Origin of the sequence: Niallia sp. FSL W8-0177 (assembly GCF_038006285.1) — a bacterium.
GTDB classification, from domain to species: Bacteria; Bacillota; Bacilli; order Bacillales; family Cytobacillaceae; genus Niallia; species Niallia circulans_A.
Genome location: NZ_JBBOUX010000001.1, coordinates 4,280,001 through 4,510,686 on the forward strand (window position 1 = coordinate 4,280,001; position 230,686 = coordinate 4,510,686).

The 230,686-nt window shown below is 37.4% G+C and carries 225 protein-coding genes, 18 tRNA genes, 11 rRNA genes, 3 pseudogenes, 1 riboswitch and 2 other annotated features (2 of these 260 only partly in view); of the genes and pseudogenes, 233 read left to right on the top strand and 24 right to left on the bottom strand.

Translation table 11 applies throughout. From position 1 onward, the window contains the following. Positions 1 to 2,415: ribosomal RNA gene (locus NST77_RS20780) — 23S ribosomal RNA — on the top strand; it begins 521 nt to the left of the window's first position. 116 nt (positions 2,416 to 2,531) lie between these two features. After that, a 5S ribosomal RNA gene (gene rrf, locus NST77_RS20785) occupies positions 2,532 to 2,648 on the top strand. A 49-nt stretch (positions 2,649 to 2,697) separates the two neighbouring features. Here the strand turns inward: rrf (NST77_RS20785) and NST77_RS20790 are convergent. Beyond that, positions 2,698 to 2,901, bottom strand: a complete 204-nt coding sequence (locus NST77_RS20790; RefSeq protein ID WP_095333999.1) for a sigma factor G inhibitor Gin — start codon at positions 2,899 to 2,901, stop codon at positions 2,698 to 2,700. Positions 2,902 to 3,158: 257 nt separating this feature from the next. On the opposite strand from NST77_RS20790, the gene NST77_RS20795 reads away from it, so the two are divergent. From NST77_RS20795 to rsmI, 10 genes are all read left to right on the top strand, one after another. Beyond that, positions 3,159 to 4,595, top strand: a complete 1,437-nt coding sequence (locus tag NST77_RS20795; protein ID WP_095333997.1) for an aminotransferase class I/II-fold pyridoxal phosphate-dependent enzyme — start codon at positions 3,159 to 3,161, stop codon at positions 4,593 to 4,595. A gap of 20 nt (positions 4,596 to 4,615) precedes the next feature. After that, the gene (tmk, locus tag NST77_RS20800) at positions 4,616 to 5,245 is read left to right on the top strand and encodes a dTMP kinase (protein ID WP_095333995.1); all 630 of its coding nucleotides are present in this window, start codon (positions 4,616 to 4,618) and stop codon (positions 5,243 to 5,245) included. A gap of 171 nt (positions 5,246 to 5,416) precedes the next feature. Then, the gene (locus NST77_RS20805; protein WP_016204713.1) at positions 5,417 to 5,746 is read left to right on the top strand and encodes a cyclic-di-AMP receptor; all 330 of its coding nucleotides are present in this window, start codon (positions 5,417 to 5,419) and stop codon (positions 5,744 to 5,746) included. A 253-nt stretch (positions 5,747 to 5,999) separates the two neighbouring features. Continuing rightward, the gene (locus NST77_RS20810) at positions 6,000 to 6,257 is read left to right on the top strand and encodes a YaaR family protein (protein WP_123258659.1); all 258 of its coding nucleotides are present in this window, start codon (positions 6,000 to 6,002) and stop codon (positions 6,255 to 6,257) included. Between the two features lie 57 nt (positions 6,258 to 6,314). After that, the gene (gene holB, locus NST77_RS20815) at positions 6,315 to 7,322 is read left to right on the top strand and encodes a DNA polymerase III subunit delta' (protein ID WP_095333993.1); all 1,008 of its coding nucleotides are present in this window, start codon (positions 6,315 to 6,317) and stop codon (positions 7,320 to 7,322) included. Further along, positions 7,315 to 8,142 (top strand): PSP1 domain-containing protein, encoded by an 828-nt coding sequence (locus NST77_RS20820; RefSeq protein ID WP_095333991.1) that lies wholly within the window; start codon positions 7,315 to 7,317, stop codon positions 8,140 to 8,142. The genes holB and NST77_RS20820 overlap by 8 nt, the downstream gene beginning before the upstream one ends. A gap of 12 nt (positions 8,143 to 8,154) precedes the next feature. After that, entirely contained in the window at positions 8,155 to 8,532 is a 378-nt protein-coding gene (gene yabA, locus NST77_RS20825) for a DNA replication initiation control protein YabA (protein WP_095333990.1), read from the top strand. Between the two features lie 128 nt (positions 8,533 to 8,660). Beyond that, positions 8,661 to 9,404, top strand: coding sequence for a tRNA1(Val) (adenine(37)-N6)-methyltransferase (locus NST77_RS20830; protein ID WP_095333988.1), 744 nt, complete (start codon positions 8,661 to 8,663; stop codon positions 9,402 to 9,404). Next, positions 9,394 to 9,681, top strand: coding sequence for a GIY-YIG nuclease family protein (locus NST77_RS20835; RefSeq protein ID WP_095333986.1), 288 nt, complete (start codon positions 9,394 to 9,396; stop codon positions 9,679 to 9,681). Before NST77_RS20830 ends, NST77_RS20835 begins: the two co-directional genes overlap by 11 nt. Then, positions 9,659 to 10,522: a 16S rRNA (cytidine(1402)-2'-O)-methyltransferase gene (gene rsmI, locus NST77_RS20840; RefSeq protein ID WP_095333984.1), complete on the top strand. Its 864-nt coding sequence runs from the start codon at positions 9,659 to 9,661 to the stop codon at positions 10,520 to 10,522. Before NST77_RS20835 ends, rsmI begins: the two co-directional genes overlap by 23 nt. Positions 10,523 to 10,692: 170 nt before the next feature. On the opposite strand, the gene NST77_RS20845 is transcribed toward rsmI, so the two are convergent. Next, positions 10,693 to 10,977 carry an AbrB/MazE/SpoVT family DNA-binding domain-containing protein gene (locus tag NST77_RS20845; RefSeq protein ID WP_341123502.1) on the bottom strand — a complete coding sequence of 95 codons (285 nt, stop codon included), beginning with the start codon at positions 10,975 to 10,977 and terminating at the stop codon, positions 10,693 to 10,695. A gap of 468 nt (positions 10,978 to 11,445) precedes the next feature. Between NST77_RS20845 and metG the strand changes: the two genes are divergently transcribed. The 28 genes from metG to NST77_RS20985 all read left to right on the top strand — a co-directional run bounded on the left by metG (position 11,446) and on the right by NST77_RS20985 (position 39,834). Beyond that, positions 11,446 to 13,434: a methionine--tRNA ligase gene (gene metG / locus NST77_RS20850; protein ID WP_095333982.1), complete on the top strand. Its 1,989-nt coding sequence runs from the start codon at positions 11,446 to 11,448 to the stop codon at positions 13,432 to 13,434. A 194-nt stretch (positions 13,435 to 13,628) separates the two neighbouring features. Then, a complete protein-coding gene (locus NST77_RS20855) occupies positions 13,629 to 14,396 on the top strand; it encodes a TatD family hydrolase (RefSeq protein ID WP_095333980.1) in 768 nt (255 codons plus the stop codon). Positions 14,397 to 14,633: 237 nt separating this feature from the next. Further along, positions 14,634 to 15,815, top strand: coding sequence for a G5 and 3D domain-containing protein (locus NST77_RS20860; RefSeq protein WP_164463805.1), 1,182 nt, complete (start codon positions 14,634 to 14,636; stop codon positions 15,813 to 15,815). Positions 15,816 to 16,080: 265 nt separating this feature from the next. Then, on the top strand, positions 16,081 to 16,641 hold the full coding sequence (rnmV, locus tag NST77_RS20865; protein WP_095333978.1) for a ribonuclease M5: 561 nt from the start codon (positions 16,081 to 16,083) through the stop codon (positions 16,639 to 16,641). Next, a complete protein-coding gene (gene rsmA, locus NST77_RS20870) occupies positions 16,634 to 17,515 on the top strand; it encodes a 16S rRNA (adenine(1518)-N(6)/adenine(1519)-N(6))-dimethyltransferase RsmA (RefSeq protein ID WP_095333977.1) in 882 nt (293 codons plus the stop codon). Before rnmV ends, rsmA begins: the two co-directional genes overlap by 8 nt. A 255-nt stretch (positions 17,516 to 17,770) precedes the next feature. Further along, positions 17,771 to 18,655 (top strand): sporulation peptidase YabG, encoded by an 885-nt coding sequence (gene yabG / locus NST77_RS20875; RefSeq protein ID WP_095333975.1) that lies wholly within the window; start codon positions 17,771 to 17,773, stop codon positions 18,653 to 18,655. A gap of 314 nt (positions 18,656 to 18,969) precedes the next feature. Continuing rightward, complete coding sequence (gene veg, locus NST77_RS20880; protein ID WP_016204729.1) at positions 18,970 to 19,233, top strand: biofilm formation stimulator Veg; 264 nt, start codon at positions 18,970 to 18,972, stop codon at positions 19,231 to 19,233. 198 nt (positions 19,234 to 19,431) lie between these two features. Continuing rightward, positions 19,432 to 19,614: a small, acid-soluble spore protein, alpha/beta type gene (locus NST77_RS20885; protein ID WP_341123504.1), complete on the top strand. Its 183-nt coding sequence runs from the start codon at positions 19,432 to 19,434 to the stop codon at positions 19,612 to 19,614. Positions 19,615 to 20,032: 418 nt separating this feature from the next. Further along, positions 20,033 to 20,902 carry a 4-(cytidine 5'-diphospho)-2-C-methyl-D-erythritol kinase gene (ispE, locus tag NST77_RS20890; protein WP_095334005.1) on the top strand — a complete coding sequence of 290 codons (870 nt, stop codon included), beginning with the start codon at positions 20,033 to 20,035 and terminating at the stop codon, positions 20,900 to 20,902. A 55-nt stretch (positions 20,903 to 20,957) separates the two neighbouring features. Continuing rightward, positions 20,958 to 21,779, top strand: coding sequence for a pur operon repressor (gene purR / locus NST77_RS20895; protein WP_095333973.1), 822 nt, complete (start codon positions 20,958 to 20,960; stop codon positions 21,777 to 21,779). Positions 21,780 to 21,799: 20 nt separating this feature from the next. Continuing rightward, the gene (locus NST77_RS20900; RefSeq protein WP_095333972.1) at positions 21,800 to 22,174 is read left to right on the top strand and encodes a RidA family protein; all 375 of its coding nucleotides are present in this window, start codon (positions 21,800 to 21,802) and stop codon (positions 22,172 to 22,174) included. A 185-nt stretch (positions 22,175 to 22,359) separates the two neighbouring features. Continuing rightward, positions 22,360 to 22,650 carry a septation regulator SpoVG gene (gene spoVG, locus NST77_RS20905; RefSeq protein WP_026574035.1) on the top strand — a complete coding sequence of 97 codons (291 nt, stop codon included), beginning with the start codon at positions 22,360 to 22,362 and terminating at the stop codon, positions 22,648 to 22,650. Positions 22,651 to 22,951: 301 nt separating this feature from the next. Then, positions 22,952 to 24,310, top strand: a complete 1,359-nt coding sequence (gene glmU / locus NST77_RS20910; RefSeq protein WP_095333970.1) for a bifunctional UDP-N-acetylglucosamine diphosphorylase/glucosamine-1-phosphate N-acetyltransferase GlmU — start codon at positions 22,952 to 22,954, stop codon at positions 24,308 to 24,310. 85 nt (positions 24,311 to 24,395) lie between these two features. After that, entirely contained in the window at positions 24,396 to 25,352 is a 957-nt protein-coding gene (locus tag NST77_RS20915; protein ID WP_047944366.1) for a ribose-phosphate diphosphokinase, read from the top strand. A gap of 169 nt (positions 25,353 to 25,521) precedes the next feature. Continuing rightward, complete coding sequence (locus NST77_RS20920; protein ID WP_095333968.1) at positions 25,522 to 26,163, top strand: 50S ribosomal protein L25/general stress protein Ctc; 642 nt, start codon at positions 25,522 to 25,524, stop codon at positions 26,161 to 26,163. 153 nt (positions 26,164 to 26,316) lie between these two features. Next, positions 26,317 to 26,880: an aminoacyl-tRNA hydrolase gene (pth, locus tag NST77_RS20925; RefSeq protein ID WP_341123505.1), complete on the top strand. Its 564-nt coding sequence runs from the start codon at positions 26,317 to 26,319 to the stop codon at positions 26,878 to 26,880. A gap of 89 nt (positions 26,881 to 26,969) precedes the next feature. Further along, positions 26,970 to 27,200 carry an anti-sigma-F factor Fin family protein gene (locus tag NST77_RS20930; protein ID WP_095333964.1) on the top strand — a complete coding sequence of 77 codons (231 nt, stop codon included), beginning with the start codon at positions 26,970 to 26,972 and terminating at the stop codon, positions 27,198 to 27,200. A 426-nt stretch (positions 27,201 to 27,626) separates the two neighbouring features. After that, positions 27,627 to 31,166: a transcription-repair coupling factor gene (mfd, locus tag NST77_RS20935; RefSeq protein ID WP_341123506.1), complete on the top strand. Its 3,540-nt coding sequence runs from the start codon at positions 27,627 to 27,629 to the stop codon at positions 31,164 to 31,166. A 616-nt stretch (positions 31,167 to 31,782) separates the two neighbouring features. Further along, positions 31,783 to 32,319 carry a stage V sporulation protein T gene (gene spoVT / locus NST77_RS20940; protein ID WP_047944373.1) on the top strand — a complete coding sequence of 179 codons (537 nt, stop codon included), beginning with the start codon at positions 31,783 to 31,785 and terminating at the stop codon, positions 32,317 to 32,319. A gap of 170 nt (positions 32,320 to 32,489) precedes the next feature. After that, positions 32,490 to 32,870, top strand: coding sequence for a GntR family transcriptional regulator (locus NST77_RS20945; protein WP_095333961.1), 381 nt, complete (start codon positions 32,490 to 32,492; stop codon positions 32,868 to 32,870). A gap of 3 nt (positions 32,871 to 32,873) precedes the next feature. After that, positions 32,874 to 33,974 carry a DUF1648 domain-containing protein gene (locus NST77_RS20950; RefSeq protein ID WP_235850358.1) on the top strand — a complete coding sequence of 367 codons (1,101 nt, stop codon included), beginning with the start codon at positions 32,874 to 32,876 and terminating at the stop codon, positions 33,972 to 33,974. Between the two features lie 458 nt (positions 33,975 to 34,432). Beyond that, positions 34,433 to 36,043: a putative polysaccharide biosynthesis protein gene (locus NST77_RS20955; protein ID WP_341123507.1), complete on the top strand. Its 1,611-nt coding sequence runs from the start codon at positions 34,433 to 34,435 to the stop codon at positions 36,041 to 36,043. A gap of 1 nt (position 36,044) precedes the next feature. Beyond that, positions 36,045 to 37,502: a nucleoside triphosphate pyrophosphohydrolase gene (gene mazG / locus NST77_RS20960; RefSeq protein WP_341123508.1), complete on the top strand. Its 1,458-nt coding sequence runs from the start codon at positions 36,045 to 36,047 to the stop codon at positions 37,500 to 37,502. 21 nt (positions 37,503 to 37,523) lie between these two features. Further along, entirely contained in the window at positions 37,524 to 37,781 is a 258-nt protein-coding gene (locus NST77_RS20965) for an RNA-binding S4 domain-containing protein (protein WP_016204747.1), read from the top strand. Positions 37,782 to 37,916: 135 nt separating this feature from the next. After that, entirely contained in the window at positions 37,917 to 38,222 is a 306-nt protein-coding gene (gene yabP / locus NST77_RS20970; protein ID WP_095333955.1) for a sporulation protein YabP, read from the top strand. After that, complete coding sequence (gene yabQ, locus NST77_RS20975; protein ID WP_095333953.1) at positions 38,219 to 38,842, top strand: spore cortex biosynthesis protein YabQ; 624 nt, start codon at positions 38,219 to 38,221, stop codon at positions 38,840 to 38,842. Before yabP ends, yabQ begins: the two co-directional genes overlap by 4 nt. Positions 38,843 to 38,861: 19 nt before the next feature. After that, the gene (locus tag NST77_RS20980; RefSeq protein ID WP_341123510.1) at positions 38,862 to 39,257 is read left to right on the top strand and encodes an FtsB family cell division protein; all 396 of its coding nucleotides are present in this window, start codon (positions 38,862 to 38,864) and stop codon (positions 39,255 to 39,257) included. A 94-nt stretch (positions 39,258 to 39,351) separates the two neighbouring features. After that, positions 39,352 to 39,834 carry a S1 domain-containing RNA-binding protein gene (locus tag NST77_RS20985; RefSeq protein WP_047944385.1) on the top strand — a complete coding sequence of 161 codons (483 nt, stop codon included), beginning with the start codon at positions 39,352 to 39,354 and terminating at the stop codon, positions 39,832 to 39,834. A 175-nt stretch (positions 39,835 to 40,009) separates the two neighbouring features. Here NST77_RS20985 and NST77_RS20990 read toward each other — a convergent pair. Next, a tRNA-Met gene (locus NST77_RS20990) sits at positions 40,010 to 40,083 on the bottom strand. A gap of 403 nt (positions 40,084 to 40,486) precedes the next feature. Between NST77_RS20990 and spoIIE the strand changes: the two genes are divergently transcribed. The 104 genes from spoIIE to NST77_RS21510 all read left to right on the top strand — a co-directional run bounded on the left by spoIIE (position 40,487) and on the right by NST77_RS21510 (position 133,285). Continuing rightward, positions 40,487 to 42,964: a stage II sporulation protein E gene (gene spoIIE, locus NST77_RS20995; RefSeq protein WP_123258668.1), complete on the top strand. Its 2,478-nt coding sequence runs from the start codon at positions 40,487 to 40,489 to the stop codon at positions 42,962 to 42,964. A 181-nt stretch (positions 42,965 to 43,145) separates the two neighbouring features. Then, positions 43,146 to 43,880 (top strand): vWA domain-containing protein, encoded by a 735-nt coding sequence (locus NST77_RS21000; protein ID WP_095333947.1) that lies wholly within the window; start codon positions 43,146 to 43,148, stop codon positions 43,878 to 43,880. Beyond that, complete coding sequence (locus NST77_RS21005; protein ID WP_171509175.1) at positions 43,849 to 44,856, top strand: protein kinase domain-containing protein; 1,008 nt, start codon at positions 43,849 to 43,851, stop codon at positions 44,854 to 44,856. Before NST77_RS21000 ends, NST77_RS21005 begins: the two co-directional genes overlap by 32 nt. A 150-nt stretch (positions 44,857 to 45,006) precedes the next feature. Further along, on the top strand, positions 45,007 to 46,392 hold the full coding sequence (gene tilS, locus NST77_RS21010) for a tRNA lysidine(34) synthetase TilS (protein WP_123258669.1): 1,386 nt from the start codon (positions 45,007 to 45,009) through the stop codon (positions 46,390 to 46,392). A 22-nt stretch (positions 46,393 to 46,414) separates the two neighbouring features. Beyond that, positions 46,415 to 46,963 (top strand): hypoxanthine phosphoribosyltransferase, encoded by a 549-nt coding sequence (gene hpt / locus NST77_RS21015; protein WP_047944392.1) that lies wholly within the window; start codon positions 46,415 to 46,417, stop codon positions 46,961 to 46,963. A gap of 107 nt (positions 46,964 to 47,070) precedes the next feature. After that, positions 47,071 to 48,978: an ATP-dependent zinc metalloprotease FtsH gene (ftsH, locus tag NST77_RS21020; protein ID WP_047944393.1), complete on the top strand. Its 1,908-nt coding sequence runs from the start codon at positions 47,071 to 47,073 to the stop codon at positions 48,976 to 48,978. 221 nt (positions 48,979 to 49,199) lie between these two features. Next, positions 49,200 to 49,976, top strand: coding sequence for a type III pantothenate kinase (locus NST77_RS21025; protein ID WP_163187701.1), 777 nt, complete (start codon positions 49,200 to 49,202; stop codon positions 49,974 to 49,976). 61 nt (positions 49,977 to 50,037) lie between these two features. Beyond that, positions 50,038 to 50,916, top strand: a complete 879-nt coding sequence (gene hslO, locus NST77_RS21030; RefSeq protein ID WP_095333941.1) for an Hsp33 family molecular chaperone HslO — start codon at positions 50,038 to 50,040, stop codon at positions 50,914 to 50,916. Between the two features lie 298 nt (positions 50,917 to 51,214). Continuing rightward, a complete protein-coding gene (gene cysK, locus NST77_RS21035) occupies positions 51,215 to 52,147 on the top strand; it encodes a cysteine synthase A (protein ID WP_341123511.1) in 933 nt (310 codons plus the stop codon). A 167-nt stretch (positions 52,148 to 52,314) separates the two neighbouring features. After that, positions 52,315 to 53,727: an anthranilate synthase component I family protein gene (locus tag NST77_RS21040; protein WP_095333937.1), complete on the top strand. Its 1,413-nt coding sequence runs from the start codon at positions 52,315 to 52,317 to the stop codon at positions 53,725 to 53,727. Continuing rightward, positions 53,724 to 54,305, top strand: a complete 582-nt coding sequence (gene pabA, locus NST77_RS21045; protein ID WP_095333935.1) for an aminodeoxychorismate/anthranilate synthase component II — start codon at positions 53,724 to 53,726, stop codon at positions 54,303 to 54,305. Before NST77_RS21040 ends, pabA begins: the two co-directional genes overlap by 4 nt. Positions 54,306 to 54,308: 3 nt before the next feature. Beyond that, positions 54,309 to 55,184, top strand: coding sequence for an aminodeoxychorismate lyase (pabC, locus tag NST77_RS21050; protein ID WP_095333933.1), 876 nt, complete (start codon positions 54,309 to 54,311; stop codon positions 55,182 to 55,184). After that, positions 55,178 to 56,011, top strand: a complete 834-nt coding sequence (gene folP / locus NST77_RS21055; protein WP_095333931.1) for a dihydropteroate synthase — start codon at positions 55,178 to 55,180, stop codon at positions 56,009 to 56,011. Before pabC ends, folP begins: the two co-directional genes overlap by 7 nt. Further along, complete coding sequence (folB, locus tag NST77_RS21060; protein ID WP_341123512.1) at positions 56,004 to 56,369, top strand: dihydroneopterin aldolase; 366 nt, start codon at positions 56,004 to 56,006, stop codon at positions 56,367 to 56,369. Before folP ends, folB begins: the two co-directional genes overlap by 8 nt. Continuing rightward, positions 56,366 to 56,893 (top strand): 2-amino-4-hydroxy-6-hydroxymethyldihydropteridine diphosphokinase, encoded by a 528-nt coding sequence (gene folK / locus NST77_RS21065; RefSeq protein ID WP_095333927.1) that lies wholly within the window; start codon positions 56,366 to 56,368, stop codon positions 56,891 to 56,893. Before folB ends, folK begins: the two co-directional genes overlap by 4 nt. Beyond that, entirely contained in the window at positions 56,842 to 57,057 is a 216-nt protein-coding gene (locus NST77_RS21070; protein WP_095333925.1) for a helix-turn-helix domain-containing protein, read from the top strand. Before folK ends, NST77_RS21070 begins: the two co-directional genes overlap by 52 nt. Positions 57,058 to 57,083: 26 nt before the next feature. Continuing rightward, positions 57,084 to 58,085, top strand: a complete 1,002-nt coding sequence (dusB, locus tag NST77_RS21075; RefSeq protein ID WP_095333923.1) for a tRNA dihydrouridine synthase DusB — start codon at positions 57,084 to 57,086, stop codon at positions 58,083 to 58,085. A gap of 190 nt (positions 58,086 to 58,275) precedes the next feature. Then, positions 58,276 to 59,766: a lysine--tRNA ligase gene (gene lysS / locus NST77_RS21080; RefSeq protein ID WP_095333921.1), complete on the top strand. Its 1,491-nt coding sequence runs from the start codon at positions 58,276 to 58,278 to the stop codon at positions 59,764 to 59,766. Between the two features lie 452 nt (positions 59,767 to 60,218). Then, a 16S ribosomal RNA gene (locus NST77_RS21085) occupies positions 60,219 to 61,766 on the top strand. 336 nt (positions 61,767 to 62,102) lie between these two features. Further along, a 23S ribosomal RNA gene (locus NST77_RS21090) occupies positions 62,103 to 65,038 on the top strand. Positions 65,039 to 65,128: 90 nt separating this feature from the next. Then, positions 65,129 to 65,245 (top strand): 5S ribosomal RNA (rrf, locus tag NST77_RS21095). Between the two features lie 9 nt (positions 65,246 to 65,254). Then, positions 65,255 to 65,330, top strand: a tRNA-Val gene (locus NST77_RS21100). 25 nt (positions 65,331 to 65,355) lie between these two features. Continuing rightward, positions 65,356 to 65,431: transfer RNA gene (locus tag NST77_RS21105), tRNA-Thr, on the top strand. 6 nt (positions 65,432 to 65,437) lie between these two features. Beyond that, positions 65,438 to 65,510 (top strand) — tRNA-Lys (locus NST77_RS21110). Between the two features lie 14 nt (positions 65,511 to 65,524). Continuing rightward, a tRNA-Leu gene (locus NST77_RS21115) sits at positions 65,525 to 65,609 on the top strand. A gap of 22 nt (positions 65,610 to 65,631) precedes the next feature. Next, a tRNA-Gly gene (locus tag NST77_RS21120) sits at positions 65,632 to 65,706 on the top strand. Positions 65,707 to 65,715: 9 nt separating this feature from the next. After that, positions 65,716 to 65,804 (top strand) — tRNA-Leu (locus NST77_RS21125). An 18-nt stretch (positions 65,805 to 65,822) separates the two neighbouring features. Then, positions 65,823 to 65,899, top strand: a tRNA-Arg gene (locus NST77_RS21130). Positions 65,900 to 65,907: 8 nt separating this feature from the next. Next, positions 65,908 to 65,984: transfer RNA gene (locus tag NST77_RS21135), tRNA-Pro, on the top strand. 15 nt (positions 65,985 to 65,999) lie between these two features. Then, positions 66,000 to 66,075: transfer RNA gene (locus NST77_RS21140), tRNA-Ala, on the top strand. Between the two features lie 180 nt (positions 66,076 to 66,255). Beyond that, positions 66,256 to 67,803: ribosomal RNA gene (locus tag NST77_RS21145) — 16S ribosomal RNA — on the top strand. Positions 67,804 to 68,139: 336 nt separating this feature from the next. Next, positions 68,140 to 71,075 (top strand): 23S ribosomal RNA (locus NST77_RS21150). Positions 71,076 to 71,190: 115 nt separating this feature from the next. Continuing rightward, a 5S ribosomal RNA gene (gene rrf, locus NST77_RS21155) occupies positions 71,191 to 71,307 on the top strand. The 16S, 23S and 5S rRNA genes sit together here with 9 tRNA genes alongside, the layout of an rRNA operon. Positions 71,308 to 71,651: 344 nt before the next feature. Continuing rightward, a complete protein-coding gene (locus NST77_RS21160) occupies positions 71,652 to 72,113 on the top strand; it encodes a CtsR family transcriptional regulator (RefSeq protein WP_095333598.1) in 462 nt (153 codons plus the stop codon). A gap of 30 nt (positions 72,114 to 72,143) precedes the next feature. After that, entirely contained in the window at positions 72,144 to 72,692 is a 549-nt protein-coding gene (locus tag NST77_RS21165) for a UvrB/UvrC motif-containing protein (protein WP_095333600.1), read from the top strand. 1 nt (position 72,693) lies between these two features. After that, positions 72,694 to 73,761: a protein arginine kinase gene (locus NST77_RS21170; protein ID WP_095333603.1), complete on the top strand. Its 1,068-nt coding sequence runs from the start codon at positions 72,694 to 72,696 to the stop codon at positions 73,759 to 73,761. A 22-nt stretch (positions 73,762 to 73,783) separates the two neighbouring features. Next, a complete protein-coding gene (gene clpC, locus NST77_RS21175; RefSeq protein WP_095333605.1) occupies positions 73,784 to 76,237 on the top strand; it encodes an ATP-dependent protease ATP-binding subunit ClpC in 2,454 nt (817 codons plus the stop codon). A gap of 139 nt (positions 76,238 to 76,376) precedes the next feature. Further along, entirely contained in the window at positions 76,377 to 77,756 is a 1,380-nt protein-coding gene (gene radA, locus NST77_RS21180; protein ID WP_123260148.1) for a DNA repair protein RadA, read from the top strand. A 370-nt stretch (positions 77,757 to 78,126) separates the two neighbouring features. After that, positions 78,127 to 79,200 (top strand): PIN/TRAM domain-containing protein, encoded by a 1,074-nt coding sequence (locus tag NST77_RS21185; protein ID WP_095333610.1) that lies wholly within the window; start codon positions 78,127 to 78,129, stop codon positions 79,198 to 79,200. 17 nt (positions 79,201 to 79,217) lie between these two features. Then, the gene (ispD, locus tag NST77_RS21190) at positions 79,218 to 79,922 is read left to right on the top strand and encodes a 2-C-methyl-D-erythritol 4-phosphate cytidylyltransferase (RefSeq protein WP_341123513.1); all 705 of its coding nucleotides are present in this window, start codon (positions 79,218 to 79,220) and stop codon (positions 79,920 to 79,922) included. A gap of 48 nt (positions 79,923 to 79,970) precedes the next feature. Beyond that, complete coding sequence (gene ispF, locus NST77_RS21195) at positions 79,971 to 80,453, top strand: 2-C-methyl-D-erythritol 2,4-cyclodiphosphate synthase (protein WP_061800919.1); 483 nt, start codon at positions 79,971 to 79,973, stop codon at positions 80,451 to 80,453. Positions 80,454 to 80,549: 96 nt separating this feature from the next. Beyond that, positions 80,550 to 82,007 carry a glutamate--tRNA ligase gene (gene gltX / locus NST77_RS21200; protein WP_341123514.1) on the top strand — a complete coding sequence of 486 codons (1,458 nt, stop codon included), beginning with the start codon at positions 80,550 to 80,552 and terminating at the stop codon, positions 82,005 to 82,007. A 42-nt stretch (positions 82,008 to 82,049) separates the two neighbouring features. Further along, positions 82,050 to 82,287, top strand: a binding site (T-box leader). Between the two features lie 256 nt (positions 82,288 to 82,543). Continuing rightward, positions 82,544 to 83,194 (top strand): serine O-acetyltransferase, encoded by a 651-nt coding sequence (cysE, locus tag NST77_RS21205; RefSeq protein ID WP_047943697.1) that lies wholly within the window; start codon positions 82,544 to 82,546, stop codon positions 83,192 to 83,194. Then, positions 83,194 to 84,594 (top strand): cysteine--tRNA ligase, encoded by a 1,401-nt coding sequence (gene cysS, locus NST77_RS21210; protein ID WP_095333616.1) that lies wholly within the window; start codon positions 83,194 to 83,196, stop codon positions 84,592 to 84,594. Before cysE ends, cysS begins: the two co-directional genes overlap by 1 nt. 4 nt (positions 84,595 to 84,598) lie before the next feature. Beyond that, a complete protein-coding gene (locus NST77_RS21215) occupies positions 84,599 to 85,006 on the top strand; it encodes a Mini-ribonuclease 3 (RefSeq protein WP_047943699.1) in 408 nt (135 codons plus the stop codon). A gap of 11 nt (positions 85,007 to 85,017) precedes the next feature. Continuing rightward, positions 85,018 to 85,761, top strand: a complete 744-nt coding sequence (rlmB, locus tag NST77_RS21220) for a 23S rRNA (guanosine(2251)-2'-O)-methyltransferase RlmB (protein WP_095333620.1) — start codon at positions 85,018 to 85,020, stop codon at positions 85,759 to 85,761. 2 nt (positions 85,762 to 85,763) lie between these two features. Next, positions 85,764 to 86,273 carry an NYN domain-containing protein gene (locus NST77_RS21225; protein WP_047943701.1) on the top strand — a complete coding sequence of 170 codons (510 nt, stop codon included), beginning with the start codon at positions 85,764 to 85,766 and terminating at the stop codon, positions 86,271 to 86,273. A 70-nt stretch (positions 86,274 to 86,343) separates the two neighbouring features. Next, the gene (gene sigH / locus NST77_RS21230; RefSeq protein WP_095333622.1) at positions 86,344 to 87,003 is read left to right on the top strand and encodes an RNA polymerase sporulation sigma factor SigH; all 660 of its coding nucleotides are present in this window, start codon (positions 86,344 to 86,346) and stop codon (positions 87,001 to 87,003) included. Between the two features lie 106 nt (positions 87,004 to 87,109). Further along, positions 87,110 to 87,253: a 50S ribosomal protein L33 gene (gene rpmG, locus NST77_RS21235; RefSeq protein ID WP_047943703.1), complete on the top strand. Its 144-nt coding sequence runs from the start codon at positions 87,110 to 87,112 to the stop codon at positions 87,251 to 87,253. A 43-nt stretch (positions 87,254 to 87,296) separates the two neighbouring features. Then, positions 87,297 to 87,479, top strand: a complete 183-nt coding sequence (gene secE, locus NST77_RS21240; protein WP_047943704.1) for a preprotein translocase subunit SecE — start codon at positions 87,297 to 87,299, stop codon at positions 87,477 to 87,479. Positions 87,480 to 87,649: 170 nt separating this feature from the next. Then, positions 87,650 to 88,183, top strand: coding sequence for a transcription termination/antitermination protein NusG (gene nusG / locus NST77_RS21245; protein WP_312097468.1), 534 nt, complete (start codon positions 87,650 to 87,652; stop codon positions 88,181 to 88,183). A 167-nt stretch (positions 88,184 to 88,350) separates the two neighbouring features. Next, positions 88,351 to 88,776, top strand: coding sequence for a 50S ribosomal protein L11 (gene rplK / locus NST77_RS21250; protein ID WP_031537888.1), 426 nt, complete (start codon positions 88,351 to 88,353; stop codon positions 88,774 to 88,776). A 114-nt stretch (positions 88,777 to 88,890) separates the two neighbouring features. After that, complete coding sequence (rplA, locus tag NST77_RS21255; RefSeq protein WP_095333624.1) at positions 88,891 to 89,580, top strand: 50S ribosomal protein L1; 690 nt, start codon at positions 88,891 to 88,893, stop codon at positions 89,578 to 89,580. 56 nt (positions 89,581 to 89,636) lie between these two features. Then, positions 89,637 to 89,787, top strand: a sequence feature (ribosomal protein L10 leader region). A gap of 32 nt (positions 89,788 to 89,819) precedes the next feature. Then, on the top strand, positions 89,820 to 90,320 hold the full coding sequence (gene rplJ, locus NST77_RS21260; protein WP_047943706.1) for a 50S ribosomal protein L10: 501 nt from the start codon (positions 89,820 to 89,822) through the stop codon (positions 90,318 to 90,320). Between the two features lie 54 nt (positions 90,321 to 90,374). Continuing rightward, positions 90,375 to 90,734 carry a 50S ribosomal protein L7/L12 gene (gene rplL, locus NST77_RS21265; RefSeq protein WP_095333626.1) on the top strand — a complete coding sequence of 120 codons (360 nt, stop codon included), beginning with the start codon at positions 90,375 to 90,377 and terminating at the stop codon, positions 90,732 to 90,734. A gap of 273 nt (positions 90,735 to 91,007) precedes the next feature. After that, complete coding sequence (locus NST77_RS21270) at positions 91,008 to 91,613, top strand: class I SAM-dependent methyltransferase (protein WP_341123515.1); 606 nt, start codon at positions 91,008 to 91,010, stop codon at positions 91,611 to 91,613. 249 nt (positions 91,614 to 91,862) lie between these two features. Beyond that, on the top strand, positions 91,863 to 95,423 hold the full coding sequence (gene rpoB, locus NST77_RS21275) for a DNA-directed RNA polymerase subunit beta (protein ID WP_047943709.1): 3,561 nt from the start codon (positions 91,863 to 91,865) through the stop codon (positions 95,421 to 95,423). A gap of 204 nt (positions 95,424 to 95,627) precedes the next feature. Beyond that, positions 95,628 to 99,227, top strand: coding sequence for a DNA-directed RNA polymerase subunit beta' (gene rpoC / locus NST77_RS21280; protein WP_047943710.1), 3,600 nt, complete (start codon positions 95,628 to 95,630; stop codon positions 99,225 to 99,227). 215 nt (positions 99,228 to 99,442) lie between these two features. Then, positions 99,443 to 99,691 carry a 50S ribosomal protein L7ae-like protein gene (locus tag NST77_RS21285; protein ID WP_047943711.1) on the top strand — a complete coding sequence of 83 codons (249 nt, stop codon included), beginning with the start codon at positions 99,443 to 99,445 and terminating at the stop codon, positions 99,689 to 99,691. A 100-nt stretch (positions 99,692 to 99,791) separates the two neighbouring features. Further along, positions 99,792 to 100,214, top strand: coding sequence for a 30S ribosomal protein S12 (gene rpsL / locus NST77_RS21290; protein WP_047943712.1), 423 nt, complete (start codon positions 99,792 to 99,794; stop codon positions 100,212 to 100,214). Positions 100,215 to 100,254: 40 nt separating this feature from the next. Then, entirely contained in the window at positions 100,255 to 100,725 is a 471-nt protein-coding gene (gene rpsG, locus NST77_RS21295) for a 30S ribosomal protein S7 (RefSeq protein WP_016204554.1), read from the top strand. A gap of 47 nt (positions 100,726 to 100,772) precedes the next feature. Beyond that, positions 100,773 to 102,848, top strand: a complete 2,076-nt coding sequence (fusA, locus tag NST77_RS21300) for an elongation factor G (protein WP_095333632.1) — start codon at positions 100,773 to 100,775, stop codon at positions 102,846 to 102,848. 117 nt (positions 102,849 to 102,965) lie between these two features. Next, a complete protein-coding gene (gene tuf / locus NST77_RS21305) occupies positions 102,966 to 104,153 on the top strand; it encodes an elongation factor Tu (RefSeq protein WP_095333634.1) in 1,188 nt (395 codons plus the stop codon). A 539-nt stretch (positions 104,154 to 104,692) separates the two neighbouring features. Further along, positions 104,693 to 105,001, top strand: a complete 309-nt coding sequence (rpsJ, locus tag NST77_RS21310; protein WP_009336571.1) for a 30S ribosomal protein S10 — start codon at positions 104,693 to 104,695, stop codon at positions 104,999 to 105,001. Between the two features lie 39 nt (positions 105,002 to 105,040). Continuing rightward, a complete protein-coding gene (rplC, locus tag NST77_RS21315) occupies positions 105,041 to 105,667 on the top strand; it encodes a 50S ribosomal protein L3 (protein WP_047943715.1) in 627 nt (208 codons plus the stop codon). A 28-nt stretch (positions 105,668 to 105,695) separates the two neighbouring features. Continuing rightward, on the top strand, positions 105,696 to 106,319 hold the full coding sequence (rplD, locus tag NST77_RS21320) for a 50S ribosomal protein L4 (protein ID WP_095333638.1): 624 nt from the start codon (positions 105,696 to 105,698) through the stop codon (positions 106,317 to 106,319). After that, positions 106,319 to 106,603, top strand: a complete 285-nt coding sequence (rplW, locus tag NST77_RS21325; RefSeq protein ID WP_016204560.1) for a 50S ribosomal protein L23 — start codon at positions 106,319 to 106,321, stop codon at positions 106,601 to 106,603. The genes rplD and rplW overlap by 1 nt, the downstream gene beginning before the upstream one ends. A gap of 30 nt (positions 106,604 to 106,633) precedes the next feature. Next, positions 106,634 to 107,464 carry a 50S ribosomal protein L2 gene (gene rplB / locus NST77_RS21330; protein ID WP_016204561.1) on the top strand — a complete coding sequence of 277 codons (831 nt, stop codon included), beginning with the start codon at positions 106,634 to 106,636 and terminating at the stop codon, positions 107,462 to 107,464. A 60-nt stretch (positions 107,465 to 107,524) separates the two neighbouring features. Next, entirely contained in the window at positions 107,525 to 107,803 is a 279-nt protein-coding gene (rpsS, locus tag NST77_RS21335) for a 30S ribosomal protein S19 (RefSeq protein WP_016204562.1), read from the top strand. Between the two features lie 18 nt (positions 107,804 to 107,821). Next, positions 107,822 to 108,163, top strand: coding sequence for a 50S ribosomal protein L22 (gene rplV, locus NST77_RS21340; protein ID WP_047943717.1), 342 nt, complete (start codon positions 107,822 to 107,824; stop codon positions 108,161 to 108,163). 3 nt (positions 108,164 to 108,166) lie between these two features. After that, positions 108,167 to 108,823: a 30S ribosomal protein S3 gene (gene rpsC / locus NST77_RS21345; RefSeq protein ID WP_047943718.1), complete on the top strand. Its 657-nt coding sequence runs from the start codon at positions 108,167 to 108,169 to the stop codon at positions 108,821 to 108,823. Between the two features lies 1 nt (position 108,824). Then, on the top strand, positions 108,825 to 109,259 hold the full coding sequence (gene rplP, locus NST77_RS21350; protein WP_016204565.1) for a 50S ribosomal protein L16: 435 nt from the start codon (positions 108,825 to 108,827) through the stop codon (positions 109,257 to 109,259). Then, the gene (gene rpmC, locus NST77_RS21355) at positions 109,249 to 109,452 is read left to right on the top strand and encodes a 50S ribosomal protein L29 (RefSeq protein WP_003351417.1); all 204 of its coding nucleotides are present in this window, start codon (positions 109,249 to 109,251) and stop codon (positions 109,450 to 109,452) included. The genes rplP and rpmC overlap by 11 nt, the downstream gene beginning before the upstream one ends. 20 nt (positions 109,453 to 109,472) lie before the next feature. Next, positions 109,473 to 109,736 (top strand): 30S ribosomal protein S17, encoded by a 264-nt coding sequence (rpsQ, locus tag NST77_RS21360; RefSeq protein WP_031537905.1) that lies wholly within the window; start codon positions 109,473 to 109,475, stop codon positions 109,734 to 109,736. Between the two features lie 38 nt (positions 109,737 to 109,774). Next, complete coding sequence (gene rplN, locus NST77_RS21365; RefSeq protein WP_016204567.1) at positions 109,775 to 110,143, top strand: 50S ribosomal protein L14; 369 nt, start codon at positions 109,775 to 109,777, stop codon at positions 110,141 to 110,143. A 36-nt stretch (positions 110,144 to 110,179) separates the two neighbouring features. Further along, a complete protein-coding gene (rplX, locus tag NST77_RS21370; RefSeq protein ID WP_016204568.1) occupies positions 110,180 to 110,491 on the top strand; it encodes a 50S ribosomal protein L24 in 312 nt (103 codons plus the stop codon). Positions 110,492 to 110,518: 27 nt separating this feature from the next. Beyond that, the gene (gene rplE / locus NST77_RS21375) at positions 110,519 to 111,058 is read left to right on the top strand and encodes a 50S ribosomal protein L5 (protein ID WP_144581433.1); all 540 of its coding nucleotides are present in this window, start codon (positions 110,519 to 110,521) and stop codon (positions 111,056 to 111,058) included. 25 nt (positions 111,059 to 111,083) lie between these two features. Then, complete coding sequence (rpsN, locus tag NST77_RS21380; protein WP_009499044.1) at positions 111,084 to 111,269, top strand: 30S ribosomal protein S14; 186 nt, start codon at positions 111,084 to 111,086, stop codon at positions 111,267 to 111,269. Positions 111,270 to 111,299: 30 nt separating this feature from the next. Continuing rightward, positions 111,300 to 111,698 (top strand): 30S ribosomal protein S8, encoded by a 399-nt coding sequence (rpsH, locus tag NST77_RS21385; RefSeq protein ID WP_016204570.1) that lies wholly within the window; start codon positions 111,300 to 111,302, stop codon positions 111,696 to 111,698. A 31-nt stretch (positions 111,699 to 111,729) separates the two neighbouring features. After that, positions 111,730 to 112,266 carry a 50S ribosomal protein L6 gene (rplF, locus tag NST77_RS21390; RefSeq protein WP_095333640.1) on the top strand — a complete coding sequence of 179 codons (537 nt, stop codon included), beginning with the start codon at positions 111,730 to 111,732 and terminating at the stop codon, positions 112,264 to 112,266. A gap of 32 nt (positions 112,267 to 112,298) precedes the next feature. Next, on the top strand, positions 112,299 to 112,661 hold the full coding sequence (gene rplR / locus NST77_RS21395; protein WP_047943721.1) for a 50S ribosomal protein L18: 363 nt from the start codon (positions 112,299 to 112,301) through the stop codon (positions 112,659 to 112,661). A 24-nt stretch (positions 112,662 to 112,685) separates the two neighbouring features. Continuing rightward, entirely contained in the window at positions 112,686 to 113,186 is a 501-nt protein-coding gene (gene rpsE, locus NST77_RS21400; protein WP_047943722.1) for a 30S ribosomal protein S5, read from the top strand. Positions 113,187 to 113,199: 13 nt separating this feature from the next. Next, a complete protein-coding gene (rpmD, locus tag NST77_RS21405; RefSeq protein ID WP_016204574.1) occupies positions 113,200 to 113,382 on the top strand; it encodes a 50S ribosomal protein L30 in 183 nt (60 codons plus the stop codon). 32 nt (positions 113,383 to 113,414) lie between these two features. Then, positions 113,415 to 113,855, top strand: coding sequence for a 50S ribosomal protein L15 (gene rplO / locus NST77_RS21410; protein WP_047943723.1), 441 nt, complete (start codon positions 113,415 to 113,417; stop codon positions 113,853 to 113,855). Next, positions 113,855 to 115,150, top strand: coding sequence for a preprotein translocase subunit SecY (gene secY, locus NST77_RS21415; RefSeq protein ID WP_047943724.1), 1,296 nt, complete (start codon positions 113,855 to 113,857; stop codon positions 115,148 to 115,150). Before rplO ends, secY begins: the two co-directional genes overlap by 1 nt. 61 nt (positions 115,151 to 115,211) lie before the next feature. Beyond that, positions 115,212 to 115,862 (top strand): adenylate kinase, encoded by a 651-nt coding sequence (locus NST77_RS21420; protein ID WP_061800912.1) that lies wholly within the window; start codon positions 115,212 to 115,214, stop codon positions 115,860 to 115,862. 834 nt (positions 115,863 to 116,696) lie between these two features. Then, a complete protein-coding gene (gene infA, locus NST77_RS21425) occupies positions 116,697 to 116,915 on the top strand; it encodes a translation initiation factor IF-1 (protein WP_016204578.1) in 219 nt (72 codons plus the stop codon). Between the two features lie 37 nt (positions 116,916 to 116,952). Then, the gene (gene rpmJ / locus NST77_RS21430) at positions 116,953 to 117,066 is read left to right on the top strand and encodes a 50S ribosomal protein L36 (protein WP_000868344.1); all 114 of its coding nucleotides are present in this window, start codon (positions 116,953 to 116,955) and stop codon (positions 117,064 to 117,066) included. Positions 117,067 to 117,088: 22 nt separating this feature from the next. Beyond that, entirely contained in the window at positions 117,089 to 117,454 is a 366-nt protein-coding gene (rpsM, locus tag NST77_RS21435) for a 30S ribosomal protein S13 (RefSeq protein ID WP_016204579.1), read from the top strand. Between the two features lie 22 nt (positions 117,455 to 117,476). After that, the gene (gene rpsK / locus NST77_RS21440) at positions 117,477 to 117,866 is read left to right on the top strand and encodes a 30S ribosomal protein S11 (RefSeq protein WP_016204580.1); all 390 of its coding nucleotides are present in this window, start codon (positions 117,477 to 117,479) and stop codon (positions 117,864 to 117,866) included. Positions 117,867 to 118,038: 172 nt separating this feature from the next. Beyond that, positions 118,039 to 118,983, top strand: a complete 945-nt coding sequence (locus tag NST77_RS21445) for a DNA-directed RNA polymerase subunit alpha (RefSeq protein WP_016204581.1) — start codon at positions 118,039 to 118,041, stop codon at positions 118,981 to 118,983. Between the two features lie 64 nt (positions 118,984 to 119,047). Continuing rightward, complete coding sequence (gene rplQ / locus NST77_RS21450) at positions 119,048 to 119,410, top strand: 50S ribosomal protein L17 (RefSeq protein WP_016204582.1); 363 nt, start codon at positions 119,048 to 119,050, stop codon at positions 119,408 to 119,410. 500 nt (positions 119,411 to 119,910) lie between these two features. Beyond that, on the top strand, positions 119,911 to 120,750 hold the full coding sequence (locus NST77_RS21455; protein WP_047943726.1) for an energy-coupling factor ABC transporter ATP-binding protein: 840 nt from the start codon (positions 119,911 to 119,913) through the stop codon (positions 120,748 to 120,750). After that, positions 120,726 to 121,598: an energy-coupling factor ABC transporter ATP-binding protein gene (locus NST77_RS21460; protein ID WP_341123516.1), complete on the top strand. Its 873-nt coding sequence runs from the start codon at positions 120,726 to 120,728 to the stop codon at positions 121,596 to 121,598. The genes NST77_RS21455 and NST77_RS21460 overlap by 25 nt, the downstream gene beginning before the upstream one ends. Beyond that, complete coding sequence (locus NST77_RS21465) at positions 121,598 to 122,392, top strand: energy-coupling factor transporter transmembrane component T family protein (protein WP_095333650.1); 795 nt, start codon at positions 121,598 to 121,600, stop codon at positions 122,390 to 122,392. Before NST77_RS21460 ends, NST77_RS21465 begins: the two co-directional genes overlap by 1 nt. 11 nt (positions 122,393 to 122,403) lie before the next feature. Then, positions 122,404 to 123,141: a tRNA pseudouridine(38-40) synthase TruA gene (gene truA, locus NST77_RS21470; RefSeq protein ID WP_328824005.1), complete on the top strand. Its 738-nt coding sequence runs from the start codon at positions 122,404 to 122,406 to the stop codon at positions 123,139 to 123,141. Positions 123,142 to 123,470: 329 nt separating this feature from the next. Further along, positions 123,471 to 123,908: a 50S ribosomal protein L13 gene (gene rplM / locus NST77_RS21475; RefSeq protein WP_047943730.1), complete on the top strand. Its 438-nt coding sequence runs from the start codon at positions 123,471 to 123,473 to the stop codon at positions 123,906 to 123,908. A gap of 22 nt (positions 123,909 to 123,930) precedes the next feature. Then, positions 123,931 to 124,323, top strand: a complete 393-nt coding sequence (rpsI, locus tag NST77_RS21480) for a 30S ribosomal protein S9 (RefSeq protein ID WP_047943731.1) — start codon at positions 123,931 to 123,933, stop codon at positions 124,321 to 124,323. A 547-nt stretch (positions 124,324 to 124,870) separates the two neighbouring features. Further along, positions 124,871 to 125,686 carry a CPBP family intramembrane glutamic endopeptidase gene (locus NST77_RS21485; protein ID WP_341123517.1) on the top strand — a complete coding sequence of 272 codons (816 nt, stop codon included), beginning with the start codon at positions 124,871 to 124,873 and terminating at the stop codon, positions 125,684 to 125,686. An 805-nt stretch (positions 125,687 to 126,491) separates the two neighbouring features. Continuing rightward, the gene (locus NST77_RS21490) at positions 126,492 to 127,901 is read left to right on the top strand and encodes a glycoside hydrolase family 1 protein (protein ID WP_095333660.1); all 1,410 of its coding nucleotides are present in this window, start codon (positions 126,492 to 126,494) and stop codon (positions 127,899 to 127,901) included. Positions 127,902 to 128,273: 372 nt separating this feature from the next. Beyond that, on the top strand, positions 128,274 to 129,692 hold the full coding sequence (locus tag NST77_RS21495) for a PTS transporter subunit EIIC (protein ID WP_171509187.1): 1,419 nt from the start codon (positions 128,274 to 128,276) through the stop codon (positions 129,690 to 129,692). 86 nt (positions 129,693 to 129,778) lie between these two features. After that, entirely contained in the window at positions 129,779 to 131,233 is a 1,455-nt protein-coding gene (locus tag NST77_RS21500; protein WP_095333664.1) for a M81 family metallopeptidase, read from the top strand. Positions 131,234 to 131,272: 39 nt separating this feature from the next. Then, positions 131,273 to 131,758, top strand: a complete 486-nt coding sequence (locus NST77_RS21505) for a PTS sugar transporter subunit IIA (protein ID WP_341123518.1) — start codon at positions 131,273 to 131,275, stop codon at positions 131,756 to 131,758. Positions 131,759 to 131,878: 120 nt separating this feature from the next. Next, positions 131,879 to 133,285 (top strand): M24 family metallopeptidase, encoded by a 1,407-nt coding sequence (locus tag NST77_RS21510; RefSeq protein ID WP_123260141.1) that lies wholly within the window; start codon positions 131,879 to 131,881, stop codon positions 133,283 to 133,285. A gap of 132 nt (positions 133,286 to 133,417) precedes the next feature. Here NST77_RS21510 and NST77_RS21515 read toward each other — a convergent pair whose 3' ends face one another. After that, complete coding sequence (locus NST77_RS21515; RefSeq protein ID WP_095333669.1) at positions 133,418 to 134,203, bottom strand: MurR/RpiR family transcriptional regulator; 786 nt, start codon at positions 134,201 to 134,203, stop codon at positions 133,418 to 133,420. 75 nt (positions 134,204 to 134,278) lie between these two features. Then, the gene (locus NST77_RS21520) at positions 134,279 to 134,464 is read right to left on the bottom strand and encodes a hypothetical protein (protein WP_341123519.1); all 186 of its coding nucleotides are present in this window, start codon (positions 134,462 to 134,464) and stop codon (positions 134,279 to 134,281) included. A gap of 369 nt (positions 134,465 to 134,833) precedes the next feature. Between NST77_RS21520 and NST77_RS21525 the strand changes: the two genes are divergently transcribed. Further along, on the top strand, positions 134,834 to 135,757 hold the full coding sequence (locus NST77_RS21525) for a BtrH N-terminal domain-containing protein (protein WP_095333670.1): 924 nt from the start codon (positions 134,834 to 134,836) through the stop codon (positions 135,755 to 135,757). A gap of 424 nt (positions 135,758 to 136,181) precedes the next feature. Here NST77_RS21525 and NST77_RS21530 read toward each other — a convergent pair whose 3' ends face one another. Then, on the bottom strand, positions 136,182 to 136,517 hold the full coding sequence (locus NST77_RS21530; protein ID WP_095333673.1) for a hypothetical protein: 336 nt from the start codon (positions 136,515 to 136,517) through the stop codon (positions 136,182 to 136,184). 370 nt (positions 136,518 to 136,887) lie between these two features. Here NST77_RS21530 and NST77_RS21535 point away from each other — a divergent pair, with 370 nt between their 5' ends. The 5 genes from NST77_RS21535 (at position 136,888) to NST77_RS21555 (ending at position 141,461) form a co-directional block, all read left to right on the top strand. Further along, positions 136,888 to 137,382 (top strand): PH domain-containing protein, encoded by a 495-nt coding sequence (locus NST77_RS21535; protein ID WP_095333675.1) that lies wholly within the window; start codon positions 136,888 to 136,890, stop codon positions 137,380 to 137,382. Then, the gene (locus NST77_RS21540) at positions 137,382 to 138,884 is read left to right on the top strand and encodes a PH domain-containing protein (protein WP_095333677.1); all 1,503 of its coding nucleotides are present in this window, start codon (positions 137,382 to 137,384) and stop codon (positions 138,882 to 138,884) included. The genes NST77_RS21535 and NST77_RS21540 overlap by 1 nt, the downstream gene beginning before the upstream one ends. 92 nt (positions 138,885 to 138,976) lie before the next feature. Next, positions 138,977 to 139,417 carry a DUF2521 family protein gene (locus NST77_RS21545; protein WP_095333679.1) on the top strand — a complete coding sequence of 147 codons (441 nt, stop codon included), beginning with the start codon at positions 138,977 to 138,979 and terminating at the stop codon, positions 139,415 to 139,417. Between the two features lie 121 nt (positions 139,418 to 139,538). Next, entirely contained in the window at positions 139,539 to 140,258 is a 720-nt protein-coding gene (cwlD, locus tag NST77_RS21550) for an N-acetylmuramoyl-L-alanine amidase CwlD (protein ID WP_095333686.1), read from the top strand. A 147-nt stretch (positions 140,259 to 140,405) separates the two neighbouring features. Further along, positions 140,406 to 141,461, top strand: coding sequence for an Mrp/NBP35 family ATP-binding protein (locus NST77_RS21555; RefSeq protein WP_095333681.1), 1,056 nt, complete (start codon positions 140,406 to 140,408; stop codon positions 141,459 to 141,461). 45 nt (positions 141,462 to 141,506) lie between these two features. On the opposite strand, the gene gerD is transcribed toward NST77_RS21555, so the two are convergent. Continuing rightward, the gene (gene gerD, locus NST77_RS21560) at positions 141,507 to 142,076 is read right to left on the bottom strand and encodes a spore germination lipoprotein GerD (protein ID WP_095333682.1); all 570 of its coding nucleotides are present in this window, start codon (positions 142,074 to 142,076) and stop codon (positions 141,507 to 141,509) included. A gap of 174 nt (positions 142,077 to 142,250) precedes the next feature. Beyond that, positions 142,251 to 143,000, bottom strand: a complete 750-nt coding sequence (pdaB, locus tag NST77_RS21565; RefSeq protein WP_095333683.1) for a polysaccharide deacetylase family sporulation protein PdaB — start codon at positions 142,998 to 143,000, stop codon at positions 142,251 to 142,253. Between the two features lie 141 nt (positions 143,001 to 143,141). Here pdaB and NST77_RS21570 point away from each other — a divergent pair, with 141 nt between their 5' ends. From NST77_RS21570 to rocF, 13 genes are all read left to right on the top strand, one after another. Further along, positions 143,142 to 143,375 (top strand): hypothetical protein, encoded by a 234-nt coding sequence (locus NST77_RS21570; RefSeq protein WP_095333685.1) that lies wholly within the window; start codon positions 143,142 to 143,144, stop codon positions 143,373 to 143,375. A 268-nt stretch (positions 143,376 to 143,643) separates the two neighbouring features. Then, positions 143,644 to 145,191, top strand: a 16S ribosomal RNA gene (locus NST77_RS21575). A 469-nt stretch (positions 145,192 to 145,660) separates the two neighbouring features. After that, positions 145,661 to 148,596 (top strand): 23S ribosomal RNA (locus tag NST77_RS21580). 160 nt (positions 148,597 to 148,756) lie between these two features. Continuing rightward, positions 148,757 to 148,873, top strand: a 5S ribosomal RNA gene (gene rrf / locus NST77_RS21585). 10 nt (positions 148,874 to 148,883) lie between these two features. Beyond that, positions 148,884 to 148,958, top strand: a tRNA-Asn gene (locus tag NST77_RS21590). A gap of 28 nt (positions 148,959 to 148,986) precedes the next feature. Beyond that, positions 148,987 to 149,059, top strand: a tRNA-Thr gene (locus NST77_RS21595). Positions 149,060 to 149,074: 15 nt separating this feature from the next. After that, a tRNA-Glu gene (locus tag NST77_RS21600) sits at positions 149,075 to 149,149 on the top strand. A 3-nt stretch (positions 149,150 to 149,152) separates the two neighbouring features. Next, positions 149,153 to 149,228, top strand: a tRNA-Val gene (locus NST77_RS21605). Positions 149,229 to 149,256: 28 nt separating this feature from the next. Continuing rightward, positions 149,257 to 149,332 (top strand) — tRNA-Thr (locus NST77_RS21610). Between the two features lie 29 nt (positions 149,333 to 149,361). After that, positions 149,362 to 149,445 (top strand) — tRNA-Tyr (locus tag NST77_RS21615). Between the two features lie 43 nt (positions 149,446 to 149,488). After that, positions 149,489 to 149,563, top strand: a tRNA-Gln gene (locus NST77_RS21620). Positions 149,564 to 149,565: 2 nt separating this feature from the next. Further along, a tRNA-Lys gene (locus NST77_RS21625) sits at positions 149,566 to 149,638 on the top strand. A 184-nt stretch (positions 149,639 to 149,822) separates the two neighbouring features. Continuing rightward, entirely contained in the window at positions 149,823 to 150,719 is an 897-nt protein-coding gene (rocF, locus tag NST77_RS21630) for an arginase (RefSeq protein WP_095331406.1), read from the top strand. A 94-nt stretch (positions 150,720 to 150,813) separates the two neighbouring features. Here the strand turns inward: rocF and NST77_RS21635 are convergent, their stop codons facing one another. Next, entirely contained in the window at positions 150,814 to 150,981 is a 168-nt protein-coding gene (locus tag NST77_RS21635; protein WP_095331404.1) for an aspartyl-phosphate phosphatase Spo0E family protein, read from the bottom strand. Between the two features lie 324 nt (positions 150,982 to 151,305). On the opposite strand from NST77_RS21635, the gene sigW reads away from it, so the two are divergent. The 12 genes and pseudogenes from sigW to NST77_RS21695 all read left to right on the top strand — a co-directional run bounded on the left by sigW (position 151,306) and on the right by NST77_RS21695 (position 165,018). Beyond that, entirely contained in the window at positions 151,306 to 151,869 is a 564-nt protein-coding gene (sigW, locus tag NST77_RS21640) for an RNA polymerase sigma factor SigW (protein ID WP_047943945.1), read from the top strand. Beyond that, entirely contained in the window at positions 151,862 to 152,539 is a 678-nt protein-coding gene (locus NST77_RS21645; protein ID WP_445668911.1) for a zf-HC2 domain-containing protein, read from the top strand. The genes sigW and NST77_RS21645 overlap by 8 nt, the downstream gene beginning before the upstream one ends. 258 nt (positions 152,540 to 152,797) lie before the next feature. After that, complete coding sequence (gene cdaA, locus NST77_RS21650) at positions 152,798 to 153,622, top strand: diadenylate cyclase CdaA (RefSeq protein WP_095331402.1); 825 nt, start codon at positions 152,798 to 152,800, stop codon at positions 153,620 to 153,622. Continuing rightward, on the top strand, positions 153,615 to 154,940 hold the full coding sequence (locus tag NST77_RS21655; protein WP_341123523.1) for a CdaR family protein: 1,326 nt from the start codon (positions 153,615 to 153,617) through the stop codon (positions 154,938 to 154,940). The genes cdaA and NST77_RS21655 overlap by 8 nt, the downstream gene beginning before the upstream one ends. Positions 154,941 to 154,982: 42 nt before the next feature. Beyond that, complete coding sequence (gene glmM / locus NST77_RS21660) at positions 154,983 to 156,335, top strand: phosphoglucosamine mutase (RefSeq protein ID WP_095331398.1); 1,353 nt, start codon at positions 154,983 to 154,985, stop codon at positions 156,333 to 156,335. A gap of 617 nt (positions 156,336 to 156,952) precedes the next feature. Then, on the top strand, positions 156,953 to 158,755 hold the full coding sequence (glmS, locus tag NST77_RS21665) for a glutamine--fructose-6-phosphate transaminase (isomerizing) (RefSeq protein ID WP_095331397.1): 1,803 nt from the start codon (positions 156,953 to 156,955) through the stop codon (positions 158,753 to 158,755). A 111-nt stretch (positions 158,756 to 158,866) separates the two neighbouring features. Further along, a pseudogene (locus NST77_RS21670) lies at positions 158,867 to 159,559 on the top strand (TnsA endonuclease N-terminal domain-containing protein); the annotation flags it as partial. 452 nt (positions 159,560 to 160,011) lie between these two features. Further along, entirely contained in the window at positions 160,012 to 160,764 is a 753-nt protein-coding gene (locus NST77_RS21675; RefSeq protein WP_341123524.1) for an ABC transporter ATP-binding protein, read from the top strand. Positions 160,765 to 160,776: 12 nt separating this feature from the next. Next, entirely contained in the window at positions 160,777 to 162,741 is a 1,965-nt protein-coding gene (locus NST77_RS21680) for an ABC transporter permease (protein ID WP_341123525.1), read from the top strand. A 99-nt stretch (positions 162,742 to 162,840) separates the two neighbouring features. After that, the gene (locus NST77_RS21685; protein WP_341123526.1) at positions 162,841 to 163,137 is read left to right on the top strand and encodes a hypothetical protein; all 297 of its coding nucleotides are present in this window, start codon (positions 162,841 to 162,843) and stop codon (positions 163,135 to 163,137) included. A 101-nt stretch (positions 163,138 to 163,238) separates the two neighbouring features. Continuing rightward, positions 163,239 to 164,429 carry an ATP-binding protein gene (locus NST77_RS21690; protein ID WP_341123527.1) on the top strand — a complete coding sequence of 397 codons (1,191 nt, stop codon included), beginning with the start codon at positions 163,239 to 163,241 and terminating at the stop codon, positions 164,427 to 164,429. Next, entirely contained in the window at positions 164,398 to 165,018 is a 621-nt protein-coding gene (locus tag NST77_RS21695) for a response regulator transcription factor (protein WP_341123528.1), read from the top strand. Before NST77_RS21690 ends, NST77_RS21695 begins: the two co-directional genes overlap by 32 nt. Positions 165,019 to 165,348: 330 nt before the next feature. Here the strand turns inward: NST77_RS21695 and NST77_RS21700 are convergent, their stop codons facing one another. Next, the gene (locus NST77_RS21700) at positions 165,349 to 165,903 is read right to left on the bottom strand and encodes an MmyB family transcriptional regulator (RefSeq protein ID WP_341123529.1); all 555 of its coding nucleotides are present in this window, start codon (positions 165,901 to 165,903) and stop codon (positions 165,349 to 165,351) included. Between the two features lie 131 nt (positions 165,904 to 166,034). Further along, positions 166,035 to 167,288, bottom strand: a complete 1,254-nt coding sequence (locus NST77_RS21705; RefSeq protein WP_163185840.1) for a DUF5068 domain-containing protein — start codon at positions 167,286 to 167,288, stop codon at positions 166,035 to 166,037. Between the two features lie 273 nt (positions 167,289 to 167,561). Between NST77_RS21705 and NST77_RS21710 the strand changes: the two genes are divergently transcribed. The 13 genes and pseudogenes from NST77_RS21710 (at position 167,562) to NST77_RS21770 (ending at position 178,102) form a co-directional block, all read left to right on the top strand. After that, on the top strand, positions 167,562 to 167,711 hold the full coding sequence (locus NST77_RS21710) for a hypothetical protein (protein ID WP_341123530.1): 150 nt from the start codon (positions 167,562 to 167,564) through the stop codon (positions 167,709 to 167,711). Then, the gene (locus NST77_RS21715; RefSeq protein ID WP_123258707.1) at positions 167,698 to 168,390 is read left to right on the top strand and encodes a DUF1963 domain-containing protein; all 693 of its coding nucleotides are present in this window, start codon (positions 167,698 to 167,700) and stop codon (positions 168,388 to 168,390) included. The genes NST77_RS21710 and NST77_RS21715 overlap by 14 nt, the downstream gene beginning before the upstream one ends. A 763-nt stretch (positions 168,391 to 169,153) precedes the next feature. After that, complete coding sequence (locus NST77_RS21720; RefSeq protein ID WP_047943954.1) at positions 169,154 to 169,582, top strand: MarR family winged helix-turn-helix transcriptional regulator; 429 nt, start codon at positions 169,154 to 169,156, stop codon at positions 169,580 to 169,582. 32 nt (positions 169,583 to 169,614) lie between these two features. After that, positions 169,615 to 169,836: pseudogene (locus NST77_RS21725) on the top strand (nitroreductase family protein); the annotation flags it as partial. Between the two features lie 74 nt (positions 169,837 to 169,910). Further along, positions 169,911 to 170,207, top strand: coding sequence for a putative quinol monooxygenase (locus NST77_RS21730; protein WP_123258709.1), 297 nt, complete (start codon positions 169,911 to 169,913; stop codon positions 170,205 to 170,207). Between the two features lie 260 nt (positions 170,208 to 170,467). Further along, entirely contained in the window at positions 170,468 to 171,106 is a 639-nt protein-coding gene (locus NST77_RS21735; protein ID WP_095331352.1) for a nitroreductase family protein, read from the top strand. A 41-nt stretch (positions 171,107 to 171,147) separates the two neighbouring features. After that, positions 171,148 to 171,519 (top strand): DUF1304 domain-containing protein, encoded by a 372-nt coding sequence (locus NST77_RS21740; RefSeq protein ID WP_341123532.1) that lies wholly within the window; start codon positions 171,148 to 171,150, stop codon positions 171,517 to 171,519. Positions 171,520 to 171,863: 344 nt separating this feature from the next. Further along, a complete protein-coding gene (locus tag NST77_RS21745; protein ID WP_341123533.1) occupies positions 171,864 to 172,661 on the top strand; it encodes a hypothetical protein in 798 nt (265 codons plus the stop codon). A gap of 228 nt (positions 172,662 to 172,889) precedes the next feature. Then, positions 172,890 to 173,585, top strand: coding sequence for a response regulator (locus tag NST77_RS21750; protein ID WP_163185834.1), 696 nt, complete (start codon positions 172,890 to 172,892; stop codon positions 173,583 to 173,585). A gap of 11 nt (positions 173,586 to 173,596) precedes the next feature. Then, positions 173,597 to 174,670 carry a sensor histidine kinase gene (locus NST77_RS21755; protein ID WP_341123534.1) on the top strand — a complete coding sequence of 358 codons (1,074 nt, stop codon included), beginning with the start codon at positions 173,597 to 173,599 and terminating at the stop codon, positions 174,668 to 174,670. Positions 174,671 to 174,896: 226 nt separating this feature from the next. Further along, positions 174,897 to 175,553, top strand: coding sequence for an ABC transporter ATP-binding protein (locus NST77_RS21760; RefSeq protein WP_095257905.1), 657 nt, complete (start codon positions 174,897 to 174,899; stop codon positions 175,551 to 175,553). A 20-nt stretch (positions 175,554 to 175,573) separates the two neighbouring features. Then, positions 175,574 to 175,933 carry a hypothetical protein gene (locus NST77_RS21765; RefSeq protein ID WP_341123535.1) on the top strand — a complete coding sequence of 120 codons (360 nt, stop codon included), beginning with the start codon at positions 175,574 to 175,576 and terminating at the stop codon, positions 175,931 to 175,933. 789 nt (positions 175,934 to 176,722) lie between these two features. Continuing rightward, positions 176,723 to 178,102, top strand: coding sequence for a hypothetical protein (locus tag NST77_RS21770; RefSeq protein ID WP_341123536.1), 1,380 nt, complete (start codon positions 176,723 to 176,725; stop codon positions 178,100 to 178,102). Positions 178,103 to 178,702: 600 nt separating this feature from the next. Here the strand turns inward: NST77_RS21770 and NST77_RS21775 are convergent. Further along, positions 178,703 to 179,665 (bottom strand): serine hydrolase domain-containing protein, encoded by a 963-nt coding sequence (locus NST77_RS21775; RefSeq protein WP_341123537.1) that lies wholly within the window; start codon positions 179,663 to 179,665, stop codon positions 178,703 to 178,705. A 620-nt stretch (positions 179,666 to 180,285) separates the two neighbouring features. On the opposite strand from NST77_RS21775, the gene NST77_RS21780 reads away from it, so the two are divergent. The 5 genes from NST77_RS21780 to NST77_RS21800 all read left to right on the top strand — a co-directional run bounded on the left by NST77_RS21780 (position 180,286) and on the right by NST77_RS21800 (position 184,802). Continuing rightward, a complete protein-coding gene (locus NST77_RS21780; protein ID WP_171509198.1) occupies positions 180,286 to 180,954 on the top strand; it encodes a response regulator transcription factor in 669 nt (222 codons plus the stop codon). Then, positions 180,951 to 182,351, top strand: a complete 1,401-nt coding sequence (locus tag NST77_RS21785; RefSeq protein ID WP_341123539.1) for a HAMP domain-containing sensor histidine kinase — start codon at positions 180,951 to 180,953, stop codon at positions 182,349 to 182,351. The genes NST77_RS21780 and NST77_RS21785 overlap by 4 nt, the downstream gene beginning before the upstream one ends. A 97-nt stretch (positions 182,352 to 182,448) precedes the next feature. Next, entirely contained in the window at positions 182,449 to 183,360 is a 912-nt protein-coding gene (locus NST77_RS21790) for an ABC transporter ATP-binding protein (protein ID WP_095331346.1), read from the top strand. Beyond that, positions 183,357 to 184,067, top strand: a complete 711-nt coding sequence (locus tag NST77_RS21795) for an ABC transporter permease (RefSeq protein WP_341123541.1) — start codon at positions 183,357 to 183,359, stop codon at positions 184,065 to 184,067. Before NST77_RS21790 ends, NST77_RS21795 begins: the two co-directional genes overlap by 4 nt. A 3-nt stretch (positions 184,068 to 184,070) precedes the next feature. After that, on the top strand, positions 184,071 to 184,802 hold the full coding sequence (locus tag NST77_RS21800) for an ABC transporter permease (protein WP_095331342.1): 732 nt from the start codon (positions 184,071 to 184,073) through the stop codon (positions 184,800 to 184,802). A 180-nt stretch (positions 184,803 to 184,982) separates the two neighbouring features. Here NST77_RS21800 and NST77_RS21805 read toward each other — a convergent pair whose 3' ends face one another. Next, complete coding sequence (locus tag NST77_RS21805) at positions 184,983 to 185,342, bottom strand: winged helix-turn-helix transcriptional regulator (RefSeq protein WP_047943959.1); 360 nt, start codon at positions 185,340 to 185,342, stop codon at positions 184,983 to 184,985. Between the two features lie 209 nt (positions 185,343 to 185,551). On the opposite strand from NST77_RS21805, the gene NST77_RS21810 reads away from it, so the two are divergent. After that, the gene (locus NST77_RS21810) at positions 185,552 to 186,571 is read left to right on the top strand and encodes a zinc-binding alcohol dehydrogenase family protein (RefSeq protein ID WP_341123543.1); all 1,020 of its coding nucleotides are present in this window, start codon (positions 185,552 to 185,554) and stop codon (positions 186,569 to 186,571) included. A 176-nt stretch (positions 186,572 to 186,747) separates the two neighbouring features. On the opposite strand, the gene NST77_RS21815 is transcribed toward NST77_RS21810, so the two are convergent. Next, positions 186,748 to 187,593: an SDR family NAD(P)-dependent oxidoreductase gene (locus NST77_RS21815; RefSeq protein ID WP_217279740.1), complete on the bottom strand. Its 846-nt coding sequence runs from the start codon at positions 187,591 to 187,593 to the stop codon at positions 186,748 to 186,750. A gap of 161 nt (positions 187,594 to 187,754) precedes the next feature. Between NST77_RS21815 and NST77_RS21820 the strand changes: the two genes are divergently transcribed. The 11 genes from NST77_RS21820 (at position 187,755) to NST77_RS21870 (ending at position 197,986) form a co-directional block, all read left to right on the top strand. Next, positions 187,755 to 188,300 carry a TetR/AcrR family transcriptional regulator gene (locus tag NST77_RS21820; protein WP_095331338.1) on the top strand — a complete coding sequence of 182 codons (546 nt, stop codon included), beginning with the start codon at positions 187,755 to 187,757 and terminating at the stop codon, positions 188,298 to 188,300. Positions 188,301 to 188,364: 64 nt separating this feature from the next. After that, entirely contained in the window at positions 188,365 to 188,934 is a 570-nt protein-coding gene (locus NST77_RS21825) for a helix-turn-helix domain-containing protein (RefSeq protein ID WP_095331336.1), read from the top strand. A gap of 201 nt (positions 188,935 to 189,135) precedes the next feature. Next, positions 189,136 to 190,353: a CynX/NimT family MFS transporter gene (locus NST77_RS21830; protein WP_123258714.1), complete on the top strand. Its 1,218-nt coding sequence runs from the start codon at positions 189,136 to 189,138 to the stop codon at positions 190,351 to 190,353. A gap of 234 nt (positions 190,354 to 190,587) precedes the next feature. Beyond that, positions 190,588 to 190,848 (top strand): DUF3243 domain-containing protein, encoded by a 261-nt coding sequence (locus NST77_RS21835; protein WP_249928327.1) that lies wholly within the window; start codon positions 190,588 to 190,590, stop codon positions 190,846 to 190,848. Positions 190,849 to 191,150: 302 nt separating this feature from the next. Further along, positions 191,151 to 192,200, top strand: coding sequence for an iron-siderophore ABC transporter substrate-binding protein (locus tag NST77_RS21840; RefSeq protein WP_095331332.1), 1,050 nt, complete (start codon positions 191,151 to 191,153; stop codon positions 192,198 to 192,200). Beyond that, complete coding sequence (locus NST77_RS21845; RefSeq protein WP_171509206.1) at positions 192,201 to 193,235, top strand: FecCD family ABC transporter permease; 1,035 nt, start codon at positions 192,201 to 192,203, stop codon at positions 193,233 to 193,235. After that, positions 193,232 to 194,263 carry a FecCD family ABC transporter permease gene (locus tag NST77_RS21850; RefSeq protein ID WP_095331330.1) on the top strand — a complete coding sequence of 344 codons (1,032 nt, stop codon included), beginning with the start codon at positions 193,232 to 193,234 and terminating at the stop codon, positions 194,261 to 194,263. The genes NST77_RS21845 and NST77_RS21850 overlap by 4 nt, the downstream gene beginning before the upstream one ends. Beyond that, on the top strand, positions 194,263 to 195,066 hold the full coding sequence (locus NST77_RS21855) for an ABC transporter ATP-binding protein (protein ID WP_095331328.1): 804 nt from the start codon (positions 194,263 to 194,265) through the stop codon (positions 195,064 to 195,066). The genes NST77_RS21850 and NST77_RS21855 overlap by 1 nt, the downstream gene beginning before the upstream one ends. 166 nt (positions 195,067 to 195,232) lie before the next feature. Beyond that, the gene (locus tag NST77_RS21860) at positions 195,233 to 195,706 is read left to right on the top strand and encodes a hypothetical protein (RefSeq protein WP_095331326.1); all 474 of its coding nucleotides are present in this window, start codon (positions 195,233 to 195,235) and stop codon (positions 195,704 to 195,706) included. Continuing rightward, entirely contained in the window at positions 195,703 to 196,206 is a 504-nt protein-coding gene (locus NST77_RS21865) for a hypothetical protein (protein ID WP_095331324.1), read from the top strand. Before NST77_RS21860 ends, NST77_RS21865 begins: the two co-directional genes overlap by 4 nt. Before the next feature lie 175 nt (positions 196,207 to 196,381). After that, positions 196,382 to 196,530, top strand: a riboswitch (cyclic di-AMP (ydaO/yuaA leader). A 121-nt stretch (positions 196,531 to 196,651) separates the two neighbouring features. Continuing rightward, positions 196,652 to 197,986: a TrkH family potassium uptake protein gene (locus NST77_RS21870; protein WP_095331322.1), complete on the top strand. Its 1,335-nt coding sequence runs from the start codon at positions 196,652 to 196,654 to the stop codon at positions 197,984 to 197,986. A gap of 43 nt (positions 197,987 to 198,029) precedes the next feature. Here NST77_RS21870 and NST77_RS21875 read toward each other — a convergent pair whose 3' ends face one another. Beyond that, positions 198,030 to 198,410 carry a DUF1634 domain-containing protein gene (locus tag NST77_RS21875; RefSeq protein ID WP_171509207.1) on the bottom strand — a complete coding sequence of 127 codons (381 nt, stop codon included), beginning with the start codon at positions 198,408 to 198,410 and terminating at the stop codon, positions 198,030 to 198,032. After that, a complete protein-coding gene (locus NST77_RS21880; protein ID WP_095331318.1) occupies positions 198,410 to 199,252 on the bottom strand; it encodes a sulfite exporter TauE/SafE family protein in 843 nt (280 codons plus the stop codon). Before NST77_RS21880 ends, NST77_RS21875 begins: the two co-directional genes overlap by 1 nt. Before the next feature lie 384 nt (positions 199,253 to 199,636). On the opposite strand from NST77_RS21880, the gene NST77_RS21885 reads away from it, so the two are divergent. After that, positions 199,637 to 201,211 carry a hypothetical protein gene (locus NST77_RS21885; RefSeq protein WP_341123547.1) on the top strand — a complete coding sequence of 525 codons (1,575 nt, stop codon included), beginning with the start codon at positions 199,637 to 199,639 and terminating at the stop codon, positions 201,209 to 201,211. A 125-nt stretch (positions 201,212 to 201,336) separates the two neighbouring features. Beyond that, positions 201,337 to 202,206: an aminoglycoside 6-adenylyltransferase gene (locus NST77_RS21890; protein WP_341123549.1), complete on the top strand. Its 870-nt coding sequence runs from the start codon at positions 201,337 to 201,339 to the stop codon at positions 202,204 to 202,206. Between the two features lie 55 nt (positions 202,207 to 202,261). Here the strand turns inward: NST77_RS21890 and NST77_RS21895 are convergent, their stop codons facing one another. Then, positions 202,262 to 202,738: a DsrE/DsrF/DrsH-like family protein gene (locus tag NST77_RS21895; RefSeq protein ID WP_095331312.1), complete on the bottom strand. Its 477-nt coding sequence runs from the start codon at positions 202,736 to 202,738 to the stop codon at positions 202,262 to 202,264. Between the two features lie 134 nt (positions 202,739 to 202,872). On the opposite strand from NST77_RS21895, the gene NST77_RS21900 reads away from it, so the two are divergent. Both NST77_RS21900 and brnQ read left to right on the top strand, forming a co-directional pair. Continuing rightward, positions 202,873 to 203,349 (top strand): GNAT family N-acetyltransferase, encoded by a 477-nt coding sequence (locus NST77_RS21900; RefSeq protein ID WP_095331311.1) that lies wholly within the window; start codon positions 202,873 to 202,875, stop codon positions 203,347 to 203,349. Between the two features lie 106 nt (positions 203,350 to 203,455). Further along, on the top strand, positions 203,456 to 204,784 hold the full coding sequence (brnQ, locus tag NST77_RS21905) for a branched-chain amino acid transport system II carrier protein (protein ID WP_341123552.1): 1,329 nt from the start codon (positions 203,456 to 203,458) through the stop codon (positions 204,782 to 204,784). A 96-nt stretch (positions 204,785 to 204,880) separates the two neighbouring features. Here the strand turns inward: brnQ and NST77_RS21910 are convergent, their stop codons facing one another. Further along, a complete protein-coding gene (locus NST77_RS21910; protein WP_268877125.1) occupies positions 204,881 to 205,849 on the bottom strand; it encodes a helix-turn-helix transcriptional regulator in 969 nt (322 codons plus the stop codon). 259 nt (positions 205,850 to 206,108) lie between these two features. Here NST77_RS21910 and NST77_RS21915 point away from each other — a divergent pair, with 259 nt between their 5' ends. Next, positions 206,109 to 206,666 carry a DNA-3-methyladenine glycosylase I gene (locus tag NST77_RS21915; RefSeq protein ID WP_095331368.1) on the top strand — a complete coding sequence of 186 codons (558 nt, stop codon included), beginning with the start codon at positions 206,109 to 206,111 and terminating at the stop codon, positions 206,664 to 206,666. A 528-nt stretch (positions 206,667 to 207,194) separates the two neighbouring features. Next, entirely contained in the window at positions 207,195 to 208,451 is a 1,257-nt protein-coding gene (hflX, locus tag NST77_RS21920; RefSeq protein ID WP_095331366.1) for a GTPase HflX, read from the top strand. 64 nt (positions 208,452 to 208,515) lie between these two features. Here the strand turns inward: hflX and NST77_RS21925 are convergent, their stop codons facing one another. Next, positions 208,516 to 209,640 (bottom strand): hypothetical protein, encoded by a 1,125-nt coding sequence (locus tag NST77_RS21925; RefSeq protein ID WP_123260107.1) that lies wholly within the window; start codon positions 209,638 to 209,640, stop codon positions 208,516 to 208,518. Continuing rightward, positions 209,624 to 210,157, bottom strand: a complete 534-nt coding sequence (locus NST77_RS21930; RefSeq protein WP_303985551.1) for a sigma-70 family RNA polymerase sigma factor — start codon at positions 210,155 to 210,157, stop codon at positions 209,624 to 209,626. The genes NST77_RS21925 and NST77_RS21930 overlap by 17 nt, the downstream gene beginning before the upstream one ends. Positions 210,158 to 210,297: 140 nt before the next feature. Here NST77_RS21930 and NST77_RS21935 point away from each other — a divergent pair, with 140 nt between their 5' ends. Next, entirely contained in the window at positions 210,298 to 211,203 is a 906-nt protein-coding gene (locus NST77_RS21935; protein WP_341123765.1) for an NAD(P)/FAD-dependent oxidoreductase, read from the top strand. Positions 211,204 to 211,276: 73 nt separating this feature from the next. Here the strand turns inward: NST77_RS21935 and NST77_RS21940 are convergent, their stop codons facing one another. Further along, complete coding sequence (locus tag NST77_RS21940) at positions 211,277 to 212,434, bottom strand: SAM-dependent methyltransferase (protein ID WP_123260106.1); 1,158 nt, start codon at positions 212,432 to 212,434, stop codon at positions 211,277 to 211,279. A gap of 174 nt (positions 212,435 to 212,608) precedes the next feature. Here NST77_RS21940 and NST77_RS21945 point away from each other — a divergent pair, with 174 nt between their 5' ends. From NST77_RS21945 to NST77_RS22000, 12 genes are all read left to right on the top strand, one after another. Further along, complete coding sequence (locus tag NST77_RS21945; RefSeq protein WP_164463744.1) at positions 212,609 to 213,115, top strand: GNAT family N-acetyltransferase; 507 nt, start codon at positions 212,609 to 212,611, stop codon at positions 213,113 to 213,115. Next, a complete protein-coding gene (locus NST77_RS21950; protein ID WP_016201416.1) occupies positions 213,112 to 213,600 on the top strand; it encodes a GNAT family N-acetyltransferase in 489 nt (162 codons plus the stop codon). The genes NST77_RS21945 and NST77_RS21950 overlap by 4 nt, the downstream gene beginning before the upstream one ends. Positions 213,601 to 213,616: 16 nt before the next feature. Then, complete coding sequence (locus NST77_RS21955) at positions 213,617 to 214,090, top strand: GNAT family N-acetyltransferase (protein WP_171509214.1); 474 nt, start codon at positions 213,617 to 213,619, stop codon at positions 214,088 to 214,090. Between the two features lie 97 nt (positions 214,091 to 214,187). Then, positions 214,188 to 214,634, top strand: a complete 447-nt coding sequence (locus tag NST77_RS21960; RefSeq protein ID WP_016201414.1) for a MarR family winged helix-turn-helix transcriptional regulator — start codon at positions 214,188 to 214,190, stop codon at positions 214,632 to 214,634. A gap of 83 nt (positions 214,635 to 214,717) precedes the next feature. Further along, complete coding sequence (locus NST77_RS21965) at positions 214,718 to 215,584, top strand: permease (RefSeq protein ID WP_095331294.1); 867 nt, start codon at positions 214,718 to 214,720, stop codon at positions 215,582 to 215,584. A 33-nt stretch (positions 215,585 to 215,617) separates the two neighbouring features. Then, entirely contained in the window at positions 215,618 to 215,752 is a 135-nt protein-coding gene (locus tag NST77_RS21970; RefSeq protein WP_268877124.1) for a hypothetical protein, read from the top strand. After that, positions 215,736 to 216,230 carry a GNAT family N-acetyltransferase gene (locus NST77_RS21975; RefSeq protein WP_123258730.1) on the top strand — a complete coding sequence of 165 codons (495 nt, stop codon included), beginning with the start codon at positions 215,736 to 215,738 and terminating at the stop codon, positions 216,228 to 216,230. Before NST77_RS21970 ends, NST77_RS21975 begins: the two co-directional genes overlap by 17 nt. 173 nt (positions 216,231 to 216,403) lie before the next feature. Then, positions 216,404 to 216,976: a sigma-70 family RNA polymerase sigma factor gene (locus tag NST77_RS21980; protein WP_095331290.1), complete on the top strand. Its 573-nt coding sequence runs from the start codon at positions 216,404 to 216,406 to the stop codon at positions 216,974 to 216,976. Next, positions 216,969 to 217,793, top strand: coding sequence for a hypothetical protein (locus NST77_RS21985; RefSeq protein ID WP_341123556.1), 825 nt, complete (start codon positions 216,969 to 216,971; stop codon positions 217,791 to 217,793). The genes NST77_RS21980 and NST77_RS21985 overlap by 8 nt, the downstream gene beginning before the upstream one ends. Before the next feature lie 32 nt (positions 217,794 to 217,825). After that, on the top strand, positions 217,826 to 218,746 hold the full coding sequence (locus NST77_RS21990) for an LCP family glycopolymer transferase (protein WP_095331284.1): 921 nt from the start codon (positions 217,826 to 217,828) through the stop codon (positions 218,744 to 218,746). A 1-nt stretch (position 218,747) separates the two neighbouring features. Beyond that, a complete protein-coding gene (locus NST77_RS21995) occupies positions 218,748 to 218,885 on the top strand; it encodes a hypothetical protein (protein WP_164463994.1) in 138 nt (45 codons plus the stop codon). Between the two features lie 151 nt (positions 218,886 to 219,036). Continuing rightward, a complete protein-coding gene (locus NST77_RS22000) occupies positions 219,037 to 219,402 on the top strand; it encodes a YybH family protein (protein ID WP_095331282.1) in 366 nt (121 codons plus the stop codon). Between the two features lie 104 nt (positions 219,403 to 219,506). Here the strand turns inward: NST77_RS22000 and NST77_RS22005 are convergent, their stop codons facing one another. After that, positions 219,507 to 219,968, bottom strand: a complete 462-nt coding sequence (locus NST77_RS22005; RefSeq protein WP_061800667.1) for a GNAT family N-acetyltransferase — start codon at positions 219,966 to 219,968, stop codon at positions 219,507 to 219,509. 193 nt (positions 219,969 to 220,161) lie between these two features. On the opposite strand from NST77_RS22005, the gene NST77_RS22010 reads away from it, so the two are divergent. The 5 genes from NST77_RS22010 to NST77_RS22030 all read left to right on the top strand — a co-directional run bounded on the left by NST77_RS22010 (position 220,162) and on the right by NST77_RS22030 (position 223,387). Continuing rightward, a complete protein-coding gene (locus NST77_RS22010; RefSeq protein ID WP_341123557.1) occupies positions 220,162 to 220,803 on the top strand; it encodes an FMN-dependent NADH-azoreductase in 642 nt (213 codons plus the stop codon). Between the two features lie 176 nt (positions 220,804 to 220,979). Then, a complete protein-coding gene (locus NST77_RS22015) occupies positions 220,980 to 221,405 on the top strand; it encodes a DMT family transporter (protein WP_047943997.1) in 426 nt (141 codons plus the stop codon). A gap of 12 nt (positions 221,406 to 221,417) precedes the next feature. Continuing rightward, positions 221,418 to 222,131, top strand: a complete 714-nt coding sequence (locus tag NST77_RS22020) for a Crp/Fnr family transcriptional regulator (RefSeq protein ID WP_341123558.1) — start codon at positions 221,418 to 221,420, stop codon at positions 222,129 to 222,131. A 5-nt stretch (positions 222,132 to 222,136) separates the two neighbouring features. Further along, positions 222,137 to 222,610: a DMT family transporter gene (locus tag NST77_RS22025; protein ID WP_341123559.1), complete on the top strand. Its 474-nt coding sequence runs from the start codon at positions 222,137 to 222,139 to the stop codon at positions 222,608 to 222,610. 15 nt (positions 222,611 to 222,625) lie between these two features. After that, complete coding sequence (locus tag NST77_RS22030; RefSeq protein WP_341123560.1) at positions 222,626 to 223,387, top strand: YjjG family noncanonical pyrimidine nucleotidase; 762 nt, start codon at positions 222,626 to 222,628, stop codon at positions 223,385 to 223,387. Here the strand turns inward: NST77_RS22030 and NST77_RS22035 are convergent. Both NST77_RS22035 and NST77_RS22040 read right to left on the bottom strand, forming a co-directional pair. Beyond that, a complete protein-coding gene (locus NST77_RS22035) occupies positions 223,384 to 223,869 on the bottom strand; it encodes a CBO0543 family protein (protein WP_172859680.1) in 486 nt (161 codons plus the stop codon). The two genes, NST77_RS22030 and NST77_RS22035, sit on opposite strands and share 4 nt — an antisense overlap. 147 nt (positions 223,870 to 224,016) lie before the next feature. Next, entirely contained in the window at positions 224,017 to 225,006 is a 990-nt protein-coding gene (locus NST77_RS22040) for a LacI family DNA-binding transcriptional regulator (protein WP_249879428.1), read from the bottom strand. Between the two features lie 273 nt (positions 225,007 to 225,279). Between NST77_RS22040 and NST77_RS22045 the strand changes: the two genes are divergently transcribed. The 4 genes and pseudogenes from NST77_RS22045 to NST77_RS22060 all read left to right on the top strand — a co-directional run. Beyond that, positions 225,280 to 226,548: a sugar ABC transporter substrate-binding protein gene (locus NST77_RS22045; RefSeq protein WP_341123561.1), complete on the top strand. Its 1,269-nt coding sequence runs from the start codon at positions 225,280 to 225,282 to the stop codon at positions 226,546 to 226,548. A gap of 71 nt (positions 226,549 to 226,619) precedes the next feature. After that, positions 226,620 to 227,909 (top strand): sugar ABC transporter permease, encoded by a 1,290-nt coding sequence (locus NST77_RS22050; RefSeq protein WP_095331268.1) that lies wholly within the window; start codon positions 226,620 to 226,622, stop codon positions 227,907 to 227,909. 1 nt (position 227,910) lies between these two features. After that, positions 227,911 to 228,772: pseudogene (locus NST77_RS22055) on the top strand (sugar ABC transporter permease). A gap of 18 nt (positions 228,773 to 228,790) precedes the next feature. After that, positions 228,791 to 230,686 carry the 5' portion of a beta-galactosidase gene (locus NST77_RS22060; protein ID WP_341123562.1) on the top strand. 150 nt of this gene lie beyond the right edge of the window, so only the first 1,896 of its 2,046 coding nucleotides appear in the window; its start codon is at positions 228,791 to 228,793; its stop codon lies beyond the right edge, outside the window.

The window sequence follows — 230,686 nt, forward strand, 5'->3', positions numbered from 1 at the left end:
GAAAAGCACCCCGGAAGGGGAGTGAAATAGATCCTGAAACCGTGTGCCTACAAGTAGTTAGAGCCCTTTTATGGGTGATAGCGTGCCTTTTGTAGAATGAACCGGCGAGTTACGATTACATGCGAGGTTAAGTTGAAGAGACGGAGCCGCAGCGAAAGCGAGTCTGAATAGGGCGAAATAGTATGTGGTTGTAGACCCGAAACCAGGTGATCTACCCATGTCCAGGGTGAAGTCCAGGTAACACTGGATGGAGGCCCGAACCCACGCACGTTGAAAAGTGCGGGGATGAGGTGTGGGTAGCGGAGAAATTCCAATCGAACTTGGAGATAGCTGGTTCTCTCCGAAATAGCTTTAGGGCTAGCCTCAAGATTTAGAGTATTGGAGGTAGAGCACTGTTTGGACTAGGGGCCCCCATCGGGTTACCGAATTCAGACAAACTCCGAATGCCAAATACTTATTCTTGGGAGTCAGACTACGAGTGATAAGATCCGTGGTCAAGAGGGAAACAGCCCAGACCACCAGCTAAGGTCCCAAAGTATACGTTAAGTGGAAAAGGATGTGGAGTTGCTTAGACAACCAGGATGTTGGCTTAGAAGCAGCCACCATTTAAAGAGTGCGTAATAGCTCACTGGTCGAGTGACTCTGCGCCGAAAATGTACCGGGGCTAAACGTATCACCGAAGCTGTGGATTGACATCTTTGATGTCAGTGGTAGGAGAGCGTTCTAAGGGCGTTGAAGCTAGACCGTAAGGACTGGTGGAGCGCTTAGAAGTGAGAATGCCGGTATGAGTAGCGAAAGATGAGTGAGAATCTCATCCACCGAATGCCTAAGGTTTCCTGAGGAAGGCTCGTCCGCTCAGGGTTAGTCGGGACCTAAGCCGAGGCTGAAAAGCGTAGGCGATGGACAACAGGTTGATATTCCTGTACCACCTTTAAATCGTTTGAGCAATGGGGGGACGCAGGAGGATAGGGTAAGCGTGCTGTTGGATTAGCACGTCCAAGCAGTTAGGCTGGTAATGAGGCAAATCCCATTACCACATAAGCGGAGCTGTGACGGCGAGGGAAATATAGTACCGAAGTTCCTGATTCCACACTGCCAAGAAAAGCCTCTAGCGAGATTTAGGGTGCCCGTACCGCAAACCGACACAGGTAGGCGAGGAGAGAATCCTAAGGTGAGCGAGAGAACTCTCGTTAAGGAACTCGGCAAAATGACCCCGTAACTTCGGGAGAAGGGGTGCTCTTGCGGGTGCAAGCCTGCGAGAGCCGCAGTGAATAGGCCCAGGCGACTGTTTAGCAAAAACACAGGTCTCTGCGAAGCCGCAAGGCGAAGTATAGGGGCTGACACCTGCCCGGTGCTGGAAGGTTAAGAGGAGGGGTTAGCACGTTAGTGCGAAGCTCTGAATTGAAGCCCCAGTAAACGGCGGCCGTAACTATAACGGTCCTAAGGTAGCGAAATTCCTTGTCGGGTAAGTTCCGACCCGCACGAAAGGTGTAACGATCTGGGCACTGTCTCAACGAGAGACTCGGTGAAATTATAGTACCTGTGAAGATGCAGGTTACCCGCGACAGGACGGAAAGACCCCGTGGAGCTTTACTGCAGCCTGATATTGAATTTTGGTACAGCTTGTACAGGATAGGTAGGAGCCTTGGAAGCCGGAGCGCTAGCTTCGGTGGAGGCATTGGTGGGATACTACCCTGGCTGTATTGACATTCTAACCCGCACCCCTGATCGGGGTGGGAGACAGTGTCAGGTGGGCAGTTTGACTGGGGCGGTCGCCTCCTAAAAAGTAACGGAGGCGCCCAAAGGTTCCCTCAGAATGGTTGGAAATCATTCGTAGAGTGTAAAGGCACAAGGGAGCTTGACTGCGAGACCTACAAGTCGAGCAGGGACGAAAGTCGGGCTTAGTGATCCGGTGGTTCCGCATGGAAGGGCCATCGCTCAACGGATAAAAGCTACCCCGGGGATAACAGGCTTATCTCCCCCAAGAGTCCACATCGACGGGGAGGTTTGGCACCTCGATGTCGGCTCATCGCATCCTGGGGCTGTAGTCGGTCCCAAGGGTTGGGCTGTTCGCCCATTAAAGCGGTACGCGAGCTGGGTTCAGAACGTCGTGAGACAGTTCGGTCCCTATCCGTCGTGGGCGTAGGAAATTTGAGAGGAGCTGTCCTTAGTACGAGAGGACCGGGATGGACGCACCGCTGGTGTACCAGTTGTCTTGCCAAAGGCATCGCTGGGTAGCTATGTGCGGAAGGGATAAGTGCTGAAAGCATCTAAGCATGAAGCCCCCCTCAAGATGAGATTTCCCATAGCGCAAGCTAGTAAGATCCCTGAAAGATGATCAGGTTGATAGGTCAGAGGTGGAAGCATGGCGACATGTGGAGCTGACTGATACTAATAGATCGAGGACTTAACTAAAATGAAAAGCGGAAATGCCTGTTTATGGCGTTGGAGCTGGACAAAATGATTACTTGGCAAATTGGAATACTTCTAAATGGTTTAGTTTTGAGAGAATAATTCTCTAAATAAATAAGTCTGGTGGCGATAGCGAGAAGGTCACACCCGTTCCCATACCGAACACGGAAGTTAAGCTTCTCAGCGCCGATGGTAGTTGGGGGTTCTCCCCCTGTGAGAGTAGGACGTCGCCAGGCAATAAGGAAACAAGCATCTATTCATTAGATGCTTGTTTTTTATTTATATCTAAGCTTGCCGTCTTTCCTGAAGAGTTCGTGCTTTTCTCATTTGATGAACAAAAAATAGATATTTGGGATCATTTGTTTTCGTATTAACAATCTCTCTTTCGCAATCCATACATATAAAGGATTCGAATAGATGAATACCTTCTAATTTATGTTCTTCACATATGAGACAGGCTTCTGCTCTACTTGATTGATATTTCCCCATTTCTCCACCTCCATAGACATTATTCTATCCATTTTAGTAATCACTCATACCTTTATTCTTAAAAACTACTAAACTAAAATACTACAAAATAGGAAAGACTAAAGGGGGATTGATAATATAGCCCAATATGGGTGGATAAGGGATTTATATTATCTGAAATACTTAGATAAGAAAATGGAAAGAAGGAAACGTAAATTACTTCCTATGAAGAAAAAGTGATAAAATAAATAGAGTGAAAAAAGAAAAGAGGAATACTATTGCAAGAAAACACACCGTTATATTCTAAACTGTTGCAATTCCAGTCGAAAAATAATATTTCTTTTCATGTACCTGGTCATAAGAATGGGGAATTAATTTCTTCGGAAGAGGAGTGGAAAGGACCCTTATGGAATTTTGATGTGACAGAGCTCAATGGCTTAGATGATTTACATGCACCAACAGGTGTTATTGCAGATGCAGAAAAATTACTAACAGATTTTTATGGAGTTAAGAAAAGTTATTTTCTTGTAAATGGAAGTACTGTTGGGAATTTAGCAATGATATTAGCGGCCTTAACAGAGGGTGACAAAGTATTTGTACAAAGGAATAGCCATAAATCAATTATGAATGGAATAAAGTTAGCAAAGGCAGAGCCTATTTTACTTAGCCCTGATTATGAGGAAGATTGGAAAGTCGATACTGTCCTTTCAAAAAAAACAATTGAACAGGCAATTGCACGATTCCCAGAAGTCAAAAAGCTTATTTTAACTTCTCCTAATTATTATGGAATGGTTGGAAATTTACAGGAGATTATTGACTTAGCCCATGCTAATGGCATTTGTGTATTAGTAGATGAAGCGCATGGAGCACATTTTAAAGGAAACCCACATTTTCCACCTTCAGCAGTTGAGTTAGGTGCAGATATAGTTGTTCAATCAGCACATAAGACGCTTCCTGCATTAACAATGGGTGCTTATTTACATTATAATACAGCATTCGTTCAACAAGAGGATGTTAAACATTACTTAGACATTTTACAGTCCAGCAGTCCATCTTATCTTATTATGGCCTCTCTAGATAAGGCTAGGCATTATATAGCAAACTATAGCATGGAGGATTGGGAATACCTACATACGATGCTTACACTTTTTCGGGAACAACTTCATACAATACCCCAGCTAAATGTACTAAATTATCCTTATGATGGAGATCCTTTAAAAATTACTATTCAATCAACAGAAAATAGAAGCGGATTCGAATTACAAAAAGAATTAGAAAAAGAGGGCATTTATACGGAGTTAGCTGATTCAAATAATATATTATTTGTCTTTCCATTGTTAAAGAAAGGAATCTCTTACCCATTAGAAAAGGTTATTTATAAAATAAAAAGGGCACTTCTTAAACATACACATGCTTATTCTTCACAGAGTGAGACAGTTGAATCTATAAAAAAGCGTCAGGATATAGTAGAATTAAAACTTAGTGAAAAAGAACAAGCAATACGAAGTAAGGTAGAAGTTTCATTAAGTGAAGCTTTACATGCAGTTTGTGCAGAAACAATTATTCCATATCCTCCAGGAATTCCTATTTTAATGCCTGGAGAGGAGATAACGAACTATCATATTAAACAAATAACGAACTTATTAAAGGATGGAGCAAGATTTCAAGGAAGTCCATCTATTTATAAAAATAGAATTACAATTTTTAAGAAATGACAACTTAGGAGGACAATAAGGTGACAAAAGGGCTCTTTATTACATTAGAAGGACCAGAAGGAGCGGGAAAGACAACCGTTATCGATATGTTGTTAAATTATTATCAAGAAAAAGAACTACAGATTATAAAGACTAGGGAACCAGGTGGAATTCCTATTTCAGAAAAAATTAGAAATATTATATTAGATCCTAAGCATATTGAAATGGATGCTCGGACAGAAGCGTTACTATATGCAGCTGCTAGAAGACAGCATTTAGTAGAGAAGGTCGTTCCAGCTTTAAACGGCGGAGCAATTGTATTATGTGATCGCTTTATTGATAGTTCATTGGCATATCAAGGGTATGCAAGAGGAATTGATATGGATGAAATTTGGAAAATTAATCAATTTGCAATTGGAGATATCATGCCTGAACTAACCATTTATTTTGATTTAGATCCAAGGGTTGGTTTAGCAAGAATTAATAATACGAGTGATAGAGAAATTAACCGTTTGGATTTAGAAACGATTGAATTCCATGAAAGAGTACAAGAAGGCTATTCTAAGGTAATAGAGAAATTTCCAGAGAGAATAATAAAAGTAGATGCATCGAAACCACTAGAACAGGTTTTGGAGGATACAGTGGATATTATTAATCGTTTTTTAAAGTAGAAGTGCGTTGCTAATTATATATTAGGGTATTATGCATATAGTGATAACAAACAAAAAATAGATAGGCTTTCAAAGAATTATTTTCCTTTCAGCTGTTTGTTTTTATATTTATTGCTATAATAGGAACAAGTTATAAAATCATTCGGAAACTATAATAAGGGGCGGGATAAAATGAAATTAATTCTAACAGTCATTCAAGATAAAGATAGTAACAAATTACTTAATGCACTAGTTGAAAATAATTTTAGAGCAACAAAGCTTGCGAGTACTGGCGGATTCTTGAAATCTGGAAATACCACCTTTATGATAGGAACGGAAGATATACGTGTGGAAAAAGCACTGCAAATCATTAAAGAAAATTGTCAATCAAGAGACCAATTAGTAGCACCTGTATCGCCAATGGGAGGAAATGCAGATTCTTATGTCCCTTATCCAGTAGAAGTGGAAGTTGGTGGAGCAACAGTCTTTGTATTACCTGTAGAGCAATTTAAACAATTTTAAGCTGTACATCGGTTAACTTCTGTTACCGATGTACTTTCATGGTTAAATGATAAAAGTTAAAAGTGAGAGCAGATCTTTTTGCTAACAAGTAGTAGATCGTTCTTCAGGAGGAAGAATATGAAGATTAATAAAGACATTCGAATCAATCTGGAAGGGAATAGATTAGAAACAAAAGGTAGTCTAGGGACTCTAAATTTCAGGGATATGTCCAACAACAAAATGAGAAATTAAAGGTCGATCAGCTTCAAAATTGATGAAGAACATCGATGATATTGGCAATAGGTTAGGGCGATCCCAAAATTTAAAAGACTTAACAAAATATAAATCTCTTGTTAAACAGTTTGTAAAAGAAGCTGTTGAATTAGGGATGAAAGTAAAAAAAGACAACTCGTGGGATCAGTTTGGCCAAGGGAGAGACTTGCGTGTTGTACAGGTAATTGATGATAAGTTAGTAGAATTAACAGAAGAAGTAATTGCGACTGAGAAAAAATGGCATAAATATCTTAGATAAAATTGGTGAAATTAAAGGTTTACTAATTAATATATATACGTAAATGGAGTGATTGTCTTGACAAGGACGTGGGAACAGCTTGAACAGACACAACCCATTGTTTTAAAAATGCTAAAAAACAGCTTGAAAAAAGAGAGATTAGCTCATGCATATCTTTTTGAAGGAATGAAGGGAACTGGTAAACGGGAAATAAGTCTAGTTCTCACTAAGAGCATTTTATGTGAAAATACTATAGATGGATATGTTCCATGTGAAACATGTTCAAATTGCAAGCGGATAAATAATGGTAACCATCCTGATGTGCATTTACTTGAGCCAGATGGATTATCCATAAAGAAGCATCAAATACAAAGCCTACAAGAAGAGTTTTCCAAGACTGGAGTAGAGTCAAAGCAAAAGGTGTATATTCTTGTTCATGCAGATAAAATGACTACAAATGCGGCTAATAGTTTACTGAAATTTTTAGAGGAACCAAATGCAGAAACAACGGCCATTCTAATAACAGAACAAATTCAGCAAATATTGCCGACTATTTTGTCTCGGTGTCAGGTCCTTTCCTTTACACCATTATCCCCAAATGAAATGGCTAAAGAACTAGTAAGAAATGGAATAAAACCAAATGAAGCCCCTTTACTTGCGCAAATTACCAATAATTTTGAAGAGGCATTGACACTTAGTACGGATGAATGGTTTGTACAAGCGCAAAAAATAGTGGTAAAATTATATGAGGCTCTTAAAGGAGCTCCTTTAGAAGCATTAGTAGCTCTTCAAAGGGACTGGTTTTCTCATTTTAAGGAAAAGGATCAGTTTGATAGAGGACTCGATTTATTATTGCTGCTTTATAAAGATTTATTATATATACAGCTTGGCAAGCACGATCAGATTGTATACGTTAGCGAAAAGGGACGATTAGAGACTTATGCTTTAAGAACTTCTAACAGGCGCTTAACGGAACAAATGACAGCTATTTTTGAAGCAAAGCGAAAGCTGCAGGGGAATATGAATCCACAGTTATTGATGGAGCAGCTGGTGCTAGAGCTGCAGGAGGGATCTTCAGTTGTATGATGTTGTAGGAATCCGCTTTAAAAAAGCTGGAAAAATATATTATTTTGATCCAAATGAATTAATCATTCAAAAGGGAGACTTCGTCATCGTCGAAACTGTTCGAGGTGTAGAATTCGGGAGAGTAGTTATTGGACCGAAAAAAGTAGATGAAAACGATGTTGTTTTACCCTTGAAAAAAGTATTAAGAATTGCGGATCATAAAGATCAAATGATTGTAGCCGAAAACAAGGTTGCAGCAAAAGAGGCATATGATGTTTGTTGTGAGAAAGTTACGCTACATGAATTAGATATGAAATTAGTGGATGTAGAATATACATTTGACCGTAATAAAATTATTTTTTATTTTACCGCTGATGGTCGAGTAGACTTTAGGGAATTGGTAAAAGATTTAGCTTCCATTTTTCGAACAAGAATTGAACTTCGTCAGATTGGTGTAAGAGATGAAGCTAAAATGCTAGGTGGAATTGGTCCTTGTGGAAGAATGTTATGCTGTTCGACATTCTTAGGGGATTTCGAACCAGTATCTATTAAGATGGCAAAAGACCAAAACCTTTCCTTAAACCCAACGAAAATTTCCGGATTATGCGGACGATTAATGTGTTGTTTAAAATATGAGAATGACGATTATGAAGCTGCCAAGGAACTTTTACCAGACTTAGGTGATTGGATTAATACACCGGATGGAAAGGGAAAAGTTGTTGGTTTAAATATTTTAGAACGTGTACTCCAAGTGGAAATTTCTGAACAAGAACGAGTGCTTGAATATACATTAGATGAGATACTGCAAGAGGATGCTGTTTCAGTTCAATCCACAGATTAATGAGGTGGAAGAGTGGATAAAAAAGAAGTTTTTGAATCAGTAATAAATATGGAAAGTCAAATTGGTAATTTGTATAAGCAATTAGGTGATCTTAAACAGCATGTAGCTGAGCTTATTGAAGAGAATAATAGGCTGCAGCTAGAAAATGAAAATCTAAGAAGGCACTTAGAGGATATACCAAGAGAAAAAGATTCGAAACAGGATAAAAATAAAAGAAGGAACATAAAACAAGGTAAGACGATGGAGGAAAAAAATATTGATATAGGGGAAGGGTATGACAACCTGGCAAGACTATATCAAGAAGGTTTTCATATTTGTAATCTTCATTTTGGAAGTCCTCGAAAAGATGGAGATTGTCTTTTTTGTTTATCGTTTCTTAATAAAAAATAAGGATGTCTCAAAGAAATTATTGCCCGAGTATGTAAGCAATACAATCAATGTATTGTCAGGGGATGACTCTTCTTCTTGAGACATCTCTTTTTCTATGCAGGAATAGGAAAGATGGAGGTAAAAAAAGAGTGGTTCCATTAATTGGAGATGAAAGATTAGATTATTTGCTGGATGAACGATTAAGAATTATTCAAAGTCCATCTGTTTTTTCTTTCTCATTAGATGCAGTATTATTAGCGGATTTTGTCTCTATTCCTTTGAAGAGGGGGGCAATTGTTGATTTATGTAGTGGGAATGGAGTAATTCCACTCTTTTTGTCACTTCGAACAGAGGGAGATATTGTAGGAGTAGAAATACAAGAAAGATTATATGATATGGCAAATAGAAGCATTCAGTATAATCATTTAGAACAAAAAATAAAAATGATTCATGGTGATATTAAGGATGCTCCTAGTTTACTTGGGTATGAGAAGTATGACGCAGTGACGTGTAATCCTCCCTACTTTAAGAAGACGAACTCAATGGCAGAGATTAATGGTAATGAGCATCTTGCTATAGCTAGGCATGAGATTCTCTGTACACTTGAGGATACAATTAGTATATCTAGTCAATTGGTTAAACAAGGTGGAAAAGTAGCTTTTGTTCATCGACCTGGCAGGCTATTAGATATCATTACATTTATGAGGGAGAATCGATTGGAACCAAAGCGAATCCGATTTGTCTATCCAAAAGAAGGTAAAGAAGCGAATATTTTATTAGTTGAAGCAATAAAAGATGGGAAACCAGACTTAAAAGTTCTCCCTCCGTTATTTGTTTATAAAGATGGCAACAATTATACAGAGGAAATGAGCAGAATACTGTATGGAAAATAAGAATCATTATTTTTATGTATTAAAGTGTAAGGATGGCAGCTATTATGCTGGTTATACAAATGATCTTCAAAAGCGAGTAAAAACGCATAATGATGGCAAAGGGGCAAAGTATACAAGAGGGCGTTTACCGGTATCTGTTATTTACTATGAGGAATTTCAGACAAAACAAGAGGCCATGAAAGCAGAGTATGCTTTTAAACAGTTAGATAGAAAGAAGAAGGAAAAGTTTTTATGGAAGGAAGTAGGTGAAGGAAATGAAACAACAAAAAAGCTTTAAAGAAAAAAGGGGAGCGCTGTATTTAGTCCCTACTCCTATCGGGAATTTAGAAGATATGAGTTTTCGAGCAATTAGAATTTTGAAAGAGGCAGATATTATTGCTGCAGAGGATACGCGTAATACAAAAAAACTATGTAATTATTTTGAAATTGCAACTCCAGTAGTCAGCTATCATGAACATAATAAAGAGACTAGTGGTCAAAAGCTAATACAAGCTTTGAAAGAGGATAAAATAATCGCATTAGTAAGCGATGCGGGAATGCCAACCATTGCAGATCCAGGATATGAGCTAGCTATGAATGCTATTAATCAAGAAATCCCAGTTATTCCTCTTCCAGGAGCAAATGCAGCATTAACAGCTCTGATTGCTTCGGGACTTCCGACACATCCTTTCTACTTTTATGGTTTCCTTAATCGTCAAAAGAAGGAGAAGAAGAAGGAGTTGCTTTTCCTAAAGAGTGTTCCAGGTACGTTGCTCTTATATGAATCCCCGCATCGTTTAAAAGAAACATTGGTTTTAATAAGGGAAATTCTCGGTAATAGAAAGATCACATTATGTAGAGAGTTGACAAAGTTATATGAGGAATTTATTCGTGGAACTCTAGAGGAGGCAATTGCTTGGTCTCAATCAGAAGAAATAAGAGGAGAGTTCTGTTTAGTTATCGAACAAGGAGAATTACAAACGGAAGACAATAATTGGTGGGAAGACTTATCTATTGTTCAACATGTAGATCACTATGTGGAAAAAGAGGGAATTACGGTAAAAGAAGCAATTAAAAAGACTGCATTAGATAGAGAAATGCAAAAAAGAGACATTTACCAAGAATACCATATTCAATAAGAAAAAGGGCTGCTGCCTTAAATCGGAACATCAAAAATATGATGGTGTTCCCCTTTAAGGCGGCAGTCCTTTAGTTTATAAAAAAGAACGAATAAGCTTTTCTTATTTATTCATTCAAGAAACTATGAATAAATAAAGAGTGATGTACTTACACATTTCTAACTTTATTCTTATTTTGTAAGTTCAAAATTGCTTTTAATTTCCGCGATTAATTGCTCTGCACCTTCACGGCTAAGAATTAATTTACCACCAGCTAAAGATAGATTATCATCTGATACTTCTCCAGTAACTTGGCAAGTCATGTTTGGTTTATATTTTTTTAAGATGATTTTTTCATCATCTACATAAATTTCTAGAGCATCCTTTTCCGCAATTCCTAATGTACGTCTTAATTCGATTGGAATTACCACACGACCTAATTCATCAACTTTACGAACAATACCTGTAGATTTCATTTTCTTTTCTCCTCCCAAAAGTAAGTATTTATATTTTTTTCGCTAATTTTCGACAAATTTCTTTGTATGTTTATTATAATACCAGCCATTCCCATAAACGTCAATTATTTATTTTGAAATAAATGTATTTTAAAAAACCTTATTAAAGTAGGCTTTTCTGGAGTATGAAATGATAAATAAACATAGGATGGGATAAATTGGTATAGTATTTTCGTTCTATTTTTGTTATTTTTTCGACAAAAAACAACATTTTTATTTGTCATTTTTTCTTCCAAAACATCGCTGTTGCATTACTAATTATTTTTAGGTATATTTTGATGGGATAAAAGGAAAAATGGCAATAATTATGCGGTTTATAAATGTTCTTATACTTTTTTGTTTCGATAAAAAAGAAGAATGGTTACAATAGTAATAGCAGTTATTTTACTAAAGGTACATATTATATACATATACATAGGAGGAAACTAAGTGAAGGATCAAGAAAAAACTTTTTATATTACTACGCCAATCTATTATCCAAGTGGCAATTTACATATTGGGCATGCCTACACAACAGTTGCTGGAGATGCAATGGCTCGTTATAAAAGAATGAGAGGATATGAAGTTCGTTACTTAACTGGAACGGATGAACATGGGCAAAAAATTCAGCGCAAAGCAGAAGAAGCAGGAATTACACCTATTCAGTATGTAGATGAAATTGTAGCAGGAATAAAGGAATTATGGGATAAGCTTGATATTTCCTATGATGATTTTATCCGTACAACAGAAAAACGACATACGGATGTTGTCGAAAAAATGTTTAGGAAATTAGTGGATCAAGGAGATATTTATTTAGATGAATATCAAGGATGGTATTCTGTTTCTGATGAAACGTATTATACAGAACTACAGTTAGTTGATCCTATTTATGATGAACATGGCAAAGTAATTGGAGGGAAAAGCCCCGACAGTGGTCATGCCGTTGAACTAGTAAAAGAGGAATCATATTTCTTTAGAATGGGGAAATATGCAGATCGCTTGTTAGCATTTTACGAGGAAAATCCAGAATTTATCCAACCAGAATCTCGCAAGAACGAGATGATTAATAACTTTATCAAACCAGGATTGGAAGATTTAGCAGTCTCAAGAACGACTTTTGATTGGGGAATTAAAGTGCCAGGGGATCCGAAGCATGTTGTGTATGTATGGATCGATGCCCTTTCCAATTATATTACTGCGCTAGGGTATGGCTCTGACGATGAAACATTATACAAAAAGTTCTGGCCAGCAAATGTACATTTAGTTGGGAAAGAAATTGTTCGTTTTCACACGATATATTGGCCAATCATGCTTATGGCATTAGATCTACCATTGCCTAAGAAAGTCTTTGCACATGGCTGGATTCTAATGAAAGATGGTAAAATGTCTAAATCAAAAGGAAATGTGGTTAATCCAGTGACGTTAATTGATCGTTATGGATTAGATGCTCTTCGTTATTATTTATTAAGAGAAGTACCATTTGGTTCTGATGGTGTGTTTACTCCAGAAGCGTTTGTAGAGAGAGTGAACTTTGATTTAGCGAATGACTTAGGGAACTTATTAAATCGTACAGTGGCGATGATTAATAAGTACTTTAATGGTGAAATTCCTACCTATAAAAATTCAGAGGGAACTTTTGAAAAGTCACTTGTGGAAGCACATCAAGAAACGGTTAAGAAATATGCGGAGCATATGGAAAATATGGAGTTCTCCGTTGTACTAACAACGTTATGGCAATTAGTCAGCAGAAATAATAAATATATCGATGAAACACAGCCATGGGTATTAGCGAAAGAGGAAAAGACAGAAGAATTAGCAGTTGTGATGAATCACTTAGCAGAATCTTTAAGAAGAATCGCAATTATGTTAAAACCATTCTTAACAAGAACACCTGATAAAATTTTTAAACAGTTGAACATACAAGATGAATCCTTACAGACATGGGACAGCTTGGAACGTTTTGGCATAATCCCTGCGGGTACTATAGTAGAGAAGGGAGATCCTATTTTCCCTAGATTAGATATCCAAGAAGAAGTGGAATTTATTAAGAGCGAAATGAAGGGACCTCAAAAGGAAGAAGAAACGAAACAAGAGGTTCAAGAAGTTCCGGACGTAGAGGAAATCACAATAGATGACTTTATGAAGGTAGATTTACGTGTAGCACAAGTGCTGGAAGCTGAACCTGTGAAAAAAGCAGACAAGTTATTGAAGTTACAATTGGATCTTGGTTATGAGAAAAGACAAGTAGTTTCTGGAATTGCTAAATATTATTCTCCTGAAGACTTGGTAGGACGAAAGGTTATTTGTGTAACAAATTTAAAACCAGTTAAATTAAGAGGCGAACTTTCTCAAGGAATGATTTTAGCTGGAAGTCATGACGGCGAATTGTCTCTTGCGACAATCGCAGAGGCTTTACCACTTGGAGCAAAAGTAAAATAAAATGATAGGAAAAACATGGAGATGTTTTAATTGGGGAAATCGCCAAGATCTTTAATGGGAATGGGCGAGAAAACTCCATATTTTAATCATCTCTATGTTTTTTCTTCTTTCATTAAGACTGTGGTGGCAAGGATAGAACGGTCTGAGAAAATAAAGTGTAAATATATTTAACAGATGATGGAGGGATGTTTATCATGTTATTTGATACACATACACATATTAATGCAAATGAGTTTCAAGATGATATAGAAGAAGTGATACAACGAGCACTCGATGTAGGAATGGAAAAAATGGTAGTGGTTGGGTTTGATAGACCTACTATTACAAAGGCGATGGAGCTTATTGAGCAGTATGATTTTGTTTACGCAAGCATAGGGTGGCATCCTGTAGATGCTATCGATATGGTAGATGAAGATTTGGTTTGGATTGAAGAATTGGCAAAGCATCCAAAAGTCATTGCAATAGGAGAAATGGGACTAGATTATCATTGGGATAAATCGCCAAAAGATATTCAAAAAGAAGTGTTTAGAAAGCAAATTCAATTAGCAAAAAAAGTAAAACTTCCGATAATTATTCATAATCGTGAAGCGACTGCTGATATTGTTGAAATCTTAAAAGAAGAGGATGCAAAAGAGGTAGGCGGGATTATGCATTGTTATGGAGGAAGTGTAGAAACTGCGCTTGAATGTATAAATATGAATTTTTATATTTCGCTTGGTGGAACGGTTACTTTTAAAAATGCACGAAAGCCAAAGGAAGTTGCAGAAGCCATTTCGTTAGATCATTTATTAATCGAAACGGACTGCCCATATTTAGCACCGACCCCTTTTAGAGGAAAACGCAATGAACCTAGTTATGTAAAACTAGTAGCAGAAGAGATTGCTGCTATAAAAGGGATTTCCTACGAAGAGGTGGCGTCAAAAACAACAGAAAACGCAAAAAAATTATTCGGCATAAACTGATAAAGATTTTTGTCGAATGAAGAAAGAGCTTGTCCGAACTTCCTCTTATTTTTAATCGTTCTACATTGCTTCCTTTTCTCATAGACTAATTATGTCGAGATTTCTTTCTTTCCTTTCGCTTGTTTTTTTTGCATAATAGGATATACGTTCAAAGATTCTAAAGGGTTGACAGCGGACATGATACTCTATATAATCACTCCGAGAGAAAAGGAGGCGTTTTTCATCGTAATCAAAAACATGAAAAACCTGTTTTCAAAATCTTTGAGCAAGAAGAAAGTGTCTATCTTTTTAGCTAGTTTCATCGTTTTTGCGAGTAGTATTGGATTTATAATTTATGAAACTACTAAAAGTACTGTGGCACTAACGCTAAATGGTAAAGAACAAATCATCGAGACGCACTCATCTACTATACAACAAATATTTGATGATTTAGATATTACCGTCGGTTCAAAAGATTATGTGTTTCCCTCGTTAAACACAAAGGTGACAGATAACCTAGAAGTTGTCTGGAAAAAAGCTAAACAGGTTGAATTGCAAAAAGACGACGAGAAGAAAACGGTTTGGACAACAGTAGATACTGTTAAGGAGTTTTTAGAAGAACAAAAAATTTCTTTGAACGAGCACGACCAGATCAATCAGAAAGAAAATAACCCTATAGAACATAAAATGGACGTTGTCGTACATACAGCATTTCCAGTAACGCTAGTAGACGCAGGAAAGAAAAAGCAAGTATGGTCCACTTCGACTACGGTCGCTGACTTTTTAACACAACAGGAGATCTCACTTGATAAATTAGACCGAGTTGAACCAGCTCTAAAGGAAAAAGTGAAAGAAGAAGCTATTGTTAATATAACAAGAATAGAAAAGGTCACCGATGTAGTGGAACAACCGATTAATTTTGCCGTAATCACCCAAAAGGACGATGATCTTCCACACGGAACAGAAAAAGTACTTAAAGAGGGAACTGAAGGAGTGGTCTCTAAAAAGTATGAAGTGACGAAGGAAAATGGCAAAGAGATTTCCCGAAAATTGCTAAGTGAAACAACAGTAAAAGAAAAGCAGGATAAAATTGTCTCTGTTGGAACAAAAGACGAAGTCATTCAACTTGCATCCCGTGGTGAAGAACGTGGGCAAGAAGTGTTCGTCAATTCAACAGCATATACTGCTAGCTGTAATGGATGTTCTGGCCGAACGGCTACTGGAATTGATCTGAAAGCTAATCCTAATGCAAAAGTAATTGCTGTCGACCCAAGTTTTATCCCATTAGGAACAAAAGTTTATGTGGAAGGCTATGGCTACGCTGTTGCTGCCGATACTGGCGGAAGTGTAAAAGGGCAGAAAATTGATGTTTTCTTTTCCACAAAAGCCGAAGCTTACCGTTGGGGTAACAGGCAAGTTAAGATAAAAATAATTAATTAGGTAAAATAGAAATCTCGACAATTTATCATCCAATATCAGATGATAGAAAGTTAGCTAATTTGGCAGAGGGAGCATCTCCTCTGTCCTTTTTTATGTTTCATCACTTGTTAATTAAATTGCAATGAATCAGCCATTTGTTTAAACATAAATATTAGCTATAATGATAATAATTAAAACATTTCTTTCTCTCTGTATATATAGACGATTCATGTTACAATTATGTTTCATTTTTTTTTCAAATTTTAAATATTTTTTTGGAGGTTCCATGAAGATTAAAGAAATAATAGTAGTGGAAGGTCGAGATGATACTACCGCTATTAAGCGAGCGGTAGATGCAGATACAATTGAAACAAACGGTTCAGCTATTAATCAAGAGACATTGGATAAAATAAAGCTAGCCCAAAAAACAAGAGGAGTTATTGTTTTGACAGATCCAGACTATCCAGGTCAAAAAATTCGTCATACAATTGAAATGCATGTTCCTGAATGCAAGCATGCCTTTATTCCGAAGGAGCTTGCTATCCATAAGCATGGTAAAGGTGTTGGGGTGGAACATGCATCAGTAGAAGTAATTAGAGAAGCATTAAAAGAAGCACATCTGATGCAAGAAACAATAAAGGAAGAAATTACAAAGGAAGATTTAATTGATGCGGGCTTAATTGGCGGTGCTGATTCTAAGGAGCGAAGAGAACAGTTAGGTAAGCTGCTTAAAATTGGGTATACAAATGGAAAACAGCTCTATAAACGATTATTGATGTTTCATATTACAAAGGCAGAGTTTGCACAAGCGATTAAGGAAATACGCCAGGAGGATAAGCATGTATAAAGATATAGCAACACCCGCAAGGACAAGAGCAATACTAGATAAATATGGTTTTTCCTTTAAGAAAAGCTTAGGACAGAACTTTTTAATTGATACAAACATTTTGAGAAATATTGTGGATCATGCGCAGTTAACAGAAGATTCAGGTGCAATTGAGGTTGGCCCTGGAATTGGCGCATTAACAGAACAATTAGCAAAGCGGAGCAAAAAGGTTGTAGCGTATGAGATTGATCAACGTCTATTACCGATTTTAAAAGAGACACTTGAACCATATCCTCACGCAAAAATTATCCACCAGGATATTTTAAAGGCAAATGTTAAGGAAATGTTAGACACAGAGTTTAAAGATATCAAGGATATTATGCTTGTTGCTAATTTACCTTATTATGTTACAACGCCGATTATTATGAAGATACTAGAAGAAAAGTTACCTTTAAGAGGCATTGTGGTAATGCTACAAAAAGAAGTGGCAGAACGAATTTCAGCGAAGCCAGGAACGAAGGAATATGGTTCTCTTTCAATTGCCATTCAGTATTATACAAAACCAGAAGTGGTTATGATTGTACCAAAAACTGTTTTTGTCCCTCAACCAAATGTGGATTCAGCTGTTATTCGTCTTACGATTAGAGAAACACCGTCTGTTGTAGTGAAAAATGAAGCATTTTTCTTTCAAATAACAAGAGCCAGCTTTGCACAAAGAAGAAAAACGATTCTCAATAACTTATCGAGCCAATTAGAGGGTGGAAAAGAAAAGAAGGCAGAAATCATAGAAGCGCTGGAACAAGCGGAAATTGAGCCTTCTAGACGCGGAGAATCATTATCTATTGAAGAGTTCGCGAAGCTCAGTGACATACTTTATGAAACGTTTGGAAAATAATGATGATAAATAGGTGTACAGATTAATTGCTTTTCCTAAAAAATATCAAGGAAGAGGAAGCTTTCTGTGCACCTTTTTATATGATGTTTTATTTGGTAAAGGTTGTTGTTAGGAAAGGGGAGCAGCCGATGTTCTCATTCTTCTTTTTCGAATTGCTCACAACTTTATAGACGTATGCATAATTTATCAGAGATAGATATTGAATAATAATATCCACTCAGGAGAAACAAGTTTGGGTTAATTGGAGTGACAAGAGTGACTATAAATATCATGGATATCGTCGGTAGAGAGTCTTATCAATGTGATTTATTGTTTCGAATAATTGACATGAAAGAGGTAAATGGCCAAAAAATTGCCATTCTTTATGGAGAAGATTTTCGCTTGATTGCAGATGCTCCATATGAGGATTTAGTATTAATTAATCAACCGATGCAACGAAAAATTTCCCAAAAGGTTCAGTTAATGGAGGAACAATCTCTCCAATTATTTCGACAAGATGTGAATCTTTTGCGAAGAAAGCAGGAGTATCAAGTAACAGAAGCTTATAGCAAGCCTTCTAACTATTTTCAATTACCGGGTAAAGTACTCCATATTGATGGAGATCCCAACTATTTGAAAAAGTGTCTCACTTTATACGAAAAAATTGGGATACCCGTCAATGGAGTGCACTGCAATGAAAAAGAGATGCCAAGTAAAATAGGCAGTCTTTTGGATTACTATCGCCCTGATATACTGGTTATAACAGGTCATGATGCTTATTCTAAAGCACTAGGAGACAAAAGTGATATTAATGCATACCGACACTCTAAATACTTTGTACAGACCGTCAGAGAGGCGAGAAAGAAGCTTCCTAATCTGGATCAGTTAGTTATTTTTGCTGGTGCTTGTCAATCCCACTTTGAATCCCTTATTTATGCAGGAGCTAATTTTGCAAGTTCCCCCTCAAGAGTAAATATTCATGCCCTTGATCCAGTTTATATCGTTGCCAAGATAAGCTTTACACCTTTTATGGAAAGGGTAAACGTTTGGGATGTTTTAAGGAATACATTAACGGGTGAAAAGGGACTAGGTGGAATTGAAACAAAGGGAGTACTGCGAACAGGCATGCCATATCATGTAGATTCGGCGGAAGAGGTGTAACAAAGACAGAAGCATTTAAATATTACACACAGGATAAGGTATGCTTTTACCCTTTAATAAATGGTGGGCTATCTGGATTCTGTGTGTTTTTAGCTAGAAGATGCTTTATTTCCTTTGAAAGATATAAGTAGTTGAAAAAAATTGAAATTTTCTACATATTTATGCTCACTTTGTGCAAACTATCTTTGTTGAAAAATTGGAGAAAAATAAGAATAAAAAATATTGACAACTTCTAAAAAAGACTGTTATAATTTATGTTTTTATTTGACTCTGTTGTGTCAGTATGATATACTTTACACAGTGAGGTGGACCGAATGGCAAAAACATTATCAGATATAAAAAAAGCTCTTGATTCAAATTTAGGAAAAAGACTTATGCTGAAGGCAAATGGCGGTCGTCGGAAGACAATTGAACGTTCAGGAGTATTAGCAGAGACTTATCCATCTGTGTTTGTAGTGGAGTTAGATCAGGATGAAAATGCATTTGAACGTGTATCATACAGCTATGCAGATGTTTTAACAGAAACGGTTCAAATTACCTTCTTCGAGGATACATCAGGACAAATTGCTTTAAGCTAACTATTATTGCTTGAAAGCATTAAGCGGCAGTGAACAATTTGTTTGCTGCTTTTTTCATGGAGAAAAATAATGATTTGCAAATAAAGATGATTGCAGATGTATAAATAAGCATATGTTTTGGCAACAAATAGATAACATGAAAAACTAGTGATGGATACATACTAAGCTTACCGTGGGTGATGAAAGGAGAGATTCACTTTGGGTAGACGAAAAGGAATTATGTCTGAAGGATTGAAGGAAGAATTAGCAAAAAAGCTTGGTTTCTATGATGTAGTCCAGAAAGAGGGCTGGGGCGGTATTCGTGCAAGAGACGCAGGGAATATGGTCAAAAGGGCAATAGAAATAGCAGAGCAAAGTCTTCTTACTCAAAATAAAGAGTAATGTGTAACTTCGAAATTCACTTTACGTCCATCTTATTTGTACGATAATCAAATTGGATTTACCCACGGCAATTTATAGAATCTATCATTAGCGTATATCTATATTATCGATTAAATAGTATAGATATAAGGAGTTAATGATAGATTCTTTTTTTATTCAAGGATGATGGGGAGTAAGAGCTCACCTCAATTGTTGATAAATTATAGGAAAACACAATCTCAATTGTATGTAAGAGAATAATTTGTGGTAAAATCACTATATCTATATAGAAGATTAGATGAGCATAAAGCTTGTTAGGCACGGAATAAGGGTAAGATAAAGTTCGTCTAGCCTACTATTATTATCTCCTTTAAGGAAAATCCTCTTTCGTTAGTTGGAGAAAAAAGTAAATGATGAAATTGTTAAGTGGGTGGAAATATTGAAGCTTTTGGTGAAAGCGCCAGCTAAAATCAATTTGTCATTAGATGTGCTTCATAAGAGACCAGATGGGTATCATGAAGTAGAAATGATTATGACGACAATTGATTTAGCAGATAGAATTGAGCTAGCATTGTTAGATAACGATGTAATAAAAATAGTTTCTCTTAATAGGTTTGTTCCTGATGACCAAAGAAATCTTGCTTATCAGGCAGCAAGTATATTAAAGGAAAAGTTTGATGTGAAAAAAGGCGTAGAAATTAAAATTGAGAAACATATTCCTGTTGCAGCAGGTCTTGCTGGAGGAAGCAGCGATGCAGCGGCAGTATTACGCGGTTTAAATAAGTTATGGGATTTAGGATTAACATTAGATGAATTAGCTGTCATTGGAGCTGAAATTGGGTCTGATGTGTCTTTTTGCGTCTATGGGGGCACTGCCCTTGCAACTGGAAGAGGGGAAATCATTAAGGAGTTGCCTGCGCCACCAGTGTGCTGGGTTATTTTAGCAAAACCATTTATTGGTGTATCAACAGCTGATATTTATAAAAGACTAGATATTGAGACAATTGAGCATCCCAATACGGAGAAAATGATTGAGTCCATTTCAGCGAAAGATTATGATCTTATGTGTAATAGCGTTGGGAATGTGTTAGAGAATGTTACTCTATCCTTATACCCAGAGGTTGCTCAAATTAAAGAACAAATTTGCAAATTTGGTGCAGATGCTGTTCTTATGAGCGGAAGTGGACCCACTGTTTTTGGATTGATTCAACATGATTCAAGGATGAATCGGGTTTACAATGGTTTGAGAGGATTTTGTGATCAAGTATTTGCGGTTCGAATGATTGGGCAACGACATACTCTTGATTAAATCCGTATAATAATGTAAAATTGTCTTTAAATATTCGGATTTTGGGGGTTCAGTTATGAAATTTCGTCGTAGTGAGCGTTTAATAGACATGACGAATTACTTGCTGGAGCATCCTAGGCAGTTAGTATCTCTTTCTTACTTTGCAGAAAAGTACGGTGCAGCCAAGTCTTCAATCAGTGAAGATTTGGCTATTGTTAAAGAAACATTTGAGCAAAGAGGAATAGGGACTTTACATACATTGCCAGGAGCAGCCGGTGGAGTAAAGTATCAAGTAAAAGTCAGTGATGAAGCAGCGAAACCATTTGTTGAGGAGCTTTGTGATTTGATAAAAAGTCCAGAAAGGCTTTTGCCCGGCGGATATCTATACATGAATGATATTCTGGGAAATACGACTATCATGCAAAAAGTGGGAAGACTGTTTGCCTCTGCTTTTGCTGATACGGATATTGATGTGGTCATGACAGTTGCTACTAAAGGGATTCCTTTGGCATATGCAGTTGGAACTTATTTAAATGTTCCGGTAGTTATGGTTAGAAGAGACAGTAAAGTAACAGAAGGCTCCACGGTGAGTATTAATTATGTTTCTGGTTCTACAAAAAGAATCCAAACGATGCTGCTTTCTAAAAGAAGTTTAGAAGATGGCTCAAAAGTATTGATTGTGGATGACTTTATGAAAGCTGGCGGTACCATCAATGGTATGATTAGTCTATTAGAGGAATTCAATGCAAGCGTTGCAGGAATCGCAGTATTAGTAGAAGCAGAGGAAGCAGAGGAAAGACTAGTGGATGATTATTTATCACTAGTAAAATTATCCGGTGTTGATGTAAAAGAAAAGAAAATTTCTGTGGAAAATGGTAATTATTTCGACAAAAAGTAACTCTTAGGGGGAAAAGACAAATGAAAGTTGTTCAAACAAGTAACGCACCAGCAGCTATCGGACCGTATTCTCAAGGGATTATTGTGAATAATTTATTTTTCAGTTCTGGTCAAATTCCTTTAACTGCAGAAGGTACCTTAGTAGAGGGAGACGTGCAGACACAGACACATCAAGTATTCAAAAATTTAGCAGCCGTCCTTAAAGAGGCAGGAGCATCCTTTGAAACGGTTGTGAAGGCAACGGTGTTTATTAAAAATATGGAAGACTTTCAAGCAATCAATGAAGTATATGGAGAATATTTCTCTACACATAAGCCCGCTCGTTCATGTGTAGAAGTAGCTAGACTTCCTAAGGATGTATTAGTTGAAATCGAAGTTATCGCACTTTGTAAATAAGTTACTTCATAAAGGAAGATAGTCGGAGATTAAGTGGAAAAACAGAAGATTTTATCACTTTTAGGCACTTTTTCTTTATTTTATTCCTAAATATTCTAAAAAATTTCATCTTTAAAGAAGGAGTTATGAGAATTCTGTTGAATTTAATAACTAGATTTTATCTTCTAGTAAAGGTGGTGAACAGGATGGAAGTAACTGATGTAAGGCTACGCCGAGTTAACACGGATGGACGTATGAGAGCTATTGCCTCTATTACACTAGATAATGAATTTGTTGTTCACGATATTAGGGTAATTGACGGAAATAATGGACTATTTGTAGCGATGCCAAGTAAACGAACTCCAGATGGTGAGTTTAGGGATATCGCTCATCCAATTAACTCTGGTACAAGAGGAAAAATCCAGGAAGCAGTTTTGGCAGAATACCACCGCCTGGGTGAATTAGAAATTGAATTTGAAGAAGCTGGAGCTTCCTAAAATAATCTGCAGCTAGAGCCTACTTCCTAAGAGTAAGGCTCTTTTTTTATTCCTATTTCTCTCCTATTTACCCCTTGATTTTCCAATGAAAACAATTTGTTCTTCTAGTATCATAAAAGAGATAAGTTTTTTTTATTTTTCATGGTTGTTGGAAGTAGTTCTCCGTATAAAAAAGGAAAATGTTACAATTAATAAACAGCTTTTATAAAGAAGCGTACATAAAATGTGAATCCTTCCTTGAAATCAAGAGTTATTTAAGATATATTTTTTAGTGGATAAAAAGGTTATTGGAGGCCTGTGAATGACAACTCGTTACGCAGTGATTTTAGCCGCAGGACAGGGTACTAGAATGAAGTCAAAACTTTATAAAGTACTTCATCCTGTTTGTGGGAAACCGATGGTACAGCACGTTGTAGATCAAGTGGAAAAGCTACAAATGGATTCAATCGTAACAGTAATTGGCCACGGTTCAGAAAAAGTAAAAGCACAGCTTGGCAATAGTGTTAAATACGTAAATCAAAAAGAACAGCTTGGAACGGCACATGCAGTAATACAAGCAAAAGATCTTCTTGTAGACAAAGAAGGAGTGACACTTGTTATATGTGGGGATACGCCTCTCATGACAAGTGAAACGATAGAAGCGCTCTTTTTACACCATGAGAAAGTAGGAGCGAAGGCAACCATTTTAACGGCAAAGGCAAGTAAGCCAGATGGGTACGGCAGAATCATTCGTAATTCAATGGGCGTAGTAGAGAAAATCGTAGAACACAAGGATGCAACGGATGAAGAAAGAAAAATAACAGAAATTAACACAGGTACCTATGTATTTGATAATGCTCTATTATTTCAGGCTTTAGATAATGTTTCCAATGAAAATGTTCAAGGAGAGTATTATCTGCCAGACGTTATCGAGATTTTAAAACAGCAGGGAGAAACTGTAAGTGCATTCCAAACCACAGATTTCAATGAAACAATTGGTGTGAATGATCGGATTGCTTTATCTGAAGCAGAATCAATCATGAGAAAGCGAATCAATGAACAGCATATGCGCAATGGCGTAACAATTATTGATCCGACCAATACTTATATTGGAGCAGACGTAATGATTAAAGAGGATACAGTTATATACCCTGGAAGTATGATTAAAGGAAATACTGTAATAGGTTCAGATTGTATTATTGGGCCAAATACAGAAATAAATAATTGTTCAGTGGGAAATAATACGGCTATTAAACAATCTGTTGCTCACGATAGCAGCATTGGGTCTGATGTGAATATTGGACCGTTTGCCCATATTCGTCCAGCCTCTATGATTGATGATGAAGTGAAAATTGGAAACTTTGTTGAAATCAAGAAAGCGACATTTGGAAAAGGCAGTAAGGCATCACATTTAAGTTATATTGGAGATGCGAATGTTGGTAGTGATGTCAATATTGGCTGTGGTACCATTACAGTTAATTATGATGGAAAAAAGAAGTTTTTGACGACGATAGAAGATGGCGCATTTATTGGATGCAATTCCAATTTGATTGCACCTGTCACAGTTGGTAAGGGTGCTTATGTTGCAGCAGGCTCCACCATTACAGATAACGTTCCTTCTGAGGCACTTTCAATTGCCCGTGCACGTCAAGTTAATAAAGAGAATTATAAACGTAAATAAATAGGTTAAAAGGAAGAATAATTCGTTTAATAGATATGTTTCATTCTTCGTACTATAAGTGGAAAAAGACCAGTGGAGGTTCAGCATGCCAGTTAAGAATTTAGATCCAAATTTGAAGGTATTCAGTTTAAACTCTAATCCTGCCTTAGCGCAGGAAATTGCCGATTCAATTGGAGTAGAATTAGGGAAATGTTCAGTAACACGTTTTAGCGATGGTGAAATTCAAATTAATATTGAGGAAAGTATCCGTGGTTGTGACGTATATGTTATTCAGTCAACAAGTGCACCCGTTAACGAACATATTATGGAGTTATTAATTATGATTGATGCATTGAAGCGTGCCTCAGCTAAGACGATTAACCTAGTAATTCCTTATTATGGGTATGCTAGACAAGATAGAAAAGCAAGAGCACGAGAACCAATTACAGCGAAATTAGTTGCCAATTTATTAGAGACAGCTGGAGCAACTCGTGTTATTACATTAGACTTGCATGCACCACAAATTCAAGGTTTCTTTGATATTCCGATTGATCACTTAATGGGTGTGCCAATCCTTGGTAATTACTTCAGTCAACGAGAATTTGATGGAGAGCTTGTTATTGTTTCTCCAGATCATGGTGGGGTTACAAGAGCAAGAAAACTTGCAGAACGATTAAAGGCGCCAATTGCTATTATTGATAAAAGACGTCCAAAGCCAAATGTTGCGGAAGTAATGAATATTGTTGGTAATATTGAAGGGAAAATTGCTATCCTTATTGATGATATTATTGATACAGCAGGTACCATTACACTTGGTGCCAATGCTCTAGCAGAAAATGGAGCAAAAGAGGTTTATGCTTGCTGTACACATCCTGTTTTGTCAGGACCTGCAATGGAGAGAATTAACAATTCTAAAATCAAAGAATTAGTTGTAACAAACTCAATTGAATTGGGTGAAAAGAAACTTTCAGCTAATGTTATTCAATTATCAGTTGCTGATCTATTAGGTGAAGCAATTTTACGTGTTCATCAAGATCAATCAGTAAGTTTCTTATTTGATTGATAAAACCCTTTATATCATTCTAATTAGTCGCTTGTCTAAAAGGCAGGCGGCTATTAGTATTGTGCCTTTCTTTTAAACAGATAGTAAATTCTTTATGTTTAAATATCTTCCATTTAGGGCATTTTTTATATAAGAGTGTTCATTTGATAAAATAATGGAAGGTGAAATCATGACAACTACTTTACAGGCAAAAAAACGTACGATGGACAAACATTCAAGCTTAACAAAATTAAGAAATAATGGAGAAATTCCAGGTATCGTTTATGGATCAAAAGTAGAAAATACGGCTATTTCCTTGAGTGAGGCTAATTTCTTGAAAACGATTCGTGAAGTTGGGAGAAATGGCGTTATTTCACTAGATATTGATGGGGAAAATTATAATGTCGTTTTAAATGAGTATGATGCTGATCCAATTAAGCGAGGCATTATACATGTGGACTTTTTAGCGGTAGACTTATCGAAGGCTATCAGCGCACCAGTAAAAGTATCTTTAGTGGGGGATGCTGCTGGAGTAAAGGATGGTGGCGTTATGCAGCAGGCTTTACACGAAGTAACAGTTACAGCAAAGCCTAATGATATACCATCTAGTATTGACATTGATGTAACAGAGCTTCAGGTAGGAGATACGATTACTATCGAAGATGTGAAGGGTTATGATAAAATAGAAATTAACCATGAAAAAGAGGAAGTAATAGCATCAATTCTTGCACCGAGACAGGAAGAAGAGATTAGTACAGGAGAACAACAAGAAGAAGGTATGCCGGATAATGTAGAAGGCAGAGAAACAGAGCCGGAAACAGCTGAAGAATAATCCGATTTATCAAAATGTATTCTCCCTGTACGTTTTTAGAAAGGGATTTCTAGAAAAGCAAAAGCAAGAAAAAGGTTTGACCGATTAGCATTCTAATGGCCAAACCTTTTTCTTGTATGATATAAGTATAGAATGAAAAGCAGGGGGATTCATATGAAATTAATTGTAGGCCTTGGTAACCCAGGGAAGCAATATGATAGAACAAGACATAATATTGGATTTGAAGTAATTGATTTTTTATCAAGTCATTATAATATTCCATTAGATAAGGCAAAATTCAAAGGGAATTATGGAATTGGAGTTATTGGCGGTGAAAAAGTGATTTTATTAAAGCCGCTTACATATATGAATCTTTCTGGGGAGTCTATTCGCCCCATTATGGATTACTATGATCTAGTGCCAGAAGATTTAGTCGTTATTTATGATGATCTAGATCTGCCAGTCGGAAGAATCCGACTTCGACAAAAAGGGAGCTCTGGCGGACATAATGGGATTAAGTCAACTATTCTTCATGTTGGTACAGAAAAATTCAATCGTATAAGAGTTGGAATTGATCGTCCTAAAAACGGAATGAAAGTAGTTGATTATGTCCTTGGGAAATTTACGAAAGAAGAAATGGATATATTAGAGGGAACCATTAAAAGATGTGCAGATGCGTGTGCGCAATGGGCAGAAGAACCCTTTTTGCAAGTAATGAATAAATATAATATCCAGTAAGATAGAGAATCATCCGCTTATTTTGGTTATATTTACATCCGAATAGGTGAATACTAGCAATATTAATGTGCTAGTAAGGAGGCCTAGGGATGGCTATACATTATCATTGCAGACATTGTGGTGTGCATATGGGAACACTTGATGCAGAATCCATTGCAGCAAATCGCTTAGGATTTGATCATTTATCAGATGAAGATCGATCAGAAATGATTCAATATCATCAAACAGGTGATATTGAGGTAAAGTCTATTTGTGAAGATTGCCAAGAGTCATTGTCAAAAAACCCTGGCTACTATGAAAATGATTATTTGATTCATTAGAGGAGATTTGGCTGTTTTTTAATTCGGGAAAAGCTTTGGAATAATCCAAAGCATTTTTCCGTTGTCTATATATTTGTTTTCTTGCGGATAGCAGGAATATAGGCAAGATATCTCGTATATAACAACATTAAGGAGTATTTTCTTTAACCTTTTTTTAAATGATGCCATGATAAGCACGGTTCCATTCTGCTTAAGGGGGCATGAACTGAAGGATTAATAGTAACTATGTCATTAATCACGAAATAAATAGATTGCAATCATAATTATTTCTTGTAAGATAAGAACAAATTACCAGAAATGGATGCACGTTGAAAATAAAAAGAGCTAGCGAGCAGGCAGTCATATACTTTACTAAAAAAATAAGATAAAACTAGCTCAACACCACTTTTATGGTGTCTTTTGCTTTCGAATGGGAGGGAAAATTTTTTGTTAGGGCTAAAACAATTATTTAAACAGCAAGAAGATATACAAAATGTCATTTCAGGACTAGAAGCTGGGTTACATGAACAATTGGTTTCAGGACTTTCCAATTCAGCACGTACTCTATATATGACTTCAATTTATGAAAAAACAAAAAAGCCATTACTAATTGTGACTCATAATTTATTACAGGCGCAAAAACTATACGATGATATTACCAATATTGTGGATGAAAAGGATGTTTTTCTCTATCCTGCAAATGAGTTAATTGCAGCTGAAATTAGTATTGCAAGTCCAGAATTAAAGGCTCAGCGTATAGAGGTATTGAATTATTGGGCGAAAAAAAAGTCGGGAATCATGATTGCGCCAGTAGCAGGTCTGAGAAAGCTACTTCCTCCAAAAAAGTTATGGAAGGAAGCTCAGCTAAAACTTGAGATTGGGCAAGATCTTGATTTAGAAGCCTTTTTATTAAAGCTTGTTCATATGGGATATGTACGCTCGGAGATGGTTTCATCGCCGGGAGAATTTAGTGTGCGCGGTGGAATTTTAGATATTTATCCATTAACGGAGGAAGATCCGCTCCGGATTGAATTATTTGATACAGAAATTGATTCGATTAGAGCCTTTTCACTTGAAGATCAACGTTCGAAGGAAAAAAAGGAAAACGTTAGCATTGGACCAGCGACAGAAATTCTTTATGATGAGAATGCAGTCGGCGACTTGCTGGCTATGTTGGAAAAAGGCTTAGCCCAAAGCTTAAAGAAAATAAAAGATGAAGCGACAAAGACGTTACTGACCCAAAATATTAGTAGGGAAATGGAACAGCTAAGAAATGGGCAAAAGCCAGAACAATTATATAAATACTTATCCATTCTTTATGGAGAACATATCAGTTTAATAGATTATTTACCGAATAACGGTTTTTTAATTGTCGATGAAATTAGTAGAGTGCAAGAAATGAATGACACGCTTGAGAAAGAGGAAGCTGATTGGTATACAAGCTTGTTAGGTGAGGGAGAAATTATTCATGGGTTAACCTTATCGCAGAGTATCAATCATCTTTTACATCAGGCAAAACAGCCCATTGTCTACTTATCTTTATTTTTACGCCATGTGCCAAATACTAATCCGCAAAATATCATAAATGTTTCTTGTAAACAAATGCAGAATTTCCACGGGCAAATGAATGTTTTGAAGACAGAAATGGAAAGGTGGAAAAAAAATCATTACACCGTTGTTCTGCTTGGTAATAGTGAGGAACGCTTAGAAAAGTTAGAGCAAGTTCTTCAAGATTATGATATGGAAGTAATGATTCAAAAAAATGCTAAGAAGATTTCTGAAGGGAAAATTCAATTATTAGAAGGACATCTTCAGTCAGGCTTCGAGCTTCCTATCCTAAAATTAGCGGTAATAACAGAAGAAGAACTATTTAAGACAAAGACTAAAAAGATATCCAAAAGAAGACAAAAGCTGACAAATGCAGAGCGTATTAAGAGCTACTCTGAGTTAAATGTTGGTGACTATGTAGTCCATGTTAACCATGGTATTGGTAAATATCTTGGGATTGAAACACTTCAAATTAATGGTGTCCACAAGGATTACCTACATTTGCGATATCAAGGAAATGATAAGTTATACGTTCCTGTTGAGCAGATTGATTTGGTCCAAAAATATGTTGGATCAGAGAGCAAAGAACCAAAGATATACAAATTGGGCGGTAACGATTGGAAGAAAGTAAAGAAAAAGGTAGAGTCTTCTGTTCAGGATATAGCGGATGATCTTATTAAGCTATATGCAGAAAGAGAGGCTTCTGTTGGTTATGCCTTCTCTCCGGATGGAGAAATGCAGCGAGAATTTGAAAGTGCATTTGCCTACCAGGAAACAGAGGATCAATTACGGTCTATTCATGAGATTAAAAAAGACATGGAAAGAGAAAGACCGATGGATCGCCTTCTTTGTGGAGATGTTGGTTATGGGAAAACAGAGGTTGCAATCAGAGCGGCTTTTAAAGCGATAGCGGATGGAAAGCAAGTAGCCTTCTTGGTTCCAACAACTATTTTAGCGCAACAGCATTATGAAACATTGAGAGAGCGTTTTCAGGATTATCCAATTGAAATTGGTTTACTCAGCAGATTTAGAACGAGAAAACAGCAAAATGACACGCTAAAAGGTCTTAAAGCGGGAACAATTGATATTGTCGTAGGAACGCATCGGATTTTATCAAAGGATATCTCTTATCGAGATTTAGGTTTATTGATTATCGATGAGGAACAACGCTTTGGTGTAACGCATAAAGAGAAAATAAAACAATTAAAAACCAATATTGATGTATTGACGCTAACGGCTACACCAATTCCAAGAACACTCCATATGTCTATGCTAGGTGTACGTGACTTATCAGTTATCGAGACCCCTCCTGAAAATAGATTCCCTATTCAAACCTATGTAATGGAGTATAACGGTGGGCTTGTAAGAGAAGCGATTGAAAGAGAACTTGCTAGAAATGGCCAAATTTATTTTCTGTATAACCGGGTAGAAGACATTGAGAGAAAGGCTGAGGAAATTTCAATGTTGGTGCCTGACGCTAGAGTTACTTATGCTCATGGGAAAATGACAGAAAATGAATTGGAATCAGTAATGCTTGGGTTTTTAGAAGGGGAATATGATGTTTTAGTAAGTACGACGATTATTGAAACAGGAGTAGATATACCAAATGTAAATACACTAATTGTCCAGGATGCAGATCGTATGGGGTTGTCGCAATTATACCAATTACGAGGAAGGGTTGGACGTTCGAATCGAGTAGCTTATGCATATTTTACGTATAAGAAGGATAAAGTTCTAACAGAAGTTGCGGAAAAGAGATTGCAGGCAATTAAAGAGTTTACGGAATTAGGATCTGGCTTTAAAATTGCTATGCGTGATTTGACTATTCGTGGTGCTGGAAATCTTCTCGGTGCCCAACAACATGGATTTATTGATTCAGTTGGGTTTGATTTATACTCTCAAATGCTAAAAGAAGCCATTGAAGAGAGAAAAGGAACAATTAGTGATGAACAAAGGCAGACGATTGAAATTGACCTAGATATAGATGCCTATATTCCTGATTTTTACATTAATGATGGACAGCAAAAAATTGAAATGTATAAACGCTTTAGAGGTGTTACTTCCTTAGAGGATATGGAAGAGCTAAGAGAAGAATTAATTGATCGTTTTGGAGACTATCCAGAAGAAGTTTCGTATCTTTTCAAAATCACAGAAATGAAGATTTATGGAAAGCAAGCAGGAGTAGAATTGATCAAGCAGACGAAGGATGAAGTTCTTATTTTATTATCGGAACATGGAAGCGATCGAATGGATGGCCAAAAAATATTTGAGAAAAGTTCTAAGTATGGTCGAATGATTGGTCTTGGTATGGAAGGAAGAAAATTAAAAATGATCTTCCATGTAAAAGGTATCGAAAAAGAAAAGTGGCTGAAAGCTTGCCATGAAATGGTAGAAGCATTAAATACATTTAAAAAAGAACCAGAACAAGTAACTAAATAATGGGGACGAACTTCCTTACAGTCTTGTAATAGGAGCGTAAGTATCCCCAAACAAGAGAAACCCGAGTAATTATACGGATGCTAATAAAATTTCGTATAATCATTTGGGTTTTTCGTTTTCAAAAATCTAAAGTCCTCTAATTCGGATAAGTGTTCTCTATTGGCTTATATAAATACTATAAACCAGTCATTATTTAAATCGTTATATAGAGTGCTTATCTTTCCCCACTAGCTAACTTGTTTGTGCCGCCCGTCCTTCCTGTTCCTATTTTATAAAGAAAATTGCGTTAATAGGATGTTTAATATAGGGGGACAAGGGTATAAACAATATAGATAACAATAGTAGATTTTCCTTTGAATGACATCTAAGTAAATACAGGAATAAATAAATGATTTATCCCAATATGGGAGTCAAGATTGATAATATGGTAAATCTTTTTCCTTCGTGAAATATTCAAAAAGGAAAATAAAGCTACCTAGAGAAAATTTTGCATGATTAATGTATAGAACTTACCATATGAAAGATACTATGTTTAAATATGGTGAACATTTCATGTATAGTGAGAATGCTTTCGCCAATTTTAAAAAATCATCTGATGAAAGTGAGGCAACACGGAATGAAAGCAACTGGAATTGTGCGTCGAATCGATGATTTGGGTCGTGTCGTTATCCCAAAAGAAATCAGAAGAACATTACGAATTCGCGAAGGGGACCCATTAGAGATTTTTGTTGATCGAGATGGAGAAGTTATTTTAAAGAAATATTCACCTATAAGTGAATTAAGCGATTTTGCTAAGGAATATGCAGAGGCTCTCTATGATAGTTTAGGAAATGCTGTGCTAATTTGTGATAGAGATTCCTACATCGCTGTTTCGGGTGGATCGAAAAAGGACTATTTAAATAAGAACATTAGTAGTGTAGTGGAAAAGGCCATGGAGGATAGAGGGTCCATTCTGATGAATCAACAAGATCAAGTATCCTTAGTTGATGGTACTACTGAAACGATTTCTGCCTATACTATTGGTCCTATTATTGCAAATGGTGATCCAATTGGGGCGGTTGTCATTTTCGCAAAAGAGGACTCACTTGGTGATGTAGAGAAAAAGGCAGTAGAAACCGCAGCAGGATTTTTAGCTCGCCAAATGGAATCATAAGGTTTACCTAACAATTTTACTAAAGCATAAATTTTAAAGTCGGCAAACTCGAAAAAGAGTTGTCGACTTTTTTCATTTACGAATAGAATAGACTCTATGATGAAAATTGTTCTATTAAACGTAGAACAAATCTGTTATAATAAGAATATAACAGTATGAGGTGATTAATGATGTATATACAAATAAATCCTGAATTGGAAATGCCCATCTATGAACAACTTACCATGCAAATCATGATAGGGATAATTAGGCAAGAATTACAGAATGGTGATGTGTTACCATCTGTTCGTTCACTGGCCGCTGATTTAGGTGTCAATATGCATACTGTGAATAAAAGTTATCATGCTCTCGAAAAAAAGGGGCTCATTCAAATTATTCCTAAATCTGGTGCAATCATTCGAACAAACAATGGGATTCCAACCCAAGAAGAGCAGGGCAGAATTTCAAATAGCCTAAAACCAATGATTGTGGAAGCTTTAGTAATAGGAATGAAGGAAAAAGAAATAACGGGGTTAATACAATCCATTATCCATAAATTAAAGGAGGAATAAAATATGGAGACCATTATTTTTATTAGTATGATCATCATAACTGTTTTTTTTGAAGCTGCTATGCCTTTTCTAGTACGAAAAACAGTTGTATTTGGGGTAACCATTCCCAACAAACAAGTAAATAATCCGCAAATTTCAACCTATAAAAGACGATATTCTCTCTTGGTTATCATTCCTTCTCTTATTGGAATTATTGCTTATTATATTTGGCAAGCTGCGAATAATATTCAAGCAGATCAAGTAGCGATTGGTGGAACCGTTTTGCTGTTTGCTATTTTGTTTTGGAGTTTAAGTCTCTACTTTTATTTTCACGGAAAAATGATGGCACTAAAAGCAGAGAACAAGTGGGAGGCGGAGCTAAAAGAAATAAATATAACAGAAATTGGAGTTAGACAAAAGGATGAGATGCTCCCGTGGTATGTTTTTCTTATTCCAATAATTATTACGGTAGGATTTTTGATCTTTACGGCAACACAGTATCATTTATTACCAGCGGAAATTCCTGTACACTGGGGATTGTCTGGAAAAGCTGATCGATTTACGAAGAAGACGCCTATATCTGGTGTGTCCATGCTACTGATTTTACTGGTTATGCAGATTATGTTCTTAAGCATAAACAGCGCCACTAAAAAATCAGGGATTAAAATAAGTGCCAATAATAAACATGCATCTAAGCTTAGACAGCTAAAGTATCGCAAATATACAAGCTGGTTTTTCCTTCTTACGTCTATTGCTATAACAGTTCTTATTATATTGTTACAATTAACTATTTTATACGATAATATCTTCAGTGATCACTTAGTCTTTCTTATTCCAATTATTATTACCTTATCTATATTAATTGGGGCAATTTTATTTACGATTAAATTAGAAAGATTAAATCGCGGAGCAGAGGGGGAAGAACAGGACACCAAAGAAATCTCATCTTTTGATGGGGATAGCTATTGGAAGGGTGGTTTAATTTATTTTAATAAAAGCGATCCTTCTATTTTTGTAGAGAAGCGTTTTGGTGTTGGTTGGACATTGAACTTTGCGAATCCAATTGGGTATGTCATTGTTTTTGTTCCATTGCTAATTATTATCTTACTAAGCATTATAGAATAAAGGAATTGTTTTTAGGCTGCTGGTACAAAACAAAATATATAATGGATAAAGAAAAAATTAGACACATTATTTTAACCTATGGTCTGAGTTCAATATTCTATTGGACACAGACCATTTAGTTTTTAAGCAAACTAACATTACTAGGAAAAACGGAGCAGGCTGAATACACGTAGACTCCTATGGGAGGCTTGGCGCTCGCCCCAGGGAAAGTAAAGTGTATTCAGGCTGCGGGTGATCACCACAAACCTTCTTTCTTGAAATTAATTAACCCCCGAACAATTATACGTACACACAAAAAATTTCGTGTAATTGTTCGGAGTTAAAGTTAATTGAAATACTTATATCCCACCGTCTTCTTTTTGTGTTAATATATGGAAAAAGTATTATGTACAAGGATACATCTTCCATCTAACTATGCTATAATACTAGCGAAAGTAATTATGGAAGGAGCTAGACATGTGAAGACTTCGCAATCAAATGTCTGGTTTAAAGGCGCTTTTATTCTTATGATAGCTGCCTTAATAAGTAAAGTACTAAGTGCTGTATATCGAATACCGTTTCAAAATATTGTCGGTGATAAAGGCTTTTATATCTATCAGCAGGTTTATCCTTTCTATGGGGTAATCATTGCTTTATCTACATATGGTTTTCCAGTTGTACTATCAAAATTGTATATGGAAATGAAAGTAGAGGGGAATCAATCGGGTATAAATAGACTTGTGAGTTCCTCTTTTTTCTTATTTGTTCCCATTGGAATGATAGCTTTTCTGGCTTTGTTTTTTAATGCAGGGAGACTAGCTTCATGGATGGGGGATCCTTATTTGGCATCCTTATTGAAGGTTATTTCTTTTGCGTTTCTGTTTTCCCCTTTGATCGCTATTTTGAGAGGGATTTTCCAAGGGGAGGGAAATATGATTCCGACTGCAGTTTCACAGGTGGGCGAACAATTAATCAGAGTAGGGATTATTCTGTTTGTCGCTTTGTTTTTTTCTTATCAAAATTACTCCTTATATGCCATTGGGTCAGGTGCTATGTTTGGCTCTGTTGTCGGAGGCTTACTCTCCTTGTTCGTCTTAATCTATTTTTATAGAAAATCCGCCCTTTCTTTTTCTCTGTTTCGCTTTTCGCTTCTTTTTGAAAAGGAGAATAGTATTCTTTGTAAAAGAATACTATATGAGGGCATAACTATTTCTATTAGTAGTATGCTTTTAGTGTTATTGCAATTAGCGGATTCATTGAATTTATATTCCTTATTAATGGAAGATGGCATGGCTGAAGAAAAGGCCAAAGTGATGAAGGGAATTTATGATAGAGGGCAGCCGCTCATACAAATTGGAAGTATCATTTCTACTTCGATGGCTTTAAGTATTGTCCCTCTTATTACAAAGAATCGCCAAAAAACAAGTAAGAAAGATCTTATGAGAAATATTCATTTTTCTCTTATAGTTAGTTTTTTTATTGGACTTGGAGCAACAGTAGGACTAATTGGTATCATTCGAGAGACAAACAGCATGCTGTTTAAGGATGATGCCGGTTCAGAGGTTCTTACTGTTCTGTTTTTTGTAATATTTCTTAATGCTATTATTGCAACAATAATGGCCATCCTGCAAGGATTAGGGCATTCTTTCTATCCAGCTGTTTTGATTGTATTAGGCTTTATAGGGAAGTATGTTCTTAACATCATACTCATTTCTTCTTTTGGGATATATGGAGCAGCCTATGCATCACTTATTGTATTATCTATCATTCTAATTTTAATGGCAGTAAAATTAAAAAAAATAGTCAAAGAGCCGCTTGTTAGTATAAGGCACGTATTGATTATAAGTGGTGCGAGTTTAGTTATGTTACTTGTGCTTAGAGGGTATATACCACTTTCTTCTTTACTGCTTGAATGGATAGAGCATAGCCGGATAAAAAGCGCTATTCAAGCAGTATCTGGAGTAGTAATAGGTGGAATAATATATGTGGTTATAGTGGTACGAGGAAATGTTTTTAAAGAAAAGGAATTATCTTTATTACCGTTAGGAAGTAAACTAAAATGGTTTTTACCGAAAAAAGGAAGGAAATAAAATGAGTCAAATAAAAATTATTGGATTAGGCGCAGGAGATATAAACCAGCTGCCGTTGGGCGTTTATCGCAGCTTAGTTGATGAGAATAAGACTATATATGTACGAACGAAGGATCATCCTGTTCTCTCTATGCTTGAGCAAGAAGGAATAACCTTTTATTCCTTTGATTCTATTTATGAAAAACATAATCAATTTGATGCTGTATATGAAGAGATTGTTGAATTTCTATTAGAGAAAGCAAAAGAAACGGATATTGTCTATGCTGTTCCAGGTCACCCGCTTGTTGCAGAAAAAACGGTACAAATCTTAATAGAAAAAGATAAAGAAGGAATGGCCTCTATCGAAATTGCTGGTGGTCAAAGTTTCTTAGACAGTATTTTCCAGGCGTTGCGAATCGATCCAATCGAAGGATTCCAGCTGCTAGATGGAACTGCTCTTAATCGAGCAAGTATTCAGCTTAGAAATCATTTGATTATTGGCCAGGTATATGATACTTTTTCTGCATCGGAAGTGAAGTTAACCTTGTTGGATATTCTCCCGCATGATTATCCAATTAAAGTTGTTACTGCAGCTGGAAGTAGTCTAGAAAAGATAAAAGAAATAGAGCTGCATGAGTTAGATAGAGAGGTAGACTTAAATAATTTAACAAGCATATATGTACCACCTGTTCAAGAAGAAAAGATCTTATATAAAGACTTTTCTCAGCTGAGACAGATAATAGCGGAGCTTCGTGGACCAAATGGCTGCCCATGGGATAAAAAACAAACTCATGAAAGCTTACGAAAATATTTATTGGAAGAAAGCTATGAATTAATTGAAGCCATTAATGAAGGAGATATTGACCACATTATTGAAGAGCTTGGAGACGTGTTATTGCAAGTGATGCTTCATAGTCAAATTGGAGAAGACGAGGGATATTTTTCAATTGATGATGTAGTGGAAGGGATTTCCGATAAAATGATTCGTAGACATCCACATGTATTTGGAGAAGAACAAGCAGATTCTGTTGATGATGTGATGAAGCACTGGCAAAACGCGAAAAAACGAGAAGTGAAAACGGACAGGGAGTCTGTTTTAGAAGGATTAAATAGTGCGTTACCTAATTTGATGCAAGCTTACGAACTGCAAAAAAGAGCGGCAAAAGTAGGGTTTGATTGGCCGAATGCAGAAGGAGCTTGGGAAAAGGTAAAAGAGGAAATTCTGGAGTTTCAAGAGGAATTAAAAGAGATTAATAATAATGTACAAATAGAAAGTGAATTTGGCGATATTTTGTTTTCGCTTGTAAATATTGCTAGGTTTTATAAAGTAGATCCAGAATTAGCCATCTTCCGGACAAACAAAAAGTTTATTGAGCGCTTTTCTTATATAGAAGAAAGGGTAAAAGAGTCTGAGAAGGAATGGAGCCAAATGAGTTTAGAAGAATTAGACGGCTTTTGGAATGAAGCAAAGAAAAAATAACAACGTGAAGGAGCTATTAGAATGAGACTAGATAAATTCTTGAAAATTTCGCGCTTAATCAAACGAAGAACATTGGCAAAGGAAGTTGCGGATCAAGGAAGAATTTTAGTGAATGGACAGCAGGCGAAAGCAAGCACCAATGTAAAGGTCGGTGATGAGCTGCAGGTTCGTTTTGGGCAAAAGCTAGTTACAGCTAAGGTGGAAATGTTGCAGGAATCCACGAAGAAAGAAGATGCTGCCAATATGTATAAAATAATTAAAGAAGAAACACTTTCATAAGTTTAGTAATCGAAATAGATGGCAATAAACAAAGTAGAGTTCTTTTCTTCGCCTATAAGGCTTGTTCTAAAATAAGGATTCCTCACATATATTTGTACAAGTAGAGATTGTACTAATGGATTGTGAGGGATAATGATGAGCCAATATCATGAATCAAATATGACGAAAAGTAATAATACGGTAGACCATGATGTGATCATGAGAGGAAGAAAGCTGCTCGATATTACGGGAGTAAAGCAAGTAGAGAGTTTTGATAACGAAGAATTTATATTAGAGACAGTAATGGGATTTTTATCTATTCGTGGTCAAAATCTGCAAATGAAAAACCTTGATGTAGAAAAGGGAATCGTCTCTATTAAAGGTAAAGTATTTGATTTAGTTTATGTAGACGATCAAAGTGGAGATAAGGCTAAGGGATTCTTTAGCAAGATATTCCGATGACACTATCTACACAATTTATGACCATGCTGGCTATGGTTAGCATGGGTCTATTCTTTGGTATAAGTTTAGATACATATCAATACTTCTTGAAAAGGCCAAAAAGGAAAAGAAGTATTGTCTTTATCCATGATATCCTTTTTTGGGTTTTGCAAGCTCTTCTTATGTTTTATGTTCTTTTCCTAGTAAACAAAGGAGAAGTTCGCATTTATTTGGTCCTAGCATTGCTATTAGGTTTTGCTATGTATAAAAGTTTGTTTCAAACTCTTTATCTTCAATTATTAAAAGGAATCATTTCTTTTTGCGTCCATACTTATCGTTTTTTCCTTAGAGTAGGAGTAAATATTGTATACAAGCCAATTAAATCTATCATTTTCTTCCTTTTTTCGATAATAATTGCTCTGGGCAGGGGACTTATGGCACTTGTCAGTGGTATAATTAGGACATTAAGATTTATTATAGGGATACTCTTTAAACCAATTGAATGGCTTTTATCTCTACTGTGGCTAATTGTGCCGAAAAAGGGTAAATTATTCGTCGAGAGAATTTTTAATAAATTGGCAGGATATTACTTTAAAATAAAGAACTATTTGAAACAATGGATGGCTAAAAGAAAAAAATAATGGAAAGGAGGAGCCTCATATGAGTGCTATAAGAAAACCAGATGTTACAACATTTCCAACAAAATATAATTTACAGCATCAAGCTAATAGTCTTAGTGGAGCTAGAAAGAAAAAGCTATTGATGCGCAGGCTGACAACGTTCTTCGTATGTGCTGCTGTTATTGGCTTTATTATGATTTCCACACTCATATCACAAAGCTCCACTTTAAAAGAGAAAAGAGCAGAGAAAGAACAGTTAGATGGACAACTTGTTGCATTAGAAAAGAAAGAAGCAGACCTAAAAGACCAAATTGCTAAGTTAAATGATGAAGAGTATTTAGCTAAATTAGCAAGGAAAGACTTATTACTTTCAAAAAAAGGGGAAATTATTTTTAATATCCCTGAAAAAGATGCAAAAAACACAACTGGAAAATAATAAGGTTGGCAGTAATATTGACACTCTTTTTTTCCATTCTGTATAATATAAGTAAGTACGATTTTTTATATCCTTAAGGAGGCAAAACTTTTTTATGTCAATCGAAGTAGGCAGCAAGTTACAAGGAAAGGTAACAGGAATTACTAATTTTGGTGCGTTTGTTGAGCTCCCAGAAGGCGCAACAGGTCTTGTTCATATTAGTGAGGTCGCAGACAATTATGTAAAAGACATTAATGATCATTTAAAAGTAGGCGATGAAGTCGAAGTGAAAGTGATTAATGTCGAGAAAGATGGAAAAATTGGACTATCTATTAAGAAAGCAAAAGATAGACCAGAAAGACCCGAGAGACCAGAAAGACCACAATACGAACGCGGAGAAAGAAGAGAATCAAGAGGCGGCTATTCCGGTGGGAATTCTCAAAGGTCACGTAATGCAAAATCAAATGAAAATCGTGCTCCTAAAGAGAATTTCGAATCGAAAATGGCTCGTTTCTTAAAAGACAGTGAAGATCGATTAGCTTCTCTGAAACGAAATACTGAGTCGAAACGCGGGGGAAGAGGCGCTAGACGAGGGTAACTTGCTGCTGAATAACCAAATAGATAGCAGGGTTTATCGTTTATATATTCCCATAGCTTAGGCAAGCCAATTTGGCTTGCTTTTTATATTTTATAGGAAGTTTGTCTGTTTAGCTATTCCCGTAAAAAGAACACAAAAAAACCACGTAAAAATTTTTACGTGGGTTTTTTTGTGATAGCGGCGGAGGGGATCGAACCCCCGACCTCACGGGTATGAACCGTACGCTCTAGCCAGCTGAGCTACACCGCCATAATATTAACAAGACAATTAATATAATACAAATAAATAATCGCAATGTCAATAGATTTTAGACATTTATTTAATATGTTAGTATGGTGTATGTTTAAGCACTTGTTAATGAGTTGAAAGACCAAAAAGCATATTGCATGAAATGACAAAAATAAGCAATAAATATAAAAAAGTGACTGTAGAAAAGATCATTTATATTAAGATTGTCTGTTGGTAAGGCTGACTAATTATAAAGTAACTTCTTTTTGCTTGATAGAAGGAATCTATCGAATTTTGTATTTCCATAAAAAAATGGAGGAAAGAAGTCGAGCGAAAGATTGGAACTGCTTCGTTATTTTGACAAACTTTTAAATAACTAGCTTCTATAATGTGGAGCAACGATACTTGTTAGGGAGTGTGGTTTATGGAGAAAGTGGAAAGGGATATAATCGATCCGATTGGTGAAGTTGATTTTGGGAAGTCGCGAGATAGCTTCAGTACATTAGTTCATAAATTTTATACAAAAGTAGAAAACTTCTTTTTAGTTAAAGGCTTTTTATTGTTGATTCTCGGATTTTTACTTGGACGAGCTTTAATATTAGGACAACTTACCCCTTTTGCTCTTCCATTTTTTGCGGCAGTATATCTATCAAGGAAAGATAAAGCACCACTCGCGCTTATTGGATTAATAGCCGGCGCTGCTACTTTAGGGGTAACAGAGGCAGCTTCTAACTTTGTCTTGTCTTTCTTATTTTTGATTAGCTATAAAATTATTTTAAATTGGAAAAATAAAGAGCAGCAACTTGTCCCATTATTTGTGTTTGGACTAGTCTTTTTAGGCAGCTTAGTGAAAGCCTATCTTTTAACAAATGGTTTTACACTGTATGGTGGAATGTTAGCGTTTGTAGAAGGAAGTCTTGGCTATATACTTACATTAATTTTTTTACAAAGTCTGCCGTTACTTACGGTCAATAAAAGAAGACAAGCCCTTAAAACAGAAGAAATTGTCTGTCTTATCATTATGCTAGCTTCTATTATGACTGGAACAATTGGCTGGGCCGTTTATGGCTTATCGATTGAACATATTATGTCTCGTTATTTAGTTCTCCTATTTTCCTTTATGGCAGGGGCCACTATTGGCTCGACTGTTGGCGTTGTGACCGGATTAATTTTTAGTCTTGCAAGCATTTCTAGCTTCTATCATATGAGCTTATTGGCTTTCTCTGGTCTTCTAGGTGGATTGCTGAAAGAAGGAAAGAAAATCGGTGTAGCACTTGGTTTATTTATTGCCACTCTCCTTATTGGCATGTATGGAGAAGGTGGTGGCGTCCTATCTGTTTCGTTAATGGAAACAACTATAGCTGTTTTCCTGTTTCTTATGACACCGAGAAGTTTAACCTCACGCATAGCAAAGCATATACCAGGAACAGCAGAATATTCCCAAGAACAACAGCAATATATGAGAAAAATGAGAGATGTAACAGCTCAAAGAGTATCTCAATTCTCCAATGTATTTCAAGCACTCTCTAAAAGTTTTTCTTCCCCAAATATAAGTGAAATGATAGAGGAAGAGGATAAGGAGCTAGATTACTTTTTAAGCAATGTGACAGAAAAGACGTGTCAGACATGTTTTCGTAAAGAACATTGCTGGGCACGTAACTTTAATACAACCTATGATTATATGAAAGATATTATGACTGAAATGGCTGATACTGGTGGAAATATTTCCACTAGTCTTCAAAGGGAGTGGGATAAACATTGTACAAGGTCGAAGAAGGTGACGGATGCAATCCATCAAGAATTGACATTGTACCAGGCAAACCAAAAATTAAAAAAACAAGTCCAGGAAAGCAGGAAATTAGTTGCAGATCAATTGCTTGGTGTATCTGAGGTAATGGGTGATTTTGCAAAAGAAATTCAAAGAGAAAGAGAAAATCACTACAAACAGGAGGAATTAATCCTAGAAGCTATTCAAGAGTTTGGCATTCATATTGAAAATGTTGAAATATACAGCTTGGAACAAGGAAATGTAGATATCGATATCACTATTCCATACAACACAGGCTATGGAGAATGTGAAAAACTAATTGCGCCAATGCTATCGGATATTCTTGGCGAGACCATTATTGTAAATAAAGAGGAGGTATCTGAGTACTCCAAAGATTATAGTCATGCAACATTCCGGTCAGCGAAAGCTTATACAATAGAGACTGGTGTTGCGCATGCAGCAAAGGATGGCGGGTTTATTTCAGGAGATAGCTACTCTACTATTGAACTAGGTTTAGGTAAATACGCTATGGCAATTAGTGATGGAATGGGAAATGGGAAGCGGGCCCATGTAGAAAGCGAAGAGACCCTTCAATTATTGCAAAAAATTCTGCAATCAGGAATTGAAGAACAAGTAGCGATAAAATCAATTAATTCCATTCTATCTTTGCGAACAACAGATGAAATTTTTTCTACACTGGATTTAGCAATGATTGATCTCCAAAACGCAGCGGTTAAATTTCTGAAAATTGGCTCTACACCTAGTTTCATCAAAAGAGGTTCAAAGGTTATGAAAATACAGGCAAGTAATCTGCCAATGGGAATTCTCCAAGAATTTGATGTGGATGTTGTGAGTGAACAATTAAAGGCTGGAGATCTTCTCATTATGATGAGTGACGGTGTGTTTGAAGGACCAAAACATGTTGAGAACTTTGAGATTTGGATGAAGAGAAAAATTAAGGAATTGAAAACAGAGAACCCTCAAGAGGTAGCAGATTTAATTATGGAGGAGGTTATCCGATCTCGCTTAGGCTTAATTGAAGACGACATGACCGTGTTAGTTGCGAAAATTGACCATAATATTCCGAAGTGGGCGTCCATTCCAGTAAAAGGTTTTAAGCAAATCGCAAACTAAATGTGATCGTTTAAAATGGTCTTTCTAGTTTTATATAAATTTAAAGGACTAACATTCAGTAGGAGAAAAACACTGTTTGTTAGTTTTTATTATACTAATCTGTTTATTCTTGGAAAAGGTATAAATACTTCTCTTTTCGTCGAGAATGGGACTAACTCATAAAGATGGAGGGGAGATATTTATGAAAACAGGTACGTTAAAGCAGGTTTTGCTTATCACAGATGGATGTTCTAATAAAGGAGAAGATCCTATCGCAATGGCAGCATTAGCAAATGAACAAGGAATTACGGTAAATGTTATTGGAGTCATGGAACAAGATACAATTGATGAGCAGGGAATGAAAGAAATTGAAGGCATTGCACTCTCTGGAGGCGGTGTTAGTCAAGTTGTGTATGCGCAGCAGTTAAGTCAGACTGTCCAAATGGTAACGAAAAAGGCGATGACCCAAACACTCCAAGGGGTAGTAAATAAAGAGCTTCAGCAAATACTAGGTTCCTCTAAAACAATGGAGGATCTTCCTCCAGAAAAAAGAGGAGAGGTAATGGAGGTTGTGGACGAACTGGGGGAAACAGTTGAACTGGAGGTGTTAGTATTACTAGATACAAGCGCCAGTATGAAGCATAAATTACCAACTGTAAAAGAAGCCTTACTTGACCTATCTTTAAGCTTGAATGCCCGATCTGGCGAGAATCGCTACTCTGTGTTTGTATTTCCCGGGAAAAAGAAAGATGTCGAAAAATTAATGGATTGGACACCTCGTCTAGAATCTCTAACAAGTATCTTTCCAAAGTTATCGACAGGAGGCATTACACCAACAGGTCCAGCTTTAAAAGAAGCCATTCGTTACTTTAAGCATAAGCGCTCATTAAGGAGCTTGATTTCAAGTGATGATGAATACATCGAAGAGTCAATTTAAAATAAATAGTGGAACAGTAATAAAAGGAAAGTGGCATAACAAGCAATATACAGTCTTAAAGGAACTTGGCTATGGAGCGAATGGTACAGTTTTTTTAGCAGATTCCAAAATAGGAAGAGTTGCTTTGAAATTAAGCAACAATAGTGTATCTATAACTTCTGAAGTAAATGTTTTGAAATCCTTCGCAAAGGTCCAAGGTTATAGCCTTGGACCTTCTTTAATAGATGTAGATGATTGGGTAACAAATAGAGGAACTACTTCTTTTTATGTAATGGAGTATATTAGTGGACCAGATTTACTAACCTTTATTCATAATAAGGAAGTATTATGGATTGATGTGCTAATGATCCAATTATTAAAGGATTTACAAAATCTTCATGAAAATAATTGGGTCTTTGGAGATTTAAAACCAGAAAACCTAATTATTACAGGGCCCCCAACGAAAATTAGATGCATTGATGTAGGGGGGACAACCATAAAAGGGAGAGCGATTAAAGAATTTACAGAGTTCTTTGATAGAGGATACTGGGGGTTAGGAACAAGAAAGGCAGAGCCAGGATATGATTTGTTTGCTGTTGCGATGATTATACTGAATCTTTATTATCCACAGCGTTTTAATAAAAAGGAGGGCGGAATCAAACAGCTGCATATGATGATTCGACAAAAGCAAGGATTAATGCGTTTTGAGGGGATTCTAGTAAATGCGTTAACAGGAAAATATCTATCGGCAAAAGAAATGCGATTAGATTATTTAAATTTAACAAGTGGAGAATCAAAAAAAACAAGTAGAAGCACAATAACAGCTGGAACGAATAGAAGTAAAGCTCGCCAAGCGAACAGTCAACCTGCTCCTTCTGCTCAGACAAGAAGTAAATTGGTTAAAAAGAAGAAAAAGGCAGGATGGGCTGAATCTATAGTCATCATTATCCTTATCTCTATTTGTTATATTTTGTATATATATGGTCAATTAACTTGAAAAGAGGATTTTTAGCAATTTTTAGAGAATAGTCTTTGGTATCACTTTTAAAAAAGTGATATCCTAGACTATAGTAACTACAACCTCTGATGAAAAAGTAATAACATCAGGGCTGGTAGAATAGTGATAGTGATAAGGAAGTAATCAAAAATGTTTGAGGATCAAATTTTAAATTACCTGCAAGGAAAAAATATGAACCTAGAAGGTAAGAAAATCTTGGTTGGAGTTTCTGGAGGACCAGATTCTTTAGCACTCCTTCATTTTTTATGGACAAAACAAGAAGAATGGAAAATCAAGGTTTTTGCTGGACATGTGGATCATATGTTTAGAGGGGGGGAGTCGCTCGAGGAGGCTGAGTTTGTAAAATCGTTCTGTGAAGAAAGAAATATTCCTTTTTCTTGGGAGCGAATAGATTTACCAGCATTTATCCAAAAAACAGGAATGAATTCACAAAAGGCAGCAAGAGAATGCAGGTATTCCTTCTATGAAAAAGTAATGGAGAAGCACAACTTAGATTACTTAGCATTAGGTCATCATGGAGATGATCAAATAGAAACCATCTTGATGCGATTAACGAGAGGAAGTTTAGGTAAATCAAGGGCTGGAATTCCTTTTATGCGTCCATTTGGTACAGGAAAAATTATTCGTCCCTTTTTATGTTTAGAAAGGGAAGACATTGAGGAATATTGTAAAGTACATAATCTTAATCCAAGAAGAGATCCAAGCAATGAAAAAGATACCTATAGCCGCAATAGATACAGAAAACAAGTTGTGCCCTTTTTAAAAAAAGAAAACATTCATGCGGCAAAGCATTTTCAACGGTTTAGTGAAGAATTAACAGATGATGAAACCTATTTAATGAAGCAGGCTGAAGAAAAGCTTTCTGAGGTATTGGTTGAAAAAAAGGCTGCGGAAGTAGTAGTTGATATTAATCGTTTTCTTTTAATAGCTATTCCTTTACAAAGAAGATGTATTCAACTAATATTAAATTATCTCTATGACGAGATACCTATTTCATTATCCGCATTACATACTGAGCAAATGATGATATTACTTAAGAGTCCTCATTCTTCTGGAAATATTGATCTCCCGAATGGTTTGAAAGTGAAAAAGTCGTATCATTTTCTTCATTTTCAACTTAATTTATCTCCAGCACAATCCTTTTATTATGAATTATCAAAAATGGGAGAGTTATTATTACCAAATGGGTACAATATTAAGGTAGAATATATAAACGGTGAAACGATTACTAATGACCATTGTATTCTTTTGGATGCAACTTCTATTTCTTTTCCTCTTATTATCCGTACTAGAAGAGATGGTGATAGAATTCATTTAAAAGGAATGGATGGAAGGAAAAAAGTGAACCGTATTTTTATCGATGAAAAGATTCCAATCCATAAGAGAGATCATTGGCCAATCGTTACGGATAGCAAAGGTGAAATTCTTTGGATACCAGGACTAAAAAAATCGATATATTCTCATAGTAATACGAATAGTGGTAGTAATCTATTAATAACATATAAAAAGCAATGATCTTCTAGGGGGCACACAAGAAATGAAACACGATATTGAAAAAATATTGATATCTGAAGAGGAAATACAAGGTAAAATCAAAGATTTGGCATTTCAGCTTACAGAGGAATATCAAGATAAATTTCCTTTGGCAATTGGAGTATTAAAAGGTGCTATGCCCTTTATGGCAGATCTTTTAAAACGCGTGGATACATACCTTGAAATGGATTTTATGGATGTGTCAAGCTACGGTAATTCTACTGTATCTTCTGGAGAAGTAAAAATCTTAAAAGATTTGGATACTTCTGTGGAAGGAAGAGACATACTAATTATCGAGGACATTATTGATAGTGGATTAACTTTAAGCTATCTTGTAGAGTTGTTCCGTTATCGTAAAGCAAAATCAATCAAAATTGTGACACTTCTTGATAAACCAACTGGTAGAAAGACAGATCTTAAAGCAGATTATGTAGGATTTATCGTACCAGACGCTTTTGTTGTTGGTTATGGATTAGACTACGCGGAAAGGTATCGAAATCTACCATATATTGGTGTTTTAAAACCGGAAGTTTATACTAGTGACAGTGAATAAGTACATGAAAAGAGGAATTCTAGCCCGAAGAGGGTAATTCCTTGAATTTACTTAATTTTCTATGTTACTATACTCTATAGTTTGTTTACCGTGGGAGGAGGTAAGGGATGAACCGTATTTTTCGTAATACCATTTTTTATTTATTAATATTTTTAGTAATTATCGGTGTGGTTAGTTTTTTCAATGGAAATAATCAGCCTACCAAGCAATTAACATATACTGAATTAATAAATCACCTTGATGCTGGTGATGTTGCCGAAATAACGCAGCAGCCTGAAAGAGGTGTCCTTGAAATACGCGGGAAATTAAAGGGCTATAAAGAAAATGAAACATTTGTTTCCTATGTAACTAATAATGAAACAAATGCTCAAGTGATCTTAAAGGCTGCTACAGAAGGTTCCAAAATCGATGTCAAGCCTGCACAAGAAACAAGTGGATGGATCACATTCTTTACTTCAATTATTCCGTTTGTGATTATTTTTATCTTATTTTTCTTCTTGTTAAATCAAGCCCAAGGTGGCGGCGGCGGCCGTGTAATGAACTTTGGTAAGAGTAAAGCAAAACTATACAACGAAGAAAAGAAAAAGGTTCGCTTTAATGATGTAGCGGGCGCAGATGAAGAAAAGCAAGAGCTAGTAGAAGTAGTGGAATTCTTAAAAGATCCCCGAAAGTTTGCTGAGCTAGGTGCTAGAATACCAAAAGGTGTCCTTCTTAATGGACCTCCAGGAACAGGTAAAACATTACTTGCTAGAGCTGTTGCAGGAGAAGCTGGTGTACCTTTCTTCTCTATCAGTGGTTCTGACTTCGTGGAAATGTTTGTTGGGGTAGGGGCTTCTAGGGTTCGTGATTTATTTGAAAATGCGAAGAAAAATGCTCCTTGTATTATCTTTATTGATGAAATCGATGCTGTTGGTCGTCAACGTGGCGCTGGTTTAGGTGGAGGACACGATGAACGTGAACAAACGTTAAACCAACTATTAGTTGAAATGGATGGATTCGGTGCAAATGAAGGGATTATTATCATTGCTGCTACAAACCGTCCTGATATTCTTGACCCTGCATTATTACGTCCAGGTCGTTTTGACCGACAAATTACGGTAGATAGACCAGATGTTAATGGTCGTGAGGCGGTATTACGTGTACATGCTCGTAATAAGCCTTTAGATGAGTCTGTTAATTTAAAAAGCATCGCTCAACGTACTCCGGGATTCTCTGGTGCGGATTTAGAAAACCTTCTAAACGAGGCTGCACTTGTTGCAGCGAGAGCGGATAAAAAGAAAATCGACATGGAAGACATGGATGAAGCGACAGATCGTGTTATTGCTGGACCTTCCAAGAAAAGTCGTGTTATTTCCAAAAAAGAAAGAAACATTGTTTCTTACCATGAAGCTGGACATACGATTATTGGTGTTGTATTAGATGAGGCGGATATGGTTCATAAAGTAACAATCGTACCTAGAGGTCAAGCTGGTGGATATGCAGTTATGCTTCCTAAGGAAGATCGTTTCTTAATGACGAAACAAGAGCTTCTTGATAAGATTACTGGATTACTTGGCGGTCGTGTTGCAGAGGATATCGTATTTGGGGAAGTAAGTACTGGAGCCCATAATGATTTCCAAAGAGCTACAGGTATTGCCCGTAAAATGGTAACAGAATACGGAATGAGTGATAAACTTGGACCATTACAATTTGGTCAAGCGCAAAGTCAAGTATTCCTTGGTCGTGACTTAAATAATGAACAAAATTATTCAGATGCAATTGCATATGACATTGATTTAGAAATTCAACGAATTATAAAGGAATGTTATGAAAGAGCAAAACAAATTCTTACAGAAAACCGTGAGAAGTTGAACTTAATCGCTGAAACACTTCTTGAAATTGAAACGTTGGATGCAGAACAAATCAATAGTTTATACAAAGATGGTGTCTTGCCTGACCGTACAAAGAAGGCTGATACTACTTTAGGCACAGAAGATCTAAAAGTAAATATTAACAAAAAAGATGATAACGAGTAATCGTTGAAAAAAGATGCGCTTTCAAGCGTGTCTTTTTTTTTGTTAGAGAACCTTTACAACCACATCTTTTGGAAACAGCCATTGCTTTAGGCTTTGTCTCTTTCTTGTTGTATGTTATGATATTTCCAGTATTGGATAGACTCTAGATATAGCTTTCCTAAGTATATAAAGCGATACAAGATATGACGGGAAAATGAAATTAATAAAAAGTGGTGACTATAATGATTTTTGTCTTTGATATTGGAAATACAAATATAGTATTAGGTGTTTATGATAAAGAAGAATTAAGACATCATTGGAGAATTGAAACAAATCGTTATAAAACGGAAGATGAATATGGTATGATCATTAAATCCCTATTTGATCATGTTGATTTAACGTTTTCAGATATTGATGGAATAATTATTTCTTCTGTTGTTCCTCCAATTATGTTTTCTTTAGAAAGAATGTGTCAAAAGTATTTTCACTTAAAACCGTTAGTTGTTGGTCCAGGAACAAAAACGGGACTAAACATAAAATATGATAATCCTAAGGAAGTCGGAGCTGATCGAATTGTTAATGCAGTTGCGGCTATTCACGAATATGGAAGTCCATTGATTATTGTTGATTTCGGAACTGCTACAACATTTTGTTATATAAATGAGCAAAAGCAATACATGGGTGGAGCGATAGCGCCTGGTATTAACATTGCGACAGAGGCATTGTATTCAAAAGCAGCTAAATTACCGCGTATTGAAATTGCAAGGCCAGAAGGAGTAATTGGTAAAAATACTGTATCAGCTATGCAGTCAGGAATTCTTTTTGGGTATGTCGGCCAGGTAGAAGGCATTGTGAAAAGGATGAAGGCAGAAAGCAATGTACAGCCAAAGGTTATTGCTACAGGTGGATTAGCGAATCTTATTGCAAAAGAGTCAAATATTATTGATGAAATAGATCCGTTTCTTACTTTAAAGGGATTACAGCTTATTTATAAGAAGAATAAGGATACACTAAAATAAAATATGTTTAAACGGAAACTTTCATTCCGTTCATTAACTGATAGAAGATAAGGAGTAAACAATGAGCGATTATTTAGTAAAAGCATTAGCGTTTGATGGTGAAGTTCGTGCATATGCAGTAAGAAGTACAGAAACAGTAGGAGAAGGACAAAGAAGACATCATACTTGGCCAACAGCATCCGCTGCTTTAGGGAGATCATTAACAGCTACAGCAATGTTAGGAGCAATGCTAAAGGGTGATCAAAAGCTAACAGTGAAAATCGATGGCGGCGGTCCGATTGGTCTTATTCTAGTAGATGGGAATGCGAAAGGGGAAGTCCGCGGTTACGTTACTAACCCACAAGTACATTTCGATTTAAATGAACATGGAAAATTAGATGTTAGAAGAGCTGTTGGAACGGAGGGCACGCTATCGGTTGTAAAAGATATTGGAATGCGTGATTACTTCACTGGGCAGGTGCCAATTGTTTCTGGAGAGCTTGGAGAAGATTTTACTTATTACCTGTTTAATTCAGAACAGGTGCCTTCCTCTGTTGGCGTGGGTGTTTTAGTAAACCCAGATAACAGCATTTTAGCAGCTGGAGGCTTCATTATTCAATTAATGCCCGGAGCGAAGGATGAAACAATTACAAAGATTGAACAAAGATTAAGTGAAATTCCGCCTATTTCGAAATTAATTGAAAAAGGTTTAACGCCAGAAGAGCTTTTGGAAGAAATTTGTGGAAAAGATAATGTGAAGGTAATTGAGAATATGCCAATTTCCTTTACTTGCACATGTTCGAAAGAAAGATTTTCAAATGCAATTATTAGTTTAGGTCAAGCAGAAATTGAAGATATTATCAACACAGACGGTCAGGCAGAGGCGGAATGCCATTTTTGTAATGAGAAATATCTGTTTACAAAGGATGAGCTAGAAACATTATTAAAAGAAGCAAAATAGTTATAAGACACCTGCAGAATTGGGACTTACTATATCCCTTGCAGGTTTTTTTTATGTAGAATAGCTGAATAAGGAGTTTCTTTTTTTAGAATAAAGTGGAGATTAAGTGGTTTGGCTGATATGTCCTTGTGTTTATCCTCTTTGTCCCTGTTTAAGTATAAACTGCGATAGAAAGCAACTAAAGATTAATTTTTCGGAAAATACAAACATATCAATTGACAAACAAAAGGGTTATTTGGTAAATTAATATTATAAAACCAATTAAAATACTCGGAATAAAGATAAGGGGAGATAGAACATGTCAAGAATCGCAAATTCTGTAGTAGATCTTATCGGTGGCACACCCATTGTAAAATTAAATCGTTTAGTGGATGATTCAAGTGCAGATGTTTATTTAAAGTTAGAATACATGAATCCAGGAAGCAGTGTAAAAGATCGTATTGCGCTTGCGATGATTGAAGCTGCTGAAAAAAGCGGAGACTTAAAACCAGGCAGTACGATTATTGAACCAACAAGTGGAAATACTGGTATTGGCCTTGCAATGGTTGCTGCTGCAAAAGGTTATGGTGCGATTTTGGTTATGCCTGAAACGATGAGTATGGAACGTCGTCGACTTTTGAAAGCTTACGGTGCTGAATTAGTATTAACCCCTGGACCAGAGGGGATGGGTGGAGCTATTCGCAAAGCAGAAGAATTGGCAAAAGAGAATGGTTACTTTATTCCACAGCAATTTAAAAATATTTCAAATCCTGAAGTACATAGATTAACGACAGGGCCAGAAATTGTGGAGGCTTTTGGCGAGGGAGGTTTAGATGCATTTATTGCTGGTATCGGTACAGGTGGAACTATTACTGGTGCTGGGGAAGTGCTTAAAGAAAAATACAGCAATATCAAAATATATGCAGTAGAGCCTGCTGATTCTCCTGTACTGTCAGGTGGAAAACCAGGACCACATAAAATCCAAGGTATCGGTGCTGGATTTGTTCCGGAAATTTTAAATAGTGAAGTTTATGACGGTATTATTAAGGTTACAAATGAAGACGCTTTTGAATATGCTCGTCGTGCAGGGAAAGAAGAAGGCGTATTAGGTGGAATTTCTTCTGGTGCGGCTATTTACGCAGCATTACAAGTTGCAAAAGAGCTAGGAAAAGGTAAAAAAGTACTTGCAATTATCCCAAGTAATGGAGAACGTTACCTAAGCACACCTCTTTATCAATTTGATGAAGAATAAGCATAAAAATCAGCCTTGGAAATAGGCCTCCTTTGAAAAGGGGGCTTTTTGTTTTAGATTAAAAAACTCTTGTTATGCAGCTATCTGCCGAATAGGTGATTTTTTTGTATTTCTCTCTGTACATCTTGTATGATGAGAACAGATAAAATATAAGGAGCGAAGTCTGTTTGAAAAATTACAAAGTATATAGTAAGACTATTCCTCTTTCATATGACCAGTTTTTTAGGCGCTTTTTAACCATTGCTGAAGATAAGTCCCATTATGTTCTGTTAGAAAGTGGACGTGGTGGCAGATATAGTATTGGCGGAGTTTCACCTATAGTGAAAATGATAGGCCGAAGTAATGGTTTAGAAGTGATAGACGGAAAAGGAACTGTACGAATCGAAGGTAATCCCCTCCATTCTATAAAAGAAGTGATGAATAAGTATGTTGTAGAGACTAATCCAGATCTGCCAGATTTCCAAGGAGGAGCGATAGGATTTATTAGTTATGATTATATCCGTTATATTGAAAAAATCCCCAATCTGACGACAGATGATATGGAAATACCGGATGTGTTCTTTTTGTTATTCGAGGAATGGTTTACTTATGATCATAAAGAAAATAAATTATGGATATCAGCCTTATACGAAGAAAATCAGTTAGTGATGATTCAAGATAAAGTAGAAACCTATGCGCAAGGCTGGATGGATGAGGAGAAGGAAGAGACAGTTCAAAGCCATACAGAGAAATCGGTAGGATTAAAAGTATCGATGGCGGACAATGAATTTCAACAATCTGTCCGCAAGATTCAGAACTATATTTCTGAAGGAGATGTGTTTCAGGTTAACTTGTCTGTTCGGCAGGCTAAACCACTGCATGTGTCTGCGCTTGAAGTGTACCGGCAGCTAAGAGTTTTAAATCCTTCTCCTTATATGGGGTATTTTCATACACCTGAATTTCAGCTAGTTAGTGGATCACCAGAACTCCTAGTTAAAAAGAAAGGAAAGGAAGTAAGCACAAGACCTATAGCAGGAACAAGGTCCCGTGGGAGAGATGAAGCAGAGGATGTCGAGCTTGCTCGTGAATTAATCGAGAGTGAAAAGGAAAGAGCAGAGCATGTAATGCTAGTAGACCTTGAAAGAAATGATTTAGGAAGAGTATGTACATACGGAAGTGTTCAAGTAGACGAATTTATGGTAATAGAAAAGTATTCTCATGTTATGCATATTGTGAGCAATGTAAAAGGGCAGCTTGCGGACAATAAAGATGAGTATGATCTTATTAATAGTATGTTTCCTGGTGGAACCATTACGGGTGCGCCAAAGATAAGAACAATGGAAATTATTGAGGAACTAGAACCAGTGCGACGAGGCCCATATACCGGTTCATTAGGATGGATTGGTTTTAACCATGATATAGAATTGAATATTATGATCAGAACTATGTTGGTGAAGGAAAACCAAGCATATGTACAAGCAGGTGCGGGAATTGTAATTGATTCTATTCCTGCAAATGAATATAAAGAATCGATGAAAAAGGCCAGAGCGTTGTGGAATGCGAAAGAATTAGCAGAAGAGAAATTAGGTGATGGCAATTGATTTATATGATTGATAATTATGATTCCTTCACCTATAATCTAGTTCAATACTTAGGTTCATTAGGGCAGGAACTGCAAGTGAAAAGAAATGATGAGACTTCTATCGAGGAGATCAGAGGGGAAAAGCCGATGTACTTAATGGTTTCTCCTGGACCATGTACGCCTAATGATGCAGGTATTAGTTTGGAAGCGATTCGTACCTTTGCTGGTGAAATACCGATTTTTGGTGTGTGTCTTGGTCATCAAGCAATTGGGCAGGTTTTTGGAGGAGAGGTTGTGAAAGCTGCCAATTTAATGCATGGAAAGACATCCCTTATTTATCATGATAATCAAACCATTTTTCAGGGTTTACCTAATCCCTTCCCAGCTACGCGCTATCATTCACTGATTGTTAAAAAGGAATCATTGCCAAAGTGTTTAGAGATCTCTGCTTGGACGAAAGAAGGAGAGGTTATGGGGCTTAGACATAAAGAGCTTCCTGTCGAAGGAGTTCAGTTTCATCCAGAATCTATCATGACTAAGGCGGGAATGGAAATCTTACATAATTTTATCCAATTTTATCAAAAAGGAACTAAGTAGAAGATGTATATATATTTAAATGGTCAAATAATTCGTCAGGAAGAAGCGGTTATCTCTGTTTTTGACCATGGATTTATGTATGGCTTAGGCTTATTTGAAACATTGCGTATTTATGATGGACATCCTTTCTTATTAGATGATCATCTTAAACGATTAAATGATGGGTTATCGGAGTTGAATATAGAAAAATCTTTTGAGCGAGAAGATGCAGTATCCGTTATAAAAACATTACTCAGTAAAAATAACATAGAAAATGCCTATATTCGCTGGAATGTTTCAGCAGGAATTGGCATGATCGGACTGCAAACAGAGACGTATACACAACCAAATACGATTGTGTATATAAAACCTCTTCCAAAGGTAGTTGATATGGTTGAAAAAACAGGGCAAATAGTTACAGTTCCAAGGAATACACCAGAGGGATTCTTTCGCTTAAAATCCCATCATTATTTAAATAATATTCTTGCCAAGCGAGAGATTGGGCCAGAGCAGACTATGGAAGGAATCTTTTTGACGAAGGAAGGATATTTAGCAGAAGGTATTACCTCTAATATTTTCTGGGTTGTAGATGGAGAGCTCTATACTCCTAGCTTGCAGACAGGAATATTAAATGGCATCACAAGGCAATTTATTGTAAAACTTGCACAGGATCATGGGGTGGCTGTGAAAGAAGGCATTTTTTCACTAAATATTCTTGCACGTGCCAAAGAGGTATTTGCAACCAATTCCATTCAGGAAATTATCCCGATTAAAAGAATCGATAAGTATGAATATAAGGGAAAAGAGGGTCCTGTTGTTACAATGCTATATAAAGAATATAGAAAACATACTAGTCAATTATGGTCCGTAAAAGAGTTGGAGGGAATAAAGGAATGGTAAATAAAATTGTTTGTGGCCCATATACGTTAAACTATGAACAAAAAACAATCATCATGGGAATTTTAAATGTGAATCCTGATTCTTTTTCTGATGGAGGAAAATATAACAAAATGGATAGAGCTGTTAAGCGTGCGGTCCAGATGGTGGAGGATGGAGCAGATATTATTGATATAGGCGGGGAATCCACCAGACCAGGTTATACAGAAATATCAGTTGAGGAAGAATTAGAACGAGTTATTCCGATTATTGAACGATTAGCTAACGAAGTGAATGTTCCTTTATCGATTGATACATATAAAGGAGAAGTGGCGAGACAATCTTTACAGGCGGGTGCTCATATTATCAATGATATATGGGGAGCAAAAAGAGACCCTAATATGGCTGAGGTTGCAGCCGAGTTTCAAGCTCCTATTATTTTGATGCATAATAGAGATAATCTAAGTTATACTTCTTTTTTGGAAGATGTAGTGTCTGATTTGCGGGAAAGTATTGATATGGTAAAAAGAGCAGGAGTTTCTACCGAGAAAATCATTCTTGATCCAGGTATTGGATTTGCGAAAGATTTAAAGGGGAATTTGGACATGATGCGAGGATTAGATAAGCTTGTTGAAATGGGCTATCCTGTCTTGTTGGGAACCTCGAGGAAATCATTGATTGGCAATGTATTAAATTTACCTGTTAGCGAACGATTAGAAGGAACAGGTGCAACAATATGCTATGGCATTCAAAAAGGATGTCAGTTAATTCGTGTTCATGATGTGAAAGAAATGACAAGAATGGCACGTATGATGGATGCTTTAATGGGAAAGGGCGAATACAGTGGATAAAATAATATTAAACCAAATGGAATTCTATGGTTACCATGGTGTGTTTAAAGAAGAGACTAAGTTAGGTCAGCGTTTTATAGTGGATTTACAAGTAGATGTAGATTTAGCGAAAGCGGGAGCAACAGATGACTTACAGTATTCGGTTAATTATGGCCAGCTATTCTTAGATGTAAAGGAGATTGTGGAGGGGGAGCCATATAAATTGATTGAAGCAGTAGCAGAGAATATTGCAAAGAAACTATTGGAATCTTACTCTCTTATTGAAGGTTTAACTATTCGGATCATTAAGCCAGATCCCCCGATTCCGGGCCATTATAAATCAGTTGCGGTAGAAATCACAAGGAAGAGAAAAGAATGAATAAAGTTTATTTATCTTTAGGATCCAATATAGGAGATCGGTTAGAATATATACGTGAAGCTGTACAAATGCTACATAATCAGGAAGAGATAAAGGTGGTAAATATTTCATCTGTTTATGAGACGGATCCAGTAGGATATGAGGAGCAAGCACTATTTTTGAATATTGTCATACAGGTTGAAACTTCCTTAAATCCATTGTCTTTATTAGAACAATGCCAAAAGATTGAAAGTGAACTTGGAAGAAAAAGGATAATCAGATGGGGACCAAGAACAATAGACCTTGACATTTTATTGTATAATCAAGAAAATATAGTATCAGAGAAGCTAATTATTCCACATCCAAGAATAGAAGAAAGAGCATTTGTTTTAGTGCCGTTAATAGAAATTGCTCCAGACATAAAGTTACCAAATAAACCAATACTTTTAAAAGAAAGTTTGCAACTTTTGCGAGATAGAGAAGGAGTAAGGGTATGGAAACAACAGAAAAATGGGGAAGACGTATTCGCGCTTTTCGAAAGCTAAAAGGATATACACAGGAAGGTTTAGCAAAAGAGTTACTTGTTTCTGTTTCTATTTTAGGGGAGATTGAGCGAGGGAATCGGATGCCTTCAGAAGAAATGATCGATTCTATTGTAGGTGTGCTAAAGATAACGAGAGAAGAGTTAGATCCACATCAAAATAAATGAGCACGGTTCGTTAGGGAGGTAAAAGATTGTTTAAAATAGGAAATGTTGAAATTAGTAACCGTGTTGTACTTGCGCCAATGGCTGGTATTTCAAATTCTGCTTTTCGTCTAACAGTGAAGGAATTTGGAGCGGGTCTAGTTTGTGCGGAAATGATTAGTGATAAAGGGATTGTTTTGAAAAACAAGAAAACAATGAACATGCTCTATATTGATGAGCGTGAAAATCCAATGAGTTTACAGATTTTCGGCGGAGAAAAGGAAACGTTAGTAGAAGCGGCGCAATTTGTTGATCAGAATACCAATGCAGATATTATCGATATTAACATGGGATGTCCGGTACCTAAAATTACAAAATGTGATGCAGGAGCTAAGTGGTTGTTAGACCCGGATAAAATTTATGATATGGTCTCTGCTGTTGTAGACAATGTTCGTAAACCTGTAACGGTTAAAATGCGTATGGGCTGGGATGAAGACCATATATATGCAGTAAGAAATGCTCAAGCGGTTGAACGCGCAGGTGGAGCGGCAGTTGCCCTGCATGGCCGAACTCGTGTTCAGCTATATGAGGGAACTGCAAACTGGGATATTATTCGTGAAGTAAAACAAGCGATCAATATTCCTTTAATGGGGAATGGAGATGTAAATACACCCCAAGATGCGAAAAGAATGTTAGATGAAACTGGGTGTGATGGTGTTATGATTGGCAGAGCGGCGCTTGGAAATCCGTGGATGATTTATAGTACGGTTAAGTATTTAGAAACGGGTGAGTTAGTTAGTGACCCATCGGTTCGAGAAAAGATGGATGTATGCATATTGCACTTAGATCGGTTAATCCATTTAAAAGGGGAGTATGTAGCCGTTAGAGAAATGCGAAAACATGCTGCTTGGTATTTGAAAGGCATTAAAGGAAATGCAAAAACAAGAAGTGCTATTAATGAATGTGAGACTAGGGAACAATTAGTAACGATCTTGAATGCGTTGGTCTTGGAAGTAGAAGCAAGAGAACAATCTGGGATCGAAGTAGGTTAATTTTAAACGTAACTGTTTAAATTTCCTGTAATATGTGTAAAAATAAAGCTGTTGGACAAAAAATCTGACAGTTTTTTTTCTTTTTTAGTGTCTGTAATCGTGACATTGTGTAGAATAATAAAGTATGTATAAATTGAACGATTCCTTTTTTAGGTGATCATACATAAAAAGATGTTGGAGATGATTAAGCATGAGTCATGAAGAATTAAACTTAAATGACCAATTACTAGTTAGACGTAACAAAATGAATGAGTTGCGTGAACAAGGAATAGATCCGTTTGGTAAACGTTTTGATAGAACTCATTTATCTGAAGCTTTAAAAAAACAATATGAATCCCTAGAGAAAGAAGAACTAGAGGAAAAGAATATCTCTGTTTCTATTGCTGGAAGAGTAATGACAAAAAGAGGAAAAGGGAAAGCTGGATTTGCTCATATTCAAGATCTTGAAGGACAAATTCAACTGTATGTCCGTAAAGATAATGTAGGGGAAGAGCAATATGCAATTTTTAACTCTGTCGATTTAGGAGATATTGTTGGTGTTGAGGGTGTTTTATTTAAAACAAACGTAGGGGAGCTTTCGGTTAAAGTTCAAGATTTTACTTTACTTACAAAGGCTCTTCGTCCTTTACCTGATAAATTCCATGGTTTGAAAGATATTGAGCAACGTTATCGCCAACGTTACTTAGACTTAATTTCAAGTGAAGAAAGTAAGAATACCTTTATTCTGCGCAGTAAGATCATTCAATCTATGCGCCGTTATTTAGATAGCAATGGCTATTTAGAAGTAGAAACGCCAATGATGCATTCTATTGCAGGGGGAGCTTCTGCACGCCCGTTTATTACACATCATAACGCGTTAGACATGCCTTTATATATGCGTATCGCTATTGAGCTTCATTTAAAAAGATTGATAGTTGGTGGATTAGAAAAAGTATACGAAATTGGCCGCGTATTCCGTAATGAAGGAGTATCAACAAGGCATAATCCAGAATTTACGATGATCGAACTTTACGAAGCTTATGCTGATTATCGTGATATTATGAGTCTTACAGAAAACTTAGTTGCTCATATTGCACAAGAAATCCATGGTTCTACAACTGTGACATATGGAGACTACCAAGTTGATTTAAAACCAGAATGGACAAGACTTCATATGGTAGATGCAATTAAGGAATACACAGGAGTAGACTTCTGGCCAAAAATGACTGTAGAAGAGGCTAGAAGATTAGCGAAAGAAAATGATATTGAAATTAATGATAATATGACGTATGGCCATATTGTTAATGAGTTTTTTGAGCAAAGAGTAGAAGAAAAATTAATTCAACCTACTTTCATTTATGGTCATCCTTTAGAGATTTCGCCATTAGCGAAGAAAAATGAGGAAGATCCTCGTTTTACAGATCGTTTTGAACTATTCATAGTAGGAAGAGAGCACGCAAATGCCTTCACTGAATTAAATGATCCTATCGATCAACGTGAAAGATTTGAAGCACAATTAAAAGAGCGTGAACAAGGAAATGATGAAGCACACTTAATGGATGAGGATTTTGTAGAAGCATTAGAATATGGTATGCCTCCAACAGGTGGATTAGGTATTGGTATTGACCGACTAGTAATGCTGTTAACAAATTCTCCTTCCATTAGAGATGTATTATTATTCCCGTTAATGAGACATCGCTAAGTAGGATAAGACACCTTTTGAAGGTGTCTTATTTTTTATAATAGTAATGGTTGTTATAGAACTATATAGAAGAGGTAGTAAAGGGATAAGCATAATAGTATAAGGTTATCTGAAAAACCTATTTATCCCTTATTATATTATCTAAATAAAGAGAGAATACGCAGGTGAATAATAAGAATATTTTTTCTTTTAAAAAGTAGTTGCATAGAGAGTTAAACGGTGGTATATTAATATTCGTTGCTGAAATAAGTGACGATGAAACAAAAAAGAAATTCAAAAAAGTGTTGACATCGAAAACGACTTCTGGTAATATTAAAAAGTCGCCGATGACGACGATAAACTTGCTCTTTGAAAACTGAACAAACAAACGTCAACAATAATCGTTTTATAACTAGCGTTATAGAACAAAAAGTAACAAAAAGCTAGAGTTTAGCAATGAGCTAATCAACTCTTTATTGGAGAGTTTGATCCTGGCTCAGGACGAACGCTGGCGGCGTGCCTAATACATGCAAGTCGAGCGGACTTTAAAAGCTTGCTTTTAAAGTTAGCGGCGGACGGGTGAGTAACACGTGGGCAACCTGCCTGTAAGACTGGGATAACTTCGGGAAACCGGAGCTAATACCGGATAATCCTTTTCCTCTCATGAGGAAAAGCTGAAAGACGGTTTACGCTGTCACTTACAGATGGGCCCGCGGCGCATTAGCTAGTTGGTGAGGTAACGGCTCACCAAGGCGACGATGCGTAGCCGACCTGAGAGGGTGATCGGCCACACTGGGACTGAGACACGGCCCAGACTCCTACGGGAGGCAGCAGTAGGGAATCTTCCGCAATGGACGAAAGTCTGACGGAGCAACGCCGCGTGAGTGATGAAGGTTTTCGGATCGTAAAACTCTGTTGTTAGGGAAGAACAAGTACAAGAGTAACTGCTTGTACCTTGACGGTACCTAACCAGAAAGCCACGGCTAACTACGTGCCAGCAGCCGCGGTAATACGTAGGTGGCAAGCGTTGTCCGGAATTATTGGGCGTAAAGCGCGCGCAGGCGGTCCTTTAAGTCTGATGTGAAAGCCCACGGCTCAACCGTGGAGGGTCATTGGAAACTGGGGGACTTGAGTGCAGAAGAGAAGAGTGGAATTCCACGTGTAGCGGTGAAATGCGTAGAGATGTGGAGGAACACCAGTGGCGAAGGCGACTCTTTGGTCTGTAACTGACGCTGAGGCGCGAAAGCGTGGGGAGCAAACAGGATTAGATACCCTGGTAGTCCACGCCGTAAACGATGAGTGCTAAGTGTTAGAGGGTTTCCGCCCTTTAGTGCTGCAGCAAACGCATTAAGCACTCCGCCTGGGGAGTACGGCCGCAAGGCTGAAACTCAAAGGAATTGACGGGGGCCCGCACAAGCGGTGGAGCATGTGGTTTAATTCGAAGCAACGCGAAGAACCTTACCAGGTCTTGACATCCTCTGACACTCCTAGAGATAGGACGTTCCCCTTCGGGGGACAGAGTGACAGGTGGTGCATGGTTGTCGTCAGCTCGTGTCGTGAGATGTTGGGTTAAGTCCCGCAACGAGCGCAACCCTTGATCTTAGTTGCCAGCATTCAGTTGGGCACTCTAAGGTGACTGCCGGTGACAAACCGGAGGAAGGTGGGGATGACGTCAAATCATCATGCCCCTTATGACCTGGGCTACACACGTGCTACAATGGATGGTACAAAGGGCAGCAAAACCGCGAGGTCGAGCAAATCCCATAAAACCATTCTCAGTTCGGATTGTAGGCTGCAACTCGCCTACATGAAGCTGGAATCGCTAGTAATCGCGGATCAGCATGCCGCGGTGAATACGTTCCCGGGCCTTGTACACACCGCCCGTCACACCACGAGAGTTTGTAACACCCGAAGTCGGTGGGGTAACCTTTTGGAGCCAGCCGCCTAAGGTGGGATAGATGATTGGGGTGAAGTCGTAACAAGGTAGCCGTATCGGAAGGTGCGGCTGGATCACCTCCTTTCTAAGGAAAATGGAATTTACATTCCATCAAAGATTGTTGACGATTTGTTGTTCAGTTTTGAGGGAGCAATTAATTCCTCAAAACAGTAATAAGTTTGAGGGTAAAGAGAAACAAGTAGATCAAGGAAGCGAATGCGCGAGCACCGGAGCGTACGACAGTACGTGAGGAGCAGAGCGAAGAAGCTGACGAAGAGATGCGAAGTTTATCTTTAGCCGAAATTGTTCCTTGAAAACTAGATTATGAATAGTAAGAACCAAGAAAGAAACCGAGTAATCGCCATCTTAGATTCTCTATTTTAAATAGTAGAATTAAAAAAACTAAGGCTTTAAGCCAATTAGTTAAGTTAGAAAGGGCGCACGGTGGATGCCTTGGCACTAGGAGCCGATGAAGGACGGGATTAACACCGATATGCTTTGGGGAGCTGTAAGTAAGCTTTGATCCAGAGATTTCCGAATGGGGAAACCCTCTATCCGTAATGGGATAGAATCTTTACCTGAATACATAGGGTACTGAAGGCAGACCCGGGGAACTGAAACATCTAAGTACCCGGAGGAAGAGAAAGCAAACGCGATTCCCTGAGTAGCGGCGAGCGAAACGGGATTAGCCCAAACCAAGAGGCTTGCCTCTTGGGGTTGTAGGACACTCTATATGGAGTTACAAAGGAACGGGGTAGACGAATCGATCTGGAAAGGTCAGTCGTAGAAGGTAAAAACCCTGTAGTCGAAACTTCGTTCCCTCTTGAGTGTATCCTGAGTACGGCGGGACACGAGAAATCCCGTCGGAAGCAGGGAGGACCATCTCCCAAGGCTAAATACTCCCTAGTGACCGATAGTGAACCAGTACCGTGAGGGAAAGGTGAAAAGCACCCCGGAAGGGGAGTGAAATAGATCCTGAAACCGTGTGCCTACAAGTAGTTAGAGCCCTTTTATGGGTGATAGCGTGCCTTTTGTAGAATGAACCGGCGAGTTACGATTACATGCGAGGTTAAGTTGAAGAGACGGAGCCGCAGCGAAAGCGAGTCTGAATAGGGCGAAATAGTATGTGGTTGTAGACCCGAAACCAGGTGATCTACCCATGTCCAGGGTGAAGTCCAGGTAACACTGGATGGAGGCCCGAACCCACGCACGTTGAAAAGTGCGGGGATGAGGTGTGGGTAGCGGAGAAATTCCAATCGAACTTGGAGATAGCTGGTTCTCTCCGAAATAGCTTTAGGGCTAGCCTCAAGATTTAGAGTATTGGAGGTAGAGCACTGTTTGGACTAGGGGCCCCCATCGGGTTACCGAATTCAGACAAACTCCGAATGCCAAATACTTATTCTTGGGAGTCAGACTACGAGTGATAAGATCCGTGGTCAAGAGGGAAACAGCCCAGACCACCAGCTAAGGTCCCAAAGTATACGTTAAGTGGAAAAGGATGTGGAGTTGCTTAGACAACCAGGATGTTGGCTTAGAAGCAGCCACCATTTAAAGAGTGCGTAATAGCTCACTGGTCGAGTGACTCTGCGCCGAAAATGTACCGGGGCTAAACGTATCACCGAAGCTGTGGATTGACATCTTTGATGTCAGTGGTAGGAGAGCGTTCTAAGGGCGTTGAAGCTAGACCGTAAGGACTGGTGGAGCGCTTAGAAGTGAGAATGCCGGTATGAGTAGCGAAAGATGAGTGAGAATCTCATCCACCGAATGCCTAAGGTTTCCTGAGGAAGGCTCGTCCGCTCAGGGTTAGTCGGGACCTAAGCCGAGGCTGAAAAGCGTAGGCGATGGACAACAGGTTGATATTCCTGTACCACCTTTAAATCGTTTGAGCAATGGGGGGACGCAGGAGGATAGGGTAAGCGTGCTGTTGGATTAGCACGTCCAAGCAGTTAGGCTGGTAATGAGGCAAATCCCATTACCACATAAGCGGAGCTGTGACGGCGAGGGAAATATAGTACCGAAGTTCCTGATTCCACACTGCCAAGAAAAGCCTCTAGCGAGATTTAGGGTGCCCGTACCGCAAACCGACACAGGTAGGCGAGGAGAGAATCCTAAGGTGAGCGAGAGAACTCTCGTTAAGGAACTCGGCAAAATGACCCCGTAACTTCGGGAGAAGGGGTGCTCTTGCGGGTGCAAGCCTGCGAGAGCCGCAGTGAATAGGCCCAGGCGACTGTTTAGCAAAAACACAGGTCTCTGCGAAGCCGCAAGGCGAAGTATAGGGGCTGACACCTGCCCGGTGCTGGAAGGTTAAGAGGAGGGGTTAGCACGTTAGTGCGAAGCTCTGAATTGAAGCCCCAGTAAACGGCGGCCGTAACTATAACGGTCCTAAGGTAGCGAAATTCCTTGTCGGGTAAGTTCCGACCCGCACGAAAGGTGTAACGATCTGGGCACTGTCTCAACGAGAGACTCGGTGAAATTATAGTACCTGTGAAGATGCAGGTTACCCGCGACAGGACGGAAAGACCCCGTGGAGCTTTACTGCAGCCTGATATTGAATTTTGGTACAGCTTGTACAGGATAGGTAGGAGCCTTGGAAGCCGGAGCGCTAGCTTCGGTGGAGGCATTGGTGGGATACTACCCTGGCTGTATTGACATTCTAACCCGCACCCCTGATCGGGGTGGGAGACAGTGTCAGGTGGGCAGTTTGACTGGGGCGGTCGCCTCCTAAAAAGTAACGGAGGCGCCCAAAGGTTCCCTCAGAATGGTTGGAAATCATTCGTAGAGTGTAAAGGCACAAGGGAGCTTGACTGCGAGACCTACAAGTCGAGCAGGGACGAAAGTCGGGCTTAGTGATCCGGTGGTTCCGCATGGAAGGGCCATCGCTCAACGGATAAAAGCTACCCCGGGGATAACAGGCTTATCTCCCCCAAGAGTCCACATCGACGGGGAGGTTTGGCACCTCGATGTCGGCTCATCGCATCCTGGGGCTGTAGTCGGTCCCAAGGGTTGGGCTGTTCGCCCATTAAAGCGGTACGCGAGCTGGGTTCAGAACGTCGTGAGACAGTTCGGTCCCTATCCGTCGTGGGCGTAGGAAATTTGAGAGGAGCTGTCCTTAGTACGAGAGGACCGGGATGGACGCACCGCTGGTGTACCAGTTGTCTTGCCAAAGGCATCGCTGGGTAGCTATGTGCGGAAGGGATAAGTGCTGAAAGCATCTAAGCATGAAGCCCCCCTCAAGATGAGATTTCCCATAGCGCAAGCTAGTAAGATCCCTGAAAGATGATCAGGTTGATAGGTCAGAGGTGGAAGCATGGCGACATGTGGAGCTGACTGATACTAATAGATCGAGGACTTAACTAAAATAATCTTAGCGTAAGCTAAGAAAGATTACTTGTTCTTTCTTTTACTTCATAATCTAGTTTTGAGGGAATAACCTCAAAAATTAAATAGTCTGGTGGCGATAGCGAGAAGGTCACACCCGTTCCCATACCGAACACGGAAGTTAAGCTTCTCAGCGCCGATGGTAGTTGGGGGTTCTCCCCCTGTGAGAGTAGGACGTCGCCAGGCATTATATATGGAGGATTAGCTCAGCTGGGAGAGCATCTGCCTTACAAGCAGAGGGTCGGCGGTTCGATCCCGTCATCCTCCACCATTTATTATTGGACAAACTATATTACGCCGGTTTAGCTCAATTGGTAGAGCAACTGACTTGTAATCAGTAGGTTGGGGGTTCAAGTCCTCTAGCCGGCACCATTTTATGAGCCATTAGCTCAGTTGGTAGAGCATCTGACTTTTAATCAGAGGGTCGGAGGTTCGAATCCTCCATGGCTCATCTTATTTTTGTCTGCGGGTGTGGCGGAATTGGCAGACGCACTAGACTTAGGATCTAGCGCCGCAAGGCGTGGGGGTTCGACTCCCTTCACCCGCACCAATTTATTATCAATTAAATACATGCGGAAGTAGTTCAGTGGTAGAACACCACCTTGCCAAGGTGGGGGTCGCGGGTTCGAATCCCGTCTTCCGCTCCATAAAACAATGCCGGGGTGGCGGAACTGGCAGACGCACAGGACTTAAAATCCTGCGGTAGGTGACTACCGTACCGGTTCGATTCCGGTCCTCGGCACCATTGTTTTTTTATATAAATGCGCCCGTAGCTCAATTGGATAGAGCGTCTGACTACGGATCAGAAGGTTATGGGTTCGACTCCTTTCGGGCGCGCCATTATATTTCGGGAAGTAGCTCAGCTTGGTAGAGCACTTGGTTTGGGACCAAGGGGTCGCAGGTTCGAATCCTGTCTTCCCGACCATTATTCTCATTATACGGGGCCTTAGCTCAGCTGGGAGAGCGCCTGCCTTGCACGCAGGAGGTCAGCGGTTCGATCCCGCTAGGCTCCACCAAAAAAATATATTGACGGTTTGATATATAACTGTTATTATATAAAAGTTGCTTCTGATAGCAACAATAAATTGCTCTTTGAAAACTGAACAAACAAACGTCAACAATAATCGTTTTATAACTAGCGTTATAGAACAAAAAGTAACAAAAAGCTAGAGTTTAGCAATGAGCTAATCAACTCTTTATTGGAGAGTTTGATCCTGGCTCAGGACGAACGCTGGCGGCGTGCCTAATACATGCAAGTCGAGCGGACTTTAAAAGCTTGCTTTTAAAGTTAGCGGCGGACGGGTGAGTAACACGTGGGCAACCTGCCTGTAAGACTGGGATAACTTCGGGAAACCGGAGCTAATACCGGATAATCCTTTTCCTCTCATGAGGAAAAGCTGAAAGACGGTTTACGCTGTCACTTACAGATGGGCCCGCGGCGCATTAGCTAGTTGGTGAGGTAACGGCTCACCAAGGCGACGATGCGTAGCCGACCTGAGAGGGTGATCGGCCACACTGGGACTGAGACACGGCCCAGACTCCTACGGGAGGCAGCAGTAGGGAATCTTCCGCAATGGACGAAAGTCTGACGGAGCAACGCCGCGTGAGTGATGAAGGTTTTCGGATCGTAAAACTCTGTTGTTAGGGAAGAACAAGTACAAGAGTAACTGCTTGTACCTTGACGGTACCTAACCAGAAAGCCACGGCTAACTACGTGCCAGCAGCCGCGGTAATACGTAGGTGGCAAGCGTTGTCCGGAATTATTGGGCGTAAAGCGCGCGCAGGCGGTCCTTTAAGTCTGATGTGAAAGCCCACGGCTCAACCGTGGAGGGTCATTGGAAACTGGGGGACTTGAGTGCAGAAGAGAAGAGTGGAATTCCACGTGTAGCGGTGAAATGCGTAGAGATGTGGAGGAACACCAGTGGCGAAGGCGACTCTTTGGTCTGTAACTGACGCTGAGGCGCGAAAGCGTGGGGAGCAAACAGGATTAGATACCCTGGTAGTCCACGCCGTAAACGATGAGTGCTAAGTGTTAGAGGGTTTCCGCCCTTTAGTGCTGCAGCAAACGCATTAAGCACTCCGCCTGGGGAGTACGGCCGCAAGGCTGAAACTCAAAGGAATTGACGGGGGCCCGCACAAGCGGTGGAGCATGTGGTTTAATTCGAAGCAACGCGAAGAACCTTACCAGGTCTTGACATCCTCTGACACTCCTAGAGATAGGACGTTCCCCTTCGGGGGACAGAGTGACAGGTGGTGCATGGTTGTCGTCAGCTCGTGTCGTGAGATGTTGGGTTAAGTCCCGCAACGAGCGCAACCCTTGATCTTAGTTGCCAGCATTCAGTTGGGCACTCTAAGGTGACTGCCGGTGACAAACCGGAGGAAGGTGGGGATGACGTCAAATCATCATGCCCCTTATGACCTGGGCTACACACGTGCTACAATGGATGGTACAAAGGGCAGCAAAACCGCGAGGTCGAGCAAATCCCATAAAACCATTCTCAGTTCGGATTGTAGGCTGCAACTCGCCTACATGAAGCTGGAATCGCTAGTAATCGCGGATCAGCATGCCGCGGTGAATACGTTCCCGGGCCTTGTACACACCGCCCGTCACACCACGAGAGTTTGTAACACCCGAAGTCGGTGGGGTAACCTTTTGGAGCCAGCCGCCTAAGGTGGGATAGATGATTGGGGTGAAGTCGTAACAAGGTAGCCGTATCGGAAGGTGCGGCTGGATCACCTCCTTTCTAAGGAAAATGGAATTTACATTCCATCAAAGATTGTTGACGATTTGTTGTTCAGTTTTGAGGGAGCAATTAATTCCTCAAAACAGTAATAAGTTTGAGGGTAAAGAGAAACAAGTAGATCAAGGAAGCGAATGCGCGAGCACCGGAGCGTACGACAGTACGTGAGGAGCAGAGCGAAGAAGCTGACGAAGAGATGCGAAGTTTATCTTTAGCCGAAATTGTTCCTTGAAAACTAGATTATGAATAGTAAGAACCAAGAAAGAAACCGAGTAATCGCCATCTTAGATTCTCTATTTTAAATAGTAGAATTAAAAAAACTAAGGCTTTAAGCCAATTAGTTAAGTTAGAAAGGGCGCACGGTGGATGCCTTGGCACTAGGAGCCGATGAAGGACGGGATTAACACCGATATGCTTTGGGGAGCTGTAAGTAAGCTTTGATCCAGAGATTTCCGAATGGGGAAACCCTCTATCCGTAATGGGATAGAATCTTTACCTGAATACATAGGGTACTGAAGGCAGACCCGGGGAACTGAAACATCTAAGTACCCGGAGGAAGAGAAAGCAAACGCGATTCCCTGAGTAGCGGCGAGCGAAACGGGATTAGCCCAAACCAAGAGGCTTGCCTCTTGGGGTTGTAGGACACTCTATATGGAGTTACAAAGGAACGGGGTAGACGAATCGATCTGGAAAGGTCAGTCGTAGAAGGTAAAAACCCTGTAGTCGAAACTTCGTTCCCTCTTGAGTGTATCCTGAGTACGGCGGGACACGAGAAATCCCGTCGGAAGCAGGGAGGACCATCTCCCAAGGCTAAATACTCCCTAGTGACCGATAGTGAACCAGTACCGTGAGGGAAAGGTGAAAAGCACCCCGGAAGGGGAGTGAAATAGATCCTGAAACCGTGTGCCTACAAGTAGTTAGAGCCCTTTTATGGGTGATAGCGTGCCTTTTGTAGAATGAACCGGCGAGTTACGATTACATGCGAGGTTAAGTTGAAGAGACGGAGCCGCAGCGAAAGCGAGTCTGAATAGGGCGAAATAGTATGTGGTTGTAGACCCGAAACCAGGTGATCTACCCATGTCCAGGGTGAAGTCCAGGTAACACTGGATGGAGGCCCGAACCCACGCACGTTGAAAAGTGCGGGGATGAGGTGTGGGTAGCGGAGAAATTCCAATCGAACTTGGAGATAGCTGGTTCTCTCCGAAATAGCTTTAGGGCTAGCCTCAAGATTTAGAGTATTGGAGGTAGAGCACTGTTTGGACTAGGGGCCCCCATCGGGTTACCGAATTCAGACAAACTCCGAATGCCAAATACTTATTCTTGGGAGTCAGACTACGAGTGATAAGATCCGTGGTCAAGAGGGAAACAGCCCAGACCACCAGCTAAGGTCCCAAAGTATACGTTAAGTGGAAAAGGATGTGGAGTTGCTTAGACAACCAGGATGTTGGCTTAGAAGCAGCCACCATTTAAAGAGTGCGTAATAGCTCACTGGTCGAGTGACTCTGCGCCGAAAATGTACCGGGGCTAAACGTATCACCGAAGCTGTGGATTGACATCTTTGATGTCAGTGGTAGGAGAGCGTTCTAAGGGCGTTGAAGCTAGACCGTAAGGACTGGTGGAGCGCTTAGAAGTGAGAATGCCGGTATGAGTAGCGAAAGATGAGTGAGAATCTCATCCACCGAATGCCTAAGGTTTCCTGAGGAAGGCTCGTCCGCTCAGGGTTAGTCGGGACCTAAGCCGAGGCTGAAAAGCGTAGGCGATGGACAACAGGTTGATATTCCTGTACCACCTTTAAATCGTTTGAGCAATGGGGGGACGCAGGAGGATAGGGTAAGCGTGCTGTTGGATTAGCACGTCCAAGCAGTTAGGCTGGTAATGAGGCAAATCCCATTACCACATAAGCGGAGCTGTGACGGCGAGGGAAATATAGTACCGAAGTTCCTGATTCCACACTGCCAAGAAAAGCCTCTAGCGAGATTTAGGGTGCCCGTACCGCAAACCGACACAGGTAGGCGAGGAGAGAATCCTAAGGTGAGCGAGAGAACTCTCGTTAAGGAACTCGGCAAAATGACCCCGTAACTTCGGGAGAAGGGGTGCTCTTGCGGGTGCAAGCCTGCGAGAGCCGCAGTGAATAGGCCCAGGCGACTGTTTAGCAAAAACACAGGTCTCTGCGAAGCCGCAAGGCGAAGTATAGGGGCTGACACCTGCCCGGTGCTGGAAGGTTAAGAGGAGGGGTTAGCACGTTAGTGCGAAGCTCTGAATTGAAGCCCCAGTAAACGGCGGCCGTAACTATAACGGTCCTAAGGTAGCGAAATTCCTTGTCGGGTAAGTTCCGACCCGCACGAAAGGTGTAACGATCTGGGCACTGTCTCAACGAGAGACTCGGTGAAATTATAGTACCTGTGAAGATGCAGGTTACCCGCGACAGGACGGAAAGACCCCGTGGAGCTTTACTGCAGCCTGATATTGAATTTTGGTACAGCTTGTACAGGATAGGTAGGAGCCTTGGAAGCCGGAGCGCTAGCTTCGGTGGAGGCATTGGTGGGATACTACCCTGGCTGTATTGACATTCTAACCCGCACCCCTGATCGGGGTGGGAGACAGTGTCAGGTGGGCAGTTTGACTGGGGCGGTCGCCTCCTAAAAAGTAACGGAGGCGCCCAAAGGTTCCCTCAGAATGGTTGGAAATCATTCGTAGAGTGTAAAGGCACAAGGGAGCTTGACTGCGAGACCTACAAGTCGAGCAGGGACGAAAGTCGGGCTTAGTGATCCGGTGGTTCCGCATGGAAGGGCCATCGCTCAACGGATAAAAGCTACCCCGGGGATAACAGGCTTATCTCCCCCAAGAGTCCACATCGACGGGGAGGTTTGGCACCTCGATGTCGGCTCATCGCATCCTGGGGCTGTAGTCGGTCCCAAGGGTTGGGCTGTTCGCCCATTAAAGCGGTACGCGAGCTGGGTTCAGAACGTCGTGAGACAGTTCGGTCCCTATCCGTCGTGGGCGTAGGAAATTTGAGAGGAGCTGTCCTTAGTACGAGAGGACCGGGATGGACGCACCGCTGGTGTACCAGTTGTCTTGCCAAAGGCATCGCTGGGTAGCTATGTGCGGAAGGGATAAGTGCTGAAAGCATCTAAGCATGAAGCCCCCCTCAAGATGAGATTTCCCATAGCGCAAGCTAGTAAGATCCCTGAAAGATGATCAGGTTGATAGGTCAGAGGTGGAAGCATGGCGACATGTGGAGCTGACTGATACTAATAGATCGAGGACTTAACTAAAATGAAAAGCGGAAACGCCTGTTTATCGGCGTTGGAGCTGGACAATAATGATTACTCATTTCTTTCTTTTACTTCATAATCTAGTTTTGAGGGAATAACCTCAAAAATTAAATAGTCTGGTGGCGATAGCGAGAAGGTCACACCCGTTCCCATACCGAACACGGAAGTTAAGCTTCTCAGCGCCGATGGTAGTTGGGGGTTCTCCCCCTGTGAGAGTAGGACGTCGCCAGGCTGTCAAAAAGTTCTAAAAGCATTTAGCTTTTAGGGCTTTTTTTATTGTTTTTTTATCGATAAATAACTTTCTGCTAATTCCCCATACTATGCAAAAAACTCCTTCTTTTTTAATACATTAAAAGATATACATTACATAAATTCTTAAACTTGAAAATTGCAATAAATCAGACTATAGTTAATATAATCTTTAAACATATCCTTTCCTTCCATGAAAGAATAACGATAGCAGGTTTGGAATAACTAAAAAATGGGAAAATTAATAAAACGTCTTCCTTGCTAAATAATATTTTTATCGTGTATAATTATAGTCAAATATAGTCAAAGTCAGAAGGGGGAGGCTTGGTGAGAAATATTTCGGATATAATTGAGAATTACTTAAAAGAAGTATTAGAAATGAGCGAAAAATCATTAGTAGAAATAAAACGAAGTGAAATCGCTGATAAGTTTGAGTGCGTACCATCACAAATTAATTATGTAATTAATACCCGTTTTACGATAGAAAAAGGGTATGTGGTGGAAAGTAAACGTGGTGGCGGTGGTTTTATTCGAATTATGAAAGTCCAAACATATGATCATGCCCATTTAATTGACCAATTACTATCCCTTATTCAAAGTCGGATACCTCAAAATAGTGCAGAAGATTTAATTCTTCGATTAGTAGAAGAAGATGTTATCAGTAAGCGAGAAGCGAAGATAATGTTAAGCGTAATTGATCGTTCTGTATTATATTTAGAATTACCATATAGAGATGAATTAAGAGCAAGATTATTAAAGGCGATGTTAACTTCATTAAAATATAAATAATATCCCTGTGTATAAATTGAGGTGAAGATTATGATGTGTTCTGAATGTAATCAAAGACCAGCTACTTTACATTTTTCTAAGAATATCAATGGCAAAATAACAGAGTTTCATCTGTGTGAGCATTGTGCAAAGGAAAATGGTGATATATTTATGACGAATGGCTCATCTGGTTTATCTTTGAATAGTTTATTAGCTGGGTTATTAAATATAGAGCCAAGTTTTCAACATATCACAGAAGATACGTATAAGAGACAGCAGCCGTTACAGTGCAAAGAATGTAATATGACATTTTCTCAATTCAGGAAATTAGGTAAACTAGGTTGTCCTCATTGCTACGATACATTTAAAGACCAGCTGCTGCCATTTATAAAGCGTCTCCATGGTGGGAATATTGAGCACAAAGGAAAAATCCCAGAGCGCATTGGAGGGCATTTTCTCATTAAAAAGGAAATTGAGCAGTTGCGAATAGAGTTGAAAGAACTAATAAACAACGAAGAATTTGAAAAGGCTGCAATCATTCGAGATGAAATAAAAGATAAAGAAAAGCAGTTAACTTCTTTTACTGAGGGAGGGGAGTAACGTGTCTTTAGAAAAATTTATAAGTAAAGCACGAACTTCATGGATGTGTTCCGATGGTCCCGACTCTGAAATTGTTCTTACCTCTCGAATCCGATTAGCAAGGAATATAGAGGGTGTGAAATTTCCTCTATTATTTTCAAAAGAAGAAGCTGAGAATGTGATTCAACAGGTTGAGGGTGCAATCATAAATGAGTCCAATCAACCCTTTGGTCAATTGGAACTTCTTGCAATGAATAATTTAAATACATTGGAAAAAAGAGTCCTTGTAGAGAAACATTTAATTAGTCCTCAGCTGGCAGAACAATCTCCTAATGGTGCAGCAATCTTATCAGAGGATGAAGAAGTAAGTATTATGATTAATGAGGAAGACCATATTCGTATTCAGTGTATAAAGCCTGGTCTTCAAATAGAAGAAGCGATTAAAGAAGCTAATACAATTGATGATTTATTAGAAAAAAAGGTCAATTATGCTTACCATGTAGAAATGGGATATCTGACAAGCTGTCCAACTAATATCGGAACAGGATTAAGAGCTTCTGTTATGATGCATCTACCGGGAATGGTATTAACCCAGCAAATGAACCGAATCATTCCGGCGATTCAACAGCTTGGCTTAGTAGTTAGAGGAATATATGGAGAAGGCAGCGAAGCCCTCGGAAATATTTTTCAAATTTCTAATCAGATAACACTAGGAAGATCAGAAAAGGACATCATTGAGGAACTAAAAAGCGTTGTTACTCAATTAATTGAGCAAGAAAAAGAAGCAAGGAATGCATTAGCGCAAACCTCAAACATACAATTAGAAGATAGGGTTTTTCGTTCATACGGAATACTGTGTAATAGTCGTATTATGGAAACAAAGGAAGCAGCTAAATGTCTATCCGATGTTCGGTTAGGAATTGATATGGGATATATAAAAAATATATCGAAAAGCATCCTTAATGAATTAATGATTCTTACCCAGCCGGGGTTTCTACAACTATATGCTGGAGAAGAGATGAATCCAAATGAACGCGATATTCGTCGTGCAGTCTTAATAAGAGAAAGATTAAAATTGGAAACTGAATAGAGATTCTAAGGAGGATGAAAGTATGATGTTTGGCCGATTTACAGAAAGAGCGCAGAAAGTATTAGCACTTTCCCAGGAAGAAGCAATTCGATTAGGTCACAATAATATTGGTACAGAGCATATCTTATTAGGATTAGTCCGTGAAGGAGAAGGAATTGCTGCAAAGGCGTTACAAGCACTTGGATTAGGTGCTGAAAAAATCCAAGAGGAAGTAGAAAACTTGATTGGTCGTGGTCAAGATACAACACAAACCGTACCACATTATACACCCAGAGCTAAAAAAGTGATCGAACTATCCATGGATGAAGCAAGAAAATTAGGTCATTCTTATGTGGGAACAGAGCATATTCTTTTAGGCTTAATTAGAGAAGGCGAAGGGGTAGCTGCTAGAGTATTAAATAATCTAGGTGTAAGCCTAAATAAAGCGCGTCAACAAGTCCTCCAGTTGCTTGGTAGTAGTGAATCAGGAAACCATCCCGGTGGCTCTGCTGCTAGTGCTAATACACCAACGCTTGATAGCTTAGCTAGAGATTTAACTGCTATTGCAAGAGAAGGAAGCCTTGATCCAGTTATAGGGAGAAGCAAAGAAATCCAACGTGTTATTGAAGTATTAAGCAGACGGACAAAAAATAATCCTGTATTAATAGGGGAACCTGGTGTTGGTAAAACTGCTATTGCGGAAGGTCTTGCACAACAAATTGTTCAAAATGAAGTTCCAGAAATTTTGAGAGATAAACGTGTAATGACATTAGATATGGGAACAGTTGTTGCTGGTACGAAATACCGTGGTGAATTTGAAGATCGCTTGAAAAAGGTGATGGATGAAATTCGCCAAGCTGGTAATATCATTCTCTTCATTGATGAGCTGCATACATTAATCGGTGCAGGTGGTGCAGAAGGTGCTATTGATGCATCTAATATTCTAAAGCCATCCTTAGCTAGAGGAGAGCTTCAATGTATTGGTGCCACAACACTAGATGAATATCGTAAATATATTGAAAAAGATGCAGCATTAGAAAGAAGATTTCAGCCGATCACGGTTGATGAGCCTACTAGTGATGAATCTATTCAAATATTAAAAGGCTTAAGAGACCGTTATGAGGCGCACCATCGAGTATCAATTACAGACGATGCGATTGAAGCAGCTGTAAAATTATCTGATCGCTATATTTCAGATCGTTTCTTACCAGATAAAGCAATTGACTTAATTGACGAAGCTGGTTCTAAGGTTCGTTTAAGATCTTATACAACTCCACCTAACTTGAAAGAGTTAGAAGTCAAGTTAGAAGAAGTACGTAAAGAGAAGGATGCTTCTGTGCAAAGTCAAGAATTCGAAAAAGCTGCATCTTTACGAGATACAGAACAAAGATTGAGAGAACAGTTAGAAGAAACGAAGAAAAATTGGAAAGAGAAGCAAGGACAAGAAAATACAGAGGTGACAGTAGAAGATATTGCAAGTGTAGTATCTAGCTGGACTGGAATTCCTGTATCTAAGCTTGCACAAACAGAAACCGATAAATTACTGAACATGGAAAATATCCTTCATAATCGCGTAATTGGTCAAGAAGAAGCCGTTATTGCTATTTCTAAAGCTGTAAGACGCGCAAGAGCTGGCTTGAAAGATCCAAAGAGACCAATAGGTTCCTTTATTTTCCTTGGTCCTACTGGAGTAGGGAAGACCGAACTTGCTCGGGCACTGGCAGAGTCCATGTTTGGTGATGAAGATGCCATGATCCGTATTGATATGTCTGAATATATGGAGAAGCATTCTACTTCTAGATTGGTAGGATCTCCTCCTGGTTATGTAGGATATGAAGAAGGCGGACAATTGACAGAGAAGGTTAGAAGAAAGCCATATTCTGTTGTTCTTTTAGATGAAATTGAAAAAGCGCATCCCGATGTATTTAATATTTTACTTCAAGTGCTGGAGGATGGTCGCTTAACAGATTCGAAAGGAAGAACGGTTGATTTCCGAAACACAGTGTTAATTATGACTTCCAACGTTGGAGCTTCTGCATTAAAACAAAATAAATATGTTGGTTTTAATGTGCAAGATGGAGATCAAGATTATAAAGATATGAAGGGCAAAGTAATGGAAGAGCTGAAAAGAGCATTCCGTCCAGAGTTCTTAAACCGTATCGATGAAACAATTGTTTTCCATGCATTAGAGAAGAAGCATTTAAAAGAAATTGTTACTTTAATGGCAGATCAGTTAGTTAAACGTCTATCAGAACAGGATATTCAATTGAGTATCACAGAAGCGGCCAAAGAAAAAATTGCGGAAGAAGGCTATGATCCAGAGTATGGAGCGAGACCACTTCGTCGTGCAATACAAAAGCATATAGAAGATCGATTATCTGAAGAACTTCTAAAGGGAACAGTATTAACTGGTCAACAAATTGAATTGGATGTCGAAAATGGTGAGTTTACTGTGAAGGTGAACGGTGCAGAGCCAGCAGTAAACCTACAAAAATAATACCTAGAACATTTATAAGGTGACACACGTATTACAGCTTTACGTGTGTCCTTTCTTTATTTAAGATAAAAATAGAAAAAAATTAATATCTATTATTTGGGTTGGAGATGTTAGTAATAAAAGGGGAAGGAGGCTGAATATGGCCAAAAGAAAAACAAAATTTCTTTGCCAGGAATGTGGATATGAATCAGCAAAATGGATGGGGAAATGTCCTGGTTGTGGAAATTGGAATACAATGGTGGAAGAAGTAGAGAAGAGTGCTGTTCAAAGAAAAGGTGCGTTTGCTCATTCTGCAGCCACTACTGTTGCTGCAAAGCCTATTCCTATAACAAGCATTGAAACGGTTAATGAGCCCAGAATATATACCGACTTAATGGAGTTAAACCGTGTTCTTGGTGGAGGAGTTGTGCGTGGTTCTCTTGTATTAATAGGTGGAGATCCCGGAATTGGTAAATCAACGCTTCTTTTACAAGTATCCTCGCAGTTAGCACATAAGAAACATTCTGTCTTATATGTTTCAGGAGAAGAATCGCAAAAGCAAACAAAGTTAAGAGCAGACAGATTGGGGGTAGTTTCTGATCATTTGCTCGTCTATTCAGAAACCAATCTAGAGGAAATAAGTAGAACCATTGAAAATACGAATGTGGAATTTGTGGTTATTGATTCGATTCAGACCATCTATCATCCGGAGGTCACCTCTGCTCCAGGAAGTGTTTCTCAAGTTAGAGAATGTACAGCAGAATTAATGCGGATAGGAAAAACCAAAGGAATAGCAATCTTCATTGTAGGACATGTCACAAAGGAAGGATCGATTGCAGGACCAAGATTACTGGAGCATATGGTTGATACTGTATTGTATTTTGAAGGAGAAAGACATCATACATATCGTATTTTACGCGCTGTAAAGAACCGTTTCGGCTCTACTAATGAGATGGGTATTTTTGAGATGAAGGAATTTGGACTGGAAGAGGTAGAGAATCCCTCTGAAATTTTCTTAGAAGAGCGATCACAGGGTGCCGCTGGCTCCACTGTTGTAGCATCAATGGAAGGAACAAGACCGGTTCTGGTTGAAATCCAAGCATTGATTTCACCGACTAGTTTTGGGAATCCACGAAGGATGGCAACGGGCATAGATCATAATAGAGTGCCGTTGTTAATGGCGGTATTAGAAAAAAGAGTTGGAATGTTACTCCAGAATCAGGATGCCTATTTAAAAGTAGCTGGTGGTGTAAAACTTGACGAGCCTGCTATAGATTTGGCGATCGCTGTAAGCATTGCCTCGAGTTTTAGAGATAAACCAACAAGAGCAACTGACTGTATTATTGGGGAAGTTGGCTTAACTGGAGAAGTTAGAAGAGTATCCCGTATTGAGCAAAGGGTGCAGGAGGCTGCTAAATTAGGTTTTGAGCGTGTTATTATTCCAGCTAATAATTTAAGTGGTTTGAAGGCTCCAAAAGGCTTAGAGGTCGTTGGCGTTCATACGGTTGCGGATGCTTTAAAAGCGGCTTTAAGCGATTAGTTTTTCGAAAAAATACATTGATGTGAATTTTTAGTTGTGTTAAAATGTAATATTTAATTATTTGACTTGCGTTTATTTTTAATGCTAATCTAGTTTTATAAATTAAATAGGTATTTATCTCTTTGTCTGTGTTATATTTCCATTTTTGTAAGGGTTTAAGGGTTTTTCTGAGCTATTATAAATGTTTCTATTAAATATAAATAGTTGGTCATTATTTCCCGAGCAATGGAAAAGGGCATTTTTAACATTAGTATATGACATAGTCATCATATCTATAAAAATAACTTTTTCATTACAAATAAAAAATTCCTGTAATATTAGGTTTCAAAACTGGGAATTTGTTTATAATGTGAAAGAGGAGGTGGAAGTATTGTTAAAACGCATTGTTCAAGTTTGTTTTTTAATTATTGGAGGAACAATCGGGTTTTTATTTATTCCTGATTTATTCTCAGTAATGTCTATCGATCATGATCTTATTAATAACGCATATGTGTCTGCAATACTTGGTGCCATTATTTTTTATCTTATTACTTTTTGGGCGATTGATTATATTGTTAACTTTATTAAGTTTTTAGAAGAATCAATTGTAAAGGCTCCGATAACGGATATAATTTTCGGTAGTCTTGGAATAGGATTTGGGTTAACTTTAGCCTTTTTAGTAGGCTATGCATTAACCTCTGTTCCTGTGCTTAATACTGTCGCTCCAATCCTTTTATCATTACTTTTTGGGTATTTAGGCTTTCAAGTTGGGTTTAAAAAGAGAGATGAACTATTAACACTCTTCACAGCTAGAAAGAAGAAGGTAGTGGAAGAGGAACCCACAAAAGTTGAGAAAAGTAATTTAAAAATATTGGATACTAGTGTTATTATTGATGGAAGAATAGCTGATATTTGTCAAACGGGCTTCCTGGAGGGCACAATTGTTATTCCGCAATTTGTGCTGGGAGAACTTCAGCATATAGCAGATTCATCCGATGCGCTAAAACGTAATCGTGGACGAAGAGGGCTAGATATTCTAAATCGAATTCAAAAGGAATTAGCGATTAAAGTGGAAATTTACGAAGGTGATTTTGAAGATATCACGGAAGTAGATAGTAAACTAGTCAAATTAGCTAAATTAACAAATGGTGTTGTTGTAACAAATGATTTTAATTTAAATAAAGTTTGTGAACTGCAGAAGGTTGCTGTTCTCAATATTAATGATTTGGCAAATGCGGTAAAGCCAGTAGTTCTTCCAGGGGAAGAGATGAAAATACAAATTATTAAAGATGGAAAAGAACATAATCAAGGTGTTGCCTATCTAGATGATGGCACGATGATTGTAGTAGAAGAAGGTCGCAATTATATTGGAAAACATATAGATGTTCTTGTAACGAGTGTGTTGCAAACGTCTGCAGGTCGAATGATCTTTGCAAAACCAAAATTATTAGAAAAAGCATTGTAAGAATAGGGGTTAGTTATATGACTTATGAAGTCATTATTCCGGCAGCAGGACAAGGGAAACGAATGGGACTAGGAAAAAACAAATTATTTCTTGAGCTAGACAGTTTACCAGTATTTATTCATACCTTAATTGTTTTCGAAAATGATCCAAACTGTAATGGAATTTGGTTGGTAGTTAGTTCAGATGATAAAAAAGAAATGAATGAACTAGTAAAAAAATATGCAATTACAAAGGTTATTGCTCTTATTGAGGGTGGTACAGAAAGACAGCATAGTGTTTACCATGCAGTAAAGGAAATATCGGATGATACAATTGTTCTTGTTCATGATGCGGCGAGACCTTTTATTCAAACAGAGCAAATAGCTAGATTAACAAAGGTTGCAGTAGAAAGCGGCGCAGCTGTTTTAGCAGTACCTATTAAAGATACGATCAAAAAAGTTGATGGTGATTTGGTAGTGGAAACAGTTGAGCGTTCAAGCTTGTGGGCGATACAGACCCCACAAGCTTTTCGCATTTCTATTTTAAAAGAAGCACATGAAAAGGCGATTTTCGATACATATATAGGTACAGATGATGCTAGTTTGGTGGAACGATTAGGACAAGCTGTTCAAATCGTTGAAGGAAACTATGACAATATTAAATTAACGACACCAGAAGATTTGTACTTTGCCGAAGCAATTGTGGCAAAGCGAAAAGAAAATATAGCAGAGAGTAATAGATAAGCTTTGAGAAGTTTTTTAACACAAGCAATTAGAATGGAGGAGTTAAAGATGTTTCGCATAGGCCAAGGGTTTGATGTTCATCAATTAGTAAGTGGAAGGCCTCTGATTATCGGAGGGATAGAGATACCATATGAAAAGGGTCTACTAGGACACTCTGATGCAGATGTTTTACTACATACGATTGCTGATGCTTGTTTAGGTGCTATTGGTGAAGGGGATATCGGAAAACATTTTCCTGATACAGATGAAGCCTTTAAAGATGCTGATTCTGCAAAATTATTGCAGCATGTATGGCAAATAGTAAAGGAAAAGGGTTATGAATTAGTGAATGCTGATTGTACGATAATGGCTCAACAGCCGAAAATGGCTCCACATATTCAAGCAATGCAAGCGAGAATTGCAGAATTGCTGGAGACAGAACAAGATAATATTAATGTGAAAGCAACCACCACAGAGAAATTGGGATTTACCGGAAGAGGGGAAGGGATTGCTTCCCAAGCAGTTGTGTTGCTCCAAAAAAGAAATGTATAATTGATAACCAATTATAGAGGCGAACACCTTTTAAAGGAAAAAGCAAAGTGATAGAATAGATTAGAAAAAAGCGTAAGTAATCAAGGAGGCACAAGCATGTCTAACGAAATTCGTGTTCGTTATGCTCCAAGTCCAACAGGGCATTTGCATATAGGGAATGCGCGTACAGCGTTATTTAATTATTTATTTGCACGTAGTCAAGGCGGGAAATTTATTATTCGTATTGAAGATACGGACAAAAAAAGGAATATTGAGGGTGGAGAAGAAAGCCAATTAAAATATTTAAAATGGCTTGGAATGGATTGGGATGAAAGTACGGATGTTGGTGGAGAATATGGTCCGTATCGTCAATCTGAAAGAAATGACATTTATAAGAAGTATTACACAGAATTGCTGGAAAAGGGACTTGCTTATAAGTGTTACTGTACAGAAGAGGAAATTGAAGCAGAAAGAGAAGACCAAGTAAGTAGAGGGGAAACACCTAAGTACTCTGGCAAATGTCGTCATTTAACAAAGGAACAGCAAGCGGCCTTAGAAGCGGAAGGAAGACAGCCGAGTATTCGAATTCGTGTTCCTGAAAATATTGTATATGAATTTAATGATATGGTTAAAGGAGACGTTTCATTCGAATCAGCAACAATTGGCGATTATGTTATTGTGAAAAAGGATGGTACTCCAACCTATAATTTTGCAGTAGCAATTGATGATCATTTAATGGATATCACACATGTATTGCGTGGAGATGATCATATTACCAATACACCAAAACAATTAATGATCTATGATGCACTAGGTTGGGACAGACCTATTTTTGGACATATGACTTTAATTGTTAATGAAAGCAGAAAGAAATTGAGTAAGCGGGATGAATCCATTATTCAATTTATTGAGCAATATGAAGAATTAGGCTATTTGCCTGAAGCATTGTTCAATTTCATTGCTTTATTAGGATGGTCTCCAGAGGGAGAAGAGGAATTATTCACTATAGAAGAATTTATCCGCATCTTTGATCCAGCAAGATTGTCTAAGTCTCCTGCGTTATTTGATCAAAATAAATTAGCGTGGATGAATAATCAATATATCAAAAAGGCAGATTTAGAAACAGTTGTTCGTCTAGCTGTTCCTCATTTAGAGAAAGCAGGCTTAGTAAGTGAAAATCGCTCAGCTGATGAAGAGGCATGGGTAAATAATCTGGTTGGTTTATATCAAGAGCAAATGAGCTGCGGGGCTGATATTGTAAACTTATCTACGTTATTCTTCAGTGATGAAGTCCAATATGATGAAGAGGCAAAAGAGGTTTTAGCTGGTGAACATGTTCCGACTGTAGTCCAAGCATTTAAAGAAGCATTAGCTGAAATGCCAGAGTGGAGTGCCGAGCAAATTAAAGCCGCTATTAAAGTGGTTCAAAAAGCTACTGGTCAAAAGGGCAAAAACTTATTTATGCCGATTCGCGTGGCTACAACAGGTCAAACGCATGGTCCTGATTTACCAAAGGCGATCGAACTATTAGGTAAAGAAAAAATTGATGCGCGATTAACAGCATTAATTAGTTAACATTTTGGAGAAAATATAATATAGTAGTAGGAAAGCTATATAGAAAAAACGAAGATGAGGAAAAGTAAAAAAGGAGAAGCTTATTAGAGAGAATCATCACCCGGCTGAAAGTGATTCAAGTAACCTCTTTTTTGAAGTGCGCCTCAGAGTCCTGTATCGAAAAAGAATTTATTTAGTAGATAGAGGCGGAACCTATCCGTTAACAGGGATGAGTGGAGATTATTGCTTAAAAGCGGTAATCTAAACAGAGTGGAACCGCGCCTAAATAAGCGTCTCTGTCTTTTAGACAGAGACGCTTTTTATATGGATAAAAAGCTTCAGTGGCATCAAGGAAAGAGAATGTAATAGTTTTACTTTTTTAGTGGGAGTTATGGGATTGAAATGAAGTAGTAAAAAATAGGGATTAAAATGTTTTTCTTGTATATAAGATATATAGACGTTTAAAGGGAAACAATGGTAAAGGAAATGACATCTTTTACGAGAGTGATGATTGCTAGATAGCTGCATTATAGTTGCAAAACAGGGGGGAGATTTGTATGTTTCGGCGCATGAAAGAGGATATTGCTGTAGTGTTTGAACAAGATCCTGCTGCTAGGAGCTCGATAGAAGTTATTTTAACTTATTCTGGGTTGCATGCTATATGGTTTCACAGAATTGCTCATTTCTTTTTTAGGCATAATCGTTTTTTCTTGGCAAGAGTTATCTCGCAATTTAGCCGCTTTATGACAGGGGTGGAAATACATCCCGGAGCAAAGATCGGCAATCGTCTATTCATTGATCATGGTATGGGTGTAGTGATAGGGGAAACCTGTGAGATAGGGGATAATGTCACTATTTTTCAGGGAGTAACGCTTGGGGGAACGGGAAAAGAAAAAGGGAAAAGGCATCCAACCGTTAAAGATAATGCTCTTATTGCCTCTGGTGCAAAAGTATTAGGATCTATTGTAATTGGAGAAAATGCCAAAATTGGTGCAGGATCAGTAGTGTTAAAAGATGTTCCTGCAAATTCGACAGTAGTAGGTATTCCAGGAAGAGTTAAAGTACAAGATGGTATTAAAATAAAGAAAGACTTAAATCATTGTGATTTACCAGATCCAATTGCGGATCGACTGAAAGAAATGGAATTGGAAATTAGCTATTTAAGAGAACAACTAAAAGAATTACAGGAAGAAAGGAGTTATAAGTAATGCCTATTCAAATATATAACACATTAACACGAGCAAAGGAGGATTTTGTTCCGCTAGAAGAGGGAAAGGTAAAAATGTATGTATGTGGACCAACTGTCTATAACTATATCCATATTGGAAATGCTCGCCCAGCAATTGTCTTTGATACTGTGCGACGTTATCTAGAGTTTCGTGGTTACGATGTACAATTTGTATCGAATTTTACCGATGTCGATGATAAGTTAATAAAAGCGGCAAATGAGCTTGGAGAAACGGTGCCGGTTATTGCTGACCGCTTTATTGACGCATATTTTGAAGATGTTTCTGCGTTAGGCTGCAAAAAAGCTGATTCTCATCCGCGTGTAACAGAAAATATGGATATTATTATCGATTTTATTGCAGCATTAATAGATAAAGGGTTTGCTTATGAGTCAGAAGGAGATGTGTATTATCACACTAGAGCCTTTGATGGATATGGAAAGCTTTCTCATCAATCTATTGATGAACTTCGTTCAGGTGCAAGAATTGCAGTTGGGGAGAAGAAACAAGATTCATTAGATTTTGCCTTATGGAAGAAGGCGAAAGAAGGCGAAATTTTCTGGGAGAGTCCTTGGGGGAATGGGCGTCCAGGCTGGCATATTGAATGCTCTGCGATGGTGCGTAAATATTTAGGTGATACAATTGATATCCATGCAGGTGGGCAGGACTTAGCATTTCCGCATCATGAGAATGAAATTGCCCAGTCAGAAGCATTAACAGGTAAGACCTTTGCTAATTATTGGATGCATAATGGTTATATTAATATTGATAATGAAAAGATGTCTAAATCCCTAGGGAATTTTATCACTGTAAACGATATTATTAAGATTCATGATCCACAAGTGTTAAGATTCTTTATGCTTTCTGTACATTATCGTAATCCAATTAACTATAGTGAAGAAGTATTGGAAAATACGAGAGCAGGGTTAGAGAGAATCAGAACTTCTTATGAAAATTTAAAACATCGCAGTATCGCGAGTACGGATCTTACAGATACAAATCAGGAATGGATTGCAAAAATTGCCGATCTTCGAAAACAATTCGTTGATAGTATGGATGATGATTTTAACACAGCGAATGGTATTTCTGTTCTTTTTGAATTATCGAAGCAAGCAAATTATTACCTGCTTGAAAAAACAACCTCTCCTGCTGTTATTCATGCTTTTATGAATGAGTTTGAAGAATTATTTACAGTGCTTGGGTTATCTTTATCTGCGAATGAGGAATTATTAGATGAAGAAATCGAGGCGCTAATAGAAAAAAGAACGCAAGCTAGAAAGGATAGAGACTTTGTGCTTGCTGATCAAATTAGAGATCAATTAAAAGCAATGAACATCATTTTAGAAGACACCGCACAAGGTATACGATGGAAAAGAGGGTAAAAAGATGCTCCTCTATGATAAAAAAGTGGATGAAAAACAACTGAACAGCCTTGCCCTTGCTTATATGGGCGATGCTGTTCTTGAAATATATGTAAGAAGACATTTGTTGTATAGCGGGAAGGTGAAGCCTAATCAGCTTCATCGAGAAGCGACAAAATATGTTTCGGCAAAAGGACAGGCAAAGGTAGTGCATGGTCTTTTAGAAAAAGGATTTTTTTCTGAAGAAGAGATTGCGGTATTAAAGCGAGGGCGAAATGCGAAATCAGGCACTATTCCTAAAAATACCGATGTACAAACCTACCGATATAGTACTGGTTTTGAAGCAGTTTTAGGTTATTTATATTTAGCGAAGCGAGAAGAGCGACTTGAGGAAATAATCAAAGCTGCTTTTTCTATCATTGAAAGCAAATAGGAGGAGCAAAAGTGTCAAGTGACTTTATTGTTGGAAAAAATGCAGTTATTGAAGCGTTAAAATCAGAAAGAGATGTAAATAAAATACTTATTGCGGAAGGTTCCCAAAAAGGCCAAATGCAAACAGTAATTGGTTTGGCTAAACAGGCAAATGTGCTTGTTCAGTTTGTTCCTAAAAAGAAATTGGATAGCTTAGTAGACGCGAATCACCAAGGTGTAGTAGCGCAAGTTGCTGCCTATCAATATGCTGAAATAGATGATTTATTTGCACTTGCAGAAAAGAAGCAGGAAACGCCTTTTTTCTTGTTGCTTGATGAAATTGAGGATCCTCATAACTTAGGATCGATCATGAGAACGGCTGATGCGGTAGGTGCTCATGGGATTATTATTCCACGGAGAAGAGCAGTTGGGCTAACAGCTACAGTTGCAAAGGCATCTACTGGTGCTATCGAGCATATTCCCGTTGTGCGAGTAACAAATATGGCAAGGACGATAGAGGAGCTTAAAACGAGAGGAATATGGATTGCGGGAACGGATGCAAAAGGAAGTGAAGATTATCGCAAATTTGATGGAACGATACCATTAGGATTAGTGATTGGCAGTGAAGGAAAAGGCATGGGAAGATTGATTAAGGAAAAATGCGATTTTCTTATTCATTTACCGATGGCTGGAGCTGTTACGTCTTTAAATGCTTCTGTTGCAGCGGCACTTTTAATGTATGAGGTATATCGGAAACGCCATCCACTTGAGGGATAATAATGGATATTCTTATTGTTGACGGCTATAACATTATTGGTGCTTGGCCAGAACTAAATGCTTTAAAGAATAGAGATCTTGCAGCAGCAAGGGATGCTTTAGTAGCAAAGATGGCAGAATATCAAGGCTATTCCGGATACAGAGTAATGGTTGTTTTTGATGCATACTATGTAAAAGGCACAGAGAAAAAATATAAAGATTACAAGGTAGAAGTCATTTTTACCCGTGAAAATGAAACTGCTGATGAGCGTATCGAAAAACTAGCTATTGAACTAAATAACAGAAAAACACAAATTCATGTTGCGACTTCAGATTTTACAGAGCAATGGGCTATTTTTGGACAAGGTGCACTGCGGAAATCAGCACGAGAATTATTGTTAGAGATGGCTGGGATGGAACAGGAAATCGGAAAAAAAGTAAAAAAAATTAAAGAAAAAAAACCAGTTGCAAAGATTCCGCTTTCAAGAGAAGTGGAAGAAATTTTCGAAAAATGGCGACGTGGAGAGAAATGAGTTGTTGACGCTCAAAAAAAGGCTAGAGTATAATGGATTTATCCATGATTGCACGGTCGGGGGGATCTGTATGAGTACTGACAGCTGGACTAAGAGTAACGAGTATACTGGAAATTATATGGAACTTGAAGATGAAGTGTTGGTGGAATTGGTGCATCAAGGGGAAAGTGATGCTTTGGATTATTTAATTCAAAAGTATCGTAACTTTGTGCGAGCTAAAGCCAGATCCTATTTCTTAATCGGAGCAGACAAAGAAGATATTGTGCAAGAGGGAATGATCGGTCTTTATAAGGCAATACGCGATTTTAAAGAGGACAAACTTTCTTCCTTTAAGGCATTTGCTGAATTGTGTATAACAAGACAAATCATTACTGCTATCAAAACGGCCACTAGGCAGAAGCATATTCCTTTAAATTCTTATGTTTCTTTGGACAAGCCCATTTACGATGAAGAATCTGATCGAACGTTAATGGATATTATCTCTGGAGCAAAGGTTCTTGATCCAGAAGAATTGATCATTAATCAGGAAGAATATGATCACATCGAGATCAAAATGTCTGAATTATTGAGTGATTTAGAAAGAAAAGTATTGTCTCTATATCTTGATGGTCAATCTTATCAAGAAATTTCTGAGGAATTGAATAGGCATGTGAAGTCTATTGATAATGCCCTTCAGCGGGTGAAAAGAAAATTAGAGCGGTATTTAGAAATAAGAGAATTCTCGCTATGAGCGTCAAAGGTTTTTTGGAATAGCAAATATTTACTGATATTGACATCTTACTCGTGTCCATGATACAGTTTGAGAAGATATAAAGGACGTAGTAGGTGTAAGTGGAATGAGAAAAAAGATTGTGTTAGCATGTGAAAAATGTGGGTCAAGAAATTATTCTACTGTGAGTAACAATGGTACAGAACGTTTAGAAGTAAAGAAATTTTGTCAAAATTGTAATGCTCATACTGTTCATAAAGAAACAAAATAATGATTTTGGATAATGCCCGCTCTTAAAGATGGAGGTAACAAAAATGCAAAGTGCTGTTAAGTATTTTCGCGAAGTTGGTAGAGAATTAAAGAAAGTTAGCTGGCCGAAAAAAAAGGAGTTAACTAATTATACACTCACAGTCCTTGTGACAGTTGTCTTTTTTGCTATCTTCTTTGCTGTTGTTGATTTAGGAATTTCTGAACTTATTCGTTTAATACTTGAATAACAGTTGTCTACTCATGGTATAATGGTAAAACGATAGGAAACATTTACAAAAGCCCGGTAACGGGTTTTTTCATTTGCTGAAAAATAAATGACTTGTTCCTTACAGATACTATAAAAAACAGCACGAAAAAATAAAGTTGCAGGGAGGGACGGACGAAGTAGTCCTCTTTTATGGAAAAAAACTGGTATGTAGTGCATACGTACTCTGGATATGAGAATAAGGTGAAAGCCAATTTAGAAAAACGGGTAGAAACAATGGCGATGCAAGATAAAATTTTTCGCGTGGTTGTACCTGAAGAAGAAGAAACAGATATCAGAAATGGTAAAACAAAAGTAATAAAAAGAAAAGTGTTCCCAGGTTATGTATTGGTAGAAATTGTTATGACGGATGATTCTTGGTATGTCGTACGTAATACCCCTGGTGTAACTGGATTCGTTGGTTCCGCTGGGTCTGGATCAAAGCCAACTCCGCTTTTACCAGAAGAAGTCCAAGTAATTCTGAAAAGAATGGGCGTTGAGGAACAAAGAATTGAAATTGAGTTTGAATTAGGCGAAACAGTAAAAGTAAATGAAGGTCCATTTGCTAATTTCACTGGTACAGTTGAGGAAATTGATAAGGATAAAGCAAAGGTTAAAGTACTAGTAAATATGTTTGGTAGAGATACTCCAGTGGAGCTCGATTTTACACAAATTGAAAAATTTTAACTAGAAAACTTGAAATGGTATTGAAAAAGTGTTACTATTTCATAGGTCAGTATATCTCATAAAGAGATAAGATATTGTCAAATTTCTTTATTTCATATAAAGACGATAAGTTGAGTGGGAGGGGAAACCCCTATTACCACATCACGGACTTTAAGGAGGTGTGTCTCGTGGCTAAAAAAGTAATTAAAGTTGTTAAATTGCAAATCCCAGCAGCTAAAGCGAATCCGGCACCACCAGTTGGTCCTGCATTGGGTCAAGCTGGCGTAAATATCATGGGATTCTGTAAGGAGTTTAACGCTCGTACAGCTGAACAAGCTGGTTTAATCATTCCTGTTGAGATTACGGTTTTCGAAGACCGTTCATTTACATTTATTACAAAAACTCCACCTGCTGCAGTTTTACTTAAAAAAGCAGCTGGTATCGAGTCTGGTTCTGGTGAACCAAATCGTAATAAAGTAGCAACTGTTAAGCGTGATAAAGTACGCGAGATTGCTGAAACAAAAATGCCTGATCTAAATGCAGCTAGTGTTGAATCTGCTATGCGCATGGTTGAAGGTACTGCCCGCAGCATGGGTATTGTTATTGAAGACTAAACCTATATATGGTTAGTGTTGATTAAGGTTGTGACGACGGTGAATCTTTAGTCGCAACCTTTATTCGTGGGAGGTAATTCCGCTAAAACCACAATTCAAGGAGGAAATATAGTTATGGCTAAAAAAGGTAAGAAGTATTTAGAAGCTATCAAACTTGTTGATCGTACTAAAGCTTACCCAATTCAAGAAGCAATTGAGTTAGTGAAAAAAACTAGCACTACAAAATTTGATGCATCAGTTGAAGTTGCTTTCCGTCTAGGAGTAGATCCTAAGAAAGCAGACCAACAAATCCGTGGAGCAGTAGTTCTTCCAAACGGTACTGGTAAAACTCAACGCGTTTTAGTTTTCGCTAAAGGTGAAAAATTAAAAGAAGCAGAAGCAGCAGGAGCAGACTATGTAGGCGATGCTGAATTTATAAATAAAATCCAACAAGGTTGGTTCGATTTTGACGTAATCGTTGCAACTCCAGATATGATGGGTGAAGTTGGTAAACTTGGTCGTGTATTAGGACCTAAAGGTTTAATGCCAAACCCTAAAACTGGTACAGTTACATTTGATGTAACAAAAGCAGTTAACGAAATCAAAGCTGGTAAAGTAGAATACCGTGTAGACAAAGCTGGTAACGTACATGTTCCAATCGGAAAAGTTTCTTTCGATGAAGCTAAACTAGTTGAGAACTTCCAAACTATCTTTGACACAATGTCAAAAGCTAAACCAGCTGCTGCGAAAGGTACTTACATGAAGAACGTATCTGTTACTTCAACAATGGGACCTGGCGTAAAAGTAGATCCATCTACTGTTTGATAAAAATTGGTATTTGACAAAACAAGATGGATAGCATATACTTCATCTTGTTGAAAAAATAAATAACATTTATACCGTAGACAGTAGGTGCTAAATTTTAGCTTAATTTCCTGCCGAGGTAATACGATAGATTATTTGATCAGTTGTGAGAACGACTATTGTATACACCTCCATGTCTAATAGATATGGAGGATTTTATTTGTCGGTATGAATGTAGAAATTCTACAGGAGGTGTAAAGATGAGCAGCGTAATCGAACAAAAGAAACAAATAGTATCTGATATTGCGGAGAAATTCAAAGCAAGTAAATCAACTATCGTTGTTGACTACCGTGGTTTGACTGTTTCAGAAGTAACTGAACTTCGTAAACAACTTCGTGATGCAGGAATCGAGTTTAAAGTTTTCAAAAACTCTTTAACTCGCCGTGCTGCAGAATCTGTTGAATTAGCAGGTTTAAACGAATCCTTAACTGGTCCAAACGCTATTGCGTTCAGTAATGAGGATGTTGTTGCACCAGCAAAAATTCTAAATGACTTCGCTAAAAACCATGAAGCATTAGAAATTAAAGCGGGAGTAATCGAAGGGAACTTAGCAACAGTTGAAGAAGTAAAAGCTCTAGCTGAACTTCCATCACGCGAAGGTTTACTTTCTATGTTACTCAGCGTTCTTCAAGCACCAATCCGCAACCTTGCTCTTGCTACAAAAGCAGTTGCAGATCAAAAAGAAGAACAAGGCGCTTAATATTTTATACGGAAATGTATCATAAAACCCCAAAAAACAAGGAGGAAACATATAATGTCTAAAGAACAAATCTTAGAAGCAGTTAAAAATATGACTGTTTTAGAATTAAACGATTTAGTAAAAGCAATTGAAGAAGAATTTGGAGTAACTGCTGCTGCTCCTGTAGCTGTAGTTGCAGGTGGCGGAGAAGCTGCTGCTGAAAAATCTGAGTTTGATGTAGTTCTTGCATCTGCTGGAGATCAAAAAATCAAAGTTATCAAAGTTGTACGTGAAATCACAGGTCTTGGTCTTAAAGAAGCAAAAGAACTTGTTGACAACACTCCAAAAGCAGTTAAAGAAGGAGCTTCTAAAGAAGAAGCTGAAGAAATCAAAGCTAAACTTGAAGAAGTTGGAGCTAACGTTGAAGTTAAGTAATGTTAGTTGAAAAGAAGCTCGCTATTTTAGCGGGCTTTTTTTTCCTGAAAAGTGAGAAGGACTTAAGAAAAGTTAGGCGCAATTTACCAAGTTAGAAGTGAATCGTGAACTGCTGGGGGAATTATCTTCTAAGGAGTTCTATGAATAAGCTACTGATGGTATATGATAACTTTAGGAAAAGTCGTCTGCGCTTTTTAATTGATTACGATGCTGTGCTTTGTAGTCAATCCTCAAGTAGTCTTCCTTAAATAATTCTCCTAAGGAGGTGTTCGTATGACGGAACATTATTATTCCCGAACCCAAAATGTAAGTAGCGATCCAAATTACTGGAATTTTACGCTTAAAGGTAATACAATACGTTTTAAAACAGATAATGGAGTCTTTTCTAAAAAAGAAGTGGACTTTGGGTCTAGATTATTGATAGAGACGTATACCTTGCCTGATTTAGATGGAGATATATTAGATGTAGGCTGTGGATATGGCCCGATAGGTATATCTATTGCGAAGACTTCCCCAAATAGAATGGTCCATATGGTTGATGTTAATTTGCGTGCTATTGAATTAGCAGAAGAAAATGCCAGACAAAACGGCGTTGAAAATGTTCGCATATATGAAAGTGATCGACTTCTTCGTGTGAAAGGACAAAAGTTTGCCTCTATATTAACTAATCCGCCGATAAGAGCGGGGAAGAAAGTAGTTCATGATATTTTTGAGCAAAGCTATGAGTGTTTAGTACCTAATGGGGAATTATGGGTTGTGATTCAAAAGAAACAAGGAGCACCCTCTGCTATTGCGAAATTAGAAGAATTCTTTAAAGAGGTAAACGTAGTAGAAAAGAAAAAAGGCTATTTTATAATTCAAGCAAAAAAGATTGACTAGTCCTTTTTGTTGTGATAGCATTGTATAATGCCAATATAATATTTTTCTGAAACTCGCAATTTTATCTAAGTTACTGTATAAAATTGGTGTAAGAAGGAAAAACTAACAGAATAATATTAGAAATATGAAAATGTGGTTTTTTGATTGGAAAACCCTTTTTCTTTTTGTCTTATAAAAATGGGTCTAATATCCTTTTTTTATAAGATGTTAATAGATGTACTATAACGTTTGATTTGAGGGGTGAATCAGTTGACAGGTCAACTTGTTCAGTATGGACGACACCGCCAGCGGAGAAGCTACGCACGAATTAGTGAGGTTTTAGAATTACCAAATCTTATTGAAATCCAAACCTCTTCCTATCAATGGTTTTTAGATGAGGGATTGCGAGAAATGTTCCAGGACATTTCGCCTATTGAAGATTTTACTGGCAATTTATCACTTGATTTCATTGATTATAGCTTGGGAGATCCTAAGTATTCAGTGGAAGAATCGAAAGAGCGAGATGTTACATATTCTGCACCTTTGCGTGTGAAGGTTCGTCTTGTAAATAAAGAAACAGGAGAAGTAAAAGACCAAGATGTATTCATGGGTGATTTCCCGCTTATGACTGAAACTGGTACTTTTGTTATTAATGGTGCGGAACGAGTTATCGTTTCTCAGTTAGTACGTTCTCCAAGTGTTTATTATAATGGAAAACTTGATAAGAACGGTAAAAAAGGATTTACTGCAACAGTAATTCCTAACCGTGGAGCATGGCTAGAGTATGAAACAGATGCAAAGGATGTAGTATATGTGCGTATTGATCGCACACGTAAACTTCCTGTTACTGTTCTTTTACGCGCATTAGGATTTGGTTCCGATCAAGAGATTATTGAATTGATTGGTGACAATGAGTATTTGCGTAATACTTTAGAAAAAGATAACACAGAAGGAACAGACAAAGCGCTATTAGAAATTTATGAGCGTCTTCGTCCGGGAGAACCACCTACTGTTGAAAACGCAAAAAGTCTATTGGTATCGAGATTTTTCGATCCAAAAAGATACGATCTTGCGAATGTAGGTCGTTATAAAATCAATAAAAAGCTTCATATTAAAAATAGATTATTTAATCAGCGTTTAGCAGAAACATTAGTGGATCCTGAAACTGGCGAGATTATCGCTGAAAAAGGAACTCTTTTAGATCGCCGTGCGCTTGACCGTATTATTCCTAATCTAGAAAACAATATCGGCTTTAAAAAGCTGAGCCCGTATGGCGGAGTATTAGAAGATGATGTTGTTGTACAATCAGTGAAAATTTATTCACCACTAGATGAAGGGGATAAAGAAATTAATGTTATTAGTAATGCATATGTAGAAGAAGCTGTGAAAAACATCTCTCCTTCAGATATCATTGCTTCTATCAGTTATTTCTTTAATTTATTACATGGAGTAGGTCTAACAGATGATATTGACCATTTAGGTAACAGACGTCTTCGTTCTGTAGGCGAATTGTTGCAAAATCAATTCCGTATTGGTTTATCAAGAATGGAGCGTGTTGTACGTGAAAGAATGTCTATTCAAGACACGAATACTATTACACCGCAGCAGTTAATTAATATCAGACCTGTTATTGCATCTATTAAAGAATTCTTTGGAAGCTCTCAGCTTTCTCAGTTCATGGACCAAACAAATCCATTAGCAGAATTAACACACAAACGTCGTTTATCTGCATTAGGACCTGGTGGTTTAACAAGAGAACGTGCAGGGATGGAAGTTCGTGACGTTCACTATTCTCACTATGGCCGTATGTGTCCGATTGAAACACCTGAGGGACCAAACATTGGTTTGATTAACTCTTTATCTTCTTATGCAAAAGTAAACCGTTTTGGTTTTATTGAAACACCATACAGACGTGTTGATCCTGAGACAGGTAAAGTATCGTCACGAATTGATTATTTAACAGCTGATGAACAAGATAACTATGTTGTTGCCCAAGCGAATGCTCGTTTAGGGGAAGATGGTTCTTTCTTAGATGAAGATGTAGTAGCACGTTTCCGTGATGAGAACGTTGTTGTTAAGCGTGATCGTGTAGACTATATGGACGTATCTCCAAAGCAGGTTGTATCTGCTGCAACAGCGTGTATCCCGTTCTTAGAAAATGATGACTCTAACCGTGCCTTAATGGGTGCGAACATGCAGCGTCAAGCAGTACCTTTAATGCAGCCAGAAGCTCCAAGAGTAGGAACTGGAATGGAATACGTTTCAGGAAAAGACTCAGGGGCAGCTGTTATCTGTAAGCATCCTGGTATTGTTGAACATGTAGAAGCTCGTGAAGTATGGGTTAGACGTATTTCTGAAGTAGATGGTCAAGAAGTAAAAGGAAATCTTGATAAATATAAGATGCTTAAGTTTGTTCGTTCAAACCAAGGTACTTGTTATAATCAACGCCCGATTGTTGCTGTAGGTGATAAAGTAACAAAAGGCGAGGTTTTAGCTGATGGTCCTTCTATGGAGCTAGGTGAATTAGCCCTTGGACGTAACGTATTAGTTGCCTTTATGACATGGGACGGATACAACTATGAAGATGCTATTATCATGAGTGAACGCTTAGTAAAAGATGATGTTTATACTTCTATTCATATTGAAGAATATGAATCAGAATCTCGTGATACAAAATTAGGACCAGAAGAAATTACGCGTGATATTCCGAATGTCGGAGAAGATGCGCTACGTAACTTAGATGATCGTGGTATTATTCGTATCGGTGCCGAAGTAAAAGATGGTGATTTGCTTGTTGGTAAAGTTACACCTAAAGGGGTAACTGAATTAACAGCAGAAGAAAGATTATTACATGCTATCTTTGGTGAAAAAGCACGTGAAGTACGTGATACAAGTTTACGTGTTCCACATGGTGGTGGCGGAATCGTCCACGATGTTAAAGTCTTCAATAGAGAAGATGGAGACGAATTACCACCAGGTGTTAACCAATTAGTACGTGTATATATTGTTCAAAAACGTAAAATCCATGAAGGCGATAAGATGGCAGGTCGTCACGGTAACAAAGGGGTTATTTCCCGAATTTTACCTGAAGAAGATATGCCATACTTACCAGACGGAACACCAGTTGACATCATGTTAAATCCACTAGGTGTACCATCACGTATGAATATCGGTCAGGTATTAGAATTGCATCTGGGAATGGCTGCAAGAAGCTTAAATATCCATGTTGCATCACCAGTTTTTGATGGTGCTCGTGAGGAAGATGTATGGGAAACAATTAGAGAAGCTGGAATGGCGCAAGATGCGAAAACAGTACTATATGACGGACGTTCAGGTGAACCTTTTGATAACCGTGTATCCGTTGGAGTTATGTATATGATCAAACTTGCTCATATGGTTGATGATAAACTACATGCTCGTTCAACAGGACCATATTCTTTAGTAACGCAACAACCACTAGGAGGAAAAGCTCAGTTCGGTGGTCAGCGTTTTGGAGAGATGGAGGTTTGGGCACTGGAGGCTTATGGAGCTGCTTATACTTTACAAGAAATTCTTACTGTTAAATCAGATGACGTTGTTGGTCGTGTGAAAACATATGAAGCGATTGTTAAAGGAGAAAACGTTCCAGAACCAGGAGTTCCTGAATCATTCCGCGTATTAATGAAAGAGCTGCAAAGTTTAGGATTAGATGTGAAAATCTTATCTAGCACAGAAGAAGAAATTGAAATGAGAGACACAGATGATGACGATGATATTCATCAAGCTGAATCTCTGACAATTGTTTCCGAAACACAAGAGCCTGAGTCAGAAAAGGTAGGCATGCAAGAATAATAAGTAATGAACATGGCCTGTCTAAAAACAAAAGGGTCAGACTCCACTGCGAAGACATCTAGATAGAAGATCCTTTTATATCTTTTAAAATAGATTATTCAAGTGAAGTCAGACCCTTTTGTGACGGCCTGTCTTTGATTATAAATGTTTTTAGAAGTTTTTAAGTAAGGCAAAAGCCTGAAGATCGAAAGGGAGGTAGGACCCTTGTTGGATGTTAATAATTTTGAATATATGAAAATAGGTCTAGCTTCGCCAGATAAAATCCGTTCATGGTCATTTGGTGAAGTCAAAAAGCCAGAAACAATTAACTATCGTACTTTAAAACCGGAAAAAGATGGCTTGTTCTGTGAGCGTATTTTTGGTCCTACAAAAGACTGGGAATGTCACTGTGGTAAATACAAGCGTGTTAGATACAAAGGAGTAGTCTGTGACCGTTGTGGAGTAGAAGTTACTCGTGCAAAGGTTCGTCGTGAACGTATGGGACACATCGAACTAGCGGCTCCGGTATCACATATTTGGTATTTCAAAGGAATCCCAAGCCGTATGGGTCTAGTGTTAGATATGTCTCCACGTGCACTGGAAGAAGTTATTTATTTTGCTTCTTATGTTGTAACAGATCCAGGTGACACTGCTCTTGAGAAGAAACAACTTCTTTCAGAGAAAGAGTATAGAGCATACCGTGATAAATACGGTGTGAAGTTCCAAGCTTCAATGGGTGCTGAATCTATAAAGAAGTTATTATCAGATATTGATTTAAATAAAGAAGTAGATGCATTAAAAGAAGAATTAAAAACAGCACAAGGGCAAAGAAGAACTCGTGCGATTAAAAGACTAGAAGTATTAGAAGCGTTCCGTGGTTCTGGAAATGAGCCTTCTTGGATGATTCTTGACGTGCTTCCAGTAATTCCTCCAGAATTGCGCCCGATGGTTCAATTAGATGGTGGCCGCTTTGCGACTTCTGACCTAAATGATTTATACCGTCGTGTTATTAACCGTAATAATCGTCTGAAAAGATTATTAGACTTAGGTGCACCAAGCATTATCGTACAAAACGAAAAACGTATGCTCCAAGAAGCTGTAGATGCGTTGATTGATAACGGCCGTCGCGGACGTCCAGTAACTGGTCCTGGTAACAGACCACTTAAATCATTGTCACATATGCTTAAAGGTAAACAAGGACGTTTCCGTCAAAACTTATTAGGAAAACGTGTTGATTATTCTGGTCGTTCTGTTATCGTTGTAGGTCCGAACTTAAAGATGTATCAATGTGGTCTGCCTAGAGAAATGGCAATTGAATTATTTAAGCCTTTCGTAATGAAAGAGTTAGTAGAAAAGGGTATTGCCCACAATATTAAATCTGCGAAAAGAAAAATCGAAAGACTTCAACCGGAAGTTTGGGATGTGCTGGAGGAAGTTATTAAGGAACACCCTGTTTTACTTAACCGCGCCCCAACTTTACACAGATTAGGTATTCAAGCATTTGAACCAACGCTAGTAGAAGGCCGTGCAATTCGTCTACATCCGTTAGTATGTACAGCTTACAACGCTGACTTTGACGGAGACCAAATGGCGGTTCACGTTCCATTATCATCTGAAGCACAAGCAGAAGCTCGTTTACTTATGCTTGCAGCCCAAAACATTTTGAACCCTAAAGATGGTAAGCCAGTTGTTACTCCTTCACAGGATATGGTATTAGGAAACTACTACCTAACATTAGAGCGTGAAGGTGCAGTTGGAGAAGGTATGATCTTCAATGATACAAATGAGGCTTTATTAGCTTATCAAAATGGTTATGTGCATTTACACACTCGTGTGGCGGTACGTGCTAGTTCTTTAAATAACGAAACATTTACAGAAGAACAGAATAAACAATTGTTGTTAACAACAGTAGGTAAGTTAGTGTTCAATGAAATTTTACCAAAATCTTTCCCGTACATTAACGAACCAACGAAAACAAACTTAGAAGAAAAAACTCCCGAAAGATACTTTGTTGAGCCAGGTGTAGATGTACCTGCTGCAATTAGAGAGTTGCCAATTATCGAACCGTTCAAAAAGAAAATTTTAGGTAATATAATTGCTGAAGTCTTTAAACGATTCAAGATAACGGAAACTTCTAAGATGTTGGATAGAATGAAAGACTTAGGATTTAAACATTCTACTAAAGCTGGTATTACTGTTGGTGTAGCTGACATCGTAGTATTAGGCGAAAAACAAGAAATTATCGAAGAAGCACAAAGTAAAGTAGATAATGTAATGAAACAGTTTAGACGTGGATTAATCACAGAGGAAGAGCGTTATGATCGCGTTATTTCTATCTGGAGTGCTGCAAAAGATACAATCCAGGCAAAACTGATGAAATCCTTAGATAAACGTAATCCAATCTTTATGATGAGTGACTCCGGAGCCCGTGGTAACGCATCTAACTTTACACAGCTTGCTGGTATGCGTGGTTTGATGGCCAACCCGGCTGGTAGAATCATCGAATTACCGATTATCTCAAGTTTCCGTGAAGGTTTAACGGTATTAGAGTACTTTATCTCTACACATGGTGCGCGTAAAGGTCTTGCCGATACAGCACTAAAAACAGCAGACTCTGGTTACTTGACTCGTCGTCTTGTTGACGTAGCACAAGATGTCATTGTTCGTGAGGATGATTGTGGTACAGACAGAGGATTATTAGTTTCTGCGCTTAAAGAAGGTACAGAAATTATCGAATCACTAGATGAGCGTTTAATCGGAAGATATGCAAGAAGATCAATTAAACACCCAGAAACGAACGAAGTTATTGTTCCTGAAAATGGACTTATTACAGAAGATTTAGCAGTGGAAATTGTTGAAGCTAATATCGAAGAAGTATGGATCCGTTCGGCGTTTACATGTAATACTCGTCATGGTGTATGTAAAAAATGTTATGGTCGCAACCTAGCAACTGGTCAAGAAGTGGAAGTTGGAGAAGCTGTTGGTATTATTGCAGCACAATCTATCGGAGAACCGGGTACACAGTTAACAATGCGTACATTCCATACTGGTGGGGTTGCTGGAGACGATATCACACAAGGTTTACCTCGTATCCAAGAAATATTCGAAGCTCGTAATCCAAAAGGGCAAGCGGTTATTACGGAAATGGCAGGGGTTGTTGTTGGTATCAACGAAGGTAGAGACCGTCAACATGAGATTGTTGTTCAAGGTGAATTAGAAACTAGAACATATACTGCTCCTTATACAGCAAGACTTAAAGTAAAAGTTGATGATGTAGTAGAGCAAGGGCAGGAATTAACAGAAGGTTCTATTGATCCGAAAGAATTAATTAAAGTGAAAAACGTTACAGCAGTACAAGAATATCTACTTCGTGAAGTACAAAAAGTTTATCGTATGCAAGGGGTAGAAATTGGTGATAAGCACGTAGAAGTAATGGTTCGCCAAATGCTACGCAAAATCAGAGTGGTAGATGCTGGTGAGACAGATGTATTACCAGGTACTCTATTAGACATTCACCAATTTACTGATGCAAACGCAAAAGCTTTAAGAGAAGGAAAACTTCCTGCAACAGGAAGACCGGTATTACTTGGTATCACAAAAGCATCTCTTGAAACAGATTCATTCTTATCAGCTGCATCATTCCAAGAAACTACAAGAGTTCTGACAGACGCTGCGATTAAAGGTAAACGCGATGAATTACTAGGATTGAAAGAGAATGTAATTATTGGTAAATTAGTTCCTGCTGGAACTGGAATGCCAAGATATCGTCATGCTGAACCTATTACTGCAGAAGAACTAACAGAAGAGTCTGTTACGGTAGAGTAATAGCGATAAATTAGATCTTTTCCAAAAAGGCATATGGTTATTACGTTGACCTATCTATCATTTGTGAATTGATAGATGGGTCAACATCCATACCTTTTATGAACATATCTATTTATTAAAGGAAAGTTTTTTAGGAAAATAATTGACATCTAATTTTATAGATGATACTATATCAAAGGTGCTCCTATTCACCTGTTGCTTTGGAGGATATAAAAATGTCTTATGAAAAAGTACGACAGGCAAGTAAAATAGTAGTAGGAACAAAGCAAACAGTAAAAGCGTTAAAAAAAGGGATTGCAACCGAGGTTATCGTTGCAGAGGATGCCGATCCGATGATCATTAGAAAGGTATCTGAGGTAGCTGAAGAAGTGAATATTCCTATTATACTTGTTGAATCCATGAAGAAGCTTGGCGAATCATGCGGAATAGAAGTAGGCGCAGCAACTGTTGCCATAATTATTTAAAACTGTTTTTATGGAATTAACCATGAGAACTTTGTTTTTGCCCTAATATGAACCACCTGGATGTGTGGGCTTCAAACATAAAGGAAGGGAGGAAAAAGAAATGCCAACAATTAACCAATTAGTGCGCAAGCCTCGTCAATCTACTGAAGAGAAGTCGAAGTCTCCTGCGTTAAACAAAGGTTATAACAGTTTCAAAAAAGCACAAACAAACGTATCTTCACCTCAAAAACGTGGGGTATGTACTCGTGTTGGTACAATGACACCGAAAAAACCAAACTCTGCATTACGTAAATATGCACGTGTTCGTTTAACAAATGGTATCGAAGTAACAGCATACATTCCTGGTATTGGTCACAACCTACAAGAACATAGTGTTGTACTAATCCGTGGAGGACGTGTAAAAGACTTACCGGGGGTACGTTATCATATCGTACGCGGTGCGCTTGATACTGCTGGAGTTAACAACCGTATGCAAGGTCGTTCTAAATACGGTACTAAAAAACCAAAAGCAGCTAAAAAATAATAAAATAGAATTTATAGCATAATTGAAAGGAGGAAATCAAATGCCACGTAAAGGTCCTGTAGCAAAAAGAGACGTATTACCAGATCCGATTTACAATTCAAAGCTTGTATCTCGTTTAATCAACAAAATGATGATTGATGGTAAAAGAGGGAAATCGCAAGCTATCCTGTATTCAGCATTCGAAATCGTTGCTGAGCGTTCTGGAAAAGAAGCGATTGAAGTATTTGATCAAGCATTAAAGAATATCATGCCAGTTCTTGAAGTAAGAGCACGCCGTGTTGGTGGTTCTAACTATCAAGTTCCAGTGGAGGTTCGTCCTGAAAGACGTACAACTTTAGGTCTTCGCTGGTTAGTTAACTACGCTCGTCTTCGCGGAGAGAAAACAATGGAAGAGAGACTAGCTAACGAAATCTTAGATGCAGCTAATAACACTGGCGCATCAGTTAAGAAACGTGAAGATACACACAAAATGGCAGAAGCGAACAAAGCGTTTGCTCACTACCGTTGGTAAAATTATAATTTACAAAAATACTTTCATTATGAAAGGAGAAAGACCAAATGGCAAGAGAGTTCTCCTTAGAAAACACTCGTAATATTGGTATCATGGCACATATTGATGCTGGTAAAACGACTACAACTGAGCGTGTACTTTACTACACTGGTCGTATCCACAAAATTGGTGAAACTCACGAAGGTGCATCTCAAATGGACTGGATGGAGCAAGAACAAGAGCGTGGAATTACCATCACATCAGCAGCAACAACTGCACAATGGAAAGGTAACCGTGTAAACATCATTGATACTCCAGGACACGTAGACTTCACTGTTGAAGTTGAACGTTCTCTGCGTGTACTTGATGGTGCTGTTGCAGTACTTGATGCACAATCTGGTGTTGAGCCACAAACAGAAACTGTTTGGCGTCAAGCGACAACATATGGTGTACCTCGTGTAGTATTCGTAAACAAAATGGATAAAATCGGTGCAGATTTCCTTTATTCATTAAAAACTTTACATGACCGTTTACAAGCAAACGCTCATGCAATTCAACTACCAATTGGTGCTGAAGATCAATTCGAAGGCATCATTGACTTAGTTGAAATGAAAGCAACTTTCTACGGAAATGATCTAGGAACAGATATTCAAGAACGTGAAATTCCAGAAGACTACAGAGAGTTAGCAGAAGAATACCATGAGAAATTGGTTGAAGCTGTAGCTGAACTTGATGAAGAGTTAATGGAAAAATATCTTGGTGGTGAGGAAATCACTACTGATGAATTAAAAGCTGCTATCCGTAAAGGTACAGTTAACGTTGAATTCTACCCAGTAATCTGTGGTTCTGCTTTCAAAAACAAAGGTGTTCAAAAAATGCTTGATGCTGTTATTGAATACTTACCATCTCCATTAGACGTACCTGCAATTAAAGGTACTGCTCCTGATTCAGATGAAGTGATCGAAAAGCATTCAAGTGATGATGAGCCATTCGCTGCTCTTGCGTTCAAAGTAATGACAGATCCATTCGTTGGTAAACTGACATTCTTCCGTGTATACTCTGGTACATTGAGCTCTGGTTCATATGTACAAAACTCTACAAAAGGTAAGCGTGAGCGCGTAGGACGTATTCTACAAATGCACGCAAACAGCCGTCAAGAGATTACAGAAGTATATGCTGGTGATATCGCAGCAGCTGTAGGTTTAAAAGATACTACTACTGGAGATACTCTATGTGATGAAAAGGATTTAGTAATCTTAGAATCAATGGAATTCCCAGAGCCAGTTATCGAATTGTCTATTGAGCCAAAATCAAAAGCTGACCAAGATAAAATGACAACTGCACTACAAAAATTACAAGAAGAAGATCCAACATTCCGCGCGCATACAAACCAGGAAACTGGTCAAGTTATCATCGCTGGTATGGGTGAACTTCACTTAGATATTCTTGTAGACCGTATGCGTCGTGAGTTCAAAGTTGAAGCTAATGTTGGTGCTCCTCAGGTTGCTTACCGTGAAACATTCCGTTCATCTGCTGCAGTTGAAGGGAAATTCACACGTCAATCTGGTGGACGTGGACAATATGGTCACGTTTGGATTGAGTTCTCACCAAACGAAGAAGGTAAAGGATTCGAATTTGAAAATGCTATCGTCGGTGGTGTTGTTCCACGTGAATACATCGCACCAGTTCAAGCTGGTTTAGAAGATGCATTACAAAGAGGAGTACTTGCTGGTTATCCAATGGTAGACATCAAAGCTAAATTATTTGATGGATCATACCATGACGTTGACTCATCTGAAATGGCGTTCAAAATCGCTGCTTCAATGGCATTGAAAAATGCAGCATCTAAATGTAATCCTGTAATTCTTGAACCTGTTATGAAGGTAGAAGTTATCATCCCTGAAGAATACATGGGTGATATCATGGGTAATATCACTTCACGTCGTGGACGTGTTGAAGGTATGGAAGCTCGTGGTAACGCACAAGTTGTTCGTGCGATGGTTCCTCTTTCTGAAATGTTTGGTTATGCTACGACATTACGTTCAAGCACGCAAGGTCGTGGAGTATTCTCTATGGTGTTTGATCACTATGAAGAAGTACCAAAATCAATCTCTGAAGAGATCATCAAAAAAAATAAAGGGTAATTGTTGATTTTACCTTTTTAATGAAGTATAACTACTATGTAGGCAATAAAGCTGTGATCATTAATCACAGCTCTATAAAAATACTTATTTTTTACAAATCAAAGGAGGATTTTCCTAATGGCAAAAGCTAAATACGATCGTTCTAAGCCACACGTAAATATTGGAACAATTGGTCACGTTGACCATGGTAAAACTACATTAACAGCTGCTATCACAACTGTACTTTCTAAAGTTGGTGGCGGTGAAGCTCGCGGTTATGATCAAATCGACGCTGCTCCAGAAGAGCGTGAGCGTGGAATCACAATCTCAACTGCACACGTTGAGTACGAAACTGCTACTCGTCACTATGCACACGTTGACTGCCCAGGACATGCTGACTATGTTAAAAACATGATCACTGGTGCTGCTCAAATGGATGGTGGTATCTTAGTAGTATCTGCTACTGATGGTCCAATGCCACAAACTCGTGAGCACATCCTTCTTTCTCGTCAAGTTGGTGTACCTCACTTAGTAGTATTCTTAAACAAATGTGATATGGTTGATGATGAAGAATTATTAGAATTAGTAGAAATGGAAGTACGTGACCTATTAACAGAATATGAATTCCCTGGTGATGATATTCCTGTAATTAAAGGTTCTGCTCTTAAAGCTCTTGAAGGAGATGCTGCTTGGGAAGAAAAAATCACTGAGCTTATGGCTGCAGTTGATGAATATATCCCAACTCCAACTCGTGACACTGACAAACCATTCATGATGCCAGTTGAGGATGTATTCTCAATCACTGGTCGTGGTACAGTTGCAACAGGTCGTGTTGAGCGTGGACAAGTTAAAGTTGGTGACGTTGTAGACATCATCGGTTTAGCTGAAGAAAAAAAATCAACTACTGTAACTGGTGTTGAAATGTTCCGTAAATTACTTGATTATGCTGAAGCTGGAGATAACATTGGTGCACTTCTTCGTGGGGTTGCTCGTGAAGAAATCCAACGTGGTCAAGTATTAGCAAAACCAGGTTCAATTACTCCACACGTAAAATTCAAAGCAGAAGTTTACGTATTATCAAAAGAAGAAGGTGGACGTCATACTCCATTCTTCACAAACTACCGTCCTCAGTTCTACTTCCGTACAACTGATGTAACTGGTATTTGTAACTTACCTGAAGGTGTAGAAATGGTTATGCCTGGCGATAACATCGAAATGGATGTTGAATTAATTTCTTCTATCGCTATTGAAGAAGGAACTAAATTCTCTATTCGTGAAGGTGGACGTACTGTAGGCGCTGGTGTCGTTGCTACTATCGTTGAATAATAACCTTTGATAAAAAACAAGCTGATTCGTCAGCTTGTTTTTTTTGTGAACAAATCTATCGCAATTAAAATAGATTTAGGTACGTAAATAGTAATTATGCTATTTGGATAAATGATTGTATAAAGGAATAATGTTTAAATATTATCAGGTTAGCTATAATAGATAGGGTTATTAATATAGAAGAAAGACGTTTTCCAAAATCTTACTATATAATCTTTCACTATTTTTTGTTAGAATATAAAAGTCTTAATAATAGTTTTCTCAATCTAAATGGTTCATTACCAATTGACTGACAATTATACATTGGGTTGAAATATGATCATGGAATATGTATAATAATTTGAGTGTACTAAAACGAAAGAAAAATAATAAATGTTGTTGCTTTTCTAGGCGTTTTTATGTATAATAGACAATGTTGGTCTTTGACTTGCGATGATGTGGGAGGTTGCTGACACACCCGGCCGCTTTGCCATGGCGAGTGTGTGGGAAATTCCTGCGGAGAATGTCTATTCTAAAATAGGCGAAAAGGAGGGAAAATAATGGCAAAACAAAAAATTCGTATTCGTTTAAAAGCGTATGATCATAGAATTTTGGATCAATCAGCTGAGAAAATCGTTGAAACTGCAAAACGTTCTGGTGCTGCTGTATCTGGACCGATTCCGTTACCAACAGAGAAGTCTATATACACAATCCTACGTGCGGTTCATAAATATAAAGATTCTCGTGAACAGTTTGAAATGCGTACGCATAAACGTCTAATCGACATCGTGAACCCAACTCCACAAACAGTTGATTCACTAATGCGTCTGGATTTACCGTCAGGTGTAGATATCGAAATTAAATTATAATTGAAATAAACATTTAAACAATCAGGAGGTGTGACTTAAATGACCAAAGGAATCTTAGGAAGAAAAATAGGTATGACTCAAGTATTCGCTGATAACGGCAATCTTATCCCTGTAACTGTAGTGGAAGCTGCTGAGAACGTTGTTCTTCAAAAGAAAACTGTTGAAGCTGATGGCTATGCGGCAGTACAAATCGGATTTGAAAACAAACGTGAAAAGTTAGCTAACAAACCTGAACAAGGACATGTTGCTAAAGCAAGTACTGCTCCTAAGCGCTTCGTTCGTGAATTTAGAGATGTTAGCGTGGAAGAGTACGAGGTTGGTCAAGAAGTCAATGTAAGTATTTTCGCTGAAGGCGATATAGTGGATGTAACAGGTATCTCTAAAGGGAAAGGTTTCCAAGGTTCAATTAAGCGCCATGGACAATCTCGTGGACCAATGGCTCACGGATCTCGTTACCATCGTCGTCCGGGTTCAATGGGACCTGTAGCACCAAACCGTGTATTCAAAGGGAAAGCATTACCAGGACGTATGGGTGGAGAACAAATTACTGTTCAAAACTTAGAAATCGTTAAAGTAGATGCAGAACGCAATCTTCTGTTAATTAAAGGTAATGTACCTGGAGCTAGAAAAGCTTTATTAAAAATCAAAACTGCTGTTAAAGCATAATTATTAATCTGGAAAGGAGGAAATAAGAATGCCTAAAGTTGCATTATTCAACCAAGACGGTAAGCAAGCTGGAGATATCGAATTAAATGAATCAGTATTTGGTATCGAGCCTAACAAAAGTGTTTTATTTGAAGCAGTTGTTATGCAAAGAGCTTCTTTACGTCAAGGAACTCATAAAACTAAAATTCGTTCTGAGGTTGCTGGTGGTGGACGTAAGCCATGGCGCCAAAAAGGTACAGGACGTGCACGTCAAGGATCTATCAGATCTCCACAATGGCGTGGTGGTGGTACGGTATTTGGACCGGTTCCGCGTAGCTATAGCTATAAATTACCTAAAAAAGTTCGTAGATTAGCAATTAAATCCGCATTATCTACTAAAGTATTAGAAGAAAATATTTTAGTATTACAAAGCCTTGCTTTTGATGCACCTAAAACTAAAGATTTCAAAGCCGTATTAGGTAATCTTTCTGTAGAAAAGAAAGCATTAATCGTTACAGCTGACCTTGATGAAAACGTAGCATTATCTGCTCGTAACATCCCGGGGGTAACAGTTGTTACTGCTTCTGGAATTACAGTATTAGATGTTTTAAACCATGATAAATTAATCATGACAAAAGCAGCGGTTGAAAAAGTAGAGGAGGTGCTTGCATAATGGATGCACGCGATACGATTAAGCGCCCCGTTATCACTGAACGTTCTACTGATTTAATGGTTGATAAAAAATACACGTTTGAAGTTGATGTAAGAGCTAATAAAACTCAAGTTAAAGATGCTGTTGAAGAAATCTTTGGCGTTAAAGTTGAAAAAGTTAACATCATGAACTACAAAGGTAAATTCAAGCGTATGGGACGTTTTGGTGGATACACAAACAAACGTCGTAAGGCAATTGTTAAATTAACAGCTGACAGCAAAGAAATCGAATTCTTTGAAGCTTAATAATAATATTTAGAAGAGGAGGGAACACAAATGGCGATTAAAAAATATAAACCTACCTCCAACGGTCGACGTAATATGACGTCTTCAGACTTTAGTGAAATCACTACAAGTACTCCTGAAAAGTCATTGCTTGCTCCTTTACACAGAAAAGGCGGCCGTAATAACCAAGGTAAGTTAACTGTTCGTCATCAAGGTGGAGGTCATAAGCGTCAATATCGTGTAATCGATTTTAAACGTGACAAAGATGGCATTCCAGGACGCGTTGCTACAATTGAGTACGATCCAAATAGATCTGCTAATATCGCGTTAATCAATTATGTAGACGGAGAAAAACGCTACATTCTTGCACCGAAAAATTTAGAAGTTGGATTAGAAGTTATGTCAGGGCCTGAGGCTGATATCAAGCCAGGTAATGCATTACCACTTGCTAACATTCCAGTTGGTACAGTAATCCACAACATCGAGTTAAAACCAGGTAAAGGTGGACAATTAGTTCGCTCTGCTGGAACAAGCGCTCAAGTGCTTGGTAAAGAAGGGAAATACGTACTTGTACGTTTAAATTCTGGTGAAGTTCGTTTAATTCTTGCTACTTGCCGTGCATCAATCGGTCAAGTTGGTAATGAACAACATGAATTAATCAACATTGGTAAAGCAGGTCGTAATCGTTGGTTAGGTAAACGTCCAACTGTACGTGGATCTGTAATGAACCCTAATGACCATCCACACGGTGGTGGTGAAGGACGCGCTCCAATCGGACGTAAATCACCAATGTCTCCATGGGGTAAACCAACACTTGGTTACAAAACGCGTAGCAAGAAAAATAAATCTGATAAATTTATTGTACGTAGCCGTAAAAAATAACGGGGTTGAACTACGGTTCAATGATAGAACCGTAGAACAATCACGAAGGGAGGTTCCATTATGGGTCGCAGCTTAAAAAAAGGACCTTTTGTTGATGATCATTTACTAACAAAGATCGAAAAATTAAGTGATAGTGATAAGAAGCAAGTTGTGAAAACTTGGTCTCGTCGTTCTACGATCTTCCCACAATTCATCGGTCAAACAATCGCTGTTTATGATGGTCGTAAACATGTTCCAGTTTATGTTACTGAAGACATGGTAGGTCACAAACTTGGAGAATTTGCTCCAACTCGTACTTACAAAGGTCATGCAAGTGACGATAAGAAAACAAGACGTTAATGAGAGGAGGGCATTCTAATGCAAGCAAAAGCTGTTGCAAATACAGTTCGTATTGCTCCTCGTAAAGCTCGTTTAGTCGTAGATTTAATTCGAGGAAAGCAAGTTGGTGAAGCGGTAGCTATTTTGAAGTTAACTCCAAAAGCAGCTTCTCCAATCGTAGAGAAAGTTTTAAAATCCGCTATTGCTAACGCAGAGCATAACTACGAAATGGATATTAATAACCTAGTGGTTGAGCAAGCATACGTTAATGAAGGACCAACTCTAAAGAGATTCCGTCCACGTGCACAAGGTCGTGCAAGTCAAATTAACAAACGTACTAGCCACATCACTATCGTTGTATCAGAAAAGAAGGAGGGGTAATTAGTGGGTCAAAAAGTAAATCCAGTCGGTTTACGTGTCGGGATCATTCGTGACTGGGAATCTAAATGGTTCGCAGGTAAAGACTATGCTGATCTTTTACACGAAGACCTAAAGGTACGTGAGTATATTACAAAACGCCTAAGTGATGCTTCTGTTTCTAAAGTAGAAATCGAGCGTGCTGCTAACCGCTTAAATGTTACTATCCACACTGCTAAACCAGGTATGGTTATTGGTAAAGGTGGAACAGAAGTTGAAGCTTTACGTAAAGCTCTTAACTCACTTACTGGCAAACGTGTACACATCAATATTTTAGAAATTAAAAGAGCAGATATGGATGCGAAACTAGTTGCTGAGAACATTGCTCGTCAATTAGAAAACCGTGTATCTTTCCGTCGTGCTCAAAAACAAGCAATCCAACGTTCAATGCGTGCTGGTGCTAAAGGTATCAAAACAATGGTATCAGGTCGTCTAGGTGGCGCAGATATCGCTCGTTCAGAGTCTTATAGCGAAGGAACTGTTCCATTGCACACTCTACGCGCAGATATCGACTATGCAACTGCTGAAGCTGATACAACTTATGGTAAATTAGGTGTGAAAGTTTGGATCTATCGTGGAGAGATCCTTCCAACGAAGAAGAAAACTGAGGAAGGAGGCAAATAATATGTTACTACCTAAACGTGTAAAATATCGTCGTGTTCATCGTGGTAAAATGCGTGGTCAAGCAAAAGGTGGTACAGAAGTTGCATTCGGTGAATACGGTTTACAATCTTTAGAAGCTTCTTGGATTACAAACCGTCAAATCGAGTCTGCTCGTATTGCAATGACACGTTATATGAAACGTGGCGGTAAAGTTTGGATTAAAATTTTCCCTCATAAGCCTTACACTGCTAAGCCTCTTGAAGTCCGAATGGGTTCCGGTAAGGGTGCTCCTGAAGGTTGGGTAGCGGTAGTTAAGCCTGGAAAAATTATGTTCGAAGTAGCTGGTGTATCTGAAGAGATCGCTCGTGAAGCTCTTCGTCTTGCAGCGCACAAACTTCCTGTTAAATGTAAGTTTGTAAAACGTGAAGAAATTGGTGGTGAAACTAATGAAAGCTAATGAAATTCGTGACCTTACCACTGCTGAAATTGAACAAAAAGTTAAATCCTTAAAAGAAGAGCTTTTCAACCTTCGCTTTCAATTAGCGACTGGACAACTTGAAAATACAGCTCGCATTCGTGAAGTACGCAAAGCGATCGCTCGAATGAAAACTGTCATTCGTGAGAGAGAAATCGGCGTCAATAATCGATAAGTTGAGAGGAGGTTCGTAGAATGAGCGAACGCAATCAACGCAAAGTCTATACTGGTCGTGTTGTATCTGATAAAATGGATAAAACCATTACAGTTGTTGTTGAAACATACAAAAAACACCCTTTATATGGCAAACGCGTGAAATACTCTAAGAAGTATAAAGCTCATGATGAGCAAAACACAGCAAAAACTGGCGATATCGTACGCATTATGGAAACTCGCCCGTTATCAGCTACAAAACGTTTCCGTCTTGTAGAAGTAGTAGAAAAAGCAGTTATTATATAATTGTTCGGAATTAAGCATCCCGAAGGGAGGTTACACACATGATTCAACAAGAATCACGTTTGAAAGTTGCTGACAACTCTGGTGCTCGTGAAGTACTTACTATTAAAGTTCTTGGTGGTTCAGGACGTAAAACTGCAAACATCGGTGATATCATCGTCGTTACTGTGAAACAAGCAACACCAGGTGGCGTTGTTAAAAAAGGTGACGTAGTTAAAGCAGTAGTCGTTAGAACTAAAAGTGGTGTTCGTCGTGCAGACGGTACTTACATTCGTTTCGATGAAAACGCATGTGTAATTATCCGTGATGATAAGAGTCCACGTGGAACACGTATCTTTGGACCAGTTGCACGCGAACTTCGCGATAACAACTTTATGAAGATTGTATCATTAGCTCCAGAAGTACTATAATATAAATTTTAATTGCCTTTAAGGAGGTGCGAAAAGATGCATGTTAAAAAAGGTGACAAAGTAATGGTCATCTCTGGTAAGGATAAAGGCAAAACTGGTGTTGTTCTTGCTGCATTCCCTAAAAAAGATCGCGTGATCGTTGAAGGAATCAACATTGTTAAGAAGCACTCTAAGCCATCCCAATTGAATCCACAAGGTGGAATCAATGACCAGGAAGCTGCTATTCATGTATCCAACGTTATGCCTATCGACCCTAAAACTGGTGAACCTACTCGTGTAGGATCAAAAACGGTTGATGGTAAAAAAGTACGCGTAGCGAAAAAATCCGGTGAAATTCTAGATAAATAGTTCAAATGAAGAAGGGAGGTACAATGAATGAACCGCCTAAAAGAAAAATTTGTTAAAGAAACTACTCCTGCTCTTATGAGCAAGTTCAATTATAAATCAGTTATGGAAGTTCCAAAACTGGAAAAAATCGTTGTTAACATGGGTGTCGGTGATGCGGTAGCAAACGCTAAAGCATTAGATGTTGCTGTTGAAGAATTAGCACAAATTACAGGTCAAAAGCCAGTAATCACTCGTGCTAAGAAGTCAATTGCAGGTTTCCGTCTACGTGAAGGAATGCCTATCGGAGCAAAAGTTACACTTCGTGGAGAACGCATGTATCAATTCCTTGATAAACTTGTATCTGTTTCTCTTCCACGTGTACGTGACTTCCGTGGTGTATCTAAAAAATCATTTGATGGACGCGGTAACTACACTCTAGGTGTTAAAGAACAATTGATTTTCCCTGAAATTGATTACGATAAAGTAAACAAAGTTAGAGGAATGGATATTGTCATCGTTACAACTGCAAACACAGATGAAGAAGCTCGTGAACTGTTAACTCAATTTGGAATGCCGTTCCAAAAGTAATCTCTAATTAGAGGGAGGCGAAGATGTGGCTAAGAAGTCAATGATTGCGAAACAAAAACGCACGCCTAAATATAAAGTACAAGAATACACACGTTGCGAACGTTGTGGTCGTCCACATTCTGTGTACCGTAAATTTAAGCTTTGCCGTATTTGTTTCCGCGAATTAGCGTATAAGGGACAAATTCCTGGTGTGAAAAAAGCTAGCTGGTAAAACCCGATATTGGGAAGGAGGTAAATACAAATGGTTATGACAGATCCAATTGCAGATTTGCTTACAAGAATCCGTAATGCGAATATGGTTCGTCACGAAAAATTAGAAGTTCCTGCTTCTAACATCAAAAAAGAGATCGCTGAAATCTTAAAGCGTGAAGGTTTTGTACGTGATGTAGAATATATCGAAGACAACAAACAAGGTATTATCCGCATTTTCTTAAAATACGGTTCAAGCAACGAGCGTGTAATAACTGGACTTAAAAGAATTAGTAAACCTGGTCTTCGTGTTTATGCGAAAGCAACAGAAGTACCTCGTGTATTAAACGGTCTTGGAATTGCATTAGTTTCTACTTCTCAAGGAGTACTTACTGATAAAGAAGCTCGTGCGAAACAAGTTGGCGGAGAAGTATTAGCATACGTTTGGTAATAATAGGTTTAATGAATGGAGGTGCAACTAAATGTCTCGTGTAGGTAAAAAACCAATCGAAGTACCAGCAGGCGTTACAGTTACTATTGATAAAAGTACTGTAACGGTGAAAGGTCCTAAAGGTGAATTAACTCGTACTTTTAATTCTGATATTGCGATCAGCTTAGAAGAAAACGTGATTAATGTAACTCGTCCTTCTGATGTGAAGGAACATCGTGCATTACATGGAACAACTCGTGCATTGTTATCTAACATGGTGGAGGGTGTTTCAAAAGGCTTTGAGAGAGGTCTTGAATTAATCGGTGTCGGTTACCGTGCTCAAAAACAAGGAAGCAAACTTGTATTGAACGTAGGTTACTCTCATCCAGTAGAAATCGAACCAGAAGCTGGTATTGAAATCGAAGTACCATCTGCTACGAAAGTAGTTGTAAAAGGAACTAGTAAAGAGCGTGTTGGAGCACTTGCTGCTAACATTCGTGACGTTCGTCCACCAGAACCTTATAAAGGGAAAGGTATCCGTTATGAAGGCGAATATGTACGTAGAAAAGAAGGTAAAACTGGTAAGTAATGCCGCATAGGTAAACGAAAGGAGTGACCTAAATGATTACGAAGGCTGATAAAAATCAAGTTCGTAAGAAAAGACACGCACGTGTGCGTTCTAAACTTAGCGGAACTGAAGCTCGTCCTCGTTTAAATGTGTTCCGTTCAAACAAACACATTTACGCTCAATTAATTGATGATGTTAACGGTGTAACAATCGCAAGTGCATCTTCATTAGATAAAGAGCTTAACCTTGAATCTACTGGTAATTTAGAAGCTGCAGTTAAGATCGGTGAATTAGTAGCTAAACGTGCTGTAGAAAAAGGAATTAAATCAGTAGTATTTGACCGCGGAGGATATTTATATCATGGTCGCGTAAAAGCTTTAGCTGATGCTGCTCGTGAGAACGGCCTAGAATTTTAATAGACAAAGGAGGGACATAAAAAGATGCGTCGTATTGATCCAAACAAACTTGAACTTGAAGAACGCGTAGTTACAGTTAACCGTGTAGCGAAAGTTGTTAAAGGTGGACGTCGTTTTCGTTTCTCTGCTCTAGTAGTAGTTGGGGACAAAAATGGTAACGTTGGTTTTGGTACTGGTAAAGCTCAAGAAGTACCTGATGCAATTCGCAAAGCGGTTGAAGATGCGAAGAAAAATCTTATTGAAGTACCAATGGTTGGTACAACAATTCCACACGAAATTATCGGACATTTCGGAGCTGGTGAAATTCTATTAAAGCCTGCTTCTGCAGGTACAGGAGTTATCGCTGGTGGTCCAGTACGTGCTGTGCTTGAATTAGCTGGTGTAGCTGATATCTTATCTAAGTCATTAGGTACTAACACACCAATTAACATGGTTCGTGCAACTTTAGACGGTTTAAAACAATTAAAACGTGCTGAAGACGTAGCGAAGTTACGTGGAAAATCAGTAGAAGAACTGTTAGGATAAGGAGGGAAATTAAATGGCAAACAATCTGGAAATTACCCTCACTAGAAGCGTAATTGGTCGTCCGCAAGACCAACGCGAAACAGTTAAAGCTTTAGGATTACGTAAGGTAAATCAAACAGTTGTTCAACAAGATAATGCTGCAATTCGCGGTATGATCAATAAAGTATCACATCTTGTAACTGTAAAAGAAAACTAAAAATCATTCTTCTTCAATAAGGAGGTGCCAAAATGAAACTTCATGAATTAAAACCTGCAGAAGGTTCTCGTCAAGAACGTAAACGCAAAGGGCGCGGTATCGGTTCAGGTAATGGTAAAACTGCTGGTAAAGGTCATAAAGGTCAAAACGCACGTTCAGGTGGGGGTGTAAGACCTGGATTTGAAGGTGGTCAAACGCCTTTATTCCGTCGTTTACCTAAACGTGGTTTTACTAATATCAACCGTAAAGAATACGCTATTGTTAATTTAGATACTCTAAATCGTTTTGAAGAGGGAACTGAAGTAACTCCAGAACTTCTTATCGAAACAGGAGTTGTTAGCAACGAAAAAGCAGGAATTAAGATTCTTGCAAAAGGCAACGTAGAGAAAAAGCTTACTGTTAAAGCTCATAAATTCTCCTCTGCTGCAAAGGAAGCTATTGAAGCTGCCGGCGGTCAAACAGAGGTGATCTGATGTTTCAGACAATCTCCAATTTTATGCGCGTGGGTGAAATAAGACGAAAAATCATATTCACCCTATTAATGTTGATTATATTTCGTCTTGGTACATTTATTCCTGTACCATACGTGAATGCAGACTTTTTAAAAGCACAAGATGCTTTTAGCGCCTTCGGAATTTTAAATACTTTCGGTGGTGGAGCACTAAAGAATTTTTCTATTCTTGCAATGGGAATCATGCCGTATATTACAGCGTCTATTATTGTAAGCTTATTACAAATGGATGTTGTACCCAAATTTACGGAATGGTCAAAACAGGGTGAGGCTGGACGAAGAAAGTTAACGCAATTTACGCGTTACTTTACAATCGTTCTAGCACTTATCCAAGGTTTTGGTATGTCATACGGTTTTAATAATCTTGCTGGTGGTGCATTGATTACAAAACCTGGATTTTCATCCTATTTGGTAATTTCTCTTGTGTTAACAGCTGGTACAGCCTTTTTAATGTGGTTAGGAGAACTAATTACTTCTAAAGGGGTTGGGAATGGTATTTCTATTATCATTTTTGCTGGTATCGCAGCCGGAATTCCTTCTATTGCTAATCAAATCTATGCTCAGCAGTTTGACAATCCGGGTGATCAATTATTCCTTAATATTGTTACGTTAGCTTTAATCGTTCTAGCTGTCATTGCAATAGTAGTAGGAGTAATTTTCATTCAGCAAGCTCTTAGAAAGATACCAATTCAATATGCTAAAAGAATGGTAAACGGAAATAGCAGCACAGGTGGACAATCAACACATTTACCGTTGAAAGTAAACTCTGCTGGTGTTATTCCAGTTATCTTTGCAGTTTCCTTCTTGGTTACACCGAGAACTATTGCATCATTCTTACCGCAAAACGACGTTACTTCCTGGATTCAAAGAGTATTTGACTATACTCATCCAATAGGAATGATTATATATACGGTATTAATCCTTGCGTTTACTTATTTCTATGCTTTCATTCAGGTGAATCCAGAACAAGTTTCTGAAAACCTGAAAAAACAAGGTGGATATATTCCAGGTATTCGACCTGGTAAAAGTACGCAAGATTATTTATCACGTGTTCTATCTCGTTTAACACTAGTTGGAGCTCTATTCTTAGCCATTATTGCAATACTTCCTGTATTTTTCATTAATATTGCAGGGCTTCCACAATCGGCTCAGATTGGCGGAACAAGTATTATAATCGTGGTTGGGGTGGCATTGGAAACAATGAAGCAATTAGAATCTCAATTAGTAAAACGACACTATAAAGGTTTTATTAAATAGTATAATTTAGGGGACGCTTGTCCCTTGAATTTTATGTAAGAGAACTTGAGGGGGAATACGCATGAATTTAGTCTTAATGGGGCTCCCTGGCGCAGGTAAAGGTACACAAGCTGAGAAGATTGTCGCGAAGTACGACATCCCTCATATTTCAACTGGCGACATGTTCCGTGCGGCTATGAAAGACGAAACAGAACTTGGACTAAAGGCAAAATCTTTTATGGATAAAGGTGAATTAGTACCAGATGAAGTGACAATTGGTATTGTTCGCGAAAGACTTAGCAAGGATGACTGTGAAAAAGGTTTTCTTTTAGATGGTTTTCCTCGTACAGTTCCTCAAGCAGAAGCTTTAGAAAATATTTTGTCTGATTTGAATAAGAAACTAGACTTTTGTATCAATGTTCAAGTGGATCAAGAGATATTAATGGAGCGTTTAACAGGCAGACGTATTTGTAAAAGCTGTGGTGCGACCTATCATCTAGTGTTTAATCCGCCAACCAAGCCAGATACATGTGATCGTTGTGGAGGCGAATTATACCAACGCGCTGATGATAATGAAGCAACAGTGAAAAATCGTTTAGAAGTTAATATCAAGCAGTCTCAACCATTACTTGATTTCTATGAGTCAAAAGGTTATCTTCGTAATATCAATGGACAACAAGATATTAATAAAGTATTCGTAGATCTTGATGAATTATTAAGTACTTTAAAATAAGAGTAACTTTTGCTTTGACTAATCTGTTCTCTAGCATGGAATAAATCAGAGATAATAAATAGAAGAATTGGGATGAAATGGCTGAGGAGTTTATTCCTAAACATGATGCATTTCCTTTTTTCAAAAGGTATAATAATTTTCATGGTTATATCTGTAACAAAAAAAGCATAACCGTGTTATTTTGACATGTTTATCTTCGTTAAAAGATTAATCAATTTAGATAATTGGTGCAGAGTATTTTGGATTTCATGGTAACTCCGCTTGAATTGCTTTTTTATCTAGTAGTGAAGAAGGTAATGTAACTATTATTCTTTCTATTATGACGATTGGTATTAGAAACAGGTGTGCAGTTGTCGAACAGTCTACGAAATCCTTGAAATACGAAATCTATGTGGCTTTTCAAGTGAAACCAAGTATGAGTGGGAAGTTTTAAGGCTAGACTCTTGAAGAATGATAATTTTTCTTGAAAAAGGTCATATAAATGCTTGTATACTTCGATACGATAAGACACAAGGCTGTTGATAGAATGTTCGTAATGAGAGGAAAGATCATTTCTTTCTTAAAATGAATGATCTAGCAATGCTAAGTTTAGTTGGTAGCATTAAACCTTTTTCTATTTCTTTGCCTATTATTATATTTTTTTATAATTAATAGCGGACGAAGTACCTTCTCTTATGGTATAATCAATTAGTTGCAGTTAAATGCAGTTTTATTATATTATAGGAGCAGTTCAGAGTAGTTTAATGTACACCGATCGTGTGACAAGAAGAGCTACACTTTGCTATATTAGTTAAGATGGATCTCGTATTTTTTTATGGAAAGGAGAGATTTTCGATGGCTAAAGACGATGTAATCGAAATTGAAGGCACAATCACTGAAACTTTGCCGAACGCCATGTTTAAGGTAGAATTAGAAAATGGTCATACTGTATTGGCTCACGTTTCTGGTAAAATTCGCATGCATTTCATCCGTATTTTACCTGGTGATAAAGTAACGGTTGAGTTATCTCCATATGACTTAACTCGCGGAAGAATTACTTACCGCTTTAAATAATCTGATTGCACTCCGTACTATCAAGGAGGTTAGGATAATGAAAGTTAGACCATCTGTTAAACCAATCTGCGAAAAATGTAAAGTTATCCGCAGACGTGGTAAAGTTATGGTTATCTGTGAAAACCCTAAACACAAACAAAAACAAGGTTAATAACAAGGAGGTGCGCATATAGATGGCACGTATTGCTGGTGTGGATATTCCACGTGAAAAACGTGTAGTAATATCTTTAACTTACATTTACGGTATTGGAAAAAATACTGCACAAAAAGTATTAGCAGAAGCTGGTGTTTCTGAAGATACACGCGTTCGTGATTTAACGGAAGATGAATTAAACAAAATCCGTGATATCATTGACGGTTTAAAAGTAGAAGGGGATCTTCGTCGTGAGATTTCTTTAAATATTAAGCGTCTAATGGAAATTGGTTGCTACCGTGGCCTTCGTCACCGTCGTGGTTTACCAGTTCGTGGACAAAACACGAAAAACAACGCTCGTACTCGCAAAGGTCCTCGTAAGACTGTAGCTAATAAGAAAAAATAATCGGTAAAGGAGGTACATTATAATGGCACGTAAAACTAATACACGTAAACGTCGTGTTAAAAAGAATATTGAGTCTGGTGTTGCTCATATTCGTTCTACTTTCAACAATACTATCGTAACTATTACAGACGTTCATGGAAATGCTCTTTCATGGTCAAGCGCTGGTGCACTTGGATTCAGAGGTTCTCGTAAATCTACTCCATTCGCTGCACAAATGGCTGCTGAAACTGCTGCAAAAGCATCTATGGAACACGGTATGAAAACTTTAGAAGTAACAGTTAAAGGACCAGGTGCAGGTCGTGAAGCTGCTATTCGTGCTCTTCAAGCTGCAGGGCTAGAAGTTACAGCGATCAGAGACGTAACTCCAGTTCCTCATAATGGTTGCCGACCACCTAAACGTCGCCGAGTTTAATTTTTCTGTATAAATTTTCTATCCTTGTCTATAATGGGATATGACTAAAACTTTTAGAACCCGTACAGATTTATTAACTAACCCAGTTGTTGTGCACAAGCGGGAACGTAAACATGGGGAATTTCGGTAAAAATTACCGAGGTTTCGACGTTTTGAAGGAGGGTATATCTTGATGATCGAAATAGAAAAACCAAAAATCGAAACGGTTGAGATCAACGATGATGCCAAGTATGGTAAGTTCGTCGTAGAGCCACTTGAGCGTGGATATGGTACTACTTTGGGTAACTCCTTACGTCGTATTCTACTATCCTCACTGCCAGGTGCCGCTGTCACATCCATTCAAATTGATGGGGTACTTCATGAGTTCTCAACTATTGAAGGCGTCGTAGAAGATGTTACAGCTATCATATTAAATATCAAAAAGCTAGCATTGAAAATATACTCTGATGATGAAAAAACTTTAGAGATTGATATGCAAGGTGCAGGGGTAGTAACAGCAGCAGACATTACACATGATAGTGATGTAGAGATCTTAAATCCAGATCTTCATATCGCAACATTAGGTAGTAACGGAAATTTCCGCATGCGTTTAACTGCAAAGCGTGGCCGTGGATACACACCAGCAGAGCAAAATAAACGTGAAGATCAACCTATTGGTGTAATTCCTATTGACTCTATCTTTACGCCAGTATCTCGTGTTTCTTATCAAGTAGAGAATACTCGTGTTGGTCAATTGACTAATTATGATAAGTTAACTTTTGACGTGTGGACTGACGGTAGTACAGGTCCTCAAGATGCTATCGCACTTGGTGCAAAGATTTTAACTGAGCATTTGAATATCTTTGTTGGATTAACTGACGAAGCACAGAATGCTGAGATTATGGTAGAAAAAGAAGAAGATCAAAAAGAAAAAGTTCTTGAGATGACAATCGAAGAATTAGATCTTTCTGTTCGTTCTTATAACTGCTTAAAACGTGCTGGTATTAATACCGTACAAGAATTAGCGAATAAGACGGAAGAAGATATGATGAAAGTTCGAAACTTAGGTAGAAAATCTCTTGAAGAAGTAAAACATAAATTAGAAGAGCTTGGATTAGGATTAAGAAAAGACGACTGAGAAGTCTCTTGATTATGAACGATATCTATAAAGCTTGTATTTTAACAAAAGGAGGGAATCTCACATGGGTTACAGAAAGTTAGGACGCACAAGCGCACAACGTAAAGCTATGTTACGTGACTTAACTACAGACTTAATCATCAATGAGCGCATTGAAACAACTGAAGCTCGTGCAAAAGAACTTCGTTCTGTTGTAGAAAAAATGATTACACTTGGTAAACGTGGAGATCTACATGCACGTCGTCAAGCAGCTGCTTATGTACGTCATGAAGTTGCTAATGCTGAAACAAACCAAGATGCTGTACAAAAGTTGTTCAGTGATGTTGCTGCTCGTTATACTGATCGTCAAGGTGGTTACACTCGTATCATGAAAATGGGACCTCGTCGTGGAGACGGAGCACCAATGGTAATTATCGAGTTAGTGTAATAGGATTTTCAAAGAAACTTAGGGTGCGGGACAGTTTATATTGTTATGAAACTTGTTCAAGTACCCTTTTTCTTTAATAATCCTCACTTTTAGATCAAGCCAATATAGAGTGTTATGATGAGCATTTATCTTTTTTAATGACTCGTCTAGCTCGTGCACCTCTTCTTTGGATTTAAATCGTTAGAAAGAGGTGCGGGCTTTTTTCATGTTTTATTAGGACTGCAGGGTGCTAAGAAGTGGAATACCATAAGATATATTTAACAAGCATAGAAAAAGGATATCAAAGATTATACAAATAATCTTATGTTAAACCAATTCAAAGCTCGCCCAATTGGCGAGTTTATTTTTTTATCTTGCTTTAACAATGAGTTAGAATAAAAACTGAAATATCTTCAGTGGGTTATTACATGCAGGTTGATAGTCATTAATAGGAATGGGAATGTAGTAATTTTACTTTATTTATAATCAACAATATCTGGCAGGTAAATGGTGGGAATGTAATGGACCAAAAGATTTTAGTAAAGGTAGAAGATGTATCTTTTAAATATGAGGAGCAGACAGAATTTGCCCTTAATCATGTTTCTTTTCATGTAAACGCTGGTGAGTGGGTTGCGATAGTTGGACATAATGGTTCAGGTAAATCTACGTTAGCGAAGTTATTAAATGGGTTACAATACTCTCATGAAGGATCTATAGTCATCGATGGTATTCCGATAACGGAGGAGTCTGTCTGGGACATAAGGAAAAAGGTAGGAATGGTATTCCAGAATCCTGATAACCAGTTTGTTGGTACAACGGTGAAGGATGATGTGGCTTTTGGTTTAGAAAATAACGCTGTTCCAAGAAGTGAGATGGTAACAAGAGTAGAGCGTTCTTTGGAAAAAGTAAAGATGTTATCTTTTCTTGATCAAGAGCCGCACCATCTATCTGGAGGACAAAAACAGAGAGTCGCTATTGCAGGAATTATTGCATTGAAACCTGAAATTATCATATTAGATGAGGCTACCTCTATGCTTGATCCTCAGGGAAGAGAAGAAGTCTTTGATATTATGAGAGAGCTGCAAAAAGAAAATATGACCATTATTTCGATTACTCATGACCTAGATGAGGCTGCTAAGGCAGACCGGATTATCGTAATGAATAAGGGTAGGGTATATAAGGAAGGTAGTCCTAAGGAAATATTTAAACTGCAGAAGGAACTTGTTGAAATAGGTTTAGATATACCTTTTACTATTAAGGTTAGAGAAAGCTTAATAAACAAAGGTATTTCATTAGAGGAAATATATTTAACAGAAGAAGAGTTGGTGACAGGCATATGGACATCTCACTTCAAAAAGTAGAGTATCGTTACCAGGAAAATTCTCCGTTTGAGCGCTTGGCGATAGAGGATGTAAGTTTTAATATTCCTTCTGGAAGCTATGTTGCCGTTATAGGTCATACTGGTTCAGGTAAATCTACCATTTTACAGCATCTTAATGCTCTTTTAACCCCGTCTAAAGGGAAAGTGGTAATAGGTGACCGTATACTTGAGGGTGGACAAAAACATAAGAACTTACGGAGTATCCGGCAAAGAGTGGGCATTGTTTTTCAGTTTCCAGAACAACAGTTGTTTGAAGAAACAGTAGAAAAGGATATCTGTTTTGGTCCTCTCAATTTTGGTATTCCTGAATCAGAAGCAAAGATCAGAGCTGTGAAGGCATTAAGTGAGGTAGGATTGTCGGAAGATTTTCTTATGAAATCTCCGTTTGATTTATCAGGCGGTCAGATGAGAAGAATAGCTATTGCTGGTGTGCTGGCTATGGAACCAGATGTACTTGTATTAGACGAGCCGACAGCTGGCTTAGATCCAAGAGGCAGACGAGAAATTATGGATATGTTTTATAAGCTTCATAAAGAGCGAAATTTAACGACTGTTCTAGTTACACATAGTATGGAGGATGCTGCTCATTATGCAGATCAAATAGTCATTATGAATAAAGGGAGTGTTCATCGTCAAGGGACTCCAATAGAAATTTTTAAAGAAGCAGAGGATTTAGCTGCTATTGGATTGAATGTTCCTGAAGTTGTACGATTCCAAAAGAAAGTAGAAGCAAAATTCGGAATGAAGATGGAACGGGTTCACTTAAACATGGAAGATTTTACGGATGAGTTAGCAGTGTATCTTCAGAAGAAAGTAGGGAGCAGTTAATGGGAAAAATGATTATAGGGCGTTTTATTCCCGTTGATTCTACATTACACAGAATGGACCCCCGTTCCAAGTTACTACTTGTTTTCCTATTTATTTGTATTGTATTTTTGGCTAATAATATTTGGAGCTATTTGCTATTGATTGTATATGTAGGTACTTTAGTCGCCATCTCCAATGTACCGATTAAGTACATTTATTTAGGACTGAGGCCAATTTTTTGGTTAATTATTTTTACGTTTATTTTGCATATTTTTTTCACGAAGAATGGAGAGCTATTGTTTGAATGGGGATGGATTACGATTTATAAAGAAGGTATTAGAATGGGGATTCTCATTTCTATTCGCTTCTTCTTGCTCATTATCATGACATCCTTGCTTACATTAACAACAACGCCAATCGAGTTAACGGATGCAATTGAAACACTATTAGGACCACTAAAAAAAGTGAAATTTCCTGTTTATGAGCTGGCGCTTATGATGTCTATCTCCCTGCGCTTTATTCCAACTTTAATGGATGAAACAGAAAAGATTATGAAGGCTCAGATGGCAAGAGGAGTAGAATTCTCTAGTGGCTCCATTAAAAGCCGTGTACAAGCAATTATTCCTTTATTGATTCCTTTATTCGTTAACTCCTTTAAAAGAGCAGAGGAGCTTGCTATTGCGATGGAAGCACGTGGCTATCAAGGTGGAGAAGGAAGAACGAAATACCGCCAATTAATCTGGAATCCTATTGATACCATAATGATTATTATTCTGATACTAATAACAGCTATGCTGTTTGTATTAAGAACATAATGGAGAATACGATGCAAAGATATAAATGTACAGTTAGCTATGATGGATCGAATTATAGTGGGTTTCAAATTCAGCCAAAGGATCGAACCGTACAAGGGGAAATCGAAAAGGCTTTAAGAAGGCTCCATAAAGGAGTAGAAGTAAAAATTCAGGCTTCTGGTAGAACGGATGCTGGCGTTCATGCTAAGGGACAAGTCATTCATTTTGATAGCCCTCTTGATATACCTGCAGATAAGTGGCCGATTGCTCTAAATACTCTTTTGCCCCACGATATTGTGGTTGCAGATGCAGAGATAGTACCTGACTCCTTTCATGCTAGATATAATGTAACAGCGAAAGAGTATCGCTATTTTATTCAATTAGGAGAGCGGAGAGATCCCTTTAAACGTAATTATGCCTATTATTATCCATATGCTCTAAATATGGAGGCGATGAGGGAAGCGCTTTGTTATTTTATTGGAGAGTATGATTTTACTAGTTTTTGCTCTGCTAAAACAGACAAAGAAAGAAAAGTAAGAACGATTACTGGAGTAAAGCTTACAGAGGAAGACAATATGTTAATTTTTTCTTTCCAAGGGAATGGATTCCTTTATAATATGGTGCGGATTATGGTTGGTACCTTATTAGATGTAGGAAGAGGGAAAAAGTTACCACAAGATATTCCCGTAATTTTAGAGAAAAAGGATAGAAAGGCAGCAGGAAAAACAGCCTCTGCAAATGGATTGTATCTTTGGAAAGTATGGTATTAAACCATGATTCTTGCGATGCTGGGGAGAGAAGACTAATGCTTTCCTCCTTTTCCAAAAAGAGTACAGAAAGTGACCAAGGAATCCCTTTCTGATAAGTAAAAAGTGTTGTTCTTTGAGTAAAAGTCACGAAAAAAAGATTTTTTTCTCATAACAACTAAACCTGGTGTAACATTCCCTTGACATATGCTACTCTAGGATATATCATAATATGGTATGTATTTTAAACCCACATTAAGCCCCGGAACTTAATTGTGTGAACATATAGACGTAAGAACAGACATTTATATTTTAAAACAAACTATAACTTTAACATTTCAGGAGGGAAACTCATGCGTACAACGTTTATGGCTAATTCAAACAATGTTGATCGTAAATGGTACGTGATTGATGCTGAAGGCCAAACTTTAGGTCGTCTTGCTAGTGAGATTGCATCAATTCTACGTGGTAAACATAAACCAACTTTCACACCTCATGTGGATACTGGTGATCATGTAATTATTTTAAATGCTTCAAAAATTGAATTGACTGGTAAAAAATTAACTGACAAAATTTACTACCGTCACTCTATGCACCCAGGTGGATTAAAGCAAAGAACTGCTTTAGAAATGCGTACTAAATATCCAGAGCAAATGTTAGAACTTGCAATCAAAGGTATGCTTCCAAAGAATTCTCTTGGTCGTCAAATGTTTAGAAAATTACACGTATATGCTGGTAGCGAACATCCGCACCAAGCTCAACAACCAGAAGTTTACGAACTTCGTGGATAATTAATAAAGGGAGGTAAAACAAATGGCACAGGTTCAATATATCGGTACTGGTCGTCGTAAAAGCTCTGTTGCTCGTGTACGTTTAGTTCCAGGTGACGGACAAATCATCATCAATGGTCGTGAAATCGAAAATTATATCCCGTTTGCAGCTTTACGCGAAGTTGTTAAACAACCATTAGTGGCTACTGAAACAACTGGAAGCTACAATATTTTAGTAAATGTTAACGGTGGAGGTTATACTGGTCAAGCTGGCGCTATCCGTCATGGTATCGCACGTGCTTTACTTCAAGTAGATCCTGAATACCGTCCAACATTAAAACGCGCAGGATTATTAACTCGTGACGCTCGTATGAAAGAACGTAAAAAATACGGTCTTAAAGGCGCTCGTCGTGCACCTCAGTTCTCAAAACGTTAATTTTTGGCGTTTCAAGGCTCTTTTCACTTTTGTGGAAAGGGTCTTTTTTTATGCTAAAAGTTGTCTGTGATATATTTGATGACTACTCATAACAGAATCCTTCAGGAACCTCAGACTATGTACTATTGGTTTTCCCCAGCGAAACTATGGAGTACAATGATCCACTTTCATTAAACTAAATTATTGCTCAATTTTCATTGTAAGGTGAAGAATTACTAGAACGAGAGCTAGGTTGTTTCTTATAAATTTCACAAATGGATAATATTAGTCTTAAATCGTCCCATTTTTGAACCACAGACTTTTTTAAATCATTATAATGAAAGAGAGAAAAGCGTTATATTAGAGCTTAAAGGGAGGCGCAATGTGATCGAAATGAATAATAGTTATGAGTTTTTATGGGGATCAACTACTGCAGTTTATCTATGTGAAGGAGCATAGAATGAGGATGGTATATTTTTACCTATGAGAGTCCATAGAATATTTGAATGTGAATGGTGATGTTGCAAGTGATACTTAAAAATACTCTAAAATGTGAGGTGTAGATACCATGATAGATAAAAAAACCACAGTACAATTTACGCTGCTGACTTTTAGCATAGCATATTTTGTGTCAGGTGCCTTGATTGTTCTTGGGCCATTCGGATATTCAGTTCACAATTGGGTTCACACATTCCAGCAATTCTTGATGAATATTCCTTTTGCAATTTATATTTTGTCGCCTGCTATTGCTTCATATGTCGTTTTGAAGAAAAATAAAAAAATAGCAGATTTTAAGGAATGGTTGAAAACTGTTTTTTATATCAAAAACAACATATTTGTCTATTTGTTTGTTGTTGCAGGGCTTGCACTGTATTTCTTAATCCATATAGCAGTTTCAGACCGCACAGAAATAGTGCTTCCGTTTTATACGTTTTTTCTTTCGCTGCCTGGTAATCTTATTATTGGCGGCTTAGAGGAAGCTGGCTGGATGTACATATTGCAGCCTAAACTCAACAAAAAATACGGCTTTGTAGTATCTTCTGTTATCACTGGGATTATTTGGACTGTATGGCACATTCCCCTTTTCTTCATTCCGGGGACGAATCACGGTGAAGGGCTTATTAACTTTGGGATGTTTGTAGTTCAACTCATGGCTTTTCGATTTTTCCACGGGGCAATCTACAAAATTTCAGGAAAAGGCTTTGTCTTTATGTCCGTATTATTCCATACCATGTTCAATGCAGCATCCCCTATCTTTGGTACCATGACGATGACCTGGACGGGAACAATTGCTGCAAATACTGCGATCATTCTTGTGTCCATTTTAACTGTTGTGATATACGAAAAAAGGAGCATGACAATAATGCAAGTTAGAAAGCTATAGCATAATCGCCAATAAAGTGGATCATAAGTATTATCTCTAATAAGACTGTAAGCTTATTCAGGACCATAGATACTTAACAAAATTTTCGGAGGAATACTATGACAATTAATTTATGTACAATTGGTTTTTTGGAAAAAAATTTACGGACATTCGTAGAGTTATTAGAACGTAATCATGTAACTAAGTTAGTAGATATCAGACTGAATAATACTTCACAGTTATCGGGATATTCGAAAACAGATGATTGGCTGGGTCTATCAACGTTTTGCCAATGGATCGGCGATACAATATAGTCAAAAAGTGATTACACAATGTTATAGGAAAAACGTGTATTATCATACTTTAAAACCTATTTCGCCCCCTGACCACCATCATTATAAGGACAAAATATGTTCAATTTAATAAGATATAAAGGCTCACAAATGGTGATTAATCAAATTTGTGAGCTTTTTCATTTATTGAAAAAGGAAAGGTAGATTTACAAAGCTGTCAAAAGGTGCAGAATTGGTTTTGGCAGTGGGGATATATCACATACGATTAAAGATTATGTCTAGAAGGATGCAAAAAAATAACTAAAATATCTTTGTCGTTGTGTAATTAGAGCCGTTTTTCTTTATGATTTTGAAGAACAATACTATTTGAGGTCAGAACGAGAGCTTGCTTACTTTCTTCTTTAAAACTAAACGAATAGATAATATCAATCTCAAATCGTTCCATTTTTGAACCACAGACTTTTTTTAAAATTACTATAATGAAATTGTGAAAGCGTTATATTAGAGCTTAAAGGGAGGAGTGTTTAAACGAGATGAATAATAATAATGAGTTTTTATGGGGATCAGCTACTGCAGCTTATCAATGTGAAGGAGCATGGAAAGAGGATGGGAAAGGTTTAAACGAATGGGATAGTTTTAATCATAAGAGTCCATTGAATATTTTGAATGTAAATGGTGATGTTGCAAGTGACTTTTATCACAGATATAAGGAAGATATTGATTTAATGGCAGAAGGAAATCAAAATACTTACCGCTTTTCGATTTCCTGGGCTCGTATTATTCCTAATGGAGTCGGTGAAGTGAATGTAAAGGGAATTGAATTTTATAATAACGTTATCGACTATTGTTTGGAAAAAGGCATTATTCCAAATGTTACGTTATTCCATTATGATCTTCCAAATGAAATGGCAAAGATTGGTGGATGGGAAAATCGAAAAGTTGTGGATGCCTTTAATGAATATGCAAAAGTATGCTTTGAACATTTCGGGGATCGAGTTAAAATTTGGTCTACTATTAATGAGCCAAGGTATTATGCATATTGCAGCTATATAGTAGGAAACTATCCGCCAAATTACAAAGCAGACTTCGGACGTTTTTGGACAGTAGTTTATAACCTTATGCTAGGGAGTGCTAAGGCTGTTCAGACGTATAAAAAATTAAGTTTGGATGGGAATATTGGTGTTGTTCATGATAACGGTAATGTGGAGCTAGATCCTACTACAAAAGAAAAAGGACTAGTAAAACTAAGAGCGGATATTTTTTATAACCGAATTATACTAGATACAGCCGTATTAGGAAAATTGCCTGCCGAGTTAATAGCAGTTTTAGAAGACAATAATGTTAGTACAACGTTTATTCATGAAGAGGATTTTGTTGAATTTGCAAGAGGAAAGATTGATTATATTGGATTAAACCTATATAACCGTCAATATGTAACAGATTATTCTGAGGGTGAGACGGAAGTTTTTCACAATAATAAAGGAAAAGGCTCCAATTCCAAGGAAGGCATTCGTATTAAGAATATGTTTGAAACTTCATTTGACCCAAAAGTAAAAAGGAATCTTTGGGGCAGGGAAGTCTATCCCAAATGTATGTATAATGCACTGATGGAAATTAAAGAAAAATATGGTGATATTTTGGTCTATATCACTGAAAACGGACATGGTCAATATGAAACCCCGGATGAAAATGGCTATGTTGAAGATAAAGAGAGAATTAAATTAGTAGGAGAGTTTATTGACTATATGCTAAAAGCACGTGAAGAGGGGGTCAATGTCCAAGGTTATTATATGTGGTCAACAATGGATATATATAGTTGGATAAATGGCTATGAAAAAAGATATGGTTTAGTTCGAGTTGATTTTGAAAATAATCATAAGCGGATTCCAAAGGAAAGTTACTACTGGTTTAAAGACTTAATAGCAGCAAAAAGAAATATTTAAAATAATGTTTGTTCTAAGTAAAAGAATATAAAAAAAATTAATGTTTTACTATTTATAATCCAAACTGAACCTACAAGGTTTTATAAAGATTCATAAATACTTTTGATATCTTGTAGGTGGATTGTATTTTACAAAATTCCACTTAAAGTTCGGAAAGTAGTATAAGTTATTCGTTTCAATATATTTTGTTTTTGGAAATTAAAGCGATTTCTAATCCGATGATGTTCAATACTCTAAAATCGATTTACCTATGTAATTAGAAGTATTTCTTATTGAAGTATTTTTTTGCTAAAGAATCGATTTTATGATGTACATCCGTTAAGTAAAACAGCAAACACTTAATACAAAAAGAATTGAAATGGAGGGAAAATAATGAAATATGTTAACATGTCGAAACAAGTACTTGAACACATTGGTGGTGTCGATAACTTGAATCATGTTGAACACTGTGCAACTAGGCTTCGCTTACATTACAATAGTAAAAAGCTTGTAAATGAAGAAGCGTTAAAAGGAATTGAAAATGTTGTAGGCATTGTAAGCAAAGCTGGACAGGTTCAAGTCATTATTGGTCCGAATGTTAATGAAGCATATAATGATTTCTTAGAAGTATCAGGATGGAAAGAGGAACAGCACAGTGGTTCAGATTCAGCAGCAGAAGAACCTGAGGACAAGAAAGCAATGTATTATGTGAATAAATTTGGTAGTTTTATGGCAACGATCTTCATGCCGATTGTTCCGGCATTGATTACAGGAGGTATCATTCTAGCACTTAGGAATTTAATGATTAATTACTTTGGTGTTGATATGGAATCTGGAACGGCAGTAATTTTGAATGCCATATTTAGTGCTGCGTTTACTTTCCTGCCGGTTTACATTGGTTTCACAATGGCAAAACGATTAAAAATGGAACCAATTATGGGGGCATTCTTAGGAGCCCTTTTGGTTAGTTCCAATATTAGCGGTGTCGAGGGACTAGATTTCTTAGGAATCTCCATACCAGTGGTTGATTATGCAAGCAGTGTTTTACCCATTATGCTTGGTGTAGGACTTATGTATTTTGTTGATAAATTCTTCCAAAAATATATACCTGAAACAGTAAAATACTTCTTGAAACCTTTATTTACCATGATAGTTGTTGTTCCTATAACATTGATTGCTTTAGGTCCTATAGGAACAGTACTAAGTGATTATGTAGGGGTTGGAGTTACAAATATGATGGATACCATTGGTGGGATAGCCATGCCAATTCTTGCGGCATTTTACCCTTACATGGTTATGTTAGGGTTAGATAAAGCTATAATGCCAATAGGGTTTAACAGTGTTGCATCAATTGGATATGACCCAGTTGTTATGGTTATGGGATTCATCTCTAACTTGTGTATTGGTGGAACTGCCTTAGCCGTAGCTACTACAATTAAAAATGATAAAAGCAAGAAAGGCATGATTACTTCCTTTGGTGTGACGGCACTTTGTGGTGTTACAGAACCAGCATTTTATGGAGCGCTAATCATGAGACCGAAAGTATTGATCGGAACGGCAATTGGAGCTGTGAGCGCAGGATTAGTTGCTGGTATTTTCGGATTAGTAAGCTATGTTATGGGAGGGTGTCCAGGCTTACTGACTGCTTTGTTTTTTATGGATAATGATGGTGGATTTGGAAATCTATTTTTAGCTGCCATTGTGGCAATTGTGGCAATTGTTGTATCTTTTGTAGCAAGCAAGATCATTTTGTCTAAAACAGAAGCAAATAAGAATGCTAAGTTTGAACCAGAATTAGATAAAGTGCTTTGACTTTATAAAGGCCGATATAAATAGATACCTATGGAAATAAGCAGATAGGAAGAGTTTTCAGTTATTAAAAGTTAGAGGTGTAAAAAATGAAAATTATGATTGCACAATTTATTATTGAATCAAATGCTAACATCCCATATAAAAGCAACTTGGAAGATTTTAATCTTTTATTTGGAGAAGATTGTATTCAGGAGATGAAATGCAAAGATGTGTTTATAAGAGAGGGAATAGAAATTATCCCTTCCATTTATGCAAACGCAAATGCTGGTGGTGTTTTAGAGAAACCAGCATTTGACTACATTGAAAGGAGAATATTGGAAGATGTGAAAAAACATCTTCACGAAATTGATGGAATTTTTCTTCATCTCCATGGAGCAAGCGAAGTAGCAGAATTAGATGGAGGCTCAGGTGATCACCACATATTGAAGATGATTCGCCAATTAGTTGGACCTTATTTACCAATAGCGGTTGTTTGTGATCCACATGGCAACTTATCCAAAGAATATGTAGAAAGCACCACAATGATCCGCAGCTATCGACATTCCCCGCATACAGACATACAAGAAACAATAGAGTTTGTATGTGAAATGCTAGTTACATTCTTAAGAAATCGGCAAAATATTACACCGGTATATCGTAAACTGCCAATGATCTTGGGAGGCGAACAGAGTGTTTCAGCTGATGAACCTGTAAAATCCATCAATAAATATATGGATAAATTGGAGGAAGATCCGAATATCCTTAGCTGTTCGTGGCATGTAGGCTACCTGCGTCATGATACCGACGTTGCAGGGTGTGGTATTGTGGTCATCCCGGCAACAGGTGATGATCAGGAATATGCAAATGAAGTTGCAGATAAACTAGCAAAATATGTATGGGATAAACGTTATGAATTTCATTATACTGGATTAACTGCACAGCCTGAAGAGGCGATGAAAATGGCAATAGAGTATGAAGATAAACCTGTGTTTATTACTGATTCTGGTGATAATGTAACATCTGGCTCTGTGGGATGTAATACATTCATATTACGCCAAGTGTTAGAACTAAATCATACCAAATCTAAAGCAAAGAGGTTTTTGTTTGCTGGTATTAATGATTCAAAAACATTAAATGAGTTGATTAAATGTGAAGTAGGAGAGACACTATCTATTTCTTTAGGAATGAATTTGGATGAGTTATCTGCCAAAGTTGATTTAGATGTTATAGTCAGTGCTAAAGGATATCTGGCCGGTTATGCTTACACAAGTGAAGGAGATTTTGGAAATTGTATCACTGTTACTGTTAAAGGCAAACCAATTGATATCATCGTTTCAGGAAATAATCATCCTTTTGTGGAATTACATCAGTTTCATGCTGCTGGTATTGATTATAAAGACTATGACATTATTATTGTAAAACAAGGATATATTTTTCCTGAATTAAAAGCTGCGGGGAAATTAAATGTTATGTCATTAACAGGAGGAGCAACACTTCAGGATACAGCAAGGCTGCCATTTAAACGCATTATGCGTCCTATGTTTCCCATTGATAATATATAAAATAAGGAACTGATGATAATTATGTTTAAAAATATGTTTATGAAAAAAGTTGAATTTTCAAAAGCGATCGAATTAAAGGCATATGCAACAGGTAGTATAATGAAGCTAGAAGATATTCCTGATCCTGTTTTTGCAGAAAAAATGATGGGTGATGGCATTGCCATTGTGCCAGCTGAAGGAAATATAAGTTCTCCAGTAAATGGGGTTATCATGCATGTTTTTCCCACAAAACATGCCATTAGCATTAAAACTGCAAATGGTGCTGAAATCTTACTCCATATTGGATTGGAAACCGTTTCTATGAACGGGGAGGGATTTACTGTGCATGTTACAGAAGGAAAAAAGGTTAAAGTCGGAGATGCGCTTGTAACTGTTGATCTAGATATGGTGAAAAAACGAGCAAAAAATACTGTTATTCCAATAATTATTGTGAATACAAAGGAAATGCTGAAAATTGATAAGCTATTACTATCGGGAAATGTTACTATAGCCAAAGAGACAATCTTAGCAGTTACAGCAAAATAGTCATTATTAATAGTAAAAAATAAATGGTAGGTCAATGGCATGCAGCAGGGCATATGTAAAATGTATTATAGTAGAAACGTGCTGTTACTAATAACGTAGATGGAGAAAGGATATATATATATGAAGTATAATTCAAAAAATGTACAGTTGAGAGAAATGGAAGCACCAATGCCTGATTGTAGTAGAAAACCGTTATTAATTGATGATGAAACGATAAAGACTAGATATGAAAATGTACTACAAGAGATGAGAATGGATGGGCTTGATGCGTTATTGGTATATGCAGATCTTGAGCATGGCGGAAACTTTGAATATTTAGTGGGATTTGTTCCAAGATTTGAAGAAGCTATATTGGTTCTTCACTCTAAAGGCGATGCCTTTCTAATCTTAGGAAATGAAAACCTTAATAAGGCACAATACTCTAGAATACCAGCACAAGGAATACATTGTCCGCACTTTTCCTTACCCAATCAGCCTATGGAACCCGATACTCCATTTTCAAGCGTCTTTCTTAAAGCAGGAATCCGAGAATCGATGAAAATTGGTTTAGTGGGATGGAAGCACTTCACAAGTAAAGTTGAGAATAATCGAAATTTCTTTGATACTCCTTCTTTTATTGTGGATACGATCAGAGATATTGTTGGGAAGGAGGGTTCCCTAACCAATAGAACAGATATTTTCATTGCTGGAAACCGTGGAGTACGGAGAGTGAATAATGCAAATGAAATAGCACACTATGAGTTTGGAGCATCTCTTGCGTCGGATTGCATCTTGCGTACTATAAATAAATTAGATGTTGGTGTCTCTGAAATGGAACTAGGTAAAGAACTGAATGATTTAGGTCAAAGAAATAGTGTAGTTACGATAGCGTCCACAGGTAAAAGATTTGAAAAGGGAAATTTATACCCTATGTCTAAAAAGGTGACGAAAGGGGATGCCATTTCTTTAACTGTGGGATATAAAGGAGGATTATCCAGTAGAGCAGGATATGCTGTTATGGAACGCTCTGAGTTACCAGAAAGTAAAAAAAATTATGTAGAAGACTTAGCAGCTCCTTATTACACTGCTATTGTAGCATGGCTTGAGAATATTCGAATTGGGATGTCTGGTGGGGACATGTATAGCTTTATTAATTCTGTTCTTCCTAAAGAAGTGTTTCATTGGGAGCTATGCCCAGGACACTTGACGGCTGATGAAGAGTGGCTGGCATCTCCGATTTATGAGAATTCGGATGAAATTATTAAAAGTGGAATGATTTTTCAAACTGATATAATACCACGTGTCGCTGGATATGATGGAGTATCAGCTGAAAGTACAATTGCACTAGCTGACGATGCATTAAAAGAGGAGATAAGAAAAAATTATCCCGAACTTTGGATGAGGATCCAAAAAAGAAAAGAATATATCAATGATTTCCTTGGAATTAAATTGAGTAAGGATGTTTTACCATTATGCAGTACGGTTGCTTATTTACGACCATATCTATTAAATAAAAAGCTTGCATTTTGTTACAATCATAATGGCTGAGTTTTGGATTCCACGCATAGTAGTTTAAAAAGTTATGTAATGTAATCGAATATAGGATACTTATCACCTCCTTGTAGCCAATTTTCTTGTCAGAAAACTTATTACAAGGAGGTTTTACTATTTATAAATCAATTAAGCATATAAAAATAAATATTGCATAGAAATTAAATCTAAAATATAGGTAATACCATATTTTCCATAAATACTAAGATAGTCATTTGAAATACTATTTTTGCTTATATAAAAAATATTTTCATAAGCCAGTTTTATACTCTTGTCCTGATTCCCCGTTATTAAGAATTTATGTCCTCGTAAATTTTTAACAAAATCAAGTGATAATTCTGCAAATTTACCGGATGCTGACACAGTTATAATAATGTCTTCATCATTTAAATCATTTAAAACCTTATTATTAGTAAACGAGGTGGAAATAACATGAATAACCTTAGATGCAAACAGTAATTCTTGTTGAAATTTTATTATCGTTCCACTAGTATTATTTGCACATAAAAGTACAACCTTTACGTCCTTATGAATTAACTGACATAAATAATTGATGTTCTCAAAGTTTAATTGCTCATCAATATCTAATATCATGTCATCAATAAGATTTTTTATATGTGTTTGATAGCTAGAGTACTCTTTAATATCTCTAAATCTTAAATTGCTTGGAAATACCAATTTATTCACAGAACTTTTTAATTCGCTAAAATTAGCATATCCTAGTTGTTCACAGAATCTTCTGATTGCGGATCGTGAAGTGAAGCATTCGTCTGTTATCTCTAAAATACTAATACTTGATATTCTATATAGATTTTTTAAAATATATTCTGCTAATATATATTCGATATTAGCAGATTTCCCAGAGTTTATAATTGAAGATAACGAATTTAAGAGCCCTAGATTGTTAATTTTCATGCGCTGTTCCTCCCCTAGTAATTTATTTTATAACTAATAATATAATTCTTTTTTTATTTCTAATCATATTCCTTATTATAACTCAGCCATCGCTCCCATAGGGTGCTTGGAATTTGTAGGTGAATCTTGCAGGAAGTTAAAATGGTTTGTAATATAATGTGGTTTTTGATCATGTAATTCAATTGGTTTAATTCTTTGAACTTTATAAATAACTTTACAGATGGAAAGCATCAGCAGATTGCTGGTGCTTTTTTTTTGCATTAACCAGATAATAATTTTGTATGGTTTGAATATTTTTGTGTCCTAAACGTTTCGATACATATGTAATATCTATATCATGGGCAAATAGAAACATCACGTTTTGTATTTTGTGTTTTTAACGAAGTGTTATCAAAAGTAGAACTAATTAAATGGCTAACTATGGATGTATTGCTAGCAGTTCTCCATGTTGCATCCCGTTTCTCATACTGAAGTTTCCTTATTTTTATCGGAAAGTGATACAAGATTTGTATAAGTATGCAGCTCGAAGAAGTTTGACGAGAAGGCAAAATATATAGAAGAAATATTATAAAGTTTGATGTTGTTTTTCAATTTTCAAAATTGTAAGATCAACTTATCTACTCGGAGGTGATGTTAATGTATATAGGAAATGGCCATTACTGTTATTCAAATTCAACTGCAATGTTTCTTTCATCAATAGGAGAAAATGTATCTCCTCAACTTGTAGAAGTATTAACTGGTGTTGGATTAGGTGCCATGATAGAAAATGAAAAAAACCTTTTTTTTAGTATGAGAGATCCCGATGATGGTATCAATTATGCTCTAAACATCCTTGGATTTACTGCAGAAGAGCATCAGCAAGCTAGTGACTTAGATGACCCATTTACGTTGTTAAAAAAGCAAATCAAACAAAACCCTGTCATTCTAGGCCCTTTAGATATGGGGGAGCTAACATACCATCCGAATCATAAAAATTTACATGGTTCAGACCATTATGTGCTAGGTTATCAAATGGATGATGAAAATATTTATGTACAAGATCCAGCTGGCTTTCCATTTGTTCCATTATCACTGGACCAATTTAAGAAGGCTTGGATGGCGGAAGGGATTCCATATAGGAAAGGAATTAATAAATATTGGTCTACAGCAAAAAAGGTCGTCACATTAAACAATAACGAAATATATGAGAGAGCAATTGATTACTTTAAGAGAACTTATCGGGAATTCGAAAAAGCGGATATAGGGTTAATTGGAAGGGAAGCAATTTGTTTTTATGCGGATCAGTTATTAAATGCTCCTATTACAGCTGATACTATAGGGCATACAACATTCTTCCTTTTCCAATTAAGTGCAAGAAGAGCCAACGATTATGCAGTGTATTTTAAAGATAGGCATTCACGTCTATCAGAGTTGAAGATTGAACAGGCTAAGGTTCTTGGGATGTGTCATTCTATGTCTGTAAATAAAGATTGGAAAGGTATATCGGAGAAGTTAATGAGGCTAGCCGATTTAGAGGAGGAATTTAGATTAGAACTTTTAAAAGTCGGCAACTAATTATAATTATAGAGATTTCCACTTTAAAGGGTGCGTTGATATAAGAAGGGTTAACCTCCCTTTAAAGGGCAGCATTATTGCAAATTTATTAAATTAAAGTTAGTTTTAATACTTTCGGAATGCTAAATGCTAACACGCAACTTGCCAATTCGTATCTACTTTAATTACCGGGAAACAAGTAGACAGAACAGGGTTGCGTGTATGGGAATAGTGTATTCTATTATCAGTGGATTCTTTTAGAATTCAGTTTTAATTATTTTAATCAATTTTTCGACTTCTTCGTCATTACCAGGTTGAATAGAGATTTCCTTTGGATACTCAATAATGTTTTTCGTATATTCCTGCATAGGTTCTTTTATTTGTTCTGCACTCGGCCAATGGGAAGGAATATCATATTTATTGATGGTGCCATCCCCATTCCCTCTTATGTGATGGCACCATCAGCCATTGTTTTCCCTGATAACGATATAACGTCTTGCAGATATTGGACACTATCCGCATCATAAGGATTTACTGGTTTCTCCAGCTGAGATATGCTGAACGCGTAGTTCTGCAATATCCTGATTATTAACAATTTGTAACCAAACGCGAGCATACTCAATCTCTTTAGAAGAATAAGCAGATAATATACTATCCTTTTTTTCTTCTGCCTGAGTATTAGAACTATTATTTGAAGCTTTATCGTTAAACTTATTACTGTCGGCTTTATTCTCTTCTGATTCAGCTGTCGTATCATCTGGTTCACTTGCTTGGTTGTCATCCTCCTCTGAGTTATTCTGTTTTTCTTCTATAGAGCTATTTTCCTAGTTGCTCTTGATTTTACTTTTATCATTATCATTACTGCAGGCTATGAGAATAAATGACATTGTCGCAAGTATAGCTATAAGTTTTAAGTACTTTTTCATTTTCTTCTCTCCCTTTGAAAAAAAATACGAGGATGTTACGATAAGAAATTATGTGGCGGTAAGAAGATGAGACTCCTTCTCTTACAGAGGTATAAGCTTGGATGCGTGGTCATAGGTCAATATGATACAGAAATCTCCTTGAAAAAGGAGATTTTTTTGTCATTGGAGGAAACCTTTTTCATTAATGCAACGTAGATAAGTAGAATATTTAAGGAGCGTGTTTACATGTATTTTTCTATCCCTGAACCAACAAAAAAGGTATCTAAAGAGGCTGTGAAAGTATGGCGGATATCGGAGACGATATCTAATAGTACGATTCTTGTGGTATTGGGTGTTTGCTACTTCCTCTATTTTTATTTTTCATGGAAGGCGTGGATAGGTCCAATCATTGTAGGTCTTGGCGTATTAACAATCTTGGCGGCATTATGGGGAATTTTTATTGCACCGCCATTAAAACAGCGCTATTGGCGTTATGACGTCAGTGAAGAGTTTATTCAACTGAAATGGGGAGTAATGGTTGAGAATCATCAATTAATCCCGATGACAAAAGTACAGTCGGTTGAATTAACACAAGGACCACTGCAAAGGAAATATCAATTATATTCTATAACGGTCGGGACGATGGGGACCTCGCATGAGATTCCTGCCATTCCAAAGGAAGAGGCTTATCGTTTACGTGATCAAATTGCTCATTTTGCAAAGATTAAGGAAGTGGAGTAATGGAAGGTATCAGGAAGCGGCAGCATCCGATTAAAATAGTCTTTGATATAGCTGGATTTGTAAAAAGTAATTTTTTCTTATTTATTATTTTATTTGTGTCACATTTTGGATCCGAAAAAATGTATATGAAGATATTTCAAGTTCTCTTTCTTCTTTATGCTATTGTGCAGCTTCTTAGCATCGTACTGGATTGGTTTACACATACTTATTCAGTAGAAGAGGAAGCGCTACATATAAGGTCTGGGGTTTTTACAAAGTCGCATCGAGTAATCCCCTTTTATAAAATTCAAAATATTCACCGACACACCTCTGTTTTTCATAAAGGACTTCACCTAACTTCCTTAACATTGGAAACAGGAGAGACCGGAGATTCGAGTTCTATACCGTTAACAGTTATTCGCAAGAAAGAGGCAGATTGGTTAGAGTCTTATATCCATCAACCGGAAAATGTCTCAGCAGGCGACGGAGAAGAAGCTAAAACAGTTGCTGGAAGCGAAAGAACGGTTCATTTTCAGGTAACAAGAAGAGACTTAGTGAGGGCTTCTTTTTCTTCTTTGAGCTTTTTAGCGTTAATTCCATTATTAATATCTTTTTTCTCCAATATAGATTCAATCTTTCAAATGGAAGTGGAGACAAGTAAGGTTCTTACTTATCTATTGGATCATATCTGGATGATAGTCGGCGTATGCATTGCTCTTCTGATTATAGGGGTGCTATTTGGTCTTGGTGTGACTTTCTGGAAATATGGCCGTTTTCAAATAACCTCTGATAAGGATAAGATTTATATAAAAAAAGGATTAGTCTCAGAAACGTCCTTTTCCATTCAAAAGGAGAAAGTGCAGGCAGTGAAAGTGATCCAACTTCCAATGCAAAGACTTTTGAAAATAGCTGAGGTGAAATTAGTGAGTGCCGGGGATATCGGGGATGAAGATTTGGAGGTAAACTCCTTGTTCCCATATATGCCAGTGGACCAAGCATATGAAATTATAGAAAAGATTCTGCCGGCGTATCGGTTGAAAAAGCAAATGAAGAAGCTGCCTAAGAAAGCTCTATATGCCAGACTGCTTAGACCTAGTTATTTTGGGATAATCGTAGCAATTGGTCTTGTCTATTGGAAGCCAGAGATATGGTATATGGCGATATTATTGTTTATTTTGATTTATTTGTTGAGAGTATGGGATTACTTTAATAGCAGGTACATCCAACATGAAGAATTTATTCAAGTGAAGAAGGGGAGCCTGCAATCAACATTAATTTTGACAAAAAGAGCAAAGGTTATGGAAGTTAATGTGAAGAGATCCCGGTTACAGAGGAATTTGGGTCTTGCCACTATTGAATTCATTAATCGATCACAGCCGATTGAGCAAACGGATTTAACCGATGTTCCAGCGTCAGATGCTAGTGAATTTTATCATTGGTATAATAAGCGAATGAGTGACATACATGTAGAAGATTATGTAGAGAGCAACGAAGGTGAAAATGGTAAGAAAGCACTGAAATAGCAACTATTCTTTTAATTGGATGCTAAAAGGTTTGTTAGACTAGTATGGTCTCATCTTGTTGGTTGAAAAATAACAGCAAGAGGTGAAATCAATTGGCAGTCATTACAAGCTTTGATATAAGAAAACGCGAGAAACAAATAAAATATGAAAGAGCGGTTCTTAGGGAAATATCCCTTAAAGAATTAAAAGAAAAGGTAGCTCACTATTTTGGCTCCTCTAACCTAACTTCTAGTATCTTAATGAACAATGGAATCGAAGAGGCTTGTTATGATGTAGCAATAGAGGCCTTTCTTTTAGGAGCGAATTACAGTAAATTTAGTGAATATGGCGAAGAAGTTCAAGCTATAAAAAATAGATGCAAGGAAGAAGATGTTCATTTAAAAGAAACACTTTACCATTTTCTTCTTTATTGGGGCAGTGAGGAAAGCAATAAAAATGAATCCCTATACTATTTATGCGAACAATTTGTTGATGAATGGTGGCTGGAAGGTTATACGAAAGCGAATAAGAGAAGAAAGCTTCGCTTACATTGAAAGATGGCATGAAGATGCCATCTTTTTGTTATGGCCTGAAAGGAGGACTTGCTGTTCTAAAACCTCATATTCCTCCATATAGTATGAATAAGGACGGGCACAGGGGGGAATGAGGTTAACTGTGAATAAAAAGTGGAAAATAAGCATATATATCCTAGGACTAGCACTCCTTTTCTTTATTTTGCAATTTGATTTCTCAAATGATGATTCATGGGATGCCTGGAATTTGCCATTAACCGGAAAAGTAATCATTATTGATCCTGGACACGGCGGGCCTGATGGTGGTGCAGGGGATAAGGAGGTATTGGAAAAGGATATCGCCTTAAGCGTTTCCTTAAAGCTTCGAGATTATCTGCAAGAGCAAGGAGCGTTAGTCATCATGACAAGAGAAATAGATAAGGATTTGGCTAGTGAAAGTACGAAAGGCTATCGCAATCGAAAAGTTGAGGATTTAAAAGAAAGAATAAGCATTATCAATAAATCGGATGCGGATTTATTCTTGAGTATTCATTTAAATGCTATCCCTTCATCGAAATGGAGTGGAGCACAAACCTTCTATTCTTCTAAGCAAGAAGGAAATGATAGAGCTGCTAAGTTTATTCAAGACGAATTAATTGATAACTTAGAGAATACTACCCGGAAGGCAAAAACGCTGGAGAGTGTATACATACTTAAATATGCCGAGAGACCAGGAGTGCTAGTGGAGGTAGGTTTCTTATCGAATCCACAAGAAAAGGCAAATCTTATGAAGGAAGATTATCAGGAGAAAATTGCAGCATCTATTTATAAAGGGGTTAATCGCTTTTTTACAAATGAAGAGGAACTTGAAATTCAAGAATAGAGACTTATGATGTCTCTATTCTTATTTTTATCGATTTTATCTATTCCCGGGAAATAAATGCTAGTAATAACGTTTGAATCTTCAGAATGTAAACGATAACTATTTTTGTGCTATACTGATAGTAAAAATAGGAAAGGGGATTGCGTCATGATAACAAAAGAAGAAATCGAGAAGATAGTGGAGAATATGATCGATCCTTTTTTACATAAATCATTGCTTGAACTGAGCGCAGTGAAAGATGTCAAATGGAATGAAGAAAAAGGGCATGCCAGTTTAAAGGTGGCTGTAGCAAAGTTAGGCTCAGCCTATCAAATCGAGTTGCAAAATCAAATTGTCAGCGCGCTTAAAGAAAGAGGGGTAGAGAGTGTTGGGTTACGCTTTACCGAATTATCTAGTGCGCTTGTAGAGGAAATAATAAAGGAAACAGAATCTGAAGATAAGAAGCCAATTTATATTGCCATTGCTAGTGGGAAAGGTGGAGTAGGAAAATCAACGGTTTCTGTGAACTTAGCTGTCTCTTTAGCAAGGATGGGAAAAAAAGTTGGGTTATTAGATGCTGATATATATGGTTTTAGTGTCCCAGATATGATGGGAATCACGAATAGACCAGAAGTAATAAAGGAGCGTATTATTCCGGTTGAGCGTTTTGGGGTTAAAGTTATTTCGATGGGATTCTTTGTTGAAGATAATACCCCTATTATCTGGAGAGGTCCAATGCTTGGTAAAATGCTGACAAGCTTTATGGATGAAGTAGAATGGGGAGAACTTGATTATCTCCTATTAGATTTACCACCAGGAACAGGTGATGTGGCTTTAGATGTCCACTCTATGCTGCCAACAAGTAAAGAAATTATTGTAACAACACCTCATCCAACTGCTGCGTTTGTTGCAGCGCGTGCTGGGGCGATGGCATTAAGAACAGAACATGAGATATTAGGTGTCATAGAAAATATGTCTTATTTTGAAAGTCGTTTAACAGGGGAAAAGGAATATGTGTTTGGCAAGGGTGGAGGAACGAAATTAGCAAAGGATTTAGAGGTACCCTTACTCGGAGAACTGCCATTGGGGCAGCCAGATTGGAATGAAGAAGATTTTGCTCCATCCGTCTATAAAGAAACACATCCTATTGGTGAAAGATATAAGGAGATTGCTGAACAAATAGTAGAAGTCTTAGAGATGGCAGCGGATAGAGTAGAAAACTAACTTCTGATAGTAAAAAGAGGTACCTTCCTTTGAAGGCACCTCTTTTTATATTTTATTTTCTTCTGATAATAAAGAGGAAGAGGCTTCTTTCGCAGCTTTATCTAGTAATTCTTTAAATTTAGATTTGAATTCAGGTGTTTCCATTGTTTCTTGGAGGATTTGTTCCACATGCTCTCTATATTCTGTACTTTTTAAAATGTTCTTCATTTCTGATTCTAGTGAAGGATCTTGCAGCAACTCGACCATCATCTTCCGATATCCCGGGTCCTTCATCAGGTCTTTGATCAATTTTTCATTTTCGGATTTCATGCTTTTTGCCATTGTTTCAGCAAATTCAGGATCCTTGAATTTTTTTTGCCAGAATTCAGCTGCCTTGTCAGAAACGAGTGTTTTTTCTATTGTATTTGTTACTGCCTTTTCATTCATAACCAGGTTTTGCTTTATTTCTTCATCGTTCATTACTTCACGAATAGCTTTTTTCCCTTCGTCTGTTTTTAATATATCCACAACCATTTTCTTCGTTTGATCATAGTCCATTTGTTGAGAATTTTCACTTTCTGAGCATCCACTTAATAAAGAAATGACTAGCAGGAGGGTAATCCCTTTTTTTAGCATGATAATTACCTCTTTCATTAAAGATATCTATTAAGTAGAATGGATTCTTTTTGAATTTTTATTCCTGATGGTAAGCAAAAGATAATGGAATAAGAAAGAAAAAACTGGCCCTAAAAGAGTTTTTTCGATCTTTATTCAATCGATTACCTCTAATTAGGACACAGCTTTTTTGCTTTAATGTACTTCCTTCGATTTGGAATCAGCGTTGGAAATCATTTCTGAAACAGTAACAAACTTTAAGTTCTTTTTTTGTAATTTCCCTATAATTTCTGGTAGGGCTTTTGCAGTTTGTTTAGCAGAATCAGAAGCATGTAATAAAACGATGTCCCCCTTTTTAGCTGAAGTAGCTTTTTTGATGATTTGTTGTGATCCGGGATTGGTCCAATCCTTAGAGTCAATACTCCAGTGTACTAATGTGTAATCATATTGGTCTGCAATAGTCAAAGTAGATTGGCTGAAATGACCGGTTGGGGCTCTAGCTAATAAAATATTTTCTACTTTTAATTTTTGAAATGCCGTTTTTGCTTTAGATATATCTTGGCGAATTTTTTCTTCTTTTACTTCAGAATAGTCAACATAGTCATAACCTAGTATTCCAATTTCGTGACCTTCCTTTACCATTCTACTGACTAATTCAGGATGCCTTTCTGCCCAAGAACCAGCAAGAAAAAATGTTGCGTTCACTTTCTTTTCTTTCAAAATATCAAGAATTGGTTCTGCTCTTTTGTCGCCCCATCCAATATTAAAGGTGAGCGCAACTCCTTTCTCCCCTTTATAAACAGCCTTTGGTCCATCCTTAGAAGAAAATACAGGGATTTGAACAATGTTTTCCACATACAAAAACCAGGCTGTGAAGAAGGATACTACAACTATCAATGCCATTTGTTTTAAGGATTTACTGTTAAGAACATAGAAAAAATTCATCTGTTTGTCACCTCGTCCACTTTACTGCTCGTCTCATACTTATGTAGAAAAGAAAAAAATCATGACAAAAACTTTTATAAAAAAAGAAAAATTAGTACATAATACAGAGACCAAAATATGGATGCAGCAGGAGGATTAGTGATGATTGGATTATTATTAAATAAAAAGGAAATAAAAGAGATTGAATATCTAATTAAAAGGGAATTGGATGAAATATTATTGGATTTAGGAGATAAAAGAATTGATCTTGCTGTGAAGAAAGCGATGATTAAAAGGTATAAGAATTTATTTGTATTGCTTAAAAGAGTGGCTTCCCCTAAGGAATGTCTAGCATATATCCTGCCAGAAAGTAAGCTATTAGATGAAAAAATATAAAATGTGAAAAAACTGTTGACGAATAATAGTTATCTTGGTATATTAATAAACGTCACTTCGACAAAAGAAATCAACGAATAAGAAAATAAAAAAAGTAGTTGACTCTTAAGTTTGGATGTGTTAAATTAATAAAGTCGCTTATTGAGCGGCCAACCAATTGCTCTTTGAAAACTGAACAAACAAACGTCAACAATAATCGTTTTATAACTAGCGTTATAGAACAAAAAGTAACAAAAAGCTAGAGTTTAGCAATGAGCTAATCAACTCTTTATTGGAGAGTTTGATCCTGGCTCAGGACGAACGCTGGCGGCGTGCCTAATACATGCAAGTCGAGCGGACTTTAAAAGCTTGCTTTTAAAGTTAGCGGCGGACGGGTGAGTAACACGTGGGCAACCTGCCTGTAAGACTGGGATAACTTCGGGAAACCGGAGCTAATACCGGATAATCCTTTTTCTCTCATGAGGAAAAGCTGAAAGACGGTTTACGCTGTCACTTACAGATGGGCCCGCGGCGCATTAGCTAGTTGGTGAGGTAACGGCTCACCAAGGCGACGATGCGTAGCCGACCTGAGAGGGTGATCGGCCACACTGGGACTGAGACACGGCCCAGACTCCTACGGGAGGCAGCAGTAGGGAATCTTCCGCAATGGACGAAAGTCTGACGGAGCAACGCCGCGTGAGTGATGAAGGTTTTCGGATCGTAAAACTCTGTTGTTAGGGAAGAACAAGTACAAGAGTAACTGCTTGTACCTTGACGGTACCTAACCAGAAAGCCACGGCTAACTACGTGCCAGCAGCCGCGGTAATACGTAGGTGGCAAGCGTTGTCCGGAATTATTGGGCGTAAAGCGCGCGCAGGCGGTCCTTTAAGTCTGATGTGAAAGCCCACGGCTCAACCGTGGAGGGTCATTGGAAACTGGGGGACTTGAGTGCAGAAGAGAAGAGTGGAATTCCACGTGTAGCGGTGAAATGCGTAGAGATGTGGAGGAACACCAGTGGCGAAGGCGACTCTTTGGTCTGTAACTGACGCTGAGGCGCGAAAGCGTGGGGAGCAAACAGGATTAGATACCCTGGTAGTCCACGCCGTAAACGATGAGTGCTAAGTGTTAGAGGGTTTCCGCCCTTTAGTGCTGCAGCAAACGCATTAAGCACTCCGCCTGGGGAGTACGGCCGCAAGGCTGAAACTCAAAGGAATTGACGGGGGCCCGCACAAGCGGTGGAGCATGTGGTTTAATTCGAAGCAACGCGAAGAACCTTACCAGGTCTTGACATCCTCTGACACTCCTAGAGATAGGACGTTCCCCTTCGGGGGACAGAGTGACAGGTGGTGCATGGTTGTCGTCAGCTCGTGTCGTGAGATGTTGGGTTAAGTCCCGCAACGAGCGCAACCCTTGATCTTAGTTGCCAGCATTCAGTTGGGCACTCTAAGGTGACTGCCGGTGACAAACCGGAGGAAGGTGGGGATGACGTCAAATCATCATGCCCCTTATGACCTGGGCTACACACGTGCTACAATGGATGGTACAAAGGGCAGCAAAACCGCGAGGTCGAGCAAATCCCATAAAACCATTCTCAGTTCGGATTGTAGGCTGCAACTCGCCTACATGAAGCTGGAATCGCTAGTAATCGCGGATCAGCATGCCGCGGTGAATACGTTCCCGGGCCTTGTACACACCGCCCGTCACACCACGAGAGTTTGTAACACCCGAAGTCGGTGGGGTAACCTTTTGGAGCCAGCCGCCTAAGGTGGGATAGATGATTGGGGTGAAGTCGTAACAAGGTAGCCGTATCGGAAGGTGCGGCTGGATCACCTCCTTTCTAAGGAAAATGGAATTTATATTCCATCAAAGATTGTTGACGATTTGTTGTTCAGTTTTGAGGGAGCAATTCCTCAAAACAGTAATAAGTTTGAGGGTAAAGAGAAACAAGTAGATCAAGGAAGCGAATGCGCGAGCACCGGAGCGTACGACAGTACGTGAGGAGCAGAGCGGAGAAGCTGACGAAGAGATGCGAAGTTTATCTTTAGCCGAAATTGTTCCTTGAAAACTAGATTATGTAAGAACCAAGAAAGAAACCGAGTAATCGCCATCTTAGATTCTCTATTTTAGAGAATTACTTCTTTGGAAAGTAGTCGTATTAAACGAATACTCCTTCAAAGATTGGAGAGCAAAGAGAAGCAAGTAGGTCAAGGAAGCGACCGAACGAGCACCAGAGCGTACGACAGTACGTGAGGAGCAGAGTGAAGAAGCTGACGAAGAGATACGCCGCTTATCTTTGGTCGAAACTAAGTTAAGTTAGAAAGGGCGCACGGTGGATGCCTTGGCACTAGGAGCCGATGAAGGACGGGATTAACACCGATATGCTTTGGGGAGCTGTAAGTAAGCTTTGATCCAGAGATTTCCGAATGGGGAAACCCTCTATCCGTAATGGGATAGAATCTTTACCTGAATACATAGGGTACTGAAGGCAGACCCGGGGAACTGAAACATCTAAGTACCCGGAGGAAGAGAAAGCAAACGCGATTCCCTGAGTAGCGGCGAGCGAAACGGGATTAGCCCAAACCAAGAGGCTTGCCTCTTGGGGTTGTAGGACACTCTATATGGAGTTACAAAGGAACGGGGTAGACGAATCGATCTGGAAAGGTCAGTCGTAGAAGGTAAAAACCCTGTAGTCGAAACTTCGTTCCCTCTTGAGTGTATCCTGAGTACGGCGGGACACGAGAAATCCCGTCGGAAGCAGGGAGGACCATCTCCCAAGGCTAAATACTCCCTAGTGACCGATAGTGAACCAGTACCGTGAGGGAAAGGTGAAAAGCACCCCGGAAGGGGAGTGAAATAGATCCTGAAACCGTGTGCCTACAAGTAGTTAGAGCCCTTTTATGGGTGATAGCGTGCCTTTTGTAGAATGAACCGGCGAGTTACGATTACATGCGAGGTTAAGTTGAAGAGACGGAGCCGCAGCGAAAGCGAGTCTGAATAGGGCGAAATAGTATGTGGTTGTAGACCCGAAACCAGGTGATCTACCCATGTCCAGGGTGAAGTCCAGGTAACACTGGATGGAGGCCCGAACCCACGCACGTTGAAAAGTGCGGGGATGAGGTGTGGGTAGCGGAGAAATTCCAATCGAACTTGGAGATAGCTGGTTCTCTCCGAAATAGCTTTAGGGCTAGCCTCAAGATTTAGAGTATTGGAGGTAGAGCACTGTTTGGACTAGGGGCCCCCATCGGGTTACCGAATTCAGACAAACTCCGAATGCCAAATACTTATTCTTGGGAGTCAGACTACGAGTGATAAGATCCGTGGTCAAGAGGGAAACAGCCCAGACCACCAGCTAAGGTCCCAAAGTATACGTTAAGTGGAAAAGGATGTGGAGTTGCTTAGACAACCAGGATGTTGGCTTAGAAGCAGCCACCATTTAAAGAGTGCGTAATAGCTCACTGGTCGAGTGACTCTGCGCCGAAAATGTACCGGGGCTAAACGTATCACCGAAGCTGTGGATTGACATCTTTGATGTCAGTGGTAGGAGAGCGTTCTAAGGGCGTTGAAGCTAGACCGTAAGGACTGGTGGAGCGCTTAGAAGTGAGAATGCCGGTATGAGTAGCGAAAGATGAGTGAGAATCTCATCCACCGAATGCCTAAGGTTTCCTGAGGAAGGCTCGTCCGCTCAGGGTTAGTCGGGACCTAAGCCGAGGCTGAAAAGCGTAGGCGATGGACAACAGGTTGATATTCCTGTACCACCTTTAAATCGTTTGAGCAATGGGGGGACGCAGGAGGATAGGGTAAGCGTGCTGTTGGATTAGCACGTCCAAGCAGTTAGGCTGGTAATGAGGCAAATCCCATTACCACATAAGCGGAGCTGTGACGGCGAGGGAAATATAGTACCGAAGTTCCTGATTCCACACTGCCAAGAAAAGCCTCTAGCGAGATTTAGGGTGCCCGTACCGCAAACCGACACAGGTAGGCGAGGAGAGAATCCTAAGGTGAGCGAGAGAACTCTCGTTAAGGAACTCGGCAAAATGACCCCGTAACTTCGGGAGAAGGGGTGCTCTTGCGGGTGCAAGCCTGCGAGAGCCGCAGTGAATAGGCCCAGGCGACTGTTTAGCAAAAACACAGGTCTCTGCGAAGCCGCAAGGCGAAGTATAGGGGCTGACACCTGCCCGGTGCTGGAAGGTTAAGAGGAGGGGTTAGCACGTTAGTGCGAAGCTCTGAATTGAAGCCCCAGTAAACGGCGGCCGTAACTATAACGGTCCTAAGGTAGCGAAATTCCTTGTCGGGTAAGTTCCGACCCGCACGAAAGGTGTAACGATCTGGGCACTGTCTCAACGAGAGACTCGGTGAAATTATAGTACCTGTGAAGATGCAGGTTACCCGCGACAGGACGGAAAGACCCCGTGGAGCTTTACTGCAGCCTGATATTGAATTTTGGTACAGCTTGTACAGGATAGGTAGGAGCCTTGGAAGCCGGAGCGCTAGCTTCGGTGGAGGCATTGGTGGGATACTACCCTGGCTGTATTGACATTCTAACCCGCACCCCTGATCGGGGTGGGAGACAGTGTCAGGTGGGCAGTTTGACTGGGGCGGTCGCCTCCTAAAAAGTAACGGAGGCGCCCAAAGGTTCCCTCAGAATGGTTGGAAATCATTCGTAGAGTGTAAAGGCACAAGGGAGCTTGACTGCGAGACCTACAAGTCGAGCAGGGACGAAAGTCGGGCTTAGTGATCCGGTGGTTCCGCATGGAAGGGCCATCGCTCAACGGATAAAAGCTACCCCGGGGATAACAGGCTTATCTCCCCCAAGAGTCCACATCGACGGGGAGGTTTGGCACCTCGATGTCGGCTCATCGCATCCTGGGGCTGTAGTCGGTCCCAAGGGTTGGGCTGTTCGCCCATTAAAGCGGTACGCGAGCTGGGTTCAGAACGTCGTGAGACAGTTCGGTCCCTATCCGTCGTGGGCGTAGGAAATTTGAGAGGAGCTGTCCTTAGTACGAGAGGACCGGGATGGACGCACCGCTGGTGTACCAGTTGTCTTGCCAAAGGCATCGCTGGGTAGCTATGTGCGGAAGGGATAAGTGCTGAAAGCATCTAAGCATGAAGCCCCCCTCAAGATGAGATTTCCCATAGCGTAAGCTAGTAAGATCCCTGAAAGATGATCAGGTTGATAGGTCAGAGGTGGAAGCGTGGCGACATGTGGAGCTGACTGATACTAATAGATCGAGGACTTAACTAAAATGAAAAGCGGAAATGCCTGTTTATGGCGTTGGAGCTGGACAATATGATTACTCATTCTTTCTTTACTTCATAATCTAGTTTTCAGGGAATAATTTTTCGAAATTAAACTTGAAAAAATATCTAAAACATGTATAATAATACATGTCTGATAAAATAAGTCTGGTGGCGATAGCGAGAAGGTCACACCCGTTCCCATACCGAACACGGAAGTTAAGCTTCTCAGCGCCGATGGTAGTTGGGGGTTCTCCCCCTGTGAGAGTAGGACGTCGCCAGGCATACCATTATTCCGCAGTAGCTCAGTGGTAGAGCATTCGGCTGTTAACCGAACGGTCGTAGGTTCGAGTCCTACCTGCGGAGCCATTATTTTTAATTATATGTTAGCCAAAGTGCTTCCATAGCTCAGCAGGTAGAGCACTTCCATGGTAAGGAAGAGGTCACCGGTTCGAGCCCGGTTGGAAGCTTACGAAAATAAATACGGCCCATTGGTCAAGCGGTTAAGACACCGCCCTTTCACGGCGGTAACACGGGTTCGAATCCCGTATGGGTCACCATTTGGAGGATTAGCTCAGCTGGGAGAGCATCTGCCTTACAAGCAGAGGGTCGGCGGTTCGATCCCGTCATCCTCCACCATTAATTTTTAAAAGTTTATAAATTTATTGCCGGTTTAGCTCAATTGGTAGAGCAACTGACTTGTAATCAGTAGGTTGGGGGTTCAAGTCCTCTAGCCGGCACCACTTTTTTAATTGTCATTAGTTTGAATATCGGAGGGGTAGCGAAGTGGCTAAACGCGGCGGACTGTAAATCCGCTCCTTCGGGTTCGGCGGTTCGAATCCGTCCCCCTCCACCATTTATCATTGGACAATATTAATTATATGTCCTTTTTATATTTTTGGGCTATAGCCAAGCGGTAAGGCAACGGACTTTGACTCCGTCATTCGTTGGTTCGAATCCAGCTAGCCCAGCCAACGAGCCATTAGCTCAGTCGGTAGAGCATCTGACTTTTAATCAGAGGGTCGGAGGTTCGAATCCTCCATGGCTCATCTTTAAACCAAACACGATTGTGTTTGGTTTTTTTGTGCTTTTAAACATGGCATTCTTGTTATTTCCCCTTGAGGATTTATAGCATATTCGCATATATATACATAAAGATGTTGAGTTGAGTCATTGTTTCGGGAGAAGGTACAATAAAAGAAAAATATAGCTGGAGAGATGGGGAGGATTTTCATGAGAAAGCTGACTATTATTGGAATGCCGATGGATCTTGGACAAATGCGCAGAGGAGTAGATATGGGGCCAAGTGCAATCCGCTATGCAGGTGTTTTTGAAAGATTATCAAAGCTATTTTCTTCTATTGAAGATTGGGGAGATATATCAGTAGGAAGACCAGAAACCATAATAGATGTTCAAAGCAATCTTAGAAATCTTCACTTAATAGCAGAAAAAAATCTAATGCTTGCAGAAATGGTTGATAAGATCATTCAATCAAAGTCATTTCCTCTTATATTAGGCGGAGACCATAGTATAGCAATTGGGACACTTGCTGGAGTATCTAAGCATTACACAAATTTAGGGGTCATTTGGTATGATGCACATGGAGATTTAAATACGGCAGAAACCTCTCCATCAGGGAATATTCATGGCATGCCACTGGCTGTAAGTTTAGGATATGGGCATGAGCTATTGACCAATATATTAGGAGCCTCTCCTAAAATAAAACCAGAGCATGTAGTTATAATAGGGGCTAGATCTTTGGATGAAGGTGAGCGCAGGCTTATAAAAGAATTAGGAATCAAGGTTTTTACTATGCATGAAATTGATCGACTAGGAATGACGAAGGTGATGGAGAGTACGATTGATTACTTAAAGGAAAAAACAGATGGGGTACACTTGTCTCTGGACTTAGATGGATTAGATCCAAATGATGCACCAGGAGTTGGAACACCAGTTCCTGGGGGAATAAGTTATAGGGAGAGTCATTTAGCTATGGAAATGTTAGCGGAATCAGGACTTATTACTTCCGCTGAATTTGTAGAAGTTAACCCGATATTAGATGAAAGAAACAAGACTGCCTCATTAGCTGTAGCATTAATGGGTTCCCTATTTGGAGAAAAATTACTATAAAATTAAAAAAGGTAACAAAGCTAAAAAGCAGGCATGGATGTGCACTGCTTTTCATATGATAATTGGATTGGAAGTCAGGACAAAACAATCCTTATTATTTTACAGATAGCTGACTACATATTTTTTCATATTTATTTAATAACAAATCTAATTTTGTACTTATGTCAACAACTTTTGGGTGCGAAAAAGAAGTGTTGTTTGCCAAATAGATCATCATTTCACGATGTTCTTCAATGTCTTTTAATAATTTTCTATCACTCATTTGCTTCACCCTCTATATGTTTTTATGATTTCTTCCTAATCTATATAGCCGTAGTAAATTCAAATGTTGCTTGTCTTGATTTTAGCATATTATTACTTTTTTTATAACCAATTCTAAAAATTTTAAACATTATGTGGCATTATTTGTTAAAATAAGAATGAGTATCCTAAAAAAGATAGATGTGCATAATAGGGAGATTTTTCACTACATATAAGTGAGAATATTATTTTTTTATACATAATAAAAAATTTTTAAAGAAAAAATGAAACCTTTCCTGCTGTCGATTCGTAAATCGATTAGCCGCACTAGAGCGGAGGTAAATAGATGGAAGCATTAGTAAAAAAAAGGATTCAACAAGTTTTAAAAGGGGATAAAAATGCATTTGGTGACATAATCGAACTATATAAAGATAAAGTGTTTCAAATTTGTTATCGGATGTTGGGGAATAGGCATGAAGCAGAGGATATAGCACAAGAGGCTTTTATTCGTGCATATGTGAATGTTCATCGCTATAATATGGAATATAAGTTTTCAACATGGCTATATCGTATTGCGACAAACCTATGCATTGACCGTATAAGAAAGAGGAAACCAGATTATTATCTTGATGCAGAGGTTCCAGGAACAGACGGCTTAAATATGTACTCACAAATTTCCTCGGATGGAAAATTGCCTGAGGAGGATGTAGAGAGTATGGAGCTACAAGCAATGATACAAAGGGAAATCTCCAAACTTCCTGAAAAGTATCGAGCAGTCATCGTTTTAAAATATATCGAAGAACTTTCTTTGAATGAGATAAGTGAAATTCTGGAGCTTCCTTTAGGAACAGTTAAAACGCGTATTCACAGGGGAAGAGAAGCGTTGAGAAAACAATTACGGTATGTCTGATAAAGAAGGTGAAAATAATATGACTTGTTCAACAAAGATTATTACCTATATGCATCAATATCTTGATGAAGAAATAGAAGAAGAGAATTTAAAAGAATTAAAAAAGCATTTAGATCAGTGTGAAGAATGTGCAACTCATTTTCATGAATTGAAAAAAACTATTGCGCTGGTCCAAAGTACGTCTCACATCCAAGCTCCAATGAACTTTGCAGAAAATATACTAGCTAAATTGCCGGAAGAAAAGAAGCAAGTAAGAGTGAAACGATGGCTTCGTCACCATCCTATGCTTGCTGCTGCTTCCCTTTTCCTTATATTAATGATATCGAGTCTAATGTCGTCATGGAATGAGGACCATCAGTTTTCTGTTTCGAAACAGCCAAATATAATAGTAGAAAATAATACCGCTATTGTGCCAGAGGGAGAGACAGTAAAAGGTGATGTGATCGTTCGTAATGGAGATATTAAAATAGAGGGACAAGTTGAAGGGAATGTAACAGTAATCAATGGTAAGAAGTATATGGCTTCTGCTAACCAAGTAACCGGTGATATTAAAGAGGTAAATGAAATATTTGATTGGTTATGGTACCATATAAAGAAAACTGTAACGGATATTACAGGGGTATTTAGTGATGAGGATAATACCCAAAAAAATAGCCTTCCTGCAATTTAATTTTAAATTGCAGGTTTTTTTATTTAGTTTTATATGTATTTTTCTTTCGAGTAAAAATAGGGCTTAAATACAATCGAGACACATATACTAGTGATATGGACAATCTAATTGTTTTCAAGATTGTTGGTTATGCTTTTCTTTGTATTAATTGGAATTGTGTTATAATATGATAATTGTAGGTTTTCTCCTGACATATTTGAGTTAGGGAAAAATCTTCTAAAGCGTCACTTTTGAAATATATACTTTGGAGGAAGGAAAATGTCGTTTGCAGATTTCCCTTTTTTAAAATATTTAGCGAATACAGTAGACATTATCCTTGTTTGGTATGTCATTTATAAGATTATTACAATTATCCGCGGGACAAAAGCGGTACAATTGTTGAATGGAATATTTGTTATTTTAATTATTAAAATGTTAAGTGAATATTTCCAACTACAAACATTAAGCTGGATGATGCAGCAGGTAATACAGTGGGGTGCTTTAGCCCTTATTATTATTTTCCAGGGAGAATTAAGAAGAGCTCTCGAACAATTGGGGCGAGGGAAGTTTTTTTCACGATCCGTTGTTCAGGAACATGAACTCCAAGCCCAGTTAGTGGAATCGATTGTAAAAGCAGTAGACTATATGGCTAAACGAAGAATTGGTGCGTTAATCACAATTGAAAGAGAAACAGGAATGAGTGATTACATAGAAACAGGTATTGCGCTTGATTCAAAGATATCTGCAGAGCTATTAATTAATATTTTTATTCCGAATACTCCACTGCATGATGGAGCCGTTATTATACAAAAAACAAATATTGCCGCAGCCGCATGTTACCTTCCTCTATCGGAAAGTCCCTTTATTTCAAAAGAGCTGGGAACTAGACATAGAGCGGCACTGGGCATTAGTGAAGTAACAGACAGCTTAACCGTCGTTGTTTCAGAGGAAACGGGTGCAATCTCGATAACGAAAAACGGTGATTTGCACAGAGAATTAAAATTAGATGCATTTAGAGAAATGTTATCTAGTGCCTTGATAACACCTTCTACCAAACAAACCACGTCAAGTAAGTGGAGCTGGAAGGGGAAGAAAAATGAGTAAATTGTTTAATAATGTAATAGGGAAAAATTGGTTTACAAAAGTTTTATCCTTAGCTTTTGCTCTTTTACTTTTTTCCTATGCATATGATCCCAATGAAAGTTCAACAGATGTAAATGTTCCAGGTGATTCAGAAACCGTTATTTTAGAGGATATCCCAGTAACAGCCTATTATGATACTGAAAATGTAGTTGTTACAGGGATACCGAAAACTGTTACCGTTACTTTAAGAGGTCCAACGGTTCATATACAGCAGGCTAAATTGAAAAAGGATTTTGAGGTATATGTGAATTTAGCAAATGCTAATTTAGGAAGTAAGACCGTTCCCCTTCAAATAAAGGACTTATCTGATAAAATTAAGGCATCGATTGATCCTGAAACGATAAAAGTCACGGTAAAAGAAAAGGTTACTCAAGAATTTAATGTAGAAGCAGAATTTAGCAGTAACGCTCTTGCGAAAGGATACGCTGCTGGAACACCGAAAATTGAGCCGAAAACAGTTAAGGTTACAGGAGCAAAAGATGAGATTGAAAAAATTGCCTATGTAAAGGCAAATGTAAATCTTGATGGAAATACAAATGAGGCTGTAAGCCAACAGGCGAAGGTTTCTGTATTGGATGGTAGTTTAAATAAATTAAATGTGCAAGTGGAACCAGAAATAGTAGAAGTGAATATTCCTGTAAAAAGAACGAGTAAAACAGTACCTATAAAAATAGTGGAACAAGGTAAGCCAAAGGATGGTATAACCATTGACTCGATAACTTTGGATAAAAAGGAAGCAACTATCACTGGTCCAGAAGATGTTTTAAAAGATGTGGAAAGCACAAGAGTTGAAGTTGACCTAAGTAAAATAGAAAAAGATGAAGAATTAACATTACCTGTCATTATATCCAATGGGGTAACATCTGTTGATCCAGAGCTTGTAAAGGTTACAGTAAAGGTAACAGCCGCCCAGCAAGAGCAAGAACAAGAACAGAAAGAGGATGATGAGCAGGCGAATCAGGATTCAGAGGAAGCTGTGACGACAGAAAAAACAGAAACAAGAATGTTAAGCAATGTACCTATTACTATTAAAGGTTTAAATAGCGATTTAGAGGCAACCATTGCTAAACCTAAAAGTAGTAGTACAAGTCTTCGGATTTCTGGGGAGCAAAATAGGGTAAGGGAATTAAGTGTCTCTGATTTTAATCTCTATATAGATTTAACAGGAATGGATGATGGGGAGCACGAAGTCCCTATTAAAGTAAATGGACCTGACAATATAGATTGGGAACTAGCTACAAATACGGCGAGTGTGTCTATTACAAATAAAGAGGCTTAACATAAAACGTGATCTATACTAGTTAGAAGGAGCGATATAGAAATGGGTAAATATTTCGGTACGGACGGAGTACGAGGTGTGGCAAATAGTGAACTAACACCAGAAATAGCGTTTAAGCTAGGAAGATATGGTGGTTTCGTCCTAACAAAAGACCACGACAGACCAAAGGTATTAATCGGACGAGATACTCGTATTTCCGGACATATGCTGGAAGGAGCGCTTGTAGCAGGATTGCTTTCCATTGGTGCAGAAGTAATGCGCTTAGGTGTTATCTCTACACCAGGTGTATCCTATTTAACTAAGGCATTAGGAGCACAGGCGGGAGTAATGATTTCTGCATCGCATAACCCGGTCGCAGATAATGGGATTAAATTTTTTGGTCCTGATGGTTTTAAACTATCGGATGAGCAAGAGTTAGAAATTGAAGCACTGATTGATCAAGCAGAAGATACGTTACCTAGACCAACGGGTGCAGATCTTGGTCAGGTTGATGACTATTTTGAAGGTGGTCAAAAGTATCTGCAGTTCTTAAAACAAACAGTGGATGAGGAATTTGCAGGCATTCACATTGCATTAGATTGTGCACATGGAGCAACTTCTTCCTTAGCAATGCATTTGTTTGCAGATTTAGATGCGGATATTTCTACAATGGGCGCATCACCGAATGGATTAAATATTAATGATGGCGTAGGTTCTACACACCCTGAGGCACTTTCTAAATTTGTCCTAGAAAAAGAAGCAGATGTTGGGTTAGCCTTTGACGGTGATGGTGATCGTTTGATTGCTATTGATGAAAATGGGGATATCGTGGACGGCGATCAAATTATGTATATATGTGCAAAATACTTAAAAGAAACAGCAAGACTCAAAAACAATACAGTTGTTTCTACTGTCATGAGTAATTTAGGCTTCTATAAAGCACTAGAACAACACGAAATTACGAGCATTCCAACTGCTGTTGGAGACCGTTATGTAGTCGAAGAAATGCGTAATAATGGCTATAACCTTGGTGGAGAACAGTCAGGACATATTATCTTCCTTGACTACAATACAACAGGTGACGGTCTTTTAACTGGGCTGCAATTAGTTAATATTATGAAAGTAACAAAGAAAAAGCTATCGGAGCTTGCAGGAGAAATGAAGAAATTTCCGCAAAAATTAGTGAATATTAGAGTGACAGATAAATTTCATGTAACAGATAATGAAAAAGTAAAAGAAGTAATTGCAAAAGTAGAACAAGATATGAACGGAAATGGAAGAATTTTAGTTCGTCCTTCTGGAACCGAGCCACTTGTACGTGTAATGGCGGAGGCTCCAACAGAGGAATTATGTGAAGCTTATGTGAATGTTATTTCCGAAGTTGTTAAAGAGGAAATGGGTTTACCAGAAGAATAAGCTTAAACACATAAGGAACTCATATTAATATCTATGCAATTAGGAACAAAATTAGCACGATAGAATACATTAATAGGGTGAAAGACATTTCGAAGGAATGTTTTTCACCCTATTAATTTTTCCGCTTTTCGTGTCGGGAATGGATCCTACCTCAGTTAATGAAATAAAAATTTACGATTTTGTCATAGGATTGTATTTGACGGAACGATTCTAGGTAGGGTATGATTAAATTGCTTTTTGAATAAAGCAAACCTGTTGATAAGGAGGATAGGGATTATTATAGGAAATTGAAGCGCCTGGACTAGTAATGGACGACACGAAACTAGTTGACGAGGAGGAGGTTTATCGATTTTTCGGCGGATGCCTCCCGGTTGTATTAGCCAATCGTAAGTCATACTTTAAAACATTAAGGTAACTTAATGCACAAAGAGTAGGGCAAGCTAAAATCATAAGCGTAATCTTTAAGTTGTATTATCTACAGCCTTTGTTTTCATCTGTCTTTAGGCAGTACAAAAGATGCAGTATATTACAGCTTATAACCAAAAAAACAGAGATAAGGGAGCAAGTTTGTTCCCTAAAAGTGACTTCTTGCTCCCTTAGAACGGAGGAAAAGAAGTATGTGCGGAATTGTTGGTTATATTGGAAACCAGGATGCGAAAGAGATTTTATTAAAAGGTTTAGAGAAACTAGAATATAGAGGCTATGACTCAGCTGGTATTGCATTAAGCAATGGAGAGGGAGTTCAAGTTTTTAAAGAAAAAGGACGAATTGCTGACCTACGCAGTATTGTGGACGAAGAAGTATTTGCACCTGCTGGAATTGGTCATACACGCTGGGCAACCCATGGTGTGCCAAGCAGATTAAATGCGCACCCACATAAAAGTGCATCAGAACGCTTTACAATTGTTCATAATGGTGTCATTGAGAACTATGACTTATTAAAGAAAGAATACCTTGCTGATGTTACTTTGAAAAGTGATACAGATACAGAAGTCGTTGTTCAACTTATTGAACATTTTGTAGAAGCCGGAAGCGATGTAAAGGCAGCATTTGTTCAAACACTAAAATTATTAAAAGGGTCTTATGCGTTTGCCTTATTAGATGAGCAAAACAAAGACATGATATATGTAGCAAAAAATAAAAGCCCATTATTGATAGGATTAGGGGAAAGCTTCAATGTTATCGCAAGTGATGCAATGGCTATGCTTCAAGTAACTGATCAATATGTGGAATTAGTAGATAAAGAAATTGTGATCGTGACAAAAGACAAGGTAACCATTGAAACATTAGAGGGAGAGATTATTTCCCGGGAAGCATATACGGCAGAACTAGATGCTAGTGATATTGAAAAAGGAACATATCCTCATTATATGCTAAAAGAAATTGACGAACAGCCAGTAGCTATTCGCAAAATTATTCAGGAATATCAAGACAAAGATGGAAAGTTGACAATTGATCCAGCGATCATTGAAGCGGTGAAAGCTGCCGATCGACTGTACATTGTAGCTGCTGGTACATCTTATCATGCCGGTCTTCTTGGGAAGCAATTTATTGAGAAATTAGCAAAAATCCCTGTAGAGGTTCATGTGGCAAGTGAGTTCGGCTACAATATGCCGCTGCTTTCTGAAAAACCACTGTTCATTTTCATTACACAAAGTGGAGAAACTGCAGATAGCCGTGCTGTGCTTGTGCAAGTGAAGGAAATGGGTTATCCAACTCTAACTATCACAAATGTACCAGGCTCCACATTGTCTCGTGAAGCTGACCACACCTTATTATTGTATGCTGGTCCGGAAATTGCAGTAGCTTCTACTAAAGCTTATACTTCGCAAATGGCTGTATTGTCTATCCTTGCAGAAGTAACAGCAAGAAGCAAAGGCTACCAGATAGATTTTGATCTTATTCATGAATTAGGTATCATTGCCAATGCCATGGAAGGCGTTTTTGAAGATAAAGAAGAGTTAGAGGCTATTGCTCGAGAATATCTGGAAACATCAAGAAATGCTTTCTATATCGGGCGCGGCATTGATTACTATGTTGGCCTTGAAGGTTCTTTAAAGCTAAAAGAAATCTCTTACATCCAAGCAGAAGGATTCGCAGGTGGAGAATTAAAGCATGGAACAATTGCTTTAATTGAAGATGGAACACCTATTATCGCATTAGCAACACAAGAGAGTGTTAACTTAAGCATACGTGGTAACGTGAAAGAGGTAGTAGCTCGCGGAGCAAACCCATGCATCATTTCGATGAAAGGCTTAGAAATGGATGGCGACCGCTACATCGTACCAGCTGTGCACGATCTGTTAACACCCCTTATCTCTGTAGTACCATTACAATTAATTGCTTACTATGCAGCACTTCATAGAGGCTGCGACGTAGATAAACCACGTAACTTGGCTAAGAGTGTTACGGTGGAATAAGTTTGGTTTTAACCTTTTCGGGTAATGTAGATTTAAAAGAAAGATGTATCGTTTATAAGAAAGTCATACCGTTTTACCCCTTTGGATGTAATTGTCTAAAGGGGTGTTTTTATGTCAAAAAGAAAAAGAACATCTAAAGTTGAGAAACGGATAAAAGAAGGCCGTGGATCAGGTATTGGTTCAGAATATAAACCATGGTTAAAAATTCAAGATGTATCAGATCAACTCGTTTAAAAGGAATAAGGACAAATAGGCAACATGAGTTTTTATCAGGTTTAGAACGAAACTACTTTTATATCACTGAATATTCTGATTTAGTACTGGATATTCGTGAACAATTTCCCTTACTTCCACTGTGGAAGAAACAATTGTCATTGCAGATGAGTTAGGTATTAAACATCCTACCAATCCCAAAACGGGAGAACCTATTGTGATGACAACAGACTTTTTTAGTAACGATTAATAATGGACAAAGTATATTTGATGTAGCTCATACAATTAAAATGAAGGATGAATTATTAAAAGAGCGAATACTTGAAAAATTTGAGATTGAACGTGAGTATTGGCATCGAAAAGAAGTTGATTGGGGTATTGTAACAGAAGAAGAAATACATAAAACAAAGGCAAGAAATATCAGTTATATCCACGATTATTATGATATTCGAGATTATGATGTATTGTGAAATGAATGCCCAGTATATTGAAGATTTATCTATTTCTTTAATGCAAAGGCTATTAGGCACTAATGATAGCATCCGTAAAATTACAAATGAATTTGATAAAGACACGCATTTACCTTTTGGAGTAGTTTTGAAATAAAATTCGATAATTTATAATAATGTCTTATAAATAAGTTTGATAATTTGTAAAAAAAATTTGAACAAGTTCCTGGTGTAGATAGGCAAGATATCTTCTTGTTCCACAAACGGGCCATATTGTGGAGTAAAAACAATTTTTATACTGGCTGATTTTAATTAGATTAAAAATGATTCATGTAAATAAGACACCTAGTTTATCTTCTCAGCATATGAAAATAAGCTGGTTTTTTTACAATCCAATGTGAAAATAATATGGAAAACTAACGCAAATGCTCCCCTAAAGTGATATCGATTAATGTAGGAAGCGTCTGTTAAATAATACATCCGATTGTTATTAAGGGATAAGTTTTTAGGTGAAATATTGCGTCTTTTACTCATGCCTCTTTCAAGAATAAATTTTATACTAATCCTGTAAATAACATGAAAGGGGCAATGGACATGAAAGCATTATTAACGGCCAAAGATGTAATAAAGGTTTATAACAAAAATCAGGTAGCAGGACTTAATAAAGTATCCCTTGATATTGAATCGGGTGAATTTATTGGGATTATGGGGGTCTCAGGTTCGGGAAAAACAACATTACTAAACATTTTATCGACTATTGATAGGCCAACAAGTGGAGATATTGTAATTAATGGGGTAAACATCAATAAATTAAATGAAAAGGAGGCGGCTGATTTTAGAAAAAGCAATTTAGGTTTTATTTTTCAAGAGTATTATTTATTAGATAGTTTAACCGTTAAGGAAAATATCTCAGTTCCTCTTACATTATTAAAAAAATCCCCAAACGAAATTGAAATGTCTATAAATAGTTTAGCAGAGCGTTTCGGAATAAAAGGACAGCTATCTAAGTACCCAAATCAACTTTCAGGTGGACAAAAACAAAGGGTAGCTGCAGCAAGGGCTATTATAAAACAGCCTTCCATTCTGTTTGCAGATGAACCAACGGGTGCATTAGATTCCAAATCTGCAACAGCCTTATTACACAAGTTAAGAGAAGTGAATGAGGAGCTTCAAACCACTATCTTAATGGTGACGCACGATGCCTATACTGCTAGTTTTTCAAGTAGAATCCTTATGTTTAGGGATGGAAATATTATTAAGGAAATAAGAAGAGATGATCGAACTAGAAAAGAGTTCCTTGAAGGTATTCTAAAAGAAGTCACAAGCATTGAAGTTTCCAACGAATAGGAGTTGATATCCATGGGTCTATTAACAATAGCATATAAGAACTTAAAAAAGAACTTTTCCTTTTATTCTCTTTACTTTGTTTCGGTTGCCTTTGTATTAATGGTATTTTTCTCCTTCATCTCTTTTGCCATGAATGATATTATTATGGAGAAAATATCATCCGATGGTAGAGTGGAAACTATGTCAAAAACAGTGGCAGGTTTTGTTATGGCCTTCGTAGTATTTTATATGTCCTATTCAAACACTTTCTTTTTGAAACGACGAACGAAAGAACTTGGGATCTATTCTCTATTAGGATACAGAAAATCGAGTATGTTAAAGTTGTTAACCATTGAAAATGTAGTAATTTGTTTATTCTCGTTGCTTACAGGGATCATATTTGGGGCCATTCTTCACCATGGTATTATTAAGGTAATTGTTAGGGGATTAAAATTGCAAATTGAGACATCTACAATCCCATTATTTAACTATGGCGCGATTCTCTTTACTGTAATATTTGTATTGGCTGTTTTGATTGTATTGTATTTGTCAAATTGGTTTGTCCTTCGGAATAGCTCTGTCTTAAATTTGGTTCGCATGGAAAAGCGCGAAGAAAAGAAAATAAAAGTCAGAATGAGTCTATCTATTGTAGGGTTGTTATTCATGGTTATTGGGTACATATTAGCATTTGACATTACTAGAGGGGTAGAATCTTTATGGAAAACGATAGGATTTTCTCCAATGGCACTTTTAGCTATGTTAACAGTAGTAATAGGAACCATCTTTTTTATCCATTCCTTTTTACCTTTTTCGATTCATAAATTAGAACAAAGGAAAAACTGGCTATATAAGGAAATGAATATTATTGTCCTGCCAAATTTCAAATATAAAATTCGAACAAAGTCAAAGACTCTAATCTTATTGACTCTATTAGCTGCTGGTACACTTTCTCTTTTCGCTTCTACTGTGCTTTCTGTTTATTATCCTGTAGCAGCCACGGAACGGATAATCCCATCAGCTATAGAATTTCCGGTAGAAGATAAAGATACGGCTAGTAAAGCTATTGAAATAGTGAAGGGAACGAATAATGTTGAAAATATGAAATATAATGAAACAACAATTATACAAGCAATGTCCTCTTCAGCCATTTTACCTTCTGAATATAAGGTTAAGGATGCATCTGGATTTGATTTGATTTCTGAATCAGATTATAGAAAGATTATAGAGCTTCAAAACAAAGCTACAAAAATTAAAACGTTAAAAGATGATGAGGCAATTTTAGTAAAGTATCGGCCAGAGGAAGGCGACCCTGATAAAGGGAATGTCTATACCTTAAATTTGTCAGCTAGTGATAACGTAACAGTAAGTGTCAAAGAGACAACGTTACTAAATCCAATTGGATTTGCGAATAGCATGGCTACATTAATCATTTCAGATACGCTTTATCAAGAAATAAAGACATTTGGTCTTCCTGAAAAAACGATAATGAGTATTGATGGACAAAATATGAGAGATAACAAAGAGGTTTATGAAAATCTAGTACCACTTTTTAAAGATAACCCTTATTTTGCGAGCAGTTATCAAAGAAATAAAGACATTACACAAGCGAATAGTTCTACATTTTTACTTATTGCCTTCGTTACCATTATCTTTTTTGTTGCAACGGGGAGTATACTTCACTTCCATAATATTTCTAGTATAATGGCGGATAAAGATGACTTTATGATATTAAATCGAATGGGTTATAATAATAAAATGATGAAGAAAATAATTAACAAACAAATTTTGGCTTTGTTTAGCATACCATATGTTTTAGGTGTAACACACAGTATCTTTGCTATAATAGCCTACAAGTCAGCTCTAATGGATGATTTGCTAGGAAGAAATAGTGCCTTTATAATTCCTGTATTGATAGCGGTAATTATTTTTACAATTGTTTATATTATTTATTATGTAGTAACAAAAAGAGCGTGTTATAAAGTTATTTTTACAAATTAGATTTATCAAAAAAGCTGATGGACAGTGGATTGTCTATCAGCTTTTCTTAAAAATAGATTGTATAATAATGTTAGAAAGTGAATAGAGGTAATAAGATTAATGAAAAAGTTCTATGAGAAAAAACAATTTTTTATTTTGCTGAATCAAATTCTAGTTATCTTGTATTTATGTTATCAGTATAAAATGAACAACTTTGCTGGAACCGAAAATTTAATTCCATTAATCATTATATCTTTGATTATTATTGATGCAGCGTACATTAGTTACAAAAACATAAAAGGGAATAGTACACTATCACGATTTACAAACTTATTAATTTTGGTAGCATGGCAATTTCTATTTTCTTTAGATGGAAGTAACACTTTTTATACATTAATACGTTACTTAGTGTTGTAATCCTATATAAATCGATTCAATTTTTGCTCATCTTCTTTTTTCAAGATACTACCTATACATATAAACAGATAATAGACTGGATTTTAATGATTATATGTCTGTTGCCGTTACTATCTTTATTTATAAATGAAAGGCTGTTTGCCGCATTATTTTTGCTTCAGTGGATTCTAGGTTTTGGCTGTATTACATTTCTATTTTCAAAGCATCGAAAACGAATTTCCTTTGTCTTCATTAGTGAAAAAAAACATTTTCTTAAAACGGGCTTCATTATTTTTTTCTCATTTATTGGATACGTAATAATATTTGCAGACAAACCAGAATACCTTAGTAACTTTGGGTGGTATGTCATAATTATTTTCCCTTTATTTAGTGTTCATTCAATTGCTTTTAAAAACACCTATAGTGTAGGAGCATATATTCCAATTAAGAAAGCAAATATCTTTGTGATGTGCTTATTAGCACTTATAAGTATTTTCTTGCTTGGATTGTTATTTCGATTTAATATAATAAGTTATTTTATCATTATATACATGATTCTTTTGTTTGTATTACTTCGACTCATATTAATTTATAAAGAGTTGCAAAGCACTATTTTGGAAAAAGATAATTACAAAGTAGCACGTGATAATTTTTATGCTCATAATTTGATGCAAGTAAAGAGAGAGGAGGAACTAAAAAGTAATGTATCCAATTATTTACACGATGAAATTTTACAAGATATATTATCCATTAAAAACATGATTAATAAATCGGACAAAGAAGAAGTTCGAACAATCATTTTTGAAACGCTAGATAATCTAAATCTATCAATACGAAATCAAATGCAAGAATTCCATCCTACTTTATTAAAATCACTCACCTTAAAAGAAAATTATGGTTATCTATTGAAAACATTAGAGCAGAATTATGGCAAAGGAGAAATAGAGATAATTTTCAACTGTATGAATGGCTTATTTTTGGTTGATCCCTATCATCTTGTTGTTTATCGGATTTTAAAAGAACTAGTGACAAACGCAATAAGGCATTCTCAATGTTCAAAGATAACGGTAACATTGAAACAGGAAAATGAAAAAGTAGAACTAATAGTATCGGATGATGGTACAGGCTCAAAGGAAAAGGTATATGGTAAAGTTGGCTCTCCATATCATAAAGGACTTAACTCTATCAATGAACAATTATTTTTATTAAATGGTAAAATGACTATTTTGGATAACGAACCTAATGGTTTATATATCTGTGTTCAAATTTACATGAAGGGAGATGATTCTTATCAATATTTTATTAATCGATGATCATGTTTTATTTGCAAAGAGTTTAAAGATTGCCTTTGAGGATTATGATCAAATAAATCAATTTTCTATAATACAAGACGTCGATCATATTATGTCAGTAATAGAAAATCTCATGCCTGACATTATTTTAATGGATATTAATTTAGGCAATATTAGCAATGAAGATGGTCTAGAGCTAGCAAAGTACATTATTAGTAACGGATATAAAACTAATATAGTAATGTTGACAGGTTATGATCTCCCCGTTTATCGACATGAAGCAAAAAAGATTGGGGTAAATGGCTTTATTAATAAAAATATAATGCCAAATAAATTATTGGAAATACTAATTGATATTCAGAATGGTACTTACTATTTTCCAGAGTCTCCGGATTTTGTCGAAGAATTGACTGATAGTGAAAAACAAATTTTACAATTACTAGCCAACGGGTATAAGCGTAAAGAAATTGCTTCTATTGTTTTTGCTAGCGAACGTACAGTTTCAAATCATATTCAACATATATTTGACAAGTTAAATGTATCATCTTCATTAGAAGCTGTTACTAAAGGAATTAGATTTGGCTATATTCAACCTAATTATAAAGAATAGTATTTAACGTTCTTTTAATAAACAACCAAATAAAAACTCTTTTGGTATTCAATAAATCAGTTAATAGAAGCAGAGCATTCCTCAACAATCGAGCGCGATTGTTGAAGATCAGTAGTAGAAAATGATTAAACTTTTTATAAAAATTGTACAGTGCTTCACAAAGAATTAACCCGTTTTGAACAAATTTTTTTCAAAACGGGTTCTTTTTATTTAACTTTTATTATAAAAGGTGGAATGAGAATGTTTCCTAAATATAATTCCCAAAAACATAGCCTATTAGAATCGATAGTTTGCTTTACTGATATTTTAGGGTTTTCTAGCTTAATGATGTTATCCCTTACTTCCTTTTGCAGGTGATCCCTTTGCCAAATATTTTTCTAGCTTTGATCTTGTTGCTGGTAGAGGCATGTAAATCATCACTCTCATATCAGGATCATTGGGGACTTGCAGGGTAATATGATCGAACTCAAGGTGTCCCATGTGGGGATGTTCCACTTCTTTAAATCCTTCAAGAGAGCCGGGCGTTTCATGCTGCAGCCATAGACGGACAAATTCAGGACTTATTCGTTTAAGATCTTCTATTAATTCGGCAAACGACGAATCTTCAACGTATCGGGCTGATGCCGTGTGGAATTCCGCAATCATTCCCATAGCCTTTTGGTCGAAATTTTTGAAGTGTCCCCTCCATACCGGGTCCGTGAAAAACCGCCAGATTAAATTGAATTCATGAGGCGGTGTTCCCAAGGAAATAGAGAAAATTTCATTTGCAGCATCATTCCAGGCTACAAAATCCCAGCGCCTTCCCAGAATATATGCAGGATTCGGAGTAAGGTCATCCAGCATCCTTTGAAATGTTGCCCCGATACTTTCTTTATGAGGAGACAAATAAGGAGGAAGTGATTCTCCTGCAAGAAAAAAAAGATGGCGTCGTTCAAGGATTGTACATTTGGGAACTCATAATAAGTCCGAAAAAACCAGTGCCTTTTCTAACTGACACTGGTTTCTGTTTTTTTTATTTATCTTGGTAAGCTAAACGTAGCAGATTTTCCTTTGAATTGGTCTTTGCCATCTGTACCGACAAATGGACCAAATCTCATATCAAACTTCTTATATATTTCAAATTCATCTTTTCTAAGTAGGAAAACATGCAGTTTTTCACCTTTTTGTCCCGCAGCAATCTCCCTTTGTTCACGAGGTTCCACCATACCCTGACTTAACACTTTCGCACGATTGTCATCAATATTAAGAGTAGTTTTTAGATTCGATATGTCAACAGGTTCTGATGTTTGATTATCAACATTCAATTTGACAGTCACAGCCACAATCCCATTATCACCAAAATTTCTAAAGCGTTCTTTATTGGCTTCTGTTGGAATCACTTCAGTATATTGTACACCTTCAAGGGTAATTTTCACTTTATCTATCTCTTTGGTATCATTAATTCCAGATTTTTCAAAAATCATTTTTTTGTCAGCCATATTATCAGTCGTTAAACGATCTTGATAAAATTGGGGTTGTTCAGCTGTTTGTTTTGCTTGTTCATCGCTATAAATAAAATCATAAGCCGGCGATTGCTGCATGTTACTATTTTTAGCTTGGTCATTATCAGCTAAACCGCCTTCAATTATATATTTTGGTTTTACTGTTTTTAATTTTTCAAATTCAGCATCTGATAATCTGAAACTCATTAAGCCAGTTACCTTCTCGCCAGCTTCATATAAAGTAATCTTTTCTTTATTCTTTTTGATTTTATTAATCTGCTGATCTTCAGGTACAAGAGTTTTCCAGTCAGACGGAATATAATCATACTCATTGCTTAGCTGGATCTTATGATTATTATTATAATACATTGGTTTATCGGTTCCATTTTCAATGGTAACTTTAGTCGTTACTACGTATCCATTATTCTGGCCATCAAAACGCAACTTAGAATCTTCGTTCATGTCTGTTACTTTAACAATTTGGTATTCGTTAACGGATACTTTGAAACCATTAATATCATTTAAAAATCCAGGTTCTTTATTGGTATAAACAACTTCAACATTTCCTTCTGTTTCTTCTGCAATACTTGGATTCAATACCTCACCTGATTTAGTATCTGATTCTTCTGCTTTTTCATTCGTTTTCCCTTTATTACTTGTTTCCTCTGTTTTAGCCTTTGAATCATTCTCTTTTGGTGATTCAGAAGCTTTTTCTTCATTTCCGCAAGCCGCCAACAATAACATTGCTGCAGAAAGGATTGATACCGATAATACTTTCGTTTTTTTCACATTTACACCCCTTCTTTTTATGTAGACCATAATTATTATAAAGGAAAATAGATAAGAATTCCTTTAATATTACAAAAATGGTATATTTTATCTAGTTTTGAAGAAGACTTTATCCCTAATTTCAATAACTTTTGTAGTATGAAACTTTCTAAAAGATTATTGATAGAGAAATGGATGAATGAGCGACGAAAAGCAATTTAAAGCATAGGTTGGTCAACCTGCTTTCGCAAGAAACTGATAAAAAGAAGCTAGATTTCGATTTGGCCGTCTTTGATGAAAGAATCAGGAGCATATTTGAGCCGCGTATCGGCATCCATTATACTTGAGGAGATGGAAGGAACTTATAGAAAGACTGCTATCCGTCTATCCAGTAGAAAGCTAACAGATATCGGGAGGAGAATTGCTTACCATGACACAATTTGAGGCATTTAGTTTACTTAGGGAAATAGCAAAAAAGCCAGTACTGGCGCAAATTGGCGGATTTCGTCCGGAGGAAGCGAGGATGAGTTGGTTTGGCGGGCATTTTTATATTGATAAGGAAGCGGGATGGCCTCATGACAAAGATGGTCCCATGATTCCCGTATTGCAAGCGTATGTGCCTGAAATACCTGGTGGGATCGATGGTGTGGGAGAGGCAAGTTTGATCCAGCTATTTCTTAACAGGAAACAGCTTCCAATCTATCCTGTTAAGAACGGAGAAGGCTGGCTACTCATCGAGCATCAGTCGGTGGAAGAGCTGCAATTAATGGAAACACCGGAAGAAGCAAGAGGTCTGAGGGAATTTCAGATTCGGTGGCACAAGGCTGATAGCGATGATTACCCATGCTGGGAAGAGGCTTGGGATTATGTTGACTTGACGGAAGTGAACGAGGATGAAGATGCGAGCGATCAGTTCTTCGATGAATTCGGCAGTTATCCGCAAACGAAAATAGGAGGATACGCATCCTATATCCAGTCACCGGTTTCCTTAGAAGATTGTCAGTATATCATGCAGATCGGAAGCGAGGAAAAGCCGAGATTTATGGTGGGTGACAACGGGACGATTTACTTGTTCAGGTCTCGTTCGACTGGTGAATGGCATATGCATTGGGATTGTTATTGAGACTTTGACGGTCAGATAAGATAAACTGGCGCTAAAAAGCAGGTTTTTCTACCCATGCCCGTCAGCATGAAATAATTTAAGCTGTTTCCGGACTCGCAAATGGTAAAATTATGTTAGGGTTAAGCCAGCGGTCGGTGGAGTCGTTTCGTCTTGTCTCTTGGGATTTTGGCGAACCGGGACAGTTTAAGCAACGAGATTCAACAGTTTTCGGTTTAGTAGAGAAGGCAAAACACAATGCTATTTCCTTAAGTTACTTTATTTTAAAGCTGCAGGTAAAATACTTGTATAGACTATCTTGAATAAAGAGACACTATAAAACAACTTCGAAAAGGTACACTTACACAAAGTACTAATTCGAAAGATGTTTTGCATGGGAAAAACTATGTGATACTTATTATTCTAGGTAATATGCACTAAATAAACTATTCATGTCCTTCATATGGGCATACCTCCTTCTTGCGTGAGATAAAGTGGTTGGGAAACCAACTCTTTATCTCACGCAAGAAGGAGGTTTCTTATTACCTCGCTAAAAAGCTTTTCTGGAACTCCCTGCATAGACAGGGGTTTTCGAAAATCATTAATCAAACCCACAAATTTTATTCCAAACCAACAAGATTTGAAACGAAATTAATCAAATTTTATTTCAAAGTTACAAAAGGAAAAATAAAAATACTTGCATTTTAAATCCAATTGAGTTAAATTATTTGATGGGTCAATAATTGATAGGTCAAATAATTTCAAACAATAAAAAGGAGGGAAGTTATTGACAAATTCTTGCTCTAAGGAAGCAATTATTTTATATAAATTATTTTTTATTAATAAAGAAATCAATTCGAAATTTGAAGGGTGTACAGGTGTTAGTCAGTCGCGCCTTGAACTTTTGAGCCATCTTTATCAAGTGGATGAAATGAGCCAAAAAGCGCTTCAAAAAGAGATGAATATTGACAATGCTGCAATCACGCGGCATTTAAAACAACTCGAAGTAAACGGGTTGATTTTAAGACGAAAAAAAACAAGTGACAATAGGATCACGCTTGTGACGCTTACTGATTATGGACGTCAAAAAATTAGTTGCTATCAAGAAGAAAAGAAACGTTTCGTCACTTCCATGCTAAAAGATATTAGTGAAGAGGAACGAGATTTGCTATTTGATATGCTAAATCGTATTCAAAATAACATAAAAGAAATCTAATACGTAAAATTTTAGTAGGACGCCGTTCAAATATGCAGCTAATGCTTGTAGCACGCGAACATGGATACGATACATGCCTAATCGGTAGTTTTTTAGAAAAGGATAAGATTGCATAAATATTTGGCTTAGAAAAGGATCGTTATATACCAGTGATGCTAATTTCAATTGGGAAAGCAGCAGACAGAGGTTATAAATCTGTTCGAATTGTACAGTGGAAGAAAAAAGGGAAAGAAACAAGTCCTGTGGTGGATTGATATACACACTGCGTGTTCATGGATGTTTTAAATTTTCTTTAACATAAAAAGATTCAGAGAAGAGGAGGAGAACGATGATTATTATTCATGCTGAAATGCAAATAGACGCAACAAAACAACAAATTTTTTTAGAAGAGATAGAAACACTAATTCGTGCTTCTAGACAAGAAAGTGGAAATGTTTCTTACAATTTATATAAAGATATAGAAAAGAATCATACATTTACCATGGTTGAAGTATGGCAAGATGAAGCGGCGGTAGCAAGCCATAATACAAGTGAACATTTTACTTCTTTCGTGGCCAAAGCTAGTAACTTTTTAGTGGCACCACTTGCTATAAAAGCATATGATGGACAACCTTTGCAAAGTTAGATAGCTCTAGTGTAAAAATGAGTTACAAGTAGACATCATTTTTTAATTGATTGGCGATTTATAAATGGGAAGATTGTTTATTAGAAAATATTCTGGATAACAATGACATCAGCCGTATTATCCTTGCTCGGTTGAGCGAACAAGGGCGAGACCAAGTCAAGGCTTCCTCGGAAATCTCAGCATAGAAGAAAGCACTGTGTTTAAGAAAGTGCTGTTTGCAGATAAGGAAAAATATTAAAATATACAGGAGTTGTTTGCACATGAAAACTACATTAAAAACAAACGATTTTATGAAAATAATGAAAGAGCGCCGATCCATTCGCAACTATGATCCAACAGTTAAAATCAGCAAAGAAGAGATGACGGAAATATTAGAGGAAGCGACTACAGCTCCATCTTCAGTCAACGCACAGCCATGGCGTTTTCTTATCATCGAAAGCCCAGAATCCAAAGAAAAACTTGCAGCGCTTGCTAAATTTAATCAGTCACAAGTCACCACTTCATCTGCCGTAATCGCAGTATTTGCAGATATGAACAATGCAGACTATTTAGAAGAAATTTATTCAAAAGCCGTTGACCTAGGGTACATGCCACAGGAGGTAAAAGACAGACAAATTGAGGCTTTGAAGGCACATTTTGAACAACTACCGGAGCAAGTAAATCGGGAAACGATCCTAGTTGACGCTGGTCTCGTCTCCATGCAGCTTATGTTGACAGCACGCGCGCACGGATATGAAACAAACCCAATAGGGGGCTATGAAAAAGAAAATATCGCTGAAGCTTTCGGATTGGAAAAGGAGCGCTATGTACCAGTCATGCTTCTGTCCATCGGAAAAGCAGCCGATGAAGGATATGCTTCATACCGTCTCCCTGTCGATAGAATTGCGCAATGGAAATAATATAAATTGATATTAGGAAACAGAAAAGGGGGGATTAGTGAGTGGAAGTACTTACGGCCATTTTAGTTGGGATAGTAGCAATAGAACATTTATTTATTATGATCCTTGAAATGTTTTTTATTGATTCAAAATTGGCAAAACGAGCTTTCAATTTACCGAAGCACTTAGAAAGAGATCGAAATGTAGCCATCATGTTTGCAAATCAAGGTCTATATAATGGGTTTTTAGCAGCTGGTCTCATTTGGGGACTCATACTTGGACTTAATTCAATTGGCTATATGATTCAGTTGTTTTTCATAATTTGTGTGGTGGTGGCAGCCATTTTCGGAGGCTTTACATCCAACAAATCAATTATTGTAAAACAAGGGCTTCCAGCTATTTTAGCACTGGTTACCCTTTTGTCTGTAATGTAGAACCGAAGCTTTTATATTTTATAAAAAAATCTAACAGAGTTATTAAAAGAAAATCCATTTTGAACAATCTTTCTTCAAAATGGATTTTTTGTATTCTTTGATAAATAAAGAGTCCATAAAATGTTTTAATCAATCTTTATTAAAAAGCTACTTTTGTATAAAGTTGCAACGTTTATCCCCCTTTAGTTCTAATAATTGGCAGGGGGTTTTTTAGTGAAGGGAAGAGGTATGCATATTCAAATGGGAGAATGATTGAAGGGAAGTAGCGGGGAAATTTATGTCATAAAATAGTTTCCTGATAACAAATATAGTAAAATAAAGGAAAAAGAAAAGGCGGTTTTTGAATGCAGCGCAACTTTGGAAAGTATGATATACCAGCAAGCCTTCAAAAATTAATGGAATTAGAGAAGGAACTTGGCGATTGTGAATCTTTTTATAATGGGCTTCACTTTTATATTTCATTATCCGACTTTCGCTATTTTAACACACCAAGCGATGTTATTGTATTTGGCCATATTGGAGTAGATGGTATTCATTATGGATTTTTAACAGACTATGGATCGGTTTCTGACCTTGAAGAGGCGCCTATTGTCTGTATATGTCCAATGGAGTTTGAAAAGCCAACCCGTATAATCGCAAAAAATTTGCGTGAATTTTTACGTATCAATTGCACAGATAGTGATTTATTTTATAATTATTTCGCTGATAAAGACAGTTATTTAGTATTCAAGGAACGGGAAGTGGATGATGAACTTCATCCTCAGTCTGAACGACAATTATTAAAGTATATCGATAACTTTTTAGAAAAAAACATTCAAATGCCTATTATAGCTAATCCTTATCGCTATATTCAAACGCTTAGATTGCAGCGACAAAAAATGATAACTATTCAAACCCAGGATGGCATTGGTGTAATTGCTCCATTTCTTGCTAATGAAACGCAGATTCCTTTTAAAATTAATAAAGACGTTGAACCAGACTTAGCAGCTTTAAAAGCATACTTATCTCGTGCACCAATACCATCACAATATGCTGTATTTCGAGATATACAACTTCATCATGTTCTATCAGATGAACCGCTGTTAAAGAAAATTGTGCTGGAATCCATGTATAATATAGGGCTTATCGATGAAGCGAATTGACTATCTTAAAATCTCTTACCAGGTCTAAAAAATGAGCTGGAAAATGTTTCTAAATGAAAGTGTTTGAAGACATATTAACCTAAGAAGTGCTGCAATATCAGCATTTTTTGAATATAAAAACTAGTTAAAGATCAGGAAAAGCATAGTTCGAAAGGTCACTTATCAAAAAAATTTCTAAGTTAACTAAAAACGTCAATATATACGTAACCTAATAAGAGGAGGGAAAATGTGAACGAAAGTATACTTATTATTGAAGATGAAGTAGGATTAATTAAAATGTTGAAACGCTTATTGGACAAAGAAGGATTTCAACAAGTCTATCAGGCTGAATCGGGGGATCAAGCATTAATAAAGGTCAAGGAACACGAGATTGATCTAATATTGCTCGATGTCATGCTGCCTGATATAAGCGGTTTTGAATTGTGTCAACAAATTAGAGAAATATCAGATGTCCCCATTATCTTTTTGACTGCTCGCACTACAGATATTGACAAATTAACCGGATTTTCTATGGGCGGTGATGATTATATAACGAAACCGTTCAATCCTCTTGAAGTCGTTGCTCGAATAAAGGCCATTCTATATCGTCAAAGAAAAAGACTGCCGGAAATGGTTAAGATGTTTCGCACAGAACGGTTTGCATTGTACTATGACCAAGCAAAATTAATTGTAGAGGAAAAAGAAATAAATTGCCCAGCTAAGGAGTTCCAATTACTAAAATTCATGTGCCAACATCCCAATCAGGTTTTTAGTGTAGAACAACTGTATGAAAAAATTTGGGGGGATTATAACATTTTTGGGAAAGAAAATACGGTTATGGTCCATATTAGTCGTCTACGTCAAAAAATTGAAAAAGATCCTAAACATCCGGAGTATTTAATAAATGTTAGGGGATTGGGTTATATGCTGAATCATGGAAACTAAAGGAGTTGCTAATGAAATTAGAATCTAGAATATCCTTGGCTTTGATAATCATTTTTTTAGCCATAGGTGCTATCTTTTTTATAACGGGCTTTTCAGTCCTTAACTTATTGAACATTCCTTTAAGAATTAACGGATTGGTTAATTATGTTTTATTCCCGTTATTATTCATTGGAATGCTTATTCTGCTTGGCCGTATTATTGACCGTCAAATCAGGAAGCCCCTTTTCTTTTTTATACGCTGGATTGATCAATTATCACTTGGTGTTTTTAAAATGCCTAATACAATAAAGAATTTCCCCTTAAATAAGATGAAGTTTGGTCCATTTGTGGAACTTAAATCAAAGCTCGATGGACTAACATATCAACTAAATGCAGCGGAGGAAGAGCGAAAGGAACTTGAAGATATAAGAAAGAACTGGAGCGCTGGAGTGACACATGATTTAAAAACACCGTTATCGTACATTAAAGGCTATGCAGCCATGCTTCGTTCAGAACATAAATGGGACGAAGAAGAAATGAAGGAGTTTGCTAAAATCATTGAAGAAAAATCATTGTATATGGAGCAATTACTTGATGATTTAGGTGCTATTTATGAGTTTGATAAAATGCAAATTCCATTGAATTTACGTACTATGAATCTGGTCACTTTTGTACAAAATGTTTTGAAAGATATTCGTCAGTATCCGCTGGCTAATGATTATTACTTTTATTTAAGAGTCCAGGATGAGGGAGATATTTTCTTATCTTTTGATCAAGCATTATTAAAAAGAGCTTTAGAAAACTTTATTATGAACGCTATCTATCATAATCCCCGTGAAACAACTATTACTGTTTCCATAGAAACTATAGAAGGTTCAACTTTAATAGAAATTAAAGATAATGGCCGTGGAATGGATGATAAAACAATTAAACAGTTATTTAATCAATATTACCGAGGTACAACCACGGATAAACGCCATCTTGGGTCAGGTTTAGGAATGTCTATTGCTAAACAGTTTATTGAAAAACAAGGTGGGCAGATTAAAATTGAAAGTGAGCCGAATAAAGGGACGAAGATAAAAGTGTATTTCTTTGCCAAAAATTAAGGTCCTGTTAAGACACCATTTCAGTGGTGTTTATTTTTTTGCCCTATACTTTATTTAGCAATTAAGCGTTCCCGGTGATTCATTTCATTACGAAATAGGGAGGAATGAAATATATGAACAAAACTATCTATAGGCAAAAGGGAAAAGATTTGAATCAAGCTATCAAGATGATGTTCACTATAGTGGCATTATCTGTAACTAATGTAGAGTTTGGTGGGTGGTGCAAATGCTGATTGAAGCTCAAGACATTTCAGTAACAATCGGTGGACGGCTTGTACTAGATGGAGAGTCTGTTCGTTGTAACCCCGGTATAATGACAGCCCTCGTTGGTGCGAGTGGTTCTGGAAAAACCACACTCCTGCATTGCCTCGGAATGTTGCTGCCGGTTGATAAGGGGAAAATTCTGTCTGGAGGGAATGATGTCACGAGGTACAGCAATGCAGCGCGACGTCGCTTCTGGCATGATCATGCAGCGTTCATACTTCAGGATTACGGCATTATGGATGAAGAGTCGGTTGCCTTCAATGTTACGATGAAGGCAGGTATCCTTGGACGGCGTGTCCTGGGAGACAAAGAACGCTTGGTACAATCACTTGAACAGACAGGTCTTAAAGACCGGGAGAGTGAGTTAGCTGGACATTTGAGTGGAGGTGAAAAGCAAAGACTTGCCTTGGCTCGCGCTATCTATAAGAATGCAGATGTGCTTTTTGTTGATGAACCAACTGCTTCGCTTGATGCAGCGAACCGGCATAAGGTCATTGAATTGCTTGCGGACTTTGCCTCAAGTGGGCGAACAGTTATTATCTCAACACATGATTCCGAGATGATTGATGCATGCAGCGCCATTCATCAGGTCGGTTCAAAAGAACGTCACGTTAACTAAAGAATATAAGGAGGATATGCATGAAGCCGATTTCTAAGATTATTATCAGTTTCATTGTTGGTTTACTACTAGTAATGGGAGTCTTTGCGCTTCTAAACGGTTGGATAACGGGATCACCAAAAGATACCCACCCGCCATGCGACCGGCTGCCATCAGTTGCAGAAGCCAATGCTGCTTTGAACGATCATGAGAATTTAGCTAAGGAAATAGAAAAGTTGGGAGAGGGGATTAAAGTGGAGGTTGGTCAGCCTTGCTCAGATGATCTGAAACGGGGACTCATCTTGGTGAGCTATGATTCGAAATCAGATCGTGATGCTATAAATAATTTACTCTCTCATAGTGAAGGATTTGGGGTCCCGATTCATTTGGTGAAGCGCTGACACTGTCTTTTCAACTGTTTGCCTAAAATGTTGTTTCTGATACTTGTACACGGGTATTTCGTCTAGAACCCTCGAATATGACCCCTTTCATCTATGCTACAGAGTTTTTAATATAGTAGAGGGGAATGATAGGCAGTAATTCAAGGGATAAATAGTTTCATAAGGAAAGAGGAGTGGATAAGGGAGATGAATATTTATAAGCGTATCATAGTGGTTGTATCGGGTGCGTTGTTTATTTTACTTGTCCTGCTGGCTGCAATTATTACCGACCTGAATGATCGAGATTTCCCACAAGCTATTGGCAGCGAAAGCAGGCTTAACATTACCTTCAATGAATCGGCGTACTCTATTACTGAAGCATTTTCGAAGTTAGTAGAACTCGATACACGCTTGGATCTTGGACTGGTCAAGATTGCCCCTGATCTTGCGAGCGATGGAGATGGCAAGATCTTTGTTACGCTTAATGATGAGGAAGATTTGCCCGATGAAATTACTGGGTTTAACGGTGATAATAAAGTCGAAATCGTCGGCAAACATCGTCTTGCCAATTCTTATCCCGATGGGGTCTACCTCGTTACTGGCGATACTTCTCATTTGAATGAGTTTGTAGACACTTTGAAAGATGAAGGAGTAAAAGTTACCCGGAGGGATGTCTCTATCTTTGATAGTTTTATATTCGTGGTGCAAGAAAGAGGTTTTACAACCGTAATTTTTGCATCACTTGCACTGATCTCATCGCTTGCACTGTTCTGGTTGTTAGTGAGGGCAAGAGGGCGTGCACTTCGTGTTTTGGGTGGGTCTTCAATTGTACGGATTCAAATGCAGGACCTTACAGAGTTTTGTGTGGCGCTAATAGGCTCGGCAGGAACAGTAGCTATAATTGCGGCAAGCCATGTAGGGATTTTTCATGGCTGGATATATGTTAGTACCTTCCTAAAAATACTGATTAGTCTACAAGCAGTTGTTATTGCTATATCTATATTTGCGGCACTCATTATGTCAGCCTCTGCATGGCCGAGTGCTTTCATGCTAGCTACTAGACAGCCAGCTGTAAAAAGTCTCCGATCAGCAGCGATTGTAATCCAAGCGCTGACGTTTGTTTTAGTGGTGGCTACGACTGCTCCTGCTTGGTCTGCCTATAAACAATCGTCTGCTAAGGAAGCTGAAATGACGCAGTGGAAGAAGCTTTCAGACCAAGCGTCAATTGTGTTCACAACAGATATTGACGAAATGGATCGCATGCAGCCGATGATAGGCAGGATGATAAAGGATTCAGAATCGATGGATGCGGCAGCGTTTTCTTATACTTATACAAAGGAAATGTGGGCACCGCTTGATTTTGGCGAGTACTCCGGTGTCTCTTTTGTAAACCAGCGTTGGCTTGACTTAGTCTCTAAAGGAGTGAAACAGCCGACTGTAACGAAAATTGCACTCGGCAGCATTTCAAATGATCTTGTTCAGGCAATCCAGGAAGAGGTTGATATATTATCGAGAGAAGAGCATTCCGAGTATCTATTCGAACAATTACAATTCTTCGAACCAGTCGAAGGATATCAACTTCCAGTAGCACAAGGGGGAGGGGGAGAAAGTCTTTATTTTGGAGATGATATCCTGATTGTTGTCGTTCCCTCGCTGTATGACAGCTTTAATGACACGACTTTGACGTCTATGGTCTCGAGTGGCAACATAGTGTTTACTGGTATAACTGCTACCCAGCAATTATTAGAACTACACAACCTTAATGCCAAGGCGCTGCGCGATCGTGGCATCAGGGGAGAACTGAAAATTGTTTACATTGCAGAAGAGGGTATACTACAAGCTCAGTTCGCAGCATACCTTGTATGGCTGCAGAATCTTTCCATGTTGGCACTGATGATTGCTTTCAGTATTGCTACTGTAATCAGGTCATTAATTACAGCAGCATTAAAGGCAAAACGTGACTTCCCATTACGATTAGCAGGTCAGTCATGGATGAGAATCCTTCAGAATCGTGTGATAAAAGAATTGTTTGTAGGAACTATACTTGTACTCTTTGTTGTCATGATACAAAGACCTAATGAAATTGAAATTATACTTATGACTGCTGCATATGGATTGCTTATTGTACCAATGTCCCATCTGTTTGCCGTACAGTGGGGTTTTAATGGAGTCAGTAAACGCAGGATTTGATATTATATTAATGGAATAGCCAGAGATTTCTCGGCTTTTTTATTGATAAGTAAGGGTTGTAGAAAAACTAGAGAGAAAGTTTATTGATTTCCAAGATGTGAATTCGGTAACTTAATCTAAAAAACACTTCATAATAATTTTAAATTTATTTCTATACTAATTAATTTAGACGGGTCAACAAAGGCTTTGGAGGTTATGGTAAAACTGCTGAACAAGAAGTCTTTTATGTTTATTATAATGTAAAAGAAAAACGCTATTATGAGTTAGCTCTAAAACCCTATACAGCTAACTTTATGCACTTATGTGAGGTTAATTACTGAAAAAAGCTAGAAGCAAACAACTTTTATGATGGGATTAAGACTAATAACATCATTCCTAATGGTTTAAGAAAAAAGAAGATGGAACCACCCACAAAAAGAAAATGTTAAGGTTATAATTAAGTTGTTCAATATCGGATACTTCTACTTACCCCCGTCCTGTTTTGGATGGGGGTAAAATAAAAGTGTTTTTCAACAATTGTTCTGGAGCACGGAAAACTTTATTATCTTGGTCCCCTCACATTACCTGAGTTCAAGCAGAAAACTTCACAATTTCTTGACTCTATTCGAACAATGGCATTATATACGTTCTAATCAATTCAATTCTATCCTTGGCACGTGGCATAAAACGAGAAGCAATAGTAATTACCATTTCCTGTTTAGGGTTTATATAAATTACATTGCCCCCATCACCCAAAGCTGCATAGCAATAATCATCCACAATCCACCACAAGTATCCATATGAAAACTTTCCCCATCGACTTTTTTCCATTGTGCTGTCCTCTATCCACTGGGAAGAGAGAATTTGATGACCGTTCCATACACCATTATTTAAAAATAACTGACCTATTTTTGCCATATCCCGAGGGGTTAAGGTAAGCCCCCAACCTGCAGTGTTTACACCTTTAGGATCTGCAACCCAACCAGTTACATATTTATCCTTAAGGAAGGCAAAATATTCTTCTTTATTTAGTATAAATGCATTATTAGGAGCTTTAATATCAAGAGGTTTAAACAAGTTCTCTGTCGCGAAATCAATCACACATTGACCAGTTGCATTAGTAAGTATACCTGATAAAATATGTGTGCCAACAGTAGAATATTTAAATTCTCCAATACCGCCTTTTCCCCCTAACAAATCCAGTGTAGCTTTTACCCAGTCATCACTTGCATAAATCTTTGTATATGGCTCTGATTTGTATTTATATGGTGCAGTCATTGTTATCAAATTTTTTATTGTGATATTTTGTATTTTTTTTTCGCCACGCTTAACTGTGTAATCTGGAAAAAATTCTAATACTTTCTGTTCTATATTTTTTATATATCCTTTATCTATTGCAATACCAATAAGAACTGATATAACACTTTTTGTTACAGATGCAATATGCAATACATCCTCTTTGGTGTATCCATCAAAATATTTTTCATAAATCAAGCTTTCATTTTTTCTAATAACAATGCCTGCTATATTTGCATATTCTTTTTTTATTAAATTTTCAAATTTAGAAATAGGAGTATTATTCATTTCTACCTTTTCGAATAGACATATTGACGTCACATACATCCATCCATTCCTTTCGTTAAATTCATTGATCAATAATGATGTAAGAATAATTTATTATAAAATTAATTTCAATGCATTTTTAAAAAGAAATAGAAATGTGGAAAAAAAGTAGATTTGTTATGCAATTACTGTAATAAAAACGCCACTCTATTTGAAATGTATTATTTTCTATTCGGGTATATATTTATAATTAATATTGGAAATTACTCCACTAATTAGAATAATGATATAATTTTTAGGAAGGCACTTTTTATTAATTTATAGTCATATTTCTCTTTACTAATCAATTACATTAAGCGGGCAACATGTATGAATTCTTTTAGTAGATACGGCTATCCGTTTGAATACTATCAAAAATTAAAAGAGGTAAATCTTCTGTAGATTTAAAATAAAGTCGATATGTTTATAAAAGTTGCACCGCTTTACCCATTTGGATAATATTGTAAAAAAGGATGTTTTTTTAGATTTAGCAGTGGATGAAATAAGGCCAAGGGACAGGTTGGAACTAAGATCTTTTTTGATAGGTTGATATAGGTATGTTATATGTAAAAGAAAACAGCTATTTTAAAAAGGAGGAAGAAATGGTTCATGTATTGTATATAGAAGATCAAAGTGATATAGGCAGCTGGGTGACAAAGGATCTAACGGAAAGAGGATATGAAGTAACATGGCTACAGTCAGGCGAAGGAGTGGAAGAGTATCTATTAACCGTAGATATCCTCATTTTGGACGTAATGTTACCAGGATTAGATGGTTTCTCTATCGGAAAGCGTATCAAAAAAGAAAATAGAGATTTGCCTATTTTAATGCTTTCCGCACGTACCTCAATTGAGGATAAAATAGAAGGTCTTTATTTTGCAGATGATTATTTAACAAAACCCTTTCATCCTGATGAGCTTGCAGCTCGTGTCGAAGTATTAATAAGAAGATATCAAAAGAATGACGATATATTAGAATTGCGACATTTAACTATTTATACAAAAGACATGAGATTAGTAAACAATGACACAGGAAGCGAAATTCAATTAACAGGAAAACAATATCATTTATTTCAATTCTTTATTCGACATTTGAACCAAATATTAACAAAGGAACAGCTATATGAAGGTGTTTGGGGCGAGCGATATATCGAAGGGGATAAGACTTTAATGGTTCATATTCGTTATTTACGAGAAAAAATTGAAAAGAATCCTTCAAATCCAACAATCATTGAAACGATTCGCGGCATCGGATATCGGGTGAAAATATGAGAAGGTTTTTCCAATCATTATTGGCGAAGTACATGATGATTATTTTAATAGCCATTTTTCTTGTTCAATTCGCCTTCCTAGTTGTCACAATATTTGTGTCTGGTGTTGCAGAAAACATGGAAAGTGGAAGTCAATCCCAATATAGGAATGATTTCAATGAAATAGAGACAAAGTGGCATGCTGAAGCAAACAATTTGAAAAACGTCACGCCTGAAACAATTGAACAGCATTTTTCCAAGTGGAAAAATCAATTTCACGATGCCTCTATGTTTTGGGTTGATGAAAATGGTAAGTTAGGAAAGCAAGTAAATGTAAGAGAACAATTTCCTTCCGAATGGTCATCTGTTTTTACAGCAAAATTTATCAAAGATCGTTATGAAGGGGACCCCTTTACGGTTATTGCCTTTGTTGGAAAGGAAGAATCTCGAGGCTTTATAGTTTTTGAGATTCCTAGAGCTACGTTAAAATCTCCGCTTGAAAAAGTAAATGATAATTATGGCACGATATTATTAGTCGGTGTTATCTGTATCATCTTCTTATTTATTATAGCTTCCTTTTTATTTTTTAGAGGCATCAGAAAACGATTATTACAATTACAAGATGCGATGGAGATAAGGGATGTTGACGGTTTGCCAATCCAGATTAACGTAAAAAAGCAGGATGAAATTGGACAACTTGAAAAAACGTTTAATCAAATGGTATTTGAACTCAAGGAAAGTAAACAACGTGAACAGAAAGAAGAACAAATACGGCGGGAATTAATTGCTAATCTTTCTCATGACTTACGGACACCTTTAACTAAAATAAGAGCTCAAACTTATTCAATTGCTAAAGAAGATTTATCAGAAGAGGGTACAAAAGCAATAAAGGCGTTGGAAGCCTCGGTAGTGAATATTGATAGGTTAATTGAAAATTTGATGTCATATACTCTACTAATGGCTAGTAAATATAAAGTTGATTGGAAGGATATAGATGTTATTCGTTATGTGCGTGAATGTTTAGCTTTATGGTACCCGGTTTTTGAAAAAGAGGGATTTGAAATAGAAGTTAAATTACTCCCGTTTAAAAATAGTAAATGGACGGTTGATCCAATTTGGTTAGGACGTATATTAGATAATTTATTGCAAAATGTATTGCGTCACGCTAAAAGTGGAAGATATATTTGTGTGAAAACGGAATCCACAGATCAATATGATGCTATAGTTGTTTCAGATAAAGGAAAAGGGATGAATGGTATTTCAAATGAAGCAGGTGCAGGAATTGGTTTGTCTATTGTTGATATGATGGTGAAAGGTATGGAGTTATATTGGGAAATTAAGTCAAGTGAACATGGAACAACAATAAAAATAATAAAAAAAAGAGACTCAAGTAAAGATAGATTGGAAAAGGTCATTTAGCACCTTTTCCAATCTATCTTTTTTTAAACAAAATTTAACCTGTCAGCATACCCAGTTTTAACCTTCTTTTCCTAGGATAGAAGATGAGGTGAGAGAAATGGAATATGTAGTGCAGACGGAAAATTTATCTAAACGTTTTGGTAAAGAAGAGGCTGTTGCAGGCTTGAATATGAAGATTAAAAAAGGAGAAATATACGGATTTTTAGGGCCTAATGGTGCAGGGAAGACAACGACGATTCGTATGCTTTTAGGGTTGATGAAATCAACATCGGGTAGGATTCATATTTTTCAAAAGGATTTAAGGCTGGAAAGAAGAGACATATTAAAAAGAGTAGGTTCACTAGTAGAGAATCCATCCTATTATCCTCATCTAACTGCTTATGAGAATTTAGAAGCATTGAGAAAGATTTTAGGGGTGCCGAAAACGAGAATTAACGAAGTATTAGAGATTGTTCGATTACAAGACGTGGCAAATAAAAAAGTAAAAGGCTTTTCATTAGGAATGAAGCAACGGTTAGGAATTGCTGCTTCTCTATTAAACAATCCCGAATTATTAATCTTGGATGAACCTACAAATGGACTAGACCCATCCGGAATTATTGAGATCCGGAATTTAATTAAACGATTGCCTGCTGAGACAGGAATGACTATATTGATTTCTAGTCATTTGTTGTCAGAGATTGATCAAATGGCGACAACGGTAGGGATCGTTACAAAAGGAAAAATGATTTTTCAGGATTCCATTGAAGCATTACGTATGTATGCGCAGCAAAGGATTTTATTAAAGGTTAGTGATAGTAAGCTAGCTTGGCGCTCCTTATTAGGAAAAGGGATAAATGCTGATTGGCAAGATGAGATCATTTTATTAACCGAGCATTCAAATGAGGGGGTAGCAAAAGCTGTACAGTCTCTTGTTCAAGAGGGTTTTTCGATTTATCGTGTTGAAGAGGAAAAGAGATCATTGGAAGAAATATTCCTTCAAATGACTATGGAGGAGAAAGCAGTATGATTGGAAAACTTTTAAGGGCAGACTTTTTAAAAACTAAACGAAAAGGATTTTGGTTTCTAACCTTTTTAGGCCCCTTTGGTGTTGTCGCATTACAGATGGTTAACTATGGAGTGAGAAAGGATTATTTATTAAAACAGAGTGAGGATGATTGGGGATATTATTTATTGAATGTAAGTTCTTTTACACCACTTGCACTTGCATTAGGCATCGTCATTTTAACATCCTTTATGGCTAGTATTGAAAATGAAACGAATTCATGGAAGCAACTGATTTCGTTGCCTGTTTCCAAAATGAATGTTTATTTATCAAAATTTACAGTGCTTGCATTCTTTTTATTCCTATCATCCGTGCTATTGATGGTATTTACCATAGCTTTTGGAGTCTTTTTAGATTTGGGAGAGCAAACTCCATTTGTTGAAATAGTAAAATATAGTTTTTATCCGTATTTTGCCGCACTGCCTATATTGGCATTACAGCTTTGGATTGCCACTGTTAGTCAGAATCAAGGGATTCCGATTAGCATAGGGGTTTTAGGCGTGATTTTTGTTTATTCGGCTATGGTTTTACCAGATTGGATGATTTGGAAGTGGCCTACATTAACGAACGAATGGAATGAGCCGATGATCAATGTCCTGCTTGGAATTGGAGTAGGTATTTTATTATATATCGCTGGAATGATAGATTTTACAAGAAGGGATGTGAAATAATAAATGCTCTCTATTCTTCAATCAGAATGGTTTAAATTGCGAAAATCAAAAATCCTATTAATTATTTTTACCGGTCCACTCATTGGCCTTTTTACAGGGTTGACTGCTAAACCTTTCCATCTCGAAACGGAAATGAATGAATGGTATCTACCATTATTATCAATGAACTTGACATATGCTTTATTATTTTTACCTTTGGTCACAGGGGTGCTGGCGAGTGTGATATGCAGATATGAACATCAAGCTGGTGGTTGGAAGCAGCTGTTAGCACTGCCTGTAACAAGAGGACAAGTATTTACAGGGAAATACATATTGTTAATGCTCCTCGTATTGGTTATACAATTATTCTACCTCGGTGCCGTTTATGGAGTGGGAATGATGAAAGGTTTCACAGATCCATTTCCAATTGAAATTGTTTGGAAAAGTATTTTCGGAGGATGGGTTGCCACGTTTCCATTAGTAGCTTTTCAATTGTGGATGTCTATTCTATTCAAGAGTTTTGCTGCTCCTTTGGCTGTCAATGTGATCTTCACATTACCGTCAATATTAGCGGTGAATTCTGAGCGTTTTGGACCTTATTATCCATGGGCCCAGCCCTTTGCAATGATGTATATGAGTGATACTAGTGGTGATGTGTTTTCAGTTCCGTGGGACCAATTATTAACCGTAGTGGGAGGAAGTTTTATTTTATTTTTTCTTGGAGGGTATTTATACTTTCATAGGAAAACTGTATAGAACGGGTAAGCCTTATTCCAAATCAACTTACTTAATTGTTGTAAATTTATTTTTCCACATCACAACAAGAAAACCTTGGTAATTCAATTCTTGCTGTACCAAGGTTTTCTTTATAAAATATAAAGGAAGACTCTACAAAGGTGGAGAGACTATATCCGATCGATATATATGCTTATAAACCTATTTTAATTCCCGCTTATTTTCTTTTAAAAACTCTTTGTAATTTTCTCCCCATTCATTCATTAGAGAAATAATTGGTTCGAGCGTTCTTCCAAATTCCGTTAATGAGTATTCCACTTTAGGGGGGATTTCGGGATATACTTCTCGATGAACAATTCCGTCTTCTTCCAGTTCTCTTAATTGGAGAGATAACATTCGTTTGGTAATACCAGGCATTAATCTACTGAATTCATTAAATCTTTTCTTTCCATCTAATAAATAAAACAAAATAACGCCTTTCCATTTACCCCCAATCACATCAAGCGTTCCCTCAACCGGACATCCTTCGGGGCATCCATACCCTTTCTTTCGATTTCTCATCGGTACTCATACCTTTCTCATTTCTGCTTGTTCTTATTTTCTTAATTAGTAACATAGTTAATAGCAGATTACAAGAATGTCAGTTGCAGCTGCTTTCATTTCTCTCCTAATAGGTAACATGTGTGATACCAGATTACAAGAATGTGCGTACTTACTCTTAATATATTTCTTTTTTATAATAAACATGAATAAAAAAGGAGGGCTTTTAAATGAAAGCAGTTGGATTGTATAAATATTTACCGATAGAAGAGGAAGAAAGTTTGATAGATGTCCAAGTGGAAAAACCAACACCAACCAAAAGAGATATACTTGTTAAAATAAAAGCTGTTTCGGTTAATCCGGTTGATGTAAAGGTACGTGCTCCTAAAGATAAAGAAGAATCAGAACCAAGAATTTTAGGCTGGGATGCAAGTGGAGTGGTGGAAGAAGTTGGACCAGATTGTACAATGTTTAAACCTGGAGACGAAGTGTTTTATTCTGGTGACCTAACTCGACCAGGGACGTATAGTGAATACCATTTAGTTGATGAAAGAATTGTCGGATTAAAGCCAAAGTCTTTAAATTTTGCACAATCAGCGGCTTTACCACTGACATCGATAACAGCATGGGAAAGTTTATTTGATCGATTAATGATAGATGTAAATAACTACGAAGAAAATCAAACTAAGAGCATTCTTATTATTGGTGGGGCTGGAGGAGTGGGCTCCATAGCGATTCAATTAGCTAAAATGGCAGGTTTACAAGTGATTGCCACAGCATCCAGAGAAGAGAGTAAGCAATGGGTGAATAAATTAGGTGCTGATTATATCATTAACCATCACGAAAACTTTCGAACTCAACTACAAGATCATGATATAAAGGGCGTTGAGTACATTTTATGTTTGAACGAAACAGAGCAGCATTGGCAAAATATGGCCGATATTATTTTCCCTCAAGGAAGGATTTGCTCGATTGTAGAAATGGCTAATCCTATCGACCTTACTGCTTTAAAAAATAAAAGTGTCACGTTTGTTTGGGAATTTATGTTTACAAGATCTATGTATGAAACTCCAGACATGATTAAACAACATGAACTTTTATCCAAACTAAGTAAACTAATAGACGGCGGGAAAGTAACAACAACCCTTACAGAAACTCTTAGACCAATTAATGCCGAAACGTTACGTAAAGCACATAAAATTGTAGAAACGGGAAGTATGATTGGTAAAATAGTAGTTGAGAATGAATAAATGCCTAATGGGATTGTCATCTTATCTAAAAAGTAGACTGTTTGGTTAACAATGACTTAGGATTAAAGATTATTAGTCTATTTAAAACTAAATTTTGGGGATTTGCCTTATAAAAGGGAGAGGAAAACCAGCGAAGCTGTTATCCTCTCCTTAAGAATAAATACTCATCACATCCTCTACTCCTCACTATTCAAAAATTCCCTTACATAAATTCTGTCTACTCCCTCTAAAACAAGGGAACTATATTCAGCAAAATTAACCTTTGTGCTTTTCCCCTTTACAATAAAGTCCCCAGAAACTGCTCTAGTCTTATCCATTGCGGCATCGTAGAGTAAAGTAGCCCCTTTCGTGGGTGGAGAAGAGAAAAACTTCATCAATGGTTTTATATAAAAGGGAATACCTGATTTTTTTTCTTTCCGTAACGTATTGTTACTCCCGGGGTCTACACTTAGAAACCGGAATCCATTGGCACTCTCTTTTTTTGCTATTTCTTTTGTCCATAAAGATAGAGCTAGCTTTGCTGTCGCATAGGGACCAAATAATCTTTTAAAGGAAGATGGATTTTCCAATGTGTCTGGATCAAACTGTTTCATATGAAGGATGACAGCTGAAGAGGTATTCACAATTGTCTTATCCTCTCCCTTTTCAAATAAAGGGGACAGTTCCTTAAAAATAATATAAGGCACTACTGTCTGAAGTTCATAATGTAGTTCGCGATTTTGCTTAGAAAATAACAGCGAAGGAAAGGTGCCGCCGGCATTATTGAAAAGGAAATCTATTTTCTTCTCCGCTGCGTTTATTTCTTCCAGCGCTTTTTTTAGACTGTTAAAATCAGATAAATCGGCTTTATAAATTCGTAACTGTCCTGTTGTAATTTTTGATTGAATAAAGATGTCATCCTTCAAAAAAGAAGAACGTATTAATGCAATGACTTGACTCCCTTCTGCTAGGATTTTTTTTGTTAATTCTAGACCAATCCCATTATTTGCTCCAGTAATGACTACTACCTTTCCTGTTTCCAAAATAATTCCCTCCGATAGGATAAATAATTTTTGTTGGTAAATGAACAATTGACACTTAAGTTACAATTGTCACTTAGCTTGAAAGGATTGTATAATAAATTTAAGCAAAGAAAAAGCAAAGAATTTTTTTATGTGACACAGGAAAGGAAATTGGTGCATAAATGGATAAACGGGTTGAAAGAACACAAAAATTATTGCTGCAAAGTTTAATGATGTTTAATCTTAAGAATAAAAACTTTTATGAGATTTCCATCCGAGATTTATGCGAGCAAGCTGGAATTGCAAGGCAAACTTTTTATAGAAATTATTTAGTGAAAGAAGACATCATTATAAGACAGATATCCAACGTAATGAGTGATTTTAAGTCGGTTTTAAAGCAGCAATCTTTTAACGCTTCAGGCTTTATTCAACTACTAATTCAATTTTGGAAACAAAATCAGGAGACATTTGTATTAATTGAATGGGCTGGAATTAGTAATGAATTTATTCGTCAGTTAGCCAATTTTAATAAGCTTGTAATGGAGCAACATAAAGCATTCGGTAAGAATAGTGAATATATTGCAAACTATTATGCAGGCGCTACTTACATGTTTTTAAAGACATTTATGGAAAAGAACGATTTTAGCCAAGAGGCTTATGCCAAAGGAGCTGCGGTTTATAATCAGTTGACCAACCAATGCAAAGGTTTGTTTGAACCACTTAATTAGGAATGGAGTTAAGTTCATAACATAGGAATAACAATATTTCCCATAAAAGAAACGGAGGACGAATATGAATAGAGAGACAGATGATTCAAAACAGGTAGTTATTCAAGTTGGAACCGTGCTTAAAAAATTGCGAAAGGAGAGGCGGTTGAGTCTTGAAAATTTATCTGAGATATCAGGTGTAAGTAAGCTGACGCTGGGAAATATTGAGCGGGGAGAAACTAATCCAACAATTGGGGTATTGTGGAAGATTTCGCAAAGTTTATCGATCCCTCTGATGGCGTTATTTTCCTCAGGAAACAGTGTAAATGTATCGCGAGCTGGTAGCGGGGTAAGAATTTTCGGAGATGATGGCAATTGGGCTGTAGAGCCGATTTTTCAAAATCAAAAGGATGAGATGGAAATGTGTCGAGCATATTTACAACCGCACAGTTCTTATTATCCAGAAAAGCATCACCCCAATACGACGGAAATAGCAACGGTGATGTCGGGAACCATCACCATTAATGTCAATAATGAGTCATATATCTTAAATGAATATGATTCGATTAGTTTTGATGCAAATGGAAACCATTCCTATATAAATCAAACCGATAACGTTGCTGTACTCTACATCTTATTGAGATACGGGAGATAGTGGTTAGGTTATACCATCCAGTAGCGGGAATATATTTTGTTCTAGAAAAAAGAATGGACAAACACCCGCTTGTTATATTATATTATTCATTATCACGGTGAAAATATATTATAATATACCAAATTGCTTGGCTGACGACTTCTTATTAATGAGGAAGGACTCATTTCATAGTCATTTGGCTATTAGAATCAGGAGGAAACAATGACTAATCAACATATACAATCAAATCGAGCTGTTCATAAATCAGCCGTTTGGATGATTGTTATAGGAATAATCTTTATTGCTGCTAATTTAAGAGCTCCATTAACATCAGTGGGTCCAATAGTAGGATTTATTAGGGATGATCTTCATATTTCTAATACATTAGCAGGGATGATTACCACATTGCCATTATTATCTTTTGCGTTTTTTTCTCAGCTTGTACCTAAATTGGCTCGTAAATTTGGTGTGGAAATGATGATTCTGATGTCTATTATCTTTCTTACACTAGGCATTATTTTACGTTCATTATCTGGGGTGGCTGCTTTATATATTGGTACTGCTGTGCTAGGATTGGCGATTTCAATTTCTAATGTGCTATTACCAAGTCTGATTAAACAAGAGTTTCCAACTCGAATTGGATTAATGACAGGTGTATATTCTATTTCGATGAATTTATTGGCTGCTATTGCTTCGGGAATAAGCGTTCCAATTGCCATTGGACTTGGAATTGGCTGGAAGGGTGGATTGGGAATTTGGGCGATACTTAGCTTCCTATCCATTTTATTCTGGCTGCCTCAAGTAAAGCATCTCAACAAGGAAACACCAGCTGTTCGAAATAAAGTAGTAGATACTCAGGTGAACTTGTGGCGCTCTCCATTAGCTTGGCAGGTGACCTTATTTATGGGGTTACAATCGATGGTCTTTTACATTCTTATTGCATGGCTGCCTGAGATTTTACAACAACAAGGAATAAGTTCAGACCAATCTGGCTGGCTGCTTTCTGTGATGCAATTAGCATTACTTCCGTTTACCTTTATTGTGCCTATTATTGCAGGGCGTATGAAAAGTCAGCGTTCTTTAGTCACTATCATGAGCGTTTTGCTTTTAGCGGGGACACTTGGACTAATTTATGGAAGTGCAAAGTTAATTGTATGCTGGATTATCATGATAGGCATTGGGGGAGGTTGTGCCTTCAGTTTATCGATGATGTTTTTTGGCTTGCGAACGGAGAATGGCAGACAGGCTGCAGAACTATCTGGCATGGCTCAATCAGTTGGTTATTTACTCGCGGCTATTGGTCCTACGCTTTTCGGGTATTTACATGATGTAACGAATAGCTGGACTGTTCCGTTGTTCATTTTAGCTGCTGCTTCATTACTGCTCTTTGTATTTGGATTAGGAGCAGCTAGAGATAGGTATGTAAGCACAAGTAAATAGTTTATCTTAACGAAGGTTTTTCCTGGTGCACCGCCGGAGAATCTTCGTTTTTTTGTGTGTGGGTTAAAAAAGACGAAGGAAGAATGAGATAGAAATGGAGATTATTGCTAAGTACATATAAAGTTTCACGGGGCTTTTCTGGGGAATAGTTAAGAGACTAAAACATTGGAGGGAATATTATTGATGAATAATTATAATGCAGATCCCAACAAGGCAGAAGAAACAGTGAAAGAAATGAATAGAAAAACAATCCAAGAGAAGCTAGAGAATTTTGATGAGTTTAAATCTTATTTAAGCAGTAAAATAGAAGTAGGCAAAAATCTTGGCATGGATGAAGAACAATTAGCGAAAAGCGCGGAGAAAGTCGCTGGCTATCTTGCTAACAATGCAGAACCACAAAATCGAGAGGAGGCACTTCTTCAGGAACTGTGGAAAGTGGGAAATGAAGAGGAACGACATAAATTAGCACATATGCTTGTGAAATTGGCAAATTAATATTAATTCGGGATTTCAATTATTTAGAGGATAAAGGAAATGATGGAAAGTTAATGAGAATTTAAAAAGGGCAATCGCTTTAGCGTTGCCCTTTAAATATGTCTAAAAGAGTTTAAATTTATTAGTAGTCTACTTGATTTTACCGCCTCATAGTTGGTGAAATGGAGAATTTTCATCAAAAGATGGCAAAATCACGTATAACTTACTATTTGTAATTGACAGAAAAATAGAAAACAAGTATTATAATTGAGAATGATAATCATTTATATTATAAAATTATATAGAAAAAGAGGGACATACATATGTTTAAAAAACGAAGAAAGCCATTTATTCCTATTTTTTTGTTCTCTATTGTAGCCATTCTTTTACTAGCGGGTTGTTCAAGTCAGTCATCTTCGAAGGCTGATAAAGAAAAATCGGCTGATTCCAATACAGATTCATCGTATCCAATAACGATTAAGCATGCGCTTGGAGAGACTGTAATTAAGGAAAAACCTGAACGTGTTGCGACGATTGCTTGGTCTAACCAAGATGTAGCACTTGCGCTTGGCGTTGTACCTGTTGGTTTCTCAGCAGCAAATTATGGTGTTCAAGATGATAGCGGAATGTTACCTTGGACTGCAAAAAAACTTGAAGAGCTAGGTGAAAAAAATCCGAATATTTATCAAGATACAGATGGCATAGACTTTGAGGCGATTTCTGATTCTAATCCAGATGTCATTCTTGCAGCGTACTCAGGACTTACACAGGAAGAGTATGATACTTTAAGTGAAATTGCTCCTGTTGTTGCATATCAAAAAAACCCTTGGGTTGCTTCTTGGCGTGAACAAGTAACGTATAATTCAATGGGGATGGGTATGGAAGAAGAAGGGAAGCAGCTTATTGCAGATACAGAAAAATTCATTGCAGATAAAGCAAGTGAGTTTCCTGAATTGAAAGGGAAAAAAGCAGCATTTGTAAGTGTTAATGGTGCTGACTTATCCAAGTTTTATATCTATTCACCAACAGATCCACGGGGGGAATTCCTTACAGAGTTAGGGATGGAATACCCGGAAAGTATTACCAGTCAAATTAAGGATCCAACTAGTTTCTATTTGGAAGTAAGTTCTGAAAATGCAGACATATTAAATGATGTAGATATTTTTGTATCGTATGGAAATGATAAAACACTTGCCGCTTTACAAAAAGATCCGATTTATGGAAAGATTCCAGCTGTACAGCGAGGGTCTGTTGTCATTATCGAGGATAATACGCCACTTGCAGCAGCCGGAACACCAAGTACACTTTCGATTGAATATACGCTCGACGAGTACCTAAAATTACTCTCAGAAGCTGTAAGTAAAGTGAAGTAAATGGAACAGACATCCGTTTTAAAAAATAAGCAGTTATTAATACCGAGAAAATTTATTAGCGTATTAGTAATTTCTATTATCTTAGTCGGTATAAGTATATTGGCGTCTCTTGCTTTTGGATCTCGCACTGTTGGCTGGAATGAAATACTGGATGGATTATTCCATCCGGAAGTACAGTCTCACGGAGCAAATGTTGTCCGCCAAAGAATTGCTAGAACTGTATTTAGTTTGTTGTGTGGTGCTGCATTGGGAGTTTCTGGTGCTCTTATGCAATCCGTCACTCGTAATCCGATTGCAGATCCTAGTATATTAGGAGTAAACACAGGTGCAGCTCTATTTGTTGTTTGTGGGATATCCTTTTTCCATATTGGCACTGCTGGTCAATACATTTGGTTTGCATTAGTAGGAGCAATCTTAACTGCCATTTTTGTATTCGGAATTGGTTCGATGGGGAGTGGCGGTGCCACCCCCCTTAAACTCGTTTTAGCGGGAGCAGCGACAAGTGCAGCTTTATCCTCTCTTGTAATGGCTATTATGATTCCGCGTTCCAATGTTATGGATCAATTTAGATTTTGGCAGGTGGGAAGTGTTGGTGCTGGAAATTGGGATTCTATCTCTATTTTCATTCCTTTTCTCCTTATAGGCATTCTAATCGCCTTGTTCTCTGCCCCGGGCTTAAATGCTTTGGCCTTAGGGGATGAAGCAGCAAAGGGATTGGGTGTGCGGACCGGCACACTTAGACTTGTTGCGGCATTTGGAGGGGTCTTATTGTGTGGGGCAGCAACAGCTCTAGCGGGCCCAATTGGTTTTATAGGTTTACTTGCAACCCATGTGATCCGTCTTATTATTGGTCCTGATTTGCGCTACATTATTCCAATGTCCGCTCTAGCAGGAGCGATTATACTAACGATTTCAGATGTGTGCGGCCGGATTATTGGCAGTCCCGGTGAACTGGAAGTGGGCGTAGTTACAGCCTTTATCGGGGCACCAATTTTAATCTTAATAACTATGAAAGCGAAAATGCGTACGTTATGATGAATGAATCAATGAATCTTATTATGGTAGGTAGAACAAGAAGACGTCGTCGTTTTATTATTGTGACTTGTTTGTTAGCAATCATTGCTTTTGCTTTATGCTGCATGATGCTTATGCTGGGAAATACGATTTATCCAGTTGGGGATGTAATTAGTGTTTTACTAGGCGAGCAAGTGAAAGGAGCCTCTTTTGCGGTCGGAACAATCCGTTTTCCAAGGATGGTGGCTGGTGTTTTTGCTGGTTTTGCTTTTGGTATTTCGGGACATGTGTTTCAAACAATGCTTCGTAATCCTCTAGCAAATCCAAATGTTATTGGAATAACAGCTGGCTCAAGTGCCGCTGCGGTATTTTGTATCATCGTTCTTCATGCAAGCAGTACTTTTGTCTCCATTGCTTCTATTATTGGTGGATTAGCTACAGTCCTGGTTATTTTTCTATTGTCGAAAGGAACTTCTTTTTCTATTGGCAGGTTAATATTGATAGGTATTGGCATACAGGCAATGCTAAATGCCGTAATATCCTATTTATTGCTAATTGGACAGCATCATGATGTTCCGACAGCAATGAGATGGTTAAGTGGTAGTTTAAATGGGGTGAAGATGGAAAATATTTACCCGCTTATGATTACTGTTCTTCTTTTGGCACCTATCATTATCTTACTTGGAAAGCGACTCGATATGTTAGAGCTTGGCGAACAAACTGCCGCATCACTAGGCATCAACACAGATAGAACAAGAGTTGTACTGGTTATTAGTTCGGTTCTAATCATTGCGTTAGCTACTGCTACCACTGGACCGATTGCATTTGTTGCATTCCTTTCGGGCCCTATCGCTAAACGATTAGTTGGAATAGGATTTTCTAGTGTTATTCCAGCAGGTCTGGTGGGAATCATTTTGGTTTTAGCATCTGACCTTATTGGACAGTTTGCATTTGTCGCTAGATACCCAGTAGGTGTGATCACTGGTATTCTAGGTGCACCATACTTAATCATGCTATTAATTCGAATGAATCGAAAGGAAGAATTGTAATGGATAAGATACATGAGTTTCGAGCGGAAATGTTAACAGCAGGCTATGAAGGCAAAACGATATTGCAAGATATTGAGCTTGAAATTCCGAGTAATAAAATTAGTGTGATTATCGGTGCAAATGGCTGCGGAAAATCAACGCTTTTAAAAACACTATCCAATCTTATTAAGTCTTCCTCTGGCAGTATTGCACTCGACGGAAAGGCAATTAGTAAATTTCCGCCAAAACAATTAGCACGCATTCTCGGTATTTTACCACAATCTCCTATTGTACCAGAAGGAATAACAGTAGCAGATCTAGTTGGGCGAGGGAGATTTCCTCATCAAAATTTCTTTAGTGGCTGGTCTAAGAAGGATTATGAAGCAGTTGCAGAAGCAATGGAAATTATGAAGATTACAGAATTTGCTAATCGAAATATTGATGAGCTCTCAGGTGGTCAGAGACAACGTGTCTGGATTGCAATGGCACTTGCTCAGCAAACAGATATTTTATTTCTTGATGAGCCAACCACTTTCTTAGATATCACCTATCAAGTGGAAATATTAGATTTACTGACAGATCTTAATCGAAAATACGGTACAACGATCGTAATGGTCCTGCATGATATTAATCTTTCGGCACGATATGCAGACTATATTTTTGCACTGGAAAAAGGCAAGCTTGTAGGAGAAGGGAAGCCAGCTGATATCATTACAAGTAAGTTGGTTAAAGATATCTTTGGACTTAATTGTACGGTGATTAATGATCCGGTCTCAGGAACTCCTTTAGTTGTGCCGAAGGGCCGATATCATGTTAATGCATAGGTTTATGATGAGAAAGCCTTCAAGTATATGAAAACTTGAAGGCTTTTTGTGTCTATATACCGGACGATCTTAACACTGGCAATAATACTTTATTTTGGAAATAATATTGTTTCTTTTGGGCATATTACATGTTATATGCCAAATCTTCTTTAAAGGATGATTATTTATGTCCATCGCTATTATGTCACTGTTAGCATGTATAGTATTGATTGTATTTGCTATTGTTCCTAAAGGTTTAATGCTTACGGAAATTGTTTTTTTGTACTTTATTATTGCAATTTTAACAATTACGATATTTACAATATTAGATGTTAATTTGCACTGGGTCCCTCTTACTCGCACGGTAGAAGGTTCATTTGCTATGTATATTTGTCGCTTTATTGTGATTCCATTTCAAATTCTCTTGTCAATTTGCATACTTTGCTCTTCTTGGAAAATAAAATGGCGATTACTATTTTCCGGGATTATTGTATTATTCTTATGTTTGGAGGATCGGATATATATATGGGCAGATCTTCTTGCTTTCGAGAATTGGAATCAGTTATATTCTGCTCTTTTGTATGTTATATCAATAGTCTTAGTATGGTGGATAGCCCGATGGTTTATTGGCCTAGATAAAGGAGAGTTGGAAGAAAAATGAAAGAATTACATTATGATTTTCATTTTAATTTAAATGAGTGGAGTATCCTTATCTCGATCTTTTTGGGATTTCTATTGGTGATATTGCTCCCAAGACGTTTTACTAAAAAGACGATGAGTATATACCTCATGTGTGGTGTTTTTTTTGGTTTCATTTTCGACCATACGTTAAGTATTTTACCAGTGCGGTATTATATAATAAATGACAGTTCTTCTTTTGAGATAATGGACTTCTTTTCCCATGTGATGTATGCCCCGATAAGCTACCTTTTCTTTTATCTATATGATCTCTTCAATATTAAGCCCCATTTTACGCTGTTATACATTTTAGGCTGGGCCCTTGTGAGTGTCGCGATAGAAAGGGTTTGTGGCATGATAGGGATTTTTCATTATCAACATGGATATACGATTTATTATTCCTTTGTTATTTATTTATTAGTTATTAGTATTTGGGTTATCTTTTACAGATTGATTAAAGAACATGGGGAGAAACAATATTAGCCGAATTCCGTTTAGATTTTTCCTAATCGTTTGTATGAAAAAAGCGTAAATATGCGTCATGATTAGAAAAAGGAAGAAGAAGAACGAGAATAGGTTCTTACTGCTTATTATTGCGCTAATTTTGTCCGAAATGGCTCTTTACAAATCTATATACAGAGGAGTAAGATACAAAAAAATAAGTATATCGCTGAATCCTCAACTAGAGGAACGGGGGACCCAATTTTTTGTGATAAAACACTTGGGGTGAATCCTTTTTGTAAAAGGTAGGGTTATTCTTAGACCCGAATCCGACTGCTAACTTCGTAAGCGTTTAAAGAAGGAGAATCGATACTTGTGTTCATGGATGGAAGATTAATGAACCACAGGGGGATACCTCTGTGGTTTTTGGTATGCCGATATTTTAGAGTTGGTAAGACTATGGTAACGGAAGGAAGAAGGGGAAAAAATGAGGTTTCCTAAGAAAAAGGATATAATTGCTTTAAATCCACCTCAGATTCTTATTTTTGTTTTTTTAGCTTTTACTTTGCTAGGGACAATGCTTTTGAAGATGCCCTTAGCTACAACAGGAACCATAACATGGACGGATGCTCTGTTTACGTCGACTTCTGCGATGACGGTTACAGGTTTGGCTGTTATTGATACGGGTGGTTCATTTACTTTGTTTGGAGAAATTGTAATTTTATGCTTAATCCAAGTTGGTGGATTAGGAATCATGACGTTTGCTGTTTTAATTTTTATGACATTGGGAAGAAAAATTGGCTTTAAAGAGCGGCTGTTGATCCAACAGGCTCTCGGTCAAACATCCATTGGCGGAATTATAAAATTGGCAAAACAGTTGTTCTTATTTTCTATTACTCTGGAGACTATTGCGGCAGTTCTTCTAGCGATTAGATGGGTTCCAGAAATGGGGTGGCAAAAAGGGGTCTATGCTGCTATATTTCACTCTATTTCCTCTTTTAATAATGCTGGATTTTCGATTTGGCCAGATAACTTATCTAGATATGTGGCAGATCCAGTCGTAAATATCGTTATTTCGCTTCTATTTATTATAGGAGGAATAGGTTTTACTGTTATATTTGATCTTTGGAAAAAATCAGAGTTTAAAAAACTAACCCTTCATACTAAGATAATGGTAGTTGGAACAATTGTAATTAATGTTGTTGCTGTGCTGCTCGTATTTGGCTTTGAATATGATAACCCTCAAACATTAGGAGATCTATCTTGGAGTGGTAAGATTCAAGCTGCTTATTTTCAAGGAGTGGTTCCAAGAACGGCAGGCTTCAATACAGTTGATATTGGAGGACTAAATGAATCTACCTTGTTTTTTATGATTTTGCTTATGTTTATTGGAGCAGGAAGCGGGTCTACTGGAGGAGGGATTAAATTAACAACTTTCCTTGCAATGGTATTTTCTGTTCTATCGTTTTTAAGAAACAAAGAGGATATTGTCATCTTTAATCGATCAATAGATGATCGAACGGTTGTTAAATCTTTAGCCATTACTATTATTAGTCTGTTTGTAATTTTTGTTGCCATTTTTATTTTAGACATAACTGAGAAAGACGCAAGATTCCTTGCTATTGTATTTGAAGTAGTATCTGCTTTTGGAACATCAGGATTGTCGATGGGGTTAACATCAACGTTAACGATGGCAGGGAAGTTTGTCATTGTCCTTGTTATGTTTGTTGGGAAAATTGGCCCTTTAACCTTGGCCTTCTCGTTAGCAAAACCAAATAAATCAAAGATTCGTTTTCCGAAAGAGGATATTTTAACAGGATGAATAATAAAGGGGACTGTTTTCAGGAAGAAAACAAGCCCCTTTTTTAAGAAGTATAACCAATTAAGAAACTGATAAATAATATTATTAATACTATGGCTGTTATTCCAACATATAACCAGTCCTTTTCTTTATAGAAAGCATAACAGGATATTCCAACTCTTAATACAGGGGTTAGGATTAAACAAAAGAGACCTAGCATAATAATGGCAAATGGTTTAAAGGCAGCAACCCCAATAAAAATATCTTTAAAATTAGTAGGGAACGTTTCCTTATAACCAGAGTTATTTGTAATCAAATAAGTAATAATGCCTACTAAAATAATCAGTGCAGAGACAAGAACCCCGAATCTAAGTATTTTTCCGATTGTTGCCTCAATAATGACTAATTCTTCTTCAGAAGTTTGTTCTTTTTTTTGTGCTTCCATTAAAATTTCACCCCAAACCCTTCAAATATCATTTGAACACCGATATAGCATAAAAGTGGAATAAAGATAATTCGGATCCATTTTGCTGGTAATATTTGCATTACTTTTGCTCCAATTGTGGATCCAATTAATACCCCAATAGCAACGGGAGCAGCAACTTCTGGTAAGATAGAGCCGTTGAAAAATAATACAGTTGCACTTGCAGCAGCAGTAACTCCCATCATTAGGTTGCTAGTTGCGCTAGAAGGCTTGAGTGGCATTTTCATAAAGGTATCCAATGCCATTACTTTAAAGGCACCACTGCCAATCCCTAGTAACCCACTAGCCAATCCTGCCCCAAACATCACACTAAATCCTGCTGGGACTTTTTCGACTTGATAATCAATTTGTGTCTTTAGGCTTTTATCATAATATGTATTATTTAGTTTTAGCCTGTCCGATAAATAGTCAGGTTGTGCCTTTTTTAATACTTTTTCTCCTGAACGGAGCTTTTGTACCATATTGATCGCTGAGTAAAGTAAGAAAGAACCAAATAAAATAAACATAAGAGTTGGCGAGAGAATGCCTACTAAAATTGCTCCTATGATCGCTCCAGCAGTAGTAGCGATCTCTAAAAACATGGCTACGCGAATATTGAGCATTCGATCCCTTAAGTATGCTACTGCTGAACCTGAACTTGTTGCAATAACTGATATTATACTTGCTCCAATCGCATGGTGGATATCAAACCCAAATCCTAGTGTTAGAACTGGAGTAAGAATAATCCCTCCGCCTATTCCGAGGATAGAGCCCAGAAGCCCGGCAAAAATACAAATAAAAAGAAGTAAAATGAAAGTTAGCATTACATAGCCTGTTTTTTCCTAGTAATTTTAGTTTGCTTAAAAACTAAATAAGCTTTAAAAAAGAGTGAAATGCAACGAATTGATTTCATTTCATCACTGAATTAGAGATTGTTCGTCTTTATCCAATATATATTATGTTTTTTCCCATCCTCTTGTTTTAACTGATAATAAGTTTTACTAGAATAATATTTTTTGGTAGAACAAGAGATTTGAATGGTGAAACACTTTTTTTATGCTTGCAGATTTCCCTATATAGTTTGTGTACAACGAGAGTGAGAAAAGAAAATTAATAGAATTCCCTAGCATATTTTGTCAGAAAATATGCTATTATTATTTTATTCATAATACAAAGAGAACTTATTTAAAACACTATGGGGGAATAAGATGAAGACCTGGGTACTACAGAAATTATATTGGATCATACCAGGGGTGCTGATTTTATTAGGACTGTTTTTATTATTTGTTGAAAATTTTTCCAATGTGACGGCGCAACCAGAGCCAGATTGGAGCAGAGGATTGTTAGTTGGACAATCTGAAGTAAGTAAACTGCCGGCAATCAAGGAAACGGAGGATGGGCATTACTTGTTCTCCTTCTTTCAGGAAAATAAATTAAAGACGGCTATCATGACCGATGATTTTCGGATCGAGGCAGAGAAATATTATGATATACCTGCAGACAAATGGACACAAATATATCAGGGAAAAGACGAGCTTATTTATTTTGATTATAAAAATATATTTGACCAAGATAAAACACAATTAGTTGCGGATGTTGCGGAGTTTTTTCCGCTCGAGAAAACCATTCTTTATATAAAAGAAAATAAGCTTTTTCAATTAAATCCTGAAACCAAACAAACGTCGGAAATTATGGATATTGATCTAGAAAAGGAAAAGTTAGCGGTAGAGGAAAATGCGGATGGCGTTCACCTTCTGTTATTTGCAAAGGAGAAGGGCAATGTTGATCTTGCTTTATCTCGAGTCCAAGATGGGAAAGTTAACTACCTATATGAAACAAAGATAAAGGTTGATCCTGGGAAAATAGTAAATGGCATATCTTTTACGTTTGAAGATCAAAAACTGGCGTTATTGCTTCAAGAGGAATTAGAATTAACGCAAGGGAAACCAGAGTTTTTTAACTATTATGCAGAAATTGATATTACAAAAGGACAAGAGGCTGCGCAATATGAGTTAACGTTCCAAGACCCTGCAAGGGAGAATGGAGAGTTAACAGAAATTTCGGATGTTGCCTTTACCTTTAGGGATGGAAAGCCGCGTCTGCTATTTAAGGCGAATGGTTATACAGAAACGAAATATAATGAAAAGACTGGCTTCAATATTTATGAATCGGAAATAGGCGAAAACGGAAGTACCAAGACGGAGCGACGCAGCAATACAGCCGCGATATCGACGATTCCACAATGGTTAGATGAAGATATGATTGCATGGATGGATTTACATGGAGATGACAATAAAGTCTATGTTTCTTCTAATGAACTTACAAAAATAAACAAGCAAATAAAACATTCTTCTGAGGATTGGCTGCAGGCATTAGGCAAGACATTTGGAATGATTTCCACCTCTTTTTTCGCTTTTGCACTTTCCTTTATATGGTTATTGTGGCCAATAGCATTTGTTATCTTTATGTATCTATTTTTTAGTAGAAAGGTTGATTACAATCCACCTTGGATTTTCTATACTGGCATTGGAATCTATTTAATCGCAGCGGTTATATGGAAGGATCGTTTCTTTGTTCCGAATATACTTGCAACCGCACCTAAGTACCTAACATTTACGGGCAGTACTTATTTTTATCTGTTATTATTTGCGGTTATTTCCTATTTTTTATCCATATTAACAAAACGTATCAATGAATGGACAGGTACACCGAGGATTATCTATTTTGTGGGTGTACACATTATCTTGTTAACTGTATATTTTGGTCCGTATATTATTTATTAGAAAGGAGAGGTTTTTATGAACTTATTAGAGGGATTTTTATAACGAGATTACAGCAGGATTCGTGCCCCTCCAATTATAAATAGAAGAATAGAATCATATAAATAATTTATAATTGGAGGGATAGTATGAGAACAGAGAAGCAAATGTTAGATTTAGTGTTAAAAGTGGCAAATCAGGATAATAGAGTAAGAGCTGTTTGCATGAATGGCTCGAGAACAAATCCAACAGTACCAAAGGATGCTTTTCAGGATTTTGATATTGTTTATTTAGTAGATAATATGGAATCTTTTTTGAATGAGCCTAACTGGATTGATGTTTTTGGGGAACGAATCATTATGCAAACCCCAGAGGATTCCACGCTTTTTCCCGCAGAGCTAGGTGGAAGATTTTCTTATCTTATGCTATTTACGGATGGGAACCGCATAGACTTAACCCTTGTTCCGCTGGAGGAAAAGAACAAGTATTGTCAGGAGGATGGGTTGACGGTGATTCTATTAGATAAAGACAATAGTCTCCCTTATATGCCCCCTAGTACAGATAAAGATTATTGGGTGAAAAAGCCAGCTGCCGAACAATTTTCTGACTGCTGTAACGAATTTTGGTGGGTCTCGACCTATGTGGTTAAAGGGTTATGGAGGCAAGAAATTCTTTATGCGATTGACCATATGAATACCATAAGAGCGATGTTGTTAAAAATGTTGGAATGGAAGGTTGGCATGGAAACAGATTTTTCCCTTAGCATAGGAAAAAACAGTAAGTACTTAAAGCGGTATATCGATGATGATACGTGGGAAAGGCTCATGCATACCTATCCGAGTGGAGATTATAATCGAGTCTGGGAATCGTTATTTTCTATGACAGCATTATTTGAGAAAATCGGATTAGAAGTTGGCAGAAAGATGGGATTTCTTTACCCTTTAGAAGAGGCGGAAAGGGTGAAAGCCTATTTAAACCATGTTCGTCAATTGAATCCTAATGCAACAGAGGTATATTAAAGGTAATAGGCGGTTTTTATGCATCAGCAGAGACCGCCTTTTGATATGGGAAGCTTTAAATAAAAAGCTGAATATCAGATTTTAAAGCATCTTTAAGGTAAACCTTGGCGTCGACAATTTCGACTTCAGGATAAAATTCTTCTTGCTTAAATCCAAGTATATCAACTGATAATTTGCAGGCAAGAAACTTAACGTGTTTTTTTCTTGCCCCTTTTAAGAAAGCTATAAGTGGTGGGGCCTCTTCCTCCTCAAGCATTTCCTTCATCATTATTTTACCTAGACCAGCATAATTCATTTTGGATAAAGGAAGCTGCTCTACGTCTTTAGGTTGGAAGGTGTTAAACATTTTTTCATAGAAGGATTTACCTTCCAAATCGATTTTTTCGGGGTCGCGAAGTAATAAAAGCCCCCAAAAAGTGAAAAACATGGTTACTTCCACATCTATTTCCCGGGCACTATTAGCTAGAATTAAACCAGCCATTGCTTTATCGTAGTCCCCGCTAAACATTAATACGTTTAACTTTTGTTCCATGGGAAAATTCCTTTCTTGTTTTAGAATATCTTTAGCTTTCATCAAATTGTTTTGGATATACGAATTTCACTATATTGTCATTTTTACGGAAGAGATTAAAAAAAGCGAATATAATAGGAAGGTGATGAGCAGTCATGCTATTTCGAAAATTTACAGCAAATGATTTTGAGTTGTATTACCAATTAGTTTCTAATGAGCGAGTGATGGCCCAGATTACAGAAAGAGCTATTCCGTTAGAAGAGGCAAAGATTGACTTTGAAAAACTATTAATCCGCAATGACAAGAATCAGCTCTTTGGATCCTATGCTTTTTTTCAACCAGACTCAGAAGTATTTATCGGGCTTGGCCATGTGACTTTAACGGAGCAAGAGCTTGCTGAAGCAGAGCTTGGCTATATGCTTTTGCCAGAACATTGGGGGAAGGGATATGGCGGTATGGTTGCGGATAGATTAATGTCATTAGTGAAACAAACAGATCTAAAGGTAATAAAGGCAATTATAGATCCTGCTAATATAGCCTCGAGAAAAATATTAGTGAGTAAAGGATTTACTTCGGCATGGATTGGAGAAATAGAAGGCCTGCCAGGAGAGATTTTGAAGAAAGTTCTTTAATAGTCTAGAAGGTATTATGTGAAAATTCATTTAAAAAGTTGTTGTGTACTTTTAAACGTTCCCGTATTATCTAATTTATATGTATTTATAAAGGAGTATTAGATTTATGCAATCAAGAATTTCTTTTTCAACTTATGCTCTAATTGGGACGATGCTTTTTGGTATGTTTTTTGGAGCGGGAAATTTAATTTTTCCTATTCAGCTTGGACAGCTTGCGGGAACAAACTTTTGGCTTGCGCTAGCAGGCTTTTTAGTAACGGCGATTGGGCTTCCTTTTCTCGGTATATTAGCAATTGGATTATCAGGAAGCAATGGTCTGCGCGAGCTTTCAAGTCGCGTTCATCCAGTATTCGGATTTCTCTTTTCGTTATTTCTATATTTAACGATTGGTCCATTCTTTGCTATTCCACGTACAGCGACAGTTCCATTTGCAATAGGGATTGAGCCGTTTGTCGCGAATAGCCATATTGCTTTATTTTTAGCTATTTTTAGTTTTCTTTTCTTTTTACTGGTTTACTATTTTTCCTTAAATCCGGCAAAGATTATGGATGTGATCGGGAAATATCTGACTCCGGCTTTTCTGCTGTTTTTATTTTTATTAATAATAGTAAGTATTGTTCGCCCGATGGGGAGCTTTCAAGAGCCACAGGGAGCATATCTAAATAATGCTTTTATGACAGGGTTTAAAGAAGGATATAACACCATGGATGCTCTAGCATCTCTTGCCTTTGGGATAGTGGTGATTAATGCTATCAAAGGGAAGGGAATTATGGACGTAAAGAGTATTGCAAAAACGACATGGAAATCAGGAATATTTGCCATGCTGCTAATGATGCTTATCTACGGATTTATCACTTATATGGGTTCTTCTAGTGTACAAGCTGTAGGAACTTTTGAAAATGGCGGACTTATCTTTGCTGCAGTAGCTAAGCATTATTTTGGTCCTTTTGGCGGCATTTTGCTTGCGGTTATCATTGTGCTTGCCTGTTTAAAAACAAGTATTGGATTAATAACGTCTTGTAGTGAATTTTTTCATGAAGTATTTCCGAAGATTGGCTATAAGACTTTTGTGCTTAGTCTATGTGTTGTTTCTTTCTTATTTGCCAATTTAGGCTTAAATAAAATTATACTATTTGCAGTACCTGTGCTCATGTTCTTATACCCTTTAGCAATTATGCTTATCATACTTGCTCTTTTTTCGCGATTATTCAAAGGCAAGCAAAGTGTGTACCTAATGGCAATGGTGCTAACATTCTTTGTAAGTATATTGGATGGCTATCAAGCACTTGTAAAAAGCATCCCAGAAGCTAAGCTTGGCTTTTTTGAGGAGATTGGGCATTTTTACGAGAATATTCTCCCCTTTTACGAAATAGGGTTAGGCTGGATTTTACCTGCCCTTATTGGTACGGTGATTGGATATTTCATTCGTAAATAGTACGTAGAGGGACGGTTCTCCTGCATTCCATAGAGGAAGCGGGAGAACCGTCTTTTTTGTTTAGTAGTCAATAAATCAAAGAAATTAAGGGCTGATTCAATATTGATTTATCATCTGCTGAATTCTCCTTTTTATTTCCTTTCTTATGTCTGTGGGTTCGATTACTTCTAAATAATTTCCATAGGATAATAGGTAGCTGTATAACCATTCCCCTTTTATATGAGAGGTGGAAATGATATGATAACCATCCTTTTCTTTGGAAATATCCTTTTCCTCAAATTCATCATAAATCCGATAACTGGCTCTGGAACTAATTTTGAGCACTAAGTCTGCCCATTCTAAATAATCCCCATCCAAAGAATCATTTAAAAGTAATTCTTCCGTTTTTTTTATGTTGTCATAAATTTCATTAGTTAAAGCTATATTAGACATACGGTTTATTTTAAAAGTTCTATTCGCCGATTTTTCTAGGCAAAAACCTTCTAAATACCAGGCTTTATCCTTAAACAATAATTTTTCCGCAAGAATTCGCCGTAAGCTCTTTTCCCCATTCGAATTGATATAGTGAAAAGAGAGGACATGACGCTCTAGAATGGCTTGTCTAAAAAGAGAGAAGTATTCCTTTCTTTTTGTATCACTGCCCCATGATGAAAAATCTACCTCAATCCACTTAGTTTCGCTTTTTTGAAATAGATGACTTAGTTTCGCTAAAATATCGCTTGTATCTGGATAATTAGTGGCAGATAGACTTTGCAGGGAAAATAGTATTTCATCCTGCTCTTTGTCTAAAAGGAGTGATTTGTTGAGTACAAACTGATCCATCAAGGTAATTCCGCCTCCTTTACCTTGCATTGTATAAATAGGAATGCCAGACTCCGTAAGGACTTCAATATCGCGGTATATAGTTCGCACAGAAACTTCAAGTTTATCGGCTAGTTCGTTAGCCGTGATCATTTTTCTTTCTAGCAAAATATAGATAATTTGAAACAGTCTACTTATTTTCATGGAAAGCCTCCTTATTTGAGGAATATAAGAGAAACAGAAGAACTGTCCCTCTGTCACCATTTTAATGGTGGTTTATCTAATTGAGCTTCTATTCCTAATTCTTCGGCTGCTGTTAATAAAGGGAATTTACCTTCTAGCGTTTATCCTATATATAACGGCTAGGTAGAATAAAATTATACGGGTAAATCTATTTTTTTAGTTAAGTGTATCATCCAAAGAAAAGAGAAGCGAGAAGTGGTATCAAAATATGACATACTGTTGTCAGGTTAATTGGATTATACTAAAGAATAAGAATAATTTATTTAAAGAGGATGGTTTGATGGAAACTAGATGTGCCTGGGCAAATTCCAGTGATTTAATGCGAGAATATCATGATAAAGAGTGGTGTATTCCAAGTCATAATGATCGATATTTGTTTGAAATGCTTGTACTAGAGGGAGCACAAGCTGGATTGTCTTGGTCAATCATTTTAAAAAAGCGAGAAGCATACAAAAAGGCCTTTCATGATTTCGATTTAGAATACTGTGCAAACCTAACAGAAACAGAGTTGGAAAATATCCGAATTAATACAGAGGTTGTGAAACATCCGTTAAAGATTAAATCAGTTAAAAGCAATGCCTTAGCAATGATAGAAATACAGAAAGAATACGGAAGTTTTGCTGAATTTTTATGGTCTTATGTAGATGGAAAACCAATCATATCAAATTGGCAGTATGACAACGAAATACCAGCGCAAACTGACCTATCAAAGAAGGTCAGCAAAGATTTGAAAAAAAGAGGGTTTAAGTTTGTAGGACCTATAACTATCTATTCCTATCTACAAGCAGTCGGAATAGTCAACGACCACATAACTAGCTGTGCTTTTCATAAAGAATAAAGGAAATCGAGGAAGTTCTCCTGTTTCTGAAAGTATTTCAAGCTTTTAAACAAACTGGATAGGGATCTTACAAAAAGTATATAGGGAAGCTTGACTAAACCAGCGCTTTTCTTTTAGGAAAAATATTCAGCAGAAAACAGAAGAATTGCCCCTCTACTTCCCATTTATGGTATAATAATGTTAATTAGATGAATGGAGGGTTGCTTTAAGATGTGGAATTCTATCTCGATTGTATACTTTATGTAACTAATTTTATAGTACTTAAAGGCTCTGCCTGTGTGTAGAGTAATCGGGATTAGTTTGCCTATTTTTAAAAGCAACCTTTCATTAACGTTATTTATAATGATGTGGTGTAAAAGGGGAGAATTATGCTCTCTTTTTATTAAAATGGAATAATATTTTCTTTAGAAACCCATTTTAGGCTTAGGGTTTACTTTAAATAAATACTATTCCTCTTTCTTATTCCGATTGCTTTACACACAGGTGACCACCTGTGTGTTTTTTTATGAACAGAATGGAGGAACAGGAATGGAAGGAAAACAAAAAGCGATAGTAGTAGGCGTTCATTATGATCAGAAAGAAGACTTTGCTAATTCAATGGAAGAGCTAATTCAATTGGCAGAAGCTTGTGATATAGAAGTAGTGGGAGAGATAACGCAGAAGTTGGATCGGGTTCATTCTGCACACTATATTGGGAAAGGGAAACTGCAGGAGTTAACTGCATTGCTTGCGGAGAAGGACGTACAGGCTGTTCTTTTCAATGATGAGCTGTCTCCTTCCCAAGTTCGTAATTTAGAGGAAGCAACAGATTGCCGAATCATTGACAGGACAGTATTGATTTTAGATATATTTGCTCAAAGAGCGAAGACAAAAGAAGCGATGCTCCAAGTTGAAATCGCAAAATTGCAATATATGCTGCCTCGATTAGCTGGTTTAGGAGAATCACTAGGTCGTCAGGGAGGAGGATCTGGCCTTATAAATAGAGGGTCAGGGGAAACGAAGCTTGAATTGGATCGAAGACGGATTGAAGACAGAATTAGTCGCTTGCATAAAGAATTAGATACGCTTGTGGTCCAACGTAAAAACCAGCGAAAGATGCGAAAAAAGAAAGAGTTGCCAAGTATTGCACTCGTTGGCTATACGAATGCTGGGAAGTCGACTTTAATGAATGTGCTGCTTGAAAAATATCATGCTGCAACAGAGAAAATGGTGTTTGAAAAGAATATGCTCTTCGCAACCCTTGAAACATCAGTGCGCAATATTACATTACCAAATAATAAATCCTTTTTATTAACAGATACAGTTGGGTTTATTAGTAAATTACCGCACCAATTAGTAAAAGCATTCAGGTCGACCTTGGAGGAAGTGGCGGAAGCTGATTTGCTTATTCATGTCGTTGACTATTCTAATCCAAATTATCAAGAGCAAATCAATGTGACTAATAAGACTTTAAAAGAACTTAACGCGGAAAATATCCCAGCTATCTATGCTTTTAATAAGATAGATTTAGCAGCAGGAGATACATCGATGGCAGGAACAGATGGAGTTTACCTTTCTGCTAAAAAGCAAATAGGAATAAATGAACTAGTGGAAGCTATTTCTAAAAATGTCTTTAAGCAGTATATTTCCTGTGAAATGACTATCCCGTATGATAAAGGGAATGTACTATCCTATTTGACGGAAAAGGCAAATATCCTTTCAACAGAATATAAGGAAGAAGGCATATTCCTATCCATCGAATGCAAAGAAGAAGACTATAATCGTTATCGAGAATATGTAATATAAAATACGCAGAGGGACGTTCTACGCTTCTATTTTGAAAAAGAAAGCGCAAGAGCCGTCCCTCTGCTCATTCTACATCCTGCAAGTACATAGAAAAATCTGCTGCCTCTCCGTTTACTATTAAGGATCCATCATCGGTGAAACGGGGCATGACTAGGCGTTCTTTTATATTATTAAATATGGGTAGTTCCTTTAAATTTTCCGTTTCTAATTGATATAGTTTAACTGTATCTGTATTTTTTTCCACTACACTTAATGCAACGTAATTTTTATAGACAGCATAAGCAGTAAAGGGTGGTGTGGGGATTTCATGAAATACTCCATTAGTGAGATCGATATACCCTAAAATAGATGGGCTCTCATCCTCATTTGAAAAAGCTGCATATATTTTATTATTTATTAAAGTAACGTTTTCAGCTGCTTTATAGGGAACGCTATAATTCCCAACTTGTTTTAGGTTGGTTAGATTATAGACAAAAAACTCCGTTTTATTTCTGTTATTTGATTTAAACTGCTCAGGAATAACAAGTAAATTACGATCTAAATCAGCTTTGCTGTTTCTGGCAATTCCCGTGAAACCATGAATGCTAGTTTCCTTAAATGTTGATAAATTTAACTGCTTATATCCAGAAGTATCATCATAAATTAATGTATTTCCTTTCAATTGAACATCTCCTATAATGTCCTTTTTATATTCTTTCTGTGAGAGTGTTTTTCGATTTTTAATAAAAAGCTTATTATTTTTTTCTCCCCACACAAGCCAATGCGCATTTGCTGTCAGTGCATATATATCAATGTTTGCACCAGATTCGACAAGTACTTGCTGTGAGTGCGATGTGAGGGAATAAGAATAAATGCTTTTTTTATCAGCATAAATCAATTCGTTCGTTTCCTTTATATAGAAAGAATGGATTAAAGATGAATAATCAACATTTGGTATAGTTACTTTTTCCATCGGTGTATGAAAAGAAGAGTGTGTTGAAAGCCGGTTTACTAGAGAAGGACTAATTAAAATAAGGAGAAGACTAATAATGGCAACTACACTGCATATTGGACGGAATATTCGTTTTCTCTGACTAATGTTTTGCATTTGCTGGTTTGCATTTCGTAAAATCCTTTGTTTGTTTTCTTCGGAAAGGGTGATATCCGCTGGGATTATTTCATCAAATAATTGTTTAATGTTCTTTGGCACGATTTATCTCCTCCTCACTCATTGTTAGTTGTGCTTTCTTCCGTCCTCTCGCTAGTCTAGTTTTAACCGTATTGCTGGAACAGTTTAATATCTCGCTGATTTCCTGTGTAGATAATTCAGCATAGTAATATAACCATAAGACTTCCTTATACTTTATTGGTAGTTTATTAAGTAAGTCGGCAAGATAATTTTTACTTTCCTGTTTTAAATAGGCTTCTTCGGGTGTTTCTTTATGGATCAGAAAAGTGTTCTTAATCTTCGAAACTTCGACTTTTCGAAAAGCCCAGCTTTTAAAGTAGTTTCGGCATTCATTTACCGTTATACGATATAAATATGTTTTCACACTAGATCGACCTTCAAATTGATCAAGCTGCAAATAATAACGAATAAACACATCCTGCACAATGTCCTCTGCTTTTTCCCTATCTTTCACAAGGGCGTAGGCAAGTCGGGATAAATAATGACCATATGTATCCATCGCGTTTGTAAGCAATTTATCTCTTTCTTGCTTCTCCACAGTCCCCTCTCCTTTCTACCTACAGATTAGACAAAACAAACAGACGAACGGTTTCTCTTTTTTACAAATTTATTCTAGCACTACGAAGGCAACGTCGTTCATATACTTAAAATAGAAGGAAAAAGGGGGAATCTATGGAGATGAATATTCTTGATTGTATAGTTATTGGTGGTGGTCCAGCTGGAATGAGTGCTGCGCTGACACTAGGGAGAGCGAGAAGAAGTGTGGCTATCTTTGATGATGGAACGAATAGAAATAGAGTAAGTCATGAATCACATGGCTTTCTAACAAGAGATGGAATAAGTCCACAGATGTTTAAGGAATTAGGGATGAATGATTTAATGAACTATCCGAGCATTTTTCCCTATAAGGATACGGTAACGGAAATAGAAAAGTTAAGAGGGGCAGAAGTGTTTCTGGTTAAAACGAAAAAACATAAAGAATATTTAGCAGAGAAAATTATTTTAGCGACTGGTGTACAAGAAATTATTCCGATTCCTAATGCGAGACAATATTATGGGAAAAGCCTTTTTAGCTGCCCATACTGCGATGGCTGGGAGCTAAGAGATCAAGCTCTTCTTATTATTGCTTACACGGAAGCACAAGCATTACATATGGGAAGGTTAGTTTATAATTGGTCGAAGGATTTAGTGATAGCAACAAATGGTGCAGCGATTTCTCCAACTACAAAAGAAATATTCCTCAAGCGGAATGTTCCAATCGTTACCGAACCAATAAAGAGCTTAATAGGCGAAAATGGGTATCTTCAGCAAGTTGTGTTTACATCAGGAAGGCAGATTGCTAGAACGGGGGGCTTCGTTTCTCCTTCTTATTATCGCTCCAATCAGTTTGTGGAGCAGCTAAGATTAGATGTCTATGAAAATGGAGTGTTAGTAACAGATGGATCAGGGAGAACATCCAAAAAAAATGTTTATGTTGCCGGAGAAACCGAAAAGGAAGGGGCATCATCCTTACTGTTTGCTGCTGCGGATGGAAGCAAAGTATCTATAGCTGTAAATACAGATCTTATGCTGGAAAGATTTTAAAGGAATCAAAGGGCTGGTTCTTATGCTTCTGTTGTTTAAAAAAGGGAAGTGTAATAACCTTCCCCCTGATTCTTTATCCTCTCGTCATTGGTAACGAATTACTGCTTTTCTTAACCAATAAATATTGAATAACATCAATGTTGCTGGCTTTAAAGGAAGCGGCACAAGCCTGCAAATACAAGTCCCACATGCGGATAAAGCGTTCATCCTTTGTTTTCCTGATTTCCTCTAGGTTAGCGATAAAGTTAGCATGCCATATTTCTAATGTTTTTTGATAATGGCGACGAAGGCTTTCTAAGTCTACTAATTGGAGATTTTCAGCTGTCATATGGCTGACTAGCTCTGCGACTCCAGGGATATAGCCTCCAGGAAAAATATATTTATTGATCCAAGCATTAGTTGCGCCACCTTGTTGACGTGAAATTCCATGAATTAAGGCTGCCCCATCGTCTTTTAGCAATTGATGTACCTGGTGGAAATAGGCTTGAAGATTTTCCTTACCTACATGTTCAAACATCCCTACACTAGTGATGCGGTCAAAGTTCCTATCCTTTAAATCACGATAATCCATTAAATAGACGGTTATGCTTTCCGATAATCCTTTTTCCTTAGCTAGTTGGGTCACATAATCATACTGTTCTTGGCTCAAAGTAATGCCGGTTGCCTTCACCTGATAATCTTTAACCGCAGTAAAAATAAGATTCCCCCATCCACAGCCAATGTCTAAGAGATGCTGGCCCGGAGATAGATTTAATTTTTTTAAAATATGATCCACCTTATTTTGCTGTGCGGTTTCTAATGTGTCTTCTGGATTTTTGAAATAGGCACAGGAATAAGTCATGGAACGGTCTAGCCATAGTTTATAAAAGTCATTGCCGATATCGTAATGATTTTGGATATCTTCTTTACTTCGCGCTTTCGTATGAGATTGTTTGGGAACAAATTTCCTAAACTTATTATTTTGCATAAAGCTAGATGCATTTTCATAGGCAGACGCAATTAAATCCTCGATACTTCCTTTTATTTCAATCTTCCCGTTCATGTATGCTTCTCCTAAAGCTAATGATGCGTTATTATGAATGTCTTTAATACGAATAGGCTTTCTAAAAATAAGCTCTATGGCAGGATCGCCGTTACCATAAACAGCTGATTTTCCATCCCAATAAGTAACCTTCACTGGAATGGTGAAGGAATTGCTTAGAATAGTTTTATATATAGATTTCTCGAACACACCATTCACCTCTTACTCTTATGTTATATGTATAATTTTACCTCTATTCCATGAAATATGTGTTCGATATGCTCAAACGAGAAAATGGACATTTATAAGGGAAATTATCCCCATATAAGAGTGAAAATGGTAAAATAGAGACGAGCATCATGATAGGAAAGAGGTGGAATGAAATTGCGATTTATAACGGCAAGAGCCAATATGCTAGAAGAAGTTAATGATATATATATCAAATGCAGAGAAAATCTAATTAAGCATGATATTTTCCAATGGGATGATCATTATCCTAATAGAGGTTATTTCCAGGACTGCATGGAAAACAAGATGCTATTCGTTTTATTAGAAGAGGATAAGATAGTGGGACATGTGGTATTAAATGAATGGCAAACAGAGGAATGGCAGTCCATTCCATGGAATGGAAATAATCCTTTGATTATTCACTCTCTCATGCTTAATCCCCGTTACCAAGGAAAAGGCATAGGAGCAATCATGGTCCAGCATATGGAGGAATATGCTCTTGCCAAAGGATATGATAGCATCCGATTAGATGTATTTTCAGGAAACCCTCAAGCTTTAAAGTTATATAAAAAGCATGGTTATATAGAAAAAGGAGAGGTTTTCTTTGCCTCTAAGCCTATTGGGCATCAAAAATATCTTTGTATGGAGAAGGAACTGAGATGAATATTACCGCGATTACTGAAACCAACCGTGAAAAAGTAAAATTATTTTTCCAATCTCATTGGGGAAGCCCCGAAATGGTCCTTTCTACAGGCATCTATGATTGCAGTGCTTTAGATGGATTTATTGCCTGGAATAAAGAAGGGGAAATGATTGGTTTAATAACCTACATTTTAAGAGATACGGAGTGTGAAATTATCTCTTTAGACAGTATCGAAGAAGGAAGGGGCGTTGGAACAAAGCTTTTACAAACTGTTGAACGAACAGCCAAACAAGCCCCATGTGATCAGGTCAAAATAATTACAACAAATGATAATTTATTAGCCTTAAAGTTTTACCAAAAAAGGGGCTATTGTTTAGCAGAATTGCTTAAAGACGCAGTAAAAGAAGCTAGAAAGATTAAACCAGAAATCCCTTTCCTCGGAAACGATGGTATTCCTATTAGAGATGAAGTAGTGCTAGTGAAAAATCTATCAACAACAAAGTAAATGGAAGGTGAAGATAGTGCCTATATCATTGGAATTTTATGAAGAAAAATATAAGCGGCAATTAGAAGAATATCTTTTATCGGATGAACAGCTATATTATACAAGTACGCCGCTTGATGCTTTAGAGAAATGTTTAACGGAAGAGGATCGTCATCCTATTGTTATCTTAAATGATGGGATGGTTGCGGGTTTTTTTGTCCTTCATGGATGGGAGGGAGTAAAATCGTATAGTGACAATAAAGAAGCTATTCTTATGCGAGCTTATTCTATTCAGCATTCGTTTCAGGGGCAAGGGATAGGCGGGAAATCAATGGAACAATTAGTTCCCTTTGTGAAAAAGCATTTTCCTGCGAAAAAGGAAGTAATCTTGGCTGTGAATGTAAAAAATACTAGAGCACAATATGTTTATCAGAAAGCAGGATTTGCTGAGACAGGAAGAAGAGTAATGGGGCCAAAAGGAGAACAAATTATTCTCAGCAGAAAAGTGTAAGTAGGACTGTTTAAAAAAACAGTCTGAATTAAATAGTTGCAAAATGCAAATAATAAGATATAATAAAAATAACTTCATAAAGAAAAGGGGAAATAGGATGGAGAATATCCGTGAGATTTTACAAATTACGATGAGGAGATTTGGTGTACTTGATAAAAATTGTTGTTCTGTTGGAAAAACAGAAATATCGCTTGTCCAAAGTCATATTTTATATGAAATTGATAAGAGAAGTAATCCGTCAATGCAAGAAATAGCGGAGCTTATTGGAATGGATATTACCACCTTTAGCCGGCAAATTCAATCTTTAGTAAAAATGGAATTAGTGAATAAGCAACAATCAATGAACGACAAGAGAGTATACGTACTCCAATTAACAATGCAAGGAAAAGCGATTGCGACTTCTATTGATACCCAAATGAATCAATATTTAGAAGAAGTTCTCTCCTTTATGTCAGACTTTGAAAGAGAAACGGTAATACGGTCGTTAAAGTTATTAAATAGTTCCATGGCAAAAAGCAATATGTGTTGTCACCCGGTTAAGTGATGGAAAAAAGCTATGTTAGATTTCCTTCTTAATATAGCTCTGATATAATACTTGTATTTCGCAAATAATAGGAGGCTTTTAAGATGTGGTATGAAGTGTTGAAAAATTTCGCATGGTTAGTAATCGAATTAACTGTTCTGTTTGTGGTTGTATCTTTCATTGTTAACCTGCTGCAAGGATTTATTCGCTATAACAAAGTGGAGATGTGGATGAAGGAGGCTCCACCTATTGTTAGTGCGCTGATTGCAGTAGTCTTTGCTTTTATTACCCCTTTTTGTTCCTGTTCTACCATACCGGTTGTGGTGAATTTATTAAAAAATAAAATCCGGTTTAGCACCGTTATGATTTTTTTATTTACTTCTCCCGTTCTTGATCCAACTATTTTAACTGTAATGGCTGTTCTAATGGGATGGAAAGTAGCTCTCACATATACGGCAATTACAACGATACTTTCAGTTATACTTGGCTTTGTATTAGAGAAATGGGGGTTTGAAAAAGAAGTAAAAAATGTCATCATCAAAAATGCGTCTCAAGCAGAGAAGGGATTTAGCTTGAAAAATACAGTTTCTGAAATTTTAACATTAATGAAAACTGTTTACCCTTTTTTGTTAATAGGAGCAGGTATTGGAGCAGTGATAGGAGGAATCGTGCCAACAGAGTTTGTAGCAACCTACTTAGGCGGAGAGAAGTGGTGGTTGATTCCAATCGCAGCCATTATTGGTATTCCTTTATATATTCGGTTATCATCTATGATTCCGATTTCCCAGATTCTTATTGCGAAGGGGATGGCGCTCGGACCAGTCATGGCAATGATGATCAGTTCAGCAGGAGCAAGTCTCCCAGAGCTAAGCTTATTAAATAGCATCTTTAAGCGGAAATTAGTGTTCGCGTTTATTTTATCGGTTATTTCGATGTCCACGATTTCAGGATTTTTGTTTTATTTTATCTAAAAGGAAAACAATTAGCAGGAGGAATGATTTATTATGAATATTTTAAAAAAAATAATGAAAAAAGAGCAGAAAAATGATTGTTGTACCATTATGATAGAAGAAGTAGGAAAGAAAAAAGATGGCTGTTGTGTCGTGAAGGAGGAGAAGGAGGATGAGCGTAAAGGTTGAGAAGATTTCGGAGAAATACTGGGAAGCAATCGCAGCTATTTATAGATTAGGGATACAATCAAGACAAGCAACATTTGAGACAGATGTTCCCACTTGGGAAAAATGGAGCAATAATAAAGATTTAACTGCTAGCCTAGTCCTATTAGATAAAGAAACGCATAGAGTGATTGGTTGGGCTGCTATCAGCAAAGTATCGAACCGTTGTGTATATCAAGGGGTTGGGGAGCACAGTGTGTATATACATCCAGCTTATCATCGCAAAGGATATGGGAAACTTTTATTAGAAAAATTAATTGAACATTCTGAACAAAGTGGTTATTGGACACTGCAATCAGGCATATTTCCAGAAAATAAAGCAAGCATCTATCTTCATAAGAGCTGTGGCTTTAGAGAAGTCGGCATTCGAGAGAAAATTGGCAAGCTAGATGGTGAGTGGAGAGATATAGTATTGGTGGAAAGAAGAAGTAGGAAATTCTAATTGTAATCCGAGAAAGTGATAGATGCTTTCTTGGATTTTTTTAGTTGGATTGTAAATACAATAAATCGCTAAAGAAAGCCTCTTACCATATTAAAAGAAAATATGGAGAAAAAACAGAACCTAAAAGAGGTTTGTGTCGTCTAAACGTAATAGGAAAAAGGAGGAGGTTTTAGATGCTTGAGAAAAAGCACAATATGCATCAGAGAGAGCAAATGAGCTCTACCGATCCTCTTGAAAAGGAAGAACGCCTTATTTGGTTAATGGATGAGTACGGAAAAAGTGTTGTCCGATTAGCATATACCTATGTTCGCCATAAACAAACAGCAGAGGATATTGCTCAGGATGTATTTATAAAATGTTATGAAAATATCGATAATTTTCGAAACGAGGCATCCTATAAGACTTGGGTATACCGTATCACGGTAAATCGCTGTAAAGATGTATTAAAAAGCTGGTCTTATAAAAATATCCTTTTTGCAGACTTTCTTTCTTTTAAAAGAGATACTAAGGAGCAATCGGTGGAGAAACAAATTCTTTTAAATGAAGAGAATCGCTTTATTTCCGAACAAGTCATTTCTTTGTCTGTTCCCCTTCGAGAAGTTATTATTCTCTACTACTATGAAGGTCTTTCTCAACATGAAATAGCAGAATTACTAGAATTAAATGAGAATACGGTAAAGTCCAGAATGCATCGTGCACGTCAGAAGCTAAAAAAACTGCTTGATGGAGGAGATGGCAATGGATGAAAAACTAAAAAATTTAGATGAGAAAATGAATGGAACGATATTAAAGGAAATAAATTTTTCGGAGGAACAGAAGCAAAAGGTATTGAAGCAGATTAATTATTCTGGAAAGAAAAGAAAAAGCCCATGGTTTGTTCATAAATATATTCCGGCAATCATTAGTGTAGTCATGATTATCCTTTTTTTTATTGGTATAAAAAGTCTTATGATAAATCAGAGTGTTTCAGCACAATACCGAGATAAAAAGGAAATTGTTGAAAGATTATCCCAAACATTTAAACCTGTGCATACTGTTGTTGGCCAATTCGAGAATAGAATGAGTAATGGAGATAAAGCTAATACTATAACTTTTACATTAAATCTAGACAAAGAACTATATAAATCCAGCGAGAAAGTATGGACCGATGATGGTTATCAAACAATAAATATATTATGGAAAGATGGAAAGCTAATCTATAAAAATTCCACAATAGGCATTTCTGAAGAAAAAAATTTAACAAAACAGGAATTTATAGAATCAGGATATTTAGGTTCCATTTTCGAAGGCAGAAAGTATATTTCACTTCTTGAAAATTATAATAATTGGAAATACAAGGAAGTAGAGCGGTTTGGGAGAGTGCTCTATCAGATTGAAGGTAAGCAGCCGGATAATACTCATTTTCCCAAGAAAGATGCTTTTGCTCTGACAGTAGATAAGGAAACAGGTATTATTTTGTATTTAGCCTTATATGATCAAAATGGCGCGAGCAAAGTAATAATAGATACAATTGATATATGGATAAATAAGGAAGTTCCGGACGATGTATTCCAACTTTTTTAAATAAGGAGTAATAAAAAGAAAGAGAGATAACCATGAAAAAACATAAGAAAATTACTATAAGTATATTATCTATTATTTTTATTAGTATATGTAGTTTTGTATTTTACTTGTATAAAACGATAGATAATACAGTAGATAAGGTTTATGAACCTATTGATGGAGAAACAAAAACGGAAAGTAAGCTAAGAAGTGAAAATGTCAAAGATAAAAAGCCTATCTCCATTTTATTAATGGGAGTGGATGAGCGGAAGAACGATGTGGGGAGAACTGATGCCTTGATTGTTATGACGTTAAATCCGGTGAAGGAAAAATTACAAATGATAAGTATACCGAGAGATACAAGAGCAGAAATAGTCGGAAACGGGGCGATTACTAGAATTAACTCTGCTTATGCGTTAGGGGGAGTGAAGATGGTATTAGATACAGTGGAGGGATTTACTGGCCAAAAATTGGACTATTATATAAAAATTAATATGGAAGCACTAAGTGGGATGGTCGATGCTTTAGGTGGCATAACTGTAGATAATGAAATTGAATGGCTTGATGAAGGGTACTACAAGAAAGGATATCATTATCAATTAGGAAATATAGATTTAGATGGGGAGCAGGCATTAGGTTATGCGAGAATGAGAAAACTGGACCCTAGAGGAGATTTTGGCAGGAATGAAAGACAAAGAAAGGTGATAGCAGCGATTATTGATAAAGGAACTAGTATCTCCTCAGTTACTAAATTTAAGGATATATTAGAGACTTTAGGTGAAAATGTTAAAACTAATATTCCCTTGAATGAGATGATATCTATTGAAAAAGGCTATAAGAATACTAGAAATAGAATGGAACAATATGAGGTAAAAGGTGAGGATGCTTATATAGATGGTAAGTATTTCTTCGTGGTAAATGAAGAGGAAAGAAATCATATTAAGGAAATGCTTGCGAATAATCTTTTAGATTGAGATGGTAAGAATTAAATATGCGTTGGACTGTGAAAATAAAGCAAGTATCCATCTATATTATGATTTTGGTGGCAAAGTAGGAAGATTGATTCCGCTCTTAACGGACGGTAGGACTGCAACTACTAGCTATCCAGAATGATAGAATGATAGAATGATAGTAGGCATCTCAAGATCCAGTAAAAGCCAAAAGAAAACGACTAGCCATTATTTTTATCAAATCTATTCTCGTTCTATGCAAACATATTATAATAAGGTAAATCTAAATAAAATAGGGAAGAAGGTTACTTTATATGAGCCCAATTAATCTATTAGAGCAATATATTGATGCGACAAATACGCATGACTTCGAAAATGTAGAACGGCTGCTGCACCCACAAGCGATATATTGGTTCTCAGACCAAACATGCAGAAGTAAAGAGGAGATAAAAAATTATTTTGAGAATGCGTGGAACACTATTAAGGAAGAAAAGTATTCAGCTGCAGATATACAGTGGCTAGGTATGGGAAATGACACAGCAACATGCGTCTATCATTATCATTATGAGGGATATTATAAAGGCGAATTTATAAAAGGCAGTGGACGAGCAACGAATGTGTTCGTAAAAGATTCAGATGGAAATTGGAAAATCATTCATGAGCATTTGAGTAGCTTGTAATACCGATTACAAGGAAGATAAGGGGCCAGTCCGTTTCCAATTATTCATTGTGAATCAGTGGAAACGGACTGGCCTGCAGTTATAATCGAATGATCTTTAAAATCTTATTTTTCTAATGCTAACGTCATAAAAACACTATTTGGATCTTCGGTATAATCCGAAAATGGGCCGCAATACTCAAATCCTAAGCTTTCGTATAGTTTTTTGGCTGGTAGAAAAGCATCCATGGAACCTGTCTCTAAACTTAATCGGCTATAGCCACGATTTTTGGCTTCTGCAATAATATGGAGGAGTAGTTTTCTTGCTACTCCTTTTCGTAGATGATGAGGGGAGGTTTTCATAGACTTTATTTCTCCATGCTTGTTATCTAGCTCTTTTAATGCGCCGCAGCCAGTTAGCTCTCCATCCTCCCATGCACTCCAAAAGGTTACATCTGGTTTTCTTAATCCTTCCACATCTAATGCATGAATGCTCTCAGGAGGGGAGTGAAGGGTCATGCTATGTAAATGATCCTCTAATAAAGCAATGATTTCTTTTGATGTAACAGGGTCGATTATAATGTGCATCCTCATCATCCTTTTCATTATTTTACCTACTATTCTACTAATTTCCTCATTCCAATGGAATAGCTTATTTGCATTTTGATTGGAAATATTTAATTAAATATCTTTAATTAAAAATATTTGCCTTTGAACCATTTTTTTTGTTATGATATTCACATAGGTTTAAATTTGTATGAGGGAAAGGAAAATGAAATAAATGAATGTATTAGTAGTAAAAGCAAACAATCGTCCAGCAGCTGAAGCTGTATCAAGCAAAATGTATGAAACGTTTATGGAATCTGTTAAGGGTGCTGAAAACCTTAATGTGAATGTATATGATGTCTATGCAGAAGATACTCCTTATTTTGGTCAAGAATTATTTGATTCTTTCGGTAAAGTGCAAAGCGGAGAAGAATTAACAGATATAGAGCAACGCTTATTAGCTGCAAAGCAAAAAGCGATGGATGCTTTAACAGCTGCTGATGTAGTAGTGTTCGCATTCCCGCTTTGGAACTTAACTATTCCAGCTAAATTACAAACATTTATTGATTATGTATATGCTGCAGGCTTTGCCTTTAAATTTGATGCAGAAGGTAACATGATTCAATTAATGACAGATAAGAAAGCAATCCTTTTAAATGCTCGTGGCGGCGTTTATTCTACTCCAGAAGCTGCTTCTTCTGAAATGGCTGTTAACTATATGCGTGCTGTATTTGGTGGCGTATTTGGTATGGAAATCATTGATGAAGTTATTATCGAAGGCCATAACGCAATGCCTGATAAAGCTGCTTCTATCATTGAAGAAGGATTACAAAAAGTTGCTGCTGCTGGAAAGAAATTAGCAGCACAAACTGTTTAATAGGTATTTAACTAGTTAAATAGATAAACTCCGTTTGAAATTAAGTTTTCAGACGGAGTTTTTTTATGGAAAAAAGATTATACTAGGAGAAGGAGTATTTAGGACATATGTCCTTTTCCTATTTTTAGAAATCGATTATCTTTAAAAAGGAAATCAAACAACAAGGGGTCGAACAAATGAGAGGTATTTTATTTGCACTAATGGGTGGGGCATTCATTACCCTTCAAGGAGTGGCAAATGCAAAAATTAGTCAGGATATTGGTTCTTGGCAGGCAGCTACCATTACACAATTTACTGGTTTTGTACTTGCATTTCTAATCTTGTTAATCGTAAAGGAAGAAGCATTTTCAAAATATAAACAAGTAAAGCCATTATATTTGGCGGGAGGATCTTTTGCTTCGGTTGTTATTTTCAGTACGATTACTGCCATGCATTTAGTGGGAGCAACGTTAACAATCTCAACAGCTTTGATTGCCCAGTTATTTATAACTTTTCTAATAGATAGCAATGGCTGGTTTGGACTGGAAAAGCAGCAAATGAGAGCTCCGCAGTTTATTGGAATTGGTATGATGATAATAGGTGTTCTTTTATTAAAAATGTAAGGAGAACCATCCGTGAAAGAAATGGGAAATCTAGAGCAGATAGAAAAATATATTCGCAAGTTTCAATTAGAAGCAATCTTTCCGAAAAAGTTGAAAGACCATTTACATCTTTATGCTTTTAATCAAGGGGAATTTATTTGTACGCAAGGACAGGCAGCGGAATATCTTTACATTTTGGTAGATGGCAAGGTGAAAATATATACGACAACAGCAGAAGGAAAAACGTTAATTCTATCCTTTAAAACACCAATCGAAATGGTTGGGGACGTTGAATATGTAAGGAATACAGATATTTTGAACACGGTGGAAGCTATCACAGATGGGGTGGTCATTGGTGTACACAAACGATATTTAAAGCAATATGCGAATGATTATGCCCCTTTCCTGCAGTTTTTATTGGATATTATTACGAAAAAATTTTATATAAAATCTAGTTCGATGCGTTTCAATTTATTTTACCCAGTGGAAGTGAGACTGGCTAGCTATTTAGTATCAGTTTCTTTTGATAAGGAGGATCCTTTATACAATACGGATGGTAATGAAATTAATCTTAAGGATACAGCCAATCTAATTGGCACTAGCTATCGTCATTTAAATAGGGTAATACAGCAATTCTGTCAGGATGGATTGATTGAACGGAAAAAGGGGTTTATTATCGTGAAAAACCGCGATGGTTTATTGAATTTAGCTGGTAAAAGTATTTACGAAGAAGGGGCAGGTGAATAAAAAACATGATATATGGATTACTGATTGCCTTTATTAGCGGGAGTCTCGTTGGGGTGCAGAATATATTTAATAATCGAGTAAATCAGAAGGTTGGTCTTTGGGCAACGACGACTCTAGTGTTAGCGTTAGGCTTTATTGCCTCCTTTACTTTGGGTATTATTTCAGAAGGTACAGGCCTTTTTCACTTAGAAAATATGCACACATGGTATTGGTTCAGCGGAATTATTGGTGTCGGTGTTGTTGTATGCATGACAAAGGGGATTAAACATTTGGGAGCAACATATGCTGTGTCGATTTCTTTGTCTTCTCAGCTTGTTTTTGCCTTGCTATTTGATTCCTTTGGTTTATTGGGATTAGATCAGGTTCCGTTTACTTTAAAGCAATTAATAGGAGTATTAGTTATTATCGGTGGAATTCTCGTGTTTAAAATGGGTGGTGCATCAGAGAAGAAACAGCCAGTGAAAGAACTGCTGAAATAATAGGAGTGAGTTTACATGCAAGGATTACTGAATAATAAGGAAGAGACCACTAGCAAAAACGCTGGGACCGTAAAGTGTTATCAAACATTGCTTTTTGATGTGGACGATACTTTACTAGACTTTACAGCTGCAGAAGATCACGCCTTTCGATTATTGCTGCAAGAGCAAGGAGTTTCCTACAGAGACGAATGGAAACAGCAATATCAAGAGCTCAATAAGGGCCTTTGGAAAGCCTTTGAAGAAGGAAAAATAACGCGCGATGAGGTCGTCAATACAAGATTTACCCTTTTCTTTGACACATTGGGCATAAAAGTAGACGGTGTTTTATTACAGCAAAGCTATCGAGATTATTTAGGAGAAGGAAATCAGCTGTTAGATGGAGCATTTGATTTAATTCAAAGGATTTCCAATCGATTTGATTTATATATTGTGACCAATGGAATATCAAAAATCCAAGAGAAGCGGTTAAAATCCTCAGGTCTTTACCCATTCTTTAAAGCTGTATTTGTCTCAGAAGAGACTGGCTATCAAAAGCCAATGAAGGAGTTCTTTGATTATTGCTTTGAACGAATCCCGCAAATCAACAAAGAGACAACTTTAATTATTGGCGATTCGCTAAGCGCCGATATACAAGGCGGCTGCAATGCAGGAATTGATACATGCTGGTTTAATCCATTAAAAAAGAAAAAAGAATTAGAAGTCCAGCCAACATATGAAATAGCAAAACTAGAAGAATTGCTTGTGCTTCTTGACCAAGAAAAACAATCGAACCCTTAATGGATCGATTGTTTTTTATCTTCTTTGTCCAATTTTCGGATAAGGCCAATACAAGTTCTGGAAATTAAGAAGGTACAAGTTTCGGTTAGCAATGTATCATACCAATTCCAGCCCTTCTTATAGGAGATTAACTTTGTGTATTTTTCGAACAAAATTTCTACAATCGTCATCGGGATACTAAAACAAAGTGCTTTGAGTATAATTCCAGGTAGTTTGGAATGATAGCTTATTTGATTATAAACAACACAGGTGATCGGGAATAGTAAATAGTCAAATAACACATTAATTTTAAAATGCTTTGGTAAAAATCGAACAGGGAAACTAAGGCGTTTTTTCGAAGTAACAATACCGTCAATAAAACTGGACATATACCCTTTTAAAAAGAAAACAAGAAACCAATCCTTTGCTTGTTTTTTTCTAAAGATAATTGGTAAAAGTCCAATTCCTAAAAATAGGAGTAATCTTAATATTTTCCGTTCCACTAAATAATCACCCGTCTAGTTACGATTATCCTTTCTCTAAGTTATCATAGGATTTTTTTATATTCCCCCAATACGAAAAAAGTATGAAAAAAAAAGCATCTGTTTGGATGCTTTTTTTGTGACAATGAAACCCTGTTGCCTTTTTGATCACGTACTTTTTCGTTTAATTAATTCTGACTGCAGTAAAACAGTTTTTGGAATTTTTCTTTGATCTAGAATTTGCTCGAGAAGTAAAGAAACACCCGTCTTGCATAGTTCTGGTATATCAATATGAAAGGTTGTTAAGGGAGGTGATACATATTTCGCCACACTTATATTATTGACGCTTATAATACTGACTCTATTTGGAATCGAAATATTATATTCATTAAAAGCTTGAAGACTTCCGACTGCAATTGGATCAGAGGCAATAAAGAAGGCAGTCGGCAATTCTTCTTTTAAGCAGTCAATTGCTTTCTTTGTAACGGTATAGCCATCATTTACGGAAAAATGCCTTTCGCCAAATATATATCTTTCATCGAGCAATCCTATATTCTGCATATGTGCACGAAACGTGATTTCGCGAATATCCATTTCATCTTCATTTGTATCAGGATTATGATAAGTTCCACCAATAAACCCAATTTTTTGATGCCCATTTTCAATGAAGTAATCAATTGCCTTTTTGGTGATTCTTATAGTATCCGGTAATACAGCATCATATAGGTCAGGAACAGGGTTGGTATCAATGAAAACCCCCTTTTTTGTTTTCTTTCTTAGCTTTTGAATTTCGTCCATCGAAAAGGCTCCAACTGCAATAAAGCCAGAAATATCATGGGGGATACTATTTATACCGTCTTCATGTTTGTATAGATGCAATTCAATATTATGGTTAATAGCGTTTTTTTCCAGTTCTAATCGCATTTGTTTAAAATAAACATCCTCTAGCTCTTCTTTATCCGTAATCCAGTATAGAAGTGCCACCTTTTCAATAAGTGGTTGAATACTTTTTCTTTCATATCCTAACTCAAATGCTGTATCTAAAATTCTCTTTTTGGTTTCTGGAGAAATAGAGAGTGTTGAATCATTATTTAATAATCTCGAAACGGTAGATGGTGAAAAACCTGCCTTTTTTGCAATATCTTTTATGGTGACCATGTAAACCTCCTAAAAGCACTGTTCTCAATACATACATTATAAGCGATTTGTTTATAAATTAGTAATGTTTTTTAGTAAATTATTTTCCTTTTGTTGTTTTTAATAAGTAAATAATTTTATTTGTATTTATTATATTATTAAATTTATTAAGTGTTGTATTTTTCTATGTTAATAAAATATATTACTAAATATATTTACAAAAAATTCTTTGTATAGTATTCTTTTGTTAGAAAACGTTTTCAGACAATAAAAAAAGCAAAGGGTGGAAAAAAGATGAAAAAGAGGCTTACCGCAATACTTTTGAGTAGTTCTTTAGCTTTAGCGTTAGCAGGTTGTGGACCATCAGATGAAGCAAGTAGCGATACATCTTCAAAGAAAAATAACAATGGCTATGATCTCCTTGTATGGGAAGATCAAAGCAAGTCGGAAGGAATTGCAGATGCAATTAAAAAATTTGAAGAAGAAAATAACGTGAAAATTAAAGTTGAAGAGAAAGCTTATGCAGATCAATTAGAAGATTTGCGATTAGATGGGCCAGCAGGTACAGGAGCTGATGTTATCACAATTCCCGCAGATCAGATTGGAACGGCTGTAACAGAGGGGATTTTAAAGGAAATCACAGTTAATGATACGCAAAAGGCAATGTATACAGAGGCAGCGATGGAATCCCAAATGGTTGATGGCAAAGTATATGGGCTTCCTAAAGCCGTGGAAACGACCATTTTATATTATAACAAGGACTTAGTAAGTGAAGACCAATTGCCGAAAACAACAGAGGAATGGTATGAGTTCTCTAAAGGGGTAACCAAGGATGGAAATTATGGCTTATTGGCTTTATGGGATCAAATATACTATGCAAATGGTGTTCTAAGTGGATATGGAGGTTATGTATTCGGGCAGGACAGTTCTGGAGCATATAATCCAGAGGATATTGGTTTAGCAAATGAAGGAGCCATTGAAGGAGCAGAGTATATTTCTAAATTTTATAAAGATGGATTGTTCCCATCCGGAATTATTGGCGAGCAAGGGATAAATGTTCTGGATTCTCTATTTACAGAAGGGAAAGCTGCTGCAGTTATTTCTGGACCGTGGAATTTAGAGCCGTATGCGAAAGCAGGCGTCAATTATGGAGTAGCAGAGCTCCCGATGTTAGCAAATGGAGAACATATGGGATCCTTCATCGGGGTGAAAAGCTATAACGTAAGCACTTATAGTAAAAATGCAGAACTAGCAGAAAAATTAGTTGGATTTTTAGCAAATGAAGAGAATTCGAAAACACGTTATGAAATTACGAAAGAAGTACCAGCAGTTAAGGCGTTAGCAGAAGATCCAGCTGTGACAGAAAGTGAAAATGCAAAGGCAGTAGCGAATCAATCTCAATATTCACAATTAACACCAGGCATTACAGCAATGGATGCAGTGTGGCAGCCAATTGACTCAGCACTTCAAACGATTGCAACAGGAAAAGCGAAGCCAAAAGAGGTCCTGTCAACAGCAGTCGAGACAATCAAAGGTTCCATTGCTGCTAATAGTGGAAACTAACTAGGAATAAGAGGGGCACAGTATCCAAAAAATACTGGTCCCTTTTAAAAGGAGAGAGGTGAAGTTTAAGTATGAGCTTCCAAGCAAAGGCAGTTGATACAGATACAAAGACAGCGAAAAGGGCTGCATTATTATCAATCATTCCAGGTTTAGGACAGTTCTATAATAAACAATGGGGAAAGGGAGCATTCTTCCTTATCTTTTCTATCGCATTTATTGTTGTTTTTAAGGATTTATTTAATATGGGACTATGGGGGATTGTTACGCTCGGGGAACAAGTGCCCCGAGATAATTCCATCTTCTTACTTGCAGAGGGCATTATCGCTGTAATTGTTATTTTTTTCGGATTAGCTTTTTATTACTTAAATATAAAAGATGCCTATGCGATTGGAAAGAGAAGAGAAGAAGGATTTGCTATTCCCTCCATAAAAGAGCAGTATCAGGTTCTTTTAGCAGAAGGATATCCATATATCATTACAAGTCCAGCCTTCCTTTTACTTATTTTCTCTGTTATTTTTCCGATCCTATTTTGTTTTGCACTTGCCTTTACTAATTATGACCTGTATCATTCCGCTCCAGCTAATTTAGTGGATTGGGTAGGACTTGAGACGTTTAAAAAGATATTTACCGTCGATATATGGCGAGCTACTTTTTTTGATGTATTAGGATGGACTTTAATTTGGACACTGATTGCCTCAACGCTTCAAGTGGCAATCGGGATTTTTTTAGCGGTGGTTGTTCATCAGAAGGAATTACGCTTTAAAAAATTCTTTCGTACTATTTTAGTGTTACCGTGGGCTGTACCTGGATTTGTAACAATTTTAGTATTTGCAGGTATGTTCAATGATAGCTTTGGGGCGATTAATACTTCCATCTTAGCCTTTTTGGGGATCGATAGTATTCCTTGGCTGACAAGTCCAAACTGGACACGATTAGCGTTATTGCTTATACAAGGATGGCTCGGTTTTCCATATATATTCATTGTCACCACGGGGGTACTTCAATCGATTTCCGATGATCTTTACGAAGCAGCAACGATTGACGGAGCTTCCCCCCTTCAAAAGTTCAAAAATATTACGCTGCCACTTATTTTATACTCCATGGCACCTATTATTATTACGCAATATACGTTTAATTTTAATAACTTTAATATTATCTATCTGTTTAATGCGGGAGGACCAGCTGTGCCAGGATCAACAGCCGGTGGTACAGATATTTTAGTTTCTTGGATATATAAATTAACGATGCAGAACAGTCAATATGCACTTGCTGCTGCATTGACGATTTTACTAAGTATTTTTGTTATTAGTATTGCTCTTTGGCAATTCAGAAGAACGAATTCGTTTAAGGAGGTAAAATAAGATGGCCAAAAAAACGGTCAGTATCAAAAAACAGCGGACTATTCGGATGACACTTACTTACCTCCTTTTGCTTATTGTATGTACCCTTATTATTTATCCGTTAGTATGGACGATTGGTGCTAGCTTCAATCCAGGTAACAGTTTGGTAAGCACGAGTATTATCCCAGATAATCCAACAGTGGGTCATTATAAAGACCTTTTTCAACAGGAAGGCACTCTTTACTATGGAAAATGGTATATGAATTCCATGAAGATTAGTATTCTCACAATGGTGTTTTCGATACTATGTGTCTCTTATACGGCATATGCTTTCTCTCGTTTTCGGTTTAAAGGGAGAAAAAAATGGTTTAATGCTATTCTTGCTATTACAAATGATTCCACAGTTTTCTGCTTTAATCGCAATCTTTGTTTTGGCGCAAATGCTTGGATTAATCAATAGTCATTGGCTCTTAATATTTATTTATGTTGGTGGCCAAATCCCAATGAATACCTATTTAATGAAGGGATATATTGATTCTATACCGCTTGACCTTGATGAAAGTGCGAAAATTGATGGAGCTAGCAACACCAGAATATTTTGGAGAATACTCATGCCCTTATCTAGACCAATGCTTGCGGTAGTTGCAATGAACGGATTCACTGCTCCGCTGGGAGATTTCGCGATATCATCGGTCATATTGAGAAATCCAGAATACTATACACTTCCGATAGGCTTGTATAAATTAGTCAGCGACAAAATGGGAGCAAGCTATACCACCTTTGCAGCTGGAGCTATTCTGATAAGTATTCCGGTTGCGATTGTATTTGTAGCTTTACAGAAGCATTTCGTATCTGGATTAACAGCAGGAGGAACAAAAGGATAGAAATCGGAGGACTTTAAGATGATAGATAAAACAGTAGCAGATAATCGCTTATTGCATGGTGGAGATTATAATCCGGATCAATGGCTCGATTATCCAGAAATATTGAAAGATGATTTACGATTGATGAAATTAGCAAAAGCAAATACGTTTACCTTAGGTGTATTTGCATGGAGTGCACTTGAACCAACAGAAGGGGAATTCCAGTTTGACTGGCTCGATGAAAGAATAGAGGCCATTTATCAAATGGGCGGGAGAGTCATCTTAGCTACTCCAAGTGGCGCTAGACCAGCATGGATGTCTAAGAAGTATCCAGAAGTCTTAAGAACCACCGAAAATCGCATGAAAATGTTACATGGGGGACGCCATAATCATTGTTTTTCTTCCCCTATCTATCGTGAAAAAGTAGCAATTATTAATAGAAAGCTAGCGGAGCGCTATGGAAATCATCCTGCGTTACTAATGTGGCATATTTCTAATGAGTATAGCGGCGATTGTCACTGTGAACTTTGCCAAGATAATTTCCGTAATTGGCTGAAAAAGAAGTATGGGACATTAGATAAACTAAATCATGCTTGGTGGGGGCCATTTTGGAGCCATACAATCACAGATTGGTTAGAAGTTGAATCTCCTTCTTCCATTGGAGAAAGTATGGTTCATGGATTGAATTTAGATTGGAAACGTTTTGTCACTGACCAAACAATTGATTTTTACAAGCATGAAATAGTGCCATTAAGGGAAATCTCTCCATCTATCCCTATTACAACAAACTTTATGGCAGACACGCATGATTTAATACCCTTTCAAAGTTTGAATTATAGTGAGTTTGCAAAGCATGTGGATATTGTTAGTTGGGATTGCTATCCTGCTTGGCACAATGATTGGGAGGAAACAAAGGACTTAGCTGCAAAAGTTGGTTTTATCAATGATTTGTATCGCTCTTTAAAACAACAGCCTTTTCTCATTATGGAAAGTACACCAAGTGGCGTCAACTGGCATGATGTGAATAAAACGAAGAGACCTGGTATGCATTTGCTATCCTCCATGCAATTTATCGCACATGGTTCAGACAGTGTTCTGTATTTTCAATGGAGAAAATCAAGAGGATCCTCCGAGAAATTTCATGGGGCAGTAGTGGATCATGATAATAGTGAAACGAATCGAGTCTTTCAAGAGGTTTCAGCAGTTGGTGGAGCTCTAGAGAAGATTGCTGAAGTAAAGGGAACACATAAACAAGCAAGAGTAGCAATTGTATATGATTGGGAAAATAACTGGGCTTTAAACGATGCACAAGGATTCTCCGATTCAACAAAGCAATATCCTCAAACGTTGCAAAAGCATTATCAAAGTTTTTGGAAAAAGGATATTAGTGTCGATATAGTTACATTAAATCAAGAGCTTGCTTCCTATGATTTAGTTATTGCTCCAATGCTCTACATGATGTCTCTTGATACAATTTCTAAATTAGAAAACTATGTTGAAAATGGAGGAACACTTGTAAGTTCATATATTAGCGGCCTTGTTAATGAAACGGATCTTGCCCATTTATCAGGTTGGCCTGCAACGCTAAAACGAATATTTGGCATTGATGTAAAAGAAACAGATACTCTTTATCCAAAAGATAGAAATACCCTTATCTATAACGGGAAGCAATATGAAATAAAAGGTTATTGCACCATTTTTGAAAGGAAAGAAGCGAATATTTTAGCGACGTATATGGAGGACTTTTATCAAGGGAATCCTGCTGTTGTAGAAAACTGCTACGGGAAAGGAAAAGCCTATTTTATAGGGGCAAGAACGGAACAGGCCTTTTTAGATGATTTTTATGAGGAATTGCAAAAAGAAGGTAATCTTGACAGCGAAAGGGAAATTCTGCATAAAGAAGGTGTTTCCGTCCAAAGAAGGGATTCGGCTGAG

Coding starts and splice junctions, on each gene's coding strand:
- NST77_RS21570 (WP_095333685.1), top strand. CDS start 143,142: ATGATTGGATTATTATTAAATAAAAAGGAAATAAAAGAGATTGAATAT.
- NST77_RS21455 (WP_047943726.1), top strand. CDS start 119,911: ATGGACCAAAAGATTTTAGTAAAGGTAGAAGATGTATCTTTTAAATAT.
- folP (WP_095333931.1), top strand. CDS start 55,178: ATGGTAAATAAAATTGTTTGTGGCCCATATACGTTAAACTATGAACAA.
- gerD (WP_095333682.1), bottom strand. CDS start 142,076: ATGCTAAAAAAAGGGATTACCCTCCTGCTAGTCATTTCTTTATTAAGT.
- rpsK (WP_016204580.1), top strand. CDS start 117,477: ATGGCACGTAAAACTAATACACGTAAACGTCGTGTTAAAAAGAATATT.
- rpsJ (WP_009336571.1), top strand. CDS start 104,693: ATGGCAAAACAAAAAATTCGTATTCGTTTAAAAGCGTATGATCATAGA.
- NST77_RS20835 (WP_095333986.1), top strand. CDS start 9,394: ATGGAAAATAAGAATCATTATTTTTATGTATTAAAGTGTAAGGATGGC.
- tilS (WP_123258669.1), top strand. CDS start 45,007: ATGTTTGAGGATCAAATTTTAAATTACCTGCAAGGAAAAAATATGAAC.
- NST77_RS21680 (WP_341123525.1), top strand. CDS start 160,777: ATGGGTCTATTAACAATAGCATATAAGAACTTAAAAAAGAACTTTTCC.
- NST77_RS21655 (WP_341123523.1), top strand. CDS start 153,615: ATGAGTAAATTGTTTAATAATGTAATAGGGAAAAATTGGTTTACAAAA.
- gltX (WP_341123514.1), top strand. CDS start 80,550: ATGTCTAACGAAATTCGTGTTCGTTATGCTCCAAGTCCAACAGGGCAT.
- NST77_RS20810 (WP_123258659.1), top strand. CDS start 6,000: ATGAAGAACATCGATGATATTGGCAATAGGTTAGGGCGATCCCAAAAT.
- sigW (WP_047943945.1), top strand. CDS start 151,306: ATGGAAGCATTAGTAAAAAAAAGGATTCAACAAGTTTTAAAAGGGGAT.
- NST77_RS21715 (WP_123258707.1), top strand. CDS start 167,698: ATGACACAATTTGAGGCATTTAGTTTACTTAGGGAAATAGCAAAAAAG.
- infA (WP_016204578.1), top strand. CDS start 116,697: ATGGCTAAAGACGATGTAATCGAAATTGAAGGCACAATCACTGAAACT.
- NST77_RS21490 (WP_095333660.1), top strand. CDS start 126,492: ATGAATAATAATAATGAGTTTTTATGGGGATCAGCTACTGCAGCTTAT.
- NST77_RS21285 (WP_047943711.1), top strand. CDS start 99,443: ATGTCTTATGAAAAAGTACGACAGGCAAGTAAAATAGTAGTAGGAACA.
- NST77_RS21420 (WP_061800912.1), top strand. CDS start 115,212: ATGAATTTAGTCTTAATGGGGCTCCCTGGCGCAGGTAAAGGTACACAA.
- rpsM (WP_016204579.1), top strand. CDS start 117,089: ATGGCACGTATTGCTGGTGTGGATATTCCACGTGAAAAACGTGTAGTA.
- NST77_RS21935 (WP_341123765.1), top strand. CDS start 210,298: ATGAATATTCTTGATTGTATAGTTATTGGTGGTGGTCCAGCTGGAATG.
- cysE (WP_047943697.1), top strand. CDS start 82,544: ATGTTTCGGCGCATGAAAGAGGATATTGCTGTAGTGTTTGAACAAGAT.
- NST77_RS20920 (WP_095333968.1), top strand. CDS start 25,522: ATGACAACTACTTTACAGGCAAAAAAACGTACGATGGACAAACATTCA.
- NST77_RS21495 (WP_171509187.1), top strand. CDS start 128,274: ATGAAATATGTTAACATGTCGAAACAAGTACTTGAACACATTGGTGGT.
- folK (WP_095333927.1), top strand. CDS start 56,366: ATGAATAAAGTTTATTTATCTTTAGGATCCAATATAGGAGATCGGTTA.
- NST77_RS21870 (WP_095331322.1), top strand. CDS start 196,652: ATGAGGTTTCCTAAGAAAAAGGATATAATTGCTTTAAATCCACCTCAG.
- NST77_RS20860 (WP_164463805.1), top strand. CDS start 14,634: ATGAAAAACCTGTTTTCAAAATCTTTGAGCAAGAAGAAAGTGTCTATC.
- NST77_RS21000 (WP_095333947.1), top strand. CDS start 43,146: ATGAAAACAGGTACGTTAAAGCAGGTTTTGCTTATCACAGATGGATGT.
- rplX (WP_016204568.1), top strand. CDS start 110,180: ATGCATGTTAAAAAAGGTGACAAAGTAATGGTCATCTCTGGTAAGGAT.
- cysK (WP_341123511.1), top strand. CDS start 51,215: ATGTCAAGAATCGCAAATTCTGTAGTAGATCTTATCGGTGGCACACCC.
- veg (WP_016204729.1), top strand. CDS start 18,970: ATGGCAAAAACATTATCAGATATAAAAAAAGCTCTTGATTCAAATTTA.
- NST77_RS21790 (WP_095331346.1), top strand. CDS start 182,449: ATGGAATATGTAGTGCAGACGGAAAATTTATCTAAACGTTTTGGTAAA.
- NST77_RS21820 (WP_095331338.1), top strand. CDS start 187,755: ATGGATAAACGGGTTGAAAGAACACAAAAATTATTGCTGCAAAGTTTA.
- NST77_RS21875 (WP_171509207.1), bottom strand. CDS start 198,410: ATGGAAGCACAAAAAAAAGAACAAACTTCTGAAGAAGAATTAGTCATT.
- NST77_RS22010 (WP_341123557.1), top strand. CDS start 220,162: ATGAATGTATTAGTAGTAAAAGCAAACAATCGTCCAGCAGCTGAAGCT.
- NST77_RS21805 (WP_047943959.1), bottom strand. CDS start 185,342: ATGAGAAATCGAAAGAAAGGGTATGGATGCCCCGAAGGATGTCCGGTT.
- rplN (WP_016204567.1), top strand. CDS start 109,775: ATGATTCAACAAGAATCACGTTTGAAAGTTGCTGACAACTCTGGTGCT.
- rplF (WP_095333640.1), top strand. CDS start 111,730: ATGTCTCGTGTAGGTAAAAAACCAATCGAAGTACCAGCAGGCGTTACA.
- rpmG (WP_047943703.1), top strand. CDS start 87,110: ATGAGAAAAAAGATTGTGTTAGCATGTGAAAAATGTGGGTCAAGAAAT.
- NST77_RS21520 (WP_341123519.1), bottom strand. CDS start 134,464: ATGCAAAAAAAAAGCACCAGCAATCTGCTGATGCTTTCCATCTGTAAA.
- ftsH (WP_047944393.1), top strand. CDS start 47,071: ATGAACCGTATTTTTCGTAATACCATTTTTTATTTATTAATATTTTTA.
- NST77_RS21775 (WP_341123537.1), bottom strand. CDS start 179,665: ATGAATAATACTCCTATTTCTAAATTTGAAAATTTAATAAAAAAAGAA.
- NST77_RS21990 (WP_095331284.1), top strand. CDS start 217,826: ATGAAAAAACATAAGAAAATTACTATAAGTATATTATCTATTATTTTT.
- purR (WP_095333973.1), top strand. CDS start 20,958: ATGAAATTTCGTCGTAGTGAGCGTTTAATAGACATGACGAATTACTTG.
- pabC (WP_095333933.1), top strand. CDS start 54,309: ATGTATATATATTTAAATGGTCAAATAATTCGTCAGGAAGAAGCGGTT.
- rplW (WP_016204560.1), top strand. CDS start 106,319: ATGGATGCACGCGATACGATTAAGCGCCCCGTTATCACTGAACGTTCT.
- NST77_RS22050 (WP_095331268.1), top strand. CDS start 226,620: ATGAGCTTCCAAGCAAAGGCAGTTGATACAGATACAAAGACAGCGAAA.
- NST77_RS21810 (WP_341123543.1), top strand. CDS start 185,552: ATGAAAGCAGTTGGATTGTATAAATATTTACCGATAGAAGAGGAAGAA.
- NST77_RS21800 (WP_095331342.1), top strand. CDS start 184,071: ATGCTCTCTATTCTTCAATCAGAATGGTTTAAATTGCGAAAATCAAAA.
- NST77_RS21860 (WP_095331326.1), top strand. CDS start 195,233: ATGTCCATCGCTATTATGTCACTGTTAGCATGTATAGTATTGATTGTA.
- rpmC (WP_003351417.1), top strand. CDS start 109,249: ATGAAAGCTAATGAAATTCGTGACCTTACCACTGCTGAAATTGAACAA.
- NST77_RS20805 (WP_016204713.1), top strand. CDS start 5,417: ATGAAATTAATTCTAACAGTCATTCAAGATAAAGATAGTAACAAATTA.
- NST77_RS21735 (WP_095331352.1), top strand. CDS start 170,468: ATGAAAACTACATTAAAAACAAACGATTTTATGAAAATAATGAAAGAG.
- NST77_RS21865 (WP_095331324.1), top strand. CDS start 195,703: ATGAAAGAATTACATTATGATTTTCATTTTAATTTAAATGAGTGGAGT.
- NST77_RS21885 (WP_341123547.1), top strand. CDS start 199,637: ATGAAGACCTGGGTACTACAGAAATTATATTGGATCATACCAGGGGTG.
- rsmA (WP_095333977.1), top strand. CDS start 16,634: ATGTATAAAGATATAGCAACACCCGCAAGGACAAGAGCAATACTAGAT.
- NST77_RS21165 (WP_095333600.1), top strand. CDS start 72,144: ATGATGTGTTCTGAATGTAATCAAAGACCAGCTACTTTACATTTTTCT.
- rplL (WP_095333626.1), top strand. CDS start 90,375: ATGTCTAAAGAACAAATCTTAGAAGCAGTTAAAAATATGACTGTTTTA.
- NST77_RS21835 (WP_249928327.1), top strand. CDS start 190,588: ATGAATAGAAAAACAATCCAAGAGAAGCTAGAGAATTTTGATGAGTTT.
- rplB (WP_016204561.1), top strand. CDS start 106,634: ATGGCGATTAAAAAATATAAACCTACCTCCAACGGTCGACGTAATATG.
- glmU (WP_095333970.1), top strand. CDS start 22,952: ATGACAACTCGTTACGCAGTGATTTTAGCCGCAGGACAGGGTACTAGA.
- nusG (WP_312097468.1), top strand. CDS start 87,650: ATGGAAAAAAACTGGTATGTAGTGCATACGTACTCTGGATATGAGAAT.
- NST77_RS21070 (WP_095333925.1), top strand. CDS start 56,842: ATGGAAACAACAGAAAAATGGGGAAGACGTATTCGCGCTTTTCGAAAG.
- NST77_RS22000 (WP_095331282.1), top strand. CDS start 219,037: ATGAGCCCAATTAATCTATTAGAGCAATATATTGATGCGACAAATACG.
- NST77_RS22030 (WP_341123560.1), top strand. CDS start 222,626: ATGCAAGGATTACTGAATAATAAGGAAGAGACCACTAGCAAAAACGCT.
- NST77_RS21460 (WP_341123516.1), top strand. CDS start 120,726: ATGGACATCTCACTTCAAAAAGTAGAGTATCGTTACCAGGAAAATTCT.
- NST77_RS21785 (WP_341123539.1), top strand. CDS start 180,951: ATGAGAAGGTTTTTCCAATCATTATTGGCGAAGTACATGATGATTATT.
- NST77_RS21850 (WP_095331330.1), top strand. CDS start 193,232: ATGATGAATGAATCAATGAATCTTATTATGGTAGGTAGAACAAGAAGA.
- NST77_RS21645 (WP_445668911.1), top strand. CDS start 151,862: ATGTCTGATAAAGAAGGTGAAAATAATATGACTTGTTCAACAAAGATT.
- NST77_RS22025 (WP_341123559.1), top strand. CDS start 222,137: ATGATATATGGATTACTGATTGCCTTTATTAGCGGGAGTCTCGTTGGG.
- hslO (WP_095333941.1), top strand. CDS start 50,038: ATGAGCGATTATTTAGTAAAAGCATTAGCGTTTGATGGTGAAGTTCGT.
- NST77_RS21890 (WP_341123549.1), top strand. CDS start 201,337: ATGAGAACAGAGAAGCAAATGTTAGATTTAGTGTTAAAAGTGGCAAAT.
- NST77_RS21825 (WP_095331336.1), top strand. CDS start 188,365: ATGAATAGAGAGACAGATGATTCAAAACAGGTAGTTATTCAAGTTGGA.
- NST77_RS21765 (WP_341123535.1), top strand. CDS start 175,574: ATGAAGCCGATTTCTAAGATTATTATCAGTTTCATTGTTGGTTTACTA.
- ispD (WP_341123513.1), top strand. CDS start 79,218: ATGACTTATGAAGTCATTATTCCGGCAGCAGGACAAGGGAAACGAATG.
- rpsL (WP_047943712.1), top strand. CDS start 99,792: ATGCCAACAATTAACCAATTAGTGCGCAAGCCTCGTCAATCTACTGAA.
- NST77_RS21485 (WP_341123517.1), top strand. CDS start 124,871: ATGATAGATAAAAAAACCACAGTACAATTTACGCTGCTGACTTTTAGC.
- NST77_RS20855 (WP_095333980.1), top strand. CDS start 13,629: ATGTTATTTGATACACATACACATATTAATGCAAATGAGTTTCAAGAT.
- NST77_RS20790 (WP_095333999.1), bottom strand. CDS start 2,901: ATGGGGAAATATCAATCAAGTAGAGCAGAAGCCTGTCTCATATGTGAA.
- spoVT (WP_047944373.1), top strand. CDS start 31,783: ATGAAAGCAACTGGAATTGTGCGTCGAATCGATGATTTGGGTCGTGTC.
- rocF (WP_095331406.1), top strand. CDS start 149,823: ATGAGAAAGCTGACTATTATTGGAATGCCGATGGATCTTGGACAAATG.
- NST77_RS20980 (WP_341123510.1), top strand. CDS start 38,862: ATGAGTGCTATAAGAAAACCAGATGTTACAACATTTCCAACAAAATAT.
- NST77_RS21950 (WP_016201416.1), top strand. CDS start 213,112: ATGAATATTACCGCGATTACTGAAACCAACCGTGAAAAAGTAAAATTA.
- NST77_RS21505 (WP_341123518.1), top strand. CDS start 131,273: ATGAAAAAAGTTGAATTTTCAAAAGCGATCGAATTAAAGGCATATGCA.
- NST77_RS21960 (WP_016201414.1), top strand. CDS start 214,188: ATGGAGAATATCCGTGAGATTTTACAAATTACGATGAGGAGATTTGGT.
- lysS (WP_095333921.1), top strand. CDS start 58,276: ATGAGTCATGAAGAATTAAACTTAAATGACCAATTACTAGTTAGACGT.
- NST77_RS21685 (WP_341123526.1), top strand. CDS start 162,841: ATGAAAAAGTTCTATGAGAAAAAACAATTTTTTATTTTGCTGAATCAA.
- rplJ (WP_047943706.1), top strand. CDS start 89,820: ATGAGCAGCGTAATCGAACAAAAGAAACAAATAGTATCTGATATTGCG.
- rplV (WP_047943717.1), top strand. CDS start 107,822: ATGCAAGCAAAAGCTGTTGCAAATACAGTTCGTATTGCTCCTCGTAAA.
- sigH (WP_095333622.1), top strand. CDS start 86,344: ATGAGTACTGACAGCTGGACTAAGAGTAACGAGTATACTGGAAATTAT.
- NST77_RS22005 (WP_061800667.1), bottom strand. CDS start 219,968: ATGCACATTATAATCGACCCTGTTACATCAAAAGAAATCATTGCTTTA.
- rnmV (WP_095333978.1), top strand. CDS start 16,081: ATGAAGATTAAAGAAATAATAGTAGTGGAAGGTCGAGATGATACTACC.
- NST77_RS21215 (WP_047943699.1), top strand. CDS start 84,599: ATGCTCCTCTATGATAAAAAAGTGGATGAAAAACAACTGAACAGCCTT.
- rpsQ (WP_031537905.1), top strand. CDS start 109,473: ATGAGCGAACGCAATCAACGCAAAGTCTATACTGGTCGTGTTGTATCT.
- rsmI (WP_095333984.1), top strand. CDS start 9,659: ATGAAACAACAAAAAAGCTTTAAAGAAAAAAGGGGAGCGCTGTATTTA.
- NST77_RS21535 (WP_095333675.1), top strand. CDS start 136,888: ATGTATTTTTCTATCCCTGAACCAACAAAAAAGGTATCTAAAGAGGCT.
- rpsI (WP_047943731.1), top strand. CDS start 123,931: ATGGCACAGGTTCAATATATCGGTACTGGTCGTCGTAAAAGCTCTGTT.
- pth (WP_341123505.1), top strand. CDS start 26,317: ATGAAATTAATTGTAGGCCTTGGTAACCCAGGGAAGCAATATGATAGA.
- NST77_RS21745 (WP_341123533.1), top strand. CDS start 171,864: ATGCAGCGCAACTTTGGAAAGTATGATATACCAGCAAGCCTTCAAAAA.
- NST77_RS21975 (WP_123258730.1), top strand. CDS start 215,736: ATGAGCGTAAAGGTTGAGAAGATTTCGGAGAAATACTGGGAAGCAATC.
- NST77_RS21025 (WP_163187701.1), top strand. CDS start 49,200: ATGATTTTTGTCTTTGATATTGGAAATACAAATATAGTATTAGGTGTT.
- NST77_RS21510 (WP_123260141.1), top strand. CDS start 131,879: ATGAAGTATAATTCAAAAAATGTACAGTTGAGAGAAATGGAAGCACCA.
- NST77_RS20915 (WP_047944366.1), top strand. CDS start 24,396: ATGCCAGTTAAGAATTTAGATCCAAATTTGAAGGTATTCAGTTTAAAC.
- NST77_RS21555 (WP_095333681.1), top strand. CDS start 140,406: ATGATAACAAAAGAAGAAATCGAGAAGATAGTGGAGAATATGATCGAT.
- fusA (WP_095333632.1), top strand. CDS start 100,773: ATGGCAAGAGAGTTCTCCTTAGAAAACACTCGTAATATTGGTATCATG.
- NST77_RS21910 (WP_268877125.1), bottom strand. CDS start 205,849: ATGGTGACAGAGGGACAGTTCTTCTGTTTCTCTTATATTCCTCAAATA.
- clpC (WP_095333605.1), top strand. CDS start 73,784: ATGATGTTTGGCCGATTTACAGAAAGAGCGCAGAAAGTATTAGCACTT.
- NST77_RS21795 (WP_341123541.1), top strand. CDS start 183,357: ATGATTGGAAAACTTTTAAGGGCAGACTTTTTAAAAACTAAACGAAAA.
- radA (WP_123260148.1), top strand. CDS start 76,377: ATGGCCAAAAGAAAAACAAAATTTCTTTGCCAGGAATGTGGATATGAA.
- NST77_RS21515 (WP_095333669.1), bottom strand. CDS start 134,203: ATGAAAATTAACAATCTAGGGCTCTTAAATTCGTTATCTTCAATTATA.
- rplC (WP_047943715.1), top strand. CDS start 105,041: ATGACCAAAGGAATCTTAGGAAGAAAAATAGGTATGACTCAAGTATTC.
- rplO (WP_047943723.1), top strand. CDS start 113,415: ATGAAACTTCATGAATTAAAACCTGCAGAAGGTTCTCGTCAAGAACGT.
- hpt (WP_047944392.1), top strand. CDS start 46,415: ATGAAACACGATATTGAAAAAATATTGATATCTGAAGAGGAAATACAA.
- yabQ (WP_095333953.1), top strand. CDS start 38,219: ATGACACTATCTACACAATTTATGACCATGCTGGCTATGGTTAGCATG.
- yabP (WP_095333955.1), top strand. CDS start 37,917: ATGAGCCAATATCATGAATCAAATATGACGAAAAGTAATAATACGGTA.
- glmM (WP_095331398.1), top strand. CDS start 154,983: ATGGGTAAATATTTCGGTACGGACGGAGTACGAGGTGTGGCAAATAGT.
- NST77_RS21830 (WP_123258714.1), top strand. CDS start 189,136: ATGACTAATCAACATATACAATCAAATCGAGCTGTTCATAAATCAGCC.
- rpmD (WP_016204574.1), top strand. CDS start 113,200: ATGGCAAACAATCTGGAAATTACCCTCACTAGAAGCGTAATTGGTCGT.
- NST77_RS21225 (WP_047943701.1), top strand. CDS start 85,764: ATGGATATTCTTATTGTTGACGGCTATAACATTATTGGTGCTTGGCCA.
- NST77_RS21980 (WP_095331290.1), top strand. CDS start 216,404: ATGCTTGAGAAAAAGCACAATATGCATCAGAGAGAGCAAATGAGCTCT.
- tuf (WP_095333634.1), top strand. CDS start 102,966: ATGGCAAAAGCTAAATACGATCGTTCTAAGCCACACGTAAATATTGGA.
- NST77_RS21915 (WP_095331368.1), top strand. CDS start 206,109: ATGGAAACTAGATGTGCCTGGGCAAATTCCAGTGATTTAATGCGAGAA.
- spoIIE (WP_123258668.1), top strand. CDS start 40,487: ATGGAGAAAGTGGAAAGGGATATAATCGATCCGATTGGTGAAGTTGAT.
- NST77_RS21445 (WP_016204581.1), top strand. CDS start 118,039: ATGATCGAAATAGAAAAACCAAAAATCGAAACGGTTGAGATCAACGAT.
- NST77_RS21540 (WP_095333677.1), top strand. CDS start 137,382: ATGGAAGGTATCAGGAAGCGGCAGCATCCGATTAAAATAGTCTTTGAT.
- secY (WP_047943724.1), top strand. CDS start 113,855: ATGTTTCAGACAATCTCCAATTTTATGCGCGTGGGTGAAATAAGACGA.
- NST77_RS21965 (WP_095331294.1), top strand. CDS start 214,718: ATGTGGTATGAAGTGTTGAAAAATTTCGCATGGTTAGTAATCGAATTA.
- rpsS (WP_016204562.1), top strand. CDS start 107,525: ATGGGTCGCAGCTTAAAAAAAGGACCTTTTGTTGATGATCATTTACTA.
- NST77_RS21675 (WP_341123524.1), top strand. CDS start 160,012: ATGAAAGCATTATTAACGGCCAAAGATGTAATAAAGGTTTATAACAAA.
- cysS (WP_095333616.1), top strand. CDS start 83,194: ATGCCTATTCAAATATATAACACATTAACACGAGCAAAGGAGGATTTT.
- NST77_RS20845 (WP_341123502.1), bottom strand. CDS start 10,977: ATGAAATCTACAGGTATTGTTCGTAAAGTTGATGAATTAGGTCGTGTG.
- mazG (WP_341123508.1), top strand. CDS start 36,045: ATGAGTCAAATAAAAATTATTGGATTAGGCGCAGGAGATATAAACCAG.
- NST77_RS21270 (WP_341123515.1), top strand. CDS start 91,008: ATGACGGAACATTATTATTCCCGAACCCAAAATGTAAGTAGCGATCCA.
- NST77_RS21995 (WP_164463994.1), top strand. CDS start 218,748: ATGGTAAGAATTAAATATGCGTTGGACTGTGAAAATAAAGCAAGTATC.
- NST77_RS22015 (WP_047943997.1), top strand. CDS start 220,980: ATGAGAGGTATTTTATTTGCACTAATGGGTGGGGCATTCATTACCCTT.
- rpsH (WP_016204570.1), top strand. CDS start 111,300: ATGGTTATGACAGATCCAATTGCAGATTTGCTTACAAGAATCCGTAAT.
- NST77_RS21760 (WP_095257905.1), top strand. CDS start 174,897: ATGCTGATTGAAGCTCAAGACATTTCAGTAACAATCGGTGGACGGCTT.
- NST77_RS20985 (WP_047944385.1), top strand. CDS start 39,352: ATGTCAATCGAAGTAGGCAGCAAGTTACAAGGAAAGGTAACAGGAATT.
- NST77_RS20930 (WP_095333964.1), top strand. CDS start 26,970: ATGGCTATACATTATCATTGCAGACATTGTGGTGTGCATATGGGAACA.
- rplQ (WP_016204582.1), top strand. CDS start 119,048: ATGGGTTACAGAAAGTTAGGACGCACAAGCGCACAACGTAAAGCTATG.
- ispF (WP_061800919.1), top strand. CDS start 79,971: ATGTTTCGCATAGGCCAAGGGTTTGATGTTCATCAATTAGTAAGTGGA.
- NST77_RS20945 (WP_095333961.1), top strand. CDS start 32,490: ATGTATATACAAATAAATCCTGAATTGGAAATGCCCATCTATGAACAA.
- NST77_RS21730 (WP_123258709.1), top strand. CDS start 169,911: ATGATTATTATTCATGCTGAAATGCAAATAGACGCAACAAAACAACAA.
- glmS (WP_095331397.1), top strand. CDS start 156,953: ATGTGCGGAATTGTTGGTTATATTGGAAACCAGGATGCGAAAGAGATT.
- NST77_RS21500 (WP_095333664.1), top strand. CDS start 129,779: ATGAAAATTATGATTGCACAATTTATTATTGAATCAAATGCTAACATC.
- cdaA (WP_095331402.1), top strand. CDS start 152,798: ATGTCGTTTGCAGATTTCCCTTTTTTAAAATATTTAGCGAATACAGTA.
- NST77_RS20950 (WP_235850358.1), top strand. CDS start 32,874: ATGGAGACCATTATTTTTATTAGTATGATCATCATAACTGTTTTTTTT.
- NST77_RS21695 (WP_341123528.1), top strand. CDS start 164,398: ATGATTCTTATCAATATTTTATTAATCGATGATCATGTTTTATTTGCA.
- NST77_RS21530 (WP_095333673.1), bottom strand. CDS start 136,517: ATGACAACCAAGCAAGTGAACCAGATGATACGACAGCTGAATCAGAAG.
- NST77_RS20965 (WP_016204747.1), top strand. CDS start 37,524: ATGAGACTAGATAAATTCTTGAAAATTTCGCGCTTAATCAAACGAAGA.
- rpsG (WP_016204554.1), top strand. CDS start 100,255: ATGCCACGTAAAGGTCCTGTAGCAAAAAGAGACGTATTACCAGATCCG.
- NST77_RS21840 (WP_095331332.1), top strand. CDS start 191,151: ATGTTTAAAAAACGAAGAAAGCCATTTATTCCTATTTTTTTGTTCTCT.
- NST77_RS21855 (WP_095331328.1), top strand. CDS start 194,263: ATGGATAAGATACATGAGTTTCGAGCGGAAATGTTAACAGCAGGCTAT.
- truA (WP_328824005.1), top strand. CDS start 122,404: ATGCAAAGATATAAATGTACAGTTAGCTATGATGGATCGAATTATAGT.
- rpmJ (WP_000868344.1), top strand. CDS start 116,953: ATGAAAGTTAGACCATCTGTTAAACCAATCTGCGAAAAATGTAAAGTT.
- NST77_RS21880 (WP_095331318.1), bottom strand. CDS start 199,252: ATGCTAACTTTCATTTTACTTCTTTTTATTTGTATTTTTGCCGGGCTT.
- NST77_RS21780 (WP_171509198.1), top strand. CDS start 180,286: ATGGTTCATGTATTGTATATAGAAGATCAAAGTGATATAGGCAGCTGG.
- NST77_RS21525 (WP_095333670.1), top strand. CDS start 134,834: ATGTTAATGTATATAGGAAATGGCCATTACTGTTATTCAAATTCAACT.
- rplE (WP_144581433.1), top strand. CDS start 110,519: ATGAACCGCCTAAAAGAAAAATTTGTTAAAGAAACTACTCCTGCTCTT.
- rplP (WP_016204565.1), top strand. CDS start 108,825: ATGTTACTACCTAAACGTGTAAAATATCGTCGTGTTCATCGTGGTAAA.
- NST77_RS21970 (WP_268877124.1), top strand. CDS start 215,618: ATGAATATTTTAAAAAAAATAATGAAAAAAGAGCAGAAAAATGATTGT.
- NST77_RS21635 (WP_095331404.1), bottom strand. CDS start 150,981: ATGAGTGATAGAAAATTATTAAAAGACATTGAAGAACATCGTGAAATG.
- NST77_RS20900 (WP_095333972.1), top strand. CDS start 21,800: ATGAAAGTTGTTCAAACAAGTAACGCACCAGCAGCTATCGGACCGTAT.
- hflX (WP_095331366.1), top strand. CDS start 207,195: ATGGAAGGAAAACAAAAAGCGATAGTAGTAGGCGTTCATTATGATCAG.
- secE (WP_047943704.1), top strand. CDS start 87,297: ATGCAAAGTGCTGTTAAGTATTTTCGCGAAGTTGGTAGAGAATTAAAG.
- NST77_RS21710 (WP_341123530.1), top strand. CDS start 167,562: ATGAAAGAATCAGGAGCATATTTGAGCCGCGTATCGGCATCCATTATA.
- NST77_RS21895 (WP_095331312.1), bottom strand. CDS start 202,738: ATGGAACAAAAGTTAAACGTATTAATGTTTAGCGGGGACTACGATAAA.
- rplD (WP_095333638.1), top strand. CDS start 105,696: ATGCCTAAAGTTGCATTATTCAACCAAGACGGTAAGCAAGCTGGAGAT.
- rplR (WP_047943721.1), top strand. CDS start 112,299: ATGATTACGAAGGCTGATAAAAATCAAGTTCGTAAGAAAAGACACGCA.
- NST77_RS21985 (WP_341123556.1), top strand. CDS start 216,969: ATGGATGAAAAACTAAAAAATTTAGATGAGAAAATGAATGGAACGATA.
- pdaB (WP_095333683.1), bottom strand. CDS start 143,000: ATGAATTTTTTCTATGTTCTTAACAGTAAATCCTTAAAACAAATGGCA.
- NST77_RS22040 (WP_249879428.1), bottom strand. CDS start 225,006: ATGGTCACCATAAAAGATATTGCAAAAAAGGCAGGTTTTTCACCATCT.
- NST77_RS22045 (WP_341123561.1), top strand. CDS start 225,280: ATGAAAAAGAGGCTTACCGCAATACTTTTGAGTAGTTCTTTAGCTTTA.
- NST77_RS21845 (WP_171509206.1), top strand. CDS start 192,201: ATGGAACAGACATCCGTTTTAAAAAATAAGCAGTTATTAATACCGAGA.
- NST77_RS21465 (WP_095333650.1), top strand. CDS start 121,598: ATGGGAAAAATGATTATAGGGCGTTTTATTCCCGTTGATTCTACATTA.
- brnQ (WP_341123552.1), top strand. CDS start 203,456: ATGCAATCAAGAATTTCTTTTTCAACTTATGCTCTAATTGGGACGATG.
- spoVG (WP_026574035.1), top strand. CDS start 22,360: ATGGAAGTAACTGATGTAAGGCTACGCCGAGTTAACACGGATGGACGT.
- NST77_RS21900 (WP_095331311.1), top strand. CDS start 202,873: ATGCTATTTCGAAAATTTACAGCAAATGATTTTGAGTTGTATTACCAA.
- rplA (WP_095333624.1), top strand. CDS start 88,891: ATGGCTAAAAAAGGTAAGAAGTATTTAGAAGCTATCAAACTTGTTGAT.
- rplM (WP_047943730.1), top strand. CDS start 123,471: ATGCGTACAACGTTTATGGCTAATTCAAACAATGTTGATCGTAAATGG.
- rpsE (WP_047943722.1), top strand. CDS start 112,686: ATGCGTCGTATTGATCCAAACAAACTTGAACTTGAAGAACGCGTAGTT.
- NST77_RS21755 (WP_341123534.1), top strand. CDS start 173,597: ATGAAATTAGAATCTAGAATATCCTTGGCTTTGATAATCATTTTTTTA.